Source organism: Enterococcus sp. AZ191 (assembly GCF_051713845.1).
Lineage (GTDB): Bacteria > Bacillota > Bacilli > Lactobacillales > Enterococcaceae > Enterococcus_B > Enterococcus_B durans.
Genome location: NZ_JBIOQS010000001.1, coordinates 56,828 through 287,513 on the forward strand (window position 1 = coordinate 56,828; position 230,686 = coordinate 287,513).

General features: G+C 37.9%; 219 protein-coding genes, 5 pseudogenes and 1 riboswitch (2 of these 225 cut by a window edge). Of the genes and pseudogenes, 48 read left to right on the plus strand and 176 right to left on the minus strand.

Going from position 1 to position 230,686, the window contains the following annotated elements; genetic code table 11:
* From IGI47_RS00335 to IGI47_RS00345, 3 genes are all read right to left on the minus strand, one after another.
* Positions 1-1,466, minus strand: the 5' portion of a protein-coding gene (locus IGI47_RS00335; protein ID WP_123862702.1) for an amino acid permease. The gene continues 358 nt to the left of window position 1, outside the view; only the first 1,466 of its 1,824 coding nucleotides appear in the window; the start codon lies at positions 1,464-1,466; its stop codon lies off the left edge, out of view.
* 573 nt (positions 1,467-2,039) lie between these two features.
* Positions 2,040-4,745, minus strand: a complete 2,706-nt coding sequence (locus IGI47_RS00340; RefSeq protein ID WP_438782999.1) for a YhgE/Pip family protein — start codon at positions 4,743-4,745, stop codon at positions 2,040-2,042.
* A gap of 277 nt (positions 4,746-5,022) precedes the next feature.
* Positions 5,023-5,967 carry an NADP-dependent oxidoreductase gene (locus IGI47_RS00345; protein WP_438783000.1) on the minus strand — a complete coding sequence of 315 codons (945 nt, stop codon included), beginning with the start codon at positions 5,965-5,967 and terminating at the stop codon, positions 5,023-5,025.
* A 169-nt stretch (positions 5,968-6,136) separates the two neighbouring features.
* Between IGI47_RS00345 and rpsN the strand changes: the two genes are divergently transcribed.
* Entirely contained in the window at positions 6,137-6,406 is a 270-nt protein-coding gene (gene rpsN, locus IGI47_RS00350; protein WP_005875366.1) for a 30S ribosomal protein S14, read from the plus strand.
* Positions 6,407-6,570: 164 nt separating this feature from the next.
* Here the strand turns inward: rpsN and IGI47_RS00355 are convergent, their stop codons facing one another.
* The 6 genes from IGI47_RS00355 to IGI47_RS00380 form a co-directional block, all read right to left on the minus strand.
* On the minus strand, positions 6,571-6,933 hold the full coding sequence (locus IGI47_RS00355; protein WP_005875364.1) for a type II toxin-antitoxin system PemK/MazF family toxin: 363 nt from the start codon (positions 6,931-6,933) through the stop codon (positions 6,571-6,573).
* A 10-nt stretch (positions 6,934-6,943) separates the two neighbouring features.
* A complete protein-coding gene (gene alr, locus IGI47_RS00360) occupies positions 6,944-8,065 on the minus strand; it encodes an alanine racemase (protein WP_438783001.1) in 1,122 nt (373 codons plus the stop codon).
* Between the two features lie 15 nt (positions 8,066-8,080).
* On the minus strand, positions 8,081-8,431 hold the full coding sequence (gene acpS, locus IGI47_RS00365; RefSeq protein WP_311930479.1) for a holo-ACP synthase: 351 nt from the start codon (positions 8,429-8,431) through the stop codon (positions 8,081-8,083).
* A 130-nt stretch (positions 8,432-8,561) separates the two neighbouring features.
* A complete protein-coding gene (cshA, locus tag IGI47_RS00370) occupies positions 8,562-10,073 on the minus strand; it encodes a degradosome RNA helicase CshA (RefSeq protein WP_005875359.1) in 1,512 nt (503 codons plus the stop codon).
* 321 nt (positions 10,074-10,394) lie between these two features.
* Complete coding sequence (locus IGI47_RS00375; RefSeq protein ID WP_438783003.1) at positions 10,395-11,747, minus strand: UDP-N-acetylmuramoyl-tripeptide--D-alanyl-D-alanine ligase; 1,353 nt, start codon at positions 11,745-11,747, stop codon at positions 10,395-10,397.
* A 71-nt stretch (positions 11,748-11,818) separates the two neighbouring features.
* Entirely contained in the window at positions 11,819-12,895 is a 1,077-nt protein-coding gene (locus IGI47_RS00380) for a D-alanine--D-alanine ligase (RefSeq protein WP_005875355.1), read from the minus strand.
* 258 nt (positions 12,896-13,153) lie between these two features.
* On the opposite strand from IGI47_RS00380, the gene IGI47_RS00385 reads away from it, so the two are divergent.
* Entirely contained in the window at positions 13,154-14,899 is a 1,746-nt protein-coding gene (locus tag IGI47_RS00385) for an ABC1 kinase family protein (protein ID WP_311930481.1), read from the plus strand.
* Between the two features lie 104 nt (positions 14,900-15,003).
* Here IGI47_RS00385 and IGI47_RS00390 read toward each other — a convergent pair whose 3' ends face one another.
* Together IGI47_RS00390 and IGI47_RS00395 are read right to left on the minus strand one after the other, a co-directional pair.
* Positions 15,004-15,447, minus strand: a complete 444-nt coding sequence (locus tag IGI47_RS00390; protein WP_311930482.1) for a YaiI/YqxD family protein — start codon at positions 15,445-15,447, stop codon at positions 15,004-15,006.
* Positions 15,431-16,804 carry a hypothetical protein gene (locus IGI47_RS00395; RefSeq protein WP_438783004.1) on the minus strand — a complete coding sequence of 458 codons (1,374 nt, stop codon included), beginning with the start codon at positions 16,802-16,804 and terminating at the stop codon, positions 15,431-15,433. Before IGI47_RS00395 ends, IGI47_RS00390 begins: the two co-directional genes overlap by 17 nt.
* 375 nt (positions 16,805-17,179) lie before the next feature.
* On the opposite strand from IGI47_RS00395, the gene IGI47_RS00400 reads away from it, so the two are divergent.
* Positions 17,180-17,977 carry a hypothetical protein gene (locus IGI47_RS00400; protein ID WP_438783005.1) on the plus strand — a complete coding sequence of 266 codons (798 nt, stop codon included), beginning with the start codon at positions 17,180-17,182 and terminating at the stop codon, positions 17,975-17,977.
* Between the two features lie 389 nt (positions 17,978-18,366).
* Here the strand turns inward: IGI47_RS00400 and IGI47_RS00405 are convergent, their stop codons facing one another.
* The 6 genes from IGI47_RS00405 to IGI47_RS00430 form a co-directional block, all read right to left on the minus strand.
* Entirely contained in the window at positions 18,367-18,861 is a 495-nt protein-coding gene (locus IGI47_RS00405; RefSeq protein WP_438783006.1) for a hypothetical protein, read from the minus strand.
* A 1,122-nt stretch (positions 18,862-19,983) separates the two neighbouring features.
* Positions 19,984-20,475 carry a GNAT family N-acetyltransferase gene (locus IGI47_RS00410; protein ID WP_311930715.1) on the minus strand — a complete coding sequence of 164 codons (492 nt, stop codon included), beginning with the start codon at positions 20,473-20,475 and terminating at the stop codon, positions 19,984-19,986.
* A gap of 15 nt (positions 20,476-20,490) precedes the next feature.
* Positions 20,491-21,090 carry a TVP38/TMEM64 family protein gene (locus IGI47_RS00415; RefSeq protein WP_311930626.1) on the minus strand — a complete coding sequence of 200 codons (600 nt, stop codon included), beginning with the start codon at positions 21,088-21,090 and terminating at the stop codon, positions 20,491-20,493.
* A 184-nt stretch (positions 21,091-21,274) separates the two neighbouring features.
* Positions 21,275-21,904 (minus strand): uridine kinase, encoded by a 630-nt coding sequence (gene udk / locus IGI47_RS00420; protein ID WP_005875342.1) that lies wholly within the window; start codon positions 21,902-21,904, stop codon positions 21,275-21,277.
* An 83-nt stretch (positions 21,905-21,987) separates the two neighbouring features.
* Positions 21,988-22,683, minus strand: coding sequence for a YjjG family noncanonical pyrimidine nucleotidase (locus IGI47_RS00425; RefSeq protein WP_438783008.1), 696 nt, complete (start codon positions 22,681-22,683; stop codon positions 21,988-21,990).
* 11 nt (positions 22,684-22,694) lie between these two features.
* The gene (locus IGI47_RS00430; protein WP_311930627.1) at positions 22,695-23,411 is read right to left on the minus strand and encodes a 16S rRNA pseudouridine(516) synthase; all 717 of its coding nucleotides are present in this window, start codon (positions 23,409-23,411) and stop codon (positions 22,695-22,697) included.
* A 329-nt stretch (positions 23,412-23,740) separates the two neighbouring features.
* On the opposite strand from IGI47_RS00430, the gene IGI47_RS00435 reads away from it, so the two are divergent.
* The 3 genes from IGI47_RS00435 to IGI47_RS00445 all read left to right on the plus strand — a co-directional run bounded on the left by IGI47_RS00435 (position 23,741) and on the right by IGI47_RS00445 (position 26,532).
* Entirely contained in the window at positions 23,741-24,349 is a 609-nt protein-coding gene (locus IGI47_RS00435; protein ID WP_311930628.1) for a 50S ribosomal protein L25/general stress protein Ctc, read from the plus strand.
* 218 nt (positions 24,350-24,567) lie between these two features.
* Entirely contained in the window at positions 24,568-24,891 is a 324-nt protein-coding gene (locus IGI47_RS00440; protein ID WP_311930629.1) for a DUF960 domain-containing protein, read from the plus strand.
* Between the two features lie 255 nt (positions 24,892-25,146).
* On the plus strand, positions 25,147-26,532 hold the full coding sequence (locus IGI47_RS00445) for an MATE family efflux transporter (protein ID WP_311930630.1): 1,386 nt from the start codon (positions 25,147-25,149) through the stop codon (positions 26,530-26,532).
* A gap of 107 nt (positions 26,533-26,639) precedes the next feature.
* On the opposite strand, the gene IGI47_RS00450 is transcribed toward IGI47_RS00445, so the two are convergent.
* A complete protein-coding gene (locus tag IGI47_RS00450; protein WP_438783009.1) occupies positions 26,640-27,953 on the minus strand; it encodes a hemolysin family protein in 1,314 nt (437 codons plus the stop codon).
* Between the two features lie 288 nt (positions 27,954-28,241).
* Between IGI47_RS00450 and IGI47_RS00455 the strand changes: the two genes are divergently transcribed.
* Positions 28,242-28,454, plus strand: a complete 213-nt coding sequence (locus IGI47_RS00455) for a hypothetical protein (RefSeq protein WP_438783010.1) — start codon at positions 28,242-28,244, stop codon at positions 28,452-28,454.
* A 526-nt stretch (positions 28,455-28,980) separates the two neighbouring features.
* Positions 28,981-29,178, plus strand: coding sequence for a hypothetical protein (locus IGI47_RS00460; RefSeq protein ID WP_438783012.1), 198 nt, complete (start codon positions 28,981-28,983; stop codon positions 29,176-29,178).
* 364 nt (positions 29,179-29,542) lie between these two features.
* Here IGI47_RS00460 and IGI47_RS00465 read toward each other — a convergent pair whose 3' ends face one another.
* From IGI47_RS00465 to IGI47_RS00485, 5 genes are all read right to left on the minus strand, one after another.
* Positions 29,543-31,555: a KUP/HAK/KT family potassium transporter gene (locus IGI47_RS00465; protein ID WP_438783015.1), complete on the minus strand. Its 2,013-nt coding sequence runs from the start codon at positions 31,553-31,555 to the stop codon at positions 29,543-29,545.
* A 119-nt stretch (positions 31,556-31,674) separates the two neighbouring features.
* A complete protein-coding gene (locus tag IGI47_RS00470; protein WP_311930633.1) occupies positions 31,675-31,938 on the minus strand; it encodes a GlsB/YeaQ/YmgE family stress response membrane protein in 264 nt (87 codons plus the stop codon).
* 247 nt (positions 31,939-32,185) lie between these two features.
* Complete coding sequence (locus tag IGI47_RS00475) at positions 32,186-33,775, minus strand: ATP-binding cassette domain-containing protein (protein WP_438783016.1); 1,590 nt, start codon at positions 33,773-33,775, stop codon at positions 32,186-32,188.
* A 103-nt stretch (positions 33,776-33,878) separates the two neighbouring features.
* Positions 33,879-35,162, minus strand: a complete 1,284-nt coding sequence (locus tag IGI47_RS00480; RefSeq protein ID WP_438783017.1) for a radical SAM protein — start codon at positions 35,160-35,162, stop codon at positions 33,879-33,881.
* A 635-nt stretch (positions 35,163-35,797) separates the two neighbouring features.
* Positions 35,798-36,640, minus strand: coding sequence for a helix-turn-helix domain-containing protein (locus IGI47_RS00485; RefSeq protein ID WP_311930636.1), 843 nt, complete (start codon positions 36,638-36,640; stop codon positions 35,798-35,800).
* A gap of 372 nt (positions 36,641-37,012) precedes the next feature.
* On the opposite strand from IGI47_RS00485, the gene IGI47_RS00490 reads away from it, so the two are divergent.
* A complete protein-coding gene (locus IGI47_RS00490) occupies positions 37,013-37,903 on the plus strand; it encodes a PocR ligand-binding domain-containing protein (RefSeq protein ID WP_438784435.1) in 891 nt (296 codons plus the stop codon).
* A gap of 259 nt (positions 37,904-38,162) precedes the next feature.
* Here the strand turns inward: IGI47_RS00490 and pnp are convergent, their stop codons facing one another.
* Entirely contained in the window at positions 38,163-40,286 is a 2,124-nt protein-coding gene (gene pnp, locus IGI47_RS00495) for a polyribonucleotide nucleotidyltransferase (RefSeq protein ID WP_311930638.1), read from the minus strand.
* Positions 40,287-40,467: 181 nt separating this feature from the next.
* Complete coding sequence (gene rpsO / locus IGI47_RS00500; RefSeq protein ID WP_005875316.1) at positions 40,468-40,737, minus strand: 30S ribosomal protein S15; 270 nt, start codon at positions 40,735-40,737, stop codon at positions 40,468-40,470.
* A 250-nt stretch (positions 40,738-40,987) separates the two neighbouring features.
* Between rpsO and def the strand changes: the two genes are divergently transcribed.
* Complete coding sequence (gene def / locus IGI47_RS00505; protein ID WP_311930639.1) at positions 40,988-41,551, plus strand: peptide deformylase; 564 nt, start codon at positions 40,988-40,990, stop codon at positions 41,549-41,551.
* Between the two features lie 513 nt (positions 41,552-42,064).
* Here def and IGI47_RS00510 read toward each other — a convergent pair.
* The 5 genes from IGI47_RS00510 to IGI47_RS00530 all read right to left on the minus strand — a co-directional run bounded on the left by IGI47_RS00510 (position 42,065) and on the right by IGI47_RS00530 (position 46,954).
* Positions 42,065-43,195: a hypothetical protein gene (locus tag IGI47_RS00510; protein ID WP_438783019.1), complete on the minus strand. Its 1,131-nt coding sequence runs from the start codon at positions 43,193-43,195 to the stop codon at positions 42,065-42,067.
* Positions 43,195-44,655, minus strand: a complete 1,461-nt coding sequence (locus IGI47_RS00515; RefSeq protein ID WP_438783021.1) for a hypothetical protein — start codon at positions 44,653-44,655, stop codon at positions 43,195-43,197. The genes IGI47_RS00510 and IGI47_RS00515 overlap by 1 nt, the downstream gene beginning before the upstream one ends.
* Positions 44,656-44,870: 215 nt before the next feature.
* Positions 44,871-45,392, minus strand: a complete 522-nt coding sequence (locus IGI47_RS00520; RefSeq protein WP_438783023.1) for a transcription repressor NadR — start codon at positions 45,390-45,392, stop codon at positions 44,871-44,873.
* Entirely contained in the window at positions 45,385-46,236 is an 852-nt protein-coding gene (locus IGI47_RS00525) for a chorismate mutase (RefSeq protein ID WP_376716952.1), read from the minus strand. Before IGI47_RS00525 ends, IGI47_RS00520 begins: the two co-directional genes overlap by 8 nt.
* Positions 46,226-46,954 (minus strand): NAD-dependent protein deacylase, encoded by a 729-nt coding sequence (locus IGI47_RS00530; RefSeq protein WP_311930642.1) that lies wholly within the window; start codon positions 46,952-46,954, stop codon positions 46,226-46,228. The genes IGI47_RS00525 and IGI47_RS00530 overlap by 11 nt, the downstream gene beginning before the upstream one ends.
* A gap of 230 nt (positions 46,955-47,184) precedes the next feature.
* Here IGI47_RS00530 and IGI47_RS00535 point away from each other — a divergent pair, with 230 nt between their 5' ends.
* The 3 genes from IGI47_RS00535 (at position 47,185) to IGI47_RS00545 (ending at position 50,562) form a co-directional block, all read left to right on the plus strand.
* Positions 47,185-47,487, plus strand: coding sequence for a hypothetical protein (locus tag IGI47_RS00535; protein ID WP_005875305.1), 303 nt, complete (start codon positions 47,185-47,187; stop codon positions 47,485-47,487).
* 317 nt (positions 47,488-47,804) lie between these two features.
* Positions 47,805-47,979, plus strand: a riboswitch (Lysine riboswitch).
* Between the two features lie 231 nt (positions 47,980-48,210).
* Positions 48,211-49,806 carry an ABC transporter permease subunit gene (locus IGI47_RS00540; RefSeq protein ID WP_438783024.1) on the plus strand — a complete coding sequence of 532 codons (1,596 nt, stop codon included), beginning with the start codon at positions 48,211-48,213 and terminating at the stop codon, positions 49,804-49,806.
* A 12-nt stretch (positions 49,807-49,818) separates the two neighbouring features.
* On the plus strand, positions 49,819-50,562 hold the full coding sequence (locus tag IGI47_RS00545; RefSeq protein WP_438783025.1) for an amino acid ABC transporter ATP-binding protein: 744 nt from the start codon (positions 49,819-49,821) through the stop codon (positions 50,560-50,562).
* A gap of 293 nt (positions 50,563-50,855) precedes the next feature.
* On the opposite strand, the gene IGI47_RS00550 is transcribed toward IGI47_RS00545, so the two are convergent.
* From IGI47_RS00550 to IGI47_RS00560, 3 genes are read right to left on the minus strand one after another with little or no spacing between them, the layout of a single operon-like run.
* A complete protein-coding gene (locus IGI47_RS00550) occupies positions 50,856-50,981 on the minus strand; it encodes a hypothetical protein (RefSeq protein ID WP_311930645.1) in 126 nt (41 codons plus the stop codon).
* A gap of 49 nt (positions 50,982-51,030) precedes the next feature.
* On the minus strand, positions 51,031-51,393 hold the full coding sequence (locus tag IGI47_RS00555) for a pilin N-terminal domain-containing protein (protein ID WP_438783026.1): 363 nt from the start codon (positions 51,391-51,393) through the stop codon (positions 51,031-51,033).
* Complete coding sequence (locus IGI47_RS00560; RefSeq protein ID WP_376716953.1) at positions 51,390-51,620, minus strand: hypothetical protein; 231 nt, start codon at positions 51,618-51,620, stop codon at positions 51,390-51,392. Before IGI47_RS00560 ends, IGI47_RS00555 begins: the two co-directional genes overlap by 4 nt.
* 769 nt (positions 51,621-52,389) lie before the next feature.
* Between IGI47_RS00560 and IGI47_RS00565 the strand changes: the two genes are divergently transcribed.
* Together IGI47_RS00565 and IGI47_RS00570 are read left to right on the plus strand one after the other, a co-directional pair.
* On the plus strand, positions 52,390-52,923 hold the full coding sequence (locus IGI47_RS00565) for a hypothetical protein (protein ID WP_438783028.1): 534 nt from the start codon (positions 52,390-52,392) through the stop codon (positions 52,921-52,923).
* A gap of 361 nt (positions 52,924-53,284) precedes the next feature.
* On the plus strand, positions 53,285-54,634 hold the full coding sequence (locus tag IGI47_RS00570; protein WP_438783030.1) for an amino acid permease: 1,350 nt from the start codon (positions 53,285-53,287) through the stop codon (positions 54,632-54,634).
* Between the two features lie 46 nt (positions 54,635-54,680).
* Here IGI47_RS00570 and IGI47_RS00575 read toward each other — a convergent pair whose 3' ends face one another.
* Positions 54,681-55,277 carry a TMEM175 family protein gene (locus tag IGI47_RS00575; protein ID WP_438783032.1) on the minus strand — a complete coding sequence of 199 codons (597 nt, stop codon included), beginning with the start codon at positions 55,275-55,277 and terminating at the stop codon, positions 54,681-54,683.
* Positions 55,278-55,426: 149 nt separating this feature from the next.
* Here IGI47_RS00575 and brnQ point away from each other — a divergent pair, with 149 nt between their 5' ends.
* The gene (gene brnQ / locus IGI47_RS00580) at positions 55,427-56,779 is read left to right on the plus strand and encodes a branched-chain amino acid transport system II carrier protein (RefSeq protein WP_311930650.1); all 1,353 of its coding nucleotides are present in this window, start codon (positions 55,427-55,429) and stop codon (positions 56,777-56,779) included.
* 702 nt (positions 56,780-57,481) lie between these two features.
* On the opposite strand, the gene IGI47_RS00585 is transcribed toward brnQ, so the two are convergent.
* The 7 genes from IGI47_RS00585 to treR all read right to left on the minus strand — a co-directional run bounded on the left by IGI47_RS00585 (position 57,482) and on the right by treR (position 62,430).
* On the minus strand, positions 57,482-57,856 hold the full coding sequence (locus IGI47_RS00585) for a hypothetical protein (RefSeq protein ID WP_311930651.1): 375 nt from the start codon (positions 57,854-57,856) through the stop codon (positions 57,482-57,484).
* A 136-nt stretch (positions 57,857-57,992) separates the two neighbouring features.
* On the minus strand, positions 57,993-58,457 hold the full coding sequence (locus tag IGI47_RS00590) for a low molecular weight protein-tyrosine-phosphatase (RefSeq protein WP_438783033.1): 465 nt from the start codon (positions 58,455-58,457) through the stop codon (positions 57,993-57,995).
* Positions 58,458-58,472: 15 nt separating this feature from the next.
* Entirely contained in the window at positions 58,473-59,054 is a 582-nt protein-coding gene (locus IGI47_RS00595; RefSeq protein ID WP_005875283.1) for a TetR/AcrR family transcriptional regulator, read from the minus strand.
* A 48-nt stretch (positions 59,055-59,102) separates the two neighbouring features.
* Positions 59,103-60,104: a Holliday junction branch migration DNA helicase RuvB gene (gene ruvB / locus IGI47_RS00600; protein ID WP_005875281.1), complete on the minus strand. Its 1,002-nt coding sequence runs from the start codon at positions 60,102-60,104 to the stop codon at positions 59,103-59,105.
* Positions 60,105-60,116: 12 nt separating this feature from the next.
* Positions 60,117-60,719 carry a Holliday junction branch migration protein RuvA gene (ruvA, locus tag IGI47_RS00605; protein ID WP_005875279.1) on the minus strand — a complete coding sequence of 201 codons (603 nt, stop codon included), beginning with the start codon at positions 60,717-60,719 and terminating at the stop codon, positions 60,117-60,119.
* Between the two features lie 480 nt (positions 60,720-61,199).
* On the minus strand, positions 61,200-61,640 hold the full coding sequence (msrB, locus tag IGI47_RS00610; protein WP_311930654.1) for a peptide-methionine (R)-S-oxide reductase MsrB: 441 nt from the start codon (positions 61,638-61,640) through the stop codon (positions 61,200-61,202).
* 76 nt (positions 61,641-61,716) lie between these two features.
* Entirely contained in the window at positions 61,717-62,430 is a 714-nt protein-coding gene (treR, locus tag IGI47_RS00615) for a trehalose operon repressor (RefSeq protein ID WP_311930655.1), read from the minus strand.
* A 236-nt stretch (positions 62,431-62,666) separates the two neighbouring features.
* Between treR and treP the strand changes: the two genes are divergently transcribed.
* Entirely contained in the window at positions 62,667-64,652 is a 1,986-nt protein-coding gene (gene treP / locus IGI47_RS00620; RefSeq protein WP_311930656.1) for a PTS system trehalose-specific EIIBC component, read from the plus strand.
* Positions 64,653-65,056: 404 nt separating this feature from the next.
* Here treP and IGI47_RS00625 read toward each other — a convergent pair whose 3' ends face one another.
* The 8 genes from IGI47_RS00625 to IGI47_RS00660 all read right to left on the minus strand — a co-directional run bounded on the left by IGI47_RS00625 (position 65,057) and on the right by IGI47_RS00660 (position 74,150).
* On the minus strand, positions 65,057-65,614 hold the full coding sequence (locus tag IGI47_RS00625; protein ID WP_311930657.1) for a Maf family protein: 558 nt from the start codon (positions 65,612-65,614) through the stop codon (positions 65,057-65,059).
* Positions 65,615-65,633: 19 nt separating this feature from the next.
* Positions 65,634-67,724 carry a DNA mismatch repair endonuclease MutL gene (gene mutL / locus IGI47_RS00630; protein WP_438783036.1) on the minus strand — a complete coding sequence of 697 codons (2,091 nt, stop codon included), beginning with the start codon at positions 67,722-67,724 and terminating at the stop codon, positions 65,634-65,636.
* Between the two features lie 15 nt (positions 67,725-67,739).
* Positions 67,740-70,358, minus strand: a complete 2,619-nt coding sequence (gene mutS / locus IGI47_RS00635) for a DNA mismatch repair protein MutS (RefSeq protein WP_438783037.1) — start codon at positions 70,356-70,358, stop codon at positions 67,740-67,742.
* On the minus strand, positions 70,342-70,716 hold the full coding sequence (locus tag IGI47_RS00640) for a YlbF family regulator (protein ID WP_311930660.1): 375 nt from the start codon (positions 70,714-70,716) through the stop codon (positions 70,342-70,344). Before IGI47_RS00640 ends, mutS begins: the two co-directional genes overlap by 17 nt.
* A gap of 14 nt (positions 70,717-70,730) precedes the next feature.
* A complete protein-coding gene (locus IGI47_RS00645; protein ID WP_311930661.1) occupies positions 70,731-71,528 on the minus strand; it encodes a TIGR00282 family metallophosphoesterase in 798 nt (265 codons plus the stop codon).
* Positions 71,529-71,900: 372 nt separating this feature from the next.
* Complete coding sequence (locus tag IGI47_RS00650; protein WP_438783039.1) at positions 71,901-72,674, minus strand: HAD family hydrolase; 774 nt, start codon at positions 72,672-72,674, stop codon at positions 71,901-71,903.
* Between the two features lie 19 nt (positions 72,675-72,693).
* Positions 72,694-73,329, minus strand: coding sequence for a DNA alkylation repair protein (locus IGI47_RS00655; protein WP_311930663.1), 636 nt, complete (start codon positions 73,327-73,329; stop codon positions 72,694-72,696).
* A 23-nt stretch (positions 73,330-73,352) separates the two neighbouring features.
* Entirely contained in the window at positions 73,353-74,150 is a 798-nt protein-coding gene (locus tag IGI47_RS00660) for a formate/nitrite transporter family protein (RefSeq protein ID WP_113845133.1), read from the minus strand.
* Between the two features lie 322 nt (positions 74,151-74,472).
* Here IGI47_RS00660 and rpsD point away from each other — a divergent pair, with 322 nt between their 5' ends.
* The 4 genes and pseudogenes from rpsD to IGI47_RS00680 all read left to right on the plus strand — a co-directional run.
* Entirely contained in the window at positions 74,473-75,084 is a 612-nt protein-coding gene (gene rpsD / locus IGI47_RS00665) for a 30S ribosomal protein S4 (protein WP_005880660.1), read from the plus strand.
* 436 nt (positions 75,085-75,520) lie between these two features.
* Positions 75,521-76,078: a biotin transporter BioY gene (locus IGI47_RS00670; RefSeq protein WP_311930664.1), complete on the plus strand. Its 558-nt coding sequence runs from the start codon at positions 75,521-75,523 to the stop codon at positions 76,076-76,078.
* A 682-nt stretch (positions 76,079-76,760) separates the two neighbouring features.
* Positions 76,761-76,964 (plus strand): hypothetical protein, encoded by a 204-nt coding sequence (locus IGI47_RS00675; RefSeq protein WP_142421623.1) that lies wholly within the window; start codon positions 76,761-76,763, stop codon positions 76,962-76,964.
* A gap of 61 nt (positions 76,965-77,025) precedes the next feature.
* Positions 77,026-77,190 (plus strand): annotated as a pseudogene (locus IGI47_RS00680) (AAA family ATPase); the annotation flags it as partial.
* 213 nt (positions 77,191-77,403) lie between these two features.
* On the opposite strand, the pseudogene IGI47_RS00685 reads toward IGI47_RS00680, so the two are convergent.
* From IGI47_RS00685 to IGI47_RS00710, 6 genes and pseudogenes are all read right to left on the minus strand, one after another.
* A pseudogene (locus tag IGI47_RS00685) lies at positions 77,404-77,855 on the minus strand (QueT transporter family protein).
* Positions 77,856-78,083: 228 nt separating this feature from the next.
* Positions 78,084-78,845: a 3-oxoacyl-ACP reductase gene (locus IGI47_RS00690; RefSeq protein WP_311930665.1), complete on the minus strand. Its 762-nt coding sequence runs from the start codon at positions 78,843-78,845 to the stop codon at positions 78,084-78,086.
* Positions 78,842-79,063: a DUF2829 domain-containing protein gene (locus IGI47_RS00695; protein WP_005880667.1), complete on the minus strand. Its 222-nt coding sequence runs from the start codon at positions 79,061-79,063 to the stop codon at positions 78,842-78,844. Before IGI47_RS00695 ends, IGI47_RS00690 begins: the two co-directional genes overlap by 4 nt.
* A 5-nt stretch (positions 79,064-79,068) precedes the next feature.
* Positions 79,069-80,589: a helix-turn-helix domain-containing protein gene (locus IGI47_RS00700; RefSeq protein WP_438783041.1), complete on the minus strand. Its 1,521-nt coding sequence runs from the start codon at positions 80,587-80,589 to the stop codon at positions 79,069-79,071.
* A gap of 63 nt (positions 80,590-80,652) precedes the next feature.
* Positions 80,653-81,354, minus strand: a complete 702-nt coding sequence (locus IGI47_RS00705) for an LrgB family protein (protein ID WP_413137712.1) — start codon at positions 81,352-81,354, stop codon at positions 80,653-80,655.
* On the minus strand, positions 81,347-81,757 hold the full coding sequence (locus tag IGI47_RS00710) for a CidA/LrgA family protein (protein ID WP_311930668.1): 411 nt from the start codon (positions 81,755-81,757) through the stop codon (positions 81,347-81,349). The genes IGI47_RS00705 and IGI47_RS00710 overlap by 8 nt, the downstream gene beginning before the upstream one ends.
* A 318-nt stretch (positions 81,758-82,075) precedes the next feature.
* On the opposite strand from IGI47_RS00710, the gene IGI47_RS00715 reads away from it, so the two are divergent.
* From IGI47_RS00715 to IGI47_RS00725, 3 genes are all read left to right on the plus strand, one after another.
* On the plus strand, positions 82,076-82,810 hold the full coding sequence (locus tag IGI47_RS00715) for an MIP/aquaporin family protein (RefSeq protein WP_005880675.1): 735 nt from the start codon (positions 82,076-82,078) through the stop codon (positions 82,808-82,810).
* A 218-nt stretch (positions 82,811-83,028) separates the two neighbouring features.
* A complete protein-coding gene (locus IGI47_RS00720; RefSeq protein WP_438783042.1) occupies positions 83,029-83,463 on the plus strand; it encodes a hypothetical protein in 435 nt (144 codons plus the stop codon).
* 554 nt (positions 83,464-84,017) lie between these two features.
* Positions 84,018-84,194, plus strand: a complete 177-nt coding sequence (locus IGI47_RS00725) for a hypothetical protein (RefSeq protein ID WP_438783044.1) — start codon at positions 84,018-84,020, stop codon at positions 84,192-84,194.
* A gap of 35 nt (positions 84,195-84,229) precedes the next feature.
* On the opposite strand, the gene IGI47_RS00730 is transcribed toward IGI47_RS00725, so the two are convergent.
* From IGI47_RS00730 to IGI47_RS00740, 3 genes are read right to left on the minus strand one after another with little or no spacing between them, the layout of a single operon-like run.
* Positions 84,230-85,129 carry a metallophosphoesterase gene (locus IGI47_RS00730; RefSeq protein WP_438783045.1) on the minus strand — a complete coding sequence of 300 codons (900 nt, stop codon included), beginning with the start codon at positions 85,127-85,129 and terminating at the stop codon, positions 84,230-84,232.
* Positions 85,130-85,154: 25 nt separating this feature from the next.
* Positions 85,155-85,511, minus strand: coding sequence for an iron-sulfur cluster biosynthesis family protein (locus tag IGI47_RS00735; RefSeq protein WP_104660455.1), 357 nt, complete (start codon positions 85,509-85,511; stop codon positions 85,155-85,157).
* A gap of 47 nt (positions 85,512-85,558) precedes the next feature.
* Positions 85,559-86,140 (minus strand): GNAT family N-acetyltransferase, encoded by a 582-nt coding sequence (locus IGI47_RS00740; protein ID WP_438783046.1) that lies wholly within the window; start codon positions 86,138-86,140, stop codon positions 85,559-85,561.
* Between the two features lie 237 nt (positions 86,141-86,377).
* Between IGI47_RS00740 and IGI47_RS00745 the strand changes: the two genes are divergently transcribed.
* Positions 86,378-86,674, plus strand: a complete 297-nt coding sequence (locus IGI47_RS00745; RefSeq protein WP_081133737.1) for a hypothetical protein — start codon at positions 86,378-86,380, stop codon at positions 86,672-86,674.
* Between the two features lie 437 nt (positions 86,675-87,111).
* Here the strand turns inward: IGI47_RS00745 and IGI47_RS00750 are convergent, their stop codons facing one another.
* The 4 genes from IGI47_RS00750 to IGI47_RS00765 are packed head-to-tail and all read right to left on the minus strand — an operon-like array spanning position 87,112 to position 90,738.
* Positions 87,112-88,065, minus strand: a complete 954-nt coding sequence (locus IGI47_RS00750) for a siderophore ABC transporter substrate-binding protein (RefSeq protein WP_438783048.1) — start codon at positions 88,063-88,065, stop codon at positions 87,112-87,114.
* 21 nt (positions 88,066-88,086) lie between these two features.
* Entirely contained in the window at positions 88,087-88,842 is a 756-nt protein-coding gene (locus IGI47_RS00755; protein ID WP_311930674.1) for an iron ABC transporter ATP-binding protein, read from the minus strand.
* Positions 88,839-89,795, minus strand: coding sequence for an iron chelate uptake ABC transporter family permease subunit (locus IGI47_RS00760; RefSeq protein WP_311930675.1), 957 nt, complete (start codon positions 89,793-89,795; stop codon positions 88,839-88,841). Before IGI47_RS00760 ends, IGI47_RS00755 begins: the two co-directional genes overlap by 4 nt.
* A complete protein-coding gene (locus tag IGI47_RS00765; protein WP_311930676.1) occupies positions 89,788-90,738 on the minus strand; it encodes an ABC transporter permease in 951 nt (316 codons plus the stop codon). The genes IGI47_RS00760 and IGI47_RS00765 overlap by 8 nt, the downstream gene beginning before the upstream one ends.
* Before the next feature lie 147 nt (positions 90,739-90,885).
* Between IGI47_RS00765 and IGI47_RS00770 the strand changes: the two genes are divergently transcribed.
* Positions 90,886-91,332: a YueI family protein gene (locus tag IGI47_RS00770; RefSeq protein ID WP_311930677.1), complete on the plus strand. Its 447-nt coding sequence runs from the start codon at positions 90,886-90,888 to the stop codon at positions 91,330-91,332.
* Positions 91,333-91,478: 146 nt separating this feature from the next.
* Here the strand turns inward: IGI47_RS00770 and gshAB are convergent, their stop codons facing one another.
* From gshAB to IGI47_RS00860, 18 genes are all read right to left on the minus strand, one after another.
* The gene (gene gshAB / locus IGI47_RS00775; protein ID WP_438784436.1) at positions 91,479-93,752 is read right to left on the minus strand and encodes a bifunctional glutamate--cysteine ligase GshA/glutathione synthetase GshB; all 2,274 of its coding nucleotides are present in this window, start codon (positions 93,750-93,752) and stop codon (positions 91,479-91,481) included.
* A gap of 296 nt (positions 93,753-94,048) precedes the next feature.
* On the minus strand, positions 94,049-95,047 hold the full coding sequence (gene ftsY, locus IGI47_RS00780; protein ID WP_311930678.1) for a signal recognition particle-docking protein FtsY: 999 nt from the start codon (positions 95,045-95,047) through the stop codon (positions 94,049-94,051).
* Positions 95,048-95,057: 10 nt separating this feature from the next.
* Positions 95,058-95,867, minus strand: coding sequence for a Cof-type HAD-IIB family hydrolase (locus tag IGI47_RS00785; protein WP_311930679.1), 810 nt, complete (start codon positions 95,865-95,867; stop codon positions 95,058-95,060).
* An 8-nt stretch (positions 95,868-95,875) separates the two neighbouring features.
* Entirely contained in the window at positions 95,876-99,454 is a 3,579-nt protein-coding gene (gene smc, locus IGI47_RS00790) for a chromosome segregation protein SMC (RefSeq protein WP_311930680.1), read from the minus strand.
* Positions 99,455-99,476: 22 nt separating this feature from the next.
* On the minus strand, positions 99,477-100,163 hold the full coding sequence (rnc, locus tag IGI47_RS00795; RefSeq protein ID WP_016177197.1) for a ribonuclease III: 687 nt from the start codon (positions 100,161-100,163) through the stop codon (positions 99,477-99,479).
* Between the two features lie 398 nt (positions 100,164-100,561).
* Complete coding sequence (locus IGI47_RS00800) at positions 100,562-101,185, minus strand: ATP-binding cassette domain-containing protein (RefSeq protein ID WP_311930681.1); 624 nt, start codon at positions 101,183-101,185, stop codon at positions 100,562-100,564.
* Complete coding sequence (locus tag IGI47_RS00805; protein WP_438783050.1) at positions 101,178-103,151, minus strand: DUF1430 domain-containing protein; 1,974 nt, start codon at positions 103,149-103,151, stop codon at positions 101,178-101,180. The genes IGI47_RS00800 and IGI47_RS00805 overlap by 8 nt, the downstream gene beginning before the upstream one ends.
* A gap of 163 nt (positions 103,152-103,314) precedes the next feature.
* The gene (locus tag IGI47_RS00810; protein WP_311930683.1) at positions 103,315-103,698 is read right to left on the minus strand and encodes a hypothetical protein; all 384 of its coding nucleotides are present in this window, start codon (positions 103,696-103,698) and stop codon (positions 103,315-103,317) included.
* Positions 103,699-104,032: 334 nt separating this feature from the next.
* Positions 104,033-105,817 carry an oligopeptide ABC transporter substrate-binding protein gene (locus IGI47_RS00815; protein ID WP_311930684.1) on the minus strand — a complete coding sequence of 595 codons (1,785 nt, stop codon included), beginning with the start codon at positions 105,815-105,817 and terminating at the stop codon, positions 104,033-104,035.
* Between the two features lie 22 nt (positions 105,818-105,839).
* Entirely contained in the window at positions 105,840-106,754 is a 915-nt protein-coding gene (locus tag IGI47_RS00820) for an ABC transporter permease (RefSeq protein ID WP_081133725.1), read from the minus strand.
* Between the two features lie 26 nt (positions 106,755-106,780).
* Positions 106,781-107,743 carry an oligopeptide ABC transporter permease gene (opp4B, locus tag IGI47_RS00825; protein WP_005880710.1) on the minus strand — a complete coding sequence of 321 codons (963 nt, stop codon included), beginning with the start codon at positions 107,741-107,743 and terminating at the stop codon, positions 106,781-106,783.
* Positions 107,743-108,687 carry an ABC transporter ATP-binding protein gene (locus IGI47_RS00830; protein ID WP_081133724.1) on the minus strand — a complete coding sequence of 315 codons (945 nt, stop codon included), beginning with the start codon at positions 108,685-108,687 and terminating at the stop codon, positions 107,743-107,745. The genes opp4B and IGI47_RS00830 overlap by 1 nt, the downstream gene beginning before the upstream one ends.
* Positions 108,688-109,692: an ABC transporter ATP-binding protein gene (locus IGI47_RS00835; RefSeq protein WP_311930685.1), complete on the minus strand. Its 1,005-nt coding sequence runs from the start codon at positions 109,690-109,692 to the stop codon at positions 108,688-108,690.
* Positions 109,693-109,966: 274 nt separating this feature from the next.
* Positions 109,967-110,209, minus strand: coding sequence for an acyl carrier protein (gene acpP / locus IGI47_RS00840; RefSeq protein WP_438783053.1), 243 nt, complete (start codon positions 110,207-110,209; stop codon positions 109,967-109,969).
* A 122-nt stretch (positions 110,210-110,331) separates the two neighbouring features.
* The gene (plsX, locus tag IGI47_RS00845) at positions 110,332-111,333 is read right to left on the minus strand and encodes a phosphate acyltransferase PlsX (RefSeq protein WP_005880717.1); all 1,002 of its coding nucleotides are present in this window, start codon (positions 111,331-111,333) and stop codon (positions 110,332-110,334) included.
* Positions 111,334-111,380: 47 nt separating this feature from the next.
* Positions 111,381-113,417 carry an ATP-dependent DNA helicase RecG gene (gene recG / locus IGI47_RS00850; RefSeq protein ID WP_438783055.1) on the minus strand — a complete coding sequence of 679 codons (2,037 nt, stop codon included), beginning with the start codon at positions 113,415-113,417 and terminating at the stop codon, positions 111,381-111,383.
* A gap of 127 nt (positions 113,418-113,544) precedes the next feature.
* Entirely contained in the window at positions 113,545-115,227 is a 1,683-nt protein-coding gene (locus tag IGI47_RS00855; RefSeq protein ID WP_311930687.1) for a DAK2 domain-containing protein, read from the minus strand.
* A gap of 52 nt (positions 115,228-115,279) precedes the next feature.
* Positions 115,280-115,642 (minus strand): Asp23/Gls24 family envelope stress response protein, encoded by a 363-nt coding sequence (locus tag IGI47_RS00860; protein WP_005880723.1) that lies wholly within the window; start codon positions 115,640-115,642, stop codon positions 115,280-115,282.
* Between the two features lie 270 nt (positions 115,643-115,912).
* Between IGI47_RS00860 and rpmB the strand changes: the two genes are divergently transcribed.
* Together rpmB and IGI47_RS00870 are read left to right on the plus strand one after the other, a co-directional pair.
* Positions 115,913-116,101 carry a 50S ribosomal protein L28 gene (gene rpmB / locus IGI47_RS00865; RefSeq protein ID WP_005880725.1) on the plus strand — a complete coding sequence of 63 codons (189 nt, stop codon included), beginning with the start codon at positions 115,913-115,915 and terminating at the stop codon, positions 116,099-116,101.
* A 382-nt stretch (positions 116,102-116,483) separates the two neighbouring features.
* Positions 116,484-119,147 (plus strand): YfhO family protein, encoded by a 2,664-nt coding sequence (locus IGI47_RS00870; protein WP_438783056.1) that lies wholly within the window; start codon positions 116,484-116,486, stop codon positions 119,145-119,147.
* A gap of 49 nt (positions 119,148-119,196) precedes the next feature.
* Here the strand turns inward: IGI47_RS00870 and truA are convergent, their stop codons facing one another.
* From truA to rpsL, 43 genes are all read right to left on the minus strand, one after another.
* Positions 119,197-119,943: a tRNA pseudouridine(38-40) synthase TruA gene (gene truA, locus IGI47_RS00875; RefSeq protein WP_016177191.1), complete on the minus strand. Its 747-nt coding sequence runs from the start codon at positions 119,941-119,943 to the stop codon at positions 119,197-119,199.
* A gap of 21 nt (positions 119,944-119,964) precedes the next feature.
* Positions 119,965-120,762, minus strand: coding sequence for an energy-coupling factor transporter transmembrane component T family protein (locus IGI47_RS00880; RefSeq protein ID WP_311930689.1), 798 nt, complete (start codon positions 120,760-120,762; stop codon positions 119,965-119,967).
* Positions 120,752-121,621, minus strand: a complete 870-nt coding sequence (locus IGI47_RS00885) for an energy-coupling factor ABC transporter ATP-binding protein (RefSeq protein WP_311930690.1) — start codon at positions 121,619-121,621, stop codon at positions 120,752-120,754. The genes IGI47_RS00880 and IGI47_RS00885 overlap by 11 nt, the downstream gene beginning before the upstream one ends.
* Positions 121,597-122,436, minus strand: a complete 840-nt coding sequence (locus IGI47_RS00890) for an energy-coupling factor ABC transporter ATP-binding protein (RefSeq protein WP_311930691.1) — start codon at positions 122,434-122,436, stop codon at positions 121,597-121,599. The genes IGI47_RS00885 and IGI47_RS00890 overlap by 25 nt, the downstream gene beginning before the upstream one ends.
* A gap of 274 nt (positions 122,437-122,710) precedes the next feature.
* Positions 122,711-123,091: a 50S ribosomal protein L17 gene (gene rplQ, locus IGI47_RS00895; RefSeq protein WP_005880733.1), complete on the minus strand. Its 381-nt coding sequence runs from the start codon at positions 123,089-123,091 to the stop codon at positions 122,711-122,713.
* Positions 123,092-123,118: 27 nt separating this feature from the next.
* The gene (locus IGI47_RS00900; protein ID WP_438783058.1) at positions 123,119-124,057 is read right to left on the minus strand and encodes a DNA-directed RNA polymerase subunit alpha; all 939 of its coding nucleotides are present in this window, start codon (positions 124,055-124,057) and stop codon (positions 123,119-123,121) included.
* 79 nt (positions 124,058-124,136) lie between these two features.
* Entirely contained in the window at positions 124,137-124,526 is a 390-nt protein-coding gene (gene rpsK, locus IGI47_RS00905; RefSeq protein ID WP_002288714.1) for a 30S ribosomal protein S11, read from the minus strand.
* Positions 124,527-124,553: 27 nt separating this feature from the next.
* On the minus strand, positions 124,554-124,919 hold the full coding sequence (gene rpsM, locus IGI47_RS00910; protein WP_002288713.1) for a 30S ribosomal protein S13: 366 nt from the start codon (positions 124,917-124,919) through the stop codon (positions 124,554-124,556).
* Between the two features lie 17 nt (positions 124,920-124,936).
* Entirely contained in the window at positions 124,937-125,053 is a 117-nt protein-coding gene (gene rpmJ, locus IGI47_RS00915; RefSeq protein ID WP_002288710.1) for a 50S ribosomal protein L36, read from the minus strand.
* A gap of 32 nt (positions 125,054-125,085) precedes the next feature.
* Positions 125,086-125,304 (minus strand): translation initiation factor IF-1, encoded by a 219-nt coding sequence (gene infA, locus IGI47_RS00920; RefSeq protein ID WP_002288695.1) that lies wholly within the window; start codon positions 125,302-125,304, stop codon positions 125,086-125,088.
* 191 nt (positions 125,305-125,495) lie between these two features.
* Entirely contained in the window at positions 125,496-126,143 is a 648-nt protein-coding gene (locus tag IGI47_RS00925) for an adenylate kinase (protein WP_311930692.1), read from the minus strand.
* Between the two features lie 65 nt (positions 126,144-126,208).
* Positions 126,209-127,504 carry a preprotein translocase subunit SecY gene (gene secY / locus IGI47_RS00930; protein WP_104661218.1) on the minus strand — a complete coding sequence of 432 codons (1,296 nt, stop codon included), beginning with the start codon at positions 127,502-127,504 and terminating at the stop codon, positions 126,209-126,211.
* Positions 127,504-127,944 (minus strand): 50S ribosomal protein L15, encoded by a 441-nt coding sequence (gene rplO, locus IGI47_RS00935; protein ID WP_311930693.1) that lies wholly within the window; start codon positions 127,942-127,944, stop codon positions 127,504-127,506. The genes secY and rplO overlap by 1 nt, the downstream gene beginning before the upstream one ends.
* A 57-nt stretch (positions 127,945-128,001) precedes the next feature.
* Entirely contained in the window at positions 128,002-128,181 is a 180-nt protein-coding gene (gene rpmD, locus IGI47_RS00940; RefSeq protein ID WP_005880745.1) for a 50S ribosomal protein L30, read from the minus strand.
* A 14-nt stretch (positions 128,182-128,195) separates the two neighbouring features.
* The gene (gene rpsE, locus IGI47_RS00945) at positions 128,196-128,696 is read right to left on the minus strand and encodes a 30S ribosomal protein S5 (protein WP_002288681.1); all 501 of its coding nucleotides are present in this window, start codon (positions 128,694-128,696) and stop codon (positions 128,196-128,198) included.
* 20 nt (positions 128,697-128,716) lie between these two features.
* Positions 128,717-129,073: a 50S ribosomal protein L18 gene (gene rplR / locus IGI47_RS00950; RefSeq protein WP_005880747.1), complete on the minus strand. Its 357-nt coding sequence runs from the start codon at positions 129,071-129,073 to the stop codon at positions 128,717-128,719.
* Between the two features lie 162 nt (positions 129,074-129,235).
* Positions 129,236-129,772, minus strand: coding sequence for a 50S ribosomal protein L6 (rplF, locus tag IGI47_RS00955; protein WP_005880749.1), 537 nt, complete (start codon positions 129,770-129,772; stop codon positions 129,236-129,238).
* Positions 129,773-129,803: 31 nt separating this feature from the next.
* The gene (rpsH, locus tag IGI47_RS00960) at positions 129,804-130,202 is read right to left on the minus strand and encodes a 30S ribosomal protein S8 (protein ID WP_002288675.1); all 399 of its coding nucleotides are present in this window, start codon (positions 130,200-130,202) and stop codon (positions 129,804-129,806) included.
* 36 nt (positions 130,203-130,238) lie between these two features.
* Complete coding sequence (locus IGI47_RS00965) at positions 130,239-130,424, minus strand: type Z 30S ribosomal protein S14 (RefSeq protein WP_002356214.1); 186 nt, start codon at positions 130,422-130,424, stop codon at positions 130,239-130,241.
* 18 nt (positions 130,425-130,442) lie between these two features.
* Entirely contained in the window at positions 130,443-130,982 is a 540-nt protein-coding gene (rplE, locus tag IGI47_RS00970; RefSeq protein WP_005880790.1) for a 50S ribosomal protein L5, read from the minus strand.
* A 28-nt stretch (positions 130,983-131,010) separates the two neighbouring features.
* Complete coding sequence (rplX, locus tag IGI47_RS00975; protein WP_005880792.1) at positions 131,011-131,319, minus strand: 50S ribosomal protein L24; 309 nt, start codon at positions 131,317-131,319, stop codon at positions 131,011-131,013.
* 36 nt (positions 131,320-131,355) lie between these two features.
* Positions 131,356-131,724, minus strand: coding sequence for a 50S ribosomal protein L14 (gene rplN / locus IGI47_RS00980; protein ID WP_005880793.1), 369 nt, complete (start codon positions 131,722-131,724; stop codon positions 131,356-131,358).
* 57 nt (positions 131,725-131,781) lie between these two features.
* Positions 131,782-132,048 carry a 30S ribosomal protein S17 gene (gene rpsQ, locus IGI47_RS00985; protein ID WP_005880796.1) on the minus strand — a complete coding sequence of 89 codons (267 nt, stop codon included), beginning with the start codon at positions 132,046-132,048 and terminating at the stop codon, positions 131,782-131,784.
* A 24-nt stretch (positions 132,049-132,072) separates the two neighbouring features.
* The gene (gene rpmC / locus IGI47_RS00990; RefSeq protein WP_002288664.1) at positions 132,073-132,261 is read right to left on the minus strand and encodes a 50S ribosomal protein L29; all 189 of its coding nucleotides are present in this window, start codon (positions 132,259-132,261) and stop codon (positions 132,073-132,075) included.
* The gene (gene rplP / locus IGI47_RS00995; RefSeq protein ID WP_002288661.1) at positions 132,251-132,685 is read right to left on the minus strand and encodes a 50S ribosomal protein L16; all 435 of its coding nucleotides are present in this window, start codon (positions 132,683-132,685) and stop codon (positions 132,251-132,253) included. Before rplP ends, rpmC begins: the two co-directional genes overlap by 11 nt.
* 2 nt (positions 132,686-132,687) lie before the next feature.
* On the minus strand, positions 132,688-133,344 hold the full coding sequence (gene rpsC / locus IGI47_RS01000; RefSeq protein WP_005880799.1) for a 30S ribosomal protein S3: 657 nt from the start codon (positions 133,342-133,344) through the stop codon (positions 132,688-132,690).
* Positions 133,345-133,357: 13 nt separating this feature from the next.
* Positions 133,358-133,705 (minus strand): 50S ribosomal protein L22, encoded by a 348-nt coding sequence (rplV, locus tag IGI47_RS01005; protein ID WP_002288657.1) that lies wholly within the window; start codon positions 133,703-133,705, stop codon positions 133,358-133,360.
* A 22-nt stretch (positions 133,706-133,727) separates the two neighbouring features.
* Positions 133,728-134,006, minus strand: coding sequence for a 30S ribosomal protein S19 (gene rpsS, locus IGI47_RS01010; protein ID WP_002288655.1), 279 nt, complete (start codon positions 134,004-134,006; stop codon positions 133,728-133,730).
* 42 nt (positions 134,007-134,048) lie between these two features.
* A complete protein-coding gene (gene rplB / locus IGI47_RS01015) occupies positions 134,049-134,882 on the minus strand; it encodes a 50S ribosomal protein L2 (protein WP_104661217.1) in 834 nt (277 codons plus the stop codon).
* Positions 134,883-134,921: 39 nt separating this feature from the next.
* On the minus strand, positions 134,922-135,212 hold the full coding sequence (gene rplW / locus IGI47_RS01020; RefSeq protein ID WP_002290449.1) for a 50S ribosomal protein L23: 291 nt from the start codon (positions 135,210-135,212) through the stop codon (positions 134,922-134,924).
* Positions 135,212-135,835 (minus strand): 50S ribosomal protein L4, encoded by a 624-nt coding sequence (gene rplD, locus IGI47_RS01025; RefSeq protein WP_081133714.1) that lies wholly within the window; start codon positions 135,833-135,835, stop codon positions 135,212-135,214. The genes rplW and rplD overlap by 1 nt, the downstream gene beginning before the upstream one ends.
* A gap of 27 nt (positions 135,836-135,862) precedes the next feature.
* A complete protein-coding gene (gene rplC, locus IGI47_RS01030) occupies positions 135,863-136,492 on the minus strand; it encodes a 50S ribosomal protein L3 (RefSeq protein ID WP_005880805.1) in 630 nt (209 codons plus the stop codon).
* A gap of 30 nt (positions 136,493-136,522) precedes the next feature.
* Positions 136,523-136,831, minus strand: a complete 309-nt coding sequence (rpsJ, locus tag IGI47_RS01035) for a 30S ribosomal protein S10 (RefSeq protein WP_005880808.1) — start codon at positions 136,829-136,831, stop codon at positions 136,523-136,525.
* A 359-nt stretch (positions 136,832-137,190) separates the two neighbouring features.
* Entirely contained in the window at positions 137,191-138,090 is a 900-nt protein-coding gene (locus IGI47_RS01040; RefSeq protein WP_438783061.1) for a ketose-bisphosphate aldolase, read from the minus strand.
* Positions 138,091-138,105: 15 nt separating this feature from the next.
* Positions 138,106-138,957 (minus strand): class II fructose-bisphosphate aldolase, encoded by an 852-nt coding sequence (locus IGI47_RS01045; protein WP_438783062.1) that lies wholly within the window; start codon positions 138,955-138,957, stop codon positions 138,106-138,108.
* 18 nt (positions 138,958-138,975) lie between these two features.
* Complete coding sequence (locus IGI47_RS01050; protein WP_438783063.1) at positions 138,976-140,040, minus strand: PTS fructose transporter subunit IIC; 1,065 nt, start codon at positions 140,038-140,040, stop codon at positions 138,976-138,978.
* 14 nt (positions 140,041-140,054) lie between these two features.
* Positions 140,055-140,369, minus strand: coding sequence for a PTS fructose transporter subunit IIB (locus tag IGI47_RS01055; protein ID WP_005880814.1), 315 nt, complete (start codon positions 140,367-140,369; stop codon positions 140,055-140,057).
* Between the two features lie 22 nt (positions 140,370-140,391).
* Positions 140,392-140,877 carry a PTS sugar transporter subunit IIA gene (locus tag IGI47_RS01060; RefSeq protein WP_311930698.1) on the minus strand — a complete coding sequence of 162 codons (486 nt, stop codon included), beginning with the start codon at positions 140,875-140,877 and terminating at the stop codon, positions 140,392-140,394.
* Positions 140,861-142,348, minus strand: a complete 1,488-nt coding sequence (locus IGI47_RS01065; protein WP_438783064.1) for a BglG family transcription antiterminator — start codon at positions 142,346-142,348, stop codon at positions 140,861-140,863. Before IGI47_RS01065 ends, IGI47_RS01060 begins: the two co-directional genes overlap by 17 nt.
* Positions 142,349-142,536: 188 nt before the next feature.
* Positions 142,537-143,724: an elongation factor Tu gene (tuf, locus tag IGI47_RS01070; RefSeq protein WP_005880819.1), complete on the minus strand. Its 1,188-nt coding sequence runs from the start codon at positions 143,722-143,724 to the stop codon at positions 142,537-142,539.
* Positions 143,725-143,898: 174 nt separating this feature from the next.
* Positions 143,899-145,986 (minus strand): elongation factor G, encoded by a 2,088-nt coding sequence (fusA, locus tag IGI47_RS01075; RefSeq protein ID WP_104660478.1) that lies wholly within the window; start codon positions 145,984-145,986, stop codon positions 143,899-143,901.
* A 91-nt stretch (positions 145,987-146,077) separates the two neighbouring features.
* Positions 146,078-146,548, minus strand: coding sequence for a 30S ribosomal protein S7 (rpsG, locus tag IGI47_RS01080; RefSeq protein ID WP_005880823.1), 471 nt, complete (start codon positions 146,546-146,548; stop codon positions 146,078-146,080).
* Between the two features lie 90 nt (positions 146,549-146,638).
* The gene (rpsL, locus tag IGI47_RS01085; RefSeq protein ID WP_002294318.1) at positions 146,639-147,052 is read right to left on the minus strand and encodes a 30S ribosomal protein S12; all 414 of its coding nucleotides are present in this window, start codon (positions 147,050-147,052) and stop codon (positions 146,639-146,641) included.
* A 310-nt stretch (positions 147,053-147,362) separates the two neighbouring features.
* Here rpsL and rpiA point away from each other — a divergent pair, with 310 nt between their 5' ends.
* From rpiA to gpmA, 3 genes are all read left to right on the plus strand, one after another.
* The gene (rpiA, locus tag IGI47_RS01090) at positions 147,363-148,046 is read left to right on the plus strand and encodes a ribose-5-phosphate isomerase RpiA (protein WP_311930700.1); all 684 of its coding nucleotides are present in this window, start codon (positions 147,363-147,365) and stop codon (positions 148,044-148,046) included.
* A 130-nt stretch (positions 148,047-148,176) separates the two neighbouring features.
* On the plus strand, positions 148,177-148,758 hold the full coding sequence (locus tag IGI47_RS01095; protein ID WP_005880827.1) for a recombinase family protein: 582 nt from the start codon (positions 148,177-148,179) through the stop codon (positions 148,756-148,758).
* 509 nt (positions 148,759-149,267) lie between these two features.
* Positions 149,268-149,954: a 2,3-diphosphoglycerate-dependent phosphoglycerate mutase gene (gene gpmA / locus IGI47_RS01100; RefSeq protein WP_081133709.1), complete on the plus strand. Its 687-nt coding sequence runs from the start codon at positions 149,268-149,270 to the stop codon at positions 149,952-149,954.
* A 68-nt stretch (positions 149,955-150,022) separates the two neighbouring features.
* Here the strand turns inward: gpmA and deoD are convergent, their stop codons facing one another.
* Together deoD and IGI47_RS01110 are read right to left on the minus strand one after the other, a co-directional pair.
* On the minus strand, positions 150,023-150,730 hold the full coding sequence (deoD, locus tag IGI47_RS01105) for a purine-nucleoside phosphorylase (RefSeq protein ID WP_438783067.1): 708 nt from the start codon (positions 150,728-150,730) through the stop codon (positions 150,023-150,025).
* A gap of 19 nt (positions 150,731-150,749) precedes the next feature.
* Positions 150,750-151,568 carry a purine-nucleoside phosphorylase gene (locus IGI47_RS01110; RefSeq protein WP_438783069.1) on the minus strand — a complete coding sequence of 273 codons (819 nt, stop codon included), beginning with the start codon at positions 151,566-151,568 and terminating at the stop codon, positions 150,750-150,752.
* 162 nt (positions 151,569-151,730) lie between these two features.
* On the opposite strand from IGI47_RS01110, the pseudogene IGI47_RS01115 reads away from it, so the two are divergent.
* Positions 151,731-151,851, plus strand: a pseudogene (locus tag IGI47_RS01115) (DUF3788 family protein); the annotation flags it as partial.
* A gap of 55 nt (positions 151,852-151,906) precedes the next feature.
* Here IGI47_RS01115 and deoB read toward each other — a convergent pair.
* The 10 genes and pseudogenes from deoB to IGI47_RS01165 form a co-directional block, all read right to left on the minus strand.
* Positions 151,907-153,073: a phosphopentomutase gene (gene deoB / locus IGI47_RS01120; RefSeq protein WP_311930702.1), complete on the minus strand. Its 1,167-nt coding sequence runs from the start codon at positions 153,071-153,073 to the stop codon at positions 151,907-151,909.
* A 98-nt stretch (positions 153,074-153,171) separates the two neighbouring features.
* Positions 153,172-154,128, minus strand: coding sequence for an ABC transporter permease (locus IGI47_RS01125; RefSeq protein ID WP_311930703.1), 957 nt, complete (start codon positions 154,126-154,128; stop codon positions 153,172-153,174).
* Positions 154,128-155,261: an ABC transporter permease gene (locus IGI47_RS01130; protein ID WP_438783073.1), complete on the minus strand. Its 1,134-nt coding sequence runs from the start codon at positions 155,259-155,261 to the stop codon at positions 154,128-154,130. The genes IGI47_RS01125 and IGI47_RS01130 overlap by 1 nt, the downstream gene beginning before the upstream one ends.
* Positions 155,254-156,816 (minus strand): ABC transporter ATP-binding protein, encoded by a 1,563-nt coding sequence (locus IGI47_RS01135; protein WP_311930705.1) that lies wholly within the window; start codon positions 156,814-156,816, stop codon positions 155,254-155,256. The genes IGI47_RS01130 and IGI47_RS01135 overlap by 8 nt, the downstream gene beginning before the upstream one ends.
* A 648-nt stretch (positions 156,817-157,464) precedes the next feature.
* Positions 157,465-158,553: a BMP family lipoprotein gene (locus IGI47_RS01140; RefSeq protein WP_104660472.1), complete on the minus strand. Its 1,089-nt coding sequence runs from the start codon at positions 158,551-158,553 to the stop codon at positions 157,465-157,467.
* A gap of 65 nt (positions 158,554-158,618) precedes the next feature.
* Positions 158,619-159,017, minus strand: a pseudogene (locus IGI47_RS01145) (cytidine deaminase).
* A gap of 16 nt (positions 159,018-159,033) precedes the next feature.
* Entirely contained in the window at positions 159,034-159,696 is a 663-nt protein-coding gene (gene deoC / locus IGI47_RS01150) for a deoxyribose-phosphate aldolase (protein ID WP_311930706.1), read from the minus strand.
* A 15-nt stretch (positions 159,697-159,711) separates the two neighbouring features.
* Positions 159,712-161,013, minus strand: a complete 1,302-nt coding sequence (locus IGI47_RS01155) for a pyrimidine-nucleoside phosphorylase (RefSeq protein WP_438783075.1) — start codon at positions 161,011-161,013, stop codon at positions 159,712-159,714.
* 140 nt (positions 161,014-161,153) lie between these two features.
* Positions 161,154-162,170 (minus strand): LacI family DNA-binding transcriptional regulator, encoded by a 1,017-nt coding sequence (locus IGI47_RS01160; protein ID WP_311930708.1) that lies wholly within the window; start codon positions 162,168-162,170, stop codon positions 161,154-161,156.
* A gap of 275 nt (positions 162,171-162,445) precedes the next feature.
* Positions 162,446-163,051, minus strand: a complete 606-nt coding sequence (locus tag IGI47_RS01165) for a class I SAM-dependent methyltransferase (protein WP_438783077.1) — start codon at positions 163,049-163,051, stop codon at positions 162,446-162,448.
* A gap of 215 nt (positions 163,052-163,266) precedes the next feature.
* Between IGI47_RS01165 and coaA the strand changes: the two genes are divergently transcribed.
* Complete coding sequence (gene coaA, locus IGI47_RS01170; RefSeq protein ID WP_016177173.1) at positions 163,267-164,190, plus strand: type I pantothenate kinase; 924 nt, start codon at positions 163,267-163,269, stop codon at positions 164,188-164,190.
* A gap of 59 nt (positions 164,191-164,249) precedes the next feature.
* Positions 164,250-165,815, plus strand: coding sequence for a glutamine-hydrolyzing GMP synthase (guaA, locus tag IGI47_RS01175; RefSeq protein ID WP_438783078.1), 1,566 nt, complete (start codon positions 164,250-164,252; stop codon positions 165,813-165,815).
* 139 nt (positions 165,816-165,954) lie between these two features.
* On the opposite strand, the gene IGI47_RS01180 is transcribed toward guaA, so the two are convergent.
* The 12 genes and pseudogenes from IGI47_RS01180 to IGI47_RS01235 all read right to left on the minus strand — a co-directional run bounded on the left by IGI47_RS01180 (position 165,955) and on the right by IGI47_RS01235 (position 183,164).
* Positions 165,955-167,250, minus strand: a complete 1,296-nt coding sequence (locus IGI47_RS01180; RefSeq protein WP_438783079.1) for an ISL3 family transposase — start codon at positions 167,248-167,250, stop codon at positions 165,955-165,957.
* A gap of 105 nt (positions 167,251-167,355) precedes the next feature.
* Positions 167,356-168,572: pseudogene (locus IGI47_RS01185) on the minus strand (tyrosine-type recombinase/integrase).
* 147 nt (positions 168,573-168,719) lie between these two features.
* Positions 168,720-169,442 carry a hypothetical protein gene (locus IGI47_RS01190; RefSeq protein WP_438783081.1) on the minus strand — a complete coding sequence of 241 codons (723 nt, stop codon included), beginning with the start codon at positions 169,440-169,442 and terminating at the stop codon, positions 168,720-168,722.
* A 289-nt stretch (positions 169,443-169,731) separates the two neighbouring features.
* Positions 169,732-172,125 (minus strand): AAA family ATPase, encoded by a 2,394-nt coding sequence (locus IGI47_RS01195; RefSeq protein WP_438783082.1) that lies wholly within the window; start codon positions 172,123-172,125, stop codon positions 169,732-169,734.
* 952 nt (positions 172,126-173,077) lie between these two features.
* Complete coding sequence (locus tag IGI47_RS01200; protein ID WP_438783084.1) at positions 173,078-173,635, minus strand: NUDIX hydrolase; 558 nt, start codon at positions 173,633-173,635, stop codon at positions 173,078-173,080.
* 555 nt (positions 173,636-174,190) lie between these two features.
* A complete protein-coding gene (locus tag IGI47_RS01205) occupies positions 174,191-175,558 on the minus strand; it encodes a glycoside hydrolase family 1 protein (protein WP_113845098.1) in 1,368 nt (455 codons plus the stop codon).
* 50 nt (positions 175,559-175,608) lie between these two features.
* Positions 175,609-176,964 carry a PTS sugar transporter subunit IIC gene (locus tag IGI47_RS01210; protein ID WP_438783085.1) on the minus strand — a complete coding sequence of 452 codons (1,356 nt, stop codon included), beginning with the start codon at positions 176,962-176,964 and terminating at the stop codon, positions 175,609-175,611.
* Between the two features lie 142 nt (positions 176,965-177,106).
* Positions 177,107-177,811, minus strand: coding sequence for a GntR family transcriptional regulator (locus IGI47_RS01215; RefSeq protein ID WP_193809248.1), 705 nt, complete (start codon positions 177,809-177,811; stop codon positions 177,107-177,109).
* A 1,397-nt stretch (positions 177,812-179,208) separates the two neighbouring features.
* Positions 179,209-179,409, minus strand: a complete 201-nt coding sequence (locus IGI47_RS01220) for a hypothetical protein (protein ID WP_438783087.1) — start codon at positions 179,407-179,409, stop codon at positions 179,209-179,211.
* On the minus strand, positions 179,410-181,572 hold the full coding sequence (locus IGI47_RS01225; RefSeq protein ID WP_438783088.1) for a peptidase domain-containing ABC transporter: 2,163 nt from the start codon (positions 181,570-181,572) through the stop codon (positions 179,410-179,412). It lies immediately after the preceding gene.
* A gap of 68 nt (positions 181,573-181,640) precedes the next feature.
* Entirely contained in the window at positions 181,641-181,790 is a 150-nt protein-coding gene (locus IGI47_RS01230; RefSeq protein WP_373171009.1) for a hypothetical protein, read from the minus strand.
* 687 nt (positions 181,791-182,477) lie between these two features.
* Positions 182,478-183,164 carry a cell division ATP-binding protein FtsE gene (locus IGI47_RS01235; RefSeq protein ID WP_142421652.1) on the minus strand — a complete coding sequence of 229 codons (687 nt, stop codon included), beginning with the start codon at positions 183,162-183,164 and terminating at the stop codon, positions 182,478-182,480.
* Positions 183,165-184,022: 858 nt separating this feature from the next.
* Here IGI47_RS01235 and IGI47_RS01240 point away from each other — a divergent pair.
* From IGI47_RS01240 to IGI47_RS01250, 3 genes are all read left to right on the plus strand, one after another.
* Positions 184,023-184,817, plus strand: coding sequence for a MurR/RpiR family transcriptional regulator (locus tag IGI47_RS01240; RefSeq protein ID WP_311931320.1), 795 nt, complete (start codon positions 184,023-184,025; stop codon positions 184,815-184,817).
* Position 184,818: 1 nt separating this feature from the next.
* Entirely contained in the window at positions 184,819-186,270 is a 1,452-nt protein-coding gene (locus tag IGI47_RS01245; protein ID WP_438783092.1) for a glycoside hydrolase family 1 protein, read from the plus strand.
* A gap of 138 nt (positions 186,271-186,408) precedes the next feature.
* Positions 186,409-188,244 carry a beta-glucoside-specific PTS transporter subunit IIABC gene (locus tag IGI47_RS01250; RefSeq protein ID WP_438783094.1) on the plus strand — a complete coding sequence of 612 codons (1,836 nt, stop codon included), beginning with the start codon at positions 186,409-186,411 and terminating at the stop codon, positions 188,242-188,244.
* A gap of 105 nt (positions 188,245-188,349) precedes the next feature.
* On the opposite strand, the gene IGI47_RS01255 is transcribed toward IGI47_RS01250, so the two are convergent.
* Complete coding sequence (locus IGI47_RS01255) at positions 188,350-188,571, minus strand: helix-turn-helix domain-containing protein (protein WP_130095940.1); 222 nt, start codon at positions 188,569-188,571, stop codon at positions 188,350-188,352.
* A gap of 159 nt (positions 188,572-188,730) precedes the next feature.
* On the opposite strand from IGI47_RS01255, the gene IGI47_RS01260 reads away from it, so the two are divergent.
* From IGI47_RS01260 to IGI47_RS01270, 3 genes are all read left to right on the plus strand, one after another.
* Complete coding sequence (locus tag IGI47_RS01260; protein WP_438783096.1) at positions 188,731-189,441, plus strand: hypothetical protein; 711 nt, start codon at positions 188,731-188,733, stop codon at positions 189,439-189,441.
* Positions 189,438-190,505 carry a hypothetical protein gene (locus IGI47_RS01265; protein ID WP_311931316.1) on the plus strand — a complete coding sequence of 356 codons (1,068 nt, stop codon included), beginning with the start codon at positions 189,438-189,440 and terminating at the stop codon, positions 190,503-190,505. Before IGI47_RS01260 ends, IGI47_RS01265 begins: the two co-directional genes overlap by 4 nt.
* Positions 190,506-190,670: 165 nt before the next feature.
* Entirely contained in the window at positions 190,671-191,735 is a 1,065-nt protein-coding gene (locus tag IGI47_RS01270) for a hypothetical protein (RefSeq protein WP_311931315.1), read from the plus strand.
* Positions 191,736-191,798: 63 nt separating this feature from the next.
* On the opposite strand, the gene IGI47_RS01275 is transcribed toward IGI47_RS01270, so the two are convergent.
* The 14 genes from IGI47_RS01275 to IGI47_RS01340 form a co-directional block, all read right to left on the minus strand.
* Positions 191,799-192,827, minus strand: a complete 1,029-nt coding sequence (locus IGI47_RS01275) for an ATP-binding cassette domain-containing protein (protein WP_438783099.1) — start codon at positions 192,825-192,827, stop codon at positions 191,799-191,801.
* A 189-nt stretch (positions 192,828-193,016) separates the two neighbouring features.
* Positions 193,017-194,045, minus strand: a complete 1,029-nt coding sequence (locus IGI47_RS01280; RefSeq protein ID WP_438783101.1) for an FUSC family protein — start codon at positions 194,043-194,045, stop codon at positions 193,017-193,019.
* Positions 194,046-194,795: 750 nt separating this feature from the next.
* On the minus strand, positions 194,796-195,590 hold the full coding sequence (locus IGI47_RS01285) for an SDR family NAD(P)-dependent oxidoreductase (protein ID WP_311931312.1): 795 nt from the start codon (positions 195,588-195,590) through the stop codon (positions 194,796-194,798).
* A gap of 37 nt (positions 195,591-195,627) precedes the next feature.
* Complete coding sequence (locus tag IGI47_RS01290; protein WP_311931311.1) at positions 195,628-196,473, minus strand: aldo/keto reductase; 846 nt, start codon at positions 196,471-196,473, stop codon at positions 195,628-195,630.
* Positions 196,474-197,004: 531 nt separating this feature from the next.
* Positions 197,005-198,399, minus strand: coding sequence for an oxaloacetate decarboxylase subunit alpha (locus IGI47_RS01295; RefSeq protein WP_142421663.1), 1,395 nt, complete (start codon positions 198,397-198,399; stop codon positions 197,005-197,007).
* The gene (citX, locus tag IGI47_RS01300; protein WP_311931310.1) at positions 198,362-198,940 is read right to left on the minus strand and encodes a citrate lyase holo-[acyl-carrier protein] synthase; all 579 of its coding nucleotides are present in this window, start codon (positions 198,938-198,940) and stop codon (positions 198,362-198,364) included. The genes IGI47_RS01295 and citX overlap by 38 nt, the downstream gene beginning before the upstream one ends.
* Positions 198,933-200,465 carry a citrate lyase subunit alpha gene (gene citF / locus IGI47_RS01305; RefSeq protein ID WP_438783103.1) on the minus strand — a complete coding sequence of 511 codons (1,533 nt, stop codon included), beginning with the start codon at positions 200,463-200,465 and terminating at the stop codon, positions 198,933-198,935. Before citF ends, citX begins: the two co-directional genes overlap by 8 nt.
* Positions 200,466-200,467: 2 nt before the next feature.
* The gene (citE, locus tag IGI47_RS01310; protein WP_311931308.1) at positions 200,468-201,355 is read right to left on the minus strand and encodes a citrate (pro-3S)-lyase subunit beta; all 888 of its coding nucleotides are present in this window, start codon (positions 201,353-201,355) and stop codon (positions 200,468-200,470) included.
* A complete protein-coding gene (gene citD, locus IGI47_RS01315) occupies positions 201,343-201,651 on the minus strand; it encodes a citrate lyase acyl carrier protein (protein WP_438783106.1) in 309 nt (102 codons plus the stop codon). The genes citE and citD overlap by 13 nt, the downstream gene beginning before the upstream one ends.
* Before the next feature lie 5 nt (positions 201,652-201,656).
* Positions 201,657-202,661 (minus strand): [citrate (pro-3S)-lyase] ligase, encoded by a 1,005-nt coding sequence (citC, locus tag IGI47_RS01320; protein WP_438783107.1) that lies wholly within the window; start codon positions 202,659-202,661, stop codon positions 201,657-201,659.
* A gap of 12 nt (positions 202,662-202,673) precedes the next feature.
* Positions 202,674-202,799: an OadG-related small transporter subunit gene (locus tag IGI47_RS01325; RefSeq protein WP_016177153.1), complete on the minus strand. Its 126-nt coding sequence runs from the start codon at positions 202,797-202,799 to the stop codon at positions 202,674-202,676.
* 15 nt (positions 202,800-202,814) lie between these two features.
* Entirely contained in the window at positions 202,815-203,930 is a 1,116-nt protein-coding gene (locus IGI47_RS01330) for a sodium ion-translocating decarboxylase subunit beta (protein ID WP_081133676.1), read from the minus strand.
* Between the two features lie 26 nt (positions 203,931-203,956).
* Positions 203,957-204,340: an acetyl-CoA carboxylase biotin carboxyl carrier protein subunit gene (locus tag IGI47_RS01335; protein ID WP_311931306.1), complete on the minus strand. Its 384-nt coding sequence runs from the start codon at positions 204,338-204,340 to the stop codon at positions 203,957-203,959.
* Between the two features lie 13 nt (positions 204,341-204,353).
* Positions 204,354-204,686 carry a hypothetical protein gene (locus IGI47_RS01340; RefSeq protein WP_438783108.1) on the minus strand — a complete coding sequence of 111 codons (333 nt, stop codon included), beginning with the start codon at positions 204,684-204,686 and terminating at the stop codon, positions 204,354-204,356.
* A gap of 412 nt (positions 204,687-205,098) precedes the next feature.
* Here IGI47_RS01340 and IGI47_RS01345 point away from each other — a divergent pair, with 412 nt between their 5' ends.
* The 3 genes from IGI47_RS01345 to citG all read left to right on the plus strand — a co-directional run bounded on the left by IGI47_RS01345 (position 205,099) and on the right by citG (position 208,234).
* On the plus strand, positions 205,099-206,445 hold the full coding sequence (locus tag IGI47_RS01345; RefSeq protein WP_438783110.1) for a CitMHS family transporter: 1,347 nt from the start codon (positions 205,099-205,101) through the stop codon (positions 206,443-206,445).
* 222 nt (positions 206,446-206,667) lie between these two features.
* Positions 206,668-207,363 (plus strand): GntR family transcriptional regulator, encoded by a 696-nt coding sequence (locus IGI47_RS01350; protein WP_016177148.1) that lies wholly within the window; start codon positions 206,668-206,670, stop codon positions 207,361-207,363.
* A complete protein-coding gene (gene citG, locus IGI47_RS01355) occupies positions 207,356-208,234 on the plus strand; it encodes a triphosphoribosyl-dephospho-CoA synthase CitG (protein WP_311931303.1) in 879 nt (292 codons plus the stop codon). Before IGI47_RS01350 ends, citG begins: the two co-directional genes overlap by 8 nt.
* On the opposite strand, the gene IGI47_RS01360 is transcribed toward citG, so the two are convergent.
* The gene (locus IGI47_RS01360) at positions 208,183-208,917 is read right to left on the minus strand and encodes a response regulator transcription factor (RefSeq protein ID WP_016177146.1); all 735 of its coding nucleotides are present in this window, start codon (positions 208,915-208,917) and stop codon (positions 208,183-208,185) included. The two genes, citG and IGI47_RS01360, sit on opposite strands and share 52 nt — an antisense overlap.
* A 57-nt stretch (positions 208,918-208,974) precedes the next feature.
* On the opposite strand from IGI47_RS01360, the gene IGI47_RS01365 reads away from it, so the two are divergent.
* Together IGI47_RS01365 and IGI47_RS01370 are read left to right on the plus strand one after the other, a co-directional pair.
* Positions 208,975-210,756 (plus strand): sensor histidine kinase, encoded by a 1,782-nt coding sequence (locus IGI47_RS01365; RefSeq protein WP_438783112.1) that lies wholly within the window; start codon positions 208,975-208,977, stop codon positions 210,754-210,756.
* Between the two features lie 483 nt (positions 210,757-211,239).
* Complete coding sequence (locus tag IGI47_RS01370) at positions 211,240-211,545, plus strand: hypothetical protein (protein WP_438783113.1); 306 nt, start codon at positions 211,240-211,242, stop codon at positions 211,543-211,545.
* Between the two features lie 702 nt (positions 211,546-212,247).
* On the opposite strand, the gene IGI47_RS01375 is transcribed toward IGI47_RS01370, so the two are convergent.
* Positions 212,248-212,409 (minus strand): hypothetical protein, encoded by a 162-nt coding sequence (locus IGI47_RS01375; protein WP_005877524.1) that lies wholly within the window; start codon positions 212,407-212,409, stop codon positions 212,248-212,250.
* A gap of 91 nt (positions 212,410-212,500) precedes the next feature.
* Positions 212,501-213,082, minus strand: a complete 582-nt coding sequence (locus tag IGI47_RS01380) for a TMEM175 family protein (protein ID WP_438783115.1) — start codon at positions 213,080-213,082, stop codon at positions 212,501-212,503.
* A 245-nt stretch (positions 213,083-213,327) separates the two neighbouring features.
* On the opposite strand from IGI47_RS01380, the gene IGI47_RS01385 reads away from it, so the two are divergent.
* The gene (locus tag IGI47_RS01385) at positions 213,328-213,525 is read left to right on the plus strand and encodes a hypothetical protein (protein WP_113845071.1); all 198 of its coding nucleotides are present in this window, start codon (positions 213,328-213,330) and stop codon (positions 213,523-213,525) included.
* A gap of 353 nt (positions 213,526-213,878) precedes the next feature.
* On the opposite strand, the gene IGI47_RS01390 is transcribed toward IGI47_RS01385, so the two are convergent.
* The gene (locus IGI47_RS01390; protein WP_311931298.1) at positions 213,879-214,697 is read right to left on the minus strand and encodes a ZIP family metal transporter; all 819 of its coding nucleotides are present in this window, start codon (positions 214,695-214,697) and stop codon (positions 213,879-213,881) included.
* A 149-nt stretch (positions 214,698-214,846) separates the two neighbouring features.
* Between IGI47_RS01390 and spxB the strand changes: the two genes are divergently transcribed.
* Positions 214,847-216,577, plus strand: coding sequence for a pyruvate oxidase (gene spxB, locus IGI47_RS01395; protein ID WP_438783117.1), 1,731 nt, complete (start codon positions 214,847-214,849; stop codon positions 216,575-216,577).
* 101 nt (positions 216,578-216,678) lie between these two features.
* Here the strand turns inward: spxB and IGI47_RS01400 are convergent, their stop codons facing one another.
* A complete protein-coding gene (locus tag IGI47_RS01400) occupies positions 216,679-217,200 on the minus strand; it encodes an HdeD family acid-resistance protein (RefSeq protein ID WP_081133668.1) in 522 nt (173 codons plus the stop codon).
* A 385-nt stretch (positions 217,201-217,585) separates the two neighbouring features.
* On the opposite strand from IGI47_RS01400, the gene IGI47_RS01405 reads away from it, so the two are divergent.
* A complete protein-coding gene (locus tag IGI47_RS01405; protein WP_311931296.1) occupies positions 217,586-219,208 on the plus strand; it encodes an ABC-F family ATP-binding cassette domain-containing protein in 1,623 nt (540 codons plus the stop codon).
* A gap of 365 nt (positions 219,209-219,573) precedes the next feature.
* Here IGI47_RS01405 and IGI47_RS01410 read toward each other — a convergent pair whose 3' ends face one another.
* The 9 genes from IGI47_RS01410 to gyrA form a co-directional block, all read right to left on the minus strand.
* A complete protein-coding gene (locus tag IGI47_RS01410) occupies positions 219,574-220,437 on the minus strand; it encodes a DegV family protein (protein ID WP_438783118.1) in 864 nt (287 codons plus the stop codon).
* 283 nt (positions 220,438-220,720) lie between these two features.
* Positions 220,721-222,013, minus strand: a complete 1,293-nt coding sequence (locus tag IGI47_RS01415) for an adenylosuccinate synthase (protein ID WP_438783120.1) — start codon at positions 222,011-222,013, stop codon at positions 220,721-220,723.
* Between the two features lie 529 nt (positions 222,014-222,542).
* On the minus strand, positions 222,543-223,910 hold the full coding sequence (gene dnaB / locus IGI47_RS01420; RefSeq protein ID WP_005875816.1) for a replicative DNA helicase: 1,368 nt from the start codon (positions 223,908-223,910) through the stop codon (positions 222,543-222,545).
* Positions 223,911-224,536: 626 nt separating this feature from the next.
* Complete coding sequence (gene rplI / locus IGI47_RS01425; RefSeq protein ID WP_005875813.1) at positions 224,537-224,989, minus strand: 50S ribosomal protein L9; 453 nt, start codon at positions 224,987-224,989, stop codon at positions 224,537-224,539.
* A gap of 5 nt (positions 224,990-224,994) precedes the next feature.
* Positions 224,995-226,968 carry a DHH family phosphoesterase gene (locus IGI47_RS01430; protein WP_438783122.1) on the minus strand — a complete coding sequence of 658 codons (1,974 nt, stop codon included), beginning with the start codon at positions 226,966-226,968 and terminating at the stop codon, positions 224,995-224,997.
* 246 nt (positions 226,969-227,214) lie between these two features.
* The gene (rpsR, locus tag IGI47_RS01435; RefSeq protein ID WP_005875810.1) at positions 227,215-227,451 is read right to left on the minus strand and encodes a 30S ribosomal protein S18; all 237 of its coding nucleotides are present in this window, start codon (positions 227,449-227,451) and stop codon (positions 227,215-227,217) included.
* A 25-nt stretch (positions 227,452-227,476) separates the two neighbouring features.
* Positions 227,477-227,989, minus strand: a complete 513-nt coding sequence (ssb, locus tag IGI47_RS01440) for a single-stranded DNA-binding protein (RefSeq protein WP_005875808.1) — start codon at positions 227,987-227,989, stop codon at positions 227,477-227,479.
* Between the two features lie 49 nt (positions 227,990-228,038).
* Positions 228,039-228,338, minus strand: coding sequence for a 30S ribosomal protein S6 (gene rpsF / locus IGI47_RS01445; protein WP_005875806.1), 300 nt, complete (start codon positions 228,336-228,338; stop codon positions 228,039-228,041).
* Positions 228,339-228,658: 320 nt separating this feature from the next.
* Positions 228,659-230,686, minus strand: the 3' portion of a protein-coding gene (gene gyrA / locus IGI47_RS01450; RefSeq protein WP_438783124.1) for a DNA gyrase subunit A. It continues 474 nt past the right edge of the window; only the last 2,028 of its 2,502 coding nucleotides appear in the window; the start codon falls outside the window, past its right edge; its stop codon occupies positions 228,659-228,661.

Sequence of the window (230,686 nt, forward strand, 5' to 3'; positions counted from 1 at the left end):
AACGCACCGATATTTACTCGAGTCACATTTCCGACTAATACAAGTACTGTATTCCCATCGAAATCATGTAATTTCGCATCCGTTTCTAAACGAAGTTGCTCAGCTACTTTTTTATAATGATCGTGGATCTTATAGAAAATGAAAATGACGATCGGCATAATGATAAAGAACGGCCAGATATCGCCTAGACGATAAACAAACAAAATTGCAATGATGGCGTATGAGATAAATGCTCCTACGATATTTGCAATTGATTTTCCTAACCACTTCTTGCCTTCTTTTTTCCATTTGATGACCATCCCTGTTTGTGATAACGCAAATGGAATAAATACGCCGATTGAATACAATGGAATCAAACGCTCTGTTGAACCATGGAAAATGAATAGCAAGATGATTGATCCAAATGCTAAAGTCATGATCCCATTAGAGTACCCTAAACGATCTCCACGATCTTGGTACATATGAGGCATGAATTTATCTTTTGCCAAGTTAAAAGCTAAAACAGGAAAAGCTGAGAAACCAGTATTCGCAGCTACAGCTAAAATCAACGCAGTAGCAAATTGTAAAATGTAATATAAGATCCCATGACCAAAAACAGCTTGGCCGATTTGAGATAATACAGTTACTTCTTTTTCAGGGACAATTCCGTACCAATAGTTGATAAAGGTAATTCCTACAAAGAAGAATCCTAGAATCAACGCCATCATTGTCAAAGTTCCAGCGGCGTTTTTCGCCCGTGGTTTCTTGAAGAAAGGTACAGCATTACTAATTGCTTCAACCCCTGTCAGTGAAGATGAACCAGAAGAAAATGCTCGTAAAATCAAGGCAATGGACACACCTGGTACAGCAGCACCTGGTAAAGCTGTTGCATGTAACGGCATCGCACCTGTTAATATATTAAACAAACCAACAGCAATCAATAACGTGATGACGATAATGAACGTATACACTGGGAAGAGCAAGAACGAAGCCGACTCCCTTAACCCGCGTAAATTCAACATCATCAAAAGTAGCACGATTGCCACAGAAATTCCCACTTGATGCTCATATAGAGCTGGTATCGCCGAAGTAATTGCTTCTGCACCGGCTGAAACGGAAACTGCGACCGTCAACATATAGTCGATCAATAAAGACCCACCAGCGATCAAACCTGCGTTTTTACCAAGGTTCTCACTGCTTACGACATAAGCGCCTCCACCATGGGGATAGGCATGGATAATTTGACGATAGGATAACGTTAATGAAATCAATAGAATAATGACAAATGCTGCAATTGGTAACGAATACCAGATAGCTGCGGTCGACAATGCAACTAAAACCACTACGATCTGTTCTGTTCCATACGCAATGGAAGATAGCGCATCTGATGAAAGCAGAGCAAGCGCCGCAAATCGAGTCAATTTCTGGTCATCGTTGTCAGCTGATTTTAACGGCTTACCTACTAACAACCTTTTTAAGTAATCCAATTTTTTTACTCCTTTACACACATATTTGCTTCAAATGATTATTATCGAAGTTTTATATTAAACAAGATGTTATAGTACGCTCACAAAATATAAAAGTCAATAAAGTTTATTAAAAATAATTGGAAAAAAGTAGAAAAAAATCAATAGTTTTTTTCAATCGTACCTTAAAGTGAAAAGCGCCCAGCTGATATACATCGTTACACCTTTCTTGTTAAAATATGTAACATGGCTAATTTTCAATAAGCAGATGACTAGGCTACTCTTCATTCATCACACTTGGAAAAAGTAATTGAAAAATACCGTCTTCTTCGCTCGAAATCCAATAATTTTCTTCCTGTTTCTGATAATCAATATCCATGAAACAACTCTTTGAACGAAGCCCCTGTTTCTCAGACTATGAGGAACTATTTTCGTCTGGCCTACGATTCCAATCTGCTCTGTCCCTGTATCTTCCCCGATAATCGGCGTTTCAACGCTTGCATCTACGATAATAAGCCCCACCAAACAAAAATATGAGGAACTATTTTCGTCTGGTGGGGCTTATTACTTGATGCAGAGCAACGTTGAAACGGCCTAATGGAATATATGGCTCTTATGTGCTGCTTCTTTGAATTTGAGCATTTTTTCTTGTACGTATGGTGCTACGGCTGTTCCTACTATACCAAAGACTATGAATAGTGCGATCATGATCCAAATGGCTGGGATGGCGTTTGGCCAATAGATTCCGCCTGCTGATTCTCTCAATAGGTTGACCGCATGGGTAAATGGCAAGAATGGATTGATCATTTGGAAGAACTTCCCTGATACTTGGATCGGGTAGTTCCCACCACCACCGGAAATAGATAGTACTAAGATGATGATCGCTAATCCTTTCCCGACATTGTCGAACAAGGCAGCTAAAACATAGACGATCATCATAAAGGCTAAGCCGATCAATACAGCAAATAAGACGCTGTAAACTGGATTTTGGACATCTACGCCTAATAAGAAGATATTTCCTAGTGTAACGATCAAACTTTGTGCGACTGCCATAGTTAGGAATGTCAACATACGGGCAACGAATTGTTCACGTTTTGTAAAATTGTTTCGATCTTTTTTCCCTAAATAATAATCTGTTGTAGCGACACTCGATAGTAGTACCGCACCGACCCATAAACATAACGCTGTATAAAACGGTGTACTTGCTGAACCGTTGTTTGCGATTGGATAGAGTGCATTGGTTTTTAATTCTACAGGACTAGTAAAGAAGTCACTCTCTTTTGTTGCATCTAATTTCAAGAGTTTGATTACTTCTCCGAGATCTACCTCTTGTTCGCCTTTACGGATCGCGTCAGCGGCTTTTTGGATACCTGTCTTGATACTTGGCCAGTCATTGGTGATCAGGTCAGCAGCGGCATTTACAGCTGTTTCCACTTGAGGCATTTTTTCATTTACTGTCGACATCGTTCCGGTAATTTCGTTTTTCAACGTAGGCCAATCATTTTGGATGAAGTCAGCAGCCAAATTTAGTTTATTGGCTAGTACTGGCAGATCATTGTTGTATAGGTCTGCGCCTTTGTTAATTCCATCAACGATCGTTGCCATATTGCCATTCAACATGGTATTGGCATCATGGATCTCTTGCCCGATAGCAGGCATTTCTTTTTGATATTTTTCTAAGATTGCTACTGCATTCGTCATAGTAGCTTTTGTTGAACTTAACAATGAACCAAAGTCGATTTGATCTGCTTTGCTTAATGCACCTTGTGCTGTTTCGATCGTACTGATCACTTGGTTCAAGATAGACTCAACGGTTGAACTAGCTTGGGCTGGGTCAATAGCCGATACAAGACTATTCACGTTTTTAGCAGCATCTTGAACTTGTCCTAATAATGTTTTGACATCATCGATATTCCCACTTTGAATTGCTTGATTTAATGCTGTCACGCGTTCTTGCAGAATGCTTAACACAGGTTTTGCGTTATTTAACGCATCAATAATGTTTTGTAGCTTTGTATTCCCAGCATTTTCTTGCAATTTTGTTAGGAACGATACTAATTGATCAATCGCATTTTGTTGTTCTGGAATGCTATTGGCAAAATTCGTTAACACTTCACCAATTTTTTGTTTTTCATCATCTGTAAGCTGATTGTCCGAGATTGCCTGATTGATTGTTGAAGCTAACGAACTTGTCGTAGTCGCTACTTGTCCAATCGAATCAAGTGTCGTTTTGACGCTTGTGGTAATACCAGGTAGCGCGTCTTTCAGCTGATTTGCACCAGCTTTAGTCTGTGAAGCGAGGTTATTGGCCTGCCCTTCCAGATTTTTGACATCTGGCAAAATATCTTGGACTTGTTGAATGATCGTCAAGCCTTGTTTCGCTTCATTGATTCCTTGGTTCATCGTTTCTTGGATCGATGAAAAGTCTCCATCGATTTCAGCTAATTGTTTTCCAGCATTCTGGATCTCCGGAATCTTTTGTTGCAAGTCTAAAATGATTTTTGCTTGCTCTTGTAGTTGAGGCATTTTGCCGTTTAATTCAACGACTTTTTGCCCCATCTCATCGACTTCTGGTAAATAATCGATGAATTCATTGGCTTTATTCAATTTTTCTTTGATGTCTGGTAGTTGCTTTTGCAAGTCAAGCACTTGCTGCGTATACCCATCGATTGTATCTAGATTTTCATCCGTAGATAGAATCATTGATTTTACTTTGTTGATGCTGACAAGATTTGAATCGATATCATAACCAATCTCATTGAAGACCTTCAACAAAGTAGAACTAGCTGTTTTGATGAATTCATCTGAGATCTGTGTTTGGATCGCGGTTGCTCCTTTATCTGTGATTTTCGGAGCGATGGCATTGATCTTTTCGTTCACTGTGTACTCGATTTTAGGTTTATTGATGTCTCCACTTGTAAAACTCAATAAGTCCTCAGAGAAATCTTCTGGCAGGTAGATACCTGCATAATATTCTCCTGAACGTACACCGTCTTCTAATTCTTTTTTTGAATCAACGAATTGCCATCCAAGTTGTTTATTGTCATGAAGTGACTTGATGACTTCTTTGCCAATTGCAATTTCTTTCCCTTGGAATTCTGCCGGCTTGTCTGCACTGTAGACAGCGATTGGCAGCTCCCCTGTATTTCCATATGGGTCCCATAATGCTTTGATATTGAACCATGCATACAATGAAGGGATAATCATAATCGCAATGATCAAAATTGTTGCAATTGGATTTTTAAAAATCCTTTTCCAATCAAGTAGGTATAACTTCAATGTATTTTTGATTGAACGCATAAATATCCCCTTCTTCTTTTTTTCAGCTGAATTACTTTACCATGTAAATCATGTAATTTTCAATTCTCTTTTTTCAAAAACAGCAATAATTTTGACACATAGCTGGAATTGTCCTATTCTACTCTTGCATAAATGAACGAATGATTAAATTTTACATGTTTTACTTTATCATTTATTGAAGAAGAAAGATATTTTTACGCTAATACTGTACTAGAATTATGAAAAGTCTAAGGGTGGTATAAACAAATTTTCATAAAATTCCTAAAAATAGCAAATTTCAATCAAAAGTCAAAATGATTTTGCCTGTTGTAGAGTGCCCTTCTAATTGTTGATGTGCCCAAATCACGTTTTCTATCGTAGCCGGTAATTCTTTCCCCACAAAAATATGAAAATCACCATTTTGACATGCGTTGAATAAGTGAGTAAACGCTTCTTGGTCCTGATATTCTTTTCTAGGTATAAAAGGTTCATAGAATCCTATCTTTTTTTGATGTAGTTCTAGGGAAGGAAGATCATTCAAGGCGATGTATCTTCCACCCTCTTTCATGATTTGGATACCAGATTCACCTTTTACGCTCCCTTTTGTTGCATCGATCACAGTATCTGCCTGATTTTGGAACTTTATGCCAGGATTTTCTTGATCATATGCAGAAAAATCAGAAACTCCAAGTTGACGTATCTTTTCTTCATTCTTTTTAGAAGCACTGGCGAGTGTTCGGATTCCTCTCATATGAAGTAATTGGATCAAGCTAGTTCCTACCGCTCCCGATGCCCCTTCAATCATTACTGTATCGGTTGGTTGAAGATCTAGCAGGTGATTGATTAGATTGTAGGCGGTAATCCCCGGTGTGACAATTGCTGCCGCTTCTGACCAACTCATTTTTTCTAGGATTTTAGCCGCTTTCCCCACTGGTAAGACGATTTCTTCTCCATAAGCTCCTGATATTGGGTGAACTGCCACTCGGTCTCCCACTTTAAAAGATTGAACATCCGCTGCTACTTCCGTTACGATTCCCGCACCATCGTTTCCCAAGACATAGGGAAACGTCAATTTGCGTACTTCTTGCATGCTACCTGAACGCAAAGCAATATCATAAGGGTTGATTCCGAACGCTTTCATTTTTACCCGAATATGATTTGCGGTCAATTTCCTTGGTTCCGCAGTGATACGTTTAAAGACTTCTATTGCTGGTCCATACCCTGTAATCCCTAATCTTTCCATCTTCTTTGCACCCCTTTTTACTTTTAGTTTACGTTCCCTCGTTCCATTTGACAAAAAATGCGCCTTATTTTGAATAAATCCAAATAAATTGCGTTTATTTACTGTTTATGTTAAAGTAGCATTTCCGAAAAACGAAATCTTTACGATTTATAAAAATGGAGGAAAGAATATGGCAAAAAAATCAAAAATCGCCAAAGTAAAAAAACAACAAGCTACGATTGAGCGCTATGCCGCTTTACGCCAAGAATTAAAAGCCAATAAGGACTATGAAGGATTAAGACAACTTCCTTTAGACGCTCGTCCGGAACGCTTAAAAAATCGGGACTTGATCGATGGACGTCCACGCGGCTACATGCGTAAGTTTGGCATGTCTCGGATCAAATTCCGTGAATTAGCGCATCAAGGATTGATCCCTGGCGTAAAAAAAGCAAGTTGGTAAGCCAATCTTGCAGTAAGTAAACAAAGAAACCTAGATTCAGGACACTTTCTCGTGTGTTTGGATCTAGGTTTCTTTTTGTTCTTCTATTTTCATTTTATCCGTTCGGTAAAACATACGCACGACTGAGCTTCATCAATCCTTTTATATGTAAAGGCGTAATGCTTTTATTTAGTGACAGGCGCCAACGCTTCGATGCCTACACTGATTTTTAATGCACGATCAACATCTGTCATGATCCCACGATCCAAATGACAGACTTTTTCTTTCAGTCTTGATTTGTCGATTGTTCTGATTTGCTCGAGTAAAATGACGGAATCCCGTTCAATTCCTGTCCCCGTTGCTTTGATCCCTATATGCGTAGGTAATTTAGGCTTTGCCATTTTTGCCGTGATTGCCGCAACAATAATCGTAGGACTAAAGTGATTGCCTAAATTATTTTGAATGACTAAGACGGGACGGGTCCCGCCCTGTTCTGATCCCACGACTGGAGAAAGATCAGCAAAATAAATATCTCCTCTTTTAACCATAGGATTCTCCTTAATCTTGATATTCTCTAGGAATCCGTGTTCCTAGTACACAGGCTACTTCATAATGGATCGTATCGATATGATCCGCCACTGCTTGCATTGTTACTTCTTGTCCATGATTCTTACCGATCAAGGTTACTTTTGTTCCAATAGAAAATTCGTGAGGTAGACGCACCATGATTTGATCCATACAGACACGACCAACGATTTCACAAAAATCCCCTTCTACTAAAACTGAAAATCCTTGCATTTTCCGCAACCAACCGTCTGCATAACCAATAGGGATCGTTCCGATCCACTCTGCTTCGCTAGTCGTATAGGTCTTGCCATAACCAATACATTCTCCTTTAGCCAATTGTTTCACTTGGATCAACTCTGATACTAATTCAAGTGCGGGCTGTAAAGGGTATGTTTCAGCCAACGCATGACCAGAAGGATTCAGTCCATACATCGCTACCCCAAAACGAATCATATTGCCGATTGGTTCATCATGCCATAGTGCTGTGGCACTGTTGCTGACATGGATATATTTCGGTAATTCAGGCATTACATCGAGCATTTCGATAAATCTCTTTTGTTGTAGTTTCCAATAAGTATCGTCAGCTTGGTCAGCTGTTGAAAAATGGGTATAGATTCCTTCCCAGTTCAGCAAAGAACTATCCTGAATGAACGTCACAGCGCTTACGGCATCTTTTGGAGTCGTAAAGCCGATTCTGCCCATTCCAGTATCTACTTTTAGGTGCAGTGAAAGAGGATGGTTTATTCCACGAGCAGACAGGAACTCTGCCGCCTCATTCAACCATTCTTGGTTTCCTACAGTGATGGATAGATCGTGAGCAACAGCTAACGTCAGCGCATCGATTGGAATCATGTTCAATACTAGAATCGGCTGTGTAAAGCCGGCTTCTCTCAATTCGATTCCTTCATCCAGGTTAGATACACAAAAACCGGTAGCTCCCCCAGCAACAGCAGCTTCAGCGGTCTGGATTGCTCCATGTCCATAACCATTTGCTTTGACAACAGCAAATAATTCTTTCCCTTTAGGTAATCGATCCACTTCATTTTTCACGTTTTCAGTAATAGCTTTTGTATGTATAACTGCTCTTGTAGGACGGTGCCAAGCGACAACCATATTTTTTCCTTCTTTCTACTCTTCTAAAATAATTTGTGCATAGGCGACTTCATCCGTATGCGTGATACTGACCCAAACTTTCCCACTATAAGGTGATTTTGTCACCACGGGCTGTCCTGCATCATTTTTTAAGATTTCGATTTCTTGAAAGGTCACTTTGCCAATGCCGGTTCCCCACGCTTTGGAAAATGCTTCTTTGCAAGCATATCGCCCACCTAAAAATTCTACCTGCCGATGAAAAGGCAGTTCACGAAATTGATCGATTTCGTTAGACGTTAGCACACGGTCAATAAATTTTTGTTTTTCTTTGATGATCTTCGCAATCCTAGGTAATTCAACTGCGTCAATACCAATTCCTTTTATCATATACTTTTCTCTCTTCAAAAATTCTAGAACACTCTCATTCTACCAAATTCTCGCTATTTTACCACCAATATGTATAGAAATAACAAAAATGAAAGTTTCTCTTAAAAAAAGAGAAACTTTCATTTTGTTATTAATCATTATTTGTGCGAATCACAAAACCACGTTTTTTATCGTTTTGACGTTTACCGCCATCTTTTTGGTGGCTACTGTTTTTGTTATATCCACCTTTAGATTTGTTTCCACGATAATTCCCATTATCACGGCGATTACGGTTATTGCCGCCACCACGTTTACCATTCTTGTTGTAGCCTTTTTTCTGCATAGGCAATGGACGTTCTGGTGTGATTTTAACTGGGACTGCGTCTGAAGGATCTTTTGCTGTTGTTTTTAATAACAACGCTACTAGATCTTGAGCAGAATATTCTTCTAAAAGCTTATCAGCTGTTTGAAGATATTTGTCTAACCCATTTTCTTCCAATTTTGCTTCGATTTGTTCGATTGCTGCGCCTAGTTGTCCTTTGAATGCTTCTTTTTCAGTAGGAGGACGCAATGTAGTCATACGTTTTTTCGTTAAGTTTTCAATGACATGAAGATAATCCATCTCATTTGGTGTAACAAAAGTTACTGACATCCCGCCTTTTCCTGCACGCCCTGTACGACCGATACGGTGAACATAGCTTTCTGGATCTTGAGGGATATCATAGTTGTACACGTGCGTCACACCTGAGATGTCTAGTCCACGAGCCGCAACGTCTGTCGCAACTAAAATGTCTAGATGTCCGCTTTTGAATGAGCGTAATACACTCATACGTTTTTGTTGTGAAAGATCTCCGTGAATTCCTTCTGCTCGATAGCCACGAGCTTCTAGTCCACGAGCTAATTCGTCCACACGTCGTTTTGTACGCCCGAAAACAATCGTTAATTCAGGTGATTGTACATCAAACAAACGAGTCATGATGTCAAATTTTTCATATTCTTTTGCACGTACATAGTATTGATCGATCAAATCAGCAGTCATTTCTTTTGTTTTGATTTTCACGTGCACTGGATCTTTCATGAATTTCACGCCGATATTTTTGATCGCTGGAGGCATCGTTGCTGAGAACAATAATGTTTGTCTTTGGTCAGGAACTCTAGAGATGATACTTTCGATATCTTCTAAGAAGCCCATATTCAGCATTTCGTCTGCTTCGTCTAATACTAGTGTTTCAACAGTCCCTAATTTCAATGTGTGACGGTTGATGTGGTCTAACATACGTCCTGGTGTACCGACAACGATATGTGGACGATCTTTTAATCCACGGATTTGACGGCCGATATCTGCTCCACCGTAGACAGCTTGCACGCGTACACGTTTGTCGCGCCCAAGACGGTAAAGTTCTTCTTGTGTTTGGATTGCTAGTTCACGAGTTGGTGAAATAACTAATCCTTGTAGTTCGTTACGATTTGTATCGATTTTTTCTAACATTGGCAAACCAAAAGCAGCCGTTTTACCAGTTCCTGTTTGTGCCTGTCCGATCACGTCTTTTCCAGACAATGCTAAAGGAATTGTTTCTGACTGGATTGGTGTTGCTTCTTCAAAGCCTGCACGCTCTACTGATTTCAATAATTCTGGTGATAATTCTAGTTCTTTAAATTTCAAATGAATCCTCCTATATGGTTGTTAACTGAGGATGTAGCTTAATTTTTGCTACCCCGTCGATTGTTCGGTCAAAGTGTTTGGTTCTTTTTGACAGTGGCCACGCACGTTTTTATCCATTCTTAGCCCCTGTGGCACCACCGAAAAATCACTTTGCGAAGTTTAGGCATTAGAAAAGCCAAACGGGTCGCGTTCAGCTTTATCATTATTATGACATCTGGCTCTAGCAATTTACGTTATGATAAAACCAGTCCAATTTCTCTTCATCTTTCGGCAATAGGTTATTCTAGCATGATTTTTCATTTTCTGCAAGTTTACAGTTCATCATTTCATTTCCAATAGCTGTTGAACGACCTCATTCAGTTTCATACTATTGCTTCCCTTTAATAGAATACTATCCTCAGGGTGCAATTCTTCTTTGATTGCTTTGATCAATTCTTCTTTTTCTTTTTCAACATAAACGACTGATAATGCGGGATATTGTTTTTCTAATGCTTCTTTCAATGCGCGCATCTGTTGCCCATACAAAAAGACTACAGCATACTTATCGGGCTTGATATGTTCACTCATACTTGCATGCATCTGCAAGGAATCTGGTCCCAACTCAAGCATGTCTGCAAGCACAGCGATTCGTCTGCCTTCAGAGGGGAGTTGACCAAAAGTATCCAGAACTAAGCCCATGGCGGTTGGATTGGCATTGTAGACATCACTTAAAATGGAGGCACCATTACCTGCTGTCAGCCATTCTGTACGGTTTTGTGTCACAGCGACATTTGCTAAACCAAGACGGATTTCTTCAATAGATAACCCAAAAAAGCGGCCTACTGTATAAGCAATCAGCGCATTGGTCACATTATAACTACCTGGAAGAGGGATCATAAAGTGGTCGTTTGCTACTTTAAAGTTTGTTTCTGTCTTTTCTTCTTTTTCAACAGTGGCATCGACATCTCCTGAACCAATCCCAAATGTTTGCACACATTGTGTCAAATTCTTTGTGAGTGGTTTTAATAGCGGCTCTGCTTCTGGAATAACCAATAAACCGTCCGATGCAAGCCCATCTACGATCTCCATCTTCGCTTTAGCGATTCCTTCTCGAGAACCAAGGTTTTCGATATGCGCTTCTCCGATCATCGTGATTACCGCAACTTTAGGGTGGGCTAACAAAGAAAGCGCAGTGATCTCATTGGCATGATCCATCCCCATCTCTAAAACGATTTTTTCTGTTTCATCAGGCATATGCAAGATGGTGTAAGGCAAACCAATATTATTATTGTAATTTCCTTGTGTCTTGTACGTATGGAATTTTTGCGATAATACTGATGCAGTCAAATCTTTCGTAGTTGTTTTGCCATTGCTCCCAGTCACCGCGATAACATCCGCGCCAACCTTCTCTAAGTAGTATTTAGCTAGATCCTGCATTGCTACTAATGTATCTTTTACAATGATCACTGGAATTCCTTGCGGAGCTTTTGCTGGTTCTTTGCTCCACAGCGTAGCCGAAGCACCTTGTTCAATTGCTTGCTGAATAAATTCATGCCCGTCCCTTGCTCCAGCTAAGGGGACAAATAGATCACCGGCTTTGATTTTACGACTATCAAATTCCACTCCAGTTATCTTACCTGATTCCTCATTCCCGCTACCGACTGCTTGCGCGATTTCTTGTATCGTTAATTTCATGAAAACCTTCCTTTTCGCATATAAAAGCCAGAACAAGCGTATTTGACACTTGATCCAGCTTCATTCTGGTTTTATTTATTTACTTCAAAAAAACTTTGGCGTTGGTTGAAGCGATTGATTCCTAGTTGGATCAGTTCTTCAATCAAATCTCCGTATTTTAATCCCATGTTTTCCCATAGTAGAGGATACATACTAAATTGAGTAAATCCAGGCATTGTATTCAATTCATTTAAGAAAAGCTCATTTTTATTTGTTAAGAAGAAATCACAACGGCTCAAGCCACTTCCGCCTAACATCGTATAGGCAAGTTTCGCATACTCCTGTGCTTTTTGATACACTTCTTCTGGAACTTCAGCAGGGATCTGCATTTCGATTTTATTATTGATGTATTTTGCATCATAGTCATAGAAAGCCACATCTTTTACTACTTCACCAGGTAACGTGGTGCGTACATCCTCATTTCCAAGGACTGCAACTTCGATCTCACGAGCCTCGATCCCTTGTTCAACGATTGCACGTGAATCATATTGGTATGCAGTCGCTAACGCATTTTGTAATTCTTCCCGATTTTCCGCTTTGGAGATCCCTACGCTTGATCCCATATTCGCAGGTTTGACGAACATCGGATAAAGTAAAGAGCCTTCACATTGGTCAAAAACTTTTTTAGGATTTTCTTTCCATTGATTTTTCAATACTGGGACATAAGGAACTTGTGGCACTCCCCCGGCCTGTAAAATGTACTTCGTCATGATCTTGTCCATTGCACATGCACTCGTCAACACACCCGCGCCCACATAAGGTAAATTCAATGTTTCTAAAAATCCTTGGATCGTGCCATCTTCTCCATTTGGTCCATGCAGAACTGGGAAAACAATCGTTCCTTCTTCTTTGATTTCTCCAGGATTGATCACCTTTCCAGTAAAGCCGTCTGTTACTTTTCCACTCGGGTCCCAAGTCAGATGCAACTCATCTTTGCTGGCTGGTTTTTCTGTTAATAATGGTCCTTTGACCCATTGACCATCTTTACTGATAAATATAAGTTGCACTTGATAATACGCATAATAAATAGCATTCAAGACTGAAAACGCTGAAAGAATCGAAACATCATGTTCTTCACTGCGTCCGCCATATAGTAAAGTAATCTTCAAAAGATTGTCCTCCTGTATTCTAAATCATTCAGTGATTTATTTCATATTCTAGCACAAAAAAGATGGTTGTGAAAGAAGCGTTTCGTGTTGAATCGTAGGAAAAAATGCAAGAAATAGATCCTCACTTTTTTTAGATTCTTGTCTAATAATGATGATTTGCTGATTATAAAAATTCGATTAAGGGATTGTAAAATATACCGTCAAGTTAGTTGTTCCTTTTTTCCTTTCCAGTTATGATAATAGAAAGGAGTGAGCTACATGTCAAAATCAACTTCTCGCAGCCGTTTAGCAGAAATCATCAAAATATTTATCAAATATAATGTCGTTCCTAACTTTGTCCAGCAAAAAAATCCTGAACAAGTGAAAACTGCCTTCGAAGAATTAGGACCAACATTTATCAAAATCGGTCAAATGTTATCCGTACGTGACGACTTGCTTTCAACTAAGTTTACAAAAACGTTCAAAACCTTACAGGATAGTGTCCCTAGTGATAGCTATCTAACCGTAAAAAAAACAATCGAATCAGAGTTGGACTTATTGATCGAAGATATTTTTGAAGAGTTTACCAAAGCTCCTTTTGCCTCAGCTTCTATGGGTCAAGCACACCACGCAAAGTTAAAAAATGGCGACACTGTGGTCGTTAAAGTCCAACATCCAAATATTGCTGAAGAGATCATGTTGGATCTGCAACTTTTTGAAAGAGCTCTTCCTTTGATCAAATACATTCCTGAAACTAGCGTAGTAGATTTGAATGGTGTGCTACAAGAAGTACGGCGCTCATTGACGAATGAATTGGACTTTTTTAAAGAAAGTAAGAATGGCGTATTATTTTATGAAAAGAATGACCATTGGCAAGCGATTCGCAGTCCAAAAATCTATGAAGCTTTTTGTTCGAAAAAAGTGATCGTGATGGAAGCAATGCCTGGAGAAAATTTAAACCATTTAATGAACATAACAGCTGATGAACCACCACTAATTGAAGGGTATGAAAATCAGCAATTAAAACAAAGCATCGCAAAATTGTTAGTCGAAAATTTTATGAAACAAGTGTTCGATGATGGCTTTTTCCATGCCGATCCTCATCCTGGGAATATTTTATTCCATCTATTGACCCCCGATGAGTTGAGCCACAACCAAACAACCGAAACAAAAAAACGACAAAAAGAATTTCATTCGATCAGTGTGACAGCTACTTCTCGTGTCACGAAACAAGCCGCCCCTTATACGCTGAACTATATTGATTTTGGCATGATGGGCCAACTATCGCTGACACTTCGCCAACGCTTGACAGAAGCTGTCATTGCGTTATACACCAAAGATAATTATCGTATTGAGAAGGCTGTTTTACGGCTTTGCCAACAGGAAGGTTCTTTTGATGAAAGTAATTTCCATCAAGAACTGGCCACCTTTCTTGAACAATATACCGATTCTCCCATCGAAGAAATCGAGATCCAAGAGGTCTTCACTCAAATCGTTGTGATCTGTCACCAAAACAATTTACAGTTTGATCGCGATATCACTCTATTACTCAAAGCTTTTAGTACATTAGAAGGTGTGATTCGTGTGTTAGATCCTGAAATGTCATTGATGGAGATTGCCACACCATTTGCTCAGAATTATTTTTTCACTCATTTAGAAATCGAAGAAACATTGAAGAAAACGGGATTAGACTTATTAAGCGGGTTGAAAACTGCACCGAAACTTCCCCAACAACTGCATCATCTACTTGAGATATGGACCTCAGGGCAAGGAAAAGTGAATTTAGAGATCAAAAAGCAAGAAGATCTATTGAGTCGTATAGAAAACATGGTCAATCGGATCGTTTTCGGCGTGATCCTTGCTGCATTGATCGTAGGAGCCTCACTTTTAGTACAAGCCGCACCAGATGATCGTTTCAATGTCATCTCCATCTTAGGGATTTGTACCTATGCGATCGCTGCGTTAGTCATTATCTTCTTAGCCATCGATTCATTGATCCAGTTGTATAAGAAAAGAAGAAAATAATCTCCATACAAAAAAACGAGCAATACAAAAAACGTATTGTTCGTTTTTCTCTCCAATTTCTCAAACCGAAACGACTTTTGTCTCGACCTCATGTTTAATTTCAACTATTTTTCCGCCAATGCTTGCTCAAAAGCAAGCCGAAAAGCTGTATGGTCTTCTTTCGTAAAGGGTTTGGGCCCTCTAGTTCTCAGACCAGCTTTTCTCATTTTCCCACTGTGATACCGTTGCTCTAAAAGTGAACCAATGTTACTTTCATCAAATTCTTTTCCAGATTGATGAAAGACCCGTACACCTTTTGGCAAAACGAGTGATGCCAGACCATAATCTTGGGTGACTAAAAAATCTCCTCGATGAATCAAACCTACGATTTTAAAATCTGCACTATCTGTACCACGATCAACATACACGAGTTGCACATTTGAGGGATATTCTTTTGTAGTATAGTGATCGACACTTGTCACAATCACTACTTCAAGCTTTTTTTTGCTGGCTAAATCAATGACATCCTCTTTGACTGGTGATCCATCTCCATCAATGAATAGGCGCATGTTTTTCATCTCGCTTCCATAGTAAATAGACTGTGATAACGCCTAACAACAATAGGCCCACGTTTCCCCATTTAGTATAAGTCATCAATTGAACACTTGAACTTGGCACACTTAACTTTCCTGTTAATCGCAACAGCAAAGCTACTGGCTCACCCATCAAGCGAGCAATGACCAACATCCAAACCATCAACAAAAATTGATGCGTCACACTTCCCTTGTTTTGGGTAGTAAATTTTGTGATGATTCTGCGGTCCATTGGAATTTCTGTTTCAATCTCATAATATTCGTGGTTCAGCCAACTGCTAGCAACCGCATGCCAAAAACTGAGTAAAAACAGCCCTGGAACAAATCCATACGGCACTAAAAGAACAAGCAATGAAAGAAAGAGGCCAGCAAGTTGGACAACAAGCGGTGTAGCTGAGAAACCTCGTAACAACCTATTGCCAATAAGTTTTGCTAAAATCATTCCTGCAATATATGGCAAGTACATATCAATTGCCAAGCGATCAAAACCATAGACTCTTCCTACGTAGATCGTACTGAATAAAAACAAGAAATTGCCTAGCATCCCATTTAAAAAGGTATAGAGATTCATCCATGTTGGCAGCTTCCAGTTTTTCATCGCCCTGCCTAAATAAAAGGCTGCCAAAACAAATAACAATAAAAAACCATAAACCGCAATATCGAACAGTTCAGGATCAACTAGTAATCGCGCGTTACGCAGCAAAAACAAAAGGATGAAGAAACCAATAAAGAGGACAAATTCTTTGGTTGCTACTAAATTGGATTTGATGTCCTTGAAATCTAATTCATAGCGCGGATAGTGACTGACTGTGTGATAAGCCATAATGTAAAACAACGTATAAACAGCTAGTGTAACGACGATCTGTGAGGCGCCAGGAAGACCGATCGCACGAAACAATAAGAGCAATAAAAGGATTGCAAATGGGTATTTATTGGCTGTCATGTTCGTAAATCCCTGATGTTTTTCATGCGCATTCACAGTAATATTTGCCGGAACTAGCCACGAAGCACTCAAGCCCAATAAAATACTTGATAAATAAAACAAAGGAAAATAGATGACACCTAGAATGCCTAATAGTGAGCCCGCTCCTCCCATCAGTAAAGAGATCATCAGTAAAGTATAGCTATCTAATCCAAACCGCAGACTACTGATTAAAAATAGTCCCGTCATGCGAAACGTATAAAAAAGCGTAAATGGTAAAATGGATAGCCAGCCATTACCATCACTTAAGCTTAAAAATAAAAGATACGGAATCAAAATGACCGTATTACTTAAAATAAACGGCGTAGTTTGCGTAAAATTACGACCGAATTGTTTGATTTTTTCGTACATAAAAAAGCTCCTTAGCTACTTATTCAATTTTATAATTTAAAATCATTCTAGCATTAATTGTAGCAGAAACCAATTTTAGTAAATAACCAAACACTTTTACTAGCAAAACCGCAGCCGAGGTTTTGAAAACAAACTTTTTTATACTGAAAAAAGTTGAACGAATCTGGCTCATTCGAACACTCGTCTTCCATGCCTTTAAGCCTCTCCCTTCAACCACATTAGAAAATCGTCCTATGTATAAATAGAAAAAATACCTTTCAAAAATTTCTTTTTTAGGAAAAAAGGAGATTTAAAGACTGCCTCTACTAAACGATGCTTCATGATAAAATGAAAAAACAGCATAGATACGTAAATAATCGTAAGGAGCGTGAAAACATGGAACTGTTAGAAAAAGAATCCTTTTATTATAATTTCAATGATCGCTTAATCGAACCTGTAGAGTGCGCTTTTTTTACAGAAGAAAATTACAAGGGGTACGCCAGCCATCAAGAAGCCGTCTTGGCTTACCTCACGTATATGAATCGGAAATGGTCAATCCAAGTACCTCAGCTCGTACCAGGATTAAAACAAAAGCTAGATCAAGTACCAGATGTAGAGATCACTTTGACGCCTGAAATAAAGCAAGCCATAGAGATGAGGGTTGATGCCCAGATTAAAGCTGACATGATAACAAAAGAAGCCACAGGCTTTCCCATATATGGCGAACCCGTGCAACAATATAGAGCAAGAATCATACGGGAACGAATAGGGTATAGAAAAGGTTGGGAAGCCGATGTTAAACAATTCCCTCAATTATATAAATTAACCGCAGACGTAAAACTTGTCTACATAGATGTTCCCTCTTTTGATTCTTATAATGGATTCCCTATTCGCGTGAATCCTCAAATGATGCAAGCTGTGGCACTCATATCGGAAAATTTTTTCGCGGAAGATGGAGAATATGAATCGGCTTTTCTTAGCTACGTTGGTATACAGCGAACACGCAAAGACTTTTGGAAAGTCAATGATCTCTTATTCCCTGATAAAAAGAATTTAGTGATCTACCAATGGAACAACGACTTTACAAATATCTATAATGATGGCAGAGAAGACGATGGGGCATTTTTATGGTCGGTCTATGACCCTGAAAACAAACAATTTACCGTGATGGATATCGTGCTCATCATAGACTAAAAACAAAAGTAGGGAAAAAATGGAACTATGAAAAAACCTATCACTTAAACGGTAGAATATAGTCTCTATAAAAATTATTGATTGGATTATTACATAGTAAATCGCAAAAGCTTTGGACACCATGCTCTCAGCCACATAATTTCCTGATACTAAGCTTAGAACTGACTATACATAATATGCCAGTATATTCTTTTGGATACATAAAAATTGGGTTCTATAATATTTGGTGTTGTTACTCTTAGAAGTAGGAACGCCAATCCTTTTTTTATAAAAAAAGGAAACGCCGAAACGTCTCCCTTTTACGATTTAATTCAAAACAACACGATTTGACGAAGAGCCAAAAAAAAGAAGTTCTAGTTGAAACTTCCTTTTTTACTTCAGCCTATGAGTTAATCTCTTGCATAACACCAAGCTTGCGCTGACACAGTTACATAGCCTTGAGTTTGAGGGCTTAAGTTAAGCTTTTGTTGTGTCTTCATTTTGTAGGAGGTATTGTTATTAACCGAGCCATATTTTGCAGTTACTGCATTTCGTTGAGCCTTACCAACCACATTCGTCGAAGACATGGAGCTTCCCTTAACCCAAAAATAATTTGTAACTAATTGGGACCCTTGCCCCACATATTCTACTGTCCCAGCAGCCCATTTAGTCCCAGCAGCCGCTCTGAGTAAAAATCCATTAACGGGAACAGGATTATAGTAGTTGTCAATTATTTTAACAACTTCCTCAATGCTTTGTCCTTTATCAAAACTTGTAGGTTGTTCCTCAGAAACGGCATTCGTAGTATCTATTACTACTTCGGAAGCTTGAGTTACTTGTGTTCCAGATATTGCCAAATTTGTAAAAAGCGCACTTACTGCTACAAGTCTAGTCATCTTTTTCATCTTTTCCTTGCTCCTTCCAGTACTCCAAAATTCTAGGCATTTTGGACCAACTCCAAACAAAACAGCCAATTACTGCTAAACCGAGAATTAAATAGATCCAGTCCACAATAAACATCTCCTTTACTCAAGTTTCACAAACATGGTAGAAAATTCATGGAATCTAAGGGGACAAGCTTTAACTTTAATCATTCAATTTTTCAAGTTTCTAAAACATTCTCTATCCTCCTTCTACTGATCAACATTAAAGCTTTTACACTAAGGCAATGAAGCTGATAAAAATTACTGTTATTTGATATTAGATTATCTTATATTATCTCATAAATAATAAACTCCCTCTATTTATTTAAAAAAATAGAGAATAAAAAAAAGCTTTCTATTTTGCAATAAAAAACTTTGAAAACTAATCAATATCCAAAAATAAAGCAACATAACTGTCGAAAAAAAGATCATAATCGTTGTTAAAAAATAAAAAAGGAAATAACTATAATTATAAATTAAAAAATATTCATTATGTTTCATTTTAAATAGAAGAATGTAGGACAAATCTAAATATTAATTTTGCTACAGACTTTAATTCCGAATAAACGGCGATCACTATGCTCTCAGCCATAGAATGTCCTGATACTAAGCTTAGAACTGAGAGGTTGAGCGTGGGACAAAATTAGGAAACACTTTTGTCTCATTCTTTAAAAACGAATAAACGGTGGGAACAGAAGCAACTCCTTCGGAAATAAGCCGAAATTCACAAAAATTTGAAAAGCAATTTTCGTGAATTTCTTCTTATTTCTCGGAGTTAAACACTTCTGTCCCAACCTCACGTTCGTATATTCTTTTTGATACATAAAAATAAAAGCCGATCACTCAGATAAGTATGAATGAAACAGTAACGTCTCAAAATTCGCACTTATCTTTGTTGAGTTGATCGGCTTTTACTTACTGGTGCTTAAAAACAGCTGTTTTTAAGCAGACAAGCCCTTCTCCACAAAAGTCTTGTCCGACACCCTTGCATTCCGGCAAGTGATAATTAACTTATCGTGTGCCTCCAAAATCAATCAGGCGCATCTGTAAACCAGAGGCCTTCTCGACCCGTCGCATGAAGCTACTTTAACACACCCCCACCATTTATGCGAGTGTTTTTTTCATTTTGTAATCCACCATTTGAAATCCTCGGCCAATATCGGAAATCAATTCTTCTTCGATTTCAAATCCTTGGTGTTGATAAACTGCAATAGCTTGGGTATTTTCTTGATTTACACGTAAAAAGATTTCATTCATCCCTTGTTCGGTTGCTAATTCTTCATACCAACAAAAAATTGCAGATGTCAGTCCTTTTCCTCGTACTTTGCTTAGCAGGTACAATTTGCTCAAGTAGATTTTCCCATCAATCACTTCATATGCTGTATAGCCAACTGTTTCGCCTTCATCTTTCAACAAGTAATAATTGACAGTAGTAGCTAATTCCTTTTCGATCTGTGCTTTTGATTGATAGGTCGCTAACATGTAGTCCACCTGTTCTTGTCCAATGATTGGAATGAATGCTTCCGGCCAGACTTCTTGGATAACTGCGACTAGTTCTTCCAGTTCATTTTGCGTAACTTTGACTTTTTCTAACATCATTTTCTTCCCTTCTTATAAGCTGCCTTGCGCTTTGTGAAATAAAAACAGCATGATCATACTATAGATCCCAACAGACCATGGCTTCAAAAGAATAACGATCTGCATGTATTCTCTGAAAGTCAATTTTGTCAAGCCTGCGACAAGACAGATAAGATCGTCAGGTGCAAAAGGTAATAACAGCGTGACAATTAATACTTTTTTGATATCTTTTGTTCTTCGTGTCAATAATTGATCAAATTTCTGGTATTTTTTTGGTGAAAGGATAAGTTGAACAAAACTTACGCCATAATAGCGAACAAGCAAAAAACCAATTGCCTCCCCGATCACTAAACCGATACAGCTATAAAGCAGACCAAATCCGTTGCCAAACATCAACATTCCTGCTACAGAAGAAATACCGCCTGGCAAAATGGGGATAATGACTTGGATAACTTGGAAGAAGATAAACATGATTACCGCGAATTGGCCAAATTGTTGAAAAAATTTCTGTAAAGAATCCGTTGACTGAAAAATACCATGTCGGTATCCGTACAGAACCAATACTAGAAAAAACACGAAGCCGATAATCGGGATAACCTGTATGTACTTGTGTATACTTGATTTCTTTACCATAAATAGTCTCTCCACCATCTTAAGTATAATCCTACTTTTTTCTAAATAAAAAAACAGTTGACTGGTAAAGAATTTAAGAGAGTCATCTATCACTCTATCCTAAATCCAATCAGCAACCCATCAGAACTATTTCTGACAGATTCACCGCTCCAGTACATACAACTGTTCTTGTCCTCGCTACAACTTATTTATGATCTAAAAAACTAGCAACTTTAGTCGTAATCAAATCGATAGCAACGTGATTTTCGCCGCCTTCAGGCACGATGATATCTGCGTAACGTTTGGTCGGTTCGATAAATTGATGATACATCGGTTTGACCACTGTCAAATATTGTTCGATGACCGAATCCAATGTTCTGCCACGTTCTTCCATATCTCGTTTGATTCGGCGGATAATGCGAATATCATCGTCTGTATCAACATAGACTTTAATGTCCATCAACTCGCGCAAGCGTTCGTCTTCTAGAATTAAGATGCCTTCTAAAATAATTACTTCTTTCGGTTCTTGAATGATCGTTGCTTGGCTTCTTGTGTGTGCAACATAATCATAGACTGGTTTTTCAATGGCTTTATAGTTCAGTAGTTCTTCTACATGCTGAATCAGCAGATCATTATCAAAGGCAAAGGGATGATCGTAATTCGTATTCAATCGTTCTTCAAAGCTTAAATTGCTTTGATCTTTATAATAAGAATCTTGTTCAAGCATCATGATGGAATGGTCTGGAAAATTATTGAAGATTGCGCGACTAACACTTGTTTTTCCGCTTCCTGATCCACCCGTCACACCAATGATAATTGGCTTGCTTTTTGTCATTGACTAAAACCTCTTTCATATCCGTTTTTTCATTCTAATCTATTATAGCGAAAAAACACGAAAATGCTATATTTTTCTGAAAATTAATGTACGTCTATTTCCAAAAGAGGATAAAGCTCAGCTAGTGAATCTACTCGATAAGTAGGTTTGATTTCAGGAATCTCAGGCAATTTATTTTTGTTGAACCAAATCGTATCGATCCCAGCAGCATTTCCACCTTTAATATCAGAAGTGAGCGAGTCACCGATAATCACTGTTTTTTCTTTTTCGAAATTTGGGATATGAGAGAATACATGGTCAAAGAAAGCCTTCATCGGTTTTTGTGCGCCGACATCTTCAGAAACAAAGATCTGTTTGAAATATCCTAGCATCTTCGCATCAGTCAAACGTTGGTATTGTGTCTTCGATACACCATTGGTCACGATATAGAGGTCTGCTTGATTTTCTAGTGCTTGAAGCAGTTCATGACTACCCTCGATCAAATCATGTCCTTGATTCAAATAGTGACGGTAGCGCTTTTCCATTGCTGCGCTATCAACGGTCTTCCCAAATTGTTGGAATAATAGTCCAAAACGATTGCCTGTAACTTCTTCTCTTGTCTTATTTCCTTTTTCAAATTCACGCCACAAATGATGATTCAATGCTTTGTAACTTGTTCTCACTTCAGGAGTCAGTTCGATTCCTTGTTCTGCAAACAATTCGTTCAAAGCCTTTGCTTCGGTTAATTGAAAGTCAAGCAATGTATCATCTACATCAAATAATATTGTTTGATAGTTCATTTTATCTTCTCCTATTTAAAATACATTTTTAGTTGCTTTAATTCAGTGAGCGTCAACGACCGATAGGCGCCCACTGGTAATTTTTCATCTAATTCTAGCGGACCCATCTTCATTCTTCTTAGTTCTACTACTTTTTTCCCGCGAGCTAGAAACATCTTCTTAACTTGGTGGAACTTTCCTTCTTGAATCGTGACAGTCGCTGTACTGTTTTTTTTGGTTGCTTCTGTGATCGTCAGTTCTGCAGGCAAACAGCGATACCCGCTATCGAATACGATTCCTTCTTTAAAAGCCCGACTATCCTCAGGCGTCAATTCTGCATTGACTGCTACTTGGTAAGTTTTTAATACCTTCTTATTAGGAAGTAGCATCTCATAGCCTAGCTGCCCATTCGATGTCAGTAAGAGCAGCCCCGTCGTATCACGATCCAAGCGTCCTACGGGATACAAAGCCTGGGCCCGGTCTGCTGACGCAATCAAATCCACTACAGTCATCTTTTCTTCATCTTTTACAGCAGTAACCGCCCCATTCGGCTTATTCAAGAGAAAGTAGGCTTCATTTGTAGTTAATCGCTTACCAGAAACTTCGATCTCGTGGAGCAAACTATCGACATTACGGTTTTGACTAAACTCGATTTGTCCATCTATTCGAACTTGCTTAGAAGCAAATAATCGTTTCATTTCTTTCCGTGTTGTTTGTAGCTGATCTTCAATCAATTTATCTAAACGCATAGGTGTTTCCTTTCTTATCCTACCAAGCATTATAACCTGAATATTTCTTCATGCAAATAATAAAACCAGCGTTATTCCTTGACTTAATCAAAAATTAGCGCTACGGTTAAGTAGTAAAGTGAATTGGATTTCTCATACACAGCGTAATGACCTGGTGGAGAAAAGTTGAATCCTGACTTTCTAAGGTAGATGCGCGCATCTACCCTTTTGCGCTTTTTTAAGCGCCCCTACCCAATAATGTGCAAGAGAATAGCCGCGGAAAAGTTCACTTAAATAAAATCTGCCCGTTACCAAAGCAGGCAGTCACATTTTAAGGAGGAATTTTGGTTATGTCAGTATCATTAAAAGTAAGTAAAAGAGAAGTACGTCCCCGTTCGTTAAGAAACAAATTACGTCATGAAGGTAAAGTTCCAGCTATCGTTTATGGCTACAATGTTGAAAGCACACCAATCTCGTTTGATGGTCAAACATTTAGCAAATTATTACGTGAAAATGGCGCAAATGCCGTAGTGACAATGGACATCGACGGAAACAAAGTCAACACATTGGTTCATAAAGTCCAAACAAATACCTTTACCAACCATTTTGAACATGTCGAATTTTTATCTGTTAACATGTCGGAAGAAACAGAAGTTGAAACAGAAATTGTTCTAATTGGTGAAGCTGCAGGTGCTAAATCTGGCGGTGTATTAGCACAAAACCTATACACAGTTCTTGTATCTGCTACACCAGATAACTTGCCAGAACGTATCGAAGTAGATGTAACAAACTTAGACTTAGGTGATTCGATCACTGTGGCAGATCTACCAGAAAACAACGAATATAAAGTTGTAACGGATAGTGAAGAACAAATCGCTGCTGTCGTAGCTCCAGCAGAAGAAACTGAAACAACTGATGTAGCAAGCGAACCAGAAGTAATTGGTTCACCTGAAGAATAACAGAAAAATTGTTAATGCCAAAAGCGTTGGAAACTGCGCTTTTGGCATATTTTTTTCTCTCTTTAAAAAAACTTATATTTTGAAAAAAAGTATGCGATTATTGTTGCATTTTTTAAAAATCTTTATTAGAATGAACCATCGTTACAGTAAGTATCATTCGTTTATCCTAAACGAAAAAGTGTACATGTCTATTCGATAAAACAAAGGAGGTTAAACAGATGTTTGAAAGTTTTGACAGCAGTCGCAACCGGTATGCCTCTGTAGGTGTTGTATCGAGTTTGCCAGATGAATTGATTGATAGTATCTGGTTTATTATTGACCTAGACCTTAAGGGAGTCATCTCATTAGATAATATTTTAGCCTTTGATTTAATAGAGAAAAATGGAAAAGTAACCATCCATTTTTCACAAGCAGGCAGTGAGGTAGAAATGGACATTGATTTACCATTTCGATATTCTTCACAATTTCCAAGCCAAGTCTATGCTTATGATGATGGCACAAGAGAAACGATTCTTTTACCAAGTGAGATTAAACAGTATTGAAGTTGACACATAACAATGTCGCTTTTTGATCCATACATTCAGGCCAAGCAGTTGATCTTTTGAATTTATTCGTTGAATTCATTCAGTGGTTCACTTCTTGGCTTGTTTCATGGTGTGGTTTATTGAAAATGAATTATGAAAATTCCAAGAAAATAGAGAAAGCACTCCGTTTTTTCATTAATTTCTAATTGGTATTCTTAGGATAAACACTATATACTACTAACTAAATTTTAAAGACAATAAGGAGTTTAAAAGATGCGCGATTTAACAAAAGGAAGTCCGGCTAAACTAATTTTAATGTTCACTGTTCCTTTGCTCATTGGTAATGTCTTTCAACAGTTCTACAATATGGTCGATATGATCATCGTTGGACAGACATTAGGAAAAAACGCGTTGGCCGCTGTTGGCGCTACTGGAAGTTTGACCTTTTTGATTATTGGGTTTGCCCAAGGGTTAACAGCTGGACTAGCGATCATCACCGCCCAACGATATGGTGCAAAAGATTACCGCGGCCTTAAGAAAAGCTTTGCTGCAAGTGTTGTAATAAGTTTGATTGTCACTATTGTTTTAACTGCCCTTAGCCTAGTATTCATTCATCCGATGCTTCAATTGATGCAAACTCCACCTGAAATCATTGATCAAGCACAAACATTTATCTCGATCATTTTACTAGGGATTTTTGCATCTATGAGTTTTAATCTGCTTTCAAACGTTATTCGTGCGCTCGGTGACAGCAGAACGCCTTTGTTCTTTTTGATTATCGCAGTTATCATCAATGTCGTGCTTGATTTGATTTTCATCATCTTCTTTGGCATGGGGGTAGAAGGAGCAGCCATTGCTACAGTGATTGCCCAAGTTAGCTCAAGTGTATTGTGTCTCGTGTATATCAAAAAGAAGATTCCATTGCTGCAACTACGTAAAAAAGATTTTTCATTTGATAAAGAAGAAATCCGTGTCCATCTAAATGCTGCTTTGCCAATGGCTTTTCAATCATCGATTATTGCCATCGGAGCGATCGTTCTTCAAGCAGCTTTAAATAGTCTAGGTACAGACGTCGTTGCTGCTCAAGCCGCAGCTAGCCGAATCGATCAATTTGCCAATCAACCAATGATGTCATTTGGGATCGCTATGGCGACTTTCAGTGCTCAAAACTACGGAGCAAAAGAATATGGTCGTATCCTAAAAGGTGTCAAACAAACACTAATGATGAGTATTGGCTTTAGTCTTGTTGCTGGAGCAACAGTGATTTTCTTTGGTCATTCATTGATGAAACTATTTGTTTCATCCTCTGAAACCAGAGTATTTGAATTAGCACAGACTTATTTCAACATCAACGGTTCTTTGTATTGGATCTTAGCGATCTTGTTCATCTTGCGCTACACTTTACAAGGACTTGGACAAAGCAAAATACCGACCATCGCAGGGATGATGGAATTGCTGATGCGTTCATTTGCAGCAATTATTTTGACAGGTATGTTGGGATACGCCGGTGCCGCAGCTGCTTCTCCACTTGCATGGGCTGGTTCTGTTGCTGTCCTACTGTACTCTTACCTTCGTTCAATGAAACAACTAAAACAATTGGACAACGAACAACATTTCTCATTGGATAATGCGCAAGTCCGTTATGAAAGTGTCCACTAATCCAAGATTGAAAAGAGTTCGGCACAGAAGCGTCTGACTCCGAAAAATAAGCTTAAGAAATAGAGGGTAGAATCAGCAATGGCTGATTCTACCCTCTATTTCTTGTTCTATTGCTCTTTTTTATCTTCTTTAACTGGTTTTTTTATGACTTTGAAATAGTCGATATGTGCATGGTTGTATTCTAAAACAGTGAATTGAAAACTTTCAAGTAAGATCACCTTACCTGCTTCGATATTTTTTTCGTAGTGAGACATGAAACCCGCTAATGTGATAAAGGGCGAGTCAACAAATGCTGGGATCGAAACATCAAAGTAACGTTCGAAATCATCTAATGTCAGTTTTCCTGAAACGATGTAACTGCCATCTGCTTGTTTTGCCACAAGAGCTTCATCCAAATCCGTTTCGTCACGAATTTCTCCGACGATTTCTTCTAAAATATCTTCGATCGTCACTAACCCGCTTGTTCCACCATATTCATCTTTTAAAATCGCAATATGTTTGCCTTTTTTACGCATGATCGTCAATAATTTTTTGATCGGGATCGTTTCAGTCGTCACAATTGGTTCTTCAATCAACTGTTCTACTGGCAACTGATCATCTTTATACGATTGTTTGATTAAATCTGGCAACGTCACATACCCGATAATATTATCCTTTGATTCTAAAATGACAGGGTATCTCGTATGTCCTCGTTTGATTGACTCTTGGATCGCTTGTTTCACTGTATCACTTGCTTCAAACACTTGCATCGATGTTCGATCCACTTGGATATCTCTTGCAAGCGTGTCGTCAAATTCAAAGACATTTTCTAAGTAATGGTATTCTTCCTTCGTTAATTCACCTTTTTCATAAGAATTCAATGCAACTAAAGTTAGTTCTTCTTGTGACAAGGTTTCTTCCCCTTCAGATACCAATTTCACCCCTAATAATTTCCCAAGACCTGCCGCTGAGTGGTTGAGTACCCAAATAAAAGGAAACATTAGTTTATAAAAGTAATGTAGTGGTCTTACCACAAATAAAACGACCTGTTCTGTATTGACGATACTATAACTTTTTGGCAAAAGTTCACCGATCACAACATCGATATAGGTAACGATAATAAACCCTAAAGCAACAGAGATCGTACCACTTAATGTGGAACTAAAAGGCAACTTGCCAAGCCATGGTTCTAACAAAGCAGCTACAGAGCCTTCTCCAACCCACCCAATAATCAATCCTGTTAACGTGATCCCTAATTGACTTGCAGATAAATAGTTATCTAAGTGATGTGTGACATGAAGTGCTAGTTTCGCATTTCTTACGTTTTCCTTTTCTAGTTGCTCTAAACGTGAACGCCGTATCTTTACTAATGCAAATTCACTTGCTACAAAAAATGAAGTAATTGCAATCATCAAAAATAAGATGACAAAATTAAGTACCATAAATTCCCACCTCTCTTTTCCATCTCCATTGTACCTCTTTTCTAAAAATTTTTGATAAAAATAGAATAGACTTTCTCTACCTTCTGTATAAAGTGAGTATTTCATCAAGTAATTTCTTAGCGGTATCCGAAAAATTCTTACCTTAGAAAAAAGCAATTCCTTCTACCCAAAATAATCCCCTACAATAAAACAGAAAAAAAAACGATGAAAAGGAGAATCCATTATGTCTAATAAACAAGTAGACAAAAAAAGATTATTCTAGAACATAGCGTTAAAGCCTGGAGTTCCATGTGTAAAACCTACGGATCAAATGATACCTTAACATTTTTAGCTAAATTCAACTATAGTCTTGAGAGCCTTGCATTTATTATCAATAACCTTGATTTGCCAAATTCACTAGACCGTACAAAAATAGTCAAAGAATTATTTAAGCTTGATAAGACCCATGTATTCAACGACTTCAAATCCAATCAGAAACTCCTAAATACGATCAATACTTGAAATGCTATGTTTAACATCCACGGTCCAAATGAAACATTGGCTCTTTTATCTCTACGTAATTATAGCGCTAAGACCATACAATTCCTGATAGCGAACCTTGGGTTGCCACCATCAATAGATCCTGTAATCGCAGCAGAAAATATCATTAAAAACAAGGACAGGGGAATGGCCACAGATCTCATAGGTAATCAAAATTTACTGACCACCATTAAATACTTGGATAAAATGCTGGATGTACACGGACCTAAAGAGACGTTAAACTTTCTTGCTTCTTGCAACTACAGCAAAGGAAGCATCAAATTTCTTACCGCTAACATCCACTTACCGAAATCACTGAATCGAGCAGTCGAAGCAGAAAAGCTCATAAAAAAAAATACCAATAAAAACAAACACAGATTTTCTATCCAATCAAAATCTGCTCTATACTGTTACCTATTTAAATAAAATGTTAGACGTATATGGACCAAAGGAAACGTTGGCTTTTCTAGCCACTTGCAACTATAACCATCAGAGCATCAAGTTAATCGTGGCAAATCTTCCTTTCCCCGAAACAATGGAACGAGCAACTGGAGCAAAAAGAATAATCGAAAGTACAAATAAGAATGTTATTTCGAAGTTCAAAAAAGACCTTCCGGATCTAGCAGAAAAAAAGCTATACTTACATACATTAACGAACCTTATCTATAGTTTTGATTTACCTGAAAATGATGTGAAAACATTATAAAAAGAGGCCATTGTAAAAACACAAGAAGAAATTGGACGAGATGTGCAGGCTGATCTAAATAAAAAAACACTAAATGACAAAATGGAACAACTTCAAATCAGTGTACCAAACTACATAAAACAAATTCAACAAGAACCAAATGATATCGAAAACTATCTTGATACAATGTACCTCAGACAAGTAAAAGAAAAAGCTAATATTCGTACACTACTTTCGAACAGTTCATCTGTTGTAACAAGTAAAACCAAAGATACATCCCACCACAGATAAAAGACAATAAAACTAAGACAAAAGAACTACCTGAATGAGAGGGCTCTACATACTCCTCTCATTCAGGTAGTTCATTCATTTTTTATCCCCATTTTTATGGAGACTTTTCAGTTATCTTTTTTCGTTCTTTTAACCATGTTTTTCTGGTCAAACCAATCAACAATGGAACTGTTTCATGTTTGACCTCACTGTATTCCAGTCCAAACCATGTTTCTGGGGTCGTTGCGTATTTTTTGATTGCAAGTTTTGCCTGCATGATTTGACGATCCCATTTATTCAACGTTGTGACATTTGAAACAACTTCATCAATCAAGATAAACTGAAAATCACCGACTTCTCTACCTGGCGTCAAAGAGTAAGTTTGTGGTTGTTTAGGAAGACGTCCTTGTTTCATTAAATCATGGATGATCTGACGAACATACACATTGATTTCTTGTTGGACTCTAAAACCTAAGAATAAGTTGACTTGTACAATAAAATCCGTATCCATCATATCGATTTGATATTCTTTTGTATACGGTTCATCAGTTACTTCCACATGGACAAACCAATAGACACGTGCTCGTTTTGGTCGTTTATCAAGGATCGAATAAACGAATTGCCTGCCCACTTTTCCTTCAGCCATATCAGGTACCAATAACACGATATTTGTCTGGTAGAGTGGTAACGATCTATCATCACGCAATTTAGCTAGTTGTGGAATGTATTCTTTCAACGCAACATCTTCCGCTACAGATTCACGAATGATATTCCCACGCTCCCAAATAAACATGACCGCTAAGATTACTAATGCGATCAAGACTGCAACAAAGCCGCCATGGAAGAATTTTACGATACTTGAGATGAAAAAGACGATCTCGATTACACCAAAAAAGAAAGTCACAATATGCGCAAACCATTTAGAATAACCATTTTGGATCAAATAGAAATAGAGCAATGCTGTAGTCATCAGCATCGTAACCGTGATCGACAGACCATACGCTGCTTCCATATGATGGGAAGTCCTAAAGGTTACAACAACTAGTGAACAGGCAAACCATAAAATCAAGTTGACTGCTGGAATGTACATTTGCCCAATGCTGCTACCTGGATACATGATTTTCAATCGTGGCAATAGTTTCAATTTAATCGCTTCAGAAACTAACGTAAATGAGCCTGTGATCAGGGCTTGTGAAGCAATAACTGCGGCAATAGTCGCGAACGCTACCCCAATGATCAACCAGCCATTCGGCAGCATTTGGAAAAATGGATTCAGATTCTTGATCTGCTGCATCTCTGGATTTTGGTACACAGTCAGCAACCAAGCTGCTTGTCCAAAATAATTCAATACCAGACATATTTTGACATATGGCCAACTTAAGCGAATATTCAATTTTCCTACGTGTCCTAGATCTGAATATAGCGCTTCTGCCCCTGTTGTTGCTAGAAAGATATTCCCTAAGATAAATAATCCTAGTTTGTTATCCGGACTTAACAGCAATTGGACTGCATAATAAGGATTCAATGCGCGGATCACTGTCCAATCTTGACTGAAATTCACCAATCCCATCACACCTAAAAAAGTAAACCATAAAAACATGATTGGTCCAAACGCCTTACCGACAACTTCTGTCCCAAAACGTTGAACCATAAACAACACTAAGATAATCACTAAAGTAATAATAACAATAATATTTTGATCATTCCCAAAACGATCAAAAAATTGTGGAATCCCTCTTAATCCCTCGATTGCCGTTGTGACAGTTACCGCAGGCGTCAACACACCATCTGCTAGTAAAGCCGCACCACCGATCATCGCAGGAATAATCAGATACTTGCCACCTTTTCTTACCAAAGTATATAAAGAAAAGATTCCTCCTTCACCGTGGTTATCTGCGTTCAATGCAATCACCACGTATTTGACTGTAGTAAGCAACGTCAGTGTCCAGAAAATTAATGATACAGAACCAATCACAAAATCCGGATTGATTCCGCGTAGTCCGCCGTTGTCTTCGACGATGGCTTTCATTACATACAATGGACTGGTACCGATATCTCCATATACAACGCCCATTGCCACTAAAAGACCGGCCATTGAAATCTTCTTAGTATTATGTTTTGTTGTCAACTTTCTTCCTCATTTCCTCTAACATTCACTCCTGAAAGTCTGCCTTTGTTCAGATTTTTTCTAAGTGTCTCCTCATTATCTTAGGAAGATTCTAATGTGTCAATCATTTCAGCTATTTTTTATTTCCAATAATGTCGGCGAATATAATCGGTTAAAAACGTATAAACACCTAGACAAAAAAGTGCCCCCAACAAGGAAGGAACAAGATAGAAGTCGCTGATAGAAGGACCCAACTCTCCAAGAATGGATTCACCAAGCCAACTACCCAAGAATCCGATCAATACCATGCCTGTTGCACCTCCTGGTACTTCTTCATTTAATATCAAGCTAGCAATAAGTCCTAATATGCCTCCAACAATCAATGTCAGTAAAAAGTGCAGCATCTCTGTCCCTCCTTTTTCTAAAAACAGATTATATACCTATTTTACGCTGATTTAGCAAATCGACCAAGGATTAAGCGGTTCGATTTTTATCTGGTATCCATAGAGATTATTCCCAATTTTGTAGAGAGAATCAATTAGCTAATCATGAGAAACAAAAAAGCATCATGATGAAACACCATGAGCTAAATATTTCTTCCTTTTTACTATGTTATTTTCATAAAAGAATGAGATTACCCAAAAAATAAATCTATATCTCTCTGCTCAACTTACCAGATTCCAGTACCAACCGTTGACTATAGTGATTCAATAAATTCTGCGGAATGTGATGATCTACCTCGATGATCGTGCGCCCTAACGAGAATAGATTCTCGTGTATTTCTGCTGAAGTTTGTTCGTCTAAAGAAGCGGTTCCTTCATCAACGATTAGAATCGGTCGATCAAAAACCAGTGATCTAGCGATTTCGATTCGTTTCATCTCTCCTCCTGAAAGATTTGAATCAGGGTCAAGAAGTTGATTGCCCGTTAAACCAAATCTGGCAACAAGTTCTGTCAGATTCGCCTTTTCACATGCCTCTTCGATTATTTTTAAGTCGACCATTTTTCCTAGCGTCAAGTTATAAAGCAATGTATTTTTAAAAATGATAGGTTTCTGATGAATGATACCAAATAGATGGTTCACATCAGATGTTGATACAAAAGTCCCATTCATCGTCAAACGACCGGCATCTGGTATGATCCGCCCTTCAATGATTTTTAGTAATGTTGATTTACCTGCGCCAGATTTTCCTTGAATCAAAATTCTTTCTCCATTATTTATCTGTAAATCAACAGCGGACAAAATTTCTTTGCCATTATACTGAAATTGAACGCCTTCCAATTTCAGTGATTCAAACTGATTGCTTTTCGGTGACAAATCAATAACTGGTGACAGCTTAGTGCTCGTTGTATCTTTTATCTCGGTTTCGATAGCTGACACACTATCAATCGAATTTTTGATATTCATTAAGCTGATGATCGAATTGATGATGCCATTGTTCACGTTAAGAACAGCCATAAAAGCTGCTAACGTAATCATCTGAGCATTCACAAAAACAATCCCAAAGCCGATCGGAATGAAAAAAGCAATATAGCCAATCAATTCAATCATTACTCCAGCCAAAGATAACGTCGTTTTCATACTTTTGTTTTTTGTTTCGATTTTATCAATTTCCCCTTGGAGCACTTTTTCATTTTCGCCAATCGCTCCATACTGATAAAAAGCAGGTAGGCCTTTTAGAAATTCGGTCATCGCTAAATAAAATTTTTTCGCCTGCTTCGTCCATGCTTGAGTCGCATTTTTTACTTTATCTTTCGTAAAATGTTGTACAATTATCGGCAAAAAAGAAAATGCAACAAAAATCACAGCTAATAAAGCACTATTGTACACAGCAAAAAGAATGGAAAAGACAGCTGTCGTCCCTAATCTGACAACGTCAAACCGAAGCATCAAGTTTTTTTCTTCATACTGTTTACAGTCATTCTGGATAAAGGAAATCGTTTTTTCAACTCTACCAGGAGTAATTTCTGTCTCGTGCTTTATTTGATTCTCATATTCTTGCATCAGTACCGAATGCTTGATATCCGCGTTTACTTCTTTGACATATTGATTGACAAACCATGTTCTAGCCGCCTTTATTCCAGCAAATAAAACAAAGAAAGCTAAGACCAAACCAATAAATTGAACAATTGTTTGATAAGAATGTCCTGAAACCAAGACAAAAACTCTTGAGAACGCCCATGAAGTAAAAACTGGTTCAAGCGCCATTAAGCTACTAAAGAGATATCCCATTTTTTTCATTTCTTCTACCCCCTATTTCCATAGTACTATTTGTACATCAACAAACTTAGCTTTTTAACAATTTATTTGAACAATAATTTTTGCATTGTATTCATTCACGTTATTAGCTAGGTATTCTGATATTATAATCAATATGCCCTTGTAACATTAAAAGATTAAGAAGTTGCTTCTCGTTTCCTTTATATGTATGGCAGTGATTACAAGTTTGATTTTTTAATGGGCATTCATTATTCCAACACAGAGGCAAAAAATTACATTCGGCACAGTCTTTTCTCAATTTAGGATTTATCCAAGGTGCAATACGATTTTCTTTCAATATAAATGTTCCATCTGGAGTTATCCTTCCAATACTGAAATCATTATTGTCAATTGCAACCGTACATTTGTGCAAGACACCAGTCACGGTAATGACATAAGTATTAGAAGCCGTCGCATAACACGTACTTTGAGGTTGAATCTTCCTTAAAATTGGATATGCATTTCCTCCTTTCTTTATAAATTTTCTCACAATTTCTAATAATTCTTTGGTTTCTACTTCAGGCTCTTCATTTCCAGTTAAATCTTTTACCTGATGAAAATCTAAATAAATATTTTTTTCTTTGCCAAATTTTTCAATAAAAAAATCCATAAAAGCTTCAATACCTAACATAGATTTCCGACTTAGATTTGTCCGAATGATGATTGTTTCATTGTCCATTTCAGGAACAATTTTTTCAATATTACTAATTATTCTATCAAACGTCCCTTTCCCATTTTTTAATACACGTTGTTGATTATGAATATCTTTCAATCCATCAAGAGTAATTTGATAATAAGAAACCCGACATTTTTTCAGACGTTGAAAAATTTTTTCAGTCAGCAAATAACCGTTGGTTGTAATGGAAGAGCCATATGTAATCCCTTCATTATCACAAAGTGGAATTATTGATGCACTAATCTCTTCAATTGCTTTTATTCCAAGTATAGGTTCTCCTCCGAACCAAGATAGGTTGACATGAGTAATAGTCTCCTCTTCAATCCTACGTTGAATATGCTTAATAACCGCAGAGGTCATGATTGGATTCATCTCTTGATGCTTGAAATCTTCATAACAGTAAGTACATCTAAAATTACAATCTTGATGCACGAGAATTATTAAATTAATTACAGAAGGCGAATTTTTAAAGCTAATTCTTTGATTTAAAGATTTTTGAAATTGATCTTCACTATCATTCCAAAAATCCAAAACCGATAAAGACTGATAAACGGCAGCATCTTCCATCAATCTTTCCAAAGAAGGATAATCCGTTTTTTTATAGGTCAAAGACCGTCCAGTCCTTGCGTTAAACACAATCATTGTTCCTGGAAAATCAAAGGACTCTTCCTGGAGTAAAAAGCTTCTATGCATAATCTTTCCTCCTAATAGTCAACCCAAGGCATATCTAGTAAGATATGCCTTGGGTTTTATATTCTTATTAGCATGTTGCATTGATTTGAACGATATTAAAGCATGCGCCCAGTGCTTCACGTTCTTTTTCCAAACTTGAATTCACTTCTAAAATTGCTTTCTTTTCCATGATGCCCTCCGTTTCTGATGAGTGGACCAACTTAACGAATCATTGTCTTAATCATGTTTTTAAAGTCATACATTTCGACATACTTCATTTACTTTGTATGGATACTGTTGTTCGACAATAAAAAAATCCTTGGATATTTTTCTGATAATTCAGATAATTTAGTGCCTACTCGTTCTTAAAATTTTTTTGGAATACATTTATGATATCGCAAAAAAGAACGAATTGGTATGTTTTTAGAGATACTCTTCGCTTCCATTTGGGGTATTTATACATTTTCAATCTCGATGAACTATCAATAATACCTAAACATACCATAATATACTTGCAAGGATATCGAATTCTAGGTACAATTCACTAAATTTACACCAACTGAATTTCATCACTGATATTTATACCTTTTAGACATTTTTATGTATCAAAAAAATTGAGACTTATTACTTTGTTAGCTTAACATTTATCTGTACCGTCATTTTACATCACCAAGCAAATTGATTTTTTCTTCTACATAGCGTACATAATTATCTTTCTCCCAAAAATGTAACGCAAAAATCAGTTCCGCCTTTTTCTGTTGATCGTGAATATCATCAGTCGATAAAAATGAGAAAACTTTCCATGCAATTTTTGTATCCGTGCTATTAAATTTGTCAGAAAACTGTTTTAGTTCTTTAAAGAAATAAGTGAAAAGTCCAGTTGAACCTCGTTCAAAAGCCAACTGCGTTCCATTAATCAAAAAAGATGCCATATCGCGATTAAAATATAGGTCATCAACATACGTTTTCATTTTTTTGACCGAGCGTTTCGAGTGGTCGAAAATATACTCATCACTAAAACAAAATAACGTATTGATAAAAAGCGATAGTTCGAACCTACCCCAATTTTCGATGGAATCAAGATAGCCCTTAATGATTTTCTGAGCACCTATAGAATCGACTTGAATAGCATCGTTTTCTCTTTTCCTAATCAGAACATAGCTAGCATGCAAAAGTTTGTAATAATAATCATCCGTCGAATAATATTGCTCATTCAGGAATTTGGCAAATTCTGAGTCATAGGGTTGACGAAGCTTGTCAAAAAACACTTTTGATAACTTTCTTTTTTCACTCAAATTATTGCCATCAAGCATAAATTGGTATTCTTCTAAAGTGACATTCATTCGGTCCAAATATTGAATCAAAATATTATAAGATATTTTTGTCGCATTATTTTCAAATGATGCTAACGTGCTTCTTTGTGAAATACCTTGCGCTAATTTTTCTTGCGATAGTCCTCGTTCCAGCCTTAACTTTTTGATTAAACTCGAATGATTCATGATCACGTCTCCTTTTTATGACGAAATACCATACTTTTCTAAGAAAAAGATGAATTCCTCCTACATAATGAAGTTATCAAAAGCGAGGAGGGTGATAGTATGTACTTATACGCAGTTGGTGATAACATTTAGGAACTAGTTCCACCATTGTAGGATATATCACATAAGGGACTAATTCACTACGATGCAACAATAACTACCACTATTAGTATAAAACATTCACAACAAAGATAAAAGCCTTCATTATTTGTGATATGAAGAAATATAAAAAAAGCGAAAAACTACAAAGCTCTGTATTCGATACATAGTTTCATAAAAAAAGGAGGTGATCACATGTTATGGCAATTGAAAAAGGATTTAGAGACTTAGCAAATTCTTCAAGAAACAACCGCCAAATTATTAGGTGTCTCACTCTTATTGATTGATAGTCAAGGCGAGCCGGTAACGGACATCACCAACGCTTGTCTTTTTTGTGAAGCCGTCCGTTCAAAAGAGGTTTGTTTACATTCTGACCGCCGTGCTGCTACTCACTGTATCCAACAAAAAAAATCGCATTTGATTTATCGTTGTCCCTATCAATTCGTGAACATCGTTTTTCCGATTTACGTTGATAGACGGCATGTCGGCACCCTTTTTATCGGTCAATTGAAACAGCAAAATCAACAAAACTACACATTGATTCCGTCTGTTGTGGCCATTCAGAAAAAAGAAGTTGAACAATTCACTCCTCAATTGATCCAATTTTACCATCAGCATCCACTGTCAGAAGATGAAAAAATCACTTTGCTCGTGCGTCACGGTGAATCCATTGTACAATTGATCACTACCCAATTGGAAGATAAAATCAAACTTGGCGAGTACCAATCCGCATTTGTTGATGCCCTACCACCTGTAAATGAACTTGATGTGACTCTAATCGACCGCGCGACCGCCTTCTTAAATGACCACCCTGACAAAGTCTATCGGTTATCAGAATTAGCCCAAGAGTTGAACTGTTCGATTAGCACCTTGAAAAAGCTGTTCCAACGCAATTTGAATCTAAGTTTTTCCGCTTATTATACTCAGCTAAAAATCGCCAATACAAAAAAATTATTGGCTTTTACTAATGAGACGACTTGCTCGATTGCTGAAAAATTAGGTTACACCAATCCTTCTGTACTCTATAAAAAATTCAAACGCGAAACAGGGCAAACGATGAGCGAATACCGCACTTCACGTAACGCTGAATTTCACACCGAAAAAAGTAGACACACGATACAATAACTATCGAAGTTAGCTACGTGACTGTTGGTTTCAGATAGTTTTGCTCAGACAAAAAAGAACGAGACAAAAGTAAACATACTTTTCTCTCGTTCTTTCGTTTGGAGTGGACAGTGGGAGTAACCTTTCAAGAAATCGGTCTACTCAAAAATTTGAAAAACAAATCCCGCAAAGTCGACTTATTTATTGAGATTCAATACTTCCCCATCTGTTGCTCCAGACATATTCATTAGAAAAAATATTGAATCTAAATTTCTTCTATTTAGTTTGTTGTTTTTTCAGTACCATCTTCAGCTAGCATTGCTTTTCTTGAAAGATTTACTCGTCCTTGTTTGTCGATTTCAGTAACTTTTACAAGTACTTCATCTCCAAGTTTAAGAACATCTTCTACTTTATTCACACGTTCGTTTGCTAGTTGAGAGATATGGACAAGTCCATCTTTTCCTTTGATCAAGTTGACGAAAGCCCCAAATTTTTCAATTCGAACGACTTTACCAAGGTAAACTTCGCCGACTTTCACTTCTTTAGTCAAGTCCTCAATGATTTTGATTGCTTTTTGGATCATTTCTTTATCCGAAGAAGCAATACTTACTTTACCATCTTGATCGATATCGATTTTTACACCAGTTTCTTCGATGATACCGTTGATAGTGTCTCCACCTTTACCGATCACATCTTTGATTTTCGCTGGATCGATTTGGATCATTTCGATCTTCGGTGCATATTGGCTTAATTCTTCACGTGGTGCAGCAATCGTTGAAGTCAATTCTTCTAAGATTTCCATCCGTGCTTGTTTTGCTTGTGTCAATGCTTCTTTTAAGATTTGTTCCGTGATTCCTTGGATTTTGATATCCATTTGAAGTGCTGTGATACCTTCTTTTGTTCCAGCTACTTTGAAGTCCATGTCTCCTAGATGATCTTCTAACCCTTGGATATCCGTTAAAATCGTATAGTTTTCGCCATCTGATACAAGTCCCATAGCAATACCTGCTACTGGTGCTTTGATAGGAACACCTGCATCCATCAATGCTAATGTACCCGCACAGATACTTGCTTGTGAAGAAGAACCATTTGATTCCAACACTTCCGCTACTAAACGAATTGTATAAGGAAAGTCTTCTTCTGAAGGGATCACTTGCGCTAGTGCGCGTTCGCCTAATGCCCCATGACCGATTTCACGACGGCCTGGTGAACCAGCGCGCCCAGTTGAGCCTACAGAGAATTGAGGGAAATTGTAATGGTGGATAAATCGTTTGCTGACTTCCACACCAAGTCCATCAATGATTTGGTGTTCCCCTAATGGTGCAAGAGTACATGCAGATAATGCTTGTGTTTGTCCACGAGTAAACAACCCAGAACCATGGACACGTGGCAACAAGCCTGTTTCGGAAGACAATGGACGGATTTCGTCTAGTTTACGACCATCAGGACGGATTTTATCGATCGTGATCAATTCACGTACCACATCTTTTTCAAGATCTTCCGTGATTTGTTTGACTTCTTTTATTAAGTGGTCTTCTTCTTCATGTCCAGAAAATTTCTCTGCATAAGCCTCACGAATATCGATCTTCACTTGTTCGATGTTATCTTCACGAGCCAATTTTTCTTCTGTCATAACGGCTGCTTTCATCGTACCGTATGATGCATCAAAGATTTCTTTTTTCAATCCAGCATCTACTTGCAGTAAAGAAACTTCCATTTTTTCTTTGCCCACTGCTTGAACGATTTCTTCTTGGAAAGCAACTAATTCTTTGATTGCGTCAAAACCAAAAAGCAATGCGCCTAACATGTCTTCTTCAGATACTTCTTTAGCGCCACTTTCAACCATGTTGATTGCTTGTTTTGTTCCCGCAACACTTAGTTCGATATCTGTTTGTTCTGCTTGTTCAACAGTCGGATTCAAGACATATTCACCGTTGACACGGCCAACTTCTACCCCAGCGATTGGTCCGTCAAATGGGATATCAGAAATCGATAACGCAAGTGAAGAACCTAGCATAGCAGCCATTGCTGGTGAACAATCTGTTTCCACACTCATCACGATATTTGTTACTTGGACTTCATTACGGAAGCCATCCGCAAACATCGGACGGATCGGACGGTCGATCAAACGAGCGGTCAAAGTAGCTTCTGTACTTGGACGTCCTTCACGTTTGATGAAACCACCAGGAATTTTCCCAGCCGCATACATTTTTTCTTCATAGTTGATTGTCAATGGGAAGAAATCTGTATCTTTTGCTTCTTTTGATGCTACAGCCGCACTTAAGACCACTGTATCGCCATAACGGACTAATACTGCTCCATTGGCTTGTTTTGCTAATTGACCGACTTCGATTTGTAGGGGACGGCCGCCCCATGTCGTTTTGAATACTTGTTTTTCTGACATAATTACTCCTTTTCTTTCACGTGAAAGCAAGACGCTACTAAACAAATGAAAACCGCCAAACGCAGCTTGGTAGCTTTCATTTGGTTAGTAGGAGTCCATCATGCTTTTTCACGAAATGGTTGATTGAGGTATCACAGTAAAAAAAGTGAGATTCGTTTGAACCCCACTCTTTTTGTTAAAATTAACGACGTAGACCTAAACGTTTGATCAATTCGCGGTAACGTTGAACGTCAGTTTTACGTAAGTAAGCTAACAAGTTACGACGGTGACCAACTTTTTTCATTAGGCCGCGGTATGAATGATGATCTTTTTTATGCACACGTGCATGTTCGTTCAAGTGGTTGATTTCTTCAGTTAATACAGCGATTTGTACTTCTGGAGAACCAGTATCTCCTTCATGGCGTGCATAGTCTGTGATGATTTCATTTTTACGTTCTTTTGAAATTGCCATTTCTTTCACCTCTTTCGATTATTCCCCTGTGACTGAGTAAAACGTTGGTGATTCGCTTAACCAAGTGACAGGCGGTATGCCTTGAGCATACAGCTATACTTTACCTGAATATACGTTAGAAATCAAGTGAATAATCATTAAGAAAATTTAGTTTATCAAACAATCCTACTACTACTTTTTAAAATTTATGTTAAACTATAATCCGAAAACAGACTGATGAATCGTTTTAGAAGAAAGGGGTACATATTCCATGATTACAATGGATAATATCATTCGTGAAGGAAACCCAACGTTGCGCGAAATCGCCGAGGAAGTTTCCCTCCCATTAAGTGAAGAAGATATCTCACTAGGAAAAGAAATGCTTGAATTTTTAAAAAACAGCCAAGATCCTGTGAAAGCAGAAGAATTAAATCTACGTGGTGGTGTTGGTTTAGCAGCACCACAACTTGATATTTCCAAGCGCATTATTGCTGTTCACGTACCAAGTCCTGATCCAGAAGTAACTGAACCAACATTGAGTACTGTGATGTATAATCCAAAAATTTTGAGTCATTCTGTACAAGATGCTTGCTTGGGTGAAGGTGAAGGGTGTCTATCTGTCGATCGTGAAGTTCCAGGCTATGTCGTACGTCATGCTAAGATCACTGTTTCTTACTATGATATGAATGGCGAAAAACACAAGATTCGTTTGAAAAATTATGAATCGATCGTTGTCCAACATGAGATCGACCATATCAACGGCGTCATGTTCTATGACCATATCAATGATCAAAATCCATTCGCCCTTAAAGAAGGCGTATTGGTGATCGAATAAGCGAATATGATGGACTTTAACAAGTAGCAACTAAAAAGAGGTCGGAACAGAAGTGATCAACTCGAAGAATAAGAAGAGGCTCACGGAAATTTCTTTTCAAATTTTTGTGAATTTCGGCTTATTTCTCGGAGTTGCTTCTGCTCCCACTGTTTATTCGTTTTTAAAGAATGAGACAAAAGTGTTTCTTGCCTTTTTCCCCACATTCATTCTTTTTTATTATTTCCACTATTTATCCGTTATGTACCAACCACCCCAAATAATTCTCAAAAAGATATACTCAATGGTAAAGCATCACTGTATTTCAGCAACGTTCTCCCTTTTCACCTGATCTTTGTTTATTTGGTTGAGGTGAACGAGAGTTTTCTCCCCTTGTCAACTTTTGCAGCCTACTAAATAGTGATGGTTCTTTTGAAAAATCTTTTTTGTGGAGAGTGCTTGACGCACTTTGATCAACATACAGGCTTTGGTTATTCTGTTGAGCAGAATGAGGGCTTTTTCTACTTATCAGCGTTCTCAGTCTAGTAAATAGCGATTGTTTTTTTTTTGAGCATCCTTCTTATAATGAGCCCACAATATAGCTTGATTCACAGAAATTTCGATTGTTTGCCACTCTTTATCCGCTAACGGTCGATAGGCTATGGGCAATCGGTTCATTCTCTTTATTGCTTCTTTTATTTTTAGAAGTGCGTTTTGAAGCTCCCTCTCATCAGGAGAGTCTTGGCTTATGAGGTAACTTATGGGTGCTATTTCTTCTTTTACTCTCAGAATTATCTCCACTTTCTCTTGCATATCTTGCCAGTAACCCACTTGATCTGTTATAGAAGTTCCTTCATTCGAGGGTTGCTTCGCTAATCGACTTACTCTATCCCTAACTTGTATAAACAATCTGCGAACATCATGTAGTTTATAGCCTCTACTATCCCTCAGTAACTGTTTTACTTTCTTATTTAAGTCTATACCCGTGTAGTGTTCCATTATAGTACGAATAGCAGATTCTATCTTGTTCCATTCGTTATACACTAAGAATTTATCAGTTTCAGGTACTTGATTGGCTATTTTTCTTATACCTTCTCTCATCTTTAGAGCTGCGCTTTGAAGAGTAGTTTCCTTAGGCATAGCTTGGCTTACGAGCTTTTTTATGGGTTCTATTTCTTCTTTCACTCTTATAACTATCTTCATTTGTTCTTGCATCTTCTGCCAATAATTCACTCGGTCGATGATTAAGTCCCCTTCAGTTAAGGATTGGCTCGCTAATTTGGTTGTTTTTTCCTCTACATACGTAATCAATTCACAAGTATGCCTCAGTGAATAGTCCCTACTATTCCTGATTAACTGCTCTATATTTTGACAAAACATTGCTTCTACTTGACGCTTTTCCAAGGCAGTTTTTAATTGCTCTATCATTACCTCTTTCGTGTAGGGATTCGCTAATTCTGCGTTTAGTTTTTCCTTCATCAACAGTATATTGCTCTGAAGTTCCGCGTGAGAATATGTATCCAACTTAGCTAAAACTTTATCTAGCTCCCTCTCATTCCGTAATACGCGTTCATTTACAAGTTTTTCTTGTAGTTCCTGTAATTCATTCATCGTTTGTACCAAACTTGATTTTTCTACCTCATCACGTTGTTCAGAAATCCTATCCACTAAATAATTTTTTTCCTCATTATGTAATCCGCCAATTGTTTCAGTTTTTCTTCGGATTCACTAGTCACCTGATAATCCACCTTCGTAGAACTTACCTCTGTTAGCGAGCGCTTTGAGCATTCTTCCCAATCAAATTCTCTTTCCCATGGTGCTCGAACGAACTGGTTTTTATTATCCAAAAAAAATACTTGCTTTTCAATTTCATGTCGACTGTGATATAGATCATGTAATTTTGTTTCCCGATCCGCACTAAACCTTTCTTCTTCTTCGCGCACTGAATCCTTCCATTCATCTAAAAATTCCACTAGATCCTCTGGAGAATAGCCATGGCGATCATCCGAGAAAACTTCAAATGCAAGATGTTTGAATAGCTGTTGATCATACCGATAAAAGAGGGCAACATTAGGATCTTTTTTTGCCACTTCTACTGCTAACCGTTTCATTTCGTGATTCAATAATTTCGTTAAAGTTGCAGGTTCAAGTGTTCCTTGGCTAAAATCGATTTTTTGAAAAATATGTTCAAAATGAAATTCTTTGAATGCCCTACTTACTTGCTGAAATTCCTTTTCCAACGATAAATTTTTTTCTTTAAAAGAGATATACAAAGAAAAATTTTCAAAAAAATCTTGTCGAAACAAAGGATTAGTTAACACTTGTTCATTTTCTTTCATAAACTGAACAAGTACCTTTGTATAATCAGAAATTTTTTCTGCGCCTTCAACAGCTAGTCGTGGGTTAGTTGTACAAAGTAGTTTACGTATTTTTTCGTTAAATGTGGGTTCTTTTATGCGATATATTGTTTGATTATTTTCCACGTTTCTTTGCTTTTGCCAAGGTAACTGATGGGAACAAATTGACTGAGCATCAAATAATACAATCTTTTCTTTCAAAGCCTCTTCTTCCATATATAGATCGTAGATGGGAATTTCTTTACTCTCTTTTATATAAATTTTATGTTGCTTACGTATGCCCTCCTCCCAACTATCAAAATCCTCAATCAGCTCGACGCCTCTATGTATCTCCATCTCCTTAGCCATAGCTACTCGGGGATCATAATCATAGGAACAGAGCATCTGAACAGTTGTTGTTTGTTTGACGACTTCAATTGCCAGTTTGCTGATTGGGGCCTCTAAACGGTTGAACAAGTCCTCCGCTGAGAATCCTCCCTCTTCAAAGTCGATGTCTGCCAAAATATTTTCCAATGAAAACACTGCACTATTTTGACTTACTTGTTGAAATTCATTCCATAAACTCAAATCCTTTGCATTTGCCAGTTCAGTAAATCGGTTATTGAAAAATTGAGCCCTAAAATCTTTTTCAGTAAGTTTTTGCTTGTTTACTACTATGGCTTGTACAATTGCATCGATATAGTCTTTTGTTGACTCAACCAAAGGAAATGCATCATCATTCCTAAACTCACTTCTTGGACTTTTATAAAGTAATCCTAGTTTTACATTCATGCTCTTCCACTCCTAACTTTTTATGAGAAACAGAATGTTCTAGTCTATTCCATCATTAACTTTTAGTTTATATCAACTAGATCGATGAAGCGGTTTCCTTTTTTCTGGTAAATAAAATAACTGGGGAAACGTATAATCGTTTTTTTCTCCCAGTTATCTGCTAGGCTATTTAGTTTTTTCGGACATAGTCCTGGTTGTTTCGCTAACTCTGTTACCTAGCCTTCGTATAGAATACCTGCTTCCAATAACTTTTGCTTGATTTGTTTCAAAGTGATCGTGTCAGGATAGCGGATGGTATGTAAATGAATACCACCTGTTAGTTCAGATAACAAAGAAGCATTACTTTTTTGATAGCGTTTCATAAATGAGTGTATATCTTTTTCAGTTTGGATATGCAACATTCCTGTTAGTTCTCCATATAGTGGATGTTCAACCACCACATCGAGCACTTCCCCGCCATTTTCAACAATCAGGCGCAACTCTTCTTCTGTTTGCTCGCGTCCGTGTTGGACTGCGATTTTACTGACTAAACCAGTCGTAGACTCGCTTGTTTCTAAAATGTATCCTCTAGCAGTTGCGACAATAGTTTCTCCAGCAGCTCTGAGAAGTGCGATATCACCGACGATGATCTGCCGACTGACACCAAATCGCTTGGCAAAATTACTGGCACTGACTGGCTTTTCTTCATTCAATAAGGTATGAAGGATTTGCTTTCTTCGGGTTTCTCCATCAATCATCTGAATTCTCCTTATCCATTTGTTTTTGGTAATCACGAGAATGTTTCATCAAATCTTGGTAGGTCGCAACAATGGCTTCCGTATAGTCGGAATCATCCACCCATTTTGCTACTTTATCTAGAACCTGCTTTTCCCGTGTTTCGTCATAAATCGCATGATTCGTTGCTTTTTTGACTCGACCGATTTTTGTCACAGTCAGCATCCGTTTTTCTAACAGTTTCACCAGTTGCTGGTCCAGACTATCGATTGTTTGTCTCAATGATTCGAGGGTTTCTTGTGATTGTTCTTCCTCGACCATTTTGATGATACGTGCGGGGTTGCCTGCGATGACCACATTATCTGGAAATGATTTGGTCACAACGGAACCTGCACCAACAACCACGTTATCCCCTAATGTTACACCGGGAGTGATAATCACTCCGCCACCTAGCCAGACATTGTTTCCGATTTTGATCGGCTTTGCATATTCAAGTCCACTATTTCGTTTTACTGGATGGAGCGGATGAGTTGCCGTATACAGCTGGACATTGGGGGCAAACATACAATTATCTCCGATTTCAATTGTACTTACATCTAAAAAAGTACAGTTAAAATTCGCATAAAAGTTTTCGCCAACAAAAATATTATACCCATAATCAAAATTGATCATCGGTTCTATATAAATTTTTTCGCCCGTCTTTCCGAATGTTTCTTTCAAGAGTTGCGCGCGTAGTTCTGTTGTTTCAGCTTGATTGATGATTTGGCTTTGGCTTCTTGCAAATTGGCGATCTGCTATTAACTCGGGATCATTCGCAAAGTATAATTCGCCTGCTATCATTTTTTCTTTCTCAGATTTAATCGTCATAATTTGCTCCTAATTCTTTTATTTTATCGAACACCGTCACCCCATCGGTCTGGACAAAGTCATATTCCTGATCCAGATAGATCGGACTCTGATTGATGACTAAAATTTTTGCGCGTGGGGCGCGAAATTGGATCAGATCACAGAAAGGATGTACTTGAAAACTCGTTCCTACGATCACTACCAGCTCAGCTTGGCTAACCGCAAATGTAGCCTGTTCCAATACTTCTTCTTGAAATCCTTCGCCATATAAAACAATGGCTGGGCGGACTTGACCACCGCAGTTTTCGTGCGTATCACTATACAAATAGCTTTGCCAAGCGACTTCTTTTCCACATTTTCTACAATAACAATGATAAAGAGTTCCATGAAAATTGACAAGTTGTTGACTGCCGGCTTTTTCATGCAACCCGTCAATATTTTGGGACACCGTCCAGACTTTTTTATGTTTTTCTAATCGTGCGATTTCTGTGTGAATGACATTGGGCTGTGCATTCGGATGGTAAATTTTTTTAACAAATGAATAGAATTTCTGTGGTTCGTGAACCATTGCCTCATGACTTAATAAATACTCGGGTTGCTCAATTCCTTGATAGATTCCCTTTAAAGAGCGATAATCCGGGATTCCCGAAGGTGTCGAGACTCCTGCACCAGTCAAAAAGGTGATGCTTTTACTTTCGTTGATTGCTTGTGCTGCTTCTGCTACAGTTACCTTTTTCATATTTTGTCACCTCAGTTCTATTATAATCGAAAATATGCCCCACGCACACTTTTGTTCCTGTTTCTTCTGGCAGAAATACGCATTCAAACGATTTCATTTTTTGAGAAATAAATCACAATCTTAACTGACAAAAAAATGAAAACGTGCTACAATACTGCTGTATTCATTGGGACTAACCTGAGATTTATTCGTTAGACCAAACAGACAAGATCAAAGTGAGGTGAATTGACATGGTACCATTCATTATTTATTGGGGCGTTATTTTAGCTTGTATCGCTTGGTTAGCATTAAGTATTTATTTCTCGATTTTTTATCTTGTACGTAAAGAAAACGGGAATCTTTGGGCTTTCGCATTTTTCAATGTACTAGCCGCTATCGTTTTAGCCATTACTTTAGTTGTTTACCGAACTTGGGGTTGGGGCATCACACAATATTCAAGTTTGATCTATTTAGTATTAGCAATATATGGTGTAACAGTTATTCTACAAGCAATCTTAGGCCGCGAGCCAAAGGTTGTGAACAAAGCGGCTTGATCGTTGTTGCTGATTTCTTTAGCCAGTAACGATCATGGTGGCAAACAAAGTTTTTTTCTGAATACCACCGCTTTTTTACCTTCTGCAAGATTTTTTTGCCGAAGGTTCTTTTTTTGACCAATTTCGATTTAGAGTGAATATTTATTCTTTTCAAATCAAAGGGAAAACGCCAAAAAATCATGTTAAAAATGAAAACGAATGAAAATTTTCTATGTTTAGTCAGTGTTTTTATGAAAAAGACAAGTTATGGATTGACAAAGCATCTTGGCTATCGTAAACTGTTTTTGTATAAATAACTGAATACGAGTTACCTCAATCAATGAGGTAGAGGTCGCGAGAATCATTAACTCTGTGGAGTGAAGCAAACATGTCGAAGCAGGACTAGGGAGGATCGCCGAAATGTACTCTTTTTTGCTTAAAGTTTACGTTGGGACATAAGTTAAGAGCTTATGGACTGTCTTAGCAGTGATGCTAAGTTGCGCTATGTTTTGTGAGAGGTTTATCACTCTATGAAATTTAGCGGCCCCTTCATATCCTCGAAGTGGTCGTTTTTTATTTCCTCCTGATAAGCTATTGCAACGCATTTATTTGACCGCTCGTGCAAAAATTATGCGCAACGGATTAGAAAGTTCCCCATTCAGCGGTTCTTTCTAACGAAGTGGCTCATGGTTTTCCATTTGGAAGATCCTGATTCATGCGTGTGAAAAGAAAAGGAGAAAGAATATGAAAAAAAGTTCAGTTACACTCACCCTATTATTTGCATTTATCTTTTCATTTTTCAGTATCGGAAACTTAGTAAGTGCAGATGAAAAAACACCGAACGATGAATTTCGTGTAGGTATGGAAGCAGGTTATGCACCGTTCAACTGGTCACAGCAAACCGATGCGAACAATGGATTACCGATCCAAGGTCAAAAAAGCTATGCTGGTGGTTATGATGTTCAAATCGCCAAAAAAGTAGCAGATGGTCTAGGAAAAAAATTAGTCATTATCCAAACAAAATGGGATGGTTTAGCCCCTGCCCTTCAATCTGGTAAAATCGATGCGATCATCGCCGGTATGAGTCCTACTGCGGAACGTAAAAAAGAAATCGACTTTACCGATCCTTATTATGAATCTCAACTTGTTGTCGTGGTACAAAAAGACGGAAAATACGCAAATGCCAAAAGTTTAGCTGATCTTTCTGGCGCAAAGATCACTGCTCAACTAAATACATTCCATTATGATGTGATCGATCAGATCCCTGGAGTAGATAAACAGCAAGCAATGGACAACTTTTCTGCAATGCGTACAGCGTTAACTTCAGGTATGATCGATGGCTATATCAGTGAACGACCTGAAGGAGTAACTGCAACAAGCGTCAATAAAGATTTGAAAATGCTTGAACTAAAAGGCGAAAATGGCTTTCAAACGAAGCCTGAGGATGTTCAAATTGCAGTTGGAATGCGTAAAGGCGACCCTGACATCCAAAAAGTGAATCAAATACTTGGTGGAATCTCAAGTAAAGAACGTACAACTATCATGGATCAAGCAATTAAAGATCAACCAGCTTCTACTGAAGATGATGATGAAGACTCAGGTCTGTTAAATGATTTCAAAACGATTTGGGATCAATATGGCAACATGTTCTTGCGCGGTGCAGGACTAACACTATTCATTGCCTTGATCGGTACGATCGTTGGTACAACTCTTGGTTTATTGATCGGTGTCTTCCGTTCGATTCCTGAGTCAGACAATGCGGTTACTCGTTTCTTCCAAAAATTAGCAAACCTACTACTCTCTATTTATATCGAAGTCTTCCGAGGAACACCAATGATGGTTCAAGCAATGGTCGTCTTCTATGGCTTAGCGTTAGCCTTTGGGATCTCACTGGATCGAACGATCGCTGCCCTATTCATCGTTTCGATCAACACAGGTGCGTATATGACTGAAATCGTTCGTGGGGGGATCTTCGCAGTCGATCCTGGACAATTTGAAGCAGCACAAGCTATCGGGATGACACATGGCCAAACGATGCGTAAAGTAGTTGTTCCACAAGTCTTGCGTAATATCTTGCCAGCCACAGGAAATGAATTTGTTATCAATATCAAAGATACAGCTGTCTTGAGTGTTATCGGTGTTGCTGACTTGTTCTTCCAAGGAAATTCAGCTGCTGGTGCAAACTTCCAGTTCTTCCAAACATTTACGATCGTTGGTATCATTTACTTGATCATGACTTTCACTATCACAAGAATCCTGCGCTTTGTTGAGAAAAAAATCGATGGCCCTTCAGCCTATACAAAGATCGAAGAAATCGACAATTCAAACTTGCAGGAATAAGGAGGAAGCATCATGAGCGAAAAAATCATTGAAATCAACCATTTAAGAAAAAACTTTGGTGAAAACGAAGTATTAAAAGATATCAGTATGACGATCAACAAAGGAGAAGTTGTCACGATCATCGGTTCTTCCGGTTCTGGTAAATCTACTTTGCTGCGTTGTATCAATCTATTAGAAAAACCAACTGGTGGCGAAATCGTCTATAACGGTGACAATGTTCTATCACCTAAATATAATTTACCTAAATATCGGACAAATGTTGGAATGGTATTCCAATCATTCAATCTTTTTAACAATATGAATGTTTTAGAAAATTGTATCTCTGGACAAACAACTGTGTTGAAACGAAGCAAAGAGGAAGCTCGAAAAGTTGCTCTTGAAAACTTAGAGAAAGTTGGCATGAAGCGTTATATAGAAGCAAAACCTTCACAACTATCTGGTGGACAAAAGCAACGGGTAGCGATTGCCCGTGCGTTATCGATGAATCCCGATGTCATGCTCTTTGATGAACCAACCTCTGCTCTTGATCCTGAAATGGTCGGTGAAGTATTAAGCACGATCAAGGATTTGGCTCATACCGGTTTGACGATGATCATCGTGACCCACGAAATGGAATTTGCCAAAGATGTTTCTGATCGGGTGATCTTTATGGATAAAGGTGTGATTGCAGAAGAAGGAACTTCAGAAGACATCTTTGTTCATCCGAAAGAAGAACGAACAAAAGAATTTTTATCTCGTATCTTACAAAAAGGATAAAACTAAACAGGACAAAAGGATCATTGATCTTCAAGAAAAGAGTTTTTAGCGTTTAGACAAACTTACAGAGGTCGAGACAAAAGTCGTTTAGGTTTGAGAAATTGAAAAAAAACGAACAATACGCTTTTTGTATTGCTCGTTTTTTTATTTCCGAAAAACCTGCCTTTTGGACGCCGTTTATTCGAGAGTTTGAGCATTTTCCAATGACATCTCATAAGTGATCGTCATTTTTTCTCCTGAAAATTCCGCTAGAGTTTTTGGAAAAATTTGGATGGTGAACCCTCAACCGAACTCTAATAATCGATCGTTTTTTGTTCGCCAACTTGCACATGAAGAGACCCTTCTTTCATGACTAAGTCATTGTCTGCATGGTCACTGATTTGATAGGTAGAATAATTCCAGCTGTCTACAGGTATCATTGTAGTAATTTGATAAGAAACTCAATCTCCATAGGCATAACTTGTCTTTTTATCCAACACTTGTTTTTCGTGGTTTTGTATATGCGATTTCTTCATTTTTAGGGTATAGATGGATCGTTGATTCTTCTTGTTCGTTTTGGTAGACCGGCAAAGTTACAACAAGTGGCGTTGCTCTTTCTTTAACGGTTGTTGGTGCATGGCTTTCAATAAGTAAATAAACAGCGTACTCCCCTTGATAGGAAACACTTGCTTTGTACTTTGGAACATTGAAATTCACTATTCCCGATTCAGCGTGCTGCGTCTCAGTAACACCTGATGTCAAATACTGCGTGGGATTTTGTTTAGCTATCTTAGATCGTACTTGTTCTTTCGTTAAACCTTTTTCCCATAAGAATAAGGTCAGTAACGTCATAAAGAGAGAATGTTACACCATTTAGGCCCCGATAAGAAGGTAAATCTTCTGGTGACAGTACTCCCCCATTTTGTCTGCAAGTCTGGTAGTTGTCCATCTTCAAATAGGAGCTTATGAACGGAGAGCGTCACGGTCTCTGTTGTTGGTGCACGTATTTGACTCGTTGTGCCAAATAAAATGAAACACAAAAAAGCAATGAATAGATTACTTGATGTTTTTTCATTCACTTCACCTCCTATTAGATGATCAGAAACAAAAAAATAGTATTTGCTATTATTTTTAGGCAATCATGAGATAAAGATTTCTTTTTATCGTGAAAATTCTCATAAGTAACTATAGGGTTTCTATTTCTTAAATTAAAGACCAGATTTTAAGTTGGGTTATCTCCAAAAATGTACACTTTTCAATTTGTTACTTTTTAAGAATAGTTATCGAAGATTATTTCTTATACCTATATAAAAATTATTCTACTCATTCATAAATGAATAAAACTAACATCTGTTGTAAGGTTTGACATAAAAAAGAATTAAAATTCCTTCTATTTTTTATACGTTTTTCAACGAAAAAGTTTAAGATACCCTTATTACATACTGTAAAATATCCACTCCATTTAATTTTTGCTTATCTAAAAAAAGAGGTGCTTTATGTACGGTTTAGACACGAATACTCAACTAAAGATCAAGATTTTTCGCTTGTTGGATGAAACGAACCTCCCCTTGACTTCCTTGGAAATCCATAAAAAATTAGGATAGGGCAGTCAAGTGACGATCTTAAATTGCTGTCATGAAATCAAAGAACAGATGGAACTTATCTATCCAAATAGAGAGGCTTATCTGATCATCTCTCCTAATTTGGGAACTATCGCGAAAAATCCTTACTTATTTAGCGGTATCCTCCAGTGAACAATCTTTAGAATTATTGTCGATCTGGCTTTACGTCCAATTAAATGCAATGAAACAGGAAAGTCACTTAACTTTTACATTACGACAAACCCTCTTGTTAAAAACGCTCTCCATTCCTGAAAAGCCTGCTTTTCTCTCAGAATGGCACCAAACTAATTGGCAACTACTGATTGCTTTTATCCAGACATCGGATATCTTTGGATACGAGGAAGATTTCCAACCATTTCCACCTAAACTAAGCGGTTGGTTTGATCAACTTACAAATGATTGGTTTCATCTTTTTGAACGTTACTTTACACCGTTGGACGAAGAAGAAAAAGGACTTACTGTTCGCTTACATCGCTATGAGTTCATCAGCCTCAACTTCTTCAAAATAGACAAAAATTTCTTTCACCAGCAAGAGTTGATTTTAGCTGTTCAAAATGAAGAAACAACTTATTACCATCAATTCAACTCTCTCTTTGACACATATACTCAAAAATACAACTATCGAGTACCCGAAAATAGTTTTCGTTTTCAAAATCAATTGCTGATCTGTCTTACTTTGTGTCCCTTTGCCAAACTACGACCACGTTTGGCAATCAATCTACAATCTGATTTGAATTACTTATTGACCAATTATCTATAACAGCAAGTCATCCTTAATTTAAAAAAACAGCTATTTTGTTACTTTTGTTCCACAATCAAAACAAGCAGATTTAGTTATCAGTACGACACCTCAAAAAATGAAGTTAAATAAAAAACAAAAATTCGTACTGGTACGCGTACCATTTACGGAACAAGATATCAAATCTCTTAGATTGATCGCCGACTCTTTCATCGACATCAAGTAAATACGTTATCGATTCTTTTTATAATGAAAAAAGGTCAGCTTTTTCATATGAATCGATGAAAACTGTACGTGATCGATTTCTGAATCAAAGTTGTAATTTTTTGAAAATTCTCTTAATATGGAAGTAATCAAATTTTTAGTTAGGATGAGTAAACTGATGAACGAAGAGCAACAAGAACTACAACGAGGTCTCAAGAACAGGCACGTTCAATTGATCTCAATTGGTGGTGCAATCGGAACTGGTCTATTTCTCGGTTCAGGAAAATCGATCCAATTGGCTGGACCATCGATCCTCTTTGCCTATCTGATCACAGGATGCATCTGCTTTTTCATTATGCGTGCATTAGGCGAACTTTTATTATCAAATACAAATAACCATTCATTTCTGGATTTTATTGCAGAATATCTTGGAAAAAAAGCAGCTTTTGTGACAGGCTGGACTTACTGGTTTTGTTGGATCGCTATCGCCATGGCTGATCTTACTGCTATGGGCATGTATGTCCGATATTGGGCACCTGGCATCCCCCAATGGCTACCTGAGATAATTGCTTTAGTTTTATTGTTAGGATTGAATATGGTCGCTGTTTCTCTTTTTGGAGAATTAGAATTTTGGTTTGCACTGATCAAAGTAGTAGCGATCATCGCTTTTATTATCATAGGTGCCTATATGATCATCACACACTATAAAACAAGTGCCGGTATCGTAAGTATTTCGAATCTCTGGTCGCATGGCGGCTTTTTCCCGAAGGGCGGAAAAGGATTTATCCTATCCTTTCAAATGGTCACCTTTGCTTTTGCTGGAATCGAATTAGTCGGGTTAGTAGCTGGCGAAACTAAAAATCCTGAAAAAGTACTGCCAGAAGCAATCAATAATATCCCCATTCGGATCATTCTCTTTTATTTGGGGTCTTTATTCGTGATCATGTCTATTTATCCTTGGAACAGCTTAAATGCTGACAACAGTCCTTTTGTGGAAGTTTTCTCAGAAATCGGCATTACGATTGCTGCTTCATTGATTAATCTAGTCGTCTTAAGTGCCGCTTCTTCAGCTTGTAATAGTGCGATTTACAGTACTGGACGGATGCTCCGTTCCCTTTCTCAAGAAGGCAGTGCCCCAAAACGGTTTCGTCGGCTGACCGCTCATCGTGTTCCTGGAAATGCATTAGTCTTTTCAACCATTGTGATTTTTATTTCAGTCGTCTTGAACTATATCATGCCTAGTGAGGTTTTCACTTTGATCAGTAGCATCGCAACGACTTGTTTTCTATTCATTTGGAGCATGCTTGTCTATACCCATTTAAAATACCGAAAAAGTATACTTGGAAAAAAAGATCATTCATTCAAAATGCCTTTTTATCCCTTTAGTAACTACCTCGTCTTTTTATACATGGCTTTTACCTGTGTTGTCCTACTTCTTGGGAAAGATACACGTATTGCGTTGTTACTAACACCTGTCTGGTTCATTTGCTTATTGGTCATCTATCGAATCAAATATGAGAAAAAATAAAAAAACACTTGGGGATTTTCCTTAATGGATTATTCCCAGGTGTTTTTTATTCAACTTTTCTTGAAAAAAAGATATGGTAGTATTCATCGGCTTTTCGGTAAGATAAGAGCCACAAACCAGAGACGAGGAAACGACCGAGTAAACCGATCATTGGAATAAAAAATACACCGACGATCAGACAAATATTGATGAACATCGACAAAAAACTTCGATGGTCTTTAGTCAATGTCTTGACTACATGCGAATCAGGTTTATTCGCTCGCATCACTTGTTTCATCAGGATACTAAAGGAAAAGCTCCACATCGTGTAGACAAGGACATAAGACAGCTCTGGCCAAAATTCAGTCGGATTACGGCCGACCCAACTTGTGACTGACGGACAAAGTGTCAACCAGAACAACCAAAAAATATTGGCCCATACGACACGATAATTGATCTTATCTGCCATTTGAAATACACGGTGATGATTGACCCAAATGACTCCCACAAAAATAAAACTAATACCATAAGCTAACAGAGTATTTCGAATTCCCCATAATGACTGGAAACCTGGTGGATCAGGGATCTTTTTATCTAATACCAAGACTGTTAAAACAATGGCTACGACGCCATCCGTGAACGCTTCTAATCTTGATTTTGTCACTTGACCACTTCCTATTAGTAAGTTATCTCATATTTTAGCACGGAATGGTCGGAATACCTAAAGATTTATTACTACCGTTATCTAGAAAATGGTTGCTAATCTGTATTATTTTTGTTACTTTAAAAAAAATAGAAGTAAAGGAGTTATTTATGACAAAGAAGTTAACATTTAAAGAATATATGTTTATCGGTTCCATGCTTTTTGGTTTATTTTTTGGAGCTGGTAACTTGATCTTCCCAGTCCACATGGGACAAGAAGCAGGTGCCTCGATTTTTTGGGCAAACCTCGGCTTTTTAGTAACAGGAATCGGCCTCCCATTTTTAGGTGTCATTGCCATTGGCGTATCGAAGACGGCTGGCGTCTATGAATTGGCTAAAAGAATCAATCAAACGTATGCAATGGTTTTTACTATTTTGCTTTATCTTGTAATCGGCCCTTTCTTCGCATTACCTAGATTAGCAACCACTTCTTATGAAATCGGGTTAGCCCCATTTATACAGTCTGATCAGCAAACTTTGTTTTTAGCTATTTTTAGTATTCTATTCTTTTTTGCTGCTTGGTGGCTTTCAAGACGGCCGACGAAGATCCTCGATTATGTAGGAAAATTTTTAAATCCTGTTTTCTTAGCATTACTTGGACTCTTATTGTTACTAGCATTTATTCATCCTCTCGGTACAGTGCAACATGCTGCTGTCCAACCGAGTTATCAAGACCATGCTTTTTTTACTGGTTTCACTCAAGGGTATAACACACTTGATGCTTTAGCTGCTTTAGCATTTGGGATCATCATCGTGACGACGATCCGCAATATGGGTGTCACGAAACCTTCTGCTATTGCAAAAGACACCATCAAATCTGGTGCGATCAGTATTGTTTTGATGGGGATCATCTATACATTGCTTTCTTATTTAGGTGCCATGAGCCTAGGTGGTTTTGCGCTAAGTGAAAACGGTGGAATCGCCCTTGCCCAAATCGCTGACCATTATCTAGGAACTTACGGGAGTATCTTACTTGCACTGATCGTCGTATTGGCCTGTTTAAAAACAGGGATCGGCTTGATCACTGCTTTTGCAGAGACTTTCACTGATTTGTTCCCAAAAAGAAACTATTTATTTTTCGTGACGATGGCTAGTGTACTCGCTTGTTTGGTGGCGAATGTGGGATTGACAAACATCATTCAAATTTCTTTACCTGTATTGATGTTCATCTATCCTTTAGCAATGACCCTGATTTTACTAGTTCTTGCGGGGCCATTATTTAAACAACGTCCAGCTGTTTATCGAATGACTACGTACTTTACGTTAATTGCTTCTATTTTAGACGGTTTGAATGCTTGTCCCGACTTTATCAAACAGTCAGCTATAGCCCAACATATCTTGGACTATGCAAAGCAGTATCTTCCATTTTTCCAATTAGGTATGGGCTGGATCGTTCCTGCGATCATTGGTTTTATCATTGGACTGATCTGGAGTAGCATAAAAAAAGAACCGGCACTAGACTGAGTAAGGCTTCTTTTAACGTAACTGTTTCTCAAAAGAAATGACTGTTACTTGAAAAATAACCGGCTTTGATAGCCTGATAATTTAAAAATAGTGTAACCTATTTTTGGATTATCAGGCTTATTTTTTAGCAACGATACGTCTCATTTTTATGATAAACAGCCGTACAATTATCCTTTAGTAACAAGATAATGCGAACTGCTTTATAAGTATCCGTTCTTCAACGTACTTTCATCATGAGCTAAATAGAAAATACTATCTAAGGAGATGATTATTTCCATTTCTTATAAACAAGTAACTTTTATCAATAAGAAATAATTTTTACAAAGAAATTTAACAACTTTCAAAAACTTTCGTCACAAAAAATTCACAACTCATCGCTATTATATAAACATACCAACAAACAACCCTAACAACACTTTTTCATTTTTAACTCCTTATCCTGCTAGCTCCCCGGCTAGCAGGACCTTTTTTTATTTCTACTATATTTTCTGCTTATATTCGATCCTTTGATACAAAAAAAAGAGCGTGGGACAAAACTGAAAATCAGTTTTGCCACAGACTCTAACTCCGAATAAACGGTGGGAGCAGAAGTAACTCCTTCGGAAATAAGCCGAAATTCACAAAAATTTGAAAAGCAATTTTCGTTAATTTCTTCTTATTTCTCGGAATTAAACACTTCTGTCCCAACCTCTTCGATTTGATTTATTTCGATAATCGTTCTTGCTCTCCCGCTGGTGAAAGGCTAGTGATTTTTTCGATTTGTTCAATTGGTACCATACGTATTTGTTGTTCTTGGTTTTGTAAACGGATCATGACCCGCTCTTTTTCCACTGTTTTCGTTGCGATCCAGCCCGAGATCGTTTCATATTTATTACTCATGCGATTTTCTCTGACTTGCAAGATGACTAAACTGTGTTGCGCTGCCGCTTTTTGTAGTTCAAGGACAAACTTTCCTTGCAGACGTACATTCTCTGCTATTTTCTCAGTGTCATTTACAAAAGAATCGAAAAGCTGGTAGGACGTATGTGTCACTAACTTGGTCAGTTTCTTCATAGGTGATACTGGTTCTTCATTCATCGAATGCACTCCTCCTTTAACTAAGAAAGTGTTACTTAATTAAATCTATTTTACCTAATATTTAGCGAAAAAACAAGAATATGATTTACTCTAGCCAAAGCAAAGCAAGCGTTACCTTGACATATATATCGTTATTTTATTGATCTTTTCTCCATATTTTTAGCCAATAATCAAGACCTTGACTCAACAGTTGATATGTTTCATCAAAATCATGTGTGTAATATGGATCAGGAACATTTTGTTCTTCTTTCCCTGGTACACTACTCAAAAATAAATGGATTTTGGCTTGAGCATCTGCAGGTGCTAACTGTTTTAGTTCCTCGACGTTCGACTGATCCATACCAATGATCCAATCAAATTTTTGGAAATCTTGTGGCTGGATTTGGCGGGCAATCATACCCTCTGTAGAAATATTTTCTTTTGCTAAGATTGCTTGCGTACCTGGATGAGGCGAACGTCCAATTTCATACGTGCTAGTGGCTGCTGAATCAATCCTAAATCGATGCGACATCCCAGCATCTGCAATCCGCTTTTTCAACAGTCCCTCAGCCATCGGTGAGCGACAGATATTTCCTAAGCACACAAATAAAACGCTAGTCATTGACAGGTTCTCCCCTCATTCATTTTCTTCTAGTTCTTCTTTTGCATACAACCGATAAGAATACAACTCTGTATCTTTGGCTAAACGAAAGAGTTGCATCGCAATCTCCATTGGCGTTTCAGTATACTCGTGAGTGATCCAATTGATCAATACCCCACTACAACCGTAGGAGAAAAAACGGGCATAAAACAATTTATCTGTTGAAGATAATTGCTTTTCCTCGTCCATTTCTTCAAAAATCTTGATAAATGATTGCTGGATGATCGTTATAAATTCTTTTTGCATTACTTCTTGGTCTGAAACAACTGTGCTTGCATAAAAATCTTTTTGAGCAGCGATTGCTTTTAACATTTTCAAAGCTTGTTCTTCCCAATTGTCTAAAGAAAGAGAATCAGGATCTAGATAGTGTAAACAATCTTCATAATAGACCCAGCGTAATAGATCATATTTATCTGTAAAATGATAATAAAACGTCTGACGATTGATTCCAGCTTCATGCGCAATCCGCTGAACACTGATTTTTTGTAGAGACTGTTCTTGACATAGATCGATAAACACGGTTTTGATCAATTGTTTCGTGTGCAGTGTATCACCCATCCACATTCCTCCTATCTTTCCACTTAAAGAATTGAATTCACTACAAAATCAGACCTGATAGTCGTAGCCAAAATGTTCGTATGCGTAGGCAGTCGCAATTCTTCCTCGCGGTGTACGCTTTAAAAATCCCTTTTGTATCAAAAAAGGTTCATACATATCTTCTACTGTTTCTCGTTCTTCCCCGATATTGACGGATAAAGTACTTAGTCCGACCGGTCCACCACCATATAATTCGATCATTGTTCGCAACAGTTTTTGATCCACATAATCTAGCCCAGCTTGGTCCACTTGCAATAAAGTCAATGCTCGATCTGCGATCTGCTGATCGATTTTTCCATCGCCTTGGACTTGCGCAAAATCTCGGACTCGCTTCAACAAGCGATTTGCGATACGAGGTGTTCCTCTCGAGCGTCGTGCAATCTCTAACGCACCTTCTTCGATGATCTCTGTTTGGAAAATATCAGAAGAACGGATAACGATCTCTCTTAAATCAGATTCTTCATAGTACTCCATGTGGGAAATGATCCCAAACCGATCTCTAAGTGGTGCCGACAGCATTCCTGCTCTAGTTGTTGCGCCAATCAATGTAAATGGTGGCAACGGAAAATGGACTGGATGAGCAGTCGGTCCTTGGCCTACCATGATATCTACATAGAAATCTTCCATCGCCGAATAAAGCATTTCTTCTGCTACCCGCGGTAACCGATGGATTTCGTCAATAAATAATACGTCTCCAGCTTCTAATTCATTAAGGATCGCTACTAGATCCCCTGGTCGTTCAACAGCCGGTCCACTCGTAGTCCGGATATTTACCGCCATTTCGTTTGCAATCACCATGGCCATTGTCGTTTTTCCTAAACCTGGAGGACCATATAATAATACATGATCTAAAGGCTCTTCCCTATTACGAGCTGCTTCGATATAGATCTTTAGTTCTTGTTTGACTTTATTTTGCCCGATATACTGCGAAAGATACTGCGGGCGGAGGGATTTTTCCAAACTAAGTTCATTTTCACCCGTTTCAGGCGATAATAGATGTTCGTCTGTCATTCATAGCCCTCCTTATTTTTTCATCATCAATTTCAATGCTTGACGTAAATATTCATCAGTGGTTTGATTCTCCACTTCTTTTAGTTGTTTTTCTACACGCTTGACTTCTCTTTCACTGTATCCTAATGCAGATAAAGCTTCCATTGCCTCAGATAGAGCCGTTGCATCTTGCAGTGCAGTCTCATCAAATAAATTGAAGGGCGTCTCGATGCTCAACTCGCCAAATTTTCCTTTTAGATCAAGAATCATCTGCTGCGCTGTCTTTTTACCAACACCCGGAAATTTCGTCAAATAAGTGACATCTCCAGATTCTACTGCATGAATCAATCCCGAATGATCGTCACTAGCCATAATAGCCAATGCGCTCTTAGGACCAATGCCTGAAACACTGACCAATCGTAAGAATAATTGTTTTTCTTCTAGAGAACCGAAGCCATAGAGAAGATGCGCATCTTCTCGGATGACTTGATGGACGTAGATTTTTACTTCTTTGTTCATTTGACTGCTGTAACGGTAAGGATTTCCCAAAGCAATTTGATAACCGATCCCATTTGCTTCCACTACTATGTAATAGGGGTTGATAAAAGTGACCACACCTGTCAGATATTCATACATCTTGTTATCCTCTTTCTTTCACACACATACGTTCGCATATTTTCTCCTATTGTAGCACACTTTGGCTTTTGAAAAAAGAGGTCGCTATTTTTGTTCCCGCATCATCAAATCATATGAATCCAAAATCATATAAACCTTGGGACAGAGAGAAATAGCTGTTTGAATCTGATAGTGTTGCTTTCTCTGCCCTCATCTCTAGTCAGCACCTCGGATGCAGATCAAAAACAGTACTGGACTCGATAAGTGAGCCAACAAAATACGACGAAAAAAGCCGCAAACAATGAAATTTGTGACTATACCCAGTAGGTAACAAGAAATGCAAAAAAATTTTTTCGCATTCCTTGTCAAATTTCATCGTTCACAGCGCTTGATCGTGGATAAAAAGTTCAGATATTGGTCATTCTTTTACTGTAAGCCACTTGATTGTCCACCTTAGACGTTTTCTTGATTATACTTGATAATTTGTCATGGTCAGAGCTTTCATTCAACTAACAAGCAATAGTCGCCATATCCTTGCTGTTCCATTTCATCATAAGGAATGAACTTTAAAGCCGCAGAATTGATACAGTAGCGTAAGCCACCTTTTTCTGTGGGGCCGTCATTGAAGACATGCCCTAAATGTGAGTCTGCTTGATTGCTTCTCACCTCTACTCGATGCATTCCATGTGAAAAATCAGCTTTTTCTTTGATATCTTTTCTTGTGATTGGCTTACTGAAAGCTGGCCACCCACAACCTGCATCATATTTCTCGGCAGAGCTGAATAGTGGCTCACCACTGACAATATCAACATAGATCCCTTTTTCATAAAAATCATCATATTTTCCTGTGAATGGTCGTTCTGTCGCGTTTTCTTGTGTCACTGCATAGGAAATTGGGTCTTGTTCTTTTAACTCTTGTTTTTTCTTTTCAATTTCGTTCATCAAAAACGCCTCCTTGTCTTTTAATCATAATGACAAAGGAGGGAGAAGCAAACAATCTGCTCATTTTGCTACAGGTTTATACTTTTCGTCTTCTTGCAAACTCTACAAAGCGGAATTTGTCTAAACGATGAATCGATTCGGTATATTCGAAACAACTCGTATCCTCTAAATGGACTAAGCCTCTCACAACCACTACGTATTTGTCTCCGTTTAGATCCATAGATTCTTCTATCGCTGCTGTCACAGGTTCAACGGTGATTTCTTTTTGGGCATAAGCAATCGTCAGCTGCAACTCATCTTCAAAGTATTCATAAATAGATCCTTCACTGATCTGCTTTGTCAACACAGGAACTACGTCCTTCAATAGATAATCTCTATCCAAGATCACGATTTCCCCATTGATTTTTCTTTGACGTATCAAATGCCAGACCGGTGTTCCTTTTACCCAACGAGTAACATCACTAAGTGCTTGATCGACCGTTGTTTCTTCTAACGTCTGCACGATCGTTTCACTAGGAATATGTTGTGCTTCTTGTAACTCTTTATAGCTAGTTAAACCAGCGATTGGAAAATCAAATCGATTACGTTCTAATACGATTGATCCTTTTCCCTGTTTTTTTTGGATATAACCTTCTGTTGTCAAAAGATTAAGCGCTTTTCTAATTGTTTCCCGTGAAACACCATATATCTTGATCAATTGATTCTCACTTGGCAACAACGTATGGGGAGGATATTCTTTTTCCAAAATTTTTTGTTCCAAATCTAAAAAAATTTCATTGAATTTATTCATTCTTTTCTCCTCCACTAAACAGTTGAAATCTCTTACTCGTTAATCAACTATACTACAGCTTTTTTCTGATTTCAATGTTCTGGCTACTTTCTTGCTCCATTCACTCCATCGTTTTTATAGCGATTACAAGATTTTCTCGTTTTAAAATAAAACGCTTTCAATTCACTAAATAAACCAGTATAGTATGGATATGAACAACTTGTATACACAAGTTAAAAAGAAAGGGGTTTATTCCTATGGTAAAGTACCAAGCAGATGCCGAAAAACTACTAGAGAGTATCGGCGGAAAAGAAAATATTGCCGCTGTGAGTCACTGTGCTACACGTATGCGCTTCGTTTTGAATGATCAGCAAAAAGCAGACGAAAAAGCAATTGAAGATATTCCCAGTGTCAAAGGAATGTTTACTAACGCAGGACAGTTTCAAGTAATTATCGGCAATGATGTAGCCACATTTTACAATGATTTTGTTGCTGTATCTGGTGTTGAAGGCGTATCAAAAGAACAAAGTAAAGTCGCAGCCAAGCAAAATCTTCATCCTGTCCAACGAGCAATTGCTGTTTTAGCGGAAATTTTCACACCACTGATTCCTGCAATTATCGTGGGTGGACTGATTTTAGGTTTTCGTAATGTATTAGAAGGTATCCAATTTGCGAGTCTTGGTGGAACGATCGTTGAACATTCTCAGTTCTGGAATGGTGTCAATGGATTCTTATGGTTACCAGGTGAAGCAATCTTCCACTTCTTACCTGTCGGGATCACTTGGAGTATCGCGAAGAAAATGGGTACTACACAAATTTTAGGAATTGTTTTAGGGATCACATTAGTTTCACCGCAATTATTAAATGCCTATAGTGTAGCTACAACTGCTGCAGCTGATATTCCTTTCTGGGATTTCGGATTTGCACAAGTTCAAATGATCGGTTATCAAGCACAAGTGATTCCAGCAATGCTTGCCGGATTCATGTTAGCTTATTTGGAAATTTTCTTCCGTAAGTATATCCCACAGTCGATCTCAATGATCTTCGTACCATTATTCTCCTTGGTACCAACAGTCTTAGCAGCTCATGTGATTTTAGGCCCTATCGGCTGGACAATTGGTAGCTGGATCTCAAATGTCGTAAATACAGGGTTGACTTCTTCAATCAGCTGGCTATTCAGTGCAGTATTTGGTTTCTTATATGCCCCATTAGTAATTACTGGATTGCACCATATGACAAATGCGATCGATATGCAGTTGATTGCTGATTTTGGTTCAACGAACCTCTGGCCTATGATTGCTCTATCAAATATCGCACAGGGTTCAGCTGTACTTGCAATCATCTTCTTACACAGAGGGAATAAAAAAGAAGAACAAATCTCTATTCCTGCAATGATCTCTTGTTACTTAGGTGTAACAGAACCTGCAATGTTCGGGATCAACTTGAAATACGTTTATCCATTTGTGGCAGCAATGGTTGGGTCAGGTCTAGCAGGGATGTTTGCTAACTTGATGGGTGTCCGTGCAAATGCGATCGGCGTAGGAGGATTACCTGGCATCTTAGCTATCCAAGCACAAGCATGGGTACCATTTATCATTGCAATGGTCATTGCAGTCATTGTTCCTTTCGGTTTGACTGTCATTTTTAGACGTCAAGGTATTTTAAATAAAATTGATCCAGCTGTACCTGTTGCTGAATCAAGTGTCCAATTACAAACAGCAGACGGCAGTACTGTTGCTCCAAAACAGTTCGAACCAGTCAACACAGCAACAACTAGCGTAGCTCTTACTGAAGAATTGTTTGCAGTAGCAGATGGACCAGTTAAAGAGATCATCGAAGTTGATGACCCTGTCTTTTCTCAAAAAATGATGGGTGAAGGATACGCGATCGAACCTTCAAACAACAATGTGTATGCACCTGTCAGCGGAAGAGTCACTAGCGTTTTTGAAACACAACATGCTATCGGTATCTTAAGTGATGCAGGCCTTGAAGTTCTTGTTCATATGGGGCTTGATACGGTTGAGTTAAAAGGAGCACCTTTCACTGTACACGTGAAAGAAGGCGACCTTGTCACACCAAATACACGTTTAGCTGAAATGGATCTAGCTGCGGTTGAGCAAGCAGGGAAAAAGACCGATATCCTCGTTGTTCTAACTAACCATGAAAAAGTAGCTGGATTATCACTCGATCAAACAGGACTTGTCCGCCACGGTGAACAAGTTGGGAAAGCAAAAATCAAGTAAGACAAAATGAGCCAGATAACCACTGCATAACGAGGTTACTTGGCTCATTTTTTTGGCTCTATACTTTTTGATGTTGGTGAAGTTCGCCAACATTTTTTATGATTCAAAAGTATAGAAAAGACATCTTGAAATTCTTTAGAATGAATTTGACATCTATTTATAACAAGGACTAATCTTTAGAAATAAAATAAGTTCGAGACAAAAGTCTTTTAGGTTTGAGAAACTTCCGAAAAACCTGACTTTTGGACACCGTTTATCCGGAGTCTGTAGCAAAACTGATTTTTAGATTTGTCCCACATTCATCGTGAGTTTTATATAAATTTGCATCAATACGATTTGACGAATAGCCATTATTCCAGAATTTCTCATTACCACTATCTTTTGGCAATGAGTCTTTTTTAGTTTCAGTTAAATTTTTTCAGCGCTTGATTGACGGCACCAATGGGAAATCCCACAATACTGTAATAGTCGCCATTAATTGCTTTGACAAACGCACCAGCCAGGCTTTGGATACCATATGCGCCTGCTTTATCAGCATAATCACCAGTTGCTAAGTAAGCAGCGATCTCTGCATCTGTTAGATCGTAGAAAGTAACTGCCGCATGTGCTAAGATTTTTTCTTCTTTTTGATGATCTGTTAGAACGACTGCTGTATAGACATCATGGGTCGTGCCACTTAGTTTTCGAAGCATCTCTTGCGCTTCTTCCTCATTCTCAGGCTTACCCATGATCTCGTCTTCAAGCACCACCGTCGTATCGCTTGCAATGACCAATGTATCTGGTAGTTGTTTACTTTTAACAACGTTCGCTTTTTCAAGAGCCATTCGTTGTACATATTGTTTAGGGTTTTCTCCTTCAAATGGCGTTTCATCCATATCAGCAGGTTGAACCTCAAATGTGGAAACCAATCGTCCTAGTAATTCTTTTCTTCTTGGTGACTGTGAAGCCAAAACAACTTTCATCTGTTTTCCCCTCTTCGCCTTAATGTGGATCTTGGATCCTTTTGAACATTCTTTCCATATCTGAATTAGTGAAATGGATCAATACTGGTCTTCCATGCGGACAATTAAACGGATTTTCACATTGGGCAAGATCGTTCAACAATACCCTAGCCTGTGCTTCATTTAGATAATGATTCGCTTTGATTGATCGTTTACAACTCATCATGATTGCTGTTGCCTCACGAAATTTCTTCACACTAACCGTCCCAGTGGACAATAACATATCGATCATTTCTCGAATGATCGCTTCTTCCTCCCCGTTTGGATACCAAGTTGGGTGCGCACGAACAATAAAACTATTTTGGCCAAATCCCTCTAAATAAATCCCGACTTCTTCAAGTACAGATTTCTGCTCTTTTAATTTCAATGCGTCGCTATTCGGGTAATCTAAAACAAAAGGAACAAGCAGTTCTTGAAGATCATCTGTGACTTCCCCGATTTTTTCCCGGAAATATTCATATTTGATCCGTTCCTGAGCGGCATGTTGGTCAATGATATAGAGCCCCTCTTTGCTTTGAGCAAATAGATATGTTCCATGCATTTGTCCAAAATATTCCAACTGAGGAAAACGTTGTGTTGCCTTTTCAGTCTCGAGTTTTTGGATTGCTTGCTCCAATCCACGATCTTTTTTCCCTAAATCAAATTCTGGATGTAAAGCTAATTCTTCCTCGTACACAGTTTCCGCTACATCTTGACCAGGAACTTCTTGTTCTAAAAAGTTGCCCACAGTGGATAACTCATCTACAGACTTATCCACTGATTTTTCTACAAAGTTATCCACAATATCACCAGGTTTATCCACCGTTTTTTCCTGTTTTTCTGGATAATCCCCTGTTTCTTCAGAAAACCCCTCATTGTTTTCAACACTTTCCACAGAGTTATCAACAGAATCGTTCACAACTGGACTCTTTTCCTCAGAAACATAGAATGCGCCTGTCGCTTGATCGTAACCCAAACTTTGCGGGGTTTTTGGTTTCTGCTCTTCAAACGCATAAGATAAATCAATCTCAATTTGTTCAGCTTTTGGTTGATCCGGTACTTTTTTCTTAAATCTTAAATTGTCTGCAGCACTAGGAATCAAGTTTTCTTGTGATAGTGCTATTTGGATCGCCTGAGCAATCAAATCTGTCAGTTCTTGTTCTTTGGATAAACGGACTTCTTGTTTTGTAGGATGGACATTGACATCGACTAATAACGGGTCCATTTTGATTTCTAAAACAGCAATTGGAAAACGGCCAACCATCAGTTTCGAGCCGTAACCTGCCACAATTGCTTTGTTTAATGAAAAATTCTTGATGAAGCGGCCATTGATGATCGTCGATAAATAATTTCGGCTTGCACGAGTAACTTCTGGCAAGGAAACATACCCAAAGACTTCAAAATCTAAATCGTTCGCTTCGATTTTCAACATTTTTTTTGCTGTAGCTAATCCATAGATCCCCGCAATCGTTTGTTTTAGATCTCCATTTCCTACTGTTGCCAACATTTTATTGCCGTCGTGGACTAAACGAAATGCAATCGTGGGATGGCTCAAAGCTAAGCGATTGACGATATCGCCAATATTGGCTAACTCCGTATGCAATGTTTTTACATATTTTAACCGTGCAGGTGTATTGAAGAACAGATTGTCAACGGTGATTTTTGTTCCTTGTCTTAGTGGCGCCGGGCGATGCTCTATTACTTCTCCTCCCTTCAATTCTAAGTAGGTTCCTTGTGTTTCATCTTGATTCGCTGTCTCAATCGTGAGCAACGATACGGAAGCAATACTAGGAAGCGCCTCTCCGCGAAACCCTAACGTACGGATGCGGAAAAGATCATCACGACTATGGATCTTACTTGTAGCGTGGCGTTTGAACGCATTTTCCACATCTTCAGTCAAGATACCTTCGCCATTATCAATGACTTGGATTTTTTTCAAGCCTGCTTCTTCAACTAAAATATCAATTTGCGTACTTCCGGCATCAATGGCATTTTCAACGAGTTCTTTTACCACGGATGCTGGCCGTTCGACAACTTCACCAGCTGCGATCTGATTGGCTAATCGTTCCGATAGTTCCTGAATTTTTGCCATCTCAACGCCTTCTTCCTATAGTTGTTTTTTTAGTTCGTATAATTGATTCAATGCATCCATCGGCGTCATTTCTAGAAGGTTCATTTGTTTTAAAGCCGTGATAACAGCTGTTTCTGATTCACTGAATTCACTGAACAATGAAAGTTGTTGTGTTTCTGCTGGCTCTTCATGTATCGTGTTAGCCTCTGGATATGAGATTTCTTTACTTGACGTCGCTTCAACCTCGACAGCAACTGAATGATGGATAGTATCGCCTGCTTCTAGCGTTTCTAAAATTTTGGCTGCCCGCTCTAATAATTTAGGAGGTAAGCCAGCAATTTTCGCTACGTGGATCCCATAACTTTTGTCTGCGGGTCCATCCATCATCTTGTGGAGGAAGACCACTTCCCCTTCTTTTTCCACCGCACCCACATGGACATTCTTCAACTGAGGTAATTCTTGGTCTAAAACAGTCAATTCATGGTAGTGTGTAGAGAACAATGTCTTTGCCTGTACGTTTTTGTGGATATACTCAATGATTGCTTGGGCTAATGCCATACCATCATACGTTGCCGTTCCTCGACCTAACTCGTCAAATAGAATCAAGCTATTCGGTGTAGCATGGAGCAATGCTTGGTTCGCTTCCATCATTTCAACCATGAATGTACTTTGGCCAGCAATAAGATCATCACTTGCCCCAATACGAGTAAAGATCCGATCGAATACTGGTAGGATGGCTTTTTTCGCGGGTACGAAACAACCCATTTGTGCCATTAGAACAGTCAATGCCAACTGCCGCATATACGTACTTTTACCTGACATATTTGGTCCCGTTATCAACAAGATCATTTCATCTTCTGCCATCTCCACACTATTCGGGATGTACTCTTGATGTCCTAAAACTTTTTCGACTACTGGATGGCGTCCTTCTTGAATCACTAGTTCATGACGGTTTGTAACCATTTCAGGGCGCACATATTGATAGCGTTCACTGATAGTAGCGAAGCTTTGCAAAACATCTGCTGTACTAATAGACTTGGCAAGTGTTTGTAATGGTTGGATGGCTTTTTTCACTTCTTCCCTTACTGCCAAAAACAACTGATATTCTAAATCTACTGATTTTTCTTCTGCTTCAAGAATCTGTGTTTCTAATTCTTTCAATTCAGGGGTTATGAAACGCTCTGCATTCGCTAGTGTTTGCTTTCTTTCATACTTTTCTAGTTCAGTGTTCGCAAGATTGGCTTTCGTGATTTCAATATAATACCCAAAAACGCGGTTGAAGCCAACTTTTAAGTTTTTGATCCCTGTATTTTTTCGTTCTCTTGCTTCTAACTCTGCTAACCATTGCTTACCGTTTTTCATTGCTGAACGATAGGCATCCAATTGTTCATTGAATCCATCTTTAATGACATTTCCTTCAGTGATCTGTAAAGGAGGTTCATCTTGGATCGCTTGATCGATCAGACTTACCAATTGATCCATCGGTTGCATTTTTTTTAATAGTTCTGTCCACTGTCCTTCATTGATGCCTTCAATCAACTGACGAAGTAACGGTACTTGTTCTAATGAAGTTTTCAATTGGATCAAGTCACGCCCGTTGACATTCCCGAAAGCCACTCTTCCTGCTAGGCGTTCTAAATCATAGACTTTCGTCAAGGCACTTTGAAGATCCAATCTTTCAAAATAACTATTTAAAAGTGAATCTACCATGTCCTGACGTGCGTTGATTTGCTTCAACTGGATCAAAGGACGATCCAGCCATTGTTTCAACAGACGACCACCCATAGCTGTTTTTGTCTCATCCAGCAACCATAAGAGTGTCCCATGTTTCTTGCCTGTCCGAATAGACTGACTTAGTTCCAAGTTGAATTTTGAATAGTAGTCCATCTTTAAATAATGATCGGGTTGATATTCTACCGCTTTTTGGATATGCGAGAGACTTCTTTTTTGTGTAACTGCTAAATAAGTCAATAATTTGCCAGTCACTTCTTTTTCAAGCGGATCATTCAATTCACTTGTCAAAAAACTAAATTCCGCATTTTCTTCACTTGTTTCTTGTTTTGAAAAAACTAAACCTAGACGATTCTTCAATTGTTCAGAAAGTGTTTCGCTGATTTCATTTCCCAGAACAAGTTCTTTGGTCTGCAAAGCAGAAGTTTCATTTAAAACAGCTTCCTCATCATGTAAATGGGCTGTTTTTAATTCTCCCGTACTCAAATCAACATAGGCAAAACCAAAATCAGTTCCATCATTCACTACAGCTGTCAAGAAATTATTGTCTTTAGCCGAAAGACCTTTACTGTCCATGACTGTTCCTGGAGTGACCAATTGGATTACTTCACGTTTGACCATTCCTTTAGTTGTCTTGGGATCTTCGACTTGTTCACAAACAGCTACTTTATAGCCTTTTTCGATCAGAATATCGATATACCCTTGGGCTGCATGGTGTGGCACGCCACACATCGGAATCGGATCATCGGCATTTCGGTTACGACTCGTTAGCGTCAATTCTAAAATTTGTGATGCTTTGATAGCATCTTCATAAAATAATTCATAAAAGTCACCTAAACGATAGAACAAAAAAGCATCTTGGTATTGAGCCTTGATGCTTAAATATTGTTCCATCATCGGAGTATTCTTAGTTTTTTGAGGCATGCTCTTCCTCCTCTATCCATTCATTGATTTCCTCTTGGATCATCTTCGTCAAATGTTGTAAAAGGTCGTTTGCTTCAACCAGTTGGTGGCGGTAAGCTAAGACAAGCGGATGCTGATCCATTGTTTCAGTCAGCTCATTCGCTCGTGCAATCGCTTCTTTTTCCGCTTCTTTCTTGCCATAATGTGCAAAGTTCACTGCTTCTTTTTGTGCTTTTTGGATTTCTTCTGTGAGTTGCGTTAGATAGTGATTCTGTTGTACTTTCATTTCTAGTTCTTTGTAACGGATGATTACTTCATTCAGACTTAATTGTTCCATAAGCTTGTCTGCTTCTTTTTGAATGTTCGCTTCTTTTGGCAATATTCGCTCACTCTCTATTCTAAAAATGGCCGATCTTCATTGATTTGGATCAATTCAATCGTTTTTGCTTTTCCAGTCACATCATCGATCTCTAACAAACAACCGCTCAAAAGCCCTCTGCCGTTCTCTACCACTTCAAAACGTTTAGGTAGGGCAGTTAGGAATTTCTCGATAACAGGTTCACGTCGCATACCTAAGATTCCATCATACGGACCAGTCATACCAACATCAGTCAGATAAGCAGTCCCCTGAGGCAAGATACGCGCATCATTTGTCTGCACATGGGTATGTGTTCCAACGACTGCAGAAACTTTTCCATCTAGGAACCAACCCATTGCTTGTTTTTCACTGGTTGTTTCCCCATGAAAATCAACAAAAATAATTGGCGTTCTTTTTCTTGCTTCTTCGATCAATTCGTTCATTTTACGGAAAGGGTCGTCTAGATCCACCATAAAAGAACGAGCTTGCATATTGATAACTGCTAATTCAAGATGGTTGACTTTGACAAATACTATCCCTTGTCCGGGTGTTCCTTCTGGGAAATTAGCTGGACGTACCATTTTTTTCGCTTGGTCAATAAACTCAAAAATATCTCTATTGTCCCATGTATGATTCCCCATAGTAACCACATCTACACCATCTTGTAAGAACTTCTTATAGATTTTTTCTGTGATCCCTCTTCCAGCAGCCGCGTTTTCCCCGTTGACAATCGTCACCTGTGGTCGAAATTTTTTCTTTAATCGAGGAAGATACTCTGTAATCATTTCTCGCCCCATTGAACCTACTACATCACCAATAAATAAAACCCGCACACTTTTTCCTCTTCTCTTTTAACGTCACTTTATATTATAGTTGTTTTATAGAAGAAAGAAAAGAGGCTGGGACAGAAGTGTTTTGCTCTGAGAGATCAAGCTGATTTTCTTCTTCCGTCACCGTTTATTCTTGTTTAAAACCTGAGTCAAAAGTATCTATATGGTACTCTTTCTTATTGTCGAAAAAGAATGTAGGACAAATCTAAAAATCAGTTTTGCCACAGACTCTCGAATAAACAGCATCCAAAAGCCAGTTTTTTCGGAAATTTCAAAAAAACGAGCAATACAAAAAACGTATTGCTCGTTTTTCTTTTCAATTTCTCAAAACTAAACGACTTTTGACTCGTCATTCGAATAATCAGTGGGAATAGACTAAATAAAAGTCAATTCTTTCAACGCTTTCCAAATACCATCTTGGTCATTTGTATCTGTGACTAATTTTGCTTCTGCTTGGACTTCCGGCGTAGCATTTCCCATTGCTACTCCGATCCCTGACATACGCAACATTTCTCGGTCATTTTGTCCGTCACCAAAACTAATGATATCTTCTTGCGCAATACCGACTTGATCAGCTAAATGTACGATCGTCGCTGCTTTTGAACCGTCATGAGGAACAACGTCTACACTATTTTCATGCCAACGTACAAAACGGATCTTATCATAATCAGCAAAACGGTCATCATAGGTTTTATCAAAAAAGGCTAAAGCTTGGTAAATCTCTTGTTCCTCGACAAAATACTGATCCAACTCAGGCAAAACGGCGCCAAATGAATGCATTGCCTCTTCCATTATTCCGACATGATTCGAAGAAGAGCGCTTGATATTATCAAGACTAACAAATGCCGTATCGATATTCTCACTATGTGCTTCTTCGACAAAGCGGTCTAACTGTTCACGATCCAAAAGGTTTTTATAGACTTGTTCATGATCTAAAAAACCTGCAGCTCCATTACATAAAATATAGTTGGTAAAATCTAAGTCACGGATCACTTCCTGTGCATGGAAACGACTACGTCCCGTAGCAATTGTCACTAAATGACCTGCTTTTCGTAATTTATCGAGCGCTTCTCTCGTGCTATCTAGTGCTTGTTTATTCGTGTCCAACAATGTTCCGTCAATATCAAATGCAAATAGTTTGCGTTTCATTTTTTGTCGTCTCTCTTTCTTATAAATACTTGCTTGCTTCTCTTGTTGCCAAAGGACTCAAGTCTTTTGCTAATTGTTCTCTTACCCAATCTGCGTCTGTTTTACTATAATCCCTTAAAGCCCACCCAATTGCTTTTTGGATAAAAAACTCATTGGTCATACGATCGGCTTCGATTGCTTTTGCAAGTAGCTGTGTCTCCGTTTTTTCTTTAAAACCTAATTGTAGCGTAATAGCGATACGCCGCAACCAAAAATCATCTTGTTGCGCAAAAACAACAAAAACTGATTCCAGTTGCTCTAGATGGTAAAGGCACCATGTACTGTAAACTTTCCGCCATAGATCAATACTGTCCCACCATTCTTTTCTTTCTACAAGCATTATCAATGCCCGCAACTCATCAAAAGTAAAACGTTGAACATTACGTTGGACTAAATCGATGGCTAAATACTGATACTCTCTTTCGATTTGACCATAATAATAGTCAGCCAAAGCAATAATTTCTGAAACAGATAGACATTTACTATCAAGCAACAATTTTTTTTGCAGATTTGCTCGTTCTGGTTTTGGCACGCCGGCAAATAAAAACTGATTACGCATATAGTCTTCCATCTGTTTAGCTTTCTCTTCATTTTTTGGAAAAACAAGCTTCTCCAATTTTCCTCCTCCTTTCGAAGGGGTCAATCCACATAAGCTGATTTAGACTGATTCAACCAAGCGTACCCTAGCCCCATGACTAGTCCGCCTCCTATATAATTTCCAAGCAAGGCAAACAATAAATTATGTACGATGTTGCCTAGCGTCATCGCATCCATTTGCCCTCCTGAAGCAAAGAAAGCCAATGTAAAAGCAGGAAAATTCGCAATCACGTGTTCATAACCTAAAAATGAGAAAATGAAAATAATGAACACAACCGTTAATACTTTACCTGCATCATCCTTCATACGCATACTGATCAAAACAGCTGTATTGACTAGGATATTTGCAAACATTGCTTCCACCAAAATCGTCATCGTTGGCTTTGTCAGTTTCGTTGCAACTGATTCTAACATATAATTGTCCAATGCCAAACTTTGAAATGGCGAAGTAGCAGAAACCAAAAATCCAAACAACAAGCCGCCGATCAGATTAAACAAAATACAAGTAAATAAAATTTTTAGTGCTTTCGATAGATTCAAACGCTTACGATAAGCGCCAACTGTCATATAAAGCATATTCGAAGTCCCTAACTCTGCATTCATGTACAAAATCATTACCAAACCCCAACTAAACATAAATGCATAAAGGATCTTCCCAAGTCCGTGAGCGATTGCTTCGCCTTTCATTGCGATTGCAAAAGCCACAGCTGTTCCTAATGTTAAAAATAAACAAGCAAATATGGCGCGTAGTGCATAACGTGCAAAACTATTGTCGAACAAGTCGACTTTCTTTTCGATCGAGGCATCGATCTTTTCAAACAACGGTGATACTGGGTTCATCTCTTTTCTCCTTTGATTTGTTCAATTATTTTCATGCTTTTGGCATATACCTCCTTATTTTATAGAGTGCGGAAGCGTTTGTAAAGCGTTTTTAGAAGCCTTTTCACTTGACATCACCAAGTGATTTCCTTTATACTGGAATTTGTGTAAAATAATGCAGCAGAAGAATAATAATACGTCCCTAGTTCGTTGCCCCGATTCGGGTTCAATTGTGTAACCGCGGCTGCAAAGGTGAAGATTGAAGAACGAACTACACGATTATGAATTTTTCATCGGATTATTTTACTCCAAAAACTACATTTATTTATTGGAGGAAATCTTAATGTCTCGTTATACAGGACCATCATGGAAAATTTCTCGTCGCCTAGGTATTTCATTATCAGGTACAGGAAAAGAATTAGCACGTCGCCCTTACGCTCCAGGTCAACATGGACCAAATAGCCGTGGCAAACAATCAGAATACGGTATGCAATTAACTGAAAAACAAAAACTACGTCATATGTACGGAATGAACGAACGTCAATTCCGTAACTTGTTCGTTAAAGCTAGCAAAATCAAAGAAGGTAAACACGGGGTTAACTTCATGATCTTACTAGAACAACGTTTAGACAATGTTGTTTATCGTTTAGGTCTTGCAACTACTCGTCGTCAAGCACGTCAATTAGTTAACCATGGCCACATCACTGTTGATGGCAAACGCGTTGATATCCCTTCATACCACGTTGAAGTGGGGCAAGTGATCTCAGTTCGTGAAAAATCACAAAATATCGTAACAGTTAAAGAAGCTGTTGAAGCAACTGTTGGACGCCCAGCATTTGTAAGCTTTGACGCTGAAAAATTGGAAGGTTCATTAACTCGTTTACCAGAACGTGACGAACTATATCCAGAAATCGACGAAGCACTTGTCGTTGAATACTACAACCAAAGCTTATAATTTCAAAAGTTTTGGTTTACGAGCCCACTACCACTTCGGTAGTTGGGCTTTTTTATTTAGAGGTTGTGAAAAGAGTGCTTTGGCTTGAACATTAGAGAAGAAAAATAGAAAATAGCTTCTCATATTTTTTACTTTTTTGAGCTAATGCCGAAAGTCAGCTCTTTGAACACCGTAGATAAGGTTGTGAAAAAATCCATTCTTATTTCAAGGAGTTGGCTTTTGAAGTACAATCCAAAAAGTTCGCTTAAAAAACTACTATTTTAGGAAGACGTTCTTTTTCTCCAGAGTATTAGGCTTGTTTTTTGTTTAAATAGTTCTGAATCCGTTTCATTGGTTAGGATCAACATATTTTCATTTTTCTATTTACAATTCTATGTATATCACGTATAATTTCGTTAACCTATAAAAAATATAAAGTTAACGAAAAGGAGAGCTTATGACAAAATCTTTGAAAGAACTTATACTTGCGGCTGAATTTGCAGCGATTATCGCTGTCCTCTCACAATTTACCATCCCCTTAGGTATCATTCCTTTAACAGGCCAAACGTTTGCGATCGGATTGACCGCCACCTTCCTTGGTAAACGAACAGGAACGGTAGCCGTCTTTATCTACTTATTGTTAGGATTGATTGGCTTACCTGTTTTTTCTGGCATGACTAGTGGGATTGGTGTCCTATTAGGCCTTACTGGTGGATATTTGATTGGGTTTATTTTTCAAAGCTTGCTGATTGGTTGGCTGATTGAAAAATGGGGTGAAAATTATCCGCAAGCTTTTATTGCAAATCTCTTAGGTTCTGTGATTGCTTTGATTTTTGGCACATTTTGGTTGAAAATCAGTGGTGGGTTATCGATCCAAACGGCATTTTTAAGTGGGTTCGTTCCCTTCCTACTCCCAGACCTGATCAAAGGAACTGCAGCGGCTTATCTAGGGATCTTATTGAGAAAAAGATTGCACCTGATTACTCGCTCGACTATTGCTTCACCTAAAAAATAACTATTCTTCCCATTACAATAAAAAAAATAAGCGGTGCACTACTGTTCGACACTTCTCCGAAAGTTAGTTGTTACTTTTCTTTTTAAATGGGAATACCTTTTATAAATAAATGACAATCCAGAAAAATTAAACGATTATGACATTAAAAATATATTTTATGAATTTTCTAATATATAACTTGATTTATCTGTTAAAATCTACCTAGAAAATGTTTTCTATATTTAGATTCCGAGGTAGTACATAATGAAAAACAAGTTTATTTTATCTTTAGGTCTTTTAACTATTGGCGTTAGTGTATTAGTGTAGCTGGATCTACAATCCCTACATTTGCTGATAGTGTAAATGAACCAACTACTATAGTAGATAATAACCAAGAATTAACTCCATTAGATAAGGATGGAATAGCCATTGGCAACCCAACTAACGATTTAACTGTTACTGAAAATTATTTAAAGTTTCTCCATTACTTTCACGAGCAGCTTCTAAAACGATACGAGTGACAGGAATGATAATTTTTGATAAAGTTGGTTGGCCCTCTAGACCTCCTCAATCACGAAATTGGAAAGAAAAAAGAAATGGTTATTGGTACTATGGGAAATTGTATTTACAAAGTTATAAATCAGCTGGAAATAATTGGATTTCGACTTACTCCGGAACGTTAACTAGAAAGTAGGTATTTTTTATGCCAGAATTTGTAAATGCACCAAATTTTTATCAAAATAGCGATATTCTAAGTAAAATTAATTTACCCAAAGAAGAATCATCCTTACAAGTTCAGCGAACTTTACAGGAGACACAAAAAATTCAAAAATCAATTTCTAATTTAGAAGATTCTGAAGAAAAAAGGAAAAAAAGAGACACAAAAACATATCAAAAAGAGAAGTAGTGATTATATAAAAAGAGTACCTGATCAACATCCTGCTTCCTAATTTTACGTATCCATAAAATTAGAGTATAAATGGACAGATTTAGTAATTGATATCAAGTTAGAAGATTTTTCCGATTATGAAGCAATTACAAGCATTATAAAAATTACAAAAGAAAATTTTCGATTAATTGATCGTATATTACGAATTAATCAAATAGATAAGACCACTAACAGCAAGAGATAGTTTAATCATAGTATAAAAAAAACATCTGATTGAAGCGACCCCAAAAAGTTAGACCAAAAGTCTAACTTTTTGGGGTCGCTACATTTTTGGTGGTTTTTGTCATTTAAAAAGAAAAGTGAAATTTATTTTTCGGAGAATCCACTCGTTGAGAAGATGTACCACTTATTTTATTTATTTCGTTCATGTACAAACCTATACTAATTTGTTCTTACTTTATTTAGTCAAATCGATTTTTTACTGATCCAGTAAATGATGACGCCACCCACAATCATAGAAGCCAATTCGCCTAAAGCAATGACTCCCCAATTAAAGAAAAAGGGTGCTTGATACAATAATTTTAACTGTCCTGCCACTGTAAACATGGAGAATGCAAAAATAAGCGCTGTAATCACCATTTTCAGTTTCATATTTTTTACTCGTTTCGTCACACTATAATTGAGTAATAGGATGATCAGTGTGCTGACACTGCCAACAACGACATCAATCAATCCAAGTGGCGAAGCCAAGTTAGCTAATGCTACCCCTAGTGTTACAGCATAAATATATTTTTTATTATAGAGGGACAGATAATTGAACATTTCTGATAGCCGTATTTGGATGGCACCAAAACTGATTACAGACAATACAAGAGTGACTGCTACATATAAACCTGTGACCAAAGCCATTCGCGCAATTTCTGCTGTCGTCCAACGGTTTTTTGAAGTTATTTCTTTATGATCCACTTGTTTTCTCCTTTGCAAGATAATATTCTTGGTAATAATTACGACCAAAGGATGGGAATTTTCTTCCAACTGAAGTGCCGTAATGTAAGTTTTTTCTGGCCATACTGCCTCTATCCACTTTAAGAATAAGTGATCGTATAACCGGCTCGTTTGACAATATCAACAAAAAAGCTATTTTAAGAGCCAACCACCATCGATCGGAACGATTACTCCTTGGATATAGCTGGCTTGAGGTGTTGCTAAAAACAACGTTAATTCAGCCACTTCTTCTGGTTTGGCCCAGCGTTTGACTGGCGTTTCATTTGCCACCCATTCTGCCATTTCACCGTCTCCTGCAAAATCAGCCGCATTCATTGGCGTTTGGATAGCTCCTGGTGCGATTCCTTTTACGCAAATACCTTGGGAAGCATAGTCGAACGCTAATTGTTTGGTAAAACCAATAATCGCGTGCTTGGCACTTGTGTAGGCAACACCACCTCCACCAGCCACGTAGCCAGCGATAGAAGCCATATTGATGATCGTTCCAGAGGTTCGTTGAAGCATCTCTGGAAGTAGCAACTGAGTCAAGCGATACATGCTTTTTACATTGACCGCAAATATCCGATCCCACAACTCTTCATCCGTTTCTAACAACGGGTGATAGGCATCAAGTATCCCAGCCGTATTCAATAAAATCTCTACTTCACCGAAGTGACGATGGCAGGTTTCTACCGCTTCTAAAAGTACTTCTTTTTTTGTGATATCTCCCAAGCAGTACATAAAAGATTCTGGATAACTCGTGGAAAGTTCTCCCATACCACCATTTTGCTGATCCAGTCCAAAAACTTGGGCGCCTTGCTCTAAAAAAGCTTTAGCTTGTGCATGTCCGATTCCCGAAGCTGCACCAGTCACAAAAACAACTTTTTCAACTAGATCTGTATAGTGGTTTTTCATTTTACAATGACCCAGTCATCTGCCAAGATATCGCAAACAGTTGGAGCAAAACTAGAAAATCCTTCGTCGCTAGTTTTGATCAAAAAATAAGGAGTAACGGGACAACCGTCAAATTCATCTCCTGATACAAGAACGACGTAAAGCTCAAAACCACTCCAGCCTTCACGAATCACTTTTGCTCCTTTTTTTACTTCTGGTAATATTTCTTCAAATGTCATTTTCTTCATCTCCTACGATTATTTTTTTCTTGGATCAGTCTTATCTTTTCAAAAAGTTCAATATAGTCTTTCAATTGTAACTCGCCTGTTACGATAAAATATTCTAGATCTGCCCATGGCTTACGGTGAACTTTACTCGTTGAAAGCAACAAATCGACATCTCTTCCACGATAGTCTGTAGGTAAAAAAAGCAACTGATAGTCATTGCGGAAAAAATTACGTAGCCCCTCTTCGATCAGTTGTTCTTCAAATAACGGAAAATCTGTCATTAGCAAAATCGTTATCTGAGGCAACTGTTGAGTGAATGCGCCCATTGTTTTTAAAACCGTCAGATATCTCCCCATCAAAAAGGAAATATTTTGAAAAGCCGGGTGTCGGACTTCTCTACGTTCTACTTCAAAGAATAAATCGAGCCAATGTTTTAATTCCTTGTTTTCAATCACTAGATGATTCATGAAATCACTGTCGTTGCCATCAATCGTTTCTTTTGCTTCCGGAAAAAGATACGCAAATAAATGGCTACTGAATAAATAATTTTCTGCTTCTTTAGATAAAGTTTCTGTTTGAAGTCCTTGTTCTGTTTGGTAGAATTCTAATGCTTCTTTCGCTTCATAAAGTGCGGTATAAGGCGGGGTCTGATATTTTTGGTGGAACGTAAAAATACTGGTACGGATTTCTTCATCCGTATAGTATTCTTCTCTTGTCATCAACACTAAAAAAAGCGCGCCTACCTCATCCTCGTTTTGAAAATAGTTTGGAAATACCGGCTGCATCCACTGACAAAATTGTTTAAATAATGGATTATCTGTAATCAACCGCCGTTTGCGCTTGTTTAAGTTCACATAGTGTTTCTGAGACTTACGCAAAAAGAAAGCTCCCAACATATATTCCAACCTTCGTTTTTTGATTTCATTCAACCGTACATTAAAAAAAGCCATGATTTGTTCTGCGATTTTTTTCACATCTGTTTGGGAAATCGTCGCAAACGGCCAGATTTTTCCACGGAACAACTGCCAAAAAGTCATATGTAAATAGAGCCGAATGATTTCTTCTTCTCCCTGGGCCACATAGTCCCCACGTTGCAAAGAGATACCATAGGCTTTTAATTGTTGTTTCCATTCATTGATTTTTCGGTGGGCAGTTGATTCACTGATGTAATGCTTTTGTGCAAACTGATACATCGTGTGGAAATCTTCAAAAAAAATATCATGCAATAATTGATATTTCAACGTATTTTGCACAAGATAGATGAGAAAACGCTCGTGCTCGATCGAATCTAAGGAATCATGAAAATTATAACCAGCACGGTGGGACTTTACAAATAGAGGTTGTGCTTTCCCACTAAAGTGCTGATAATTTTTAGATAGTTCACTTAAATATTTCGAGACACTGCGTGCATCTAATTGAACTGTTTGCGCAAGTTGCACAGCTGTATGCCATCCATGATCTTCAAAGCTTTCCAGCAGAAGGATTTTATAGTAGAGATCTTTGTCGAATCTCTTTAAATATTCAGATGACAAATACAACTTCACTCACTCCTTTATGCTAGAACGTTGGTTTCATTGTAGCATAAAACAACTACTTCGACATTAAAACAAGCCAGCAAATGGTTGGAACAATAAAGGTAAGATGAAAACTGTTAGAATACCATTGACACAGATTGCTAAACCAGAAACGATCCCTTCTATTTTGCCCAGTTCAATTGCTTTAGCTGTCCCGATTGCATGGGAAGTACTCCCTAAAGCAACTCCACGAGCGACAGGACTCTTGATATTGAATATTCGAAAAATATGTGTGGCAATCAATGAACCAAAAATACCTGTTGAAACAACGATGGCAAGTGTGACTGCATTTACCCCGCCCATACTATGAGAAAGATCTACTGATATTGCTGTAGTTACTGATTTTGGCAATAATGAAATAACCATATCTTTCTTTAATGAAAAGAAATAGCCGATACCTACGCTGACCAAACAATTGGCAACTATCCCGGCTATAATGGCTGCCAGGACTGAAAAAACATTTTCCTTCAATAAATGAAAGTTCTTGTACAACGGAATGGCTAATGCTACTGTCGCTGGTGTGATCAGCATCGTCAAAAAGCTGCCACCGATATTGTAGTCTTGATAATCGATACCAGAAAAATGTAAAAATAAAATGATTACGAGGATCGATAAAACTAATGGATTGATGATTGGTAATTTATATTTGCGTAAAAATTTATCGGATAGAACATACACACCTAAAGTGACACTTAAACCAAACAAAGGATTACGGAAAAATTCAGTCAATTTGTTGTTCCTCCATCTCTACTTCTGGATCATTTGCTTTTCGTTTCTTCGTGACATATCGGACGATTGCTTCAATACCTTCTACAGTTTTTCCTGCTACGACCATTGTCACTACGGAACAAACGACAACAGCACCAAGCAAAATAGGCCAGATCGTTGCAATATCGTCAAAATAATCAAGTAAGCCCACTCCAGCAGGTACAAAAAGGATCGTTAAGTTATTCAACAAAAAATCCCCTGTTGCTCCTAGTCTTTCAGGATTTACCAAGTGCATCTCAAATGCCAAAAACAGGAATAAAATGCCAAGGATACTTCCGGGAATAGGCAGATGCGCAAAAACTCGTGTCGCTTCGCCTAATACAGAAAAAAATGTAATGATAAAAAACTCTTGAAAAAATTTCATATATGAAACACTCCTTATGTCTTGTTTTCATTTTACTAACAAACTTTTTCTGAAAGTTTCAAAACATGCTGTTTCTAAGCAACAACATTTGAAAAAAATACTTGTTTTTTTTTGATATATTTATAATTAAGGTTGGTGTTTTGCGAGAAAGTTTCGAGCGTTGATTTTTGGAAGTTGGTCTGATTTCTTTCATACATAGAAATCGCATTTTTAATCTGCACTTATTGCGACCACGGAAGAAAAGGACAGACGAAACACTGCACCTATTGTGTTGATGTTTCTTTTTTTTTGCATTTTTATAATATTTTGGAGGTATATATGGATTACTCACTTATGACGCGTCTAGCGGCGGAAATGATTGGTACAGCCTTATTGATCGTTCTAGGAAACGGTGCTGTAGCTAACGTAGATTTAAAAGGAACGAAGGGTTACGGAAGTGACTGGATGTTGATAGCTGTAGGTTATGGCTGTGGGGTTATGATCCCAGCAATGATCTTTGGCGGAATCAGCGGAAACCACATCAACCCAGCATTCACAATCGCTCTTGCATCAAACGGCTTATTCCCATGGTCAGAAGTTTTACCTTATATTGCAGCTCAATTAGTCGGTGCCGTAATTGGTCAATTGATCGTTGTAGCTTGCTACAAACCATACTATGACCAAACAGATGATGTAAACCATGTTTTAGGTACATTCTCTACCATCAATAGTGTTGGTTCTAAATTCAATGGTTTCGTCAATGAATTCTTTGGTTCATTCGTTTTATTCTTTGGTGCCCTAGGTATCACTAAAGCACCATTCTTCCAAGATAACCTTGGTACAGCTCATTTAGCACTTGGTTTCTTAGTTTGGACATTAGTCGCTTCTCTTGGAGGTCCTACTGGTCCTGGATTGAACCCAGCGCGTGACTTTGCTCCACGTCTGGTACATGCTTTATTACCACTTAAACACAAAGGCTCATCACAATGGGGTTACGCTTGGGTGCCAGTTGTTGCACCGATTTGTGCCGGTATTGTTGCAGTCTTCTTATACAAATTCATCTTTATGGCTTAATCAAAGTCAAGCAGAAAACTGGATGCGAAAATTCGCACCCAGTTTTCTTTTTTTTGGAAAAATATATTCTGTTTACTCTTTTGAATATGGAATAATACAGTAAAAAGCAAGAAAAAAAGAAGCAACTGAAATCAAGGTTCCGATTCACCCCAAAAGAAAAGCGCAGTCACTTATTTCAACTATCATCTATCACTAAAACTTAACGAAGGAGCGTTATCATGGCAATAACTGACTATACTGAAAGCGAACGAAAAGCTGAACTTTTAGCTTTACTTCTTGCATTGAAAGAAAATGGTTCGTATCATTCGACAGGTTCGGATGCCAAGATACTTTATACGTTACTATTTACGACATATCAGAAAATGATTGCACAAGATCAACAAAATTTTTTTATACCCAAGCAACAGCAATCTGCTATTGCCACCTCTTTACAAAATACCATTGATTTTTATCACGCTACTAAACAAGGCGAGATCAAACAATTACTGGAAAATCTAAAGCCTGATGATCGTACCTCCTTCATGATCCTCCCCATCCAATTTTTGACGGAAGGAGAACAGAAACACGCGGCTGGATTACTTATACATAGATACAATATTAGACAAAGCACGTTTTTTTCAACAACGGACTGGCAGCTATCTCACGATCCCTGAGAAAAATATAGAAAAGCTCAGTGAACTACTTTTAGATAGTAAAAACTCTGATGAGATTTACAAAAATAGCTCTACTGTTAGCTATGACAGATGGTCGAATTATGGGATTTTAAAAGCCTTTACTACTCTTTCAAATGAGCCTCAAGCAAAAGACTTAAAAATAAAACTAAGTAGACAAATCGAAGGAAATTGTATTATAGCCGGTGTCGATGCAGCTTTCAAAACAGCTTTGTACCATTGTCATACGGATATTTTCCAAACTATCGATACGCGTAAAAAAAAGCTTACACCAAAATACAATGTAAAAGAGAATGCTACATTTCAGATGCGTCGACATTTCCTCCACGCCTTAAAGGGCAATGATCACAACGAAAATAAAAAATTAGATCGTATTTTTTCTTATTATGAAGAAAGGAAAAAAATGAAAAATAAACTCTTAAAGCTTAACAAAACATGGAAAAATTCAAGAAATCCACTTCTTAAGCTGATCTATCATCTGAAAAAAAAACAGTATCCAAAAAAAACAGTACACCATTCATCATGGATTTAACAATATGATGAAACGCGATTTCTCTATTGTCCCTTTAAATGGCCTTCCAAAAGCAAGAGTTCAAAATCTTATAAAAGAAGACTATCAAAAAACGTCAATCGCAGAACTATACGCAAAAGTATCGCCATCAAAATTAACTTATATCCAAAAATCTAAAAAAAAAGATTCTCTTTCTCGTTGACTTCAACTGAAAAATGACTGTTATTTTGTATGGGATCAATACAAAATAACAGTCATTGCTTTTTCAAATTCTTCATGTAAATGTTTCGTACGATACACGCTGAACTCCGAATCATGAGCACGCAATAACGTTCGCAATTTCATTGGATTGTAGCTGTCAACCAAACGATTCATCAAAACGAAGTCTCTAGTCAGTTGCCATTCATAATAATACCCAAATGGCCGGCAACTATATGTTGCGCCACCAATGACTTTGTCGGCAAACCTGCGATGTGTATGTCCAAAGACCACATGTGTGATATTGTCATACTGATCCAGTAAATCACCCAATGACTCTGACCCTAAAAAAGCATTTAGATTATTCCAACGTTCATAGGGAGCTGACTGATACACTATAAAGTCTTTTTTAGGAACAAAATGCGTAGAAAAAATCACCTTTAACTGTTTGGCAGAAAGGATATCCAACAGATTTTTGGTTTCTTGAAGCAAGCGATCATTCACTTCAAGATCTGTCCCTTCTCGCTGAATAAACCGATCATACCAGTAAAGATTCTTCATTCGAACGATGGCATCCAACTCTTTCAATTCAGAAAAACGATAATCATACCAACCGTTCATTCCTACTAAAACTAGTTTCTCATTAAGAGGAATATAGCGTTCATTCAGAAAATGCGCATCTGGAAAATGATTCTTCATTTCCTCGCCATTGACATCAGCTAATTCATGGTTGCCAAAATGAAAGGTCGTCAGCAATCCTTTTTTTGCAAAATATTCCACAACAGCTAAACAACGATCTACTTTGTTCGCTACATCACCTGCCAAATGAAGGCGCGTGATTTCTTTTTCTTTTAATACTTGCCATAGGATCAGCAATTCATTTTCGCTAAACTTGTTGATGTCAACATGCAAATCACTGATGATCGCTAACTTTCCCATTTTACGACTACCTTCTGTTCTCTTCTTAGTCTCTATGAAGCATTTGTAAATTCCCTTTTAATAAACCACTTGGACCCTTTAATTGAAGACTATTATACGTTGGTTCCACTGCAATTGTTGTAGGGTCATCCATATACATCAAAGCACTTTTTTTCATTCGGATCGGACCAACTGTGGTTTCCGCTGTCTCTGAATATAAACTCAAATCTTTGTCCGTATCCTTTTTGACGATCAATAAACGAAAGGACGTATCGATTTGGCAAGTTACCCGAGTATCTGCGAATGGACCGTCACCATCTTCAATATCTAATAATAATTGTTCCTCTGCATTGACTTGAGATTGGATCTTTTCTTTTGCTTCCTCTGTTAACAATAGTTCCATTATCATCACCTCAAGTATAGCTTACTGATTTTATATTTTAGATGCAACTAACTTGTTTTTTTGTGCTGTTGCTCCTGCCATTCTTTTTTTGTGATGCCACGTAAAACGGTTGAAGCGATTTTTCCTTTCCAATGTCTCGCATCAGGAATGGTTCCTTCCTTCTTCATACCGATTTTTTCCATGACCCGTCCAGATTTAGGATTCTCTACGTCATGTTGTGCAAAGATCCGCACAAGCGCTAATTCTTCAAAACCAAGTGTCAATAATGCTCTGGCAGCTTCCGGCATATATCCGTTTCCCCAATACGCCTTATTTGATGCATAACCAAGTTCTGCATTATCCTGTATTTCATTAACCCTTAAATCGATAGTACCAATCATTTTATGATTGCTTTTCAACTCAATACCATATTTACCTAGAGGAGCTGCCATGAAAACATTAGCGATTCCCTGTTTCGCATCAGCTATCGTCTGGTACGTAGGAAATACATAATACGTTGTTTCTTCATCTTTTCCATACTCGTACATATCCTCTGTGTCCTTTAGAGTAACTGGGCGCAAGATCAAACGCTCTGTTTCGATTCTTTGGTGCTGGGCAAAAATTAAATTTTGATCAATCAATAATTCCATTGGCTTTCCCACCCCTACGTATATATTTCTAACTACTTTATCGAAAATATGCGACAGAATCAAGGATTTCACGAATTTTCATTGATATTTTCTTAATTGAACCTTAAACACCGTCAAAAAAAATTGAAAATAAAAAAGCTTTAAACATTACTTGAAAAAGAATAACCTTTTATTCACGGTTTGTTAATATTTTTTCAGTATTGTTATCTTATTCAATTAAAACCTGGAGGAATCATTATGACTGAATACGCAAAAACGATCTACTTTATCGAAGAAACACAAAACATCGAAGGTTCCTACATTGAAGTGAAAACTTTGTTTGTCAATGATGATAAGCAAAAAGCAATTTCAATTTTTGAAAAATTAGCGCAAAAAAAATCAAGCTCATTTGGTTTGATTCTGAGTGAATACAAGATCAAAGCAGAAGAAAGCTATTTTTATCAGTTATTAAAACATTGGACAAAGCTTCCTGCTGACTTCTATCGAAGAATGAATATTTTGAATTATCGAGCACTAGCAGAGACAAAAATCTGACTCCTTCAAGATCCAACTAAACTACCGTATCGATCCATTGGTTCTCCATGCTTATTGATCCAGACAATCTAAGAAACCGATCCAAATATAAAAAATGAATGTGTGACAAATCTAAAAATCAGTTTTGCTATAGACTATAATTCCGAATAAACGGCGGGAGCAGAAGCAACTCCTTCGGAAATAAGCCGAAATTCACAAAAATTTGAAAAGCAATTTTCGTTCATTTCTTCTTATTTCTCGGAGTTAAACACTTCTGTCCCAGCCTCTCTCAAATAAACGGCGTCCAAAAGTCAGATTTTCGGAAATTTCAAAAAAAAAAAAAAAAACGAGCAATACAAAAAACGTATTGTTCGTTTTTTTCTCCAATTTCTCAAGCCTAAATGACTTTTGTCTCGACCTCATTTTCGTGCCGTTTTCCGTTTTGTTCTAGTCTTCCTTTAGTTGAATGCTTGATTGACGTCTTCTATCATCAACTTCATTGACTCTAAACCACCGCCACTTAAATACCATACATCTGGTTGTAAAGAAATGACTTGATCATTTTTTCCAGCATCTGTCTGCGCAACTAATTCATTTGCCGACACGTTATCTTTACTGTCATCTCCGCCAATTGCTTTCGTGCGATCGACAACAAAAAGGATCCCTGGATTTTTTTCTAAGATATACTCATAGGAAACACTCTGTCCATGCGTAGAAGCTTCAATTTGATCATCCGCTTGTTTGAATCCAAATACATCATGGACAAGGCCAAAACGTGAACCTGAACCATAAGCTGAAAGCTGCCCTTCGTTCACTAGCGTAATTAAAGCTGTTTGTTCAAGCTTGCTTGCTTTTTCTTTTGTTTCCTCAATTTCTTTCGTTAATGTAGCTAGTTCTTCTTTTGCTTTGTCTTCTTTACCAAAAATCTCAGCTAACGCATTTACATTCTGCTGTACAGATTCCCACGGTTCCTTTGTATCGACCGCTAAATAAAGGGTTGGCGCAATCTTAGCTAGTTCTTCTTTGTAATCACTTTGTCTACCAGAAATAATGATCAAATCAGGTTGTAACTGATTGATTTTTTCTAAATCAGGCTCTTTGATCCCACCAGCCGATTCTACATCTTTATACTTATCTAAATAACTAGGTAAGCTCCTAGTTGCTGCTCCGATCACTCTATCCCCAACGCCCAATGCATCTAATGTATCTAAAGACCCGTTATCAAAAACAACGACTTTTTGTGGATTTTTTTGTACTTCCACACGATCTCCATTGCTGTCTTTAATAGATACGGTCGTTTGTTCGGTTGTATTACTTGTTTGGGTAGACAACGTACTACTGTTTCCAGTATTCCCACATGCCTCCAATCCAAATGTTGCCATCAATAAAACACTAAGTACTAATCTTTTCATCTCTTTTCTCCTTTAATTTTTTTAGAAATAAAGACAGAATCTGCGTCCTTCAATTTCGCAAATTCGGATGTCCATTTCATACAACTCATCTAAAACTTCTTTTTTGATAATTTCGTTCGTTGTGCCTTGAACAAATAACTCTCCATCTTTCATGGCAATGATTTCATCTGCATAACTCGCTGCAAAATTGATATCATGGAGAACGATGATGATCGTTTTTCCTAATTCGTTCACTAATTTTTTTAAAATCTGCATGATTTGTACAGCAAAATTCATATCCAGATTATTCAACGGTTCATCCAACAAAATGTAATCTGTATCTTGGGCAAGTACCATCGCAATGTAAGCCCGCTGTAACTGACCACCAGAAAGTGTATCGATCGTTTGATCCGCTAATGCGTCTAAACCTAGATGTTCCATCGATTCCTTGACGATTTGTTGATCGTGTGTAGTTAGTTTCCCTTTTGTATAAGGAAAACGACCAAATTCAACTAATTCTTTGACGGTGATCTGTATACTGATCGTATTGGTTTGTCGTAAAATGGATAGCTTTTTAGCTAGTTCCTTTGAGCGCCAAACCTTCACCTCGTTGTGATCCAAATAAATTTCGCCCGTATCCTTGGCAATCAGCCGACTGATCATTGACAGAACTGTCGATTTTCCTGCTCCATTCGGTCCAATAAATGCGGTCAATTGCTGTTCCTTGATAGTCAGATTGACTCCTTTCACCACCGCTTTTTCATGATAGTTCTTACTAACTTCTTTTAAGTCGATCATGTGATCGTCTTCCTTTCACGAATCAATTTTGTAATAAAATAAACACCACCTAAAAATTCCACCACAATACTAACAGTCGTGTTCCAACCAAAAAGCTGTTCTACGAGCAATTGCCCACCCACTAAAAAGAGGACGGAAATCAAAAAACTCCCTAGAAATAATTCTCCATGTCGATAAGTAGCAAAGAAACGATAACTGATATTCGCTACAATAAACCCTAGAAAAGTGATCGGTCCCACCAATGCAGTAGCAGTACCCGTCAGAAGACTGACACAGCATAATACCAAAAACTGGAAATGATCTGTATCAATCCCTAAATTGATTGCTTGTTCTTTTCCAAGATGGAACACATCAAGATAGTGTCTTTTATAAAATAAGAAGAGCCAAGACAAACTAATGATGATCGTAGCAGGCAGTAAATACTGATTTGGAATATTCCCAAAACTAGCAAAGAGCTTTCCTTGTAAAAGATCATATTCATTTGGATCCATGACAACTTGTAAAAAGGTGCTGATACTGCTAAACAAGGTACCTAAGATCAACCCAGTCATTAAAAGAAGAAAGACATTCGTCTGACCTTTCTTCAATAAAAAGAAGAATAAGAGCTGACTCAACCCCACCATCAATCCAATATTCAGTAAAAACATCCCTGTTCCTACCTGTTGTAACATCGTCACTCCACCAAAGAAAAAGAAGAGAGTTGTTTGGACCAATACATACAATGAATCCAATCCTAAAACAGATGGGGTCAAAAATTGATTTTGTGTGATCGTTTGAAAACTGATCGTTGCACCGCTTGTAGCGAGAGAAACCAAAAGAAATGCAAAAATTTTTTTACTGCGAAGTGCCCAGGCGAATTGCCAATTCCCATAGGTATTGATCATCAAATAGCTGGCGATCACTCCTAGAGTAAGGATAACCAAAAGGGTAAATCGTATCCTTTTTCTATGCATTCTTTTTCCTCCTAACCAGCAAATAAAGGAAAATAATACCGCCAATGATCCCCACCACCACGCTGACCGGCACTTCATAGGGATAAATAACGACTCGAGCGATGATGTCACAAGCAAGTAAGAAGACACTCCCCAACAGCGCGGTGAATCCCAACGTTTTATGTACCTGATCCCCATATAGCTTAGCAGTGATATTGGGAATGATCACACCAAGAAATGGAATCGTTCCAACCATGATCAATACGATTGCACTCGCAAAAGAAACAAGTCCTATTCCTAATAATTGCATTTTTTTATAATTGATCCCTAGGTTGACTGCAAAAGATTCACCTAAGCCAACAATGGTAAAGCGGTACGCAAAGATGTAAATAACCACCAACAAAGGAACCGTTACATACAATAATTCATACTCACCACGTATGATCGTCGCAAAATTTCCTTGTAGCCATGAAGACATGTTTTGTACCAATTGAAATTGGTAAGCAAAAAAAGACGCTACGGAACCAATGATATTCCCCAACATTACTCCAACTAACGGAAGCATAAGCTGATTTTTTTGCGGAAACAACCGTGCAAAAGATAAAAATAAAAGTGTTCCTGCAAAAGCAAAGAAAAAAGCTGTCAGAGAACGTAAAAGTAAAGGTGCCTGAGGTAAAAATAACATAACGACTAAAATTCCCAACCTTGCACTATCCATCGTTCCCGCAGTCGTTGGTGAAACAAATTTATTTTGAGTCAAGTGCTGCATGATCAGTCCACAAATACTACTTGTCGCTCCAACTAAGATCAAACAAATCGTTCGAGGGAAGCGAGTCACTAAAAAAAGTTGGGTACTTTGTCCCCTTAAGTGAATCAGGTCAGAAAACTGTACATTTGATACACCGATAAATAAGGAACAGCAGCCTAGTCCAATCAAGGCAGCAATTAACCAAAAGTACCGCATAAAATCCTCCTCGCTTCTAATTGATAATGATTCTCATTCTTATTCTAAGTGAACGTTTGAACAAAAGCAACCGCTTTTTTCTTTTTTAAGTATTTTCATCTTCTATGTTATAATTCTATTAGAGGAACTGAGAAGGAGGATAATCCGATGTCAAAAGACGATGTACAAAGCCATTTAGACAAAGGAATGTATGGTACCCCATTAGTAAATCCCGAGGAACAACACAAATATTTAGGTACTTTTCGTGAACGTTGTTATTTGAGTATGACGATCGCTGAGATGAAAGATCCGACAAACAAGGAGAAATTCATTGAAGAAATGGAAAAGCAGCCTGATGCGACGATTCTCTTGAATGGTGAAACCCCAATTGCGATCCAAAATCAATACATCCAGCTTGCAACGAAGAAAAATATCCGTTTTACAGTCGTCAATGACTTTGTCTCCGACGCTCCAGACAGCATTGGGTTACTCTTAGCTGCGAAACAAGCAGTGAATGAACCAGTCATTGACGTAGAAGAAAAATATCCCAAAGAAGAACAAGTAGAACCCGAAGAAAAAAACAAAAAGAAAAGTTTATGGGATCGCTTGTTTTAATTCAAATAAGTATTTTCCCAACTGAAACGACCGCCCAAAGTCAGGAATTCTAACTTTGGGCGGTCGTTTTATAGATATTCATAAAGCTGTTCCTCTGCCCCAATTATTTTGGTCTAGCAGAAGAGATAAATATTTTTTTTGCTCTGTTATTTTTCAAAAATTTCTGGATATAACAATTGTAAAACATTCATTGTCAGTCTTCTGCCTTTTCCTGCAAACGGGTAGACATGCATATGCATCGCTGGATTAAAGTTCGCTTCAATGATTCCATAGGCAGTTGGATTTTTCTCAGGGTCTACTTCTTTATCTGGAATGATCAAATCGATTCCACTTATTTTCGCACCTAATGCTTCCACCGCTGAAACTGCAATTTGTTTATAGTCTTCAGAAAATTCATCCGTCACATCAATGGAGTCACCTCCAGTACTGATATTTGAATTTTCCCTCAAATAAACGATTTTGTCTTTGGCGGGTACAGAAGATACCGTTAATCCCTGTTCCTTCAACATCAATTGTTCTAACTCTCCCAGTTGGATCAGTTCCAATGGTGCGCGATGGTTCGTTCCTCGTAACGGGTCAAGATTCTTTTCAGCAACTAACTCCTCTACTGTTCGCACACCGTCTCCTACGACATTTGCCGGAACTCGAAGCAAGATGGCTTGGACCTCACCGTTGATCACAAAGAAACGGTACTCCGTTCCCGGCATGAATTCCTCGACTAAAACAGAAGCATCTTCCCTAAATGCGATAGCTAATCCCGCTTGATAATCTTCTAAGCTTGCTCCATCTTTGAAGATAGTGATTCCTAGCCCATAATTCGTAGACTTCGGTTTGATCACAAATGCTTGCTTGGCAAATCTCGGATATGCTTTTATCGCTTCTTCCATTGATGTAAATTCTGCACCATTTGGTACACGGAATCCTGCTTCTTTTAAAATTTTCTTCGTGACTGTCTTATTCTCCATGATCAAAGGAACGATATAGCTATCTTTACTTGTCATATTTGCATTTTTCACATATTCGATATGTTCCTGATGTTGTAATCGTAAAAATTGATCAGCTTCATCAATTACTTTCACTTCTACTCCTTTTTGGATCGCATCAAATAAAAAGAGTTGTGTAGAAAGTTCCATATCTCTAAAGCCTGCTAATTGATAAGGACGTGCATGTGCTTCTTCATCATATTTTTTACTTAGGTTCAGGGCAAACTCGTGCTGACTTTTTTCCTTTGCTTCTTGATAGATTTTTCCTGCTAAAGTCTCTGCTGGTTGTAGCATTTTCTCAATCATTTTCTCAATCAAAGAGATCGCTGTTGGCTGTTCTAACTCGATCAGCATTTCTTTCATCCCATTCAATACCTTAAGCCCTTCTTCAAGAAAAGCTGTTTGCTTCAACGGGTGTTCAAGAGAAACTATTTCATTTTTATCCGTACCTTCTTTCACCCAAGCATCTGGTTCTTGTTCTTCTTCTACCCACAACATGTACGTCAAAAATAGTTGCAAAAATTTCACTTGTTCTGGATTGATTCCAAGACGTGCATAGGGATTCAGGTCAATGTTTCGCAACTCGATGTATCGTACTCCAGTTGTCGTCAGATCCGCTACTCGTTTCCCGCCACGGAAGCGTATAGGTGTGTAAAATTCTTTTTCTTCTGACAATTTCCCTTCTTCCACCATCTGTTCGATATCGGATAAATAGCGTTCCATTGATGAATAAGATACTTTGACATTTGGATGATTCGTATAGCCAAATGAACTGTTGCGAATGCTTCGAACCGGCTCGCTTGGTGCAGGTTTATCGACGAAATAATTTGCTTCACTAAAAGGAGAAGCCCCATATAGATAAGTGATCAACCAACGGTAATGCAAGAAATTTCGCGCCGTTTTTAGATACAGTTCTGTTTTAAATGATGTAAAATCAGGAAATTCCGTTTGTTGCGCGAACAATGATCGTAATAAATCATCGCCAAATTCAAAATTAAAATGGATACCGCTCACCATCTGCTTTCTTTTTCCATACTCTTTGGCTAGATAGCGGCGATAAAGTACATCCTCGAAATTCGCTAATTTCGCGATCATGATTTCTTCGTCTTTCGTCGGTAGTGCAGGTGGCATACTTAACGGCCAGATCATTTCCTCATCAGAGATCGACCGAGAAGCGACATCATAAATAGCCGCTAAATATTGGAATAGTTCCTCCACTGAATCAGTGACGGGTGTGATCAATTCAATTTGTGTTTCGCTAAAATCTGTTTGGATATAGGGATGGAATGCTCGATCACCAAATACTTCAGGATGATCGGTTCGTGCTAAAGCTCCTGTCAGATCCACTCGTTGTCCTTCACGTTCAACACCAAAACGTGCTTGATCGATAAACGGGCGTGAGTTAGGATGCAAGAGTAAATATTTATAATTCATTATTCATTGTCCTCCAGTTCATATGCCTCTAATTATAGTAAAAATCCTCTAGAAAAAGAACGAAATTGTTTTAAAATGAGAAAAAAGAAAAATTCAACTTTTATGTAGAGCCCCATCTTACTTTTTTATGTTCTCTTCTCATTCTAAAAAAGAAGCTGAAGAACCAGAAAATATTTTCATATTCTCATGGTACTCCAGCTTTTTCTTTAGCTACGTTTATGTGATCAATTATTCAGTTGATCATGGTAGTTTTTCCCCTAAATCAGGTACTTTCTTTCAAAGAACAGTCATAACAGATTTTATTCTTCTTTTAATAACCCTTTGAACAAGCCCACAACAAAATCGTTTGGCTCGAATGGTTCCAAATCATCGATACCTTCGCCAAGACCGACTAATTTGACTGGTAGATGCAATTCATTACGGATGGCTAATACGATTCCGCCTTTTGCCGTACCATCTAGTTTCGTCAATACTAACCCAGTAACATCCGTCGTTTCCTTGAATTGTTTCGCTTGGACCATTGCGTTTTGGCCAGTTGTCGCATCAAGGACGAGTAAAGTTTCATGGGGTGCTTCTGGTAATTCCCGTTGGATGACACGTTTTATTTTTTCCAATTCATTCATTAAATTGACTTTATTTTGCAAACGGCCTGCTGTGTCCACCAATAAAACATCCACTTGTTCATTTTTCGCTCGTTCCATTGCATCATAGACAACAGCTGCAGGGTCACCTCCGGCATTTCCACGAACTACTTCTACCCCAGCACGTTCGCCCCACACAACTAGTTGGTCGATCGCACCTGCACGGAAAGTATCAGCGGCAGCCAGCAAAACTTTCTTGCCTTCGTTTTTATACTGATGCGCAAGTTTCCCGATGCTTGTGGTTTTTCCAACTCCGTTCACGCCGACAAACAAGATGACTGTCAAGCTATCTTCTTGAATGTTCAATTCATTGACTTCGTTGATTCCCTCTTCTTCATACAGATCAACTAATTTTTCAATGATTGCATTTTGGATCTCTGCTGGTTTTTTCGCATTCCGGAGTTTTACTTCTTGCCGGAGCGCTTCCGTGATCTGGATCGCTGTTTCAAAGCCCACATCTGCGCCAATCAGCGTTTCTTCTAGTTCTTCAAAGAAATCTTCATCTACTGTTCGGAAATTTGCAAATAACTCATTCATGCGTTCCCCAAATGTTTTTCGGGTTTTTTCTAGTCCTTTGTCGTACTTTTCTTGTACTTCGACTTCTTCTGCTTGTTCTTCTCCAGTAAACGCACGTTTGATCTTATCAAAGAATCCCATAAGTTCCCTCCTAATCTAAAACAAATTTTTGAATGACTTTTGCCACACCATTTTCAACGTTGCTTGAAGTAATGTAATCTGCTAATTCTTTCACAGCTGGCACCGCATTTTCCATCGCTACACCTAATCCAGCATATTCGATCATCGGTAAATCATTTTCTTCATCCCCGATTGCCATGATTTCTGCTGGTTCTAATCCTAGATCTTTCGCTAATAGAGAGATTCCATAAGCTTTTGTGACACCCTTAGGCATGAATTCCAGAAGCATGCTTCGTGTTTTGATGATTTCATATCTTTCATGGAATGTAGCTGGTATCTCTTTGATTTTTGGATCTAATTCTTCTTGTGGGTAAGCAATGACAGCTTTATTCAATACAAATTCATCTGTAATATCTGCTAATGTTGCTGGTTGAAATTGCAGCAATTTATTCAACACATTATATAGTGATTGCTTCTTGGGCGCACTTGGCAACTGCAGCACCCGATTATCTGATAAAACATCTAGTGGCAAATCCAACTGTTGGGCTAAATCATACAATCGGTGGATATCTGCAACTGTCATCACTTTCTTTTCCATGATTTCGCCTGTGTCATTTTTTTGGACCAGACCTCCATTGAAAGTAATGCTAAAATCGCCTTCATCTACTAAACCTAGTTCTTGCAGATAGTGAGCCATCGCTGCTAATGGGCGCCCTGTACATAACACGATCTTGACCCCTTTTGCTTTAGCTTCGGCCAACACACGCTTATTCTCATTTGAGATTTTTTTCTCTTCATCTAATAATGTACCATCTAAATCAATCGAAATTAATTTGATCATTTATTTTCCTACACTTTCGTTTCCATTTTTCCTTCTTCGTTGATATCCTCCATACGAACCGAAACGATTTTTGAAACTCCCGATTCCTGCATCGTCACGCCGTATAAAACATCGGCAGCGACCATCGTTCCTTTACGGTGTGTAACCACGATGAATTGTGTGCCATCTTGGAAATCACTTAAATAACGTCCAAAGCGTTTCACGTTTGCTTCATCTAATGCAGCTTCAACCTCATCTAAAATACAGAATGGGACCGGACAGACTCGAATGATCGAAAACAGCAAAGCAATAGCTGTCAACGCTCTTTCTCCACCTGAAAGCAAACTCAAACTTTGTAATTTTTTTCCTGGTGGTTGAACTTCAATCTCAATCCCTGTTTTCAAAAGATCTGTTGGGTCTGTAAGCACTAACTCCGCACGTCCGCCACCAAACATATTCGGAAATACCACTTTGAATTCTTGACGAATCGCCTCAAAGACTTCTTTGAATCGTGTACGTACTTCATCATCCATCTCTTCCATCGTTTCAAAAAGTTGATTTTTCGCAGACAACAAATCGTCCCGTTGAGTCGCTAAAAATGTATGTCGCTCATTGACTTGTTCAAATTGTTCGATAGCACTCAAGTTAACGGGGCCTAAGTCCTCGATCTGCTCTTTCAATGACGCAACTTCAACACGGCTCACTGCTACATCTTCTGTTTCTTCATAGTCAACGATTGCTTTTTCAAAACTGATTTGATATTCCGTTTGTAAGTAACCTAAATGAGTATCAAGAAGTACTTCTGCCCGATCTTTTTGCACTTCCAGTTTCGATTGTTCTGTCAGTTGGATTTTTTGTTGGCGATTTTGTTCTGCCAACACGATTTCAAGCTGGTCGATTTCTTTCTGGATATTCTCACGCTGTGCCTTTATTGTTGTTAATTCTATTTGTAATGCTTCACGTTTCGCTGATAGCTCGCCGATTTTTTTCTCTAAACTTTCTTCTGTCATCTCATGGTCTGTAAAATCAGCTGTTAAATTTGCTAGCTGCTTTTCCAAACTTTCTTGACGTTCCAATGCTTCATTTTTTTGGACACGTGCTCCTCGCAATTGGATCTGTAAATGATTGAATTGTTCTTTTAAAACAGCCAGATCTGCTTGTTCTTGCGCTTTTTCAGCTTGGACTTGGTTTTTTTTCGCTTCCATTTGATCACTTTCTTGACTAAGTGATTTGATTTCTTCATCAATCTGTTGGCGTTGCAACTCGATTTCGCTCTGCCTTGCTGTAAGCTCTGTTTGCTGCTTCTGATACGTTTCAATAAATTGCTGTAGTTCACGCGTTTCAAAATTCGATACTTGCTTTTCTTTTTCAAAACGAGCTAAATCATTCATGATGTTTTGCAAGTGGTTCGTTACTTCTTGCTCTTCAAGTCGCAACTGTTCTCCTTGCGTACGCAAAACTTCTTGTTTTTCAGCCAAAATCGTTATTTCTTGCTGTAATCCTTGCACTTTCTTTTCTTGAAGTTGCAGTTGTTGATCTGCTTCTTCAAACGCTACTGTCAATTGTTTCAATTCTTGGTTTTGTGAGAATAAACTTCCTTGATTTCCACGTTTATTCGCCCCACCGGTCATCGAACCGCCGGCGTTCATCACATCACCTTCCAATGAAACAACTCGGTACTGATAGCGAATGGTTTGGGCGATGGCATTAGCACTCTCAAGATCCTTAGCTAATAGAATCGTTCCTAACAAATTATGGACAACTGTTTGGATTTTATCAGGAAAAATCACTTGTTCACTCGCAATGCCTAAAAAGCCATCTACAGCTTCAGCTTGTGAAAGAATATGAGCTGGCAATTGTCGAGGTTTGATCGTTGTCAGAGGTAAGAAAGTTGCACGGCCACCTCTTTGTTGTTTCAAATAAGTGATTGCCTGACGCGCATCGCGTTCATTTTCCACAATGACATGTTGAGCCGCCCCCCCTAAAGCTGTTTCGATCGCCAAAGTGAAAGAGGATGGCACATCGATCAATTCAGCTACAGCTCCGATGATCCCTGACAGTTGTTGTTTGTGTTGTAAAACCAAACGTACCCCTTGATAAAAACCAAAATAATTTTCTTGGATCTCCTGTAAACTTTTTTGGCGTGCGCGCAATTGTTGCACCTGATTCATCAACTGATACATTTTTGGTTGTTCTTGTGCTAATTGATCCTGGTATTTTTTTCCATTTAGTTGGATTTTTTCCAGTTCATTTTTATTTGCTGCTAATCCTGTTTGGAGATGCTCTTGTTTCTTTGACAATTCCTGACGTTTGGCTGTCAACTCTAGCACAGAAGCTTCCACTTCTGATTGTTTTGCTAACGCCTGTTTGCTTTTTGATGTTTCTTGCAAATATTGGCGTTCTAGATATTTCAGTTCATTCCCCACATTTGCCTGTTCTTGCATCAAATCAACATATTGATCGCGTAATTCAGCCAACAATTCTTTGGTTGATTTTTGGTATTTCTCTAATTCTTGTTGGGTCTTCATCAACTTTGTTTGCGCTTGTTGAATCTCTATTTCTTTTTCATTCACTTTTTTAGTCAAATTTTCTTGCATCTTTTCGAAGTGTCTGACTTTCTTCTGCGCTTCCGCTAAAGAGGTTTGATACTCTGCAGAACTTTTTTGTGTATGTTTTGTCCGCTCAAGTAACACATCTTTTTGGCCTTCTGCTTGTTTTAAACTCTCGGACAAAGCAAGTAATGTTTGTTGCCCCTTTTCGATCTGGCGATCTGCCTGCAGATTTTGTTTGCGTTTTTCTGCCAAGACTTCTTCTTGCGTTTGGATCTGTGTGGTCAAAGCAGACAATTCTTGATTGAATTGAACAAGTCTTGCTTGTTTCTCTTCCCATTCTTTTTTCGCTACTTTGATCTCTGCGATCATCAAAGCAATATCTGTTTGCGTCAAGTCTTCTTTTAGTCGTAAGAATTTTTTAGCTATTTCACTTTGAACAGATAAAGGTGCCAATTGTTCTGCCAATTCGTGGATAATATCTTGCACACGGCTAAGATTATCTTCTGTTTCGAACAATTTTTGTTCTGCTTTTTTCTTACGTTGCTTGTATTTCAAGACCCCTGCTGCTTCCTCAAAGATTCCGCGGCGGTCTTCTGGTTTACTGCTAAAGATTGCTTCGACTTTTCCTTGCGAAATAATCGAAAATGATTCTTTACCTAGCCCAGAGTCCATAAATAATTCTTGGATATCTTTCAATCGACAAGCTTGTTTATTGATATAAAACTCACTTTCGCCTGTTCTGCGATACCGTCTAGTCACGCTGATCTCGTTGTAATCTAACGGAAGATAATGATCCGTATTATCCAAAGTAACTGTGACTTCCGCTATATTTAGTTGTTTTCTCGTATCTGAACCAGCAAAAATAATGTCAGGCATTTTTCCGCCACGAAGACTTTTAGCTGATTGCTCGCCTAAGACCCAACGGATAGCTTCCGTAATATTGCTTTTTCCGCTTCCGTTTGGCCCAACGACTGCTGTTACACTGTTTTCGAAATCAATCACTGTTTTATCCGCAAAGGATTTAAACCCAGCTATTTCAATTCGTTTTAAATACACTAAGCATTCCCTCACTCACTTTTTACAATGCTGCTAGTGCATTTTCAGCAGCAGCTTGTTCTGCTAATTTTTTCGATTTTCCTTGACCTGTCCCGATCAATTTGTTGTCAACGTATACTTCGATCCAAAAAATACGTTCATGGGCGGGTCCTTCTTCCTTGATCAAGCGATATTCAATGAAGACGTCCCCTGATTTTTGCAATACTTCTTGTAGTTTCGTTTTATGATCCATCTCATGTGAAAAAGCACCTGCTTTAACTTTTGGAAAGACGACTGCTTTGAGAAAGTCATGGGCTGCTTCAAAACCTTGATCTAGATACAAAGCGCCTAAAAAGGCTTCAAACAGATCACAAAGAAGTGCTGGTCTAGTACGTCCTCCAGAATTTTCTTCCCCTTTGCCTAACATGATGTATTTATCAAAACCACATTCTTTTGCAAATTTTGATAAGCTATCTTCACGTACGATTGCGGCACGGGTCTTCGTCAATTTTCCTTCTGGAATATCTGGATATAAACGATATAGATATTCAGAGACCATCAATTCTAAGACGGCATCTCCTAGAAATTCCAATCGTTCGTTATCAGATAATTGAAGGTTGCGATGCTCATTCACATAGGATGAATGGGTAAAAGCTTGTTCAAGTAGATTTAGATCGTGAAAAACGATAGTATACTTTTCTTTTAGTTCTTTTGTCAGCTGATTGTCCATTTTCCACATTCCTTTATGGATATTTTTTCAATACTTCCTTATTATACTGGTTTTTTCATAAATTTGAAATGGTTGAAATAAAAGGTAAGCAAAGCCTTAATAAACACTCCAAAAATTTTGATTTTTGCTACCCATTCTAGAAAAAAGTAAGCAATGAAGGCTATAGACACCACAAATAAGCCGAAATACGAGGCTGGGACAGAAGTGTTTAACTCCAAGAAATAAGAAGAGGTTCACGAAAGTTGCTTTTCAAATTTTTGTGAATTTCGGCTTATTTCCGAAGGAGTTGCTTCTGCTCCCACCGTTTATCCGTTTTTAAAGAATGAGACAAAAGTGTTTCTTACTTTTGTCCCACGCTCATATTTCAGCTCACTGTACCTATTTATTTCGATTTTAAGCTAGAAAGTAATCAGATTTTTCAACTCAGTAAGATCGATGACTCGACCTAACCGCTTGGCTAATTCTAAATCGTGCGTCACAACTATAACTGTCTTTCCCTGTCGGTTCAATTCTTGCAGAGTTTGGATCACGATTTCTTTATTTTTCTGATCTAATGAAGCTGTTGGTTCATCAGCAAAAATTAATGGTGGGTCCTTCAAGAATAGACGTGCTAACGCCACACGTTGCTGCTCTCCACCGCTCAAACGAAATATTTTTTGGTTTAACAACTGTTCTACTTGAAATTTTTCCAATGCGGCAACTATTTTTGATTGATCTTTTGTTACCAATTGCAAATTTTTTTTCACCGTTTCATTGTCGATCAAAGCAAAATTTTGAAATAGAAAACCCGCCTGTTCTCGAAAAAATTTCCGTTTGTGTTTTCGCAAGATTTTTTCCCCATTTATGAAGATCTCACCTTTATCTACTTCCTCAAGTTGTCCCAAACAATTTAATAGTGTTGTTTTACCAGAACCACTTTCTCCAATGATCGCTATCATCGAACCGCTATCTAAAGTAAAAGATAACTCTTCGAAAACCACTTTTTCGTTAAATTTTTTTGAGATGCCTCTCACTTCAATCATTTTTAATCACCTCGAGTCGTTGTTTTTTTTCAGCAATGTAAGTCATAACTAAAAGTAAACTCATTTCAAAGATAGCTACTGCTAACGAGTTCGCTAACCACTCTGCTCTCCAGAAAGATAAACTACTTAATGCGACAAAAGAACTAACACTCATTTTAAGGTAATAATCTCGATGGTGCTGCCACAAAGTTTTTCCAAAGATATATTGAAGAAAAAGACGTTTACTGTTCATTTGAATATAAACCATACTTGAATAGCCTTCTATTGCCACAAAACTAGTAATCAAAAAAAACCAAGTTATCACTGCTGTATAGTATTCAAACCGATTTTTTACAATAGTCTCATTGATCTGGTCTTTCACAGCAATCAAACCAAAAAATTCTTTCTGTAGTTGATGCTCTTGGATAAAGTGCTGAACTTCTGTTGCTTCACGAAATAGATACGTCCCATTCGAAATATCAGCTATCCAACTATCGATATTTGGTTCGATCAACGGTAGCGAAATCACTACAATCACAGGATCAAAAGCATACATGTTTTCCCATAATTGATGATTATAATTAAAAAGTACTTGATTTGATTGTATATATAGTATGTTTAATTCTCCTTGATATACAGTGCTTTCGTAGTCAAATGGATGTTGATAAAAATTTAGATCTTTCTCTATTTCTTTCACAATAATACTGGTATGCCTTCTCTTATTTTCAGGAATCAATAGATGGAAAGAATGTTCATCTAACCTCTGGATTACATTTCCGCTCCTATCCTTTACATTTAGCTCTCGAACGGCATTCTGGTTAGCCACCCAGAGAGCATTTTTATCAACATAATTATAAAGTGGATGCTGTGCCATCAACTCTAGATCACTTAGAAAAACACCACCTGATTGCTCCCCTTTTTCTATCAGAGGTAATAATAACTGATTTATTTGGCTAGAGTTTTCTTTTTGTTGCTCCTTGCTTTGTTTAAAATTTGGTAGTAATTGAGTACTATTGCTAAACTGCAGATGGTAGTAATCTGGAATCTGTGTCCAGTAATTTAGTTGTTCCTGCAGGATTTTATTCTCAGTCATTTTTGCCGAGAGCATTGCCACATTGAGAATCATGCACACCATGATCATTGCTTTAAGTAAGAGATTGGTGTTCGCTAGCCACGTGTATGGTTTTTCTCCTTTGATTTTTCTAGTAATAGCACCTAAAGCAAAAAAGTAGCTACTCGATACATGAAGAAGACCAATACATATGATTCCAAAAATAAGAATTGGGCCATAAAGAAATTGCATATGAGGGTAGAAAAAAAGAAAAGCTCCTAAGATTCCTGCAAACAACCCGACGTCACAACCAATATCTCTTAAAATAAGGCGATAGTTTGGACAGCCTAGCATCTCTCTGATTCCTATTTTTTTACGGATCGAGGATTTATAGAATCCTAATGCTACAATCAAGCATAAGAAAAGAATAAAGAATAATTGTCCGATACTACCGGACAACATCGAAGCAAAATAGAAAAACCACTGAGCCTGTTCAATTTCGATCCCGATTCCATTCTTATATAATTCCTCTTTCATGTCTTTAGGAGGTGCTTCGGTTATCAAATATAAGCCAAGTACTTCTTCATTTGTTAATTCGGAATAATCATAAAAAAATGTCGGATAGTCTGAAGGAATCACTGGATAACTATATGTAGAATTTTTTATTTTATCAAACGTATAGATTTCCTTTTTTGTCTGACCATCTTCGCCAATTCTAAAAATCAATTTATGTATAGATACCTGTTTTTCACGAGCATAGTGGGCGATTTTTTGGAATATTTCTTGATTGTTTTTCTGTCCGCCTACTGTTTCCACCATAATGCTTGAGTGGACACTGGGAATTGCTGATTTGATCACTTCTGTGCCAATAAAGGACATACTATAGAAAAAACTAACGACAGTAAATAAAAAGAAAAAAGAATATATTTTTTTCATTATTTTAAAAAAAAGAATACTTGAATAAAACCTACTCTAAAATAATACCCGAACTATTTTCAATACATGAAACCTCGTGAACTGCGACAAGGTCCTACTTGATGTAAAAGCAATAACTAAGTTCGGGTATTTCGTTCTAATGTTTTATCCTAGCTTCTCTTCTTTATCTCCACCACCATCCGGAAGTATTTCCAGTAAATGCACGTGAAGCCGTTGCTTTAGCCGTTCTACCGGGAAGTCCATATACTGTCTTCACCTGTTTCCCTTTAGCTTGTACCGCTACTTCTCTTTGCGTAGGGTAAAACTCTCCCCATACTGTGCCAAATCCGGGAATTCCTGTCACGCCCCCATAAAACGTATTTGTTGTGATTCTTGTTTGTCTTGGAAGTAAACTGTTTGTTTCATCTAGATCCAAGATCGTTGGTTCTGTGGTCACCACTAAAGGTTCAATCGTTTGTGTTGCACTGACTTGAGAAAGCGGGGTAAATAAAACAACCATAGAAAAAAGCCCAATGATACATGTCATATTCTTTTTGATTCTTCTCATCATCATTCTCCTTTTCAGTTTTACTTTAAGTCCCAACAAGCGATTTTTGATGTTTCCAACACCGAGTCGTTTTGCCTCCTTTTTTAATTTATGATGAAGAGCATTCGCTCTAGATCATCGCTGGATATTCGATTAGTCTGTCATTATTAAATAACGATTTTTAAGATATGGATTTCTGACTTTATCCCTCTCTTAAATAGTAAGCAATAACAATGTTATGTACAAACGATAACTTGTCATTTCAAATTAAAAAACATCCATAATCAACCGCATCTTAAAATAAACAAAAAAACCACAAAACAGATCAACTGTTTTGTGGTTTTTTCTGATTTTTTTATGAACGTGAATCTGCTGTTACAGAAACTTTAGCCCATGGATTTGGTTCATCGTATGCCCAGTTCCAATCTTTTACGCGATCGTTGACTGGCAATACTTCATTACGGAATAATGTTGGGATTGCAAAAGCTTCATCGAAAGCATATTTTTGCCATTTCTTATAAGCTTCTTTTTGGTAATCCGCATCGAATGATTTATCAGAGCCGATATCATCAATCAATTTTGTATTTTCATCTGAAGCAAAGCGTGTGTAGTTGAATGCTGCATTTTTTCCCCACAAGCCATTTGGATTTGGATCGGTACCAGTATTCCAAGCTGCTTGGTATACATCGATTTCAGGATCATCATTTTCTAATTTGTCATAGAATGAGTTAAATTCGATCAGACGACCAGTTGTATATTTTACATTCAAACCGATTTTTTTCCATTGTTGAACATAGTAGTCAGCTAATGGTTGAGCTGTTTCGCCACCTGCCATTGATGCAAAGTTGATTGTCAATTTCTTACCATCTTTATCTTCTCTTAGACCATCGTCATCTACATCTTTGTAACCAGCATCATCTAACAATTTATTTGCTTTATCCATATCTTGAGTATAACCTTTTAGGTCCTTGTCATGATAACCTTCAAATACTGGAGGAATCAATGATGTTGCATTGCTTCTCAAACCAGCGTAGAAACGTTCACCTACTGCATTATTATCTAATGCATAGCCCATTGCTTGTCGCAATGATTTGTCTGCCATTTTTGAATTTTTGTCATAGTTTACAGTATTCTTAGCAGCATCCCATGTGCCTAGCTTGAAGCCTAGGTAAGTATAAGATGTTTGTTGACGACCTAAGTTTGTGTAGCCTTCTACATCTTTGTATGTGTCATACGTATCTGTAGGCATTTGGAAAACCATATCATACAATTTTGAAGTCACTGCTTCTGTTGCACTTGCAATTGGCACTGATTTCATAGTGATTTTTTTCAAACTAGGTTTTCCGTTCCAGTAGTATTCATTCGGTAAATATTCTACAGATTCACCAGAGACAATATTACTCATATAGTAAGGACCAAAAGTAACTGGATTTTTACGTACTTGATCACTTGATTCCATATCTTTGATTGCAACGCCTTCAAGCGTATGTTTTGGTGCAGCATAAGCCCAAATTCCGCCGCCAGCTTGTAGCATACTTGGTTCTACTTTTTTATATTGGATTTCAACAGTTGAATCGTCTACTTTTTTGATACCAGAAATTGTATCTGCTTTTCCATCATGATACTCTTCCATACCTACGATATTTTGGAAAGTATCGTCATAGCGAATACCCGTGTAATCTTTGTTACCGATAATTTCATAAGGGAAAATAACATCATCCGCTGTTACAGCTTTGCCATCAGACCATTTTACGTTATCTTTGATTTTGATTGTTGCTTTTTTCGCATCTTGGTCTAAATCTAACGTTGCAGCCCCTTTATCATTGATTTTGAAACTAGCGTCATTAGCAAACAATGCTTCATGAGAAGGTGCCATGAATGCAGCATCATAAGAATCTTGATAGAATTCCCATTGGAAAAGTCCTTTGAACTGGCTGTCTGTTGCTACCGCAGCCTCTAGTTCGCCGTCTTTCACTGAATCTTTATCATTTTTTGTTGCTAAAGGAAACGTTAACTCTTTTTTACTGTCCCCTTTATCTGCGGAATTGCTTCCTGAAGAATCAGTACTCCCGCCACTACCGCAAGCAGCTAGTGCTACTACTGTAAGCAGTGTTGCAAATCCTAAAACCGTTTTTTTCATATCCTATATCCCCCTTTTCTTTCTATCCTAGTCGTTGTCGGGCATCAGCAGAACGCTTGAATGCTTGACCAACATAGTTGATACTTAACATCAAAACTAAAATTAGAATTGACGCAGGTAACCAGATCCATTGTCGATTCACTAAAACTTCTCCACTGCTGGCATAGCCAATCAATGTCCCTAAACTTGGAACATTCGCTGGCAAACCAAACCCTAAGAAAGTCAAAGTGGTTTCGATCCCAATATTTGCCGCAAAGTTCATCGTTAAGTTGGTGATGATCAATGAACTTAAGTTCGGCATGATTTCACGGAACATGATTTTAAAATCGCCTGTTCCCATCGTCTTCGAAGCACTCACGTAATCACGTCTTGCTTCAGATAATGTTTTACTTCTGAATAATCGGGCTTTTGCCACCCAATAAAAAGCACTCATGATGAAAATAAATGACCATACGTTGTAATTCGCAATAATCGATACAAACACGATGATGATCAACATGATCGGTAGAATCATGATAAAATCAACGATACGCATCAAAATATTATCAACGATCCCACCGTAGTAACCAGAGATGATCCCTAAGCCTACACCAATGATGGACGTAATCACTGTGATCGCAAAGCCAATCGTCACAGAGTTTCTGGCACCAATAATTAATTGTCCAAGAACATCACGACCACCTTCATCTGCACCTAAAATAAATTTTGTACCTTCAGCGGAAATAGCACCCGGAGCTGCATACTTGTCAAAGATACTTACGTACATCACTTTGTCTTGGTCAGTGAATAGCGCACCAATAAAAATGACTAACAATAAAACAACTAGTAAGCCTAATGAAAAAATGGCTATTTTATCTTTTTTAAATTCACGCGCAATCATTCGCAAACCCATTGGTGGGATGCTTTCTTGCGTAACTTCTTTCTTTTTATCGCTCATTTGCTTTTGCTCCTTTCAGATTGATTTTATTGGATACGAATACGTGGATCGACGATGCTCATGATGATATCTGATAGCAAGGTTCCAATCAACGTTGCAATTCCTAAAATCAATACTAAGGATGTAATAACCGTATAGTCTCGTTGACCAATCGCATCGATAAACAATTTCCCGACCCCAGGATAACCAAAGATTTTTTCAATAACTACTGAACCTGCAATCAAGGAAGTGATTTCATATCCCATCTGCGAAGCCATCGGCAATGCCGCGTTACGGAAAATGTGACGACTAAATACTTTTTTCGTTGGTACACCTTTTGAACGGGCTGTCCGTACAAAATCCAAAGACTTAGAATCAATGACTTCACTTCTTAAATACTGGATCGTGACAGCTGTTGCTAAGAAGGCTTGGGTAATCGATGGTAAAATGATATATTTCATTCGGTCAAACAGCTGCGTAATAAATCCGCCCTGCAATCCCAAGGTCTGTGAACCGCTCGTTGGAAACCAGCCTAAGCGATAACCAAAAATAAACAGCATGATCAGACCAAAAATGAACAATGGTACAGCAAAACTGAAGAAGTTATAAATCACGACCACTTTATCTAAAATCGAATTTTGATATCTACCTGCTAACATTCCTAGCGGTACAGCAATCAAATACGTAATAATAACTGTCAAAACTGATAGATAGAGTGTATTGATGATTCGTTCACCGATCAAATCAGCAACTGTACGTTTATATAAGAAACTTTGCCCCAAATCCCCATGCAGTGCGTTGCCTATCCAACGGAAATATTGCTCATACCACGGATCATTCAATCCTGCGGCTTGTCTCATTCGTTCAATAACAGCTGGATCTTGGTTTGGATTGATCAATCCGGTAAATGGATCTCCCGGCATCGCTTTTGCCAACATGAAGATCAATACACTAAGTATGATCACTTGCGGGATCATCAGTAGCACACGTCTTAGAATCGTTTTCCACATTAACTAGCACCTCCGTCTTTCAACGCTACTTCATGCGTTGCTGTAATCGTACGTAAATCGTATACTCGTCCCGTCTGATCGTAATACTCATTTTGGTTTTGAATATACTCTTTTTCCACTTTTCGACGATTCTCTTTATGAAGTTCTCGATTTTCCACATCAATCTGAGGAATAGCCGAAAGCAAACGTTTGGTGTAGATGTGACGTGGGTCATTATAGATATCTTCACGAGTACCAATCTCAACAAAGCGTCCTTTATACATAATAGCAATGTTGTCACACATATGCTTTACGACTCCTAGGTCATGAGAAATAAATAAATAGCTGAGGCCAAATTCTTGTTGGATTCGCTTCATGAAGTTTAATACTTGCGCTTGTACAGATAAATCTAAGGCAGATACTGGTTCATCTGCTACAATTAATTTTGGATTCGTTGCTACTGCTCGAGCAACACCGAGACGTTGACGTTGACCACCCGAAAATTCATGTGGGTATTTGTACAATGCATCTTCAGGCATTCCTACGATATCTAGCAATCCTTTTACTTTTTTCTTTTCTTCCTGATCGCTCAGACGTTCGAAATTCCGAATAGGTTCAGCAATGATATCTAATACTCGTTTTTTAGGATTTAAACTGGACATCGAATCTTGGAAGATCATTTGGACATCTTTGTTATAGCCGATTTTTTTTCGGTTACTTCGCTGAGTCACATCTTTGCCTTCGTAAATGATCTGACCAGATGTAACTTTTTCCAAACCAACAACCGCTTTTCCGGTTGTCGATTTTCCTGAGCCGGACTCACCAACCAACCCATAAGTCTTTCCTTTTTCAATGATAAAATCTACGCCATCTACTGCGTAAACATGATCCGTTACTCGATTAAAGAAACCACTACGAATCGGATAGTGAACTTTCAAATCGTTGATTGTGATTAATTCTGACATCTACACCTCTCCTTTTTCGTCTCTAAAGTGGAAATGTTTGTAGCATGAGCAACGAACCAAATGATTCGGAGCAATTTCATGAAGAACTGGATTTTCTTCATGATCACTCACGGGGATCCACGGAATCCGAGGAGCAAAACGGCAACCTTCACGCGGCATGTTTTTTAAAGATGGAACAACCCCTTCAATCACATGTAGTTCCACATCATGATTTCCTTCTTGAGGAATAGAGTTCAATAAAGAACGTGTATATGGATGTTGTGGATTTTCAAATAATTCCTTCACACTTGCTACTTCAACAAACTGACCTCCATACATCACGGCTACACGATCCGCCATTTCAGCAACGACACCTAAATCGTGCGTGATGAGGATGATTCCTGCTTTTGTTTCTTCTTGTAAATCTTTTAATAAATCAAGGATCTGTGCTTGGATTGTTACATCTAAAGCAGTAGTTGGTTCATCAGCGATGATGATCGGTGGCTTGCAGGCAATGGCAATTGCGATGATCACACGTTGTCTCATCCCACCTGATAATTCATGGGGATATTGTCGTCCTACTCGTTCAGGATTAGGAATACCAACTTGTTCTAATAATTCTAAAGCACGAGCTTGTCTTTGTTCCGCGTTCATTTTTGTATGGTAAGACAAACCTTCTTTTATTTGGTCTTCAATTTTCATCAAAGGGTTTAATGCAGATAATGGATCCTGAAAAATCATGCCAATATCATTTCCCCGAATCTTGTTATATAAAGTTTCGTTTAATTCGATCAAGTTTAAATCATTATATAAAATTTCGCCTGTGATCTTTGTATTGTTTGGATCAAGTAACCCCATGATAGTAGTAGCTAACGTACTTTTCCCGCACCCAGATTCGCCCACGATTGCTAAGATCTCGTTTTTATCTAACGTAAAAGAAACGTCATCTACCGCATCGTAATATTCATCTTTAAGACGGAAGCCTGTATGTAGGTTTTGAACATCTAATAGTTGATTATCTGACAATCGAATACCCCTCTCTGCTCCCACGACGGAAGTTTTATTAATAAAAAATAATATTACACAGAGTAAAACGTTTTATAACAAGTATTATTTTAAGCTTCGTGTAATAGATTATTAATAATTATATAGAAAATCGTTTTATAATGCAAGATTATTTCGAAGTGTTGCCAGAATTGTCAGAAAAATCTATTTAAAACCCTTTTCATTTTCAGAAAAGATTAAAAAAAAGTGAGTAAAGGCCAAAAAATGGTCTTTACTCACTTCTCTCTATCAAAAATTAGTTAAGATGACTGCTGATATAATCTACCGCACCGCCAACTGTTTCAATTTGTTCTACGTCTTCATCAGAGATCTCTGTTCCAAACTCGTCCTCAAGCTCCAAAACAAATTCCATGATGCTAATTGAGTCAGCTTTTAGGTCATCTTTGATATTTAATTCATCAGTTACTTTATCTGTATCAATTTCAAAATGATTTGAAATAATTTTCGCTACTTTGTTAAATATTTCTTCACGTGCCAATGTTTTCACCTCCAACAATTATCGAAATTGCCGACTTTCTTTCACCAACGCTAATTCTACTGGCAATTTTTAAGAATGTCCACCTTTTTTTCACCGACTTTTTCTCATTCGGATAAAAAAAGTCACTCTGCGCTTTTTTCAAATTGTTCAACCAATTGGCCGACCACATTTGTTTCAAGCATCGTATGGATTTGACGGATCGTATATCTTACCGCATCTGGACCCGTTGCACCATGAGTTTTGATCACTGGCGCTTTCAGTCCAAAGAGCACAGCTCCGCCATGTTTAGAGTAATCCATTTCAGATTTTAATGAACGCAGGCCGTTTTTTAGTAGGACAGCCCCCATCTTTCCTTTAAAACCTTCATTTAAAATGGCTGATTTCAAAAGATCCATCATATTCATTGCAGTACCTTCGATTGATTTCAACACAGCATTCCCAGTGAATCCATCGGTGACGACCACGTCAGCAACACCATTTAGCAATTCTCTTGCTTCTACATTACCAATGAAATTCAAACTCGTTTCATTGTGCAGTAATTCAAAAGCCTTTTTCGTAAGTTCGCTTCCTTTAGTTTCTTCTGTTCCGTTGTTCAATAATGCAACCCGAGGGCGACCAATACCACGAACTTTTCGTGCATAAAACGAACCAAGTATACCATATTGTAGAAGATGCTCCGCTTTGTTTTCAGCATTTGCACCTAAATCCAACATATCAAAACCAGCATCAGGTTTGCCAATAACAGGCAATGTGGACATTAATCCAGGACGTTCGATGTTTTTGATCCTGCCGACGATAAATAATCCTGCAGCTAATAATGCTCCTGTATTTCCGGCTGAGAAAATAGCGTCTGCCTCTCCATTTTTCACTGCTTGCGCCGCTAAAACCATCGAAGCGGTCTTTTTACGACGAATCGCTTTAACTGGTTCATCATCACTGCTTATTTTTTCGTCTGTATGCACGATCGTGATATTTTTTTCATTTGTCAAATATTTTTTGATTTCTGCTTCCTTACCATAAAGGATAAATTCCACATCCGGGAAATCTTGTTGTGCTAAAGCCACACCTTCCACAATTGCTTGTGGTGCGTGGTCGCCCCCCATTGCATCTACGGCGATTCTCATTATTTCCACTCCTTTTTTATCATCACTATAAAGTATAGCATAGTCTGCTAATCAAAATAATGATTATCCTGATTTTCTACCTCTAGACTATTTACCAAAGGCCGATATTCTGGTAGTACCTGCCAATTTTTTATTTGCCAAACATTCTGCGCTTCATCACGGGCGACTTCTAACACATTGCCATCAGCCACAAGATCTGCAATCGCAAATTGTGGCAACCCTGATTGGCGAAAACCAAAGACTTCTCCAGGGCCACGTAGTTCTAAGTCTTTTTCACTTAATACAAAACCATTATTTGTTTCTGTCATGATTTTCATCCGTTCAACGCCTAATTCATTTTTAGGGTTAGCGACTAATACACAATAGGAAGCATCACTGCCCCGACCAACTCGGCCACGCAATTGGTGTAACTGAGCTAGTCCAAAACGATCCGCATCCATGATCAACATGACCGTGGCATTTGGAACGTTTACTCCGACTTCGATAACGGTCGTCGAAACTAAGATTTGCATTTTGTTTTCTTTGAAAGTTTCCATGATCGCATCTTTTTCTTGGTTCTTCATTTTACCATGTAATAATCCCACTTCATACTGAGGTGCAAACAACTCACTTAATTTCTCATAGATTTCTACTGCATTTTTCACATCAAGTGCTTCGGATTCCTCGATCAATGGACAAATCACATACATCTGATGCCCCTTAGCTAATTCTTTATGTGTCCAATCTAATACACTATCTAACTGTGGTGTTCTCACCCAACGTGTTTCGATGGGGATCCGCCCGGCTGGCAGCTCATCGATGATCGAAACATCCATCTCTCCATACGCGGTAATTGCTAACGTACGAGGAATCGGCGTTGCAGTCATGAACAACACATCTGGCCGCCAACCTTTCTCCCGAAGAACTTTTCGTTGATTGACACCAAAGCGATGCTGCTCGTCTGTGATCACTAACCCAAGATTTTGAAACTCCACGCCTTCTTGGATCAACGCATGTGTACCTATTATCATGTCTATTTCTCCGGTTTCTAGCTGTTCAATTAGTTCCTTTCGTTCTTTGGCTTTCGTTGAACCAGTTAAAAGACCAAGCTTTACTTCTGTTGGATCAAACAATTGCTGTAAACTTTCCATATGCTGTTGTGCCAAAATTTCAGTGGGTACCATCAATGCGCCTTGGAATCCCGCTGTGATCGTGGCATACAAAGCAATGGCAGCTACAATCGTTTTCCCACTTCCTACATCCCCTTGTAAAAGACGTTGCATATGCTGTGGGCTTCTAAGGTCACGACAAATTTCATTCGTTACGCGTTTTTGTGCATTCGTTAATTCAAAGGGCAATTTTTTGGTAAACTCTTTTAATCGCTGGATATCGTATAAGATCTCCAGTCCATTTTTTTCTGCTTTTTCGGCTTTTTTTAGTCCTTGAAGTCGCATTTGGAACAAAAAGAATTCCTCAAAAACGATTCGTCGCTTCGCCTGATGATTTTCTTCATGATTTTTTGGGAAATGCATACTTCGAACAGCTGTTGATCGATCCAATAAACGATACTTCTCAACTAAGTAGATCGGCAGATTTTCTTCAAGTAATTGTCCATATTCTTCAAATCCTTTTTTTATCAGATCAACTAAGGTCGTTTGGCGTATCGATTTATTGACATGATAGATAGGAGAAAAATCATCTAATGTTTGAGAACCTAAGATTTTCATCCCATTTAAAGCTTTTCGTTTCACATCCCATTTTCCATAGACAGCGATTTCTTCCGATAAAATGATTTTATCTTTTAAATAAGGTTGATTGAAAAAAGAAACATTGAACACTGCATGATCTTGCATCATTCGAAACTGTAATCGGCTTTTTTTGTACCCGAATCGGCTCATGACAGGTGGAGAAACCACAAGTCCTTTTAAGGTTACTTTCTCTTGGTCTTGGATCTCATTTAAATTTCTTTCTTGGATATCTTCATAGCGAAAAGGATAATAGGTCAGTAAATCTTCAATCGTATGTATGCCTAAACTGGCAAGACTCACGGCTCTTTTCTCTCCCACACCAGCCAACACCGTAACTGGATCATTCAAAGATCGCATGGTCATTTCCTCCTCTTCGTCATTTCCCAACTGGCAGTCTTATTCTGTTTCAGCCATTCCTTAGAAAGAGGGCTGTACCATTTCTCTGGCACAGCCCTTACTAATTCGATCATTCTTTGCTACGTTCTTATTCTGCTGAGAATAGATATGGATAAACAGGTTGATCTCCTTGATGGATCTCGACTTCCAAATCTGGATAACGTTCGACTAACTTAGCTGTCAAAGCTTCTGCTTGCTCAACTGAGCCGCCTTCACCAGCTAAGATCGTTACGATTTCTGTGTCTTCAGTGATCATTTTTTCTAGAGTATCTAATGAAGTTTCCACGATATCTGGATTAGAGATCACGATTTTTCCATCGATCATTCCTAAAAAGTCACCTTCAGTGATTTTTACGCCATCAATCGTTGTGTCACGAATAGCATGTGTCACTTGACCGCTCACTACACTTGAAAGCATTTCTGTCATTGTTTGTTTATTTTCATCTAATGATACTTGATCATTGAATGATAGCATCGCTGTCAATCCTTGAGAGATCGTCTTTGATGGCACGACTGCTACTGGGATTTCAGCAACTTCAGCTGCTTGGTCAGCAGCCATGAAAATATTTTTGTTGTTTGGCAACACGATAACTTTATCTGCATTGACCTCTTGAATGGCTTTGACAATGTCCTCTGTACTTGGATTCATAGTTTGACCGCCACTGATCACGTAATTTGCACCTAAGCTTTTAAATAACTCTTGGATCCCTTCGCCAGCAGCGATTGCTACGATACCATAAGGTGTACGCGTCGGTTTTTGTTGTGCAAACGTATTGACATCTTCGTCATGCTCTAAAATCGTTTCATGTTGCAAACGCATATTATCCACTTTTATTTTCACTAATGAACCAAATTTTTGTCCATAGTTCAATACTTCACCTGGATTTTCTGTGTGAACATGTACTTTGATGATTTCTTCATCATTGACTACTAATAATGAATCGCCTAATCCGTCTAAGTAATTGCGGAACTCTTCATAATCAAATTGGCTATCAACGGTTGGTCCTTCGCCGATTTTCACCATGATTTCTGTACAGTAGCCATAGTGGATATCTTCTGTAGCTAATTGTCCTTGGACACTACGATGATGTTCCGCATTGACCATGTCATCCATTTCTGCTGGAGATGGTTCATAGACTTCATCTGCTTGGAATTCACCGTTCAAAGCGCTCAAAAAGCCTTCATAGACAAACAGTAATCCTTGTCCACCACTATCGACTACACCTACTTCTTTTAATACTGGCAATAAGTCAGGTGTTTTAGCTAAAGCGCGTTTTCCGCCTTTGACAACGGCAGTCATCACTTCTATTACATCATCGGTTGATTTTGCTTTCTTTTCGCCAGCTTTAGCAGCTTCTCTCGCTACTGTCAGGATCGTTCCTTCTACTGGTTTCATGACCGCTTTATAAGCTGTTTCAACACCATGTGTAAAAGCCGCCGCTAGATCGGTAGCATTTAATACTGTTACATCTGGAATTTGTTTGGAAAAACCGCGGAATAATTGAGACAAGATAACGCCTGAATTTCCTCGAGCTCCCATCAACAATCCTTTAGATAGCATCGTTGCTAGATCTCCTACTTTTTCAGAAGTAGAGTCAACTACTGCTTTTGCTCCGCTAGTCATGGATAAATTCATATTTGTACCAGTATCTCCATCAGGAACTGGAAATACATTTAACGAATTGACATATTCTGCATTTATTTGCAGACGATTCGCGCCCGCCTGAACCATTTCCTGGAATTGGCTTGCACTGATTTCTGTTAAACTCACCTAGATAATCCTCCTTCAGATCGACTGCTGAATGAATCAGCAAGCCTCCTGCCTAGTCTGGCAGCACACGAACACCTTGGACAAAGACATTAACAGAATTGGCTGTTACACCTAATAATGCCTCCAAGTTGTATTTTACTTTTTCTTGAACATTACGTGAAACTTCCGAAATTTTTGTACCATAGCTAATAATCGTATAAACGTCCACCGCGATACCGTTATCTTCTTGACGAACGACTACACCTCTAGCATAATTTTCTTTACGTAAAATCTCAGTGATATTATCTTTGATTTGATTTTTGCTGGCCATTCCTACAACACCGAACACATCTGTCGCGGCGCCACCAACAACTGTTGCAATCACATCATTGGTAATTTCAATGGTTCCAGCTGACGTTTGAATTTTTACAGCCATGAATGAGCCTCCTTAACGGGTAAAATACTCCCATTTTTCTTCTATCATATTTTATCATAGCGCAACCTGAAATAAAAGGTAGTTACCCTAAAGTACTCAAAAACCCACGAATTTTTTAGAAATAACCTTGTATAATTTACAATTATTCTTGACAAATGTCAATTCTATCAGTGAAAATGTGCTTGCAAATTACTATTCTATATGATATGTTAGTCTGGTATGAGCTGAATTATTCTATTGCTCCAAATCAAGGCAAAGGAGGAAATTTACATGGCAAAAGTTTGTTACTTTACAGGTCGCAAGACAAAAAGTGGAAACAACCGTTCACACGCTATGAACTCAACAAAACGTACTGTTAAACCTAACTTACAAAAAGTTCGCGTAATGATCGACGGAACACCTAAAAAAGTTTGGGTGTCAACTCGTGCTTTGAAATCAGGAAAAGTTGAACGCGTTTAATTGAATAAAGTTTGAACCGTTCATTGTTGAACGGTTTTTATTTACATATAACAAGTAAAAATACCTAAAGTAGACTCGTCATTGAGTTCTTGCTTTAGGTATTTTTTCATACCACTTAAAAGCATCGGGTATTTGTCTTTTTATGATTGCTCAACTGTTTATGAAACATAGGTATAATCTTCTACTGATAGTTCATTTAGCTAGTATTTCATCTAGATAAATTCAAATCTTTCGTTATGTTTCCTATAATATTTGACGATTTTGTATTATTTATTTTGTTTTTTTATTTTTTTATGAAATGTAAAGTCTTTTAAGGTGGAGAAAAAGATGAATGTGATAAACTAGAAGTATCTTCATTATCATAGAAATTGGTGGTTTGAATATGAAAACAAAATTAAAACTTTTTCTTAAAGAGAATGGTCGCTACGCATTAGCTAGCTTCCTGATTCCTTTACTGATACTCACACTTATTTATCTAAGTATCGGTATCTATCCTGGAAGCGACCGCAGCATTCTTGCGAGTGATGCCTTTTCACAATTTTCTAACTTTCATGCAAGCTTTCGGAATATGTTACTTGGAAAGCAAAGTATTTTCTATACATGGAATGCCTCTCTCGGTTTGAATTACCTTTCTTTGATCTCGTACTATCTAGGCGGGATCTTCACGCCGCTTGTGGTGTTGTTCCCTAATCAGATGATGCCTGATGCCCTTTATTTTCTTACGATCTTAAAAGTCGGCTGTGCAGGACTATCTTTTTGGTTTCTTGCAAGAACATACAAGATACCTCGTTGGGGCCATGTTGCGCTAAGTGTTAGCTATGCATCGATTTCTTTCATCACTGCACACTCAGAAATCATCATGTGGTTAGATGCCTTTATTTACCTTCCCTTGATCATTCTAGGGATTCATCGAGTAATGGATTTAAAAAAACCGATCGTCCTATTTGTCAGCTATCTCTTACTCTTTCTATCGAGTTTTTATATGGGATTCATGATCGGTGTCTTTTCCTTCCTTTACTTTGTTGTTAGACTTCTAAGTAATTGGTCGGTATATAAAAAAACGATTCTTCCTTACGGCATTACCTCTTTACTAGCTGGTGGTGCTTCAATGATCATTATTTTGCCTGCTATCCTTGATCTGCGCTCTAATGGAGAAGCACTGACTCAGATCACGACGTTCAAAACAGAGGCCACTTCCTACTTGGATCTGATCATGAAAAATATGGTGGGCGTTTATGATACAACCAAATATGGTTCGATTCCTTTTATTTACGCCGGATTGTTTCCATTAGTACTGTGCCTGTTTTATTTTATCAGCCGAAAAATCACTGTCAAAAACAAACTTTTATTTGGTAGTTTGTTTGCACTGTTGATTGCTAGTTTTTATATCGTTCCTTTAAATCTATTCTGGCATGGGATGCACGCACCGAATATGTTCTTATTCCGTTATGCATATCTGTTTTCTTTCTTAGTTATTTTACTGGCTGCCAAAGCTTGGGAAGTACTGACGAAAGAAGATCAGGGATTACTAGTCGGGATCATCATTCTTCTTGCAGCGGTCTTCACTACTGCTTGGGGACTGAAACCAGCAGGTAGTTATTCTTATGTCACAACGACTTCCTTTGTTTTGACTGTTGTTTTCTTAGGGCTCTATGCTTTGACGATCGGTTTTTTCCACCATCACAAACAGTCAGTTAAATACCTCAGTCTATTGTTATTGTTGCTCATGACTGCAGAAGCAAGTGTCAACACGAACAGTATGATCCATGGTATTTTAGATGATTGGAATTATGCATCGCGAAGTTTGTATACTGACCCTGCGCCCTCATTGAAAACATTAGTTGACAAAACAAAAAAAGAATCAGATACATTTTATCGTTTAGAAAACCTTGACCCCATCTCACCGAATGATTCGATCAATTATGGTTATAGCGGGATCAGTTTGTTTTCTTCTATCAGAAACCGAAACTCTTCTTCTTATCTGGATACATTAGGGTTTCGTTCTCACGGAACGAATTTGAACATTCGCTATGCGAATAATACTTTGTTGATGGATGGTTTTACAGGAATCAAATACAATATCGCGAAAAACGACAGCAGCTTTAGTAAATACGGCTTTATTCGAGAAGATCAAAGCGGTGATTACACGCTCTATAAAAATATCAATGCTTTACCTTTAGCCTTTACTGCTCCTTTGTCGATCAATGATGTGGACCAGCCACTGACAGACAATTTGACTAGTCAAACAAATTTGATCAACCAACTGTCTGGTTTGAACGAACAGTATTATACATTCTATACACCAACATTGAAAAGCCAGCAAAATGTCACAGTCAGCAATACATCAATAGGTGTGACTTATGGCGAAACAGCTGAAAATCAGCCAAAAGTCTTAACTTGGGAAGTGAAAGTACCAGCAAATACACAAGCTTACTTGAGCCTTTTCCCAACGAATTATGCACAATTAGAAAGTTCAACTGCTACCATTACAGTCAATGGGATGTCACGCAAGACCCAAATCAATATCTCTGGGCAATATTATGATCTTGGTTATTATCCGCAAGAAACGACAGTCACCTTTACTGCTAGTTTTTATGGCACAAAAGAAGTTAGTTTTATGGCACCAAAAGTCATCGGCTTAGATGTTGTAGCTTATCAAGCTGCAATGAACCAGATCAAGGACAACGGCGTTGAGATGGACACTACAGGACGTACAGCTACAGGAACAGTCAATACTCCTGAAGATATGATGCTTGTCACAACGATTCCTTATGATGCAGGTTGGAAAGCCAAAGTTGATGGCAAATCAGTAGAGGTAGAAAACTTTAAAGATGCCTTCTTGATGATCAAAGTTCCAGCAGGTAAGCACACTGTCACGTTTACCTATTTACCTCAGGGATTTATGATCGGTGCCATCTTATTCGTTCTCTGTCTTGCACTGTTCTTTCTCTACGTCTGGTATCTAAAGCGTAATAGTTCATTTAAACGAGTTACTGAAATCGAACAACCTGCCCCACAAAGAACCTCACATCGTAGAAGAAAATAAAAAACCTCCTTTAGTTGTCTGATCATCATCAGATACTAAAGGAGTTTTTTCATTCATATTTGACTTCGTAAAGATATAGCCCTTCTGGATGAGCCGTCGGTCCAGCAGCATTACGATCTTTTTTCGCTATGATTTCAGGAATACTATCCTCTGCCAAACGTCCATTTCCAATTTTAAGCAATGTTCCAACTAAGATACGGATCATTTTGTAAAGAAAACCATTACCGCGGAAAGTAAACAAAAGCTCATCTCCGGTTTCATTCACTTCCATTTTCGCCTCATAGATCGTTCGAACTTTGTCTTCGATAGAGCTACCAGAAGCACAAAAAGAAGTGAAATCATGTGTTCCTAATAAATCAGGAAGCGCTCGTTGGATCTTTTCTACATCTATTGGATAAGGAAAATAACTGGCATAATGGCGTCGAAATGGACTACGCGGTTTTCCTATATCCACTCGAAATTGATACGTTTTTTCTTTTACAAGATAACGAGCATGGAAATCTTCTGAAACAATTGCTACTTCTTTCACTGCAATATCTTCTGGTGACTGCGTATCTAAAGCAAAACGCATACGCTCTAACGGACGCTCTTCGGGGTAATCAAAATGGATCACTTGTCCCATTGCATGTACTCCTGCATCTGTACGACCAGATCCAAAAACAGTGATTTCTTTACCATTCGCCATCTTTGTCAATGTTTTTTCTATTTCTTCTTGTACGGTACGACCATTTGGCTGTTTTTGAAATCCATTAAAGTTCGTTCCATCATATGCAATAATTGCTTTGTAGCGTGTCATACATTCACCTTTTCTACTAAATCAGCTTCTTAAAAAAATCAACGCGATCGTCAATAATACAAATGCAAGAATGACGAACGTGTCACGGTTGTGCCAATGAAGGATACGATATTTCGTTCGTCCTTCACCACCTTGATAGCCTCTTGCTTCCATAGCTGTTGCCAAATCTTCTGCACGATTAAAACTGCTGACAAATAACGGGATCAACAAGGGAATAACAGCTTTCATTTTTTGAACTAAGCTACCTTCTCCAAAATCGACGCCACGTGCGCGTTGTGCATTCATGATCTTTTCTGTTTCATCCATCAAAGTAGGAACAAAACGTAAAGCGATCGACAACATCAAGGAGATTTCGTGTACTGGAAAACGCACAACCTTTAAAGGTCTTAACAGATATTCAATTGCATCAGACAATTCTAAAGGAGGCGTGGTCAATGTCAATAATGTCGACATAAAGATGATCAATACGAAACGGCAAAAAATGAAGAGTCCGTTCATCACACCAAATTCAGTGATGTTAAAGATCCCCCAACTCCAATAAGTGGCACCACCGCTTGTAAATAAGACTTGTAAAGCTACGGTGAATAAGATCAACCAGATCAACGGTCGAATACCACGAATGAAGAATTTGATATCGACTTTCGAAAGAAAAACAGCAAGCAACGTGAAAACTGCTAATAGTGCATAAGTCTGCCAATTATTTGCTAAAAAAATGATACCGATAAAATAGAAGCTGGCTAATAATTTTGCACGAGGATCTAATCGATGAATCAAGGAATTCCCTGGCATATACCGACCAAAAATCAATTTATTCATCATGTGCATTTCCTCCTGCTAATTCAACAATCCTATCTGCCAACTCTTCAGCAGTGATCGGCAACTCGGAAAATAGCTTCTCGCGATTGTTTAATTTTTCTGCAAACTCGGTAGCAGTAGGAACACCTAATTGCTTGTCTTTTAACCAGGTAAGATTTTGAAAAACTTGATGGGGTCGTCCACTTTCGACAATTTTCCCTTTTTCAAGTACATAGACATAGTCTGCGTAGTTCGCCACATCATCCATCAAGTGGGTGACTAGTACGATCGTAATATTCTGCTCTTTATGCAGACGCCAGAACATGTCCATCATTTCTTTTCTTCCCTGCGGATCAAGTCCTGCTGTTGGCTCATCTAAAACGAGTACCTCTGGCTTCATTGCTAAGACGCCAGCAATAGCCACTCGCCGCATTTGTCCACCAGACAATTCAAATGGCGAACGTTCTAAGTAAGTCTCATCTAAACCAACATGCCCAAGCATCTCTTTTGCTAACTGAAGCGCATCTTCGTCACTGACTCCAAAATTTTTAGGACCGAACGCAATGTCTCGAGCGACTGTTTCTTCAAATAATTGTGCTTCAGGAAATTGAAAAACGATCCCGACTTTTTTACGGATCGGTTTTAAATTTTTATTGTTCGTATCAGGTTTGATTTGTCGATCGCCAATATGTACGATTCCACTCGTAGGCTTGACCAATGCATTTAGATGTTGAAGTAGGGTCGATTTACCACTACCTGTATGGCCGACTAGAGCTGTATAGCTATTTTCTTCAATCGTCATATCAATATCAAATAGCGCTCTTTGTTCAAATGGTGTATTGGGCTGATACGTAAAATCTACTTTTTCAAAACGGATGTCCATAACCAGTCCACCATCCCTTCTTCAGTCATGTACTCTTCTGGAACGACAAAACCTCGTTGTTTTAATGCACTCTTTAATTTTTCAGGAAAAGGAAGATCCAACCCCAGATTGATCAGTTCAGGACCAGCAGAAAAAATTTCTTCTGGTGTGCCTTCATTAACTAGCTCACCTTGTTTCATGACAAAGATCCGATTTGCATTCGCTGCTTCATCGATATCATGTGTGATAGATATGACCGTCAAGTTGCTTTCTTCTTTGATCTTTTTGATCGTCGAAATAACTTCTTCTCGTCCTTCGGGGTCTAACATACTAGTCGCTTCATCTAAAATGATGATATCTGGCCGTAACGCAACAACTCCTGCAATAGCAACTCGTTGTTTTTGTCCACCAGACAATCGTGCAGGTTCTCTTTTTGAAAAGTCACTCATACGGACTTTTTCAAGTGCATCCTTTACACGAACCACCATCTCTTCTCGTGGGATACCCTGATTCTCAAGACCAAAAGCAACATCATCTTCCACTGTTGATCCGACAAACTGGTTGTCAGGGTTTTGGAAAACCATACCGACCATTCGACGTATAGACCAGATATTTTCTTCATTTAGTAACTGCTTTCCTACCTTTACCGTGCCTGATTCTGGCAAAAGCAGACCGTTGATCGTCTTTGCGAGTGTTGATTTACCTGAACCATTGTGCCCGATAATTGCGATCCATTCACCTTGATTGATCGTAAATGAAATATCTTTTAACGCAAAACGGGGGTCATCTGGTTGGTATTTGTAATTAATCTTTCCTAATTCAATAATTGGCTCCATAATTACTCCTTCTCCATCCTAAAGTTCCTACTAACACTATCAAAAAATACCTGATTTTTCAATTGTTTCCGTTTTAATTAAAGTGTTTTTTTGTGCCATCAAATACATGTCAAGACAGTTAATTAAAGGTACAAAAAAACACTTTATGATGAGTGCATACTCCTCAAATCGATTCGACTTGAGGAGTAGCGCTGAGCTAGACTCGGAAGAGTTAACTTCCAACATCATAACACTCTAAAAGAATCATCTATAAAGTGATGTTATTAGTGTGATTTTAGACAAGTTCTAAGACAACCATTGGTGCACCATCACCGCGTCTTGGTTCTGTCTTCAAGATACGAGTGTAGCCACCTTGACGTTCAGCATAACGAGGTGCAATATCGTTGAATAGTTTTTGCAAAGCTGATTCAATGACGATATCCTCATTTTCTTCACGTACGCTAGCAACTTCATTACGTACAAAAGCCGCAGCTTGACGACGTGCATGCAAGTCTCCACGTTTGCCTAAAGTGATCATTTTTTCTGTAGTTGAGCGAACTTCTTTCGCACGAGCTTCAGTAGTCACAATACGTTCGTTAATTAATAAGTCAGTTGTTAAATCACGCAACATCGCTTTACGTTGGCTAGATGTGCGTCCTAGTTTACGATAACTCACGTTGGTTTCCCTCCTTCGTAAAAGGTTTTAATCTTCTTTACGTAAACCTAAACCTAAGTCGTGTAATTTTGCTTTCACTTCTTCTAATGATTTACGTCCTAAGTTACGGACTTTGATCATTTCTGGCTCAGATTTATTCGTAAGTTCTTGTACAGTATTGATTCCTGCACGTTTTAAACAATTGTAAGAGCGAACAGATAAGTCTAATTCTTCAATTGTCATTTCCAACATTTTTTCTTTTTGTGTTTCTTCCTTTTCAACCATGATTTCAGCATTTTTCGCTTCATCAGTTAGGTTAACAAAAATATCTAAATGTTCAGTCATGATTTTTGCAGATAAACTCATTGCTTCCAATGGTTCGATTGAACCATCTGTCCAAATCTCCATCGTCAATTTATCAAAATCTTCACGGTGTCCAACACGAGTGTTTTCTACTTGGTAGTTTACACGACGAACTGGTGTGTAGATTGAATCGACTGGAAGTACGCCGATCGGCATATCTTCTTTTTTGTTTTCATCTGCTTGAACATAACCACGTCCTGGTTTCACTGTTAAGCGAGCATGGAACGTAGCACCTTCTGAGACACTACAGATGTACATATCTTTGTTAAGAATTTCTACCTCACTATCAACGATAATATCGCCAGCAGTTACTGTAGCAGGTCCGGTAATATCGATTTCAAGGTTTTTTTCTTCTTGGCCATACATTTTCAGTGCTAAACCTTTAATGTTCAAGATGATTTGAGTGACGTCTTCTCGTACACCTTTAATGGTAGAGAATTCATGCAGTACACCATCGATTTGAATATTAGTGATGGCAGCACCTGGCAAAGAAGATAATAAAATACGACGTAGGGAATTCCCTAAAGTAGTCCCATAGCCTCTTTCAAGAGGTTCAACGATGAACTTGCCATAATCTTTTTCTTCATCAATTTTTGCGATTCTTGGTTTTTCGAACTCAATCATTCTTATCTTTACCCCTTTCAAAACGAAAAGTGTCTTGTTCAATGACGTTACTAATAGAACTCAAAATGAGCGGCACTCATTAAACACGACGGCGTTTTGGAGGGCGGGCACCATTATGAGGAACTGGAGTCACGTCACGAATTGCAGTCACTTCTAAACCTGTAGCTTGTAATGAACGAATTGCTGCTTCACGTCCAGAACCAGGTCCTTTAACTGTTACTTCAACAGTCTTTAATCCGTGTTCCATTGCTGCTTTTGTAGCTGTTTCTGCTGCCATTTGAGCGGCAAAAGGAGTTGATTTTTTGCTTCCTTTGAAGCCTAATGAACCAGCTGACGACCACGCTAATGCATTTCCGTGAGTATCAGTGATCATGATGATAGTGTTGTTGAATGTAGAATGGATATGTGCAATACCTGCTTCTATATTCTTTTTCACACGGCGTTTACGATTCACTTTTTTTGCTGCCATGAAGTTTTAACCTCCTTCACTTAAGAATTATTTTTTCTTGCCAGCGATAGCGCGAGCTGGGCCTTTACGAGTACGTGCATTGTTTTTCGTGTTTTGTCCACGAACAGGCAAACCACGGCGATGACGGATGCCTCGGTATGAACCGATTTCCATCAAGCGTTTGATGTTTAAGTTCACTTCACGACGAAGATCACCTTCAACTTTTAATTTATCTACTTCCGCACGGATAGCATCTGTTTGTTCATTCGTTAATTCACGAACGCGAACATCTTCAGATACACCAGCATCAGCTAAGATTTTTTTAGCAGTAGTGTTACCAATACCATAGATATAAGTAAGTGAAACTACTACACGTTTATCACGAGGAATATCTACTCCTGCAATACGAGCCATATTTATTGCACCTCCAATTATCCTTGACGTTGTTTATGTTTTGGATTTGCTGGGCAAATCACCATAACGCGTCCTTTACGACGAATTACTTTACAATGTTCGCACATTGGTTTTACTGATGGTCTTACTTTCATGATAATACCTCCTGTAGTTTTACGGAGTACAATTATTTAAAGCGATAAGTAATACGGCCACGGTTTAAATCGTACGGAGACAATTCAACCGTCACTTTGTCACCAGGTAAGATACGGATGTAATGCATACGAATTTTACCTGAAACAGTAGCAAGAACTTGGTGTCCGTTTTCTAGTTCAACTTTAAACATTGCATTCGGCAAAGTTTCGACGACTGTACCTTCGACTTCAATCATATCTTCTTTTGCCACGCACAGTACCTCCTTGTACTTGTTTCGCATTTTCACACGATAAAGTGGCGGAAACTGCAGTTCCCACCTCAAAATTCTCAAAATGGATCATCTAGAGGATTTCTCTAGAAGTCGGACTGACATATTCTATCATAATTTATTGAACTTGACAAGAGTAACTGCTTAATGCAAGTCGGCTACGGGCAATCGTGCTATTTTTCAATGATTTTTTGTACATCAGTAAATACAGCATCGATTTCACGATCACCATCGATAGTGTGTAGCAAACCTTGTTCTTTATAATAAGCCAAGATTGGTTCACTATTTTTGATGTTGATAGCCAGACGATTTTTAACCGTCTCAGGTTTATCATCTTCTCTTTGATAGAATTCATGCCCACCACAACGATCACATGTGTCTTCAACTTTTGTAGGGTTGAAAATTTTATGGTAAGTTGCTCCACAGTTACGGCAGATGAATCGGCCAGCTAAACGCTCAACCAATACTTCTTCACCAACATGGATATCGATGACAGCATCAATTTTTTTATTTAAATCTTTCAGCATTGCGTCCAGAGCTTCTGCTTGCTCAATCGTACGTGGAAAGCCATCTAATAAGAAGCCTTTCTCCGTATCTGATTCAGCTAAACGCTCTTTCACGATTCCATTTGTTACTTCATCAGGAACTAATGCACCTTTATCAATATAAGACTTTGCTTCCAAGCCAAGAGCTGTTTCATTTTTCATCGCTGCACGAAACATGTCTCCTGTTGAGATATGCGGAATATGATAAGCATCAATGATTTTTTCTGCTTGTGTTCCTTTACCCGCGCCTGGTAGCCCCATTAAAATGAGGTTCATTGTTTACCCTCCTAATAAATGTGAGAACGTGTGTTGAGGAAAAACCTCAACACGCTTTCTTACTCTTACTCAATAAATCCAACATATTTACGTTTCAGCATTAAGCCTTCTAACTGTTTCGCAGTTTCTAAAGCAACACCGATAACGATCAGTAAGCTGGTACCACCTAACCCGATAGATTGAGGCAAATTCCAGATCATTTGAGCAATGATCGGTAATAAAGCCACCAAACCAAGGAAAATTGCACCGACTGTACTTAAACGCATCAATAAGCTTGAGACATACTCTTCAGTCCCCTTACCAGGGCGTACACTTGGTATATAACTTCCTTGTTTTTGTAAGTTTTCCGCTAATTTCTCAGGGTTCACTTGAACAAAAGCATAGAAGAACGTAAATGCAACGATCAGTATCGTATAAATCGTCGCACCTGGCGCCGTGTTATAGTTAAAGATCTCCATCATTATCTTATACCAATTTTCAGATCCAAACCGACCACTCAATGCTTGTAATACCGCATTAGGAGTAGCAATAAACGAGCTGGCGAAGATAACCGGGATAACCCCAGCCGCATTCACTTTCAACGGTAGATAACTACTTGTTGGAGCGCCTGCTACGCGTTTCGTATATTGGATCGGGATCTTGCGTTCAGCTTGTTGGAAAAATGTGACAAACGTTACGATCAATAAAATCGCAACAAGTAAGATGGCAACGAAAATTGCAGATTTCCAAATATCTGAAGGATCAATGTTTATAAAGTAATCTTCATAAATTTCTTTGACACTTTCAGGTAGTCTAGAAATGATTCCTGCAAAGATGATCATTGACACACCATTACCAATACCTTTTTCGGTGATTTGTTCTCCTAACCAAGTGACAAACATAGTACCGGCAGTCAAGATCAGACCGATCGTTACATATGTTGACACATTAGGGTTATTGACAAAACCTAATTGGGCATATTGGTTAAACCCAGCAGTGATACCGACTGATTGGATAAATGCCAATACTAATGTCAGGTATCGTGTTGCTTGATTTAACTTTTTACGACCAACTTCCCCTTGTTTTGACCATTCCACGAAACGTGGAACGATATCCATTTGTAGCAATTGGATGACGATAGACGCTGTAATGTAAGGTGAAACCCCCATTGAGAAAATAGAGAAGTTTTGCATCGCACTACCACTGACTAAGTTCAACATATTGAAAAATGGCAAAGAAGAAAGATTTTGCAATGAACTAGCATCTACGCCAGGCACAGTAATATGTGCACCTAGACGAAATACAAATAGAACAAACACTGTAAATAGGATTTTTGATCTAATATCTTTTACTTTAAAAGCATCTTTTAATAGTTTAAGCATTAGATCACCTCGATTGATCCACCAGCAGCAACGATTGCTTCTTCAGCTGCTTTAGAGAATTTTGCGGCCTTCACAGTTAATTTTTTAGTTAATTCACCGTTAGCTAATACTTTGATTCCAGCTTTTTCGTTTTTCACGATTCCAGCTTCTACTAAAGTAACTGGTGTTACTTCAGCACCGTCTTCAAAGCGATTCAAGACGTCAAGGTTAACAACTGCATAGTCTTTACGGTTCACGTTTGTGAATCCACGTTTTGGTAAACGACGGAATAATGGCGTTTGTCCTCCTTCAAATCCTAGACGTACACCACCGCCTGAACGAGCTTTTTGTCCTTTTTGACCGCGTCCAGCAGTTTTTCCGTTACCAGAAGAAGTACCACGTCCAACACGATTGCGTACTTGGCGTGAACCTTCTGCAGGTTTCAATTCATGAAGTTTCATAGGTTTGGCACCTCCTTAATATTCTAGTTCTTAATTTCTTAGATTATTTAAGTTTAATTAGACTTCTTCAACGTCCACTAAATGAGAAACAGTATTTATCATGCCTTTGATAGCATCGTTAGCAGGCTTAACCACTGAACTGTTAATCTTAGTAAGACCTAACGCTTTGACTGTATCGCGTTGGTTTTGAGGACGTCCGATAATACTGCGTTTTAAAGTAACTTTTAATTCAGCCATTATGTTTGTCCTCCTTATCCGATTAATTCTTCAACAGATTTGCCACGAAGTTCTGCAACTTCTTCAGCACGTTTCAATTGTTTCAAACCTTCAACAGTTGCACGAACAACGTTGATTGGTGTATTTGAGCCTAAAGATTTAGAAGTGATATCTGCTACCCCAGCTAATTCTAATACGGCACGAACTGGTCCACCAGCAGCAACCCCAGAACCTTCAACAGCAGGTTTCATTAGGATTCTACCACCACTAAAAGCACCGATTACTTCGTGTGGGATTGTTGAACCAACCATAGGTACTTCAACTAAGTTTTTCTTCGCGTCTTCAATTGCTTTACGGATTGCTTCAGGTACTTCTTGTGCTTTACCTGTACCAAATCCTACGTGTCCATTTTTGTCACCGACAACAACTAAAGCAGCAAAACGTAGACGACGTCCACCTTTAACAACTTTTGTTACACGGTTAATTGCAACAACGCGGTCTTCTAATTCCAAATGTTTTGGATCGATATAAACCATGAATGGTATTCCTCCTTCTTCTAAAATTCTAGTCCATTTTCGCGAGCAGCTTCAGCTAAAGCTTGCACACGGCCATGGTAAAGGTATCCACCACGGTCAAAGACTACTACTTTAATGCCTTTTTCAGTTGCGCGTTCAGCAACCAATTTACCGACAGCTTGTGCTGCTTCTGTTTTTGTTCCACCTGAAATTTCTTTATCCAAGGTAGAGGCACTTGCTAGCGTTACACCCGCTACGTCATCAATAATTTGAGCGTAGATGTTTTTGTTAGAACGAAAAACGTTCAAGCGTGGGCGCTCAGCAGTACCAGAGATATTGTTACGTACACGACGATGTCTCTTTTGACGTGTTTTGTTCTTATCTGGTTTTGTAATCACAATTGTCACCTCTTTAATTTTATTGTATTGCTTGATCAAGCAATAAACTGAAAGTCCCGAAAAATAGAAGCTGCGGCACAAGCAAAATTTCTTTTGATCGAAGAAAAACTTCTGCAAAATATTTTTTTCCTGCTGCTGGCTTCTATGCAATTTTCAAAACTATTATTTACCAGTTTTACCTTCTTTACGGCGTACATATTCGCCAACATAACGAATACCTTTACCTTTATAAGGTTCTGGAGGACGAGTTCCACGAATGTTCGCAGCTAATTCGCCAACTTCTTCTTTGTTCGCACCTTTAACAATTACTTGTGTATTTGCTGGTACTTCAACAGTTACTCCAGCTGGTGGTGTGATTTCGACTGGATGTGAGTAACCAACGTTCAATACAAGTTTTGATCCTTGTAATTGTGCACGGTACCCAACCCCGATCAATTCTAACGCTTTTTGGAATCCTTCGCTGACACCTACAACCATGTTGTTGAAGTTGGCACGAGTTGTTCCATGAATTGTTTTCATTTCTTTACTGTCGTTCGGACGAGTGAATGTCACTTCGTTTCCTTCGATATTCATTGTGATATCTGAAGAGAAAGTACGTGTTAATTCACCTTTTGGTCCTTTAACTGTAACGTTGTTTCCATCTTGAGTAACAGTTACTCCTTCAGGGATCACAACGACTTTATTTCCAATACGGCTCACTTAAAGACACCTCCTTGTAGATTCTACTTGATTACCATACGTAAGCGATAACTTCGCCGCCAATATTTTTTTCACGAGCTTCTTTATCAGTGACAACACCTTCAGAAGTCGAAATGATTGCGATACCTAAACCGTTCAATACTTTTGGTACTTCGTCAGCTTTGACATAAGCACGCAAACCTGGTTTAGAGATACGTTTTAAGTTTGTGATAACACGTTCGCCGTTTTTACCAAATTTTAGGAAAACACGGATTACGCCTTGTTTGTCATCTTCGATATATTCAACATCACGAACGAAACCTTCACGTTTCAAGATTTCAGCGATGTCACGTTTAATTTTTGATGCAGGAACTTCTAAAGACTCATGTTTAACCATGTTTGCGTTACGGATACGAGTTAGAAAATCTGCAATTGGATCTGTCATGACCATTGATCTTTTACCTCCTTCTTATGCGAATTTACTTTTTTACCAGCTAGCTTTCTTCACGCCGGGAATTTGACCTTTATAGGCAAGTTCGCGGAAGCAAATACGGCAAAGATGGAACTTACGATAAACTGAATGTGGACGTCCGCAACGTTCGCAACGAGTATAAGCTTGTGTTGAATGTTTTGCAGGACGTTTGTTTTTAGCAATCATTGATTTTTTAGCCACGTAGTTCGCCTCCTTTAATTATTTTTGGAATGGCATGCCTAATTGTGTCAACAACTCACGAGATTCTTCATCTGAGTTAGCTGTCGTTACAATAACGATGTCCATACCACGTACTTTATCTACTAAATCATAATCTACTTCTGGGAAGATCAATTGTTCTTTAATACCTAAAGTATAGTTTCCACGACCGTCAAAGGCTTTTTTACTTACACCATGGAAGTCACGTACACGTGGTAGAGAAACTGAAACCAATTTGTCTAAGAATTCGTACATTCTTTCTCCGCGCAATGTAACTTTTGCACCAATTGGCATTCCTTCACGTAAACGGAATCCAGCGATTGATTTTTTAGCTTTTGTAATCATTGGTTTTTGTCCAGTGATCAAAGTTAATTCTTCAACTGCTTTATCTAAGTTTTTAGCGTTTGATACCGCATCACCAACACCCATGTTGATGACGATTTTTTCAACTTTAGGTGTTTGCATAACAGAGCTATAGTCAAATTTTTCCATCAATGATGGAGTTACTTCTTTAAGATATTTTTCTTTTAGGCGGTTCATTCAGTAAGACCCTCCTTCCTTAAACTTATTATTTATCTAAAACTTCACCGGTTTTTTTAGAAACTCGGACTTTTTTGCCATCTACTTCTTTATAGCCAACTCGGCCAGCTACGCCAGTAGAGTCGATCACCATCACGTTAGAAACATGAATTGGAGCTTCCATCTCAACGATTCCACCTTGAGGAGCAGCTTGAGAAGGTTTTTGGTGTTTTTTAACAACATTTACACCTTCGACAATGACTTTATCTTTTTTAGGAAACGCTGATAATACAACGCCTTCTTTATTTTTGTCTTTTCCAGTGATAACTTTAACTTTATCGCCTTTTTTAACAAACATAACTGTTTCGCACCTCCTTTGATAAGTGTCTCAAAATTATAAAACTTCTGGTGCTAGTGAAACGATCTTCATGAAGTTGTTTTCACGTAGTTCACGTGCAACTGGCCCAAAGATACGTGTTCCACGAGGGCTTTTATCATCACGAATAATCACTGCAGCATTTTCATCAAATTTAATATATGAACCGTCTGTACGACGAGCTCCTGATTTTGTTCGAACGATAACGGCTTTTACGACGTCACCTTTTTTGACAACCCCACCTGGCGTTGCTTGTTTAACCGTAGCTACGATCACGTCACCGATACTAGCAGTTTTACGACCAGAACCACCAAGGACTTTGATCGTCAATATTTCACGTGCGCCTGAGTTATCAGCGACTTTTAAACGACTTTCTGCTTGGATCACGTTGTGTATCCTCCTTTCAGATTTTGCATTCAATCTATATAGGAAAATCTCGTGTTATTAGATAATAACTGCTTCTTCGACTACTTCCAACAAACGGAAACGTTTTGTAGCTGATAATGGACGAGTTTCCATAATTTTCACGATGTCGCCAACTTTTGCTGTATTGTTTTCATCATGTACTTTGTATTTCTTAGAATAGTTCATGCGTTTACCATAGATAGGGTGGTTTTTCTTTGTTTCGACAGCAACGGTAATTGTTTTATCCATTTTGTCTGAAACCACACGACCTTGATAAACTTTGCGTTGATTTCTTTCTTCAGTCATACGCTTAATGGCCTCCTTCCATAATTACTTAGCTTGTTCACGCAACACAGTTTTGATGCGTGCAATCGATTTACGTACTTCTTTAATACGTGCAGTGTTTTCTAATTGACCTGTTGCTAATTGGAATCTAAGATTAAACAATTCTTCTTTTAATTGTTTTTCTTGATCAAGCATTTCGGCAGTGGTTAATTCTCTGATTTCTTTAACCTTCATTCGATTCACCACCCATTTCCTCACGTTTTACGATCTTAGTTTTCATTGGTAATTTGTGAGAAGCTAGACGTAACGCTTCACGAGCCACTTCTTCAGGAACGCCTGCGATTTCAAACATGATTTTACCACGTTTTACTGGTGCAACCCATCCTTCAGGTGCCCCTTTACCAGAACCCATACGTACCCCAATTGCTTTGGCAGTATAAGATTTGTGAGGGAAAATTTTAATCCATACTTTCCCACCACGTTTCATGTAACGAGTCATTGCGATACGAGCAGCTTCGATTTGGCGGTTAGTGATCCAATGTGAATCAACAGCTTGCAAACCGTATTCACCGAATGCTACTTCTTTACCACCTTTAGCTTCCCCGCGCATTTTTCCGCGGAATTCACGACGGTGTTTTACACGTTTAGGTACTAACATGATTATTTCCCTCCTTTCTCAGTGTTTTTTTTAGTTGGAAGAATTTCTCCACGATAGATCCACACTTTAACTCCTAGTTTTCCGTATGTTGTATCTGCTTCTTCCCATGCGTAATCAATGTCCGCACGTAAAGTATGAAGAGGAACAGTTCCTTCTGAGTATCCTTCTGAACGAGCGATATCTGCTCCGTTTAGACGTCCAGATACTTGAGTTTTGATTCCTTTAGCGCCAGAACGCATTGAACGTTGGATGGCTTGTTTTTGAGCGCGACGGAAAGCAACACGGTTTTCTAATTGACGTGCGATTCCTTCACCTACTAATTTTGCATCTAAATCTGGTTTTTTGATTTCCACGATGTTGATATGGATTCTTTTACCAGTTAGTTTGTTTAATTCTTTTCTTAGGTTTTCGACTTCAGATCCGCCTTTACCAATAACCATACCTGGTTTTGCTGTGTGAATTGAAATGTTAACACGACCTGTAGCACGTTCGATTTCAATTGTTGATACAGCAGCATCAGCAAGTTTAGTTGAAATAAATTTACGGATTCTTAGATCTTCGTGTAAGAACTCTGCATACTCTTTTTCAGCATACCATTTTGCATCCCAGTCGCGGATGATGCCTACACGCATTCCAATTGGATGTACTTTTTGACCCACTGATTATCCCTCCTTATTTTTCTGATACGACTACCGTGATATGACTTGTACGTTTGTTGATTGGAGAAGCTGATCCTTTTGCACGTGGACGGAAACGTTTCATTGTTGGTCCTTCGTTAACAAATGCTTCAGATACTACCAAGTTTTCAACATCTAAGTCAAAATTATTTTCTGCATTCGCAACTGCTGACATCAATACTTTTTCAATGATTCCAGCAGATTTGTTTGGTGTGAATTTCAAGATTGAAATTGCATCCGCAACACTTTTACCTCTGATAAGGTCAATTACTAAACGGGCTTTTCGAGGTGAAGTGCGAACTGTTTTTGCAGTTGCTTTAGCTGATGTGATTTGTTCTGCCATTTGGTTTTATCCTCCCCTCAAATTAGCGTTTAGTTTTCTTATCGTCTGCGGCATGGCCACGATAAGTTCTTGTTGGTGCAAATTCACCTAATTTGTGTCCTACCATATCTTCTTGGATGTAAACTGGTACGTGTTTACGTCCATCGTATACTGCGATGGTATATCCAACAAAACTTGGGAATACTGTCGAACGACGAGACCAAGTTTTGATAACTTTTTTCTTTTCAACCCCTGCTTGAGCTTCAACTTTTTTCATTAAATGCTCATCAACGAAAGGTCCTTTCTTTAAACTACGACCCATGGTGAACCTCCTCTCAAAATGTGCGACACATGGTCAAAGTAATTATTTAGTTTTACGACGACGAACGATAAGTTTGTCTGATTGTGCTTTTTTGTTACGAGTTTTGTAACCAAGAGCTGGTTGTCCCCAAGGAGAAACTGGTGCTTTACGTCCGATAGGAGCTTTACCTTCACCACCACCGTGTGGGTGATCATTAGGGTTCATTACGCTACCACGTACAGTTGGGCGTTTGCGCATCCAACGAGAGCGTCCTGCTTTACCGATATTGATAAGTTCATGTTGTTCGTTACCTACTGAACCGATTGTAGCGCGGCAAGCAGCTAAGATCATACGAACTTCACCAGAGTTCAAGCGGATCAATACGTATTTGCCTTCTTTACCAAGTACTTGAGCACTTGTACCAGCAGAACGGATCAATTGTCCACCTTTACCAGGTTTCATTTCAATATTGTGGATAACAGTACCAACTGGAATATTTTCTAAAGGAAGAGTATTTCCGATTTTGATATCTGCATCTGGACCTGAAACAAGTTTCATTCCAACTTGTAGTCCTTTTGGTGCTAAGATGTAAGCTTTCACTCCATCTTCATAGTGTACTAACGCGATGTTAGCTGAACGGTTTGGATCATATTCGATCGTTTGAACAGTTGCAACAACGTTATCTTTGTTACGTTTGAAGTCGATCACGCGATATTGGCGTTTATGTCCGCCACCTTGGTGACGTACAGTGATGCGGCCGTTGTTATTACGTCCAGCATGGTTTTTCAATGGTTGTAACAATGATTTTTCAGGTGTTGATGTTGTGATTTCAGCAAAATCAGAACCTGTCATGTTACGACGACCATTTGAGGTAGGTTTGTACTTTTTAATCGCCACGTTTTTCCCTCCTAATTTAATGAGTTATCTAGTAAGTGCTTATTCAGCAGCTTCGAATAATTGGATTTCTTTTGAATCTTCGGTTAATGTAACGATCGCTTTGCGACGTTTTTTTGTATAACCTGCATATTTGCCCATACGTTTGAATTTCGCACGTACGTTCACGATGTTCACGTTTTTGACTTTAACGTCAAAAGCAGCTTCAACCGCTTGTTTTACTAAAGTTTTGTTTGCACGAGTGTCCACTTCAAAAGTATATTTCTTGTCATCCATGGCAAGCATTGATTTTTCAGTGATCACTGGGCGTTTGATTACGTCTAGTAAGTTCATTATGCAAGCACCTCCTCAATTTGAGTAAGAGCAGTTTGTGTTGCTAACACTTTTGTACTTGAAACAACATCTAGAACACTAACGTTATCAGAAGTTACTACAGAAACGTTTGGTAAGTTACGTGCTGATAAAGCAGCAAAGTCGTTACCTGTTTCAAGAACAACCAATACTTTAGAGTCAATAGATAAGTTAGCAAGAACTTGTTTGAATTCTTTTGTTTTTGGTGCGTCGAAGCTTAAACCTTCGATTGCTACCAAGTTATTTTCAGCAACTTTTTCTGATAAAACAGATTTCATTGCTAAACGACGAACTTTTTTAGGAAGTTTGTAGCTGTAAGAACGTGGTGTTGGTCCGAAGACTACTCCACCTCCACGCCATTGTGGTGAGCGGATTGATCCTTGACGAGCACGACCAGTTCCTTTTTGACGCCATGGTTTGCGTCCACCGCCTCGAACAGCGCTACGGTTTTTAACCGCATGCGTTCCTTGTCTTAATGACGCACGTTGCATAACGATTGCATCGTAAACAACACTTTCATTTGGTTCAATTCCGAAGATTTCTTCGTTAAGTGTGATTTCACCGTTTTGGCTTCCATCTTGTTTGAATAATGCTACATTCGGCATTCCTTAGTTCCTCCTTTCTTCCTACTATTATTTAGCTTTCACAGCTGATTTGATAGTGATTAATGATTTTTTAGCTCCAGGAACGTTTCCTTTGATCAAGATTACGTTTCTTTCTGCATCAACGCGAACAACTTCCAAGTTTTGGATTGTTACGCGGTTGCCACCCATACGGCCAGCAAGACGTTTGTTTTTGAATACACGGTTAGGTGCAACTGGACCCATTGACCCAGGACGACGATGGTAACGAGAACCGTGAGCCATTGGTCCGCGGCTTTGGCCGTGACGTTTGATAACCCCTTGGAATCCTTTACCTTTCGTAGTACCTGTTACATCAATAATGTCTCCTGCTTGGAAAACATCTACTGTAATTTCTTTTCCTACTTCATATTCTCCTAGCTCAACATTTTTGAATTCACGAATGAAGCGCTTAGGAGTCGTGTTTGCTTTTGCAACATGACCTTTCGCAGGTTTGTTTGATAAAACTTCACGCATATCTTGGTAACCAACTTGAATAGCTTCGTAGCCATCAGTTTCCATTGTTTTAACTTGTAGTACTACGTTTGGAGTAGCTTCTACAACAGTTACTGGAATTAGTTCGCCAGATTCAGTGAAGATTTGTGTCATTCCCACTTTTTTCCCTAAGATTCCTTTGGTCATGAGTACACCTCCATTAATTTTATTTTAGTTTTATAGTTTGATTTCGATGTTAACACCAGATGGTAAGTCTAGCTTCATCAAAGCATCAACAGTTTTTGGTGTTGGGTTCACAATGTCGATAAGACGTTTGTGTGTACGCATTTCGAATTGTTCGCGTGAATCTTTGTATTTATGAGTCGCACGAATAACTGTGTAAAGACTGCGTTCAGTTGGTAATGGAATTGGACCAGACACGCTAGCTCCAGTTCTTTTTGCAGTTTCCACGATTTTATCCGCAGATTGATCTAAAATACGGTGTTCATACGCTTTTAAACGGATACGAATTTTTTGTTTTGCCATCTTGTTCCCTCCTTCGTCTATTTTGAAAAGTAGACATAGCTCCACGAAAATTTCCGTCACGCTCGTTCGTGGCAAAGCGTCCGGGCGTGTCGCAACCTCTCGTTTCTTAGCCGACGAAATCACATTGATTACGTCCGTGTCGTTTACGTTTGGTAAACGCACCTTTGTAATTATAATATATCTAAATCCACAAAGCAAGGCTTTTTTCCTGTAAATACTAATTTGTTTTCATAAGTTTTCATTTAGACAGGTTTCTACTAAAATATAGTATTATCTAAAAAAGATTCCTTCTATATATAATAGAAAGAATCTTCGTTAATTAGTAGGAAAGTCAGTACTAGAATCAACTCGGTCGTCTGCTAATTCAGTTCTTGGCGCCAAGGTTTGATATTCGCTTGGCGATAGAGTTGCGCTTGCCCAAGGGAGTGGAACAGCGTCATTTTTTGTTTAACCACTTTCTTCGCCTCTTCAATACATTCTGGATAGATGGCATTTGGATCCCATAGCTCTGTTGAAGCAAGTATCTCACGGCATTTTTTATAAAACGCATATTTATAATCAGAGGAGATATTCACTTTTTGGATACCGATCTGCACCGCTTTTTCGATCTCTTCATCTGGATTTGCTGATCCACCATGCAAGACTAACGGGATTGCTACTTTTTCTTTGATTTGTTCAAGGATATCCATCTTCAATTCTGGCTTTACATCTTTAGGATAGATACCATGCGCTGTGCCAATCGCTACTGCTAGAGTATCAATGCCTGTACGCGCAATAAATTCTTCTGCATCTTCCGGTTTTGTATAGGTGACCTTTGAGACACCCCCTTCGACTGAAGTTCCTGTATTCCCAATCGTTCCTAGCTCCCCTTCAACCGAAACACCTATTTTATAACAAATATCCACGACCTCTTTCGTCACAGCAATATTTTCTTCAAACGGCGACAAGGAACCATCGATCATGACTGAGCTGAACCCACAATGGATTGCCCGCATAATACTGGCTAGATTATCGCCATGATCCATATGGATAACAAATGGAACTGGACTATTTTTCACTCGGCTAACTGCATACTGGAAAAATTCATCTTTGGTAAAATCTAATTCTGTCGGATGGACTGCGATAATCGCTGGTGCATCGTTTTCTTCAGCAGCTTCAATGACTACTCGTAAGAAATTGCTGTCTGCTACATTGAATGCCCCTACTGCAAAGTGGTTTTCTTTGGCAATTTCTAATAGTTGATTCATATTGATTAACATTTTTTATCTCCATTCTTATGCTTTATTTTTAGAACCCGAAAGTTCGATATACACTTTTACTACTTCTTTTCCTGCTAAGGATGCTTGACGGAGCAAGTCAGGATACCCGATCGTCTGATTTTCTTTTAATAGTTGAAAAAGAGAGTTTTTTTGAGCCTTCATAAAATCTGATCCAACATTGATCTTATTGATACCTAATTTGACAGAACGCAGGATCACCGCCTCACCTGCTCCTGAACCCCCATGTAAAACAAGCGGTAAATGGGTTGCTTCTTTGATTTTGCTGATGATATCAAACTGAAACTTAGGTTGATAGCCTTTGGGATACTCTCCATGGCTCGACCCATAAGAAATGGCTAAACAATCCACACCAGTCTCATTAATAAAATGAATCGCTTCTTTAGGATCTGTATACATTTTAGTATCGGTAAACTGATCGCCGTTCACAGCACCCATATTGCCAACTTCTGCTTCTACGCTTGCATTATACGTTTGCGCAAACTGAACAATCATTTTAGTAATCTCGATATTCTTATGCAACGCATACCTCGAAGCATCCATCATGACGCTAGAGAACCCTTCATGTAGGCACTGTTTTACAAAAGCCACATCTTGCCCATGATCCAAGTTTAATGCCACAGGTACTTTTGCCGCTGTTGCCATGCGAATGATCGGCTTTGTTAAATAAAGATAGCTGAGATGTTCTTTCAAATGATCTTGTAGTAAATCAATGATAATCGGTGCATGCATCTCTTCTGCTGCCTGAATAGTTGCTTGAGCAGTTTCTAAATTAAAGCAATTGATTGCTAGGACTGCATAGTTTTCTCGATTTGCTTTTTTTAGCATTTCTTTCATTGAAACATACATGGTGTTCTCCTTTACTCGTTAGGATATTTTAATCGAAGAAAAATCGATTTGTTCTTCCTCTTCCGCTAATGTACTAGCAGCGGGCGCTTTTTTCAGTACAAATAATAAAATTCCTGAAACAACCGAGCCTATGAGCAACGCTAGAGTGAATTTCAACGGATCACTCATTGCTGGAATAATAAATACGCCTCCCGAAGGAACAGGAGAACCAACTCCCCAAGACATGCTTAGACCACCTCCGACCGCCGCTCCTACCGTACAAGAAATCATCACACGTATCGGATCAACTGCTGCAATAGGGATCATGCATAACCCCATTGGAAAAGCTAATTTGATATTGTCCTCTTCCTCCTTAGAATACTTTGTCTGACGTGCTATTATTGATAGGATCCACGAGATGGTGACGCCAAATGGCGGGACCATCGAAGCAAGGACTTTGACTGCTTCCGGTTCCTGCACACCTTCCAGCAATAATCCATCCGCAAATAATGAAGCAACTTTATTTACTGGACCACCAAAGTCAAAAGCTGCCATTCCCCCCACGATTGCTCCAAATAAAAATTTTCCAGAACCTTGTAACTCACGTAAAAATTCAGTAAGTGCTTCTGTTGCCCAAACAATCGGAATACCCACCACAAAGAACAAAAGGAGTCCTACGATCAGCGTAGAAACGAGTGGGACGATCATCATCGGCATCAATCCTTGTGCCCAAGCTGGTACCTTCATATGCTTCACTAAAAACAAAACGAAAAAGCCGACTAAATACCCGCCTAACATTCCACCTAAAAAGCCTGCCCCAATGGCATTAGCAATCAATCCCATAAATAATCCTGGGCCAATTCCTGGTCGATCAGCAATGGAATAAGCAATTGCCGCTGAAATAACAGGCGCCAATAAACCCATCCCTAATACACCTAAAGAAACCAAAGCATCTGGTACAGTATACGTTGCTTGATAATCTGTTATGACCTTTCCACCAGTCAAATTCCCGATTGCTATCAATAGTCCAGCGGTGACCACGATGGGCAACATATACGAAATAGCTGTTAATGCATGCTTTTTTAATTGCAAGTGCTGAAACATTCCACTTCTCCCCTTTACGTTTTATTGATTTCCGTCTCGATTTTCGCTATCAATCCTTTAGGTGCTTTGATCACCATACTCGTTGGTATTTCAATGACCTTTTTCCCACTGAAGCGTTCTTTGCCCCCAATTTTTATATCTGTAGCAAGGATCACCACGTCTGCCTGTGCGATTTCTTCTGCTGTTAGTTCATCTTCGGTTCCAATCGTTCCTTGTGTTTCAATGTGGACCTCATGCCCTAAACTTTTAGCGGCTTTTTCTAGTTTCTGCTTAGCGATATACGTATGGGCAATTCCTGAGGTACATGCGGCTACTCCAACAATCTTCATGTTTACTTTCCTCCTTTTTTTATTATTCAGATGGCTCTTTTGCTAGTAGAGCCATGAATTCTGTTTTAGTTGTTGCATGTATCAAGTTGTCAATAAACGTTTCTTCTGCTAAGAGCATGGCTACCTTTTGCAATAATTTGATGTGGACGGTGTTTGCATCTGTGTCTTTAACTGCAAACAATATGATCACTTGGACTGGCTGATCATCTAATGTTTCCCACTTGATCGGTGTTGAAACTTTACCGACTGCCAAGCATGTTTTAAGTACACTTTTGGATTTGCCATGGGGAATAGCTAAACCATTTCCAATACCTGTCATCCCCTCTTTTTCACGTTGAAAGACATCTTTTAAAAACTCGTCAACATTCGTGATACTACCGTTCTTTTCTAGTAATTCACTCAATTCACGAATTACTTCTTCTTTTGTTTTCGCTTTCATTTCTAGATAGATCAACTCCTCGGTGATCACATCAGCAATACTAAATTCTGTTTCATTTTTCACTTCCATTTTCTATCTCTCCTAACTTCTCTTTCACACGATTTTCGTCTTGTTTCGTAAATACTGAATTCACTAAAATCATCGGTGTTTCAGAAGAAATAGTGAGATGGACAGTCGTTAGAATCAAGTCGATATTAGCAAACTGTGTCTGATTTTTTTGATACTGGCGAGCAGATACAACAGCAATGATCTCTAATTCAGGAAATGCCTTTTTGACTTTCACTTTTAATAATTCAGAAGTCCCGACACCACTACTGCACATGATCAACACTCTTTTTTTTATGGGGATCAGTTCCTTGTATTTCACAAAATAAAGGATCAAGAAGCCGATTTCATCTTTTGAGATAGGGTTCGTATGGAATACTTGTTGAACCATTTGACTGACATAGGCTACTTGTTTAAATGTTTGGGTATATTCTGATTCGATATCATTCAATAAATCGTTTTTGATGATGATATGGTGTTTCAATCGGTACAATAGGGGTTGGATATGGTTGTATAGATCTTGCTGATACAATTCTTGATCAATAGCAATCCCCATTAGTTGACTCATATTCATAGAGAAAAATTGCGTGATCTCTTTCGCCTCACTGAATAGATTCTGATAGCTGATTGCGCCATTTTCTACTCTAGAAGACACCAAGTATTGAAAGAGATAAAATGTCTCACTTTCTGGTAAAGAGATATTTAGATAATTCCCCATTTTATCCATCACTGCACGTGCTAACTCATATAGTTCTTGATTGTATTGAATTATTCTCTGGTCTTCCTCTTCTAGGTACCAAGATTCATCTTCTAATTGAATGTTTCCTTCCCGACAACGTTTCAATAAAATATAAATATGTGAAAAGATATTCATCCCATAAGGATACGCAATTCCGCTGACCAATTGTTGCTCAATATATTCCAGCATCGTTGTAATAAAGTTGATATCAAATGAATTGGTCGAATAGTTATTTGTGAAAGATTGTTTATCCTCTAATAAATTGAAGCTCAACAACATGTTGACGACTTTGCGAATATTTCGTTCTGTCCCTTCGATCCCTACTCTCTGTCCGTGACGTTTGAGTTTCAGGTCATTGTCTTTCAAGAACAAGCTGATTTTATTCAGATCATTACTGATTACTGGATCACTGATGTAATAAGGATGGAACAACTCATGGATCAATAATTTTTTCGGTGATTTGAACAATAAAGTTAACAATATTTCATTTCTTCTTTCCAAAGGTCCCTGTCTACTTCTGCTTTCAGTATTCTTAACATTTTCTTTTAAATAGTTAGCATAATCTAAACGGAACCCTTTACCGACTTCTGCCAAAATGATATCTCCATGTTTAGATGCCTCGTTGATTTTTCTGATTGCCCGATAGATCGTCTTAGTGGAAACATTCGCAAATCCAGCTAGTTCTTGGGCTGTAAGGGTCAATCCATGTTTGATAAAACACTCGATCATTTCTTTTTCTCTTCTACTTAGCTGCATTTGACTCCCCCTTGTCCATAACTATAATCGAAATTCCTCTTATCTGATTTTTTGTTCTGTCCATTAATTTGGACAGTTGAAACATCTAGCTTCTCGAGAAAATAAAAAAAGCCTGGAATGAAGATCAAGAGATCTTTCATTCCAGACTTCAACGTCCGAGTAGATGTAACTTTTTAGGCTTAATTTAATTAAGCTTTGATTTCTGTAACGACACCGGCACCAACTGTACGTCCGCCTTCACGGATTGAGAATTTAGTACCGTTTTCGATAGCGATTGGGTGGATTAATTCAACTTCCATTGTTACGTTGTCGCCAGGCATAACCATTTCAGTTCCTTCTGGTAATTCAACAACACCTGTTACGTCAGTTGTACGGAAGTAGAATTGTGGACGGTAGTTAGTGAAGAATGGAGTATGACGTCCACCTTCTTCTTTAGTCAACACGTATACTTCTGCAGAGAATTTTGTATGAGGTGTGATTGTACCTGGTTTAGCTAAAACTTGTCCACGTTGGATGTCTTCACGTGCAACACCACGTAGTAAAGCACCAATGTTGTCTCCAGCTTCAGCGTAGTCTAATAATTTACGGAACATTTCAACACCAGTAACTGTTGTTTGAGCTGTTTCTTCTGCGATACCAACGATATCTACAACGTCACCAACGCGAACTTGTCCACGTTCAACACGACCTGTAGCAACAGTACCACGACCAGTGATTGAGAATACATCTTCAACTGGCATCATGAATGGTTTGTCGTTGTCACGTTCTGGAGTTGGGATATATTCGTCAACTGCAGCCATTAATTCAAGGATTTTTTCTTCGTATGAAGCGTCGCCTTCTAAAGCTTTCAAAGCTGAACCAGCGATTACAGGAACATCGTCACCAGGGAATTCGTATTCTGTTAATAAGTCACGAACTTCCATTTCAACTAATTCTAGTAATTCTTCGTCATCGACCATATCCACTTTGTTCAAGAATACAACGATGTAAGGAACACCAACTTGACGAGATAATAGGATATGTTCACGAGTTTGAGGCATAGGGCCATCAGCAGCAGAAACTACTAAGATAGCTCCATCCATTTGTGCAGCACCAGTGATCATGTTTTTAACGTAGTCCGCGTGTCCTGGGCAGTCAACGTGAGCGTAGTGACGAGCGTCAGTTTCGTATTCAACGTGAGCTGTTGAGATTGTGATTCCGCGTTCGCGTTCTTCTGGAGCACCATCGATTTGATCGTAAGCCATAGCTTGGCCGCCGTTTTTCTTAGATAGTACTGTTGTGATTGCTGCTGTTAAAGTTGTTTTACCATGGTCAACGTGTCCGATAGTACCAATGTTAACGTGTGGTTTAGAACGGTCAAATTTTTCTTTTGCCATTTTAAAATGTCCTCCTAAAAATACAATATAATTTTTTTTATTTGTCTGATAGGTATGTGGTAACCAGACGGTCACCCACATGCCCATATCATCGATAATTATTTTACACGAAACTATATTAAAAATATAGTCTCTTTGGATAATCCGTTAAACGGACGATCCGGTTTTAAGAAATTATTCAGCTTTTCCGCCGTTTTTCTTAATGATTTCTTCTTGAACTGATTTTGGTACATCTTCGTAGTGGTCAAATGTCATAGTGAAAGTACCACGACCTTGAGTAGCTGAACGAAGAGTTGTAGCATAACCAAACATTTCAGCAAGTGGAACCATCGCACGAACAACTTGTTGTCCGCCAGCGCGTGCTTCCATACCTTCAACGCGACCACGACGTGCAGTAACGTGTCCCATAACATCACCTAAGTAATCTTCAGGGATAACGACTTCAACAGCCATGATTGGTTCAAGGATAACTGGATTAGCTTTCTTAGCTGCTGCACGTAATGCCATAGAAGCAGCAACACGGAAGGCAGTTTCATTTGAATCGACATCATGGTATGAACCATCGTAAAGTTTAGCTTTGATATCAACTAATGGATATCCAGCTAAGACACCATTTTCCATAGCATCTTTCAATCCAGTTTCAACAGCTGGAATGTATTCACGTGGAACAACCCCACCGACGATCGCATTTTCAAATTCAAAGCCTGCGCCTTCTTCGTTTGGTGTAAATTCGATCCATACGTGACCGTATTGACCTTTACCACCAGACTGACGTACAAACTTACCTTCGGCTTGAGTGCCAGAACGGAAAGTTTCACGGTAAGATACTTGAGGAGCACCTACGTTAGCTTCAACTTTGAATTCGCGACGCATACGGTCAACGATGATGTCTAAGTGAAGTTCACCCATACCAGCGATGATTGTTTCGCCTGTTTCAACGTTTGTTTCAGCGCGGAAAGTAGGATCTTCTTCAGATAGTTTTTGCAAAGCGACACCCATTTTATCTTGGTCAGCTTTTGATTTTGGTTCAATAGCGACTTGGATAACTGGTTCTGGGAATTCCATTGATTCAAGAATAACTAGATTCTTTTCATCACATAGTGTGTCCCCAGTAGTTGTATCTTTCAAACCAACTGCAGCTGCGATATCTCCAGCGTAAACTTCAGAGATTTCAGAACGTGAGTTAGCATGCATCTGTAAGATACGACCTACGCGTTCGCGTTTGCCTTTTGTAGCGTTTTGTACGTATGAACCTGATTTCAAGACACCAGAGTACACACGGAAGAAAGTTAAGCGACCTACGAATGGGTCAGTCATAACTTTGAATGCTAAAGCTGAGAAAGGAGCGCTGTCGTCTGCTGGACGTTCAACTTCTTCATCAGTTTTAGGGTCAATCCCTTTGATAGCAGGGATATCTAACGGTGATGGCAAGTAAGCAAGAACTGCGTCCAATAATAATTGAACCCCTTTGTTCTTAAATGCTGAACCACATAATACTGGGTAGAAATCAACGTTAAGAGTTGCACGACGGATTCCTTCTTTTAACTCAGCTTCAGTGATTTCTTCACCTTCTAAGTATTTCAAAGTAAGTTCTTCATCAGTTTCAGCTACAGCTTCCACTAATTTTTCGCGCCATTCTTCCGCTAATTCACGATATTCTTCAGGGATTTCTCTTTCTTCGATTTCAGTCCCTAAGTCATTTGTATAGATTTCGGCTTTCATTGTTACAAGGTCGATAATACCTGTAAAGTCATCTTCCGCACCGATTGGTAATTGGATTGGATGAGCATTTGCTTGTAAACGATCATGTAATGTTGATACTGAATATAAGAAATCAGCACCGATTTTATCCATTTTGTTTGCGAATACGATACGAGGTACACCGTAAGTTGTTGCTTGACGCCAAACTGTTTCAGTTTGAGGTTCAACACCTGATTGTGCATCAAGAACTGTTACAGCACCATCAAGTACACGTAATGAACGTTCAACTTCAACTGTGAAGTCTACGTGTCCTGGTGTGTCGATGATGTTGATACGGTGACCCTTCCATTGTGCTGTTGTAGCAGCAGAAGTGATCGTAATCCCACGTTCTTGTTCTTGTTCCATCCAGTCCATTTGTGAAGCTCCTTCATGAGTTTCACCAATTTTATGGATTTTACCAGTATAGTACAAGATACGTTCAGTAGCAGTCGTTTTACCAGCATCGATGTGGGCCATAATACCGATATTACGAGTGTTTTGTAAAGAAAATTCTCTGGTCATTCTCCTTGTTTCTCCTCTCTTTACTATCTAGTTGCTAAAAATAAGGATACTTTCTGATGGTCGGTATAAAACCGACCACGCAGAGAGGATCTTACCAGCGATAGTGAGCAAACGCACGGTTGGCATCAGCCATTTTATGAGTGTCTTCACGTTTTTTAACAGAAGCACCAGTGTTGTTTGCAGCATCCATGATTTCTTTTGCTAAGCGTTCTTCCATTGTATGTTCACCGCGCAAGCGAGCGTAGTTAACAATCCAACGAAGCGCTAAAGTCACACGACGTTCAGGGCGAACTTCAACTGGTACTTGATAGTTTGAACCCCCAACACGACGAGCTTTAACTTCAAGAACAGGCATGATATTTTTCATTGCTTGTTCAAATACTTCTAGTGGGTCGTTACCTGTAGATTCTTCAACAATCTTAAAGGCGTTATAAATGATATTAGCTGCAACACCGCGTTTTCCGTCAACCATTACACGGTTGATCAAGCGAGTTACTAATTTTGAGTTATAAATAGGATCTGGTAAAACATCACGTTTTGCAACAGGACCTTTACGTGGCATCCGTAACTCCTCCTTCCGAAATAATATTCATAGTAATTGCTCCGCTACTTACTAAAGTAGAAGCAAGTTTCATTTGTTTAATAATTAAAATTAAGCTTTAGGTTTTTTAGTACCGTATTTAGAACGGCTTTGTTTACGATCGTTTACACCAGCAGTATCCAGTGCGCCACGAACGATGTGGTAACGTACCCCTGGTAAGTCTTTTACACGTCCACCGCGTAATAGTACCACGCTGTGTTCTTGTAAGTTGTGACCAATCCCTGGGATATAAGCAGTAACTTCAATTAAGTTTGACAAACGAACACGAGCATATTTACGTAAAGCTGAGTTCGGTTTTTTAGGTGTCATAGTACCCACACGAGTTGCTACCCCACGTTTTTGAGGAGAGTTCACGTTTGTTTGAGTTTTCTTAAAGCTGTTATATCCTTTGTTCAAAGCAGGTGAATTTGATTTTTCCACCTTTGATTTACGAGGTTTACGTACTAATTGGTTAATTGTAGGCATTCCTTGTTTCCTCCTTCCCACTATTCGCGTCTAGTTCCACACATCCAGGTGGTTCTTTTTTTGCGATAAAAAATAAATGCAATCTATGCATCTTTATCAAATATGCTTTGATAAACAGTCAGCACGCCTCTTAAATAGAGACCTGTAGATAAAGCACCTTGGTTAGAATATCATGAATAAAAAAGGATGTCAACTAGTGTTGTACTTTTTTTCAAACCAACAAAATACTCCAAATGTTTGGTATCTTTTTATACGGTTTCCATATAAAATAGCTATGAAAGATCAGACTCAAAAAAGGTGGAAGCAAAAAATGAATCTAAAACAATTAGCTGGTATCGAAGCTGCAAAATTTGTAAAAGACGGAATGATCGTCGGATTAGGTACAGGCTCAACTGCCTACTATATGGTAGAAGAAATCGGCCGTCGAATGCGTGAAGAAGGATTGAAGATCACTGGTGTAACTACTTCAAATGCAACAAAAGAACAAGCTGAAACACTCGGCATCCCTTTAAAGAGTATTGATGAAGTTACAGAGGTCGATTTGACGATTGACGGCGCGGATGAAATCAGCCAAGATTTCCAAGGAATCAAGGGTGGCGGCGCAGCACTTCTTTTCGAAAAAATCGTGGCAACTTATTCAAAACAAACCATTTGGATCGTTGATGAATCGAAACTGGTGGTTAAACTAGGCAAGTTCCCTCTTCCTGTAGAAGTCATTCCCTACGGTTCACAACAATTGATGCATATCTTCACTAAAAAAGGCTACAATCCTGTGCTCCGATCAACTGAAACTGGCGAAACCTTAGTCACTGACGGCGGTCATTACATCATTGACCTTCATCTTGATGTCATTGAAGATCCTGAAAGCTTAGCAACATATCTTGACCAACTCGTTGGTGTAGTCGAACATGGACTATTTTTGAATATGGTGACAAAAGTCATCGTCGGTGCCGATGGAGGCGTCACAGTGACCGATACCCCTTTTCAAAAATAGAAATTTTTTACGATTTCTGTAAAAAACGACGCGTTTAAACAAACATAAAAAAACTATCTTTTTAAAAGACTTTATGCTACATTCTTACTGTCATAGATAGTCAGAAAATCATTGCTAGAAAGGAATCACCATGAAGATTATTGGTTATGCACGCACAACCATAAATGATGTTGATCTAACATCACAGGTTGAACAACTCTCTAATTTTGGTTGTCAAGAAATTTTTCACGAGACATATGAGTCGAAGGATGCCATGTCTGATAACATTTGTTTAGAAAAAGTCATCAAAGAAATGCGCCAAGGTGATACTTTAGTAATCTGCCAGCTGCATCGTTTAGGAAAGTCGACCCGACAATTAACAGAACTAACGCAATTATTCAAAGACCGTGGGTTACATCTTGTCAGTCTTCACGAAGAAATCGATACTCGTGAACCCATGGGAAAAATTTATTTTCAGTTAATGGAAGGCTTAGCTACTATGGAGTGCTCATTGATCAAAGAACGCACTTTAGTAGGCCTCGACGAAGCACGTAAAAAAGGAAAAATTGGCGGACGACCAAAAATCGATCCAAAAACAATCAAAAAAATCCGCAGACTTTACTACGAGAAAAAAGAAACGATTCAATTGATTTCTTCAAAATGTGGTGTATCAGTCGGAACGTGTTATAAATATATCAACCTTCCAGAAAAAGAGATCCAGCAGTTATCTTAACCGATTGTGCCAACTCATTTTGACTGAAATAGAAAAAATGAATCTCTCCACTTAGTGAGGTTGAAGGATTATCGGACTTAGTGCCGTGGATCATACTGTAAGCAATGGTTATCCGAGGCAAGAGACTCTGCTCTAAAAAAGAAGTATCAAGAACATGAGAAGATGTTCTGATACTTCTTTTTTGTGTAGCGACCTTTTTTCAGAAAGACTCGTAAACATAGAGAAAATTTGTTCTAACAATGATGCGATGTACTTGTTATTTCCTAATTACCCCTATAAAATTTCGTTGTTTTTCTTTTAAAGTACCCTTGTTTACGAATAAATCTCTCACTAGGTGACTTGAAATGTAAAAAGTGCGTATTACGCTGTTTTTTGTTCTTTTATCTTCTATTGATCCTTTTCTCAAGGAACTAACTTCATTTTTCAATGGAAATCTAGGCAAAAAAATTGTACAATAAAGCAGAACTGAAATTTTCAGAAATAAAACCTATCTTAAAGGAGAGCTAAACATGCCAAAATTAGTTTTTTCTCGTCATGGTCTTAGTGAATGGAATGCATTAAACCAATTTACTGGTTGGGCTGACGTAAACTTAGCACCAGAAGGAATCGAAGAAGCAAAAGAAGGCGGACGCAAAATCAAAGAAGCTGGAATCGAATTTGACGTTGCTTATACTTCTGTTTTAACTCGTGCAATCAAAACATGTAACTTGATTTTAGAATACTCAGACCAATTATGGGTTCCTCAAATCAAATCATGGCGCTTAAATGAACGTCATTATGGTAAGTTACAAGGTTTGAACAAAAAAGAAACAGCTGAAAAATACGGAGATGACCAAGTACACATCTGGCGTCGTTCATACGACACTCTTCCTCCATTAATGGACGAAAGTGACGAAGGTTCTGCTGCAAACGATCGTCGTTATGCAATGTTAGACAAACGCGATATTCCTGGTGGCGAAAACTTAAAAGTTACTTTGGAACGTGCTTTACCATTCTGGCAAGACGAAATCGCTCCAGCTTTACTAGACAACAAAACTGTTTTAGTAGCTGCACACGGTAACTCTCTACGTGCTTTAGCAAAACACATTGAAGGAATCTCTGATGAAGACATCATGGATCTTGAAATCCCAACTGGTCAACCACTTGTTTATGAATTAAACGATGATTTAACAGTTGCTAAAAAATACTACTTATAATCAAAAATTATAGGTCAAAAAAACCTTAGGAAATCAACTTACCCGTTGATCCCTAAGGTTTTTTCTTTTTATTTTGCAATCGCTGTTTCCAAACCAACTTCGATCATTTCATTGAATGTTGTCTGACGTTCCTCTGCGGATGTTTCTTCTCCAGTAATCAAATGGTCACTAACTGTCATGATCGCCAGTGTTTGAACATGGTATTTTGCACCTAAATAATATAAGGCAGCTGCTTCCATCTCAACACCTAAAACACCTAGTTCAGCTAATTTGAATGTCTCAGTCAAATCATCTTTATAAAACGTATCTTCTGAAAGTACGTTGCCAACATGTGTTCTATACCCTTTATCCTTCGCTAGTCCATACGCCTTTAATAGTAGATCGAAATCACTGATTGGCGGGAAATGAAATGCTTGAAAATTCTTTTTGATCATGGAAGAACTAGTAGCTGCTCCTTGTGCCAAAACTAAATCGCGAACATGGACATCTTTTGATAGTGCGCCACAAGTCCCTACTCGGATCAATTTCTTCACATCATATGAATGGATCAGTTCATGGGCATAGATCGTTGCAGAAGGCATCCCCATTCCTGTTCCTTGCACAGAAACTCGTTCTCCTTTATACGTACCTGTAAAGCCAAGCATTCCACGAACCTCGTTATAACATACAGGGTTTTCTAAAAATGTTTCAGCGATATACTTTGCCCGTAATGGATCTCCTGGTAGTAGGATCTTATCTGCTATTTCTCCCGGTTTTGCTTCGATATGCACACTCATATTCCTTGCTCCTTTTGTTTTATAGTAACACTAGCACTTCTTTGATCAGTGCTTTAAAAGATTGTTTGACACGTTGTGTAGTTTCTACTACTTCTTCATGATTCAGATTTGCTTGCATTCCTGCTGCAAGATTCGTAATACATGAAATCCCTAATACTTTCAAACCACTGTGTGCCGCTACAATCACTTCCGGAACCGTAGACATACCGACAGCATCTGCCCCCATTGTTCGTGACATCCGGATTTCTGCAGGCGTTTCATAAGTTGGACCAGAATATCCCATATATACGCCTTCTTTTAGATTCAATGCTAAGTTTTCCGCTGCTTTTTGTGCGATTTCACGATAGCTAGCTGTGTACGCATCGCTCATATCCGGGAAGCGCGGACCGATTTCATCATCATTTGGTCCAACCAATGGATTTTGGCCAGTGAAATTGATATGATCGGTAATCACCATTAGATCGCCAGGAGCAAATGATTCATTCACCCCACCACAAGCATTTGTGACTATCACTGAGTGTGCCTTTAATGCTGCCATGACACGAACGGGATATGTCACTGTCTGCATCGAATGGCCTTCATAAAAATGGAAACGTCCTTGCATCGCTAATACTTTTTTTCCTGATAACGTGCCGTAAACAAGTTGACCTACGTGCCCAACAACTGTTGATGTTGGAAAGAAGGGAATCTGATCGTAAGGAATCGTGATAGCTTCTTCGATTTCCTCAGCTAATTCACCTAATCCTGAACCTAGGATCAAACCAAAATCGATTTCTTTTACTCCTTTTGACTGAATAAATTGCGTCGTTTCTTGTAACATTTCGCTTAATTGGGTCATTTACTTTCTCCTATTTTAAAAATTTTTCTCTATTGATCATTTGTAGAATTCTTCATTTTGTTCAAACAAATGGTCTCCACATTCTCAACAGCTGATTTTTATCATTTAAAGCAAGATGGCTCTTTTACCAAATCCTTTACATGAACTCTTCTTGAATCGAGATTGGGACAGAAGTGTTTAACTCCGAGAAATAAGAAGAAATTAATGAAAATTGCTTTTTCAAATTTTTGTGAATTTTGACTTATTTCCGAGAGAGTTGCTTCTGCTCCCACCGTTTATTCGTTTTTAAAGTATGCGACAAAAGTGTTTCTTACTTTTGTCCCACGCTCGTTTTTTAATTATTTCAACAGTTTCAAGAAACTTTCGCCATTTTCAGTTGCTGGAACATCGAAGTTCTCTGCGATCGTTGCAGAAATGTCAGAGTAGTATCCTTGAGGTAAGCTGCCTTGTTCCTTCATTTTTTTGCTGTAGACAAGTAATGGAACATATTCCCGTGTATGGTCTGTTCCAGAGAATGTTGGATCGTTCCCGTGGTCAGCCGTGATCATCAGCAAGTCATCTTCTGTCATTGCATCCAATAATTCAGGTATTCGTAAATCAAAATCTTCGATCGCATGTGCGTACCCTACTACATCACGACGATGACCATACAAGGCATCAAAATCAACTAAGTTCGTAAAACTGATCCCTGTAAAATCTTTTTTCATGACATTTAGCAATTGATCGACACCATCCATGTTGCTCTTCGTGCGAACAAATTCTGTTATCCCTTGACCATTGAAGATATCGTTGATTTTTCCAACAGCAATTACATCTTTGCCTGCATCTTTCAATGAATCTAATACCGTATGGCCAAATGGATCTAGTGCGTAATCATGGCGGTTACTTGTCCGTGTGAAGTTGCCTGGTTCGCCGACATAAGGACGGGCAATGATCCGACCGATCATATATGGATCATCTTTCGTGATGTCACGGACAAACTGGCAGATCCGATATAATTCTTCTAAAGGAATGATTTCTTCATGTGCCGCAATTTGCAAAACTGGATCTGCTGAGGTATACACGATCAAATCGCCTGTCTTCATTTGATGTTCGCCGTAATCATCAATAACAGCGGTTCCACTATATGGTTTGTTACAAACTATTTTACGACCGGAAAATTCTTCGATTTGTTTTAGAAGCTCCTCTGGAAATCCATTAGGGAACACACGAAATGGCGTTTTGATATTTAGACCCATGATCTCCCAATGTCCTGTCATCGTATCTTTACCAACAGACACTTCTTCTAATTTTGTCGCATACCCCTGATGATCAGCTACAGCTTCTACTCCTTCTAATGGACGGATCGTTCCTAGTCCCAATTGTTCTAAATGAGGAATGGTCAAACCTGCTTCTTTTGCGATGTGGCCTAGTGTATCTGAACCTTTATCACCAAATTTTTCTGCATCAGGTGCTTCTCCGATTCCAACTGAATCCATGACGATCAAATGTACACGTTTAAACATGAATATTCCTTCTTTCCTTTTATTTTTTAACTATATAAATCAAAAAGGACGAGCCGAAAAATAGTTCCCGTAACCCGCCCTTTTTATGCACTAAAAGTTTATTTTGATTTGATATAATTTTTGCCGTTTGCTTTAGGCCCAGATGCTTTTCCTAAGAAAATGACCAAAACGATGATCGTTAATAGATAAGGCGCGATCTGTAATAAAACTGGCGGTATTGAAGAAATCACTGGCAATTGTGCGCCGATGATACTTAAGCTTTGCGCAAAACCGAAGAATAAAGAAGCGGCCATTGCGCCTAGCGGATTCCACTTACCAAAAATCATTGCTGCCATTGAAATGAACCCTTGCCCAACAATTGTTCCGGCAGAAAAATTACCTGAGATAGACTGTGCAAAAACAGCGCCGCCCATTCCTCCTAGAAGACCTGAGATCAATACACCTGAATAACGCATCGCATATACATTGATACCTAGTGTATCTGCGGCTTGAGGATTCTCACCAACCGAACGTAGACGTAGTCCAAACTTGGTTTTAAAGATGATAAACCACGCAAGAACAGCAATCAAAATCGCACAATAAGCTGGTAAAAAGGTATTTTTAAAGAATATCGGTCCAATCACAGGAATATCTGATAGACCTGGGAAGGAGAAATACCCTAAGTTTACGGAGATGTTATCCGTTTGACCTTTACCATACCATGCTTTGATTAAAAATACACCTAATGCGGGAGCCATCAAGTTGATGACCGTACCACTGATAATGTGGTCTGCACGTAAACTAACCGTTGCTACTGCATGTAGCAAGGAGAATAAGACACCGACGATCCCACCAACTAGGATAGCGATCCAAGGCGTCATTGCACCTAATTCAGGGCTCATCGTCAAGTTGAAAACAACCGCACTAAATGCACCCATGACCATGATACCTTCTAAACCTACGTTAACGATCCCACTGCGCTCAGAAAAAGTTCCACCTAAAGAGGTTAAGATCAAAGGCGTTGAATAAACGAGTGTAGATGTAAGGATCAAAGCAATCAATTCGACTGTTGACATTAAAGCTCTCCTCCTTCTTTATTCTGACTTGTTGGGTTCGACTCGACCGTTGCAACGATTGCTGCTTGTTTCTTTCCTTGGAATAGTTTCGCCATGATAAAGCGAATCAAGAAATTGATTCCGACAAAGAAAATAATCAAGGCGATCGAAACATTCACGATCTCAAATGGTACTCCTGCACCTGTCTGCATTCCCAGTCCGCCGATCTTCAAGATACTGAACAAGATCGCTGAAAGAAGGATTCCAATTGCTGATCCAGAACCTAATAACGAAACTGCCATCCCATCAAAACCGATGGATAGTGAAGTGGTTTGAACGAAGAAGTTTTGATATGTTCCTAGTCCTTCAACTACCCCACCTAACCCTGCTAAAGCGCCTGAAATCACCATAGATAAAACAATCGTACGCTTGCTACTCATCCCTGCATACTCCGAAGCAAAAGGATTCAATCCGACCGAACGCACTTCAAATCCCAGCGTCGTCTTCTTCATAAGCAACCAAACGAGGAACAAAGCAATAAGTGCTAAAAACAATCCTGCATTTACACGGGAACCACCGAACATTTGAGTAAGCCAAGGCACTCTCAATGAGGCATTTTGTCCAACTAAGTTTGATGAATCCAAACTAGAACGGTAGCTTTCCGGCATCATATCGTGTAAAGCGAATGTGCTAAGGTAAAGTAAAATATAGTTCATCATGATCGTTACGATTACTTCACTTGTTCCGAAAAAGGCACGTAGCAAACCAGGAATAGCTGCTGCCATTGCTCCTGCTAAGGCACCTAAGATCACACAAAGTGGCAATAAAACCACTTTTGGCAGATCAGGAAATGCCAATGCTACCCAGACACTAACGATCCAACCGCAAAGCGCTTGTCCTGAAAGCCCGATATTAAAGAAGCCCGCAGAGTTAGCTACCGAGAAACCTAACGCTGTAAAAATCAAAGGCGTTGCTTGTCTTAATGTCTCTCCGATACTTCGTTGTGAACCAAGTGAAGCATTCAACATCGAAGAATAACCTTGAATTGGGTTGAATCCAAAAGCAGCCATCAAAATAGCGCCTAAGATCAATCCTAAAATTACTGAAAATACCGGTACTAGCAGATTACGAAACTTCTCACTGCGATCATTCATGTGCGCCACCAACCTTTTCTAACTCTCTTCTTGCTTCTTCCAAAGAATAGCCCGCCATAAGTAATCCTAGTTCATTTTCAGATGTTTCTTTTGGATCAACGATACCGACGATTTTTCCTTCATGGATCACGGCGATTCGATCCGACACATTCAAGATTTCTTCCAACTCAAAACTAATCAATAAAACAGCTTTGAATTTATCTCTTTGTTCAATCAAACGTTTATGAATAAATTCAATGGCTCCTACATCTAGCCCCCGAGTAGGATTCGCAACAATCAATAAATCTGGATCACGATCCACTTCACGTGCAATGATCGCTTTTTGCTGATTTCCACCTGAGAGTGCTTTTGCCGGTACGATTTCATTTGTTGTCCGTACATCGTACTCTTCGATCAAGTCACGTGCATGCTCGTTGATGACTGAGTAATTCAGTAACCCATTCTTACTATATGGTTTTTGATAATACGTTTGTAAAGTGATATTTTCAGCTAAAGTCATATCTAATACCAGTCCATATTTATGTCTATCTTCAGGCACATGACCTACGCCAGCCTCTGTGATTTTACGCGGTTTCTTATTGGTGATATCGTCACCCTTCAAGCGGATTGTGCCGCTTTCTGCTTTTCGCAAGCCTGTTAATGCTTGGATCAACTCAGATTGACCATTCCCGTCGATCCCCGCAATCCCTAGTACTTCACCAGCCCGTACTTCTAGGCTAAGATCTCTGACTGCGTCTAGTCCTCGATTTTCTTTGACTACTAGATTTTCAATGGACAATACTACTTCTTGCGGACGTGCTTCTTTCTTCATTGTTTTAAATGAAACGGTACGTCCCACCATCATATCTGCTAATTGTTGAGAAGAGACATCTTTCACATTGACTGTACCGATCCCTTGTCCACGTCTGATGACAGTACAACGGTCAGCTACAGCTTTGATTTCGTCTAATTTGTGCGTAATCAAAATGATTGATTTGCCTTCCTTTACTAACTCTTTCATGATAAGAATCAATTCATCAATTTCTTGAGGAGTCAATACAGCGGTTGGTTCATCAAAGATCAATACATCTGCTCCACGATAAAGTGTTTTTAAAATTTCGACCCGTTGCTCCATCCCTACAGAGATGTCACGAACATAGGCATCTGGATTAACCGACAACCCATATTGCTCTGAGAGTTTTTTGATTTCTTCACGAGCTTTGCGGCGATTAAGCACCCCTGCTCGACTGGGTTCGCTACCCAAAACAATATTTTCTGTAACCGTAAAAGCATCCACTAACATAAAATGCTGATGGACCATTCCGATACCTAGCTGATTAGCTTTTGTTGGGCTTGTAATCTTCACTTCTTTTCCATGCATCAGGATCTCACCTGAAGTCGGTTCTAAAAGACCCGATAGTACATTCATCAATGTTGATTTCCCGGCACCATTTTCTCCAAGCAAAGCGTGGATCTCACCAGCTTTCACTTGTAAATTGATGTTGTCATTTGCCTTGAATGTACCAAATTGTTTGGTGATATTCCGCATTTCTATGACAATATTTTCTTGAACCACATTTTTCACATCCTAACGATTTCTGTCTAGGCAACGATTGACAAAGATTTCTATTTCTATATAAATCTTAAAATGAAGCAAAATACTTCAGGGGATTGTTCCCTTATCAAGAGGTTGTGAAAGAAGCGCTTTGTCCTGAGCAATAAAGATGAAAAACTCGAAATAGTTTCTCATATTTTGAGTTTTTCATCTTTATTGCCGAAGGACAGCTTCTTGAACACCATTTAATAGAGGTTGTGAAAAGGCCGTTTTGCTCCGATGACAATTAAGAAAGAATTTTTTTAAATAGCTTTTCATATTTTTAAAAATTCAGGCTTATTTCAAGGAGTTGGCCTTTGAACACCATTTAACAGTGGTTATGAAAGAAGCACTTTGCTCCGATGAGACAAGACGTCAAGAACAACCCACTTCTTACAACACCTTGATAAAGAAACAATAGATCGAAATATATTTATTCATAGAATATAGGACAAAAGTAAGCAATACTTTTGCCTCACACTCTAAATATGAATAAATGGCGGGAACAAAAGCCCCCCTTCAAAAAATAATCTGAAAATCCACAAAGATGTGAAAAACAATTCCCGTGAATCCCTTCTTATTTCTCGGAGTGAAACACTTCTGTCCCGACCTCTATCGAATAAAACTTAATTAGCTTTTAGGAGTTTCTGGTACTTTGATATCTCCTGAAATGATTTTTTCTTTTGCTTCATTCACTGCTTTTTTCGCTTCATCTGAAAGTTGACCTTCAGTGATACCCACACCGTCTTCTTTCAATCCATAAACTGTGTGTTCGCCACCAGGGAATTTACCGTCAGCTGATTTTTGTGCTAGGTCTTCTACAACAGTTCCCACACCTTTAAGTGTAGATGTCAACGTGAAGTTTTTCTTTTCCCCATTTAAAGTGTAGTCGCCTTCGTCAGATTGGTCACGGTCAACACCGATTACCCAAACTTTTTTGTCGCCAGATTCATTCAATGATTTAGCTTCTTGGAATACACCGTTACCAGTACCACCTGAAGCATGGAAAATGATATCCGCGTTTTGAGCGTACATACCTTGTGCAATTGAACGACCTTTATCTGGTGCTGAGAAGTCACCTGCATATTGGTTCAAAACTTTTACTTCTTTATTCAAAGCTTTCGCTCCAGCATCAACACCAGCTTTAAATCCAGCATCAAAACGATCGATTACTTCACCTTTTACCCCACCGATAAATCCAACAATATTTGTTTCAGTTGTGTATGCCGCTGCAATCCCTGCAAGATAAGAAGCTTCGTTATCTTTAAATGTTGCTGAAACGACATTGTCTTTTCCTTCGATTACGTCATCGATAATCGCAAAGTTTGTTTCAGGATTAGAACCAGCTTGTTCTTCGATTGCAGGTTTTAATTTATAACCAATCCCAAAAATTGTTTTAAATCCGGCATTCAAGGCTTGGTCGATGTTTGGAATATAATCTGATTCATTTGATGATTGGAAGTATTGGAATCCATCATTTCCGCGTGAAAGATCATGGTCTTTCCCCCAAGCTTCTAGACCTTCCCAAGCTGACTGGTTGAATGAACGGTCATCGACACCACCTGTGTCTGTGATCAATGCTGCAGTTGTTGTTTTTGAAGAGCTGCCTCCACCAGTGGAATCAGTAGAGTCTGAATCGCCGCCGTTGCCACATGCGCCCAATAATAACCCAGCAGATAACGCTACAGCACCTAAACCAAATAATTTTGCTTTTTTCATTTCTGTAAAGCCCCCTAAAATAATTGTTTTATTTTTCAACAGTCAGCTGACTGAATGAACGTGAGTTATAAATCTTTTTCTGTAAATGCGTAAGGTAACAATCCCTCCACAGTCGTGGATTTCATGACACCGTCATCGCCAATCAAAGTTACTGGCATATCCGGCGAACAAAATTCAGCCATGACTTGCCGACAAGCACCGCAAGGAGAAATCGGATCTGGTGTATGCCCAGACACAACCAAGTGTGTAAATGATCTTTCTCCTTCAGAGATTGCTTTGAAGAATGCTGTACGCTCGGCACAATTTGTTAAGCCAAATGATGCATTTTCGATGTTGATTCCTTGATACGTTCACCCTGATTCAGTCACTAAACATGCGCCTACAGGAAAATGGGAATAGGGAACGTAGGCTTTATCCAAGGCCTCTATTGCAGTATCGATCCACTCTTGTTTCACTTCTGACATAAGCTTCTCCTTAAAATTAGTATCCTTCACCTGTTGAGCCAGACATGATCGAAACGCCTGCGCTAGTACCGATCCGTGTTGCTCCAGCTTCAACCATTGCTAAAGCTTCCGCTTCATTATGGATGCCACCTGATGCTTTCACACCCATTTCTGGGCCTACAGTTTGACGCATCAATCGAATATCTTCTACTTTGGCACCACCAGTTGAAAAACCAGTAGATGTTTTGACGAAATCTGCTCCAGCTGCTTTCGCAAGTTCGCAAGCTTTGATGATTTCTTCATGGTTTAGTAGCGCTGTTTCAATGATCACTTTCACTAATGCACGATCTTTGGCTGCTTCAACTACTGCTTCGATATCTTGTTGTACTTTTCCATATTGTTGTGATTTCAATGCACCAATATTGATAACCATATCTACTTCATCTGCGCCGTTTTCAATGGCATTTGTTGTTTCAAAAGCCTTTGTTTCTGATGTGTTAGCCCCTAGAGGAAACCCAATCACTGTGCATACCGCTACCGGTTCACCTTTTAGATTTTCTTTTGCTAAAGAAACCCATGTTGGATTGATACAGACAGAATAGAAATGATATTTCTTTGCTTCTTCAATGATACGCATGACATCCGTTTCTGAAGCATCTGCTTTTAAAATTGTATGGTCGATCATTCGATTCAATTCCATTTTTTTCTCTCCTTTTTATTCTGTGATAATGTCGTGTATTAAAGTAGGCTTCTCAGCCGAATCACTGATTTCAATATTTTGATAAAGCAATTCTTTCACAGAAGAGATATCTTCTTCATTACTATAGATCGTTAATAAAGATTCGCCCTCTTGGACAGGATCGCCGATTTTTTTATTTAATTTAAGACCTACCGCATGATCGATAGCATCATCTTTCGTTTTACGGCCAGCTCCCAACATCATTGCAGCAATTCCCAACTCATTCGCAACAAGTTTCGACACAATGCCACTTTCCTTCGCAGGAAGCTCGCTTACATACTTCGCTGTCAGCAATCGTTCAGGCTGATCCACCACACTTGGGTCGCCCCCTTGATTTTGAATCATTTCTTTGAATTTCAACAAAGCTTTGCCAGATTCCAAGGCTTCTTTAAGTTGTACTCTTGCTTCATCGATCGTAGCCGCTTGTTTTGCTAATACCATCATTTGGCTTCCCAATGCGTAACACATTTCCACCAAATCTTCCGGCCCATTACCTTTTAATGTATCAATAGCTTCGACGACTTCCAGACTGTTGCCAATTGCCTCACCCAATGGTTCAGACATATCAGAAATCACTGCAACTGTTTGTCGCTTCGCTAGTTTACCAATACTGGTCATTGTTTTCGCCAATCGTCGAGCATCCGCAATATTTTTCATAAATGCCCCATCACCAGTAGTGACGTCTAATACGATTGCATCCGCTCCCGCGGCGATTTTTTTACTCATGATCGAACTTGCGATCAAAGGAATCGAGTCAACTGTCGCCGTCACATCCCGTAAGGCATATAACTTTTTATCTGCTGGTGCAAGATTTCCCGATTGACCAATAACTGCAACCTTACTGTCATTGACGATCCGGATAAATTCTTCATCAGAAAGTTCGATCTTAAACCCTGGGATCGCTTCTAATTTATCTAGTGTTCCGCCCGTATAGCCAAGTCCTCTGCCAGACATTTTTGCCACTGTAACACCCACGCTAGCTACTAACGGCGCTAAGATCAACGTTGTCGTATCTCCCACACCACCAGTCGAATGTTTGTCGACTTTGATCCCATCTAATGGACTCAAATCGATCACATCTCCTAAATGTGCAATTGCCAGTGTCAAGTCAGTAATTTCTCGATCCGTCATATCTTGATAGAAGATTGCCATTAGCAATGCGCTGATTTGATAATCAGGAATGTTACCACTCGTATAATTCGTAATAATATAGTCGATTTCTTTCGTTGATAATTCGTTTCCGTCCCTCTTTTTTTCAATCAGATCCACCATTCGCATTGCCTGATCCTCCTTGTCTTCATTCGGTATTATACAGGATTTTTATAAAAGGTAAACCACTTTAGTAAACCAGTTTACCAAAAATACAAAGAGCCATACTTCGCCTTTGTAAACACTTACATAAGCAATATACCGCCCAGTTAGCCCGTTGTCAATGTTTTTATGCTCTCACGAATAATTAATTTTGTTTCAAAGACTTTGTTCGGAACTTTGCGTTGGGGAAATTCAATCGTGTCGATCAAAAAGCGAGCAGCATAAAAACCAATATCAAAACTTGGTTGTTTAACTGTTGTCAATTTGGGGATCATATATTCAGAAAGTTTTAGCCCATCAAACCCAATGACTGAAATATCTTCCGGAATTTTTTTCCCTAACTCATCGATTGCTTGGTAACAACCAATCGCCATCGCATCATTCCCACAAAAAATCGCAGTAATATCTTTGTGGCGTAGCAATCTCTTGGAAGATTCATAACCACCTTGTACCGTCAATTCACCCTGTTCAACAAGCTTGCCGTTAAAAGGAATACCATGATCTTTTAGCGCGTGGCGATATCCATTGAACCGCTCTTCCAATTGATAGTAACCAGTTGTTTCCTTCAGCATACCGATTTTAGTATGTCCACTTTCAATGAACAGCGATACCGCTTGGTAAGCCCCTTCATATTCTTTCACAAGCAAGCGACCATTGTCTCTACGGTTTAGTCCTCGATCGATCAAGATGATCGGCATGTTCGTATAAAACCCACTATCTAAAGAATACGCATCAGGCAAGATATTCGGGGTAGCCAATAAAATGCCATCTACCGAACGATGAGAGAGTTCTTGTAAATATTTGATTTCATTCTCCTGACTATGCCGAGAATTACACAGCATGATCACATACCCCAACGGATTTAAATAACTTTCAACCCCTTCAATCAATTTAGAGAAGAAAAAGTCGGTCACATCAGGCACGATCATCCCGATCGTCTTAGAATGACGATTGATCACATTGGAGGCAAAATAATCAGGTTTGTAGTGATGCTCATTCACGATCTCCAATACTTTTTTTCTAGTTTTATCACTAAAGCGGCTTCCTTTATTATTCAATATCTGTGAGACAGTCGTCACAGAAACGCCAGCCATCTCTGCGATATCTCTGATCGTTAATTTCACTTCTTCTCCCCCTTTGTATAAATTCTTTTTTAGTTTACCAAAACCCTTTCAAAAAGAATAGCTAGAAAATAGACAGAATGCTTTACTTCCCTTTTTTATCTAAGCTTCAACGAAACAAAAAAGCCGAAACATTTCTATGTCTCAGCCTCCTAGATCTGTATAAATCATCTCTCAAAATATTCTACTCATAGCAAAAAAATTTATATCCATTCACATCGCTGCTTTTCTAAAAAGAGCAAAAAATGATGAATAGTCACGATACCGTATAATTTTATTTATTCTTTCACACTTTTGATAATGTAGTATCCTTTGTCTTTTGTAACGATCTCCGCGTTTCCAAAAGTTTCCAGCATTTTTTTCTGCGCACTCGGTGCTCCCTGTTTCTTTTGGATCACGATCGTCAATGTTCCACCTGTTTTTAATCGTGGATACGCCTCTGTCAATATTTCGTGAACTACTTTTTTTCCTGCACGTATGGGCGGATTACTGACAATAGCAGCATAGCCTTCTTCTTGAACATCTTTATAGATATTTGATTGGTGGATCTCCACATTTTTAATTTGGTTCCGTTTGGCATTTCCCTGTGCCAACTCAACTGCCCGTGAATTGATATCGACCATCTCCACCATCCGCTGACTCGCAAAAGCAATGGCTAATCCGATTGGTCCATAGCCACAACCAACATCTAATATTTTCCCTTCACTTGGTAATTCTTCCCAGTCAAATGCATCAATCAATACACGTGAACCGTAATCGACTGTTTCACGTGAAAATACGCCAGAATCAGTCACAAATCGGAATATTTTTCCTTTTAATTCAAACGGCCATTCCTCAAAATCATGGGCTGTCTCGGGGTTTTCTGAATAATAGTGGTTTGTCATAATGTCCACCCTTCTTACTTTGTTAGTTGTCCATAGTCTATCGTTTTATGCACAGAGGTGCAAGTCAGACTAGAACCCTTGAGTGTTATTTTTTTTCTGACTATAGAAAAATACCAAAAAAAGACAAAGCTTTCCTCCCAAGTGATAGGGTTTAGGAATGTTTTGTGTTAAAATAAATCCATTGATGGGAGAATGCAGGAGGCTATGAGGCTATTATGAATGATCCAATGAATTACTACCGTGTCGCAAGAGAAGAATGGCGTGAATTTTATCGTAACGGGCAAGCACCATTGACCCAAGATGAATTAGATAAAATCAAGAGTTTGAATGACCGTATTTCGATGCAAGATGTCCGAGATATTTATGTTCCTCTTGCTCATCTGATCTATCTTTATATGAAAGAATTTGAATCTCTTACTTTGAGTAAAGGTCTTTTTCTTCATAAATACGTGGAGGTATCACCATTCATCATTGGGATCGCCGGAAGTGTCGCCGTTGGTAAAAGCACCACTGCTCGCCTACTGCAAACAATCTTATCTCGTACTTTTAAGCGGAGAAATGTTCAGTTGATTACAACTGACGGTTTTCTCTATCCTAACAAGGTCTTAAAAGAACGAGGGATTATGGATCGTAAAGGATTCCCAGAAAGTTACAATATGGAAATGCTCATTGACTTCCTAAATAAAGTCAAATCCGGTCAGGAAGAAATCAAAGTCCCAGTCTATTCACATGACGTCTATGATATCATTCCTGATGAATACGAGTTGATCCAACAACCAGATATTCTGATCGTTGAAGGAATCAACACGCTTCAACTACCAGCCAACCAACAAATTTACGTCAGCGACTTTTTTGACTTTTCCGTTTACGTTGACGCAGATTCATCACTGATCGAAAAATGGTACCTTGATCGTTTCGGTGCCTTGCTCGATACAGCTTTTCAAAATCCACAAAACTATTACTATCGATTTGCTATCGGTGATCGCGAAGATGCGTTCAAAATGGCAAAAGAAGTATGGAAAAATGTGAATTTAAAGAATTTAAACGAATATATCTTGCCTACTCGCAGCAGAGCAGATATAATTCTCCATAAAACTGAAAATCATATCATCGATTCGATTTTCATGCGAAAATATTAGCATTTTAAAATAGTTTCATCTATTTTGAGATAAAATTTAAAGGGATAGGGGTAATAAATGTGACAAACGTTGCCGATATGACAAACGTTGAAAAGATTATCGTATTAGATTATGGTAGCCAGTATAACCAATTGATTACACGACGCATCCGTGATTTGGGAGTCTTTTCCGAACTATTGAGCCACCGCATTACTGCAGAAGAAGTAAAAGCAATGAATCCGAAAGGGATCATTCTTTCTGGTGGACCAAACAGTGTGTATAATGAAAATGCTTTTGGAATCGATCCAGAGATCTTTAACTTAGGAATTCCAGTATTAGGGATTTGTTATGGTATGCAATTGATCACTTATAAATTAGGTGGATCAGTTGAACCAGCCAAAAATCGCGAATACGGAAAAGCACTCTTAGAAGTAACTGCTGACGATGCTGTGTTGTTCAATGAAACACCAAAACAACAAACTGTTTGGATGAGTCATGGTGACTTGGTAACAAAAGTTCCTGAAGGTTTTGAAATCGTCGGAACAAGCAAAGATTGCCCGATTGCATCAATCCAAGATACAACACGCAACTTCTATGGTATCCAATTCCATGCAGAAGTACGCCATTCCGAATACGGAATCGAATTATTACGTCACTTTGCATTTGATGTCTGCCACTGCGAAGGCAACTGGACAATGGATAACTTCATCGATATGCAAATCGAAAAAATCCGTCAACAAGTAGGCGACAAAAAAGTTTTACTTGGTCTTTCAGGCGGCGTAGATTCTAGTGTTGTCGGTGTTCTTTTACAAAAAGCAATCGGTGATCAATTAACATCGATCTTCGTTGACCATGGCCTATTGCGTAAAGGCGAAGCTGACCAAGTAATGGAAAGTCTAGGCGGTAAATTTGGCTTGAACATCATCAAAGTTGATGCCAAAAAACGTTTCCTAGATAAACTAGCTGGTGTTTCTGATCCTGAAGAAAAACGCAAAATCATCGGAAATGAATTTGTGTATGTTTTTGATGATGAAGCAACGAAATTAGCTGGCGAAGAAGGCGTTGCTTTCTTGGCACAAGGCACACTTTATACTGACGTGATCGAAAGTGGTACTGAGACAGCTCAAACAATCAAGTCTCACCACAACGTTGGTGGTCTTCCAGAAGATATGCAATTTGAATTGATCGAACCTTTGAACACACTCTTCAAAGATGAAGTCCGTAAATTAGGAACACAATTAGGTATGCCCGATTCAATCGTATGGCGTCAACCTTTCCCTGGACCAGGTTTAGGTATCCGTGTACTAGGTGAAATCAGTGAAGAAAAATTAGAAATCGTCCGCGAATCTGATGCAATCTTGCGTGAAGAAATCGCTGCGGCTGGATTAGATCGTGACATCTGGCAATACTTTACAGTCCTACCAGGTATCCGTTCTGTTGGTGTTATGGGCGATGGCCGTACGTATGATTACACTGTCGGTATCCGCGCCGTTACTTCCATCGATGGCATGACAGCTGACTTTGCTCGCATCCCTTGGGACGTCTTGCAAAAAATCTCTGTACGTATCGTCAACGAAGTGGCACACGTCAACCGTATCGTGTACGATATTACGTCTAAACCACCTGCAACTGTGGAGTGGGAATAATTGTTAGAAAGCTAGAAAACCTTTAGCGATAAGGGTTTTCGGCTCTTTTTTAATGGCTCTTTGTCAAATGATGTTGGTAAAGAGAAATCTTAGAATAATTTGGACAGAGCAGAAAGAAGAAAATCTCTTTCTGTTCTGTTTATTTGGTTAAAAATGTTTTGCCATGACGAATCATGATCCGTAGTTTGAAATTGTAAAAGTTGCGAAAGCCGTAAGCATTGCGTTTTAATACTTTGATGTGGTTGTTTAAACATTCCAATGGTCCATTTGAATAGCTGTAGTGAAGCGCATTTTGGATCTGTGGCAGAAAATTTTTAAACGTTCGTAAAGTGGTTGTATAGGTTTCAAGAAGACCGCTAATGTCTCTAGTTAAACAATCCTCAAATAGTGACTGATCTCTTTTCTTTACCGCATAAAGAACGTCTTGGTATAACTGATAGCCTTGGCGTAAGTTGGGACAAGCAGCTAACAGTCGGTCGACAATCTCACTTTCAGTCAAATAATCTTTAAAACTGGCACGCCAAATCCGTTTTTCGTAGTTTAACTTTGCTTCTTCTTTTTGTAGGAGTTTCCAATAGCGCTTCAATTTTTTCCCTAACCCTCGTTGAGAGTGGGAAGTTCCTTTAAGTCGTACAGTGGTTTCTTTCACTCGATGATTCAAGAAAGTTCTGCCAATATGTTGGACGATGTGGAAACGGTCGATGATCAACTGAGCATTCGAGAAAAGCTTTTTAACCAACGAAACATAAGGTGCATACATATCAATAACAATCAATTGAACGGCTTCACGAGTCGCTAATGAAAACCGAGAAAAATAGCGTTCTAAATAAGGCAAGCATCGATTTTCGACAATATCCAATAATGCATGGCTTTGTCCGTCCATCATGATAAAACTCATTGCAGTGGCAACACTTCGAACCGATTTGAATTCATCAAAGCATAAGACCTTTGGCAAAGTCTGTTTGAAAGGATTCAAGGGGCGGTAGAATCGCTTCATAACACGATAGACCGAAGAAGTGGAGATATTTTTCTGACGGGCGATTTCCGTCATGGAAGTATTCTCTTTTAAGCGAGCAATGACAGACCAACGAACTTTTTGACGAATGAAACAGTGTTTTTCAGCAACAGAGGTATCCGCTACGAATGTTCTTTGGCAAGACTTACATTTAAATCGTTGTTTCTTCAACTCCAGATAAGTGCGATACTCAGACACATCATTCAGTAACAGCCGAACGGTTGCCGTTCCCCAACGAATGATTCTAGAGGGGACGACACAAAGACAATGGGGACACTCATCTGGCTTGTACAGAAGAGTTCCTTTATAAATCAAGCAAATTTGTCCTTTGTATTTTTCTTTAGTTAAACAATTTTCCTCGGAATGGATATTTAGGTCTAGAATATTTAGGGTATCTTTGATAAGCTGAGTATGAGACATCTTGAATCCTCCTATGAATTGGTAGCCAAATTAATTCTAAAGGATTTCAGGGTGTCTTTTCTATATTTTTTTATACAAAAAAGATGTTGGCGAACTTCACCAACATCAAAAAGTATAGAGCCTTTTTAATTTCCATTGCACTTTTTGTTTTTTATGCATAAACCCTGCCGTGTGACCGTTACTTGGCGACATATCTAAATTAGTTTTTGAATGGATCATTTTAATAATTCCTTTGAGTTTTAAAGCCACTTCAAAATTACTATGAGGATATAGGTGTCCATACGTACCAAGTGTAGTTTCAATATCTTCATGTCCTAAACGTTCTTTTATGATTAATGGATTTTCCCCCATTTGAATTAACAAAGAGGCATGGGAGTGTCTGAGAGCTTGAATTTTAATACGATGGACTCCAGCTAATTTAGCAAATCTTGTAATAGCATAATTAATGGTATACTTTTGAGTTGGTTCTCCATTATAGCTCATTACAAAACCTGTTTGTACTACAGATTTTTGAATCTTTTTCCACTCTTGTAGGAGTATCAACGTATCTTCATCTAAAACAATAAATCTCGTACTAGCCTTCGTTTTGGGTTCTACGAATTCATGAAAATTGAGGTTCTTATAATATAAAGTTTTTCTTGATTCTTAAAACACCTGTTTCAAAATTAATATCTTCCCATTGAATAGCGGTAGCTTCACCAATCCGCATTCCCGTCATAAAAAGAAACCATAAGGAAACATAATAAAGAAAGTTCTGGTAATAATCCTCTTTATAAATATGAGAAATTACTTTTTCGAACTCTTCTTTTGTCCAAAACTCTATTTTTGTTTTTTGCTTCTTTACATTACCAACAATTTTTGACGGATTCTTATTTGTTAACCCTAATACCACAGTTCGATCCATTGCAATTGAAAAAATTCCTTGAACATTTCGAATGTAGGATGCACTTAATGTTTCAAACAGTTTAGATTGCCATTGTTGAACATGAATGGGTTCGATTTTACTTACTGGTTGTGCATAGAAATAAGAAAAATGTTTTCTAATAGAATTAAGACGATTATCATATGTCCTATTCTTAACTTGCGTTTTATACCAAGGAAGAAATATTTCTTCAAGATAATTTTTAAAAAGCATTTCATCCTTTTTACTAGTTAAATTATTGGGAGATTCAAGTAGTAGTCTTGAATAAGCTTCTCTTGCCTCTATAATAGTCTTAAAACCACTTTTATATTTCTGAATCTTTTTCACTATCATATCCAATATTCACCCGAAAGTAATACGTACCATTCTTGGATTTTTTTATTGAATCACCTTTTACCATAATATTTTGCTCCTTATATGCAAATTTCATTTTCGTATTAGGCACAGCTTTTCCAGTGTCATGATCTACTTTTTTGTTTGACGTTGCCATTTAAATTCACTTTAATATTCAGATTCATTTCTCCAGCATTAGATAATTTAAATGTGGCTACAGTCTGTTCACCAGGTTTCTTATATAGATGAAACTTTGACCCACTTGATCTTTTGGCACCATACTGTACTGAAGCTTACTAGACTCTTTAGAACTAACCGTAGCAGTTAATTTCAATATATTTCCATTTTTTTCAATTTGAAGATTTGCGGAATTTTCTAAAGGGTTGCCATATTTTGATAAAACATTGTTTGTATCTGTCAATGTAATAGAGTCACCAACATTTAATGTAATGTTCTGATTCGCAAAACTTGGCTTAATTTTATGATTAGCTACTTTCGCTAAAATTTCATTTTTAAGATTGGCGTAGTTTGGAAGTTGAGTGGTTAACAATATATCACCAAACTCTTCCCAAATAATGTTTTGATTAATCCCATAATTTTCCATAGTAGGGCTAATTTGATAGCCATAATAGGAAATCAAAGATAGACGTTCTTTTTCAGCACTATTTAGCTCGGATGGCTCAAATACTGAGCCGCCATTTAATAAAACTCCATGTTCAATACAAAAAGTAGGCTGATTATCTGCTTTGATCAGATGCACACCATTTTCTGTCCAGTGTATACCACCTAAAGATGCAATATGCCAAGTTGAGACATAATCTCCAATTTTTTCATAATTTACCGAAGCTGCAAGAGCCGTAATTGGGATAATAAAAAAAGCAATCATCCCTGTGAGTATACCCACTAGCGAAATTGCTTGACGTTTTTTCTTATTCATTTATTTTCTCCTTAATTTGAATTTTTGTTCTATTCTTACTTGTAGGATTTCTTATTGGAACCATGCTTTCCTCCTTCAAATATTAAAAAACTATTTTTGAACTTTGAAATATTCATGATTCTTTTTATGTGATATTTCACTTCATTTAAGTTAATTCAGTAAGACTAGTAGGCTCTTTAATGTCAGCAATCTTAATAAACTAAATAATGAAAGAAAATTTTGGCAAATTGTGTAAAAATAAAAAAAGTCTACCTATAAGCATCTGATAGGTGGACTCTCTAAAATAAACTTATTGTTCTAAAATACTTTGACACCACATATCTACATCATTAATTCCTCTACTCCTTTTTGTTAAATGGGCTTTTAAATGCTTTCTATTTAAAACGTTTATAAGACATAACACATCTCTAGCTGTCCGTCTTTTTTCATCTAAAGATATGGTAGCGTAAAAATTCAAATCCGGTAGACTTTTAAGGCGTTTTTCAAAATGACTTTCTCCATTTAAAATTAACCTATACATCAGGTTCTCAAAATATTGACTATAAATTGGATTTCCCATAGAAGATAAGATTTCTGTATCACATGAAATTGCTTCAATCCCTTTCTTATATTCAAATGTAGCAAACGCTTCTAATACTCGTCTCATAATATTGCCAATTGCAATATCATTTTGTTGAGAAGTGTCCACACAAAAATCATAGATAGTTTCTATTAAAGAGGTGTATTCATTTCTTTTTCTATAGGAAAATGGTTTTATATCAAAATTTTCTAATTCAAATATTAAGAAATTAGTAGATATGCTTTTTTTTCCTTCTTTATTTTTGATTTTCACGCCTTCTTTTATCTCTTCAAATTGCTTTATTAAATCATACATTGTTGCTAAATCATGAGAAAAAAGTAAAACTCTGCTAGATTTATTACCAGACAAAATTTTTAGTAGTTGTGATTTTAAATAAGATAAGATACCTACTTTGTTTTCTAAATCAAAACTAGATACTGGATCATCTATAACAATCAGGGATTCTTTTTTATACATATTTTTTTCTTTTTCATTATTCATAATTTGGGTAAAGAAATAGCAAAGAGCTAATATATTACGTTCACCGCAAGATATATCATATGGTTTTACAAGACGATTTCTTGAAAACAATACATAATGATCCTCATGAGTTTCAATTGTCAATCGATTATTAGAAAAAAAGATATATTTAAGCCCTTGATTAATATAATCCACAGCGATTTTAATACTTTTTTGTCTTTCCTGTAACTCTTTCAATCTAGAGTTAATTAGTTTTCCTTCTTCAATGATATCTTTCATTTTTTTATCTTCGATACCTTTTAATTCTTTTTGTTTTAAATAATCTTGATAAATACTAGAAACGGAATAATAAGCAATTTGTTTATTTAATTCAATCAACTCTAACTTTAAAGGCTCTAGTTCATCAAATTTCTTATTATAATCTTCTCTTGAATTTTCTAATGACTGAAATTTCTCTTGCAATAATATCAATAATTCATCAAGAGCAAAGTTCTGTTTCACAATTGGAGTATACGTATTCTCTATTTTTTTATCAATTAATTCATTATACTGATCAATAACTTCATTCACTTGTTGCAATGTTTTTTTACATTCCTCCACAATGAATTCTAAATCAAAATATGGTTCGAAATCAAAGGTAACTTTTTGTATTTTTATATTTCTTAAAGCTGCAATATGATTTTCAACTTCTTTATTAAGTACATTACTTATACTCTCTATCAATTCATGTTTATATTCATCAGACACAGATTGTAAACAAAAAGGACACTGATTAAGATCATGATTTAGAAAAGAATCATGAACAGCTATAAAATGAGCTTGTTTTCCATTCATAACTAAGTCAAGTATCAACTCTTCTCTTTTTGTAAGCTGAGGTTTATCAATTTTAATAGCTAACAATTTCCAAATTTTATTTGTATCTATAACCAAATTCGGGAAGGAAACTTGTTTAGTAATTAATTTCCCCTCAGTTTTAAGATGATCATAACTCTTTTTCTTTTCAAGGAATTTTAATTCTAATTCATTTTTTGTTAAGTCAACAGTCTGTGATACTATGGCATTAATAAGGGCATTGTTCACTGGCGAATTGCCTCGTTGACCCTTAATTTGGCGATCAATTCCCGCCCAATTATCATCTCCTTGTAATGATGAACGAAGCTTATTCCAATGATACTCTGGACATTGAAGATTTTTCGTATCATTAAATTGCTTCAATTTTTCTTCTTGAAGTTTATATTCTTCTAACTTTGTTTCTCTTTCTAAAATCAAGTCATCAATAGTTTCTTCTAAGTCTGCTTGTTCTCCAAACATGACAATAGTGTCTAACCCTTCTTCTTTAATTTTCACATTTTTCTCGATAAAATCTTCATTGAATACAAAAATATTTTGTTTAACTGCATCTGTCTCTACGATTGATTTTTTTTCAAAATCATATAATAACGCACTTGAAATACTTGTATTACTAGCATCACTACATTTTTGAAAAGCTTTAGTTATCGTACTTTTTCCCGAGCCATTTTTACCATAGACAATTCCTACTCTCGTTGGATAACTGTTATCTCCTTCATTTGAAAAAAAAGAAAAATCTCTCTCATTATCAAACATCTCACCTTTAAATCTAACTCCACACAAAGTGTCATACATATGTATTAGCCTCCATTTGTAATCCTTTACATTAAGTATACAATAGGTATATATCAATATCTATTAACTAATTATTGTTTCGCTATTTTTAGTAGTTAAATTTTAATAAAAAAGATGAGTAGTACTTTGCTACTCATCTAATTGAATATTGAAATTTAGTTATTAGGTATTTTACATCTGAAAAAATCACCGATTTCATTGCACTAAAATTGCACCTTTGCTATTTTTTATATACTCTTTTATCTGTTTATTGACAATGATAAACGTTGATATCACGCTATTTCTTTTTATCTTCCTCACCCATAAAATTGAGTGGGAATAAAGAGCTAATACAATATGGATGGGGAATGCCGATAAATCATTGTTTTTCAACTTATGAAATGCTTGATTTTCATTAAAAATGATATGGTTCCCTACTAAAAATCCCTTGTCAGATTAACGTTTGACAAGGGATTTTTCTTTTGTTCGCTATTTTTCAAGACATGGTTATCAGTCCTATTCTTTTATTATTTTTGAAAAAATGTGAAAATCCTATCATATCAGGCTTTTCACCTAGAATACTTTGAATGTGTTTTGCTGAATTTCATGAATTCGTAACCAAAAATAATTCTGAACGTCTACAAGTATCTATGTTAAAAAAATTTTTCAACAACGCTTCATCAAAAATTTCTTTTGATTTGAGCAGCGATTCAGAATCACATCCACAAATATGAAACTCTAGCGGCCAGTATTTTTGGTATTTAGGGTTTAGTACATTTTCAATGATTGTATCAACGCCTCGAATACTAAAATGATCCACTAATGGATCATTTTTTTGTATCCTTTCTTCCCTATACACCATGCACAATTTAAATTACATCTTCCATTTACAGGATGTATATCAACTACTCTAGGAAATACTACTTCATCAGCGTTCAACAATTGAGTTGAAATTTCCATTTCTTTTAGAATGTCAGTTCTCATTTTGGCTACCTTTTTCATTAAAGAAATAGAGTAATAATGCTGTTAGAGACAATCCATCATCAAACTTATTACTTGCAATCATGGACTTAACTTTCTTCTTATCTATCCATTCTATTTTTTGAATTTCCTCTTCATCAATGCCCTTTTGAAAACTATTTTTATCTACTTCTGCAAATAGAACATGAAATTTTTGATTACTTACTCCATTACTTGCATAAAAATCAAAATGCTCTTTTTTTAAATGAATAGAGTACCCAGTTTCTTCCAAGCACTCTCTAACTCCTGCCTCTGATAGATCTTCTCCTTGCTCTACACTTCCAGCTGGAATTTCTAAACAAATTTTATTCAAAATATATCTATATGCGCTGACAAACAGAACTTCCTCATTTTCATTTTCTATGATTACTGCAACCGAATCGTTAAAAAAATCTATGAAAAAATATTCCTGTTCTAGCACTTTTCCAACCACGCTTAACTTATCTAAATAGATCTTATACCACTGGTTTTGTAACACAGGTTCCCTTGAAATTAGTGTGTATCTACCCAATGCAATCTCTCCTATCGTTAATCACTTTCTTAGCATCTGACTATGTTTCACCTTCACACTTCTTTTAAACACTACGAGTCCCTTCCGTCCAATTACGCTTCCATCCTACTACTGTTTCGTACTTCTTTATTCTTGCTGAAATAAGTAAAACCGTTTTCGCATAAAATATAGCATTTTTCAATAGCAAATCTATGTTTATTTTTTTCTGTAACTCAAAAAAAATAACCCCTGATTGAAACGACCCTCAAAAGTTAGATCAAAAATCGAACTTTTGAGGGTCGCTATTTTTATGGCAAAATACAGTTTCGAATTCAAAATGAAAATCGTTCACGAATACATTGAAGGTAAAGGTGGAACTCGATTTCTTTCCATCAAGTATGGTGTCAAAAGCTACAAACAGGTACAATTTTGAATCAATGCTTATCGAGAATATGGCAGAAAAAGCTACGAAACGCTTGGAAAAATTTATCAAAAGTCAACTGTCTGATTTGTTTACGATTCTACCCAAGTATATCAAGGTTTACCGACCAAATTTGTTGTGGGAAACTTGAGTCTTTAATTATTTATTTTACTCTTTTCTTTTTCTAAAAAGTCTTTAAACCAATAAAAGCTCTTCTTAGGTATGCGTTTCATATCGCGAAGCTCATGATTTCCACGATTTACATATACCATACCATATCGCTTCTCCATATCCCCTTTCGAACTTGGTAAATCAATCAACCCCCAGCCAAGATAGCCCAATACTTCACATCCATCAATGGTCATGGCATCTTTCATAGCCTTAATATGTTGCTCATGATAAAAAATCCGATAATCATCCTCGATCTGAGTTTTTCCATCCCACTCTTCGTTTGTACCAATTCCATTTTCGACTGGAAAAATCGGGACATTGTATTTTTGATACATTTTATTGATAATATCTCTAAACCCTAGAGGATCAATTCCAAATCCCCACTGATTTTTTGAAACAAACGGATTGTCAACTTCCCCAAACGTTAAATAGTAATTTGGCGCAATATCTGATGGAATATTCTTATGACTAATTGATCCTGTACAGTAATAGCTAAATGCCAAATAATCACTCGTAACTTTTTCAATCTCTATAAGCTCTTTTTCTGTTATATCCAGATTTAACCGATTCTCTTGAAAGATTCGAACTTGCTTAGAATAACCGCGTCCGCAAAATGCATTCAATAGATTTTGATTAATAAACTCATCCCATTCTCTTGCTACTTGGATATCTTTGGGATCATTTGTTGCAGGATACATATCAGAATAGGCTAGCATTCCGCCAATTTCACCATCCGTCGTTGCATGAATATAATTAGCAATCTTCGCATGAGCCACCATGATATTATGGGCAATTTGATGAATATTTTCTGCTGTATCCGCTGTTTTAAGCGTTCCACCATAAAGTAATGCCAACGGTGTCGAATACAAGTTTTGCTCATTAAATGTGACCCAGTACTTTACTCTATCCTTATATCTGTCTACTACCATCTTCCCGTACTCCACGAAAGCGTCGATTACATGTTTACTCATGAACCCTTCATAATTTTCAGCTAAATTTAGCGGCATATCGAAATGATATAAACACAGCATAGGCTCGATATTCCGTGCCAGCATCGCATCAATATAGCGATCATAAAACTGTAACCCCTCTTCATTGAACTCGCCATCTCCCATCGGATTGATTCTCGACCAAGAAGTTTGAAAACGATAAAAATTCATTCCCATCTCCTGCAACAAATCAAGATCCTCTTCATATCTATGATAGCGATCAATCCCGTGTTTCCAATCTGAAGTATGTTTAGTCGCTTCACGAACATCGTAAACTGAAGGCCCTTTTCCGCCTTCATTCCATGCCCCTTCTGTTTGCATGCTTGATGAAGAATCTCCCCAAAAAAACTTTTTCTTTACCATTCTCTCATTCCAATCTGTTTTTATTCATCCTTTTTCCAAATCTCAATGATTTAATTTGCTAGCGACTCAGCACTCGCTCGAGCAACTCGTTCACTAATTTTCAAAAACGGTAAGTAGAAAAAGACTAAGGCAACAATGATAATTGCCTGAACAATGATCGCTCGCCAGTCACCTGCAGTAGCCAAAAAGCCACTTAAAAATGGCGGAGTAGTCCATGGAATAGTTACAACACACGGATTTACCAACCCCATGGATGTTGCGAAATAGCCAATGACTGTACCGACAATAGGAGATAGAACAAACGGAATGATCATTGGAAGATTGAACACAATCGGTAGACCAAAGATCACAGGTTCATTAATGTTAAAGATATTGGGTCCCAAAGCTAATTTGGACAAATCTCTATAAGCCCGATAGCGACTAAAGAGTAATATGGCAATTATCAAAGCAATGGTTGAACCAGTTCCACCCATTAGGGCACCATAAACCTGATGAAAGGCTGAATTAATAATGTGAGGAGCATGCTGTCCTGCTGCTGCAGCGTCCATATTCTCGTTCATATTTACCATTAATAGTGGATCTAGAATCGGTCCGGTAACCACCGATTGATGAATTCCGAAAGAAAAGAGCAAATTTCCAAGGCAAACTAAGAATAAATAACCAAATAAGGATGTTCCTACACCACGTAATGGCTCTTGAATGAAGCGCTCAATAATCGCCATAAAATCATTTCCAGTTAATTGAATGAGAAATGAGGCAAAACCAAATAACGAAACAACAATAACTAAAGGAATCATTGTATTAAATGATTTTCCTACTGCTGGTGGAACACTATCTCCCAAATTGATTTTTAATCTGTTTGATCGTGTTAATCGAATATACAGTTCTGTTGCAAGAAGACCAGTAATGATTGCCGCAAAGACACCTTTTGAACCAATATTTCCGTAGCTGATTACACCGTTGATTTTTACCGCTTGCTCTGCATCAATTGGTGTCGTTTCAATGATCATTGGCAACAACGTCAGAAATGCTGGAACTACTGCGATTACTACGCCGATTGGATTATCGTATTCTCTATTTTTAGCCAAAAAATAGCCAATTGCGATGACAAGAATGAGACCCGTAATATTCAATGTTGAGTTAGTAATAATATTTCCCCAATTTTGCCAAGTTGCCATTGTCTCTGCGCTAATAAAACTTTTGAACCAGCCTGTAGAATCCAACACAACTGAATTAATTAAAATAGCAATTCCCGCCAAAATGAATAGCGGCATAATTGTTGCAAATGAATCACGCAATGTCCTCAAATAAATCTGATTTCCGATTTTCTGAGCTATCAGAACAAATTTCCCCATCAAAGCTTCTCTTTTTTGCTTTTTATCCTCATTCATTATTTGTCCCTCCATTTTCTTACAGCCACGCGTTAGCTTTAAAAATAGGATATCACTTAAAAATAATTTTGTAAACACTTATTTATATTAGTGTATACTAATCATTCACCAATAAAAAAAGCTTTCCTTGAAGATTCAAGAAAAAGCTTTAAGAAACTTAATTAATATCAGCAACGATTTTTCCAGATGTGTAGGGATACCTTGTCTTGGATAAATCAAATGGAGTGCCATCATCAAAAAACACTACTTGATTCGTCTCTAAGATAGGATCGCCTACCTCAATGCCGAATTCCTCACTATCCAATTCATTCGCCTTAGAAGCAATGATTACCCGTTGAGCAGCACTGATTACATATCCTAATTTTTCTCTTATATAGTTATAGATAGAACCCTTTAAAATATTCTCATCCAAATCTTTTATATATTTCAAAGGCATGATAGATGTTTCAATACTTCTTGCTTCTTCCTTTACATATCTGACACGCTTAATATCATAGACCGGATCAGTGGGCTTAATTTTCAAGGTCTCAAATTCATAATCAGTTGGGAATCGCACTTCGAAACGGAGGATTTTACTTGTTACCTCCACCCCTTCTTGAATAGATGTACCGAACACACTATTCATTTGCGTAACATCGGTTATATTCTTTTTGATATTGGTTCTAACATAAGTGCCAGAACCACGTCTTGTATACAATAATCCTTCATCAATTAGCAATTGAATTGCTTTTCTCACTGTTACTCGACTCGTATTGTAGATTTTTGCTAGGCTTTCTTGATCTGGTAATAGTTCACCTTCATTAAAATCGCCTTCTACGATTTTTTTCTTTAAAGCAATCGCGATTTCTTTATACCTAGGCATGTCTATCGCCTCCCATAATTTGTATACACTTATATACTAATAGATTACACTTCATTTGTAAACATTATATACAAATACAAGTAGATTTTCGGCGATTTTAAAATTATTCTCAATCTTTCTTTATTAACGCTCTAAATGATTATCTTGAAGCTCGTACAACTCTTCAAGCCCCGCTGTAAGTGATTCTCGTAACTCTAGTTCTTGCTTTTCTCCGCCTGAACCCCTTTACTTACGGTTAATCAATCCAACAATCCTTCATAAAATTTTTCTACATTATTTTTTCAGTCATACCTATTCTCTCCAATGCTTATTCATGTACTTCTATTTTATTATCAAATGCTGTGCCCGAGTTGAATTCTACTCTAAAAAAAATCAACTCGGACAGACCGGGTCGATTTTAAAATAACAGTTTCTATAATACGAATAATAAGCATATTACTGAAAAATAATATGGTTCGCTACTTTTTGAGATAAGTTAAATAAAATCTGTCATCAATAAAACAGCTAGTACAGTAATGATAAATAGTAAGAACTTAAAAAATTTGGGATTTTTATTTTTGAAATAATCGAAGAAAAGTAAAAGTGATAACGAAATAGCAAACAAGATTATATATATAAGATTATTCATTGAGATATCCCCCATATGGAATTCTATTTTGATCTGACACACCGAGACATAGAGCAATCATATCCTCTATTTTGTGCTATTAGAACTACAGCTACAACTAAATTGAAGCGATTGGCTCTAAGATTAACGCTGATACAGTGATACCAATACCTAAACCAGCAGCAACTCTATTCGCATCTTCGATTTTAGATTCCTAGGCTGTTATGACTCGTATTTTAACCCCATCGGGATGGAGTTTTTCTTCGATAGCTTTCACGACTTCGGGTTGTTTGTGAATGATGTCTCCTACATAGCCTACTTATCCCATCATAGTTTGGCTATTTTTAGTATAAATTATTTCCCATTAGTCTAGCATAAAATATTTTTCTTTTCACTCACTCATTTTGCACTGGGTATTTCATACTACAAAAACTATTTTACTGCTTTTGATTATCAAAATGATCTAATTTTCATATACTTTTACTAAAAAAATGTATTCCCTTAGCTTCAAATACAGTCATTACTTCATAAAATACTTCTAAATAATTATTCTGTATTATTTAATCACTCTCATATTTCGTCCATTCCAAATTTTTATTATCAAATAGAGATTATATTCATAGCATTTTGATATTTGCTTAAATAATAAAATTAGACTTTCTAGTTTTCTACAAAATGTTCAACATTATCTTGTAAAGTATTTACATTCAAATGTGACATAAAATAATATAATTAATATTCTATACAAAAAAACTTTTCCTGATACTCGACAAAATTCTGTGGTAAAATTCTAATGGGAATGAGGTACAAAAAATTCTGTAATAAAACTAATTACATATGGAACAAAAACTCCTATTAAAACCATTATGATACTTAGCTTTTGACCAAAACTAAGTAAGATTATCTTTTGCCTAAATGAAACTACTCCTATTACTAATCCCACTAATAACAAAAAACTTGCTATATTATATACTATTACTAAAATAGGCATTTATTTCCCTCCATAAAAAAAATCTGTAAATTCATCACATTTGGAAAGAAGATCGGTAAAACTTCCTTCAGATACAATTTTCCCTGATTTTAAAAATACTATTCTATCAAAATAAGTTAGTAATTCTTTATTATGGACAGTTGCTATCACTGTCCTCGCTACGGAACTCTTGATCAAGGTATCAAAAATACTTTTTTCTTTGACTTTATCAATACTACTCGTTGGCTCATCTAGTAAAAGAATTTTTGGTTGATTATAAATTGCTCGAATTAGCGATAATTGTTGTCGTTGCCCTCCTGAAAGATTACTTCCGTTCTCAATAATGCGAGTATCTAATCCTTGTGGAAATTGTTTATCGAACTCACTTATTCCACACTCACATAAAGTATGATTATACTTGCAATAGTCAAAATTATCTGATCCAAAACTTATATTTTCCAATAAAGTTCCTGGAAAAAAATTAGGAGTTTGTTCGACAAAACTGACTTTCATTTTTTCATTGAAAAATTCTTTGTTATATATTATTTTCCCCGAATCTGGAGTATATATACTTATTAATATTTTTAATAAAGTACTCTTACCAGATCCATTTTCCCCAAAAAAGCAAATTTTTTCATTCGGATATATTTTCAAATTAATTTTTTCGACTCCGGTATCATGATAGTTATGAGAATATGAAATGTTTTCTAAAGCCAATAATATTTCTTGTATATTCTCTTTATTTTCCTGAGGTGGTACGGGACAATCTAAAATATCATTTAATTTATTCATACCAACAATAAGCTTCTGAAAATCTGCTTGTATAGACAAAAGACTTTTTATCGGTAAAATGAAAAATGGCATTATCATTTGAAATGATACTAGCTGTCCTATCGAAATAACTTCCTTGGAAACAAGAAATCCCCCATGCAAAACTACTAACAATAGAAAAACATTTTGTATTGTAGCATTTATACTTTGAGACATATTTTTTATTAAGATTTCTCTATGCAAGGTTTGAATCAACTGTTCAACCTTCATAGAGAAATGTATTCTAAAAAAAACACCTTGTTTATAAACTCGACTATTAATACCATTTGAAACAAAAGTACTTATAGCTGTGGTAAGTTCCCCACTTTGTTCTATTTTCAACTTATTAAGTTTATCAATTGGATAGATGAAGAAAATGGACAGAAATAATAACAGTCCTCCCATAATTATTACGATTTTAAACAATCCTGAATTTAAAAAAAATAAAATGAAGCTCGACACCAGTAATGAAAAAATTTCCAACACAAATGTTAAAAAAATACTTGCAAAATTTTGTTGTAAATCAATAACAGTTTGACTTCTACTTAATATATCCCCAATTTGTTTACTTTCCAAAGATGTATATTTTGATTCAAATAAAGCTTTGCTAAATTGATTAAACAAATCCAAAGAAATTTTTCTCGTAAAATTTGCAATGGATCGAGAACGCAAATAATTAAATACAGCTTGCAAAAGATAGATTGTGCTTAATCCAAGGAATATTATCCAAAAATTTTGAATAAAAGGATAGATAATCGTTTCGAAATCATTATCTGGTCTAATACTTGTTCCTGCGTAATAATCAATAGCATATTGATAAAATAGAGAGACTAAAATTGTAATTGAAGATATAACTATAGAAAGCAAGGAGAGCAAAAATAGAGTACGCTTATTTTTGATAAGAATTTCCAAATATTTTGAATAAGGTGCATATGTAGAATCATAAGTAATACCTGGGGGATCTACTACAAGAATACTTTCTCCCCAAATTTTTAAAACATTATCATGAGATATTGATGAATTTCCTTTTGCTGGATCAAAAATTTTCACTTTATTTTTATTTATTTTATTTATTACAACAAAATGGGCCATGTTAGTATTAGTTATGACACTAGCTATACAAGGTAATCTAAATTGTCCTTCTTTGACCCCACATAAGAATTCTGTATATGTACCTTTGAGCGGTGTTGGCTTAAGGCCTAATTTTTTACTAGCTTCCATCAAACCAAAAAGTGTTCCACCGATTTGATCAATTTTTATTAAGTCATTTAGTTCTGGTCTGGAAACCCTAATACCAAACTCTAAACACAAGGTTGCGAGGCATGCACTTGCACAATCACGCTCATCAGTCTGCATAATTCCAGAAATACGCATATCTCCATACTCCCGTCTACAAATAACTAGCATGGTTGCGATGCTAGTTATAATAGTTTATTAGTTTATTAAATTGAAATGAATGGGGCATGCAATATATTTAACTGAGCATGGCGCATCCCATCCGCAGGATTCAATCCCTTCTTTCCGCAAAAAGGAAACCAACAGGTCCAACCTGCTTTTACTACTTTTGTTTCTTCAATTGTCATTAATTTCATTAAATCACCTCCAGAATAGTAAGTAAAAAATATTTAATATAATATTCCGCAACCTAGAAATATTAGTATTAATAAAGTGAATATGTTCTCTTAAACTTCTGAATGCTAACACATTCAATTAGGATTGAAAAAAAAACTAGTATTAGCACAACTACTAATAAAAACAAAAACATAGAAAAAAATATGGCATTTCTATCATATGGATGAACAGCATAAGGTAATATAGAGTTCAGTGATGAAGTTAATTTTAAATTTATACAAATACAAATTATGTAACTAAGAAGAAAACCTTCCATATAAACAAATAAATTTCTCATCAATAGTTCTTTTAATACATACTTCGGGTGAACTCCTAAAAATATTTTTGTTTGGACATCCTCTTTGTTGATTACTTTCATTAGTAGAAATTTATTTCGAAAATCAAATAATATGTAAATAGTAATAGTTATTATTAAAAGTGATATAATATCTCTTCCCACAGATATCTGCATGATCAAAAATGTATTGCTATTCAACCCAATTTGATCGGTATCTATTAATTCCTCTTCCATAATATGAATAAACCGTTGAATGTATTGCTGAAAAAAGATACATTCTAAATAGATTATTCCAACAATCAGTATGGAAATAATATTTCTAATCCCCATCTTGCTTGCGCTTTTCATACTCCTTCGGATAAGGTAGAAATTAGACAAAATAGTTGGAGACACTTTGATCATATACTTTCTCCCCTTTAGCCAATTTAACTACTCTAAAATTTGATTTCTCTATGAAGTAAGGGTCATGAGTGGTCATGATGACTGTAGCGCCAGCTTTGTTCTGCTTTTTGAGTATTTCAAAAACCTTTTTTGAATTTCCCCTATCTAAATTGGATGTGGGTTCATCGGCAATAATGATTTGAGGATCTCCTATTATTGCCCTTGCAATATTTGCTCGTTGTCTTTCACCACCAGATAGATTTTTAGGTAAACTTCTTACTTTTTTGTCTACACCTAATTCCACTGTGACTCTCTCAAGATTTGACTGTATTAACGAAAATGGGTAGCCCAAAAATTCTAACTTGTAAGTGATATTGTCAAATACGGTCCACTCCTCAACAAGTCTTGTATCTTGAAAGATTATCCCCATCGTTCTCCTCAATTTCTGTAATTCCCTGTAGTCATATTGACTTAACTCTTTGTCATTAATTTTTAAACTACCAGAATTATACATTCGCCTTCCTTGAATTAGTTCAAGTAACGCTGTTTTTCCTGATCCACTTTCTCCAATTAAAAAAATGAATTCCCCAATTTTAATCTCTAAATTTATATTTTTTAAAATATTATTACCTTTTTGTTCCATACCAAGATTACTCATACAAATTAGATTACTCACCTTTATGCATACCCCCTAACTCAGTTGGAAAAATTTTTCATAAATCACTTATAAGAAATTATCATAGATAGTAATGTCAGCTACTCAAATCTTTAAAGATATTAGATAATAATAAACTTATTCGCTTATTTATACTTCTCATTTTGTTATTCTTTTACTGTTCTCCTCCTAAACTTAGAAACCATTCTTAATAATAAAAAAGTAAAACCGCCTAGATAAAACAAATAACCCAATCGTTGTTTTTAAATCTGAACAATGCAATTATACCTTTATAAGCCCGTAGTGTAAACGATTTCTATTTGATTTGTATTGTTATAAAAAATTCTTGATATATCATTCTTTTATTAACACAAAAACAAAACATCCTGTATTCATTTTTACTACTGAATATTTCTTAGAACTAACTTTTTTATCTCCAATACAAACTGAATTAAGTGTTCTCAAGAAGATTAAAGATTAAAAATGAAACACCTAAATCATTCCCTCATCTCTTTATTCCGCGAAACCAGATTTTGCTTACCATTGGTGCCTATTCTCACTTGGAGTGAATCTATTCCCTAACTAGTTTCTTTCGAACGAACTTTTCTAACGCTGGCTCATCACACGCAAGCGATTCCTACTTTCATGATACGCTACTTTTATATTTTACTTATTTCCTACCTCTTTCCCGCTCCCTGTGCCATTCCAGTCTTCAATTTCGTCTAAAAAGAAGCAAATTCCATTATTATTTGATAAACTAATCCAAATAAGTCTGACCTGTCTGTCCTCTGCTATTGGGGACACAATCTGCACCCCATTACTCAATAAATTCCGCTATAGTTAAGACAGAATCTAACTTGGCCAAGGGAGATCATAAAAATGGATAATAATCGTTTGAATCTAATCTACAAATTAAACCGTATCGTGAATGAAAATGAAATAGGGTCAGTGGAATATGAACTAGCAAAGTACTTTTTGGAAAATTTCAAATACGTCAAGCAGTGGAACATTTATCAAATCGCTGAAGAAAATCATGTTTCCCGAGCTTCAGTACGTCGTTTTGGAAAATTACTCGGTTATGAAAATTTCTCAGACATGAAAGCGCACGCACAAGAGTTTGATGATGGCGTACTTGAGTTTGAACAATTTTATGGCTACGATCACTTTCTAGATAAACTAGTGATGAATATCACTTCTCTAATGGAGGAATTGAGCATTCGATTCAACACACAAGAAGTCAATCGTCTCGTTAAAATGATCAATGAAAGCCAGCAAGTTGTTATCGTTTGTTCCAGTAATATTGCCGGCGCAGTAAGTACTTTTCAACAGCGAATGATTATTTTCGGAAAACGGATCACTTTGATTACTTCGAAAGAAGAACTTGCGAGTAGTACTTTCTCAAAAGACCGATCATTGCTTATTCTTTTTTCGATTTCTGGATTATTCGTTTCGACACTCGCAGATGAGCTGACTAAGATCGAGGCAAAAAAAGTTTTATTCACAAATAATCGTAATCCGATATACAATAAATATTTTGATAAATTGTATCATCTAAGTGCGCAATACCACGAAGCAGAGATCAATGATCTACTCTATTACACTTACGGCATTCAGTTTGTGCTTGATTTATTGTTCAACGGTTACTTATTGAAGTATAAGAAAGAAGGAAACTAGTATGCATTACAAAGAACAACCAACATTTCCTAAAGACTTTTTATGGGGCGCTTCAAGTGCAGCCTGGCAAGTAGAGGGTGCCGTGGCAGAAGATGGCCGATCACAAGCAACCATTGATTTAAATAGTCAAACAAAAAAGCCATTTACGGATAATTCAATTGCTGCAGATCACTACCATCACTACAAAGAAGATGTGGCTTTGATGAAAAAATGTGGATTCACCTCCTATCGTTTCTCAATTGCTTGGCCCAGAATCTATCCTGATAATTCTGGCGTTCCTAATCAACTAGGAATCGATTTTTACAACAGTCTAATCAATGAACTAATTGAAAATGGTATCACACCGATCGTCACACTGTATCACTACGATATGCCTGTTTGGGTAGATGAAGAGTTCAACGGCTGGTATGGTCGAGAAATCATTGATGCATTCGATCAATATGTTCGTACATGTTTCAATGAATTTGGTGATCGCGTGAAATATTGGTTAGCAATCAATGAACAGAATATGCAGATCGTCTATGGTGACTGGTTAGGTGTTTGTAAATATCCTGACACTTGGTTCGAAGACAAGTGGAAGGTCAATCATATTATGAATCTTTGCCATGCAAAAGCGGTGATTGCTTGCCACGAACTTGTTGAAGATGGCAAAATCGGTCCTGTACCTGGTATGGTGCCTTTCTATCCTGAAACTTGTAAACCAGAGGATCAAATCGCTGCAATGAACGCAGAGGAATTAACCGAAAAAATCTGGAATGATTTTAATGCAAATCGCGAATACAATGGATTTATCAAACGTTACTGGAAAGAATACAATATCGATCCTGACATCCGCCCTGGAGATATGGAATTAGTCGCTAAGGCAAAGATCGATTTCTTTGGTATCAATTGTTACCGTAGTAACGTTGCAAAAGAGTCTCCTTTTGATTCAAAGGCTCAAGCATTAGGATTGAATAAAACCGGAGAAAAAGGTGGTTTTGTTTATCCTAACTATCCAGGAATCTATGCTCAAACACAAAATCCATATGTGGAAACAACGGATTGGGATTGGGAGATCGATCCTGTTGGTATGCGGTACTTGATGCGCTACATGGATGACCATTATCATTTACCAATGGTGATCACTGAAAATGGCTATGGTGCTCATGAATCAGTAGCTGCAGATGGCAAAGTCCATGACCCTGAACGCATCAAATTTTTAAAAGAACAAATTTATCAAATCGGCCTAGCAATTGAAGATGGTGCCAAAGTATTTGGCTACAATCCTTGGTCATTTACAGACCTGTTAAGTACCGGTAACGGTATGGCTAAACGCTATGGATTAGTGTATATCAATACAACGGACGAAGAAGTTCTTGATTTGAAACGTATTCCGAAAGATTCTTTTTATTGGTACAAAGAAGTGATTGCTTCGAATGGCGCCAAAGTAAGTGAAGCAAAAGAACAAGAATAGAAAAACAGATGAGGATGAGAGAGCATATCGTGTGGTCCAAAACTTCTATAGATCTTAACGCACACATTATGTGATCCATCCCTCTTCTCTTTCAACGTTGAAAGCGTTTAATATCCATAAAAAATGAGGGTGGAATCAATGAAGAAATATGATGAACTGATTCAATTTATTCTTGAAAATATCGGTGGAATCAATAATGTGATCAGCGCCAACCACTGCGCAACCCGACTACGTTTAAAATTAGCCGATGTATCTCAACTTGAAGAAGAAAAACTAAAAACAAATCCACTGATCATGGGAATTGTTAAAAGAGAAAATGAGATCCAATTAGTGATTGGACCAGACGTTCCAAAAGTCTATGCGTTGTTTTCTGCACAATTAGATCAAAAAAAAGAACCATCAACCGAGATTCCTACAAAAAAAAGTATCAAAGCGTATGGATCAGCAATTGTCGACTTTATTAGCGGTACCTTTGTTCCTGTCCTTCCAATCTTAGTTGCAGCTGGTTTGGTTTCTGCGGTTCTGAATATTGGTGTTACTTTTTTTGGAATTGGCACAGAAAGTGGCACTTATACGATTTTAAATGCTATTAATAATGCTGGTTTTTATTATTTACCGATTTTTATCGGCTACAGTGCGGCGAAAAAATTGGGGATCAATGGAATGCTAGGTATGTTTTTGGGCGCAATTCTTGTCCATGCCTCCATTGACGGTATCGCAAATTTAGATTTCTTGAGTATTCCTGTCCCAACTACTACCTATAATACAACCACTATTCCAGTGATCTTTGGTGTATTGTTCATGGCTTTGGTTGACCGACTTGGTGATCGATTCATCCCACAAGTGATCAAATATTTTCTCAAACCTCTACTAGTGATTTTGATTACCGTACCTGTCACTTTGATCGTTTTAGGGCCTCTAGGTAACATCGTCGGTAGCTTCATTGCTGACGGATTAAGCTTCATGTATGAACATCTAGGATGGTTATCTGTCGGTATCGTTGGCGCAGTAACACCATTACTAGTAATGACCGGAACAAATCAAGCATTATTCCCACTAGTTTTTGCCATGATGGGAGATTATGGCTATGATTCTTTCGTTCTTCCTGCCATGCTAGCAGCAAATGTGGCAGTTGGTGCAGCTGCACTAGCCATTTCATTTCAAGAAAAGGACACAGATAAACGTTCCTTATCTTTATCTGCTGGTATCACGGGGATCATGGGTGTAACAGAACCTGCGATTTTTGGAGTATTGATCAATTACAGTAGTGCCTTCTTCGGTGCTATCATCGGTGGCGGAATTGGAGGCATTTTGGCTGGGCTGGTCCAATTAAAACAATACGCTGTCGTTTCGCCAGGGATTGCCGCGATCCCTACATTTATCCCAACAGATGGTTCAGGTTTGAATCGTAATTTTTGGTTTTCTATCCTTACGATTCTACTTTCAATGCTCCTATCCTTTGTCGTCACGATCCTTTTACAAAAACAAACGATAAAAAAAGAAAAACTGCAACAAGCCTCTCAAGCAGTAAAAATCTCAAGTCCACTTACAGGAAAGGTCGTACCCTTAGAACAAGTCAACGATCCAATGTTTGCAGATAAGATGATGGGAGATGGGTTAGCTATTTTTCCTACAGAAGGAGAAGTTTGCTCCCCTATTGATGGCTATGTGATCATGACCACACCAACCAAACATGCGATTGGCTTACGGGGAGATAATGGCGTAGAGATTCTCATCCATATCGGGATGGATACAGTCGAATTAAATGGGCGATTCTATGAATTGCACGTGGCAGAAAACCAATACGTCCATGCAGGAGATGCTTTGATCACCGTTGATTTAGAGAATGTTTCTGCTGCCGGTTATGATTTAACGACACCGATTATCGTCACGAACACAGCTGATCATGAACCTTTTGCTAAAACTGTACAAGAAAAAGTACAACGAGAAGATTATTTATTCTCTGTCAATTAGAGAATAACTGGCGTGAAGAACAAAGAAAAGATTATAGAGAGATGGCTGACTGACCGTTCTCTATAATCTTTTTTGGTACTAATGCCTGTTTCATTTCCATTGGTGTCACTTTTTATTCTCACCAACTTTATCAAATAACACTTTGATTTCTTGTTCTGTACACTGATACAAGCAAAAAATTTTATGTAACATTTCGTAAGACGGTCGAGCATTCCCGTTTTCCCATTTTGATACTCCTTGTCTAGAAATATGTAATTGTTTCGCTACAAAAGCTTGAGTATAGCCGTTTTTCTCTCTTTTCTGACGCAACCAACGTGCAAATTCCATCATTTTTGCCTCCCTTATTTGTTTTTCTTCTCCTTTTTATTACCAGTATACCGAAAAAACAGAAATCGAAAGAATAAAGCAACGCTTTGGTTCTTTTTATTTTATTTTAAATAGTATACGCTTTCTTTGTAAATATAATTAGGAAAGGTGGAAAGAGTTATGAAGAAACTATTGATTGCTTGTTTGACTTTAGGACTAGCATTGAGCGGAACATTCGTCAGTGCCACAGAAACATCAAAAATCGATCAGTTGTTGGAATTGCAGCCAGGTTTATCCCGAGAAGAATTAATGGAGGGAATCGAAGAAACAGCAAAAAGCATGGGTACATCAGAGACAGAGGTGATTGACCTCGCCTTGAATGAATTAGAACAGACGATAGCAGAAGAACAAGGAGAATCACGACTACGCGGTGGCAATTCAGGTGCACGTTATTTGACTTCTGCTGATCGAAAGGGGGATATTTTTTATACGCCTTCCTCCACCTTAGGTATTCAGCATGGGCATGTAGGACTTTATCATACAAGAGATTCCATCGTTGAATCTATCCCCTCCACTGGCGTGAGAAGAATATTTTACAAGAGTAGAAATGTTGAAAAAAATGCAGTCATGCAATTGGTGAATACGACACAAGCAAAGAGAAATGCTGCTGCAGATTGGGCAAATTCGCGTGTTGGGAAAGATGCCTATTCTTACAACTTTGTGACTAACCGGCAAACTGCGCATACTGGTGCTAAAAATTGTTCAAAACTGCTTTGGAGTGCTTACATCCAAAAGGCGGGAATCGATATCGACCGAAATGGCGGGACAGGTGTTTACCCAATTGATATACGTGACTCTAGTTATACAAGGACCTATAAAGTGATTCTATGAAAAAATACCCTCTGCTACTGTTCGGTGCTTTTCTTTTCTTTTTATCTAGCTGTACTTTTGATACTACTAATCAAAAAAAAGCTAGTACGTATGACTACTTTTTATATTTCTCCACAACAATGGATAAATATTTGACTTCTGGCAGATTAATCGGAGTTGGCGCTAAAGACCAAGTGTTGTTAAAAACAAGCGGCTTGGAGCTAGGCGGTTTTACGCAATTGGACCAGCAACTCCATTGTTCTGATCGACAATATGATTATATCTATACGCCTAAAACTGGGGAAATCAAAAAAGTAAAGCGAGCAACTAAAGAGCATACCGGCATTAAAACAATGGCGATTGAAGAGACAGTTATTAAACTTTTTAATCATGGGTATTCGGAGAATGGACAATATCATACACATATATATATGAATCAGAAAAATTATCTTATAAAGGAATACATCTACATCGTGGGGAATGACCTAAACAATATTTACACTCTAGGTGAAACAGACTTAAATGAATTATCTCTTAGTCGTCACTACTTCCATCAAGACGAATTAATCAGCGAGTTCATCGGCACATTCCCTAATTCCGAAAGAGAAAGTTATCATTTTTCTTATTATTTGGCAGTTTACCATAATAACCTGTACTCTGTTGTTTTTGATTTGTCTTCTGGTAACCCCTACTTATTTCAATATTCTCTAACGGATCATATGCACAATTTAAAAAATTTAGCTTCAGAGATAAAATTTGAAGACGTAGGATTTTTTTCAGCAAATGGTAGCTTTATTTACAAAGACCAACTCGTCTATTTTTCTGGAAACAACACCATATACTTTATTGACTTAGAAACCGCACAGATCAACAAAAAATATTACACTGATATTGATTTAACTGGACACTTTTTTATTGATTCCATTGATGGACAAATGATTGCAATCGCAAACTATAATGCAGAACATAACATTGATATATGGACACTCGATTTAGCAACTTTCAAAGAAAAAAAGGAACGCACAATAGACACTTCTTTGTGGCGTAGCAATGAATACTTATATGATTTCCAAGTAAGTAAATAAGCACACTCCATTCTTTAAAAAATACCCACTCACGTGATTAGCAAACAATATGCTTAAAGCGGAAATAATAAAAAGAAGCGAATAACAAATTTATTCCTTATTTCTTTTTCTGTACACTGCTGCAAACAAAAGAGCTTAAATAGCATTTCAGAAAGGTGGGATTCTATGAAAAAATACCTTCTGCTACTATCCGGTGCTTTTCTTTTTTTATCTAGCTGTACCTTTCATACTACCGATCAAAAAAATGCTAGTACGTATGACTACTTTTTATATTTCTCCACAACAATGGATAAATATTTGACCTCTGGTAGATTGATCGGAGTTGGTGACAAAAATCAGATGCTGTTAAAAACTAGCGGGCTGGAGTTAGGCAGCTTTACGCAACTGAATCATCAAATCCACACCTCTGATCGTCAATATGACTATATCTATACACCGGAAACAAATGAAGTGATGAAAACAAAACGCACCACAAAAGAGCATACAGGTATTAGCACAATGGTGATTGAAGAAACGGTTGTCAAAATTTTCAATCATGGCTATTCAGACGATGGTTCTTATGGCAATCATTTTTATGTTGATGATAAACACGTCAGTAGAAACAAATTCATTATCGGGCTCGGTCATGATTCCCAACAAATATATACTTTACATGAAGACACAGAAGCTATCCTTCTCTATCAGCATACCTTAGTTGAAGGAGATTTAACCACCCAATTCGCTAGTTCTTTCCCACATGATGAAAATCATGAATACATTTTTGTCTATGACTTGGTTGTCTACAAAGATGGACTATACGGCATTGCCTTCAATTCCGCTAAAGATTATCAAAGCAAACTCTTTCATTATTCTATGGAAGAAAAACAATGTACCTTTACAGACTTATCACCAGACATAACTATCGATAACTCAGGATTTCCTTACTCAAATGGTGGCTTTATCTATAATAATCAGTTGGTGTATCTCGCTAGTGATAGCACCATTTATTTTATTGATTTAGAAACCGGAAAAATCAGCAAACAACACCGAATCACTATCGATCTAACCGGAGTCTTCTTTGTTGATCCTATAGATGAGCAAAACATCGCTATTGCAAGCTATGATCAAGAAAATAACATTGACATTTGGACATTGAATTTAACGACTTTCAACGAAAAAAAAGAGCGTACCGTTCATTCTACTTTATGGCGCAATAATGAACATCTCTATGATTTCCAAGTGAAGAAATAAGTCTATATAGCAACCGAGAAAAGATGACTTTTAAGATCACCTTTTCTCGGTTGCTTCTATTTTTTAATTAGATTGAGGTTTACGATCGCCATTTGTCATTTCATGTTTAAGTTGATCTTGCCATCGTTCAATTGTAATTATTTGATCAAATTTATCTTTGTTTTCAGGAAAAGGATGATGACTGACAATGATCACTGTTAGGTTTGGGTCACTTAGTAATAGGTTTTCGATGATTAAAGCATTCGACCGGTCTAATGAAGAAGTGCCTTCGTCCATTAAAATGAAGTTTTTTTCTTGAATAAACGCTCTTGCCAAGCTTATTCTCTGTTTTTGTCCTCCAGATACATTTTCCCCATTATCGGTGATCAAATCACTTGGTTCCGTTATAAAGTCAATTGCTGCCCGCTTCATTGCCTTTTCAAGTGCACCAGATGGATGATCTTGCCACAAAGTGATATTTTCTTCATAGGTAGCATTGAATAAGTACGTATTTTGGTCAATATACTGTAGAAAAGCAGAAGTATCTACATCTTGTAGTTCTTTCCCATCCAATAAGATCTTTCCACGATAGTTCGTCAATTCTCCAGAAATGAGTTTCAGCAACGTGCTCTTACCTCCGCCGCTTTCTCCAATCAATAAATACTTTTTCCCTTTTTCAATGACGAGATTGATATCTTTTAAAATGGGCTTGTCTTCTTTATAGCCAAAAGTAACTTGTTCTAATTTCACTGTATTGAAATCTGGTAAAAGCTTTTTTTCTTTTTCCGGCTCAACCTCTTCAAAAAAATCTGCGACAATTGGATTAGCAGATTTCAGTTGGATAAACTGTTGTCCTGTTAGTGAAATGGAATTAAAAATATTCGCCGCTAAATTTCCACTAGAACTGATCGCCCCTAGCGTAGTTTGACCAATAATAACTAGATAGCCCCTCAATATATCGACTAAAACTTGACTGACTAAACTAGAAAATACTAGAAAACTTGTCACTTTATTTTTGACTTTAGCGATTTCAACCTTATCTTCGACAAGATTGTTTGAAAATACGCTTATTTTTTCGGGGATGATTTTTAGATTGTTACTATAACGCAACACATTATATCCCTTTAAGATATTGGTCGTTTCTTTCATGAATCGTGAATTACTAGTTGAAAGTTTTTTCCCAATAAATACCAATTGCTTTTATAAATAATTTTGATGTAGTGGATCAAAGACGCCCTTCACATAGAGTCGAAAATATTCTTTCGTGAAACTCTTCCTTGAACCTACTACCTTTACTTACCTTCATTCTTTCAGGCTATTTTTCACAACGGCTAAGTAGTGGCGTAAACCGACATTCATTACCCATGCCGCTCCTAGTCCGATGAAACTTCCCAGCAAAATACCCAAGAAACGATATTCGATCAAAGAAAATAAATACGCATTTCTCATGAGAGTCGAGAGCATCAATGCCATCGGATTTAGAAAAATGTTTGCGACTGCATAGTTTCTTGCTACTAAAAATTGAGAGATCCCATAAAGGAAGGTGATTAAAAAAATCGTTTCTAGTTGCGTAAAAGGGATCAACGACAAAATTGCTGAAACGATCAACCCTAACATCGACCCAATCAGGTATTGGACTTGTCGATGTTTCATCGCATCTAAGTTTTCTGCTAGTAGGATCGATGCACAAGAAAGTGTTAGCCAGTAAGGATTGTGCAGTTTCAAGCCATGGCTAACGTAGACGGAAAGAAAAAGAGCCGCACTATAAAAAACAGAATCAATGATAACTAGTGGATCATGGTGGAAACGTTCTTTTAATGTTGTTGTATCGATTACTTGTTCTGGACGTGTGTCTAATACTTTTGTGATGATGGCTGCAATCAAAGAAAATACAACGCCCATAAAGAAGAACAGCGAAATTTGAGGAAGTTGCGCAATTGGCAAAGTCATACTCGTTCCCATTGCAGACAACATCGCAAAAAATAATCCGCCCGGTTTGGAAATATGAAACAACCGTAAAATAAAACGGCTGGAAAAAGCAACCGTAGCGACGACAAATGGTTCAAGCCACAGGATATAAGTGGATAACACACCTAGCATGAACGCAATGAGTAACCCGCACCCAATAAGCAACATTCGTTTGAGCAAATACTTCATCGGTATGTTTTGGTAATAGAAAAATGTAAAAATCCCTAGTGAAGAAAAGCTAGAAATCAAAAAATTATGATTGATATATCCTAGCCATAACACCAAAAAAATAAGAATCATCAAATTCATGATCCTAAAAGGGTTGTCCTTTATTTTGTTGAATCGAAAATATGTTTTAAGCAATGAATCACTCCTCGTCTAAGATAACTAAAAAGAGGGGCTACCGCAAAACACACCATGAAGCTTTGAAAATCGGCTTTTATATTTGTAAGCAGGTTGGCTTAATTCTGAAGAATCCTCTTTTTAATCTCTTTTTTATAGATAACTTTGAATCGTTCAACTACATAAGTACTATTTTTTGTTTCGCCTATTTCTAACAAACCAGTCTTCGAAATATTCCTTCTAAAACACACATTTCATAAGATTTTCAAACGTGAGTTTTTTTAAGTTTTTCTGTCTATACTTCGCTATGAATAGTGGTTTTATGTATCTGAAAACAGATGCTTTCTTTAGTATAACAGGAGTTTCTTTATTTTTTCTTAACATTGCTTGTTACTTATGTTGTTACCTCTTAATTATTCATCGATTTTTGTATAGCTACAAACATAAAAAGAGCGTGGGACAAAAGTAAAAAACACTTTTGTCTCATTCTTTAAAAACGAATAAACGGTGGGAGCAGAAGCAACTCCTTCTTAAATCAGCCGAAATTCACAAAAATTTAAAAAGCAATTTTCGTTAATTTATTCTTATTTCTCGGAGTTAAACACTTTTGTCCCAGCCTCTTTTTCGTAGCACAAAAAGGCTTCGATTTCGCAGTATATTATGCAAAAGAACGATAGATACAATAGAAAAATAAGTTTCGGACTGCCTGATTCAAAACCCTAAAAACACACAGTGCAACTAGATTCTCAAAAAAGACAGGCAAGCACTCAGTTAAAATATCGTTGGCACCAGACCACCATCGATCCGTAGAGCTTCTCCAGAAAAAGAAGAGGCATAAGGGCTAGCGATAAATGTCACGAAACGTCCTACTTCTTCTGGACGTATCAATCGTTGGATTTGTGACAAAGGTCGATGGTTCTTCATAAAATCAGCTTCCCATTCTTCTTTTGGCAGATCAGATTGTGCGTACATCTCTTCCAGCATAGCTTCTACCCCTTCCGTTAACGTAGAACCTGGCATGATCGTGTTGACCGTAACATGCGTGGCTTTTGTTAATTTAGAGAGACTCTTAGCTAGTGATAGATTCATTGTTTTTGTCATGCTGTATTGAGGCATCTCCCCTGAAGGCATGATGGCTTCTTCACTTGCGATAAAAATGATTCGGCCAAAGTCTTTCTCTAGCATTTTAGGCAGATAATGTTTCGCTAATGCATTTCCAGACAAAACATTGGTTTGGAAAAATCGATTCCAAACAGCATCAGTGATTGCTTCATATTCCATTGGCTGAAAAATCCCCATGTTATTGACTAATACATCTACTTCTGGAAATTGTTCCAATAATTGGTTTCGTGCAGTTTCGTCTGTTATATCAAATGGTGCTGCCTGAGGATTCGTCTGTGGAAATTCTTCTTTCAGTGCTGAAACGACTTTTGCGACATCTTCTGCTTTTCGTCCGTTGATGACTACATCGGCGCCTTCTCTTGCGAACTCTTTTGCAATTGCTTTTCCGATTCCTTTCGTCGAACCTGTGACAAGTACCAGTTTTTTACTTAAACCCATTTCCATGATCAATTACCCCTTTCTCAAAAATAGCTTGTGCAGTCTACTTGAAATCAAATGTGTCTGGATCTGGACCGACACGTAGGTGTTGGTCTAATTCATCGATCATTTGCATCTCTACTTCTGTCAATTCAAAGTCAAATAATGCAGCATTGCTGATCAAACGTTCCGTTTTTACTGATTTCGTCAATACGATGATTTCGTGTTGGATATCCCAACGCAAGACGATCTGGGCGACTGAGCGATGATGATTCTCTGCGATTTCTTGTAAGACTGGTTCTTTTAAGATTTTTCCTTGCATCAATGGGGACCAAGCTTCAATCAAAATATCATTTGCCGCACAAAAAACTTGTAGTTCCTGTTGATTCAACCGAGGATGTAACTCTACTTGATTGACAACGGGTTTGACCGTGGTTTCTAAAAGTAATTTTTCTAAATGATGGATCTCAAAATTACTTACACCGATTGCTTTGATTTTTCCTTCTTCATATAAGTGTTCTAAGGCTTTATATACTTCGATATATTGGTCATCTGTTCCTGGCCAGTGGATCAAATATAAATCGATATAGGTCAATCCTAACTTATTTAAGCTATCTTCAAAAGCAATTAGTGTTTCTTCATAATCAAGACCAGCATTCCAAACTTTTGAAGTAATGAATAGGTCTTCTCTCTTCAAGCCTGTGGCAGCTAGTCCTTCTTTGATCCCTTGACCTGTTCCTTCTTCATTTCCATAAACAGCAGCGGTATCAATCAAGCGATACCCAGTTTTGATGCCTTCAGAAACGATAGCAGCTGTTTGTTCATTGGGTATTTGAAAAACACCTAAACCTAGTCCAGGCATCTTCTTTCCATTATTCAATAAAACTGTATCTTGTAAATTTTTAATCATCACTGAATCTCCTCTCATAGACTGTGATTGACAATTATACAAGACAATCTACCTTTTTAGGAAGTACGCACTTTTAAGTACTATAGGCACTTTAAAGTAACTGTAGAAGAAATATGAGATCAAGCAGCTTACTTTTGACTGATGTTCACAGCACCACACACTTTTCGAAAATTCGAGTACATGCCTTTAATGTGTGTATACATAAAAAAAAAGAGAATATGGGACAAATCTAAAAATCAGGTTTGCTGCAGACTCTCGAATAAACGGCATCCAAAATTCAGGTTTTTCAGAAATTTCAAAAAAAAAAACGAGCAATACAAAAAATGTATTGTTCGTTTTTCTCTCCAATTTCTCAAACCTAAACGATTTTTGTCTTGACCTCTTTAAGCACGAATAGATGATAGAAGCAGAAGCCTTCGAAAACCGAAATTCACAAAAGTTTGAAGAGTAATTTTTCGTGAATCCCTTTATATTTCTCAGTGAACCACTACTGTTTAGGCCTCTTATGAAAGTTGATCGCCTATGCTATGTTTATGCTGAAAAATCGATCTTCACTTCTACTGTTTGAAGAGGTACATCGTAAAACGGGTCTTCTCTGCGCCCTAGAAAATCTTTGGCTTGTTTTGGAAATAGAGCATACATCAAAACATCTTCTTCTGTTTTCGCATATTCTGCAATTTCCTTACGAAATTCCGGTAGTTGTGGTGCGATCAAATCAGCTGGTCGAACAGTAACAACTGCTTCTTGACCGATGATGAGTTCTTTGATTTCCTCACTGATCGGTACTGGAGCTTTTCCATAAAGCCCTCTAACGTAATCCTTGATTTCACTGGGCACTAATTTATAGCGTTCACCAGAGATCACATTCATCAGTGCTTGTGTACCTACCATTTGAGAAAGTGGCGTAACAAGTGGCGGGTAACCCAGATCTGCTCGAACTTTTGGTACTTCTGCCAGAACATCTTCATATTTGTCTTGAAGTCCTTGTTCGGTCAACTGACTAAGCAAGTTCGAGAGCATACCACCTGGAACTTGGTAGATCAACGTTTTAGGCTCGATGTCCTTCACTTTGGGATTCAAAAGGCCTTCTTCTCTAAAACGGTCACGTACAGGATTGAAATGTTCAGCAATCTGCGCCACTTTGTCCATATCTAAACCAGTATCAAAGCCCATTTCGGCTAACGTCATCGCTACCGATTCCGTAGCAGGCTGACTTGTTCCGCCAGCAAAAGAAGAAATGGCCGTATCGATGATATCAGCTCCTGCTTCAGCGACTTTCAGATACGTCATTTCAGCAATCCCACTGGTCGCATGCGTATGGACTTCTAAAGGTAGATCAATCGTTTCTTTGATACGGCTAACTAATTCAAAACCAGTGTGTGGGGTCAATACACCAGCCATATCTTTGATACAGATAGAATCCGCGCCTGTATCCGCCATTTCTTTTGCTAATTGGACAAAATAATCGACTGTATGGATCGGACTTGTCGTATAAGAAATAGCTGCTTGACAATGCCCACCTGCTTCTTTGGCTGTAACGATCGCAGTTTGTAGATTGCGGGTATCATTCAATGCATCAAATACTCGAATGATATCTATCCCATTTTGGATCGATTTTTCAACAAAATCACGCACGACATCATCCGCATAATTTTTATACCCTAATAAATTTTGTCCTCGTAGCAACATCTGTAATTTTGTGTTTTTCACTTCTTTACGAATCGTTCGTAATCGTTCCCAGGGATCTTCATTCAAAAATCTTAGGCAGGAATCAAAGGTTGCCCCTCCCCACATTTCTAGAGAATGGTATCCTGCCTGATCCATTGTTTTTAAGATAGGCAACATATCACTTGTTGGCATGCGTGTCGCAATCAAGCTTTGTTGGCCATCACGTAAAACGGTTTCCATGAACTGGATTTTTTTCATAAAATCGTCTCCTTTCTTTGTCTACGATTGCTTGGATTGCGTACTGCATTTCTTTCACCGTATGCGTTCTTGAACGGCCGCATACTTTCGCTTCTTCTGTACAAAGCAAACATTTTCGCTTAGGATATCCCAATTTTTCACGGGTAAGAGGTTGAATATTTTCTGTAAATGCGAGTACGTCGATATCTGCCAATCGACCAAATGGATGTTCCTCTTCGATCACGACCATTTTTTGTTTCGCTTCTTTTTGCGTTACATTGAGTTTTAAATAATACTCTGAACCTGTCCATTCATGATGGAGTACTTTTGCGCCCATTTCTTCTTCTGAAAAAGCATGTTCGATTTCTTTCACCAAGACGAGAAAGACGTTCTGCCATTCATATGAATTTTTGATTGGCCCAGGAATATTCAGGGTCAAACAAACCAGACTTTGATTTTTATCTTGCCCTAATAACTTTTTCTGTCTTTCCGCTCTGTTGGATCGCGCAGTTAGCATTTGCTCTAAAGTAATCGTGTGCCCTTTAAATAATTCGTTAGACATTTTTGACCACATCGATGATCGTGCCATCACGGTATTCGATCAAAGCGACTACTTTTTCCCCATATTCGATTGACTCGGGCGTGCCAACGATTTGATAGGCTTTTTCTTTTAGTTCTTCCAGCGTGAATTGTGGGATATCTACGGTATTAAAATGAGCCAATAAGTCTGAGCGGTTTGGATTGATCGCAATACCTACTTCTGTGACTACGACGTCGATACTTGAGCCTGGTGTGACCACTGTATTGACTTGATCCACGATCGTAGGGATTCTTCCACGAACTAACGGAGCGATAACTAGGCTCATTTTACATGCCATACTCGTATCTGAATGCCCGCCAGAAGCTCCACGGATCACCCCATCGGACCCAGTGATCACGTTGACGTTATAATCCGTATCGATTTCCAAAGCAGATAAGATAGCCGTATCTAGCTGATTGATCACTGAACCTTTACTTAAAGGTGATGCATACATATTGGCATCAATCTCATAATGCTGGTCATTTTTCCCTAACGACAACGCAGAAGAATGATCAAAATCTTGTACATCGATGATTTTTCCAACTAAGCCTTCTTCTAATAATTCGACCATGGCATTCGTGATTCCGCCAAGAGCAAAACTTGCAGTAATCCCATCTTCGATCATTGCTTCTCGCAAAAAGCGTGAAACAGCTAGTGCTGCGCCTCCTGTCCCTGTTTGGAAGGAGAAACCTTCACGGTAATAAGGCGAATTCGTGATTACTTTCGCTGCATATTCAGCAATCAATAATTCTTTGGGATTTTTTGTAAAACGAGTGGCACCTTTAGCAATTCCTTCTGGATCACCGATTTCATCAATCTCCACTACAAAATCAACATCCGTTTGTGGAATGCTGATGGGGGTGTTCGGGAAAGGAACAAGCGTGTCTGTGATGATGACTACCTGATCTGCATATTTCGCATCAACCATTGCATAGCCCAGAGAGCCGCAAATGGCCTTTCCTACCGTACCATTCGCATTTCCATAAGCATCTGAACTAGGCGCTCCTAGAAATGCAACATCAATATGGATATCCCCAGTGGCAATCGCGCGAGCCCGTCCACCATGTGAACGAATAATCACTGGATTCTCCATGATTCCTTCAGAGATAGCTGCCCCGACTTTATCTCTTAGACCACTGGAAGTAATGTTTGTGACTACTCCGTTTTTGATATGCTCAATCAAGGGCTCGTGTACATTTGCAATGGAACTTGGCGCAATCGTCAGATTTTTGATGCCCATGTGCGCAATTTCTGCCAATACTTGGTTCATCACTCGATCACCTTCACGAAAATGATGATGGAAGGAAATCGTCATGCCGTCTTTTAACCCTGTTTTTTCGATTGCTTCACGTAGACTGCCTACTAATTTTGTTTCTCGTGGTTTTCTTGGCACGATCCTGCGACTGGCTTCATCATATGGTGTGATATGCGCCAATTCTCCTTCGAAAATATCGTAATGTTCAGCGATTTCTTGAGGGATCTCTTTTCCCGCTTTGTTTCTGACCATCTTTACATCCCCTCCTCTGAGATTAATTTGGCTGCTTTTGCAAGTGCAATCACTCGTTGCGCCCGTTCTACGATTGGTTTGTCGATCATTTTTCCGTTGAGTGAAATGACACCAGAACCTTTTGCTTCCGCTTCGTTGATTGCCCAAATCACTTCTTTTGCATGTTGGATCTCTTTTTCCGTTGGTGCATAGATGGCATTGACTAATGGGATCTGTCGAGGATTGATCACGGATTTCCCATCGAAACCTAGCTGTTTGATCAAGTTTGTTTCTGCTTGGAAGCCTTCGACATTGTCTACATCAGAATAAACGGTATCGATTGCTGCGATTCCTGCTGCTCGTGCCGCATGTAAAATCATATTTCGTGCAAAAAACAGTTCTTGCCCATCTGGATATCGTTTTGTTTTCATATTCGTCACATAATCTTCTGCGCCCAAAGCAATCCCAATCAGTCGAGTAGATGCTTGCGCGATTTCTCGTGCATTCAACACACCTTCTGCAGATTCGATCGCTGCCATCATTTTTGTTGTACCAACTGGGATCTGATTGCTTTCTTCCACTAGTGTAATTGCTTCATCCACATCAATGATATCTTGAGATGTCTCTGTTTTAGGTAATCGAATGACATTGACACCTGCTAAAACGACTGCTTCAATATCTTGTTTTCCGACAGTATCTAATCCATTGATTCGCACAACTGTTTCAACTGCTGAATAATCAAAGGTCTTTAAAGCAAAATGGACAAGTGTCCGTGCTGCATCTTTTTCTTTTAATGAAACCGCATCCTCTAGATCAAACATGATGGAATCTGCTCCATATAGTGGCGCATCGCGAAGCATTGCCGCATTTGCACCTGGAACAAACATCATCGTTCTTCTTAAACGTTCCATGAGTCGATCTCCTTCCAAACATAACTTTCTTCTTCCGCTGCGCGATGGACAGCAGTAATCAAACGAGCAACGATCGTACAATCTAAGGCACCTTTGTCCACTGCTGTTACTTTTGCTCGTGTAATCCCCAATTGTTGTAAGGTAGTGGTCATCATCTGACGAATCTGTTTCCCAAATTGTTTTTCCACGCTGCTTTCTAATGAAAGTTCGATTTGCTCCTGTTCATTGGGTGCAATAGTAATTAAAATATCACTTGATTCTACTGTACCGGCAGAAGCGATTTTTTTGATTTCCATTCGTTTCACTCCTTGATTATTTTCAATTTATGCAAATACGTGTAAGTCGTCTCTGGCAGAAATTTTTTTAAAAGAGGCAAGTCATTTTTTTGAATGGCTTCACGAACTTTTGTCGCACTGATGATCGAATCATCAACCTGTAAGCGAGGAATGATCGTCAAAGTTATTTCTGGATAAAAGACAGCTTTCATTGCTTCGTTATACTTATTCGTTACTGGCGAAAATGGTTCTTCACCGACATAGCGCCTTTTAATCATTAAGATTGGTGCAATCTTTTGCTTGAACAATTGTGCATCAAAGGTAGCCTGTAGCTGAGCAAGTTCTAATGGCGCACGCTCTTTTAGAAAATAAGCAGGAAATACGGCAGACGATACGAGATACTCGTTGGTCGTCAACACCACCACATTTTTTAAATGTGCAACCCCCATTTTCACCATTTCCAATCGATCTCTTGCAGAAAATTCAGAACGCTCTTCTGATAGAACAAAGACATAGACTTGTTCACTTTCAGCAGCTGCTGTCTCAATCAAATATTGATGCCCTTTGGTGAAAGGATTGGCATTCATCACGATTGCACTTTGATTTTCCCCTTCTTTTTTTCTACTTCGCAAATATGCTTCATATTGGTTGAAGGAAGGCGCTCCAAATTCCATGAAACTGATCGTTTGAGTCGTTAATATTTCTTGGAAACCCAAAGAATGAAAAATCGCTTGATTCTCTGGCTTTGTATATACAAACAGATGGGTTTGGTCCACCGCTCTTAATCGTTCCACTAAATGTGTGATTATACTTGTTAAAAGATTCTCAGATTGATAATTCTTACAAACAGCAAGACATTTGATGATTTTCCCTTGATAAGAACCTGTAGCAATCAGTTGGCCTTGTTCATAAATGCCCACCGTATACTCGACTGGTTCATCTGTGCGCAGACCTGTTTTTTCTAACAGCGCGCACCATTGTTGCCATGCTTTTTTATCTTGAGCTAACCACAAACGTTTTAGATTCTCCATTTGATCCCTTCTTTATTTTTTTACTGGGAACAGTTTTGCTAAAGTTAATGAGGCTAAGTAGATGATCAAGATAACTGCAAAAACACCGCCCCAACCGAAAAGTAATAGTTCTAATGATACCCACAAATCATGTGTCATCTGTCTTCCTCCTTCTTAAGTTAATAAGGCTAATAACAGCCCACCAGCGATAACAGATGCAATCTGTCCCGAAACATTCGCGCCTGCTGCATGCATCAAAATAAAGTTTTGCGGATCTTCATCTGTTGCCATTTTTTGGATCACTCGACTAGACATTGGAAATGCAGAGATACCTGCTGCACCAATCATTGGATTGACTTTTTCTTTGCGGAAAAGGTTCAATAACTTCGCAAACAACACCCCACCGATTGAATCCATGATGAACGCCACTAATCCTAGTGCAATGACCATCAACGTATCGATTTGCAGGAATTCTTCGTATTGCATTTTCACTGAGATCGATAACCCTAAAAGAATACTGATAATGTTGACCAGTTCATTTTGCGCAGTAATAGAAAGTCGATCTAATACGCCACATTCTCTTAACAGATTCCCAAACATCAAGAAACCTACAAGTGGCAGCGATACTGGTGCAATCAATCCAGCAACGATCGAGATCACAATTGGAAAAAGAATCTTCGCTGTTTGTGAGACTTCACCTGCTCGATAGTTCATTCTGATCCGACGTTCATTTTTAGTTGTTACTGCTTTGATGGCTATAGGCTGGATGATTGGCACTAACGCCATGTAGGAGTAAGCGGCAACCATGATTGCTCCCATGTATTTTGAGTTCAGTGTGTTCGCTACAAAAATAGAAGTAGGTCCATCGGCCGCACCAATGATCCCGATAGATGCAGCATCATTTAAATCAAATCCTAGCAACACCGCCATGATGATCGTAAAAAAGATCCCAAACTGAGCAGCGGCTCCGAATAACAATAGGAATGGATTTTGCAACAATGGACCAAAGTCGATCATTGCACCGATCCCGATAAATAATAGCAATGGAAAAAGTTCTGTATTGATCCCCATATCAAAGAGTACTTGGAATGGCCCCGCCTCTCCACCGGCACTCAATACTCCTGAGTTCGGAAAATTGACTAAGATCGTTCCTAAGCCCATCGGTACTAATAAAGTTGGCTCATATTCTTTTTTGATTCCCAGATACATCAGCACGCCACCGATGATCATCATGACCAAGCGACCAGGTTCAGCCCCGATCCCCATCACACCTTCTAACAAAGTCTCCATAAACGTCACTTCCTCTTTTCTTTAAATTAATTGATTGTAATCAGCGCATCTCCTGGATTGACCATATCCCCCGTTGAAACATAGATGCCAGCAACAATTCCTGACTTTCCAGCAACGATTTCATTTTCCATCTTCATTGCCTCTAAGATCATCAATGGTTGGTTTTCTTGAACGGATTCTCCTGGATTAACTAGGATTTTAAGAATCGTACCAGGCATCGGTGCAGTCATCGCATCTGCTGTGGCAGCACTGGTTTGAACTGGTGCTGCTGGTTTAACTACTGGTTCTGGATTTACTGCCGGAGTTGGTGCGGTTGGTTGCGGTACACTAGCAACTTGTGGTGCGCCGATTTCTTCCATCTCTACTAAATATTCTGTTCCATTTACTGTAATTTTAAATTTTCGCAATATGTTATTTCCTCCATTATTTTGATCTTTTCTTTATATTTTTGACAATGAATTGTGATTGCTGAGATTCCCCTGCCATAATACTTGCCGCAATTACGGAAGTAAGGACAACTTCAGGATTCTTTTGCTTGATACTTTTGATAATAAATTGACTATCTGGTCGATCACCTGCGACGATCGCCGTAGCAATCACACTAACTAAGTCATAATCTTCTGGGGGAGCCGGTATATATTCTGGAACCGCTTCCCATTCATCGGTCAACACACGATGTTTTTCTTGTTGATTGCTCGGTTGGATAAATTTCTCTTCTTTTTGTGTTTTTTTGAACAATCTTTCGAAGATCCCCATTTCTCCTCTCCTTTCTATTTTTCTGACTTACTCTTAATTATAAAAATTACTCGAGATACGGCTAGTGTGAATTGTAGGATAAATTGTTTTTTCATTGTTTCTTTTTATTCATTTTTTCTAAAAACTAGTTAAAACGTTGATATTAAGCGTTTTTTATAGCATTAATATTTCATTAAGAACTTTTTAAGCAAGCGATAAGATTTGTTTCTCTGGATTGTTTTTTTCCTGTTCTTTTTCTAGGAACCTCTTTTCTTCTCTCAAAATTTTGACTATTCTTAACCACATCAAAGAAAGTAAAAAAGAAAGGAGAGGCTCCAAATTTGTTTATATCATCACAAATAAGAACTTATTTTTTTACGATTATTTGTTAACGCTTACAGATTTTTATTTTAGTTAGAGAGGAAGGAACACCATGTTACTTACTGTTTTATCTTATGCTATGATCATTGTTTTTATGTTCGTTATTATGAAAAAGAAGATGTCTCCTTTTACTTCTTTAGTCCTTATCCCGTTGATTTTTACACTTTTTGCGATGGTATCAGGTGCCGCTGAGAAAGGTTCAATTGGTGATTTTGTTTTAGAAGGGATTTCTACTACCGCTAACACGGGGATCATGTTGCTTTTTGCTATTTTATATTTTTCAATCATGCTTGATGCAGGTCTGTTTGACCCCATCACTAAAAAAATGATTTATTTTGCTAAAGGCGATCCGATGAAAGTATTGATGGCTACAGCAGTCGTTGCAGCAGCCGTTTCATTGAATGGCGATGGAACAACCACCACGTTGATTTGCTGTTCTGCATTTATTCCGATTTATAAGAAGTTGAATATGAAGATGATGAATCTAGGTGTTTTGATCATCCTAAAAAACACGATCATGAATCTTTTGCCTTGGGGTGGTCCAACAGCACGTGCGATGGCAGTATTAGAAGTAGATGCTGACATCTTGACCTATCTTCTGCCTGGTATGGTTCTTTCTCTGCTTTATGTTACCTTCTTTGTTGCTCGGAGAATGGGAAAACAAGAACGGGCACGTTTAGGGATCACAGAACTCACTACTGAAGAAATCGAAGAGATGACCACGATCACTGATCCTGATACATTAAAAATTCGTTGTCCGCACAACTTTATTTTCAATGGATTGTTAACGATCCTTTTGATTGCTTGGCTTGTAGCAAGCTCGTTTATCGATACGATCGCATTACCGCCGATTTTACTGTTTTTAGTGGGTACATGTATCGCGTTGATGATCAACTATCCAATATTAAAAGACCAATCTGCACGTATTGGTGCAAATGGTGGAGACGCTGTTCAAGTAGTTATCTTAGTCTTCGCAGCCGGTGTCTTCATGGGCTTGTTCCAAGGTTCAGGGATGGCAACTGCTTTAGCGAATAGTTTCACTACGATCATTCCAGAACAACTGGCAGGCTTCTGGGGATTAGTCATCGCCTTGATTTCTGCTCCAGGTACATTCTTTATTTCCAATGACGGTTTCTACTTTGGGGTCTTGCCAGTCTTAGCTGAAGCAGGAAGAGCCTATGGATTTACCAATATGGAGATGGCTCTTGCTTCATTGATGGGACAAGCCTTCCACTTATTAAGCCCACTTGTCGCATTTATTTACTTGCTTTTACGCTTGACTGGCTTAGATATGGGACAATGGCAGAAAGAATCTGCAAAATATGCCTTAGGTATCTTCATCATCTTTGTAGTGACGATCGTACTTTTAGGCCATATGCCACTTTATATTCCACAATAAACAAAAATAGCTAGTAGAAAATTTAGGGTTGAATTTAGTTATGTTTTTCGTTATGATTCCGATAATGAACCGATTAGTTCCTTATAAGTAGATAAGATAGACGGCGTTTATTACGAAGTTCCTGTTCAATAAAAAGTTGAGTGACTGATCTCCTCTTGATTGATGAAAGGTGCCTTACAATAAATGCCGTTTATTTGAACGAATCAGAGTAGGAGTTGACAAATGAATGCAATGATTGAAAACGTCAGACAAAACTTAGACTTCTCGCAGAACAAGCCTTTAAAAGTTCTTGTGTATGAAGCATTTCGCAAAACGATTATTTTAGGTCAAATCCCTGCAGGCTCTAGAATCAATGAAAAAGAGTTCTCAGATACCTTGAATATCAGTCGAACACCCATCCGTTATGCGTTAAGGCAATTAGTTGATGAACAGTTGGTCGAACATGTACCTAAAATCGGGATCGTAGTCAAAGGAATCAGTAAAAAAGATGCATATGAAATTTTTGATATACGCAAATCTCTTGATACATTGGCAACAATCAAAGCAATGGAAAAAATGGATGAGAAAGATTTTCTGGAATTAAAAGAATTACTGACATATGGAGACAAATTGAACGAAGAAGACCGTGTTGATGAATTGTTAGCCAATTTTTCAGATTTCAATACCTTCATTTATGAAAAAAGTCAGATGTTACGTTTAAAAGGAATCGTGATGGAATTACGCTCTTATCTACTTTATTTTCGTGATATTTCGATCCGTTCTTCTGAACGACGCAGTGTTGCTTTAGCCGAACATTGGTTGATTTATCGAGGGATGAAAACAAACAATATTGCACAGATAAAGATGATCACGCAGGAACATTTAGATCATTCATTGCAATTCATACTAGCGGAAATGGAGCGACAAAAAATTGGATGAACAATTACTTACGATCAGTAACTATGCGGAAACGGCTTTATACGAAGAAGTTGCATTGTCGCCAAAACCTGGGCTCGTAGATCGCTTTTCAAACGGGGCCCACCGTGACATGGATTTCCAAATGTTTCTTGCGAGCATCCAAAGCCTGCGCCCATTCTTCAAGGAATATCTCTATTTAGGTTTGACACATCGCGGTCAGCCTTCTTTATTATTCGATTCTTTGCGTGAAACTGGAAAAATGGCGGAAACAGCTATGCTAAAAGCAACAAAAGGGATCAATACACATAAAGGAGCCAACTTTTCTTTTGCTGTTTTACTAGGGGCTACCGGACTTCATCTGCAGTCGAATATACACCTCCCTTTTGCTGCTAAAGATACTCAAAAGATACTGTCACTTTCACAAGATATCACGCAAGACGTAGTCGCCAAAGATTTTCAACAATTAACAACCAAGCAACACTTGTCTTATGGGGAAGAATTGTATTTGAAGTACCAAATATCTGGTATTCGTGGGGAAGCGGCGAACGGATATCCGGCACTGCAAAAATTGATGTGTTTTTTGCGCAAACACCAAGAACTCAGGAAAGAGGAATTACTTTTACGTGCATTACTGTATTTAATGAGTGAGGTGGAAGACAGCAATATCCTCCATCGTGGGGGGCGAGATGCTTTAAAAGAGATAAAAAAAGAAAGCTTAGATTTACAGAAATCTAGACTTTCTTATGTGCAACTAGTCAAAAAATTAAAAGAATATGATCAGCAACTGACCACCCGCTATCTCAGTCCAGGTGGTTCAGCAGATCTACTCTCATTAGGGATCTATTTTTCATTTTTAGAAAAGTTGTTTTCCCCTTCTGGTAAAAAGGTGTAGCCGATCCCCCAAACAGTTTTGATATACTGCGCGTTTTTGGGGTCGGTTTCAATTTTATTTCTTAGATGATTCACAAAAACCATGATCGTGTTTGCGTCAAATTCGCCATCTTCCCAGACGCTGCTATAGATCTGTTCTTTCGAAAAAACCTGGTCCGGATTCAGCATAAAGAAACGCATCAATTGGATTTCCTTGGAAGAAAGCTTGATAGGCTGTCCATTTTTATAAAGTTGGTAGCGATTTTGATCAAAACGAAAATCGCCAACAATGATTTCTTTTTTTTCAGCTGTCGAATGATGATTCCGAATCACTTTGTTACGATCCAACGCCGCAACAACTTGAGCACGTAAAAGATCCAACGAAAAAGGCTTTGTCAAATATTGATCTGCACCAACTTCAAGGCCATTGATGATTTCTTGCTCACTTGTTTTACCGCTTAAAAAGAAAATAGGCGTAAATGGATTCGCTTCTCGGATCATTTGAGCAAGATGATATCCATCATTTTCATGCTCCAAACAGATATCCAACAAAAATAGATCAAACTCGACTCGAGTGATGATATCTAGCGCTTTTTCTACTGAATCACTTTGATACACTAGAATCCCTGTTGACTGAAGTGCTTTCCAAATCAAACGGCGTACACTTGGTTCATCGTCTATGATTAATATTTTTTCATTTCGCAAAAGAAACTCTCCTTGCTTTATTATATAATAATGGAAACGGTAAAAAGGAAGATCATGATGAAAAAGCTAACTTACAAGAAACTTTATAGTCTCATCCTAGTCGTTACATTACTGACGATTCTCGGCAAGATTTTTACCTGCTCTAGCTATTACCAGTTGCAAAAGCATGCGGTTGATCTAGCAGAAAATCAGCTCTCGACCCTCAACCATTCCGCAATAAACGTAGTGAAAACAAAGTTTCGTTCTTATCAGCAAACATTGAACCTGCTCCAACCAGAAATGACAAACGAACAGTTCATTGACGAACCAAAGAATCTTTCCAATTTAAAAAATGAAGAAGCGCTCGTTGGTCTTTTCCTTTTTTCGCAGGATGGAACCTTAATAAATAGCCAACCTTTGCACACCGCACAACCGACTGCAGGATTAGCTAAACTTGTTGCCAAAGATCCCGACTTTTCTCAAGCTTTATCGGGTAGTATCAAGCAGAATGGTGCCGTTTATTTCAATGATAACCACTCCTACATAAATATCTATCAAACCGTGTCTTTAAACAATAACCAGCATGCCTTACTCGTATTGCTCGCTGATCTGCAGACCCTCTACCATTCTGAATTATTGGATACAGATGATCAAGCTGGTTACACAATGGTCAAAAATCAAGAAATGAAAGTCGTCATGCATCCTTCAAGTGAGCAAATAGGTCTTTCTATTGTAAATGGGCGAGAGGAAAAATACCCCACACTTGATTTATCTGATCTAAAAAAATTAGAAAAAAAGCAATTGACACAATCTAGAGGGGATGCTGTCTATTACTCTTATTGGTGGCCTAAACCAAAAATAAAAAGAGTATTGAAAATCACGTCATTCGAATGGACTACTATTGGAAATAACCGTCTCATTTTTGCCAGCAATGAAGACTACTACGAAAGAAACGGCTTGTTGCTACAAGATGGATTGATCATTATCGGTTTACTCATGATCTTATTGGTTGTCATCGCGTTATTAGGTCTATCAATTAAATATTATCATAAGCGCAACCAAACTTATGCTGAAAATTTACAATTAAAGAAACATCAACAGTTGCTCCAAGAGAAGCATGCCCTTGAAAAACAAATTCTTCAAGAATCGAAGCTCGAAACAATTGGGTTACTGACCACCACGATCGTCCATGACATGAACAACTTTTTAACGCCCATCATTGGTAATTTGCAGTTGCTGATGGAAGAACATCATGAAGACGAACTATTAGTGGACGACCTTAATGAAGTTTACCAATCTGCGATCAAAGGACAGAACCTTTCAAAGAATGTTCTACGTTTTTCAAAAGTGGAAACAGCACCTAAAAGTAATTATGCACTTTCGCAAGTAATACAAGAAGCCATTGATCATCTTTCTTTACTCGTACCAAAAAGCTTTACTTTAACTACGGATTTGCCAGATATAGGAAAAACTGTCTTTGAAAAAGAAGATCTGCAAATCATCATCTACAACTTGATCACGAATGCTTATCAGGCCAAACAAGATGCACATGTTTCAATTACACTCTTTGCTGATGATCCATTTGCATATTTTGATCAATCGCTACTTCCTAAGACGAAGAAAAAGACAAATGTACCTGGTCAATTCGCAATTATCGAAATTTCTGATAACGGACCTGGTATTCCTTTAGAGATCAGAGAAAAAATTTTTACTCCCTTCTTTACAACAAAAAAAGAAGTCGGCGGAACCGGCCTAGGGTTATTCATCGTTTCATCCATCATCAAAAAAAATGGATGGTCGATCCAACTCGTCAGCCAGTCACAAGGCACTACCTTTTATTTAGGTATTCCGTTAAACTAAGTTTCAAAAAATAGACCTTGTTGAAAATTTTCAAGAAAATTCGCTACTTGTAATTTTATTCGCTACTGAATGAGAGAAGCGATATGAATTTTCTTGAAGCTTTTTATATCTTATCACGAAAACGTTAACAAGAATAATTATTATCAACAGTTTTATTAGTTATTTTTCATTTAACCCTCAATAAAATAAACTATAAAATAATAAAATTTATGCTTTATTTTTTATGTAAATACACTTATACTTTGATTGTGGTATTTTATTAATAACGCATTAAAAAAATGTAGCTTTTATTATTACTAACAGCATCACTCACAAAAATTTTTTATAATATGAGCAACTGTTTTTATAGCATAATCACCATATAGGAGTGTGGAAGATGAAAAAACAATTATTCTCGTTAGTAGTATTTTAATAATAGTCGCTATATTTTTTATTGTTGATTTCTTGACCTCTCCTATAAAAGATATCTCTTCAAAAGCACAGATGCAGCCAACACAAACATCAAAGATGGACTATGTGCCTACTGAAAACGAACTAGTCAAAAATGAAGGCCCTCATCTTCGTCTATTAGGCAGTTATGAAGTTGTTGAGATCAATTTTGATGATCACCCTTATATCACTTTGCTCAATGAAGAACACGAGGATATCAGCTTTACGATCACTATTTTAGACAAAGATAAAAAGATATTCATTATCCCAGCTATCCAATTCGCACCACAGAATCTACATGTATCAGATACCTTTGGTTTAGCAAAAAAAGATACTCGCTATTTTGCTTACAAAGAATAGCCTCCTGAGTGCAACACTATTGAGAAATCCTCCAACTAGCATACCCCCTCGTGGTATTTTTACGCAATACATAGAGGACGTAAGGCAAAAAAAGTAAGGCCACTTTTGCCTCCCACTTCAAACAAAAATAAACTATGGGAGAAGAAGCATTTCCTTCGAAAAATCAGTATTCACCAAAAATTTGAAAAGCAATTTTCATATAGCCTTCTTCTTTCTCAAAATGAAACACTTCTAACCTTTTGTTTACTTCTCATTTTTGAAGTTTCCGGACTGATCTGTTCTACCCACTCATTGATGTATCCTTCTCCACATTTTACTCAATTTACTTCTAGCTCCTACAAACGTCTTTACGATTTTCTTTGATTCGTTATTTTAAATTTATAAAATAACATCCTTTTTATTGCTGTAAGTTATTTTTTATTTGCTTTTCCTTAGCTCTTGCAACCTGTTAATATTTATACATTATCTATGTATAAATCGACTTTACCCTTATAGCTATGCCTTTAGCCTCCTCCCCTCTTTATGTGGAAAACATTTTTTCAAACCTAAAGTTTTCCACATGAGCGTCCAAAAGTCAGGTTTTTCGGAAATCTCAAAAAAAAAAGCGTGGGACAAAAGTAAGAAACACTTCTGTCCCAGCCTCTTTTCTCTTCAATTTCTCAAACCTAAACGACTTTTGTCTCGACCTCTTTTCAGAAATTATTATTTGTTTTTTCTTTGGTCCTTGGTTTTCAGTGAAACAAAAAACGTGAGCAGCAAAGATAAAATGATGACTACTGAGCCGCATTTCTGTTGATCCAGATAAATGAGGATCGTTACCATGCTAGTAATCAACCCAATCGTTAATTTTTTCCTGTCTATCATAAGCATCCCTCTTCGGATACTATTCTCTTCTATAGATTCGATCATTTTTTTATCTTTTGTTTATATTTATCTTAATTTTTCTTATTGTTATTTAGTCAACGTAATGGGATTCGATTTTCTTACTTGGCATCAACCAGCCGAATAACATGATTCCATTAGTGATCAAGACAGCGAGGGGCGTCACTAGATAGCCTAGAACGATTCCGATGATATTCAATGAGATGGTCAAATAGGATTTTTTATAGTTGCCTAATAGTTCCTTGATTGCTTTCTTATGGGCTGTATCAGAATTAACCAATTCCCTTGCGAGGAAATAATACGCGATATTGGCACCTAACGAAACACCTCCATATATGATTGCTGGAACTAAACTAAACGTGTATTCGCTGATCCAAGAAGTTGCAAATGGAAAAAGTGACAAAGCAAAGAGAAAAAAGCTATTTGCCCATAATACCTTCCCATTTACTTTATGGACGACTTGGAACATATGATGATGATTGTTCCAATAGATAACTAAAGTAAAAAAACTGATAATGTAGATCAAAAAACGAGAGACTAAAGCTGACAAAGCTTGCCAAGTATCTGAACTTGGTTCATGTAACTCTAAAACGAGAATTGTCATGATAATCGCAATCACGGCATCGGTAAAAGCTTCTAAACGATTTTTCGACATAAGTTCCGCCTCCTTATTTGCCTTATTTTAGTAGAAAAGAACGGAAAAAAGCAACCATTTCATACAGCTAAATACCAAATAAAAAATCAGACTAACGATGGATGTGGCTGTTCATCCATTCTGTTATACTTTTTTCAATAAGAAGTTACCATATTTGTTCATCGGGCACCGGGTCAATTCAATTGCTGTAGTAAAGGACATCAACGTAACCGCTAGTCGATGCAAATAAGAAAAGAGGGATTGTTATGCAACGTAGAAATAGTTTCTTAAATATCTTCATGTTGATCATGGTATTGGTTGTTGCTGGTTTTGCCATCAGTCTTTTTGTTGGTGTATTGAGCAGCATCTTATGGTTTGCTGTCAAATTGCTGATTCCTATAGCTATCATTATTTGGCTGATTCGTGCCATTAGTGGGGCTAATCGAAACCGCAAATACTATTAATCGAATACTCGAATGAGTTGATTACTCGGACATTTACTACAAAAAAACAGGGACAGAAAAGCAACCTCTGAAGGTTATCTAATCTGTTCCTGTTTTCATCCAAAGATAAGAGGTCTGCCTCTAGAAACACTTCCCAAAAAAAGAGTGCGGGACAAATCTAAAAATCAGGTTTGCTAAAGACTCTCGAATAAACGGCGTCCTAAAGTCAGGTTTTTCTATTCAATTTCTCAAACCTAAACGGCTTTTGTCTCGACCTCTTTATTAAACGTTCTTCAACAAGATCTTATGAATTGTGGCATGATTTCACACATTTTAGTGTTTTTCTATTTATCATTAAATGATATATCATTCGTTCAACCCAGAGCAACATCAAGGATCATCATGATGATGAATCCTAACATCACACCAAATACAGCAAAATGCCGCTTGCTTGATAATGTTTGCTGTGCTTCGGGGATCAGTTCTTCTACAACGACATAGATCATTGCTCCAGCTGCAAATGCCAACGCGTACGGCAACAAGATCGATACCTTCGTCACTAAGATCGCACCAACGATACCAGCAATCGGTTCAACGATACCTGATGCTTGTCCATACATAAATGCCTTCGTACGGCTCAATCCTTCTTGCCGTAAGGGAATAGAAACGGCGGCTCCTTCTGGAAAGTTTTGAATACCTATTCCTAGTGCAACAGAAATTGCTGCTAAAACAGCCGTTGTAGGGTTATCTGCGGTAGTTGCTGCTCCAAAGGCTACCCCAACAGCTAAACCTTCTGGGATATTATGCAATGTAATCGAAAATACCAATAAAATCGTCCGCTTCAAGTGGGTGGGTAAGCCCTCTGTTTCATGTTGTGGCCCAAAATGCATGTGGGGCAATGTCTTATCCGCAATATAAAGGAAAAGTCCACCTAGTCCAAAGCCAATACTTACCACTAACCAAGCAATGTCGCCATTTTCTTCTGCTTTCGTGATTGCGGGATCTAGCAACGACCAAAAACTTGCAGCGATCATCACTCCTGAAGCAAAACCAAGCATCAAGTTCAAAACTTCTTTCTTGATCTCTTTAAAGAAAAAGACTAACGCAGCTCCCAGTGCAGTCATAAAATAGGTAAAGCCAGTCCCTACCAATGCCTGTTGCCACGGGTCTAATCTTAATAGCCATTCAGCCATATTTTTCTCCTTTCAATCCTTTACTTACTACTCTAGCATATAGAAAAAAGCATGACTACTATTTTACGAAAAGACGTATTAGTTGGGGATTTTCTGACAAAGCACTATACTTTAGTTAGTAAATTTTAACACTAAGGGAGTGGAGAGTTATGTCGACAATCAATGCTGGTGTCGCTATGATAAAAGTTCTTGAAAGTTGGGGAGTCGATCATATTTACGGAATTCCTGGTGGTTCATTCAATTCCATCATGGATGCTTTATATCATGAAAAAGAAAAAATCAAATATATCCAAGTTCGTCATGAAGAAGTCGGTGCATTAGCCGCAGCTGCCGATGCAAAACTAACGGGCAAAGTCGGCGCTGTGTTTGGTTCTGCTGGTCCTGGCGCAACCCATTTGATCAATGGACTATATGATGCCCAAATGGATCATGTCCCTCTCGTAGCGCTATTAGGACAAGTAGCTTCTGCAGCGATGAATTATAATTCTTTCCAAGAATTAAATGAAAATCCTATTTTTGCAGATGTTAGTGTCTATAACAGAACAGTGATGACGCCACAAAGTTTGCCACATGTAGTCGATGAAGCGATCAAAGCTGCTTACGAACATAAAGGTGTTGCGATCGTGACGATTCCTGTAGATTTAGGTTTTGCTGAAATCGAAGAACAAGATTTCACGACTGCAGCTACACACAAAACCGGCTACATCTTACCTGACGAAAAAGATTTGTTGGCTGCACTTCCTTACATTGAAAAAGCAAAGAAACCTGTATTGTATGTTGGGCAAGGCACGCGTAATGGTTTCGAACAGATCAAACACTTTTCAGAACACTTTTCAGTTCCTGTCGTTGCTTCTGTTCTAGCCAAGGGAATTGTTCCTGATAGTTATAAAAATTTTCTTGGGTTTGCTGGACGAGTTGCGACGAAACCTGCAAACGAAGCACTTGCTGAAGCTGATTTGATTTTATTCGTGGGAAGTGACTTTCCATTTGGTCGAGCTTTCTTCAATCCTGATGCTGCCTTTATTCAAGTAGATATCGATGCATCAAAATTTGGCCGCAGACATGCCGTTTCTCTTTCAATCCTAGGAGATGCCAACACCACTTTAGAAAGACTAGCAGAACTTGGCCAATCTCGACCTGAAGAACGTTGGTATCTAGCAAATCAAGAAAACAAAGAGAACTGGGTCAACTGGTTGAAATCATTTGAAAATCGTGAAGAGCAACCTATCCGCCCGGAAGCAGTTTATAAAGAAATCAATCGTATTGCGAAAGACGATGCAATCTTTGTCACGGATGTCGGCAATACCACGATCCACTCGATTCGTCTTTTAGATATGAACGGCAACCAAAAGCATACTACTTCTGGTTGGTTCGCAACGATGGGAAATGGTGTTCCTGGAGGAATTGCTGCTCAATTAAGCTTTCCAGAAAAACAAGTGTTCACTCTAAGTGGCGATGGCGGATTCGCGATGGTCATGCAAGATATCATCACACAAGTCAAATACCAATTACCAATCATCAACGTCGTCTTCTCGAATGATTCCTTTGGTTTTATCGAAGCAGAACAAGAAGATACAGAACAAAAGAAATTTGGTGTCTTTTTGGAAGATGCAGATTTTGGTAAGGCCAGTGAAGCATTAGGTGCAGACAGTTTCACGATTACTGATTACCATCAACTACGACCAGCGTTTGATGCAGCTCAAAAGTCAACACGCCCTGTAGTCATTGATGTCAAAATCGAAAATAAACGACCACTACCTGTAGAAGACTTGCATTTAGATCCTCGAAAATATTCCACAGATGAAATCAATGCCTTCAAAGAAAAATATGAAGTTCATGATATGCCTGTATTAAATGAACTATATGAAAAACGTGAGTAAGTTATCCTAAAAGCACACTATAAAAAACGAATAAGCTCATAAAAAAGAGGCAGGACATAATAATGTCCTGCCTCTTTTTTATATAAACTACTGTCGAATATTTATCTAAATGCGTAAACGATATGAGTAATACCAAATAACATAAAATAGAATCCAACTAAGAAACTTAGGGTCAATGCTGATGAGATAGGATTAAATAATAGCATGATCCCCAAAATGATACCTAAGATATTTACGATGACAGTGAACCAATAATAGCCATTACTTACCCCTTTAGCCAAATCAGCAGCCAATAAAGCAAATACGGAATCCGCAATGAACCACACTGCAAATACGAATGGCAATGCCACTACACCGGCTCCAATATTGAATAAGAAAAAGATTCCTACTAAAATATCGATGATCCCTACAACTAGTGGTGTCTTCCCTTTGTAGCCAGTCAATTCCTTCATGCGATTGCGAACAAATAATTCAAAAATTCCTTTTAAAAAGGCAAAAATAGCAAATACGACCACGATTGCCACAAGATTACCTACTGGATCTTGGAAAGACATCAGAGAAACAATCACAAATAATATCCCTAAGATCAAAGAACCCCAATCTACCGTTTTTCTTTCATTCATTTTTCAAACCTACTTTCATTTTGATCTACTATCCATACTACCTTTCTCTTTAAATAACGTCAAAACATATGCTGAAAGACGATTGATCGCTCTGTTGATATTGTATTACGAAGTTTTTGATACATCCGAGTGTAACCAATTTACATATGAGAAGGCTATTTATTCCTTATCCACTTTTTTTCTATCCAAGATCATTGTTTTTTTAGAAAAATACTGGAATACATACAGATATCCACCTTCTATCCATCAGCTGTTTCTTACTTTTTGTTACGTTGTTCCACGTGAAACACAAAGAATAGCTGATTACCTTGAAACTTTTACTTTTCCCCTATATAATTCTAGAAGACTTGTCAAAAATAATTAAAAGATAAAGTGAGGAAAAAAATTGATTACTGTAAATGATGTAAGTTTGCACTTTTCAGACCGCAAACTATTTGATGATGTTAATATTAAATTTACTCCCGGAAATTGCTATGGCTTAATAGGTGCAAATGGTGCAGGTAAATCAACGTTCCTTAAAGTATTATCCGGAGAGCTACAACCTTCTACAGGTACTGTCTCCTTGGGTCCAGATGAACGTATGGCCGTCTTGAAACAAAATCACTTCGACTATGAAGAATATACAGTCTTAGAAACAGTTATTATGGGACACAAACGATTGTACGAAGTAATGAAAGAAAAAGATGCCATCTACATGAAAGAAGACTTTACAGATGAAGACGGTATCCGAGCAGCCGAATTAGAAGGCGAATTTGCTGAGCTAAATGGTTGGGAAGCTGAACCAGAAGCAGCAGTATTATTACAAGGATTGAATATCCCTGAAGAATTACATCACCAACAAATGAGTGAACTTACGGGTGGTCAAAAAATCAAAGTCCTTTTAGCCCAAACACTATTTGGTAAACCAGATGTATTGCTATTAGATGAACCAACAAACGGATTGGATATCCAATCAATCAATTGGTTAGAAGAATTCTTGATTGAATTTGAAAATACAGTTATCGTCGTTTCTCATGACCGCCATTTCTTGAATAAAGTATGTACACATATGGCGGATCTAGACTTTGGAAAGATCAAATTATATGTCGGCAACTATGATTTTTGGTTAGAATCTAGTCAACTAGCTACAAAGTTACAAGCAAATGCAAATGCAAAAAAAGAAGAACAAATCAAAGAATTACAAGATTTTATCGCTCGTTTCAGCGCGAATGCTTCAAAATCAAAACAAGCGACTTCTCGTAAAAAAATGTTAGAAAAAATCACGTTAGATGACATCCAGCCATCTTCTCGTCGCTATCCATTCGTTGGTTTCAAACCAGAACGTGAAATCGGCAACGACCTTTTACAAGTCGAAAACGTGAGTGTTACTATTGATGGTAAGAAAATTTTAAATGATATATCATTTATTTTGAACAAAGAAGACAAGGTAGCTTTTGTTGCTGAAAATGATATCACAACTACGACACTATTCAAAGTAATCATGGGTGAGATCATACCAGATACAGGTACAGTGCGCTGGGGTGTCACAACAAGCAATGCTTATTTACCAAAGGATACAACGAAAGAATTTGATACGGACCTAACGATTTTAGACTGGTTGAGACAATATGCAGGTAAAGAAGAAGACGACAATACTTTCTTACGCAGCTTCTTAGGTAGAATGCTATTTTCTGGTGAAGACGTCTTGAAGCCTGTAAATGTCCTATCTGGGGGCGAAAAAGTCCGTTGTATGCTTTCTAAAATGATGCTTTCTAAAGCAAATGTCTTAGTTTTAGACGATCCAACGAACCATTTGGACCTAGAGTCAATCACTGCATTGAATGATGGGCTAATGGCCTTCACAGGTTCTATTCTCTTTGCTTCACACGATCATCAGTTTATCCAAACTCTTGCAAACCGCATCATTGCTGTTTCTGATAAAGGAGTCATCGATCGCGCAGACACAACGTATGATGAGTTTTTAGAAAACAAAGATATCCAAAAACAATTAAATGAGTTATGGAAGTAAACGGATCAATTGTTTCGTGACTGATTGATCGTTGAATCCTACTGGTGCTGAAATTCCTTAACAAAGAAGCAAGTGGGACAAATCTAAAAATCAGTTTTGCTACAGACTCTCGAATAAACGGGCGGCCAAAAGTCAGGTTTTTTGGAAATCTCAAAAAAAAAAAACGAGCATGGGACAAAAGTAAGAAACACTTTTGTCTCATGCTTTAAAAACGAATAAACGGTGGGAGCAAAAGCAACTCCTTTGGAAATAAGCCGAAATTCACAGAATTTGCAAAACAATTTCCATGATTCTCTGGTTCTTTCTCGGAATGAAATACTTCTGTTGCAACCTGTTCTTTCTATTCGATTAGTGATGGTACACTTCTATCGTTTGATCCCCATTGAAAAAATGGCGATACAGCCATAGCCAGTATGACTAGCGATCGTAGGACCCAACGGATAAAGTTTCACTTCTTTCATCTTGATGTTCTCTTCTAACAGGCGTTTCGCTTTTTCGGCACTTTCTAAGTCCCCTGCATAGGCAATATAGACGATTTGTTCTAAAGGTGCGACGATCGTTTTAATCGTTTCTTCTACGACTTTTTGGATCGATTTATTTCTGCCACGCACTTTATCGACATTCGTCAGATGCCCTTCTTCATCTACTGTAATAATTGGTTTGACACTCAGAATACTTCCTAATGTAGCGCTAGCCTTTGAAATACGTCCGCCACGTTCAAGATGTTTCAAATCATCGACGGTTACCCAAGAGTGTACTTTTAAATAATTATTTTTTAACCACTCTAACGTTTCTTCTAATGTTTTTCCTTCATCTTTCAATCGCACAGCTTCTAATACCAACACGCCTTCACCAACACTAGCGGCTTTCGTGTCAAATACATGTATCTGAGGGTCAGGATACTCTTCTTTTAGTAATTCTACAGCTTGCAATGCACTACTATAAGAGCCACTCAATGCACTTGAGAAAGCAACATATAAAACTGGGATTTTTCTTTCAGCATACGTACGGAAGAATTCAAGGTATTGTCCCACATTGATCTGTGAGGTGGTTGGCGTTGCTCCATTTCTCAATTGTTCCATATATTTGTCATAGTTAAATGTTTTCCCCAGATCATCCACTAATTCTTGTTCATCTAACTGGATCTTCATTGACAAAAAGTCAACATTCGTCGCTACGAGTACTTGATAAGGAAGATCACAACATGAGTCTGTTACTATTTGATACACCTACTTCAACTCCTTCACCATTCATTTTACCCTTAACCTCTATTATAGCAAATCTCTTGCGTTCAAAATATCTTTAGCTATCTAAAAAGAAAATAATTAATATTCACCCACTCTTTTTGGCCATCTACCGGTGTTCACAGTGAAGAAAACGGCAAAAAAAGGTCGAACACCACAAAAGGACAACAGGTTCTTTCCTGCTTTCATGGTGTTCGACTCTATAGCACATTCGTTCACTCTTTAAGGCACAAGAATGTCCTGTCTCAACGAATGTTACTAAAATGACTTAGATTTGTGCCCAGACGCTTTCTAAGATATTTGTTTGTGTTCGGTCAGGTCCAACTGAGAATGTTGAAATACGGACTCCTACAAGCTCTGAGATACGTCTCACATAGTTACGGGCATTTTCTGGTAGTTCAGCAAGTGTTTTACATGCTGTAATATCTTCAGACCAACCAGGAAGTTCTTCGTATACTGGTTTGCAACGTTTCAATTCTTTCAGGCTTGCTGGGTAATGGTAGATCATTTCTCCATCTAATTCATACGCTGTACAGATTTTTACTGTTTCTAGTCCGCTTAATACATCGATTGAATTCAATGATAGGTTAGTGATTCCTGATACACGTTTTGAATGGCGCATCACGACTGTATCAAACCACCCGACACGACGAGGTCGACCTGTTGTCGTACCATATTCACGACCGACTTCACGGATTTGTTGACCTGTTTCGTCAAATAGTTCTGTTGGGAATGGACCATCTCCTACACGAGAAGTATAAGCTTTACATACACCAACGACTTTATTGATCTTTGAAGGGCCAACGCCACTACCGATCGTTACACCACCAGCTACTGGATTAGAAGAAGTCACAAATGGATACGTTCCTTGATCGATATCCAACATCACGCCTTGGGCACCTTCAAACAAGACACGTTTTCCTGCATCTAGAGCATCATTTAAGATGACTGATGTATCAGTAACATATTGTTTGATTTGTTGGCCATATTCATAGTATTCTTCGAAAATATCCTCAAATACCAATGGTTCAGAATCGAACATCTTCACAAATTGACGATTTTTATCTTCTAAGTTCAAACGCAAACGTTCTTCAAAAATCTCTTTATCTAATAAGTCTACAATACGGATGCCGACACGAGCAGCTTTATCCATATAAGCTGGTCCGATCCCTTTGATCGTTGTACCGATCTTGTTTTCACCTTTTGAATCTTCTTGTAATTGATCCAATTTGATATGGTAAGGCAAAATGACATGCGCACGATCTGAAATACGTAAATTATCTGTCGCTACACCTTTTTCGTGCAAATACGCTAATTCCGTCACTAATGATTTAGGATTCACCACTACGCCATTTCCGATCACACTGATTTTATCTTTATAAAAAATCCCAGAAGGAATCAAATGCAGTTTATAAGTAACACCATTGAATTTGATTGTGTGTCCTGCATTGTCGCCACCTTGGTACCGTGCGATCACCTCAGCATTTTCACTAAGAAAGTCAGTAATCTTTCCTTTCCCTTCGTCGCCCCATTGTGTACCTACTACTACTACAGATGACATCTGAACACCTCGTTTTATATTATTTAATCCTGAATTATTGTATCAATAACTCGCTATTTATTCAACTAAAATCGAATGATACTTTTATTTATTTTATAAAAACGCTTAAAAAACGAACGATAAACGTGTTTGAAAAATTATTCCCTCAAAAGAGTATAGGGAATAACAAAGGCTTGACTTAGAAGATGAACAAATAATGTAGGACAAATTTAAAAGTCAGTTTTGCTACAGACTCTCGAATAAACGGCGTCCACAAGTCAGGCTTTTCGGAAATTTCAAAAAAAAAGAACAATACAAAAAACGTATTGTTCTTTTTTATATCCAATTTTTCAAACCTAAACGACTTTTGTCTCGACCTCATTTTTTCTGCTTTATTTCGCTATTTCGCAACTACTACTGACATTGCAGACTGCTTCATCATAGATCATTTTCTTCATAAATGATGCTCATTGGCTTTGATAGAGATAGGATAGGAATGAAAATCATCTGCTATGACTCCATTTCTTGAAGTGGAACACTTCTGTCTCTTCTAGTATTCTTCTCTTGGTGATAACGACGAAAACTTGTTGTATTCTTTGATGAACAGTAATTCAACAGTTCCTCGGGCACCACTACGGTTTTTTTCGATGATGACTTCGATCACGTTGTCATTTTGCGGTTCAGCGCCGTCATTGTCTTCGCCGCCTTCTCTTTCATAATAATCATCACGGTACAAGAACGCGACGATATCTGCATCTTGTTCGATAGACCCTGATTCCCGAATATCACTTAAAACAGGTCGTTTATCTTGCCGCTGTTCAACCCCACGAGAAAGCTGTGATAATGCGATAACAGGCACTTTCAATTCTTTCGCCAGTTTCTTTAACTGACGGGAAATATCAGAAACTTCTTGTTGACGGTTTTCTCTGCCATTCCCTTCAATCAATTGGAGATAGTCGATCAAGATCAAGCCGAGATTGCCTTTTTCCTGTGCGAGTTTGCGGCACTTTGCGCGTATTTCAGAGATTTTGATCCCAGGGGTATCGTCAATAAAGATATTCGCCCGTGACAAGCTCCCCATCGCAACGATCAGATTGGACCATTCTTCTTCAGAAAGCTGACCTGTACGCAAATGGCTCGCTTCAATCGATCCTTCCGCACAAAGCATCCGATTAACCAGAGATTCTGCCCCCATTTCCAAACTGAAGATAGCTACGGAACGATCCGTTTTGGTACCGACATTTTGTGCGATATTCAATGCAAAAGCCGTTTTCCCGACAGCTGGTCGAGCTGCCAAGATGATCAATTCTTCTGGTTGGAAACCTGCTGTCATCTTATCTAAGCCTTGATAGCCAGTAGGAAGTCCTGTGATTTCTTCGTTGTTTTGTGCTAACTGGTCAATATTTTCGATCGTTGAATTCAAGACTTCTGCGATCGATAAAAATCCGCTCCGGTTTCTTTTTTCGGATACTTCAAGGATGCTACGTTCTGCATCATCTAATATCGATTGGACTTCTTCTCCCTGTTCAAATCCACGAGTAACAATTCCTGTCGCTGTTTGGATCAAATTACGCAACAATGATTTTTCTTCTACGATCTTTGCATAATAAACGATGTTCGCCGCTGTAGGAACAGCCAATGCTAAATCGGAAAGATAACTCAAGCCCCCAGCATCTTCTAATAGATTTCCTTGTTCCAAACGATCTTTGACAGTGACCACATCGATTGCTTCACTGCGATCATTCAATTCGATCATTGTTTCAAAAATGATTTGATGTCCCCGACGATAAAAGTCTTTCGGTTCTATGTACTCCATGGCATCAATGATAGTTTCAGCATCTAAAAAAACTGACCCTAAAACCGCTTGTTCGGCTTCAATATTTTGCGGTGGAATTCGATCCTGCCACACTTCATTCATACATATCGCTCCTTGTCTTCAATTGCTTCATTTTACAAGAAAATAGTCAAAAAGTCATCCTAAAAAGTGGAAAATTCATTGTGTCTTCACGCGGAAAATCATTCCACTGTATTTGTACGTTGGCTTTATCGTTCAAAAACATTGCCTGTTTCTCTATCCAAATATAAAAGTTTAGTATAGAAGTCTTTCACTCCGAGAAATGACTAGGGATTTTGAGAAATCGTCTTTCCTATTTTGTGATTTCAGGTTATTTTTGAAGGTGCTACTTCTTGTTTAATCATGTTTAGAGAATGTGGGACAAATCTAACAATCAGTTTTGCCACAGACTCTAATTCTGAATAAACGGCGGACAAAAGCCAGTTTTTTCGGAAATTTCAAAAAAAAACGAGCATGGGACAAAAGTAAGAAACACTTTTGTCCCATTCTTTAAAAACGAATAAACGGTGGGAGCAGAAGCAACTCCTTCTTAAATAAGCCGAAATTCACAAAAATTTGAAAAGCAATTTTCGTGAATTTTTTCTTATTTCTCGGAGTTAAACACTTCTGTCCCAACCTCGTTTTTTTCTCCAATTTATCAAACCTAAACGACTTTTGTCTCGACCTCTCTCATAATTGATTTTACTAACTTATTCTTGTACAACGTGTACTTTGATCGTTGCTGTCACTTCATGATGCAATTTGACTGGTACATTCGTGTAACCTAATGTACGGATTGGATTTTCTAGTTCGATCTTACGTTTATCTAGTTTCACTTTGTACTGTTTGTTCAATCCTTCTGCGATTTGTTTAGAAGGAATTGAGCCGAATAAACGGCTGTCTTCTCCGGCTTTTGCTTTTAATTCAACAACCGTATCTTCTTTTTCTAAAAACTCTTTCAGTTTTTTTGCTTCTTCTAAAATTTCTGCTTCATATTTTTCTTGTGCTTTTTTCTGACCAGCTAATTGGCTGATGCTGCTTTTTGTTGCTTCTTTTGCTAGATTGTTTTTTAATAGATAATTTTGAGCATATCCTGTCGGAACTTCTTTTACATCACCTTTTTTTCCTTTACCTTTTACATCTTGTAAGAAAATGACTTTCATAGTAATTACTCCTTATCATATAGTTGATTCATATTCTCGTTGATTACAGCTAACAAACGCTGTTTGGTTTCTTCAACTGTGACATTTTCCAATTGCGTAGCAGCATTCGTGAAATGTCCACCGCCACCTAGCGACTCCATGATCAATTGCACGTTGATCGTGCCCGTACTGCGTGCACTGATACCGACTAATCCATCCGTTCGTTTCGTAATAACGAATGCCCCATTGATATTGATCATTGATAAAAGTGTGTCCGCTGTTTTTGCGGCTATGACACTATTATACTCTTTTTCATCTGTCCCTGTCGCTACCACAATATCTGATGTCACATACTCACTTTGGGCAATCAAATCACTGATCTCCAAGTAAGTTTCTAAATCTGAACTCAATAAATATTGTACTAGGGAAGTGTCAGCTCCACAAGCCTTTAAATAGCTTGCTACATCAAAAGTTCGAGCGGTCGTCCGTACATTGAAACTATTCGTATCGACCGTCATCCCAGCAAGCAACAATGTAGCTTCAAACCGATCTAAACGATTGGCTCGACTACTTTGATACTGAATTAGCTCTGTGACTAATTCTGAAGCTGAAGAAGCTGAGGATTCAATGTACGTCAATAATGGTTTAGTTGGGAATTCTTCCCCACGTCGATGATGATCGATGATCACGATCTTATCAAACTGCTCATAAAGGCTCTGAGAGATCGATAGAGAAGGTTTATGGTAGTCGACCATCACAAGTAAGTCCTCGTCTTTTTTCAGCTCCATCGCTCGTTTAGGCGAGATCAATTGTGCTTCCAAATCTGGATGTTTATGGATTTCTTCCAAACAACGTTCAACGTCTGGAATAATTTCTGTTTCATCTATGACCACATAAGCTTTTTTCTGATTAAAGCGTGCTAAACAACTCACGCCAAATGCTGAGCCAATCGCATCCATATCTGGAAACTTATGACCCATGATAAATACATCGCCTGTTTCATCAAAAATTCTTCGTAAAGCCGTACTCATCGCTCTTGATCTCACCCGTGTCCGCTTCACTGTTTTTGCTGATCTTCCACCGTAATAGACTGGTTTCGCTCCTTCACGCATCTCTTTGACGACAACTTGGTCGCCCCCTCTAACTAGCGCTACATCCAGATTGTTTTGTGCTTCTGCACCAATTTCATCGAGTGGATCTTGACCATACGCAATCCCCATACTAAGAGTGATCGGCAGATTTTGTTTCTCCGCTTCTTCACGTAAGCGATCCAGCAAATCAAATTTCTTATCCATCATTTTCTTTAGCACATTCAATTGAGTGAAAAAGAAAAAACGTTCTGAATTGATTCGTTTAAAGAAAACATGGTACTCATTCATCCAATCTGAAACCAACGTTGTCACAAAAGAATTCAGGTAAGAAATTTCTTTGTCGTCCAGTTTATCGATCGCATCGGCGTAGTTGTCGATCGATAGTATGCCAATTACCGGCTGGCTGTTGGTTTGGTGCAGTTTCAGTAATTGTGTTTGCGTGACATCACTAAAATAGACTACACCCTTAACAGTATCTAAATCGAATTGAAATGTTTTATCCGCTAAGTATAGCTGATTCTTTTTCTTTTCTTTTGCAGCAAAAAACGCATCCAGTAGTTCATCTTCTGATAACGCACTTTGATCCTTGATCCCTAATGCAAAAGGATTCATCCAATCGATTTTTTGAGTCATCGGCTGGTAAGAAATGATCCCAACTGGCATGATCTCTGAAACATAAGCTAAGTGTGTTTCGGCAACCGTTGAAGCTTGTTGGATCTTTTCACGATTTCGCAGTGTCAGCCAGCGTTTCACTTTCAGCCAGTAGCGAAGCCACAAGATATTCAAAACTAAAACAACCAAAGCGCTAACAAACCGAAATGGCATAAATAAGATAACCAGTACTTCGATTAATATGAATAAAATAATGAAGAGAGGTCTAGGGGTTAAGTTTGTATTTTCTTTTTCCATCGTCTTCCTCCCATACTTGATTAGTTTAATTTTACCATAACTTTCGTCATTCAAGTGATTAAACAAATGGGCAAGGATTTTTTTCTAATTTTAGTATGTTTAAACAATCTGATTTTTATATCGCTTGTCCTTTAAGGCAAAAGTGTACAGAAAAGCGATCATTTGTAGTTGAATCGAGGCTCTTTACTAAAATTTCAGGGGCAAAAAAAGACAACAGTCTTAGCGACTGTCGTCTGATTTTCATTCTTAGTCTTCGCTTACGAAAGGTAGTAAGCCCATGATACGTGCGCGTTTGATAGCAATCGTAATTTTACGTTGATTCTTAGCACCAGTACCTGTTACACGACGTGGCAAAATTTTACCGCGTTCTGAGATAAATCTTTTTAGTAATTCAATATCTTTATAATCGATATATTCAATATGGTTAGCAGCGATATAGTCTACTTTACGACGTTTACGTCCGCCTCTTCTTTGTTGTGCCATTCTATTTCCCTCCTATCAAATTCGTTTAGAATGGTAAATCATCGTCTGAAATGTCGATCGTTGAACTTGAGCCAAATGGATCAGAATTATCACGATCAAAATCAGGCATACCGTTGGATGATTGAGATGTTTGATTATAGTTATTACTTCCGCCAAAATTATTTGCCGATTGACCAGAACTTTGAGAACCGCCGCTTTGTTGACGATTTTCAGATGCAGAACGACTTTCCAATAATTGGAAATTTTCAGCAACTACTTCTGTTACATATACACGTTGTCCTTGTTGATTATCATAAGAACGAGTTTGGATACGTCCGGTAACACCTAAAAGGGTACCTTTGCGAGCATAGTTTGCTAATGTTTCTGCTGATTTACGCCAAATCACACAGTTGATAAAGTCAGCCTCACGATTGCCGTTTTGGCTAGTAAAATTACGATTGACAGCTAAAGTGAACGTTGCAACTGCAGTGCCACTTGATGTATATCGTAAATCTGGATCTTTCGTTAGACGTCCAACTAGTACAACATTATTAATCAAAATTGTCATCTCCTCTCATCGTTTTCCATTGTTCCACATGAAACAATGATTAAGCTTCTTCTTTAACAATCATGTGACGAATAATATCGTCGTTGATTTTAGCAAGACGGTCAAATTCATTGACAGCAGCTGCTGATGATGGAGAAGTTACTTTAACGATGTGATAGATACCTTCACGGTAACCGTTCATTTCATACGCTAAACGGCGTTTTTCCCAATCTTTAGATTCGATAACTTCAGCTCCGTTATCTTTTAAGATTGTATCGAAACGTTCGATTAAAGCAGTTTTTGCTTCTTCATCAATGTTTGGACGAATAATATACATGATTTCATATTTCGTATTTTCCATTGATATTCACCTCCCTATGGACTTTCGGCTCTTAGGTTCCCAAGAGCAAGGAGAGTTTTCTAATAAATTAGACTACTCACAATCCTTGATTATACACGAAATAAACAGTTAAAGCAAGAGGCCAAAAAGAAAAAGAGCGTGGGACAAAAGTAAGAAACACTTTTGTCCCATTCTCTAAAAACGAATAAACGGTGGGAGCAGAAGCAACTCCTTCTTAAATAAGCCGAAATTCACAAAAATTTGAAAAGCAATTTCCGTTAATTTCTTCTTATTTCTCGGAGTTAAACACTTCTGTCCCAACCTCTTTTTCATCTCGGTGATTATTCCTCCGATTGATCGTCCGTTGTTTCCGTTGATGCATCTACTTCTTCACTTGTAGCCTCTTCTGGACTTTCAGGTTCGACGGTTGCCATCGTTACTACTTTCGTATCAGCTTCCATCTTGATCAAACGTACCCCTAAAGTTGCACGTCCTGTTTGAGAAACAGTTGCTACGTTGAAACGAATGATGACCCCTTTATCAGTGATCAACATGATGTCTTCATCTCCAACCACAGTCGCTAGACCAGCTAATGGACCATTTTTTTCTGTGATATTGGCTGTTTTGATTCCTTTACCACCACGACCTTTTACTGGATACTCAGAAACTTTTGTTCGTTTGCCATACCCTTTTTCTGTGATAATCAGTACTTCGTGATCTTCATTCATCAAAGCTGCACCGACCACATAATCTTCTTCACGTAAACGGATCCCTCTCACACCTGAAGCTGTACGTCCCATATCGCGAACGGCTTCTTCAGAGAATGTTACAGAATACCCATTATGTGTACCAATGATAATATTGGAGCGACCATCCGTTAGCAGAACATTGACTAATTCATCATCTTCTTTCAAACCGATCGCAATCAAGCCATTGCTTCTGATATTAGCGAATGCCGTCACAGTGGTTCGTTTTACCGTTCCTTGGCGCGTTGTAAAGAATAGATAATGTCCTTCTTCTGCTTGCCCAGTTACAGCGATGATTGCTTGGATCTTTTCGCTGGAATCGATTCCCAATAGATTGATGATCGGAATCCCTTTGGCTGTACGGCCATATTCTGGTATTTCATAACCTTTTGCACGATATACTTTTCCGTTGTTTGTGAAGAAAAGCAATGTATCATGGGTCGAACAAGAAACCAGATTCTTGACGAAGTCGTCATTGTGGACACCCATCCCTTGGACACCGCGACCGCCACGACGTTGTGCTCGGAATTCGTTATTTGCTAATCGTTTGATATACCCATTATTTGTTAGTGTGATCACGATTTCTTCTTCTTCGATCAAGTCTTCGTCTTCCAGACTCAATACTTCGCCTACCAATAATTCCGTACGGCGTTTGTCACCAAAACGTTGGTTCAAGTCTGCCAATTCTGTTTTGATGATATCAGTTACCCGTTCTGGACGAGCAAGAATATCTGTTAAATCCGTAATCAGTTTTAATAATTCTTGGTATTCATTTTCGATTTTTTCACGTTCCAAACCTGTCAAGCGGCGTAAACGCATGTCTAAAATCGCTTGTGCTTGACGATCTGAAAGTTTGAATCGTTCGATCATCGTTGTTTTTGCTTCATCATCTGATTTAGAGCCACGGATGATCGCAATGATTTCGTCAATATGGTCTAAAGCAATACGTAAACCTTCTAGAATATGAGCACGTGCTTCGGCTTTTTCTTTTTCGAAAATCGTACGACGTGTAATCACTTCACGTTGATGTTCAACATAGTTTTCAAGGATTTGCTTCAAGCTTAATACTTTAGGAACACCCTTTTCGATGGCTAACATATTGAAACCAAATGAATTTTGTAAAGAAGTCAATTTATACAAATTATTTAGAATAACTGATGCACTTGCATCACGACGAACGTCGATGACGATCTGCATGCCTTCACGAGAAGATTCATCACGCAAATCAGTGATTCCTTCGATCCGTTTATCTCTGTGTAATTCAGAGATACGTTCGATCAATTTGGCTTTATTGACCATATATGGTAGTTCCGTCACGAGGATACGTTCTTTACCGTTTGGCATCTCTGTGATCTCCACTTTCGCACGAACTGTAATTGATCCTTTACCTGTTTCGTAGGCACGACGGATACCTGATTTACCCATAACTAAACCGCCTGTTGGGAAATCTGGACCAGGAAGTACTTCCATCAATTCATTCGTTGTTACATCTGGATTTTCCATCAACAAGTCAATAGCCGCCACGACTTCTGACAAATTATGAGGTGGAATATTCGTTGCCATCCCTACGGCAATACCAGTTGTTCCATTTACCAAAAGGTTAGGAAAGCGAGCTGGTAACAC

Coding starts and splice junctions, on each gene's coding strand:
- IGI47_RS01265 (WP_311931316.1), top strand. CDS start 189,438: ATGAAAAAATACCCTCTGCTACTGTTCGGTGCTTTTCTTTTCTTTTTA.
- IGI47_RS00425 (WP_438783008.1), bottom strand. CDS start 22,683: ATGAACTATCAAACAATATTATTTGATGTAGATGATACATTGCTTGAC.
- IGI47_RS01345 (WP_438783110.1), top strand. CDS start 205,099: ATGTTACTTACTGTTTTATCTTATGCTATGATCATTGTTTTTATGTTC.
- IGI47_RS00675 (WP_142421623.1), top strand. CDS start 76,761: ATGCCAGAATTTGTAAATGCACCAAATTTTTATCAAAATAGCGATATT.
- IGI47_RS00340 (WP_438782999.1), bottom strand. CDS start 4,745: ATGCGTTCAATCAAAAATACATTGAAGTTATACCTACTTGATTGGAAA.
- IGI47_RS00470 (WP_311930633.1), bottom strand. CDS start 31,938: ATGCTGCACTTTTTACTGACATTGATTGTTGGAGGCATATTAGGACTT.
- rpsO (WP_005875316.1), bottom strand. CDS start 40,737: ATGGCAATTTCAAAAGAACGTAAAAATGAAATCATCACAGACTATGCA.
- IGI47_RS00445 (WP_311930630.1), top strand. CDS start 25,147: ATGCGCGATTTAACAAAAGGAAGTCCGGCTAAACTAATTTTAATGTTC.
- IGI47_RS01045 (WP_438783062.1), bottom strand. CDS start 138,957: ATGTATGTTTCAATGAAAGAAATGCTAAAAAAAGCAAATCGAGAAAAC.
- IGI47_RS00550 (WP_311930645.1), bottom strand. CDS start 50,981: ATGATACCTGTAGACAGCTGGAATTATTCTACCTATCAAATCAGTGAC.
- IGI47_RS00415 (WP_311930626.1), bottom strand. CDS start 21,090: ATGGTAAAGAAATCAAGTATACACAAGTACATACAGGTTATCCCGATT.
- citC (WP_438783107.1), bottom strand. CDS start 202,661: ATGGAGAATCTAAAACGTTTGTGGTTAGCTCAAGATAAAAAAGCATGG.
- ruvA (WP_005875279.1), bottom strand. CDS start 60,719: ATGTATGAATATCTGACAGGTGTGGTCACTTTTATCAACCCCTATTAC.
- IGI47_RS01240 (WP_311931320.1), top strand. CDS start 184,023: ATGGATAATAATCGTTTGAATCTAATCTACAAATTAAACCGTATCGTG.
- rpsS (WP_002288655.1), bottom strand. CDS start 134,006: ATGGGTCGTAGTTTAAAGAAAGGACCTTTCGTTGATGAGCATTTAATG.
- IGI47_RS00590 (WP_438783033.1), bottom strand. CDS start 58,457: ATGACTAGCGTTTTATTTGTGTGCTTAGGAAATATCTGTCGCTCACCG.
- IGI47_RS00730 (WP_438783045.1), bottom strand. CDS start 85,129: ATGGGAAAGTTAGCGATCATCAGTGATTTGCATGTTGACATCAACAAG.
- recG (WP_438783055.1), bottom strand. CDS start 113,417: ATGCGATCTTTGAATGATCCAGTTACGGTGTTGGCTGGTGTGGGAGAG.
- rpsL (WP_002294318.1), bottom strand. CDS start 147,052: ATGCCTACAATTAACCAATTAGTACGTAAACCTCGTAAATCAAAGGTG.
- IGI47_RS00440 (WP_311930629.1), top strand. CDS start 24,568: ATGTTTGAAAGTTTTGACAGCAGTCGCAACCGGTATGCCTCTGTAGGT.
- rpiA (WP_311930700.1), top strand. CDS start 147,363: ATGAATCTAAAACAATTAGCTGGTATCGAAGCTGCAAAATTTGTAAAA.
- IGI47_RS00670 (WP_311930664.1), top strand. CDS start 75,521: ATGACAAAATCTTTGAAAGAACTTATACTTGCGGCTGAATTTGCAGCG.
- IGI47_RS01205 (WP_113845098.1), bottom strand. CDS start 175,558: ATGGTAAAGAAAAAGTTTTTTTGGGGAGATTCTTCATCAAGCATGCAA.
- rpsM (WP_002288713.1), bottom strand. CDS start 124,919: ATGGCTCGTATTGCAGGAGTAGATATTCCTCGTGATAAACGTGTAGTA.
- IGI47_RS00890 (WP_311930691.1), bottom strand. CDS start 122,436: ATGGAGCCAATTATTGAATTAGGAAAGATTAATTACAAATACCAACCA.
- ruvB (WP_005875281.1), bottom strand. CDS start 60,104: ATGACAGACGAACATCTATTATCGCCTGAAACGGGTGAAAATGAACTT.
- IGI47_RS00750 (WP_438783048.1), bottom strand. CDS start 88,065: ATGAAAAGATTAGTACTTAGTGTTTTATTGATGGCAACATTTGGATTG.
- rplV (WP_002288657.1), bottom strand. CDS start 133,705: ATGGCAGAACAAATCACATCAGCTAAAGCAACTGCAAAAACAGTTCGC.
- alr (WP_438783001.1), bottom strand. CDS start 8,065: ATGGTTGTCGCTTGGCACCGTCCTACAAGAGCAGTTATACATACAAAA.
- IGI47_RS01255 (WP_130095940.1), bottom strand. CDS start 188,571: ATGGAATTTGCACGTTGGTTGCGTCAGAAAAGAGAGAAAAACGGCTAT.
- IGI47_RS00765 (WP_311930676.1), bottom strand. CDS start 90,738: ATGCGGTACTTTTGGTTAATTGCTGCCTTGATTGGACTAGGCTGCTGT.
- IGI47_RS00880 (WP_311930689.1), bottom strand. CDS start 120,762: ATGATGAATAAATTGATTTTTGGTCGGTATATGCCAGGGAATTCCTTG.
- coaA (WP_016177173.1), top strand. CDS start 163,267: ATGAATGATCCAATGAATTACTACCGTGTCGCAAGAGAAGAATGGCGT.
- rplI (WP_005875813.1), bottom strand. CDS start 224,989: ATGAAAGTCATTTTCTTACAAGATGTAAAAGGTAAAGGAAAAAAAGGT.
- IGI47_RS00715 (WP_005880675.1), top strand. CDS start 82,076: ATGGATTACTCACTTATGACGCGTCTAGCGGCGGAAATGATTGGTACA.
- IGI47_RS01155 (WP_438783075.1), bottom strand. CDS start 161,013: ATGCGAATGGTGGATCTGATTGAAAAAAAGAGGGACGGAAACGAATTA.
- IGI47_RS01095 (WP_005880827.1), top strand. CDS start 148,177: ATGAAGATTATTGGTTATGCACGCACAACCATAAATGATGTTGATCTA.
- IGI47_RS00755 (WP_311930674.1), bottom strand. CDS start 88,842: ATGATCGACTTAAAAGAAGTTAGTAAGAACTATCATGAAAAAGCGGTG.
- rplW (WP_002290449.1), bottom strand. CDS start 135,212: ATGAACTTACTAGACGTAATCAAACGCCCAGTGATCACTGAAAAATCA.
- rpsJ (WP_005880808.1), bottom strand. CDS start 136,831: ATGGCAAAACAAAAAATTCGTATCCGTTTAAAAGCGTATGAACACCGT.
- IGI47_RS00885 (WP_311930690.1), bottom strand. CDS start 121,621: ATGGACATCCGTTTTGAAAAAGTAGATTTTACGTATCAGCCCAATACA.
- spxB (WP_438783117.1), top strand. CDS start 214,847: ATGTCGACAATCAATGCTGGTGTCGCTATGATAAAAGTTCTTGAAAGT.
- def (WP_311930639.1), top strand. CDS start 40,988: ATGATTACAATGGATAATATCATTCGTGAAGGAAACCCAACGTTGCGC.
- IGI47_RS01195 (WP_438783082.1), bottom strand. CDS start 172,125: ATGTATGACACTTTGTGTGGAGTTAGATTTAAAGGTGAGATGTTTGAT.
- IGI47_RS01245 (WP_438783092.1), top strand. CDS start 184,819: ATGCATTACAAAGAACAACCAACATTTCCTAAAGACTTTTTATGGGGC.
- IGI47_RS01375 (WP_005877524.1), bottom strand. CDS start 212,409: ATGATAGACAGGAAAAAATTAACGATTGGGTTGATTACTAGCATGGTA.
- IGI47_RS01215 (WP_193809248.1), bottom strand. CDS start 177,811: ATGCCTAGGTATAAAGAAATCGCGATTGCTTTAAAGAAAAAAATCGTA.
- IGI47_RS00740 (WP_438783046.1), bottom strand. CDS start 86,140: ATGGAATTATTGATTGATCAAAATTTAATTTTTGCCCAGCACCAAAGA.
- IGI47_RS00595 (WP_005875283.1), bottom strand. CDS start 59,054: ATGGGTGATACACTGCACACGAAACAATTGATCAAAACCGTGTTTATC.
- msrB (WP_311930654.1), bottom strand. CDS start 61,640: ATGAACGAAATTGAAAAGAAAAAACAAGAGTTAAAAGAACAAGACCCA.
- IGI47_RS00455 (WP_438783010.1), top strand. CDS start 28,242: ATGTGTAAAACCTACGGATCAAATGATACCTTAACATTTTTAGCTAAA.
- rplX (WP_005880792.1), bottom strand. CDS start 131,319: ATGTTTGTTAAAAAAGGCGATAAAGTTAAAGTTATCACTGGAAAAGAC.
- IGI47_RS00770 (WP_311930677.1), top strand. CDS start 90,886: ATGTCAAAAGACGATGTACAAAGCCATTTAGACAAAGGAATGTATGGT.
- IGI47_RS01130 (WP_438783073.1), bottom strand. CDS start 155,261: ATGAATGATCGCAGTGAGAAGTTTCGTAATCTGCTAGTACCGGTATTT.
- IGI47_RS00710 (WP_311930668.1), bottom strand. CDS start 81,757: ATGAAATTTTTTCAAGAGTTTTTTATCATTACATTTTTTTCTGTATTA.
- IGI47_RS00690 (WP_311930665.1), bottom strand. CDS start 78,845: ATGAAAAACCACTATACAGATCTAGTTGAAAAAGTTGTTTTTGTGACT.
- IGI47_RS00535 (WP_005875305.1), top strand. CDS start 47,185: ATGGTACCATTCATTATTTATTGGGGCGTTATTTTAGCTTGTATCGCT.
- IGI47_RS00805 (WP_438783050.1), bottom strand. CDS start 103,151: ATGAAAAAAATATATTCTTTTTTCTTTTTATTTACTGTCGTTAGTTTT.
- IGI47_RS00545 (WP_438783025.1), top strand. CDS start 49,819: ATGAGCGAAAAAATCATTGAAATCAACCATTTAAGAAAAAACTTTGGT.
- IGI47_RS01230 (WP_373171009.1), bottom strand. CDS start 181,790: ATGAAATTAATGACAATTGAAGAAACAAAAGTAGTAAAAGCAGGTTGG.
- IGI47_RS00375 (WP_438783003.1), bottom strand. CDS start 11,747: ATGAAATTAACGATACAAGAAATCGCGCAAGCAGTCGGTAGCGGGAAT.
- IGI47_RS01250 (WP_438783094.1), top strand. CDS start 186,409: ATGAAGAAATATGATGAACTGATTCAATTTATTCTTGAAAATATCGGT.
- mutS (WP_438783037.1), bottom strand. CDS start 70,358: ATGCCTCAAAAAACTAAGAATACTCCGATGATGGAACAATATTTAAGC.
- IGI47_RS00450 (WP_438783009.1), bottom strand. CDS start 27,953: ATGGTACTTAATTTTGTCATCTTATTTTTGATGATTGCAATTACTTCA.
- plsX (WP_005880717.1), bottom strand. CDS start 111,333: ATGAGAATCGCCGTAGATGCAATGGGGGGCGACCACGCACCACAAGCA.
- IGI47_RS01370 (WP_438783113.1), top strand. CDS start 211,240: ATGCAGCCAACACAAACATCAAAGATGGACTATGTGCCTACTGAAAAC.
- deoB (WP_311930702.1), bottom strand. CDS start 153,073: ATGTTTAAACGTGTACATTTGATCGTCATGGATTCAGTTGGAATCGGA.
- opp4B (WP_005880710.1), bottom strand. CDS start 107,743: ATGTGGAAAACGATTCTAAGACGTGTGCTACTGATGATCCCGCAAGTG.
- IGI47_RS00540 (WP_438783024.1), top strand. CDS start 48,211: ATGAAAAAAAGTTCAGTTACACTCACCCTATTATTTGCATTTATCTTT.
- rpsG (WP_005880823.1), bottom strand. CDS start 146,548: ATGCCACGTAAAGGTCCTGTTGCAAAACGTGATGTTTTACCAGATCCT.
- pnp (WP_311930638.1), bottom strand. CDS start 40,286: ATGTCAGAAAAACAAGTATTCAAAACGACATGGGGCGGCCGTCCCCTA.
- IGI47_RS00520 (WP_438783023.1), bottom strand. CDS start 45,392: ATGATTGATGGAGAAACCCGAAGAAAGCAAATCCTTCATACCTTATTG.
- rpsH (WP_002288675.1), bottom strand. CDS start 130,202: ATGGTCATGACAGATCCAATTGCAGATTTTCTAACTCGTATCCGTAAC.
- IGI47_RS01415 (WP_438783120.1), bottom strand. CDS start 222,013: ATGTCATCTGTAGTAGTAGTAGGTACACAATGGGGCGACGAAGGGAAA.
- IGI47_RS01050 (WP_438783063.1), bottom strand. CDS start 140,040: ATGTTTCAGCACTTGCAATTAAAAAAGCATGCATTAACAGCTATTTCG.
- IGI47_RS00815 (WP_311930684.1), bottom strand. CDS start 105,817: ATGAAAAAAACGGTTTTAGGATTTGCAACACTGCTTACAGTAGTAGCA.
- rplP (WP_002288661.1), bottom strand. CDS start 132,685: ATGTTAGTACCTAAACGTGTAAAACACCGTCGTGAATTCCGCGGAAAA.
- IGI47_RS00625 (WP_311930657.1), bottom strand. CDS start 65,614: ATGAAAGTTGTTTTGGCTTCACAGTCACCAAGAAGAAAAGAATTACTA.
- IGI47_RS00900 (WP_438783058.1), bottom strand. CDS start 124,057: ATGATTGAGTTCGAAAAACCAAGAATCGCAAAAATTGATGAAGAAAAA.
- rplD (WP_081133714.1), bottom strand. CDS start 135,835: ATGCCGAATGTAGCATTATTCAAACAAGATGGAAGCCAAAACGGTGAA.
- IGI47_RS00475 (WP_438783016.1), bottom strand. CDS start 33,775: ATGAAAAAAATGGGATATCTCTTTAGTAGCTTAATGGCGCTTGAACCA.
- IGI47_RS01190 (WP_438783081.1), bottom strand. CDS start 169,442: ATGAATAAGAAAAAACGTCAAGCAATTTCGCTAGTGGGTATACTCACA.
- IGI47_RS00390 (WP_311930482.1), bottom strand. CDS start 15,447: ATGCGCCTATTCATTGATGGAGATGGATCACCAGTCAAAGAGGATGTC.
- IGI47_RS00355 (WP_005875364.1), bottom strand. CDS start 6,933: ATGGTTAAAAGAGGAGATATTTATTTTGCTGATCTTTCTCCAGTCGTG.
- gpmA (WP_081133709.1), top strand. CDS start 149,268: ATGCCAAAATTAGTTTTTTCTCGTCATGGTCTTAGTGAATGGAATGCA.
- IGI47_RS01350 (WP_016177148.1), top strand. CDS start 206,668: ATGAATGCAATGATTGAAAACGTCAGACAAAACTTAGACTTCTCGCAG.
- IGI47_RS00720 (WP_438783042.1), top strand. CDS start 83,029: ATGGCAATAACTGACTATACTGAAAGCGAACGAAAAGCTGAACTTTTA.
- IGI47_RS00735 (WP_104660455.1), bottom strand. CDS start 85,511: ATGGAACTATTGTTAACAGAGGAAGCAAAAGAAAAGATCCAATCTCAA.
- IGI47_RS00860 (WP_005880723.1), bottom strand. CDS start 115,642: ATGGCTGTAAAAATTCAAACGTCAGCTGGAACCATTGAAATTACCAAT.
- brnQ (WP_311930650.1), top strand. CDS start 55,427: ATGACAAAGAAGTTAACATTTAAAGAATATATGTTTATCGGTTCCATG.
- IGI47_RS01260 (WP_438783096.1), top strand. CDS start 188,731: ATGAAGAAACTATTGATTGCTTGTTTGACTTTAGGACTAGCATTGAGC.
- rpsR (WP_005875810.1), bottom strand. CDS start 227,451: ATGGCACAACAAAGAAGAGGCGGACGTAAACGTCGTAAAGTAGACTAT.
- IGI47_RS00345 (WP_438783000.1), bottom strand. CDS start 5,967: ATGGAAAGATTAGGGATTACAGGGTATGGACCAGCAATAGAAGTCTTT.
- tuf (WP_005880819.1), bottom strand. CDS start 143,724: ATGGCAAAAGAAAAATTTGACCGTTCTAAACCACACGTTAACATTGGT.
- IGI47_RS01140 (WP_104660472.1), bottom strand. CDS start 158,553: ATGAAAAAAGCAAAATTATTTGGTTTAGGTGCTGTAGCGTTATCTGCT.
- IGI47_RS01290 (WP_311931311.1), bottom strand. CDS start 196,473: ATGATTAAAAATTTACAAGATACAGTTTTATTGAATAATGGAAAGAAG.
- IGI47_RS01385 (WP_113845071.1), top strand. CDS start 213,328: ATGCAACGTAGAAATAGTTTCTTAAATATCTTCATGTTGATCATGGTA.
- udk (WP_005875342.1), bottom strand. CDS start 21,904: ATGACAAAAAGCAAGCCAATTATCATTGGTGTGACGGGTGGATCAGGA.
- IGI47_RS00530 (WP_311930642.1), bottom strand. CDS start 46,954: ATGAAAAAGGTAACTGTAGCAGAAGCAGCACAAGCAATCAACGAAAGT.
- rplC (WP_005880805.1), bottom strand. CDS start 136,492: ATGACCAAAGGAATCTTAGGGAAAAAAGTGGGAATGACACAAATCTTC.
- rpsE (WP_002288681.1), bottom strand. CDS start 128,696: ATGGTTTATATCGATCCAAAACATTTGGAATTAGAAGACCGCGTTGTT.
- IGI47_RS00820 (WP_081133725.1), bottom strand. CDS start 106,754: ATGAGCGATAAAAAGAAAGAAGTTACGCAAGAAAGCATCCCACCAATG.
- rpmC (WP_002288664.1), bottom strand. CDS start 132,261: ATGAAGGTTAAAGAAATCAGAGAATTAACCACTGCCGAAATGCTTGAT.
- IGI47_RS01285 (WP_311931312.1), bottom strand. CDS start 195,590: ATGGAAATGGGTTTAAGTAAAAAACTGGTACTTGTCACAGGTTCGACG.
- IGI47_RS01365 (WP_438783112.1), top strand. CDS start 208,975: ATGAAAAAGCTAACTTACAAGAAACTTTATAGTCTCATCCTAGTCGTT.
- IGI47_RS01400 (WP_081133668.1), bottom strand. CDS start 217,200: ATGAATGAAAGAAAAACGGTAGATTGGGGTTCTTTGATCTTAGGGATA.
- IGI47_RS01210 (WP_438783085.1), bottom strand. CDS start 176,964: ATGGAGGGACAAATAATGAATGAGGATAAAAAGCAAAAAAGAGAAGCT.
- deoC (WP_311930706.1), bottom strand. CDS start 159,696: ATGGAATTGAATCGAATGATCGACCATACAATTTTAAAAGCAGATGCT.
- citE (WP_311931308.1), bottom strand. CDS start 201,355: ATGGAACGTTTAAGAAGAACGATGATGTTTGTTCCAGGTGCAAATGCG.
- rpmD (WP_005880745.1), bottom strand. CDS start 128,181: ATGGCTGAATTAAAAGTTACTTTAAAACGCAGTATTATCGGACGTCCT.
- IGI47_RS01325 (WP_016177153.1), bottom strand. CDS start 202,799: ATGACACATGATTTGTGGGTATCATTAGAACTATTACTTTTCGGTTGG.
- IGI47_RS00810 (WP_311930683.1), bottom strand. CDS start 103,698: ATGAGAAGAATCAAAAAGAATATGACATGTATCATTGGGCTTTTTTCT.
- IGI47_RS01380 (WP_438783115.1), bottom strand. CDS start 213,082: ATGTCGAAAAATCGTTTAGAAGCTTTTACCGATGCCGTGATTGCGATT.
- deoD (WP_438783067.1), bottom strand. CDS start 150,730: ATGAGTGTGCATATCGAAGCAAAACCGGGAGAAATAGCAGATAAGATC.
- IGI47_RS01220 (WP_438783087.1), bottom strand. CDS start 179,409: ATGCCTATTTTAGTAATAGTATATAATATAGCAAGTTTTTTGTTATTA.
- IGI47_RS01065 (WP_438783064.1), bottom strand. CDS start 142,348: ATGCAGCTAAGTAGAAGAGAAAAAGAAATGATCGAGTGTTTTATCAAA.
- IGI47_RS00745 (WP_081133737.1), top strand. CDS start 86,378: ATGACTGAATACGCAAAAACGATCTACTTTATCGAAGAAACACAAAAC.
- IGI47_RS00395 (WP_438783004.1), bottom strand. CDS start 16,804: ATGTACGAAAAAATCAAACAATTCGGTCGTAATTTTACGCAAACTACG.
- rpsF (WP_005875806.1), bottom strand. CDS start 228,338: ATGGAAAATACGAAATATGAAATCATGTATATTATTCGTCCAAACATT.
- IGI47_RS01340 (WP_438783108.1), bottom strand. CDS start 204,686: ATGGGGATCTTCGAAAGATTGTTCAAAAAAACACAAAAAGAAGAGAAA.
- IGI47_RS00555 (WP_438783026.1), bottom strand. CDS start 51,393: ATGACGTTACTGACCTTATTCTTATGGGAAAAAGGTTTAACGAAAGAA.
- IGI47_RS01125 (WP_311930703.1), bottom strand. CDS start 154,128: ATGTCAACAGTCGAATTGATTGCTTTGATCCTTACATCTACACTCGTT.
- acpS (WP_311930479.1), bottom strand. CDS start 8,431: ATGATAAAAGGAATTGGTATTGACGCAGTTGAATTACCTAGGATTGCG.
- secY (WP_104661218.1), bottom strand. CDS start 127,504: ATGCTTAAACTATTAAAAGATGCTTTTAAAGTAAAAGATATTAGATCA.
- rpsK (WP_002288714.1), bottom strand. CDS start 124,526: ATGGCAGCAAAAAAAGTGAATCGTAAACGCCGTGTGAAAAAGAATATA.
- truA (WP_016177191.1), bottom strand. CDS start 119,943: ATGACACGCTACAAAGCAATTATTGCATATGATGGAACGAACTTTAAT.
- IGI47_RS00410 (WP_311930715.1), bottom strand. CDS start 20,475: ATGTTAGAAAAAGTCAAAGTTACGCAAAATGAACTGGAAGAACTAGTC.
- treR (WP_311930655.1), bottom strand. CDS start 62,430: ATGAATAAATTCAATGAAATTTTTTTAGATTTGGAACAAAAAATTTTG.
- IGI47_RS01040 (WP_438783061.1), bottom strand. CDS start 138,090: ATGTTAATCAATATGAATCAACTATTAGAAATTGCCAAAGAAAACCAC.
- IGI47_RS00925 (WP_311930692.1), bottom strand. CDS start 126,143: ATGAACCTCATTTTAATGGGGCTACCAGGCGCGGGTAAAGGAACACAA.
- IGI47_RS00650 (WP_438783039.1), bottom strand. CDS start 72,674: ATGAAACGCAAACTATTTGCATTTGATATTGACGGAACATTGTTGGAC.
- IGI47_RS00515 (WP_438783021.1), bottom strand. CDS start 44,655: ATGAATGTAAAACTAGGATTACTTTATAAAAGTCCAAGAAGTGAGTTT.
- IGI47_RS00405 (WP_438783006.1), bottom strand. CDS start 18,861: ATGAAAAAGATGACTAGACTTGTAGCAGTAAGTGCGCTTTTTACAAAT.
- IGI47_RS00485 (WP_311930636.1), bottom strand. CDS start 36,640: ATGAATCATTCGAGTTTAATCAAAAAGTTAAGGCTGGAACGAGGACTA.
- IGI47_RS00525 (WP_376716952.1), bottom strand. CDS start 46,236: ATGACGATTAAATCTGAGAAAGAAAAAATGATAGCAGGCGAATTATAC.
- rpmJ (WP_002288710.1), bottom strand. CDS start 125,053: ATGAAAGTAAGACCATCAGTAAAACCAATGTGCGAACATTGTAAAGTA.
- IGI47_RS01390 (WP_311931298.1), bottom strand. CDS start 214,697: ATGGCTGAATGGCTATTAAGATTAGACCCGTGGCAACAGGCATTGGTA.
- IGI47_RS01270 (WP_311931315.1), top strand. CDS start 190,671: ATGAAAAAATACCTTCTGCTACTATCCGGTGCTTTTCTTTTTTTATCT.
- IGI47_RS01295 (WP_142421663.1), bottom strand. CDS start 198,399: ATGAAAAAAATCCAGTTCATGGAAACCGTTTTACGTGATGGCCAACAA.
- rpsN (WP_005875366.1), top strand. CDS start 6,137: ATGGCAAAAAAATCAAAAATCGCCAAAGTAAAAAAACAACAAGCTACG.
- IGI47_RS01430 (WP_438783122.1), bottom strand. CDS start 226,968: ATGGAAAAAGAAAATACAAACTTAACCCCTAGACCTCTCTTCATTATT.
- dnaB (WP_005875816.1), bottom strand. CDS start 223,910: ATGAATGAAGTGTGGCAGGATCGAATTCCACCGCAAAATATTGAAGCC.
- rplE (WP_005880790.1), bottom strand. CDS start 130,982: ATGAACCGCCTAAAAGAAAAATATCTTAAAGAAGTAACTCCATCATTG.
- rnc (WP_016177197.1), bottom strand. CDS start 100,163: ATGGACAATCAGCTGACAAAAGAACTAAAAGAAAAGTATACTATCGTT.
- IGI47_RS00830 (WP_081133724.1), bottom strand. CDS start 108,687: ATGTCAGAATTAATCACAATCAACGATTTGAAAGTTCACTATCCGATT.
- citD (WP_438783106.1), bottom strand. CDS start 201,651: ATGGAAATCAAAAAAATCGCTTCTGCCGGTACAGTAGAATCAAGTGAT.
- IGI47_RS01110 (WP_438783069.1), bottom strand. CDS start 151,568: ATGACCCAATTAAGCGAAATGTTACAAGAAACGACGCAATTTATTCAG.
- IGI47_RS00585 (WP_311930651.1), bottom strand. CDS start 57,856: ATGAATGAAGAACCAGTATCACCTATGAAGAAACTGACCAAGTTAGTG.
- IGI47_RS00695 (WP_005880667.1), bottom strand. CDS start 79,063: ATGACATTTGAAGAAATATTACCAGAAGTAAAAAAAGGAGCAAAAGTG.
- IGI47_RS01180 (WP_438783079.1), bottom strand. CDS start 167,250: ATGTCTCATACTCAGCTTATCAAAGATACCCTAAATATTCTAGACCTA.
- fusA (WP_104660478.1), bottom strand. CDS start 145,986: ATGACCAGAGAATTTTCTTTACAAAACACTCGTAATATCGGTATTATG.
- IGI47_RS00385 (WP_311930481.1), top strand. CDS start 13,154: ATGTCAAAATCAACTTCTCGCAGCCGTTTAGCAGAAATCATCAAAATA.
- IGI47_RS00400 (WP_438783005.1), top strand. CDS start 17,180: ATGGAACTGTTAGAAAAAGAATCCTTTTATTATAATTTCAATGATCGC.
- IGI47_RS00785 (WP_311930679.1), bottom strand. CDS start 95,867: ATGATCAAATTAATTTCGATTGATTTAGATGGTACATTATTAGATGAA.
- ftsY (WP_311930678.1), bottom strand. CDS start 95,047: ATGGGATTCTTTGATAAGATCAAACGTGCGTTTACTGGAGAAGAACAA.
- citF (WP_438783103.1), bottom strand. CDS start 200,465: ATGGTCAGAAACAAAGCGGGAAAAGAGATCCCTCAAGAAATCGCTGAA.
- rpmB (WP_005880725.1), top strand. CDS start 115,913: ATGGCAAAAGTTTGTTACTTTACAGGTCGCAAGACAAAAAGTGGAAAC.
- rpsD (WP_005880660.1), top strand. CDS start 74,473: ATGTCTCGTTATACAGGACCATCATGGAAAATTTCTCGTCGCCTAGGT.
- IGI47_RS00760 (WP_311930675.1), bottom strand. CDS start 89,795: ATGCATAGAAAAAGGATACGATTTACCCTTTTGGTTATCCTTACTCTA.
- treP (WP_311930656.1), top strand. CDS start 62,667: ATGGTAAAGTACCAAGCAGATGCCGAAAAACTACTAGAGAGTATCGGC.
- rpsQ (WP_005880796.1), bottom strand. CDS start 132,048: ATGACTGAAGAAAGAAATCAACGCAAAGTTTATCAAGGTCGTGTGGTT.
- IGI47_RS00435 (WP_311930628.1), top strand. CDS start 23,741: ATGTCAGTATCATTAAAAGTAAGTAAAAGAGAAGTACGTCCCCGTTCG.
- IGI47_RS01330 (WP_081133676.1), bottom strand. CDS start 203,930: ATGGAGACTTTGTTAGAAGGTGTGATGGGGATCGGGGCTGAACCTGGT.
- IGI47_RS00570 (WP_438783030.1), top strand. CDS start 53,285: ATGAACGAAGAGCAACAAGAACTACAACGAGGTCTCAAGAACAGGCAC.
- IGI47_RS00800 (WP_311930681.1), bottom strand. CDS start 101,185: ATGATTGAAGTGAGAGGCATCTCAAAAAAATTTAACGAAAAAGTGGTT.
- IGI47_RS00430 (WP_311930627.1), bottom strand. CDS start 23,411: ATGCGTTTAGATAAATTGATTGAAGATCAGCTACAAACAACACGGAAA.
- mutL (WP_438783036.1), bottom strand. CDS start 67,724: ATGGCAAAAATTCAGGAACTATCGGAACGATTAGCCAATCAGATCGCA.
- IGI47_RS00660 (WP_113845133.1), bottom strand. CDS start 74,150: ATGAACCCAGTATCACCGTTGTTTGAAAAGATCGATGCCTCGATCGAA.
- rplO (WP_311930693.1), bottom strand. CDS start 127,944: ATGAAACTTCATGAATTGAAACCTGCAGAAGGTTCACGCCAAGTACGC.
- IGI47_RS00725 (WP_438783044.1), top strand. CDS start 84,018: ATGATGAAACGCGATTTCTCTATTGTCCCTTTAAATGGCCTTCCAAAA.
- IGI47_RS01165 (WP_438783077.1), bottom strand. CDS start 163,051: ATGACAAACCACTATTATTCAGAAAACCCCGAGACAGCCCATGATTTT.
- IGI47_RS00870 (WP_438783056.1), top strand. CDS start 116,484: ATGAAAACAAAATTAAAACTTTTTCTTAAAGAGAATGGTCGCTACGCA.
- IGI47_RS00480 (WP_438783017.1), bottom strand. CDS start 35,162: ATGCATAGAAGCTTTTTACTCCAGGAAGAGTCCTTTGATTTTCCAGGA.
- IGI47_RS01225 (WP_438783088.1), bottom strand. CDS start 181,572: ATGCGTATTTCTGGAATTATGCAGACTGATGAGCGTGATTGTGCAAGT.
- IGI47_RS01055 (WP_005880814.1), bottom strand. CDS start 140,369: ATGAAGATTGTTGGAGTAGCCGCATGTACCTCAGGAATTGCCCATACG.
- IGI47_RS01060 (WP_311930698.1), bottom strand. CDS start 140,877: ATGGAAGTGAAAAATGAAACAGAATTTAGTATTGCTGATGTGATCACC.
- citX (WP_311931310.1), bottom strand. CDS start 198,940: ATGTCTAACGAATTATTTAAAGGGCACACGATTACTTTAGAGCAAATG.